Annotated in this window: 201 protein-coding genes (1 of these 201 running past the window's edge); 86 read left to right on the top strand and 115 right to left on the bottom strand. The window is 72.7% G+C overall.

The genetic code is table 11. From position 1 onward, the window contains the following. Positions 1-263: 263 nt before the first annotated feature. Positions 264-899: a TetR/AcrR family transcriptional regulator gene (locus tag ACZ466_RS44705; RefSeq protein WP_378282172.1), complete on the bottom strand. Its 636-nt coding sequence runs from the start codon at positions 897-899 to the stop codon at positions 264-266. A gap of 445 nt (positions 900-1344) precedes the next feature. On the opposite strand from ACZ466_RS44705, the gene ACZ466_RS44700 reads away from it, so the two are divergent. From ACZ466_RS44700 to fabI (ACZ466_RS44690), 3 genes are all read left to right on the top strand, one after another. Continuing rightward, on the top strand, positions 1345-2385 hold the full coding sequence (locus ACZ466_RS44700; protein ID WP_378282173.1) for an acyl-CoA dehydrogenase family protein: 1041 nt from the start codon (positions 1345-1347) through the stop codon (positions 2383-2385). A 642-nt stretch (positions 2386-3027) separates the two neighbouring features. After that, positions 3028-3195 (top strand): hypothetical protein, encoded by a 168-nt coding sequence (locus ACZ466_RS44695; RefSeq protein ID WP_378282174.1) that lies wholly within the window; start codon positions 3028-3030, stop codon positions 3193-3195. Between the two features lie 388 nt (positions 3196-3583). Next, complete coding sequence (gene fabI, locus ACZ466_RS44690; protein WP_378282175.1) at positions 3584-4372, top strand: enoyl-ACP reductase FabI; 789 nt, start codon at positions 3584-3586, stop codon at positions 4370-4372. Positions 4373-4677: 305 nt separating this feature from the next. Here fabI (ACZ466_RS44690) and ACZ466_RS44685 read toward each other — a convergent pair whose 3' ends face one another. Further along, entirely contained in the window at positions 4678-5202 is a 525-nt protein-coding gene (locus ACZ466_RS44685) for an Lrp/AsnC family transcriptional regulator (protein ID WP_464041936.1), read from the bottom strand. Between the two features lie 107 nt (positions 5203-5309). Here ACZ466_RS44685 and ACZ466_RS44680 point away from each other — a divergent pair, with 107 nt between their 5' ends. Further along, the gene (locus tag ACZ466_RS44680; protein ID WP_378282177.1) at positions 5310-7634 is read left to right on the top strand and encodes a transketolase-like TK C-terminal-containing protein; all 2325 of its coding nucleotides are present in this window, start codon (positions 5310-5312) and stop codon (positions 7632-7634) included. Between the two features lie 103 nt (positions 7635-7737). On the opposite strand, the gene ACZ466_RS44675 is transcribed toward ACZ466_RS44680, so the two are convergent. The 13 genes from ACZ466_RS44675 to ACZ466_RS44615 all read right to left on the bottom strand — a co-directional run bounded on the left by ACZ466_RS44675 (position 7738) and on the right by ACZ466_RS44615 (position 20131). Further along, positions 7738-9315: a class I adenylate-forming enzyme family protein gene (locus ACZ466_RS44675; RefSeq protein WP_464041935.1), complete on the bottom strand. Its 1578-nt coding sequence runs from the start codon at positions 9313-9315 to the stop codon at positions 7738-7740. Beyond that, positions 9278-9472, bottom strand: a complete 195-nt coding sequence (locus tag ACZ466_RS44670) for a ferredoxin (RefSeq protein WP_378282179.1) — start codon at positions 9470-9472, stop codon at positions 9278-9280. Before ACZ466_RS44670 ends, ACZ466_RS44675 begins: the two co-directional genes overlap by 38 nt. Before the next feature lie 59 nt (positions 9473-9531). Next, positions 9532-10065 carry a VOC family protein gene (locus ACZ466_RS44665; RefSeq protein ID WP_378282180.1) on the bottom strand — a complete coding sequence of 178 codons (534 nt, stop codon included), beginning with the start codon at positions 10063-10065 and terminating at the stop codon, positions 9532-9534. Positions 10066-10102: 37 nt separating this feature from the next. Continuing rightward, the gene (locus ACZ466_RS44660) at positions 10103-11338 is read right to left on the bottom strand and encodes a cytochrome P450 (RefSeq protein ID WP_378282181.1); all 1236 of its coding nucleotides are present in this window, start codon (positions 11336-11338) and stop codon (positions 10103-10105) included. Beyond that, positions 11338-11958 carry a chromate resistance protein ChrB domain-containing protein gene (locus tag ACZ466_RS44655; protein WP_378282182.1) on the bottom strand — a complete coding sequence of 207 codons (621 nt, stop codon included), beginning with the start codon at positions 11956-11958 and terminating at the stop codon, positions 11338-11340. Before ACZ466_RS44655 ends, ACZ466_RS44660 begins: the two co-directional genes overlap by 1 nt. A gap of 36 nt (positions 11959-11994) precedes the next feature. After that, entirely contained in the window at positions 11995-12483 is a 489-nt protein-coding gene (locus ACZ466_RS44650; RefSeq protein WP_378282183.1) for a nuclear transport factor 2 family protein, read from the bottom strand. After that, on the bottom strand, positions 12480-14810 hold the full coding sequence (locus tag ACZ466_RS44645; RefSeq protein ID WP_378282184.1) for a CaiB/BaiF CoA transferase family protein: 2331 nt from the start codon (positions 14808-14810) through the stop codon (positions 12480-12482). Before ACZ466_RS44645 ends, ACZ466_RS44650 begins: the two co-directional genes overlap by 4 nt. After that, positions 14807-15436 (bottom strand): carboxymuconolactone decarboxylase family protein, encoded by a 630-nt coding sequence (locus ACZ466_RS44640; RefSeq protein ID WP_378282185.1) that lies wholly within the window; start codon positions 15434-15436, stop codon positions 14807-14809. The genes ACZ466_RS44645 and ACZ466_RS44640 overlap by 4 nt, the downstream gene beginning before the upstream one ends. Positions 15437-15441: 5 nt before the next feature. Then, positions 15442-16350 carry a fumarylacetoacetate hydrolase family protein gene (locus tag ACZ466_RS44635; RefSeq protein WP_378282186.1) on the bottom strand — a complete coding sequence of 303 codons (909 nt, stop codon included), beginning with the start codon at positions 16348-16350 and terminating at the stop codon, positions 15442-15444. Between the two features lie 24 nt (positions 16351-16374). Further along, positions 16375-16800: a carboxymuconolactone decarboxylase family protein gene (locus ACZ466_RS44630; protein ID WP_378282187.1), complete on the bottom strand. Its 426-nt coding sequence runs from the start codon at positions 16798-16800 to the stop codon at positions 16375-16377. Positions 16801-16966: 166 nt separating this feature from the next. Further along, positions 16967-17719, bottom strand: a complete 753-nt coding sequence (locus tag ACZ466_RS44625; protein ID WP_378282188.1) for an SDR family NAD(P)-dependent oxidoreductase — start codon at positions 17717-17719, stop codon at positions 16967-16969. A 175-nt stretch (positions 17720-17894) separates the two neighbouring features. After that, positions 17895-18926: a phosphotransferase family protein gene (locus tag ACZ466_RS44620; RefSeq protein WP_378282189.1), complete on the bottom strand. Its 1032-nt coding sequence runs from the start codon at positions 18924-18926 to the stop codon at positions 17895-17897. A 2-nt stretch (positions 18927-18928) separates the two neighbouring features. After that, positions 18929-20131, bottom strand: coding sequence for an acyl-CoA dehydrogenase family protein (locus ACZ466_RS44615; protein WP_378282190.1), 1203 nt, complete (start codon positions 20129-20131; stop codon positions 18929-18931). A 93-nt stretch (positions 20132-20224) separates the two neighbouring features. On the opposite strand from ACZ466_RS44615, the gene ACZ466_RS44610 reads away from it, so the two are divergent. After that, positions 20225-20968, top strand: a complete 744-nt coding sequence (locus tag ACZ466_RS44610; RefSeq protein WP_378282191.1) for an SDR family oxidoreductase — start codon at positions 20225-20227, stop codon at positions 20966-20968. A gap of 8 nt (positions 20969-20976) precedes the next feature. On the opposite strand, the gene ACZ466_RS44605 is transcribed toward ACZ466_RS44610, so the two are convergent. The 5 genes from ACZ466_RS44605 to ACZ466_RS44585 form a co-directional block, all read right to left on the bottom strand. Next, on the bottom strand, positions 20977-21618 hold the full coding sequence (locus tag ACZ466_RS44605) for a TetR/AcrR family transcriptional regulator (protein WP_378282192.1): 642 nt from the start codon (positions 21616-21618) through the stop codon (positions 20977-20979). A gap of 75 nt (positions 21619-21693) precedes the next feature. Beyond that, positions 21694-23244: an aldehyde dehydrogenase family protein gene (locus tag ACZ466_RS44600; RefSeq protein WP_378282193.1), complete on the bottom strand. Its 1551-nt coding sequence runs from the start codon at positions 23242-23244 to the stop codon at positions 21694-21696. Between the two features lie 94 nt (positions 23245-23338). Continuing rightward, positions 23339-23890: a hypothetical protein gene (locus ACZ466_RS44595; RefSeq protein ID WP_378282194.1), complete on the bottom strand. Its 552-nt coding sequence runs from the start codon at positions 23888-23890 to the stop codon at positions 23339-23341. A 73-nt stretch (positions 23891-23963) separates the two neighbouring features. Then, on the bottom strand, positions 23964-24275 hold the full coding sequence (locus tag ACZ466_RS44590) for a hypothetical protein (protein WP_378282195.1): 312 nt from the start codon (positions 24273-24275) through the stop codon (positions 23964-23966). After that, positions 24272-25615: an amidohydrolase family protein gene (locus ACZ466_RS44585; RefSeq protein WP_378282196.1), complete on the bottom strand. Its 1344-nt coding sequence runs from the start codon at positions 25613-25615 to the stop codon at positions 24272-24274. The genes ACZ466_RS44590 and ACZ466_RS44585 overlap by 4 nt, the downstream gene beginning before the upstream one ends. Positions 25616-25789: 174 nt before the next feature. On the opposite strand from ACZ466_RS44585, the gene ACZ466_RS44580 reads away from it, so the two are divergent. Continuing rightward, complete coding sequence (locus ACZ466_RS44580) at positions 25790-26392, top strand: TetR/AcrR family transcriptional regulator (protein WP_378282197.1); 603 nt, start codon at positions 25790-25792, stop codon at positions 26390-26392. Between the two features lie 71 nt (positions 26393-26463). On the opposite strand, the gene ACZ466_RS44575 is transcribed toward ACZ466_RS44580, so the two are convergent. Genes ACZ466_RS44575 through ACZ466_RS44565 form a run of 3 tightly spaced genes read right to left on the bottom strand, consistent with a single transcriptional unit; the run spans position 26464 to position 29892 of the window. Continuing rightward, a complete protein-coding gene (locus tag ACZ466_RS44575; RefSeq protein WP_378282198.1) occupies positions 26464-26934 on the bottom strand; it encodes a VOC family protein in 471 nt (156 codons plus the stop codon). After that, entirely contained in the window at positions 26931-27434 is a 504-nt protein-coding gene (locus tag ACZ466_RS44570) for a DoxX family protein (protein WP_378282199.1), read from the bottom strand. Before ACZ466_RS44570 ends, ACZ466_RS44575 begins: the two co-directional genes overlap by 4 nt. Before the next feature lie 34 nt (positions 27435-27468). Next, positions 27469-29892 (bottom strand): CaiB/BaiF CoA transferase family protein, encoded by a 2424-nt coding sequence (locus ACZ466_RS44565; RefSeq protein WP_378282200.1) that lies wholly within the window; start codon positions 29890-29892, stop codon positions 27469-27471. A 456-nt stretch (positions 29893-30348) separates the two neighbouring features. On the opposite strand from ACZ466_RS44565, the gene ACZ466_RS44560 reads away from it, so the two are divergent. After that, positions 30349-31185 (top strand): GntR family transcriptional regulator, encoded by an 837-nt coding sequence (locus ACZ466_RS44560; RefSeq protein WP_378282201.1) that lies wholly within the window; start codon positions 30349-30351, stop codon positions 31183-31185. A 519-nt stretch (positions 31186-31704) separates the two neighbouring features. On the opposite strand, the gene ACZ466_RS44555 is transcribed toward ACZ466_RS44560, so the two are convergent. The 3 genes from ACZ466_RS44555 to ACZ466_RS44545 form a co-directional block, all read right to left on the bottom strand. Next, positions 31705-33204, bottom strand: a complete 1500-nt coding sequence (locus tag ACZ466_RS44555) for an aldehyde dehydrogenase (protein WP_378282202.1) — start codon at positions 33202-33204, stop codon at positions 31705-31707. 177 nt (positions 33205-33381) lie between these two features. Beyond that, positions 33382-35130 (bottom strand): N-acyl-D-amino-acid deacylase family protein, encoded by a 1749-nt coding sequence (locus ACZ466_RS44550; RefSeq protein ID WP_378282203.1) that lies wholly within the window; start codon positions 35128-35130, stop codon positions 33382-33384. A 378-nt stretch (positions 35131-35508) separates the two neighbouring features. Then, entirely contained in the window at positions 35509-36591 is a 1083-nt protein-coding gene (locus ACZ466_RS44545; RefSeq protein WP_378282204.1) for a Zn-dependent alcohol dehydrogenase, read from the bottom strand. Between the two features lie 206 nt (positions 36592-36797). Here ACZ466_RS44545 and ACZ466_RS44540 point away from each other — a divergent pair, with 206 nt between their 5' ends. Continuing rightward, a complete protein-coding gene (locus ACZ466_RS44540; protein WP_378282205.1) occupies positions 36798-37766 on the top strand; it encodes an NADPH:quinone oxidoreductase family protein in 969 nt (322 codons plus the stop codon). Positions 37767-37818: 52 nt separating this feature from the next. On the opposite strand, the gene ACZ466_RS44535 is transcribed toward ACZ466_RS44540, so the two are convergent. Beyond that, positions 37819-39372 (bottom strand): AMP-binding protein, encoded by a 1554-nt coding sequence (locus ACZ466_RS44535; RefSeq protein ID WP_378282206.1) that lies wholly within the window; start codon positions 39370-39372, stop codon positions 37819-37821. Between the two features lie 176 nt (positions 39373-39548). On the opposite strand from ACZ466_RS44535, the gene ACZ466_RS44530 reads away from it, so the two are divergent. Both ACZ466_RS44530 and ACZ466_RS44525 read left to right on the top strand, forming a co-directional pair. After that, positions 39549-41138 carry an AMP-binding protein gene (locus ACZ466_RS44530; RefSeq protein ID WP_378282207.1) on the top strand — a complete coding sequence of 530 codons (1590 nt, stop codon included), beginning with the start codon at positions 39549-39551 and terminating at the stop codon, positions 41136-41138. Between the two features lie 84 nt (positions 41139-41222). After that, positions 41223-42071, top strand: a complete 849-nt coding sequence (locus ACZ466_RS44525) for an enoyl-CoA hydratase/isomerase family protein (RefSeq protein ID WP_378282208.1) — start codon at positions 41223-41225, stop codon at positions 42069-42071. 152 nt (positions 42072-42223) lie between these two features. On the opposite strand, the gene ACZ466_RS44520 is transcribed toward ACZ466_RS44525, so the two are convergent. Next, a complete protein-coding gene (locus ACZ466_RS44520) occupies positions 42224-43195 on the bottom strand; it encodes an alpha/beta hydrolase (RefSeq protein ID WP_378282209.1) in 972 nt (323 codons plus the stop codon). 255 nt (positions 43196-43450) lie between these two features. Next, positions 43451-44491: a helix-turn-helix domain-containing protein gene (locus ACZ466_RS44515; protein WP_378282210.1), complete on the bottom strand. Its 1041-nt coding sequence runs from the start codon at positions 44489-44491 to the stop codon at positions 43451-43453. A 185-nt stretch (positions 44492-44676) separates the two neighbouring features. On the opposite strand from ACZ466_RS44515, the gene ACZ466_RS44510 reads away from it, so the two are divergent. From ACZ466_RS44510 to ACZ466_RS44465, 10 genes are all read left to right on the top strand, one after another. Next, positions 44677-45366 carry a GntR family transcriptional regulator gene (locus ACZ466_RS44510; protein WP_378282211.1) on the top strand — a complete coding sequence of 230 codons (690 nt, stop codon included), beginning with the start codon at positions 44677-44679 and terminating at the stop codon, positions 45364-45366. A gap of 88 nt (positions 45367-45454) precedes the next feature. Next, a complete protein-coding gene (locus ACZ466_RS44505) occupies positions 45455-46936 on the top strand; it encodes an FAD-linked oxidase C-terminal domain-containing protein (RefSeq protein ID WP_378282212.1) in 1482 nt (493 codons plus the stop codon). Then, on the top strand, positions 46933-48117 hold the full coding sequence (locus ACZ466_RS44500) for an FAD-binding oxidoreductase (RefSeq protein ID WP_378282213.1): 1185 nt from the start codon (positions 46933-46935) through the stop codon (positions 48115-48117). The genes ACZ466_RS44505 and ACZ466_RS44500 overlap by 4 nt, the downstream gene beginning before the upstream one ends. Further along, on the top strand, positions 48114-49466 hold the full coding sequence (locus ACZ466_RS44495; RefSeq protein WP_378282214.1) for a (Fe-S)-binding protein: 1353 nt from the start codon (positions 48114-48116) through the stop codon (positions 49464-49466). Before ACZ466_RS44500 ends, ACZ466_RS44495 begins: the two co-directional genes overlap by 4 nt. Further along, positions 49463-50269, top strand: a complete 807-nt coding sequence (locus ACZ466_RS44490; RefSeq protein ID WP_464041934.1) for a hydroxypyruvate isomerase family protein — start codon at positions 49463-49465, stop codon at positions 50267-50269. The genes ACZ466_RS44495 and ACZ466_RS44490 overlap by 4 nt, the downstream gene beginning before the upstream one ends. Then, positions 50266-51159 (top strand): 2-hydroxy-3-oxopropionate reductase, encoded by an 894-nt coding sequence (locus ACZ466_RS44485; RefSeq protein WP_378282216.1) that lies wholly within the window; start codon positions 50266-50268, stop codon positions 51157-51159. The genes ACZ466_RS44490 and ACZ466_RS44485 overlap by 4 nt, the downstream gene beginning before the upstream one ends. Before the next feature lie 20 nt (positions 51160-51179). Continuing rightward, positions 51180-52949, top strand: a complete 1770-nt coding sequence (gene gcl, locus ACZ466_RS44480; RefSeq protein ID WP_378282217.1) for a glyoxylate carboligase — start codon at positions 51180-51182, stop codon at positions 52947-52949. Between the two features lie 480 nt (positions 52950-53429). Beyond that, on the top strand, positions 53430-53552 hold the full coding sequence (locus tag ACZ466_RS44475) for a hypothetical protein (RefSeq protein ID WP_378282218.1): 123 nt from the start codon (positions 53430-53432) through the stop codon (positions 53550-53552). Then, positions 53545-55152 carry an ABC-F family ATP-binding cassette domain-containing protein gene (locus ACZ466_RS44470; protein ID WP_378282219.1) on the top strand — a complete coding sequence of 536 codons (1608 nt, stop codon included), beginning with the start codon at positions 53545-53547 and terminating at the stop codon, positions 55150-55152. Before ACZ466_RS44475 ends, ACZ466_RS44470 begins: the two co-directional genes overlap by 8 nt. Before the next feature lie 313 nt (positions 55153-55465). Beyond that, positions 55466-55810, top strand: coding sequence for a hypothetical protein (locus ACZ466_RS44465; protein WP_378282220.1), 345 nt, complete (start codon positions 55466-55468; stop codon positions 55808-55810). Positions 55811-56200: 390 nt separating this feature from the next. Here ACZ466_RS44465 and ACZ466_RS44460 read toward each other — a convergent pair whose 3' ends face one another. Together ACZ466_RS44460 and ACZ466_RS44455 are read right to left on the bottom strand one after the other, a co-directional pair. After that, a complete protein-coding gene (locus tag ACZ466_RS44460; RefSeq protein ID WP_378282221.1) occupies positions 56201-56443 on the bottom strand; it encodes a hypothetical protein in 243 nt (80 codons plus the stop codon). Positions 56444-57003: 560 nt separating this feature from the next. Continuing rightward, positions 57004-57279 (bottom strand): hemerythrin domain-containing protein, encoded by a 276-nt coding sequence (locus ACZ466_RS44455; protein ID WP_378282222.1) that lies wholly within the window; start codon positions 57277-57279, stop codon positions 57004-57006. 398 nt (positions 57280-57677) lie between these two features. On the opposite strand from ACZ466_RS44455, the gene ACZ466_RS44450 reads away from it, so the two are divergent. Further along, entirely contained in the window at positions 57678-58475 is a 798-nt protein-coding gene (locus ACZ466_RS44450; RefSeq protein WP_378282223.1) for a glycerophosphodiester phosphodiesterase, read from the top strand. On the opposite strand, the gene ACZ466_RS44445 is transcribed toward ACZ466_RS44450, so the two are convergent. Next, a complete protein-coding gene (locus ACZ466_RS44445; protein ID WP_464041933.1) occupies positions 58438-58812 on the bottom strand; it encodes a type II toxin-antitoxin system Phd/YefM family antitoxin in 375 nt (124 codons plus the stop codon). The genes ACZ466_RS44450 and ACZ466_RS44445 overlap by 38 nt on opposite strands. Before the next feature lie 105 nt (positions 58813-58917). On the opposite strand from ACZ466_RS44445, the gene ACZ466_RS44440 reads away from it, so the two are divergent. The 3 genes from ACZ466_RS44440 to ACZ466_RS44430 all read left to right on the top strand — a co-directional run bounded on the left by ACZ466_RS44440 (position 58918) and on the right by ACZ466_RS44430 (position 60819). Further along, positions 58918-59595, top strand: a complete 678-nt coding sequence (locus ACZ466_RS44440; protein ID WP_378282225.1) for a ClpP family protease — start codon at positions 58918-58920, stop codon at positions 59593-59595. After that, a complete protein-coding gene (locus ACZ466_RS44435) occupies positions 59595-60227 on the top strand; it encodes an ATP-dependent Clp protease proteolytic subunit (protein ID WP_378282226.1) in 633 nt (210 codons plus the stop codon). The genes ACZ466_RS44440 and ACZ466_RS44435 overlap by 1 nt, the downstream gene beginning before the upstream one ends. Before the next feature lie 247 nt (positions 60228-60474). Beyond that, on the top strand, positions 60475-60819 hold the full coding sequence (locus ACZ466_RS44430) for an RNA polymerase-binding protein RbpA (protein WP_378282281.1): 345 nt from the start codon (positions 60475-60477) through the stop codon (positions 60817-60819). 178 nt (positions 60820-60997) lie between these two features. Here the strand turns inward: ACZ466_RS44430 and ACZ466_RS44425 are convergent, their stop codons facing one another. From ACZ466_RS44425 to kamD, 6 genes are all read right to left on the bottom strand, one after another. Further along, entirely contained in the window at positions 60998-61531 is a 534-nt protein-coding gene (locus tag ACZ466_RS44425; protein WP_378282227.1) for an FxsA family protein, read from the bottom strand. A gap of 43 nt (positions 61532-61574) precedes the next feature. Then, positions 61575-62324: a polyprenol monophosphomannose synthase gene (locus ACZ466_RS44420; RefSeq protein WP_378282228.1), complete on the bottom strand. Its 750-nt coding sequence runs from the start codon at positions 62322-62324 to the stop codon at positions 61575-61577. Between the two features lie 5 nt (positions 62325-62329). Continuing rightward, positions 62330-64033 (bottom strand): apolipoprotein N-acyltransferase, encoded by a 1704-nt coding sequence (gene lnt / locus ACZ466_RS44415; protein WP_378282229.1) that lies wholly within the window; start codon positions 64031-64033, stop codon positions 62330-62332. Between the two features lie 1019 nt (positions 64034-65052). Beyond that, a complete protein-coding gene (kal, locus tag ACZ466_RS44410; RefSeq protein WP_378282230.1) occupies positions 65053-65469 on the bottom strand; it encodes a 3-aminobutyryl-CoA ammonia lyase in 417 nt (138 codons plus the stop codon). Further along, positions 65466-66326 carry a lysine 5,6-aminomutase subunit beta gene (kamE, locus tag ACZ466_RS44405; RefSeq protein WP_378282231.1) on the bottom strand — a complete coding sequence of 287 codons (861 nt, stop codon included), beginning with the start codon at positions 66324-66326 and terminating at the stop codon, positions 65466-65468. Before kamE ends, kal begins: the two co-directional genes overlap by 4 nt. After that, entirely contained in the window at positions 66323-67921 is a 1599-nt protein-coding gene (gene kamD, locus ACZ466_RS44400) for a lysine 5,6-aminomutase subunit alpha (RefSeq protein ID WP_378282232.1), read from the bottom strand. Before kamD ends, kamE begins: the two co-directional genes overlap by 4 nt. Before the next feature lie 269 nt (positions 67922-68190). Here kamD and ACZ466_RS44395 point away from each other — a divergent pair, with 269 nt between their 5' ends. The 3 genes from ACZ466_RS44395 (at position 68191) to ACZ466_RS44385 (ending at position 72472) form a co-directional block, all read left to right on the top strand. Next, complete coding sequence (locus tag ACZ466_RS44395; RefSeq protein WP_378282233.1) at positions 68191-68946, top strand: bestrophin-like domain; 756 nt, start codon at positions 68191-68193, stop codon at positions 68944-68946. A 1244-nt stretch (positions 68947-70190) separates the two neighbouring features. Continuing rightward, complete coding sequence (locus ACZ466_RS44390; RefSeq protein WP_464041932.1) at positions 70191-70391, top strand: hypothetical protein; 201 nt, start codon at positions 70191-70193, stop codon at positions 70389-70391. 26 nt (positions 70392-70417) lie between these two features. Beyond that, positions 70418-72472, top strand: coding sequence for a translocation/assembly module TamB domain-containing protein (locus ACZ466_RS44385; protein WP_378282235.1), 2055 nt, complete (start codon positions 70418-70420; stop codon positions 72470-72472). Between the two features lie 147 nt (positions 72473-72619). On the opposite strand, the gene ACZ466_RS44380 is transcribed toward ACZ466_RS44385, so the two are convergent. The 3 genes from ACZ466_RS44380 to kdd all read right to left on the bottom strand — a co-directional run bounded on the left by ACZ466_RS44380 (position 72620) and on the right by kdd (position 75676). Further along, a complete protein-coding gene (locus tag ACZ466_RS44380; protein WP_378282236.1) occupies positions 72620-73009 on the bottom strand; it encodes an RING finger protein in 390 nt (129 codons plus the stop codon). A 188-nt stretch (positions 73010-73197) separates the two neighbouring features. Then, positions 73198-74529 carry a DUF2252 domain-containing protein gene (locus ACZ466_RS44375; RefSeq protein WP_378282237.1) on the bottom strand — a complete coding sequence of 444 codons (1332 nt, stop codon included), beginning with the start codon at positions 74527-74529 and terminating at the stop codon, positions 73198-73200. A 103-nt stretch (positions 74530-74632) separates the two neighbouring features. Then, positions 74633-75676, bottom strand: a complete 1044-nt coding sequence (kdd, locus tag ACZ466_RS44370) for an L-erythro-3,5-diaminohexanoate dehydrogenase (protein WP_464041931.1) — start codon at positions 75674-75676, stop codon at positions 74633-74635. 182 nt (positions 75677-75858) lie between these two features. Between kdd and ACZ466_RS44365 the strand changes: the two genes are divergently transcribed. From ACZ466_RS44365 to ACZ466_RS44335, 7 genes are all read left to right on the top strand, one after another. Continuing rightward, positions 75859-77226, top strand: a complete 1368-nt coding sequence (locus tag ACZ466_RS44365; protein ID WP_378282239.1) for a KamA family radical SAM protein — start codon at positions 75859-75861, stop codon at positions 77224-77226. Positions 77227-77318: 92 nt separating this feature from the next. Continuing rightward, positions 77319-78536: a cytochrome P450 gene (locus tag ACZ466_RS44360; protein WP_464044051.1), complete on the top strand. Its 1218-nt coding sequence runs from the start codon at positions 77319-77321 to the stop codon at positions 78534-78536. 13 nt (positions 78537-78549) lie between these two features. After that, a complete protein-coding gene (locus ACZ466_RS44355) occupies positions 78550-79632 on the top strand; it encodes a DUF3616 domain-containing protein (protein ID WP_378282240.1) in 1083 nt (360 codons plus the stop codon). Between the two features lie 115 nt (positions 79633-79747). Continuing rightward, a complete protein-coding gene (locus tag ACZ466_RS44350) occupies positions 79748-80989 on the top strand; it encodes an acyl-CoA dehydrogenase family protein (protein WP_378282241.1) in 1242 nt (413 codons plus the stop codon). Positions 80990-81107: 118 nt separating this feature from the next. Beyond that, the gene (locus ACZ466_RS44345) at positions 81108-81647 is read left to right on the top strand and encodes a DUF1707 and FHA domain-containing protein (protein WP_378282242.1); all 540 of its coding nucleotides are present in this window, start codon (positions 81108-81110) and stop codon (positions 81645-81647) included. 59 nt (positions 81648-81706) lie between these two features. Next, positions 81707-82801, top strand: a complete 1095-nt coding sequence (locus ACZ466_RS44340) for a PLP-dependent cysteine synthase family protein (protein WP_378282243.1) — start codon at positions 81707-81709, stop codon at positions 82799-82801. 84 nt (positions 82802-82885) lie between these two features. Further along, positions 82886-83794 carry a TIGR03619 family F420-dependent LLM class oxidoreductase gene (locus ACZ466_RS44335; RefSeq protein ID WP_378282244.1) on the top strand — a complete coding sequence of 303 codons (909 nt, stop codon included), beginning with the start codon at positions 82886-82888 and terminating at the stop codon, positions 83792-83794. Between the two features lie 84 nt (positions 83795-83878). On the opposite strand, the gene ACZ466_RS44330 is transcribed toward ACZ466_RS44335, so the two are convergent. Together ACZ466_RS44330 and ACZ466_RS44325 are read right to left on the bottom strand one after the other, a co-directional pair. Beyond that, positions 83879-84319, bottom strand: coding sequence for an Lrp/AsnC family transcriptional regulator (locus ACZ466_RS44330; protein ID WP_378282245.1), 441 nt, complete (start codon positions 84317-84319; stop codon positions 83879-83881). A 124-nt stretch (positions 84320-84443) separates the two neighbouring features. Next, positions 84444-85556, bottom strand: a complete 1113-nt coding sequence (locus tag ACZ466_RS44325) for a LacI family DNA-binding transcriptional regulator (RefSeq protein ID WP_464041930.1) — start codon at positions 85554-85556, stop codon at positions 84444-84446. 144 nt (positions 85557-85700) lie between these two features. Between ACZ466_RS44325 and ACZ466_RS44320 the strand changes: the two genes are divergently transcribed. Further along, positions 85701-86942, top strand: a complete 1242-nt coding sequence (locus ACZ466_RS44320) for an ABC transporter ATP-binding protein (RefSeq protein WP_378282247.1) — start codon at positions 85701-85703, stop codon at positions 86940-86942. A gap of 46 nt (positions 86943-86988) precedes the next feature. On the opposite strand, the gene ACZ466_RS44315 is transcribed toward ACZ466_RS44320, so the two are convergent. The 4 genes from ACZ466_RS44315 to ACZ466_RS44300 form a co-directional block, all read right to left on the bottom strand. After that, positions 86989-87900, bottom strand: a complete 912-nt coding sequence (locus ACZ466_RS44315) for a carbohydrate ABC transporter permease (protein WP_378282248.1) — start codon at positions 87898-87900, stop codon at positions 86989-86991. Next, positions 87897-89321: a carbohydrate ABC transporter permease gene (locus ACZ466_RS44310; protein WP_378282249.1), complete on the bottom strand. Its 1425-nt coding sequence runs from the start codon at positions 89319-89321 to the stop codon at positions 87897-87899. Before ACZ466_RS44310 ends, ACZ466_RS44315 begins: the two co-directional genes overlap by 4 nt. Before the next feature lie 19 nt (positions 89322-89340). Beyond that, positions 89341-90654 (bottom strand): ABC transporter substrate-binding protein, encoded by a 1314-nt coding sequence (locus ACZ466_RS44305; RefSeq protein ID WP_378282250.1) that lies wholly within the window; start codon positions 90652-90654, stop codon positions 89341-89343. 256 nt (positions 90655-90910) lie between these two features. After that, positions 90911-92020: a M24 family metallopeptidase gene (locus ACZ466_RS44300; RefSeq protein ID WP_378282251.1), complete on the bottom strand. Its 1110-nt coding sequence runs from the start codon at positions 92018-92020 to the stop codon at positions 90911-90913. Between the two features lie 269 nt (positions 92021-92289). On the opposite strand from ACZ466_RS44300, the gene ACZ466_RS44295 reads away from it, so the two are divergent. Further along, on the top strand, positions 92290-93213 hold the full coding sequence (locus ACZ466_RS44295; RefSeq protein WP_378282252.1) for a 5'-3' exonuclease: 924 nt from the start codon (positions 92290-92292) through the stop codon (positions 93211-93213). A 358-nt stretch (positions 93214-93571) separates the two neighbouring features. Beyond that, positions 93572-94300, top strand: a complete 729-nt coding sequence (locus ACZ466_RS44290; RefSeq protein WP_378282253.1) for a Crp/Fnr family transcriptional regulator — start codon at positions 93572-93574, stop codon at positions 94298-94300. Positions 94301-94320: 20 nt separating this feature from the next. Here ACZ466_RS44290 and ACZ466_RS44285 read toward each other — a convergent pair whose 3' ends face one another. Then, positions 94321-94518 carry a hypothetical protein gene (locus tag ACZ466_RS44285; RefSeq protein WP_378282254.1) on the bottom strand — a complete coding sequence of 66 codons (198 nt, stop codon included), beginning with the start codon at positions 94516-94518 and terminating at the stop codon, positions 94321-94323. Positions 94519-94667: 149 nt separating this feature from the next. Here ACZ466_RS44285 and ACZ466_RS44280 point away from each other — a divergent pair, with 149 nt between their 5' ends. From ACZ466_RS44280 to ACZ466_RS44270, 3 genes are all read left to right on the top strand, one after another. Then, complete coding sequence (locus tag ACZ466_RS44280) at positions 94668-95399, top strand: DUF7873 family protein (RefSeq protein WP_378282255.1); 732 nt, start codon at positions 94668-94670, stop codon at positions 95397-95399. A gap of 1054 nt (positions 95400-96453) precedes the next feature. Beyond that, the gene (locus tag ACZ466_RS44275; RefSeq protein ID WP_378282256.1) at positions 96454-97407 is read left to right on the top strand and encodes an alpha/beta hydrolase; all 954 of its coding nucleotides are present in this window, start codon (positions 96454-96456) and stop codon (positions 97405-97407) included. Between the two features lie 4 nt (positions 97408-97411). After that, positions 97412-97963: an NUDIX hydrolase gene (locus ACZ466_RS44270; protein ID WP_378282257.1), complete on the top strand. Its 552-nt coding sequence runs from the start codon at positions 97412-97414 to the stop codon at positions 97961-97963. A gap of 20 nt (positions 97964-97983) precedes the next feature. On the opposite strand, the gene ACZ466_RS44265 is transcribed toward ACZ466_RS44270, so the two are convergent. Both ACZ466_RS44265 and ACZ466_RS44260 read right to left on the bottom strand, forming a co-directional pair. Continuing rightward, positions 97984-98661 (bottom strand): biliverdin-producing heme oxygenase, encoded by a 678-nt coding sequence (locus tag ACZ466_RS44265; protein WP_378282258.1) that lies wholly within the window; start codon positions 98659-98661, stop codon positions 97984-97986. 145 nt (positions 98662-98806) lie between these two features. Further along, entirely contained in the window at positions 98807-99118 is a 312-nt protein-coding gene (locus tag ACZ466_RS44260; RefSeq protein WP_378282259.1) for a DUF2470 domain-containing protein, read from the bottom strand. A gap of 142 nt (positions 99119-99260) precedes the next feature. Between ACZ466_RS44260 and ACZ466_RS44255 the strand changes: the two genes are divergently transcribed. Both ACZ466_RS44255 and ACZ466_RS44250 read left to right on the top strand, forming a co-directional pair. After that, positions 99261-100010 carry a hypothetical protein gene (locus ACZ466_RS44255; protein ID WP_464041929.1) on the top strand — a complete coding sequence of 250 codons (750 nt, stop codon included), beginning with the start codon at positions 99261-99263 and terminating at the stop codon, positions 100008-100010. Beyond that, positions 100007-102082, top strand: a complete 2076-nt coding sequence (locus ACZ466_RS44250) for a cytochrome c oxidase assembly protein (RefSeq protein ID WP_464041928.1) — start codon at positions 100007-100009, stop codon at positions 102080-102082. Before ACZ466_RS44255 ends, ACZ466_RS44250 begins: the two co-directional genes overlap by 4 nt. Here the strand turns inward: ACZ466_RS44250 and ACZ466_RS44245 are convergent. Together ACZ466_RS44245 and ACZ466_RS44240 are read right to left on the bottom strand one after the other, a co-directional pair. Then, the gene (locus ACZ466_RS44245; RefSeq protein WP_378282262.1) at positions 102064-104940 is read right to left on the bottom strand and encodes a DEAD/DEAH box helicase; all 2877 of its coding nucleotides are present in this window, start codon (positions 104938-104940) and stop codon (positions 102064-102066) included. The two genes, ACZ466_RS44250 and ACZ466_RS44245, sit on opposite strands and share 19 nt — an antisense overlap. A 370-nt stretch (positions 104941-105310) precedes the next feature. Further along, positions 105311-105748 carry an ArsI/CadI family heavy metal resistance metalloenzyme gene (locus tag ACZ466_RS44240; RefSeq protein WP_378282263.1) on the bottom strand — a complete coding sequence of 146 codons (438 nt, stop codon included), beginning with the start codon at positions 105746-105748 and terminating at the stop codon, positions 105311-105313. A 90-nt stretch (positions 105749-105838) separates the two neighbouring features. Between ACZ466_RS44240 and ACZ466_RS44235 the strand changes: the two genes are divergently transcribed. From ACZ466_RS44235 to ACZ466_RS44225, 3 genes are read left to right on the top strand one after another with little or no spacing between them, the layout of a single operon-like run. Beyond that, the gene (locus tag ACZ466_RS44235; RefSeq protein ID WP_378282264.1) at positions 105839-106252 is read left to right on the top strand and encodes an ArsR/SmtB family transcription factor; all 414 of its coding nucleotides are present in this window, start codon (positions 105839-105841) and stop codon (positions 106250-106252) included. Next, the gene (locus tag ACZ466_RS44230; RefSeq protein WP_378282265.1) at positions 106249-107025 is read left to right on the top strand and encodes an aquaporin; all 777 of its coding nucleotides are present in this window, start codon (positions 106249-106251) and stop codon (positions 107023-107025) included. The genes ACZ466_RS44235 and ACZ466_RS44230 overlap by 4 nt, the downstream gene beginning before the upstream one ends. Continuing rightward, entirely contained in the window at positions 107025-107456 is a 432-nt protein-coding gene (locus ACZ466_RS44225) for an arsenate reductase ArsC (protein ID WP_378282266.1), read from the top strand. Before ACZ466_RS44230 ends, ACZ466_RS44225 begins: the two co-directional genes overlap by 1 nt. A 232-nt stretch (positions 107457-107688) precedes the next feature. Here the strand turns inward: ACZ466_RS44225 and ACZ466_RS44220 are convergent, their stop codons facing one another. The 6 genes from ACZ466_RS44220 to ACZ466_RS44195 form a co-directional block, all read right to left on the bottom strand. After that, the gene (locus ACZ466_RS44220) at positions 107689-108774 is read right to left on the bottom strand and encodes a tetratricopeptide repeat protein (protein ID WP_378282267.1); all 1086 of its coding nucleotides are present in this window, start codon (positions 108772-108774) and stop codon (positions 107689-107691) included. A gap of 247 nt (positions 108775-109021) precedes the next feature. Further along, a complete protein-coding gene (gene tatC, locus ACZ466_RS44215; protein WP_378282268.1) occupies positions 109022-109891 on the bottom strand; it encodes a twin-arginine translocase subunit TatC in 870 nt (289 codons plus the stop codon). Positions 109892-109945: 54 nt separating this feature from the next. After that, complete coding sequence (gene tatA / locus ACZ466_RS44210; RefSeq protein ID WP_378282269.1) at positions 109946-110314, bottom strand: Sec-independent protein translocase subunit TatA; 369 nt, start codon at positions 110312-110314, stop codon at positions 109946-109948. A gap of 26 nt (positions 110315-110340) precedes the next feature. Next, a complete protein-coding gene (locus tag ACZ466_RS44205; RefSeq protein ID WP_378282270.1) occupies positions 110341-110562 on the bottom strand; it encodes a hypothetical protein in 222 nt (73 codons plus the stop codon). Between the two features lie 22 nt (positions 110563-110584). Then, the gene (locus tag ACZ466_RS44200; protein ID WP_378282271.1) at positions 110585-111574 is read right to left on the bottom strand and encodes a helix-turn-helix transcriptional regulator; all 990 of its coding nucleotides are present in this window, start codon (positions 111572-111574) and stop codon (positions 110585-110587) included. A gap of 116 nt (positions 111575-111690) precedes the next feature. Further along, positions 111691-112689, bottom strand: coding sequence for a helix-turn-helix transcriptional regulator (locus ACZ466_RS44195; protein WP_378282272.1), 999 nt, complete (start codon positions 112687-112689; stop codon positions 111691-111693). 214 nt (positions 112690-112903) lie between these two features. On the opposite strand from ACZ466_RS44195, the gene ACZ466_RS44190 reads away from it, so the two are divergent. After that, positions 112904-113998, top strand: coding sequence for a DUF3866 family protein (locus tag ACZ466_RS44190; RefSeq protein ID WP_378282273.1), 1095 nt, complete (start codon positions 112904-112906; stop codon positions 113996-113998). Positions 113999-114067: 69 nt separating this feature from the next. Here the strand turns inward: ACZ466_RS44190 and ACZ466_RS44185 are convergent, their stop codons facing one another. From ACZ466_RS44185 to prcB, 6 genes are all read right to left on the bottom strand, one after another. Next, positions 114068-114538 (bottom strand): DUF3291 domain-containing protein, encoded by a 471-nt coding sequence (locus ACZ466_RS44185; RefSeq protein ID WP_378282274.1) that lies wholly within the window; start codon positions 114536-114538, stop codon positions 114068-114070. A 47-nt stretch (positions 114539-114585) separates the two neighbouring features. Continuing rightward, positions 114586-115257, bottom strand: a complete 672-nt coding sequence (locus ACZ466_RS44180; RefSeq protein ID WP_378282275.1) for a helix-turn-helix transcriptional regulator — start codon at positions 115255-115257, stop codon at positions 114586-114588. Positions 115258-115311: 54 nt separating this feature from the next. Then, on the bottom strand, positions 115312-116244 hold the full coding sequence (locus ACZ466_RS44175) for an FKBP-type peptidyl-prolyl cis-trans isomerase (RefSeq protein WP_378282276.1): 933 nt from the start codon (positions 116242-116244) through the stop codon (positions 115312-115314). Positions 116245-116438: 194 nt separating this feature from the next. After that, positions 116439-117797 carry a Pup--protein ligase gene (gene pafA, locus ACZ466_RS44170; RefSeq protein ID WP_378282277.1) on the bottom strand — a complete coding sequence of 453 codons (1359 nt, stop codon included), beginning with the start codon at positions 117795-117797 and terminating at the stop codon, positions 116439-116441. A 262-nt stretch (positions 117798-118059) separates the two neighbouring features. After that, positions 118060-118806: a proteasome subunit alpha gene (gene prcA, locus ACZ466_RS44165; protein ID WP_378282283.1), complete on the bottom strand. Its 747-nt coding sequence runs from the start codon at positions 118804-118806 to the stop codon at positions 118060-118062. A gap of 21 nt (positions 118807-118827) precedes the next feature. Next, positions 118828-119673, bottom strand: a complete 846-nt coding sequence (prcB, locus tag ACZ466_RS44160; protein WP_378282278.1) for a proteasome subunit beta — start codon at positions 119671-119673, stop codon at positions 118828-118830. Between the two features lie 157 nt (positions 119674-119830). Between prcB and ACZ466_RS44155 the strand changes: the two genes are divergently transcribed. After that, positions 119831-121276: a hypothetical protein gene (locus ACZ466_RS44155; RefSeq protein WP_464041927.1), complete on the top strand. Its 1446-nt coding sequence runs from the start codon at positions 119831-119833 to the stop codon at positions 121274-121276. 205 nt (positions 121277-121481) lie between these two features. Here ACZ466_RS44155 and ACZ466_RS44150 read toward each other — a convergent pair whose 3' ends face one another. The 7 genes from ACZ466_RS44150 to ACZ466_RS44120 all read right to left on the bottom strand — a co-directional run bounded on the left by ACZ466_RS44150 (position 121482) and on the right by ACZ466_RS44120 (position 130782). Further along, entirely contained in the window at positions 121482-122474 is a 993-nt protein-coding gene (locus tag ACZ466_RS44150) for an endonuclease VII domain-containing protein (protein ID WP_378292346.1), read from the bottom strand. Between the two features lie 424 nt (positions 122475-122898). Beyond that, on the bottom strand, positions 122899-123111 hold the full coding sequence (locus ACZ466_RS44145) for a ubiquitin-like protein Pup (protein WP_378292344.1): 213 nt from the start codon (positions 123109-123111) through the stop codon (positions 122899-122901). 153 nt (positions 123112-123264) lie between these two features. After that, positions 123265-124782, bottom strand: coding sequence for a depupylase/deamidase Dop (gene dop, locus ACZ466_RS44140; protein ID WP_378292342.1), 1518 nt, complete (start codon positions 124780-124782; stop codon positions 123265-123267). After that, positions 124779-126095, bottom strand: a complete 1317-nt coding sequence (locus tag ACZ466_RS44135) for an acyltransferase family protein (protein ID WP_378292339.1) — start codon at positions 126093-126095, stop codon at positions 124779-124781. Before ACZ466_RS44135 ends, dop begins: the two co-directional genes overlap by 4 nt. 154 nt (positions 126096-126249) lie before the next feature. Further along, positions 126250-128013, bottom strand: coding sequence for a proteasome ATPase (gene arc / locus ACZ466_RS44130; RefSeq protein WP_378292337.1), 1764 nt, complete (start codon positions 128011-128013; stop codon positions 126250-126252). Positions 128014-128506: 493 nt separating this feature from the next. Then, positions 128507-129514: a tRNA (adenine-N1)-methyltransferase gene (locus ACZ466_RS44125; protein WP_378292334.1), complete on the bottom strand. Its 1008-nt coding sequence runs from the start codon at positions 129512-129514 to the stop codon at positions 128507-128509. Positions 129515-129555: 41 nt separating this feature from the next. Then, positions 129556-130782: a site-2 protease family protein gene (locus ACZ466_RS44120; protein WP_378292332.1), complete on the bottom strand. Its 1227-nt coding sequence runs from the start codon at positions 130780-130782 to the stop codon at positions 129556-129558. A 101-nt stretch (positions 130783-130883) separates the two neighbouring features. Here ACZ466_RS44120 and ACZ466_RS44115 point away from each other — a divergent pair, with 101 nt between their 5' ends. The 5 genes from ACZ466_RS44115 to ACZ466_RS44095 all read left to right on the top strand — a co-directional run bounded on the left by ACZ466_RS44115 (position 130884) and on the right by ACZ466_RS44095 (position 138254). Then, positions 130884-131801 carry a RecB family exonuclease gene (locus ACZ466_RS44115; RefSeq protein ID WP_378292330.1) on the top strand — a complete coding sequence of 306 codons (918 nt, stop codon included), beginning with the start codon at positions 130884-130886 and terminating at the stop codon, positions 131799-131801. Positions 131802-132213: 412 nt separating this feature from the next. Further along, entirely contained in the window at positions 132214-133434 is a 1221-nt protein-coding gene (locus tag ACZ466_RS44110) for a sensor histidine kinase (RefSeq protein ID WP_378292328.1), read from the top strand. Positions 133435-133542: 108 nt separating this feature from the next. Further along, positions 133543-134250 carry a response regulator gene (locus ACZ466_RS44105; RefSeq protein WP_378292350.1) on the top strand — a complete coding sequence of 236 codons (708 nt, stop codon included), beginning with the start codon at positions 133543-133545 and terminating at the stop codon, positions 134248-134250. A gap of 717 nt (positions 134251-134967) precedes the next feature. Further along, positions 134968-135762 (top strand): ABC transporter ATP-binding protein, encoded by a 795-nt coding sequence (locus ACZ466_RS44100; RefSeq protein ID WP_378292326.1) that lies wholly within the window; start codon positions 134968-134970, stop codon positions 135760-135762. Then, positions 135759-138254, top strand: a complete 2496-nt coding sequence (locus ACZ466_RS44095) for an ABC transporter permease (protein ID WP_378292324.1) — start codon at positions 135759-135761, stop codon at positions 138252-138254. The genes ACZ466_RS44100 and ACZ466_RS44095 overlap by 4 nt, the downstream gene beginning before the upstream one ends. 125 nt (positions 138255-138379) lie before the next feature. Here ACZ466_RS44095 and ACZ466_RS44090 read toward each other — a convergent pair whose 3' ends face one another. Further along, positions 138380-139588, bottom strand: coding sequence for an MFS transporter (locus tag ACZ466_RS44090; RefSeq protein WP_378292509.1), 1209 nt, complete (start codon positions 139586-139588; stop codon positions 138380-138382). A 78-nt stretch (positions 139589-139666) separates the two neighbouring features. Between ACZ466_RS44090 and ACZ466_RS44085 the strand changes: the two genes are divergently transcribed. Then, complete coding sequence (locus ACZ466_RS44085) at positions 139667-140668, top strand: winged helix-turn-helix domain-containing protein (RefSeq protein WP_378292507.1); 1002 nt, start codon at positions 139667-139669, stop codon at positions 140666-140668. Positions 140669-140959: 291 nt separating this feature from the next. Here the strand turns inward: ACZ466_RS44085 and ACZ466_RS44080 are convergent, their stop codons facing one another. From ACZ466_RS44080 to metH, 8 genes are all read right to left on the bottom strand, one after another. Then, positions 140960-142168, bottom strand: coding sequence for an ABC transporter ATP-binding protein (locus tag ACZ466_RS44080; protein WP_464041926.1), 1209 nt, complete (start codon positions 142166-142168; stop codon positions 140960-140962). A gap of 17 nt (positions 142169-142185) precedes the next feature. Next, complete coding sequence (locus tag ACZ466_RS44075) at positions 142186-143262, bottom strand: ABC transporter ATP-binding protein (protein WP_378292504.1); 1077 nt, start codon at positions 143260-143262, stop codon at positions 142186-142188. Further along, complete coding sequence (locus ACZ466_RS44070; protein WP_378292502.1) at positions 143262-144272, bottom strand: ABC transporter permease; 1011 nt, start codon at positions 144270-144272, stop codon at positions 143262-143264. The genes ACZ466_RS44075 and ACZ466_RS44070 overlap by 1 nt, the downstream gene beginning before the upstream one ends. 95 nt (positions 144273-144367) lie before the next feature. After that, positions 144368-146119, bottom strand: coding sequence for an ABC transporter substrate-binding protein (locus ACZ466_RS44065; protein WP_378292500.1), 1752 nt, complete (start codon positions 146117-146119; stop codon positions 144368-144370). Between the two features lie 39 nt (positions 146120-146158). Then, positions 146159-147157, bottom strand: a complete 999-nt coding sequence (locus tag ACZ466_RS44060; RefSeq protein ID WP_378292498.1) for an ABC transporter permease — start codon at positions 147155-147157, stop codon at positions 146159-146161. Positions 147158-147785: 628 nt separating this feature from the next. Then, on the bottom strand, positions 147786-148217 hold the full coding sequence (locus tag ACZ466_RS44055) for a hypothetical protein (protein WP_378292496.1): 432 nt from the start codon (positions 148215-148217) through the stop codon (positions 147786-147788). 197 nt (positions 148218-148414) lie between these two features. Further along, on the bottom strand, positions 148415-149074 hold the full coding sequence (locus ACZ466_RS44050; protein ID WP_378292494.1) for an HAD family hydrolase: 660 nt from the start codon (positions 149072-149074) through the stop codon (positions 148415-148417). Positions 149075-149135: 61 nt separating this feature from the next. After that, on the bottom strand, positions 149136-152618 hold the full coding sequence (gene metH / locus ACZ466_RS44045; RefSeq protein WP_378292492.1) for a methionine synthase: 3483 nt from the start codon (positions 152616-152618) through the stop codon (positions 149136-149138). A 165-nt stretch (positions 152619-152783) separates the two neighbouring features. Here metH and ACZ466_RS44040 point away from each other — a divergent pair, with 165 nt between their 5' ends. From ACZ466_RS44040 to ACZ466_RS44025, 4 genes are all read left to right on the top strand, one after another. Continuing rightward, positions 152784-153245, top strand: a complete 462-nt coding sequence (locus ACZ466_RS44040; RefSeq protein ID WP_378292490.1) for a universal stress protein — start codon at positions 152784-152786, stop codon at positions 153243-153245. Positions 153246-153475: 230 nt separating this feature from the next. Then, positions 153476-154318, top strand: coding sequence for a PAC2 family protein (locus ACZ466_RS44035; RefSeq protein ID WP_378292488.1), 843 nt, complete (start codon positions 153476-153478; stop codon positions 154316-154318). A 187-nt stretch (positions 154319-154505) separates the two neighbouring features. After that, positions 154506-156164, top strand: coding sequence for a serine/threonine-protein kinase (locus ACZ466_RS44030; protein ID WP_464041925.1), 1659 nt, complete (start codon positions 154506-154508; stop codon positions 156162-156164). A gap of 106 nt (positions 156165-156270) precedes the next feature. Then, positions 156271-157128 (top strand): oxygenase MpaB family protein, encoded by an 858-nt coding sequence (locus tag ACZ466_RS44025; protein ID WP_378285370.1) that lies wholly within the window; start codon positions 156271-156273, stop codon positions 157126-157128. Between the two features lie 53 nt (positions 157129-157181). On the opposite strand, the gene mshC is transcribed toward ACZ466_RS44025, so the two are convergent. The 6 genes from mshC to ACZ466_RS43995 all read right to left on the bottom strand — a co-directional run bounded on the left by mshC (position 157182) and on the right by ACZ466_RS43995 (position 164402). Beyond that, positions 157182-158411, bottom strand: coding sequence for a cysteine--1-D-myo-inosityl 2-amino-2-deoxy-alpha-D-glucopyranoside ligase (gene mshC, locus ACZ466_RS44020; RefSeq protein WP_378285371.1), 1230 nt, complete (start codon positions 158409-158411; stop codon positions 157182-157184). Between the two features lie 54 nt (positions 158412-158465). Beyond that, on the bottom strand, positions 158466-159410 hold the full coding sequence (locus ACZ466_RS44015) for an ABC transporter permease (protein ID WP_378285372.1): 945 nt from the start codon (positions 159408-159410) through the stop codon (positions 158466-158468). A 6-nt stretch (positions 159411-159416) separates the two neighbouring features. Further along, the gene (locus ACZ466_RS44010) at positions 159417-160466 is read right to left on the bottom strand and encodes an ABC transporter permease (RefSeq protein ID WP_378285373.1); all 1050 of its coding nucleotides are present in this window, start codon (positions 160464-160466) and stop codon (positions 159417-159419) included. Positions 160467-160629: 163 nt separating this feature from the next. Further along, the gene (locus tag ACZ466_RS44005; protein ID WP_378285374.1) at positions 160630-161730 is read right to left on the bottom strand and encodes an acyl-CoA dehydrogenase family protein; all 1101 of its coding nucleotides are present in this window, start codon (positions 161728-161730) and stop codon (positions 160630-160632) included. Between the two features lie 20 nt (positions 161731-161750). Beyond that, positions 161751-163013 carry an acyl-CoA dehydrogenase family protein gene (locus ACZ466_RS44000; RefSeq protein ID WP_378285375.1) on the bottom strand — a complete coding sequence of 421 codons (1263 nt, stop codon included), beginning with the start codon at positions 163011-163013 and terminating at the stop codon, positions 161751-161753. Positions 163014-163019: 6 nt separating this feature from the next. Continuing rightward, complete coding sequence (locus ACZ466_RS43995) at positions 163020-164402, bottom strand: 4-hydroxyphenylacetate 3-hydroxylase N-terminal domain-containing protein (protein WP_378285376.1); 1383 nt, start codon at positions 164400-164402, stop codon at positions 163020-163022. 192 nt (positions 164403-164594) lie between these two features. Here ACZ466_RS43995 and ACZ466_RS43990 point away from each other — a divergent pair, with 192 nt between their 5' ends. Then, complete coding sequence (locus ACZ466_RS43990) at positions 164595-165215, top strand: TetR/AcrR family transcriptional regulator (RefSeq protein WP_378285377.1); 621 nt, start codon at positions 164595-164597, stop codon at positions 165213-165215. 38 nt (positions 165216-165253) lie between these two features. Here the strand turns inward: ACZ466_RS43990 and ACZ466_RS43985 are convergent, their stop codons facing one another. Genes ACZ466_RS43985 through ACZ466_RS43960 form a run of 6 tightly spaced genes read right to left on the bottom strand, consistent with a single transcriptional unit; the run spans position 165254 to position 172709 of the window. Next, positions 165254-165811 (bottom strand): TetR/AcrR family transcriptional regulator, encoded by a 558-nt coding sequence (locus ACZ466_RS43985; protein WP_378285378.1) that lies wholly within the window; start codon positions 165809-165811, stop codon positions 165254-165256. A 16-nt stretch (positions 165812-165827) separates the two neighbouring features. Further along, complete coding sequence (locus ACZ466_RS43980; protein ID WP_378285379.1) at positions 165828-167405, bottom strand: sulfatase family protein; 1578 nt, start codon at positions 167403-167405, stop codon at positions 165828-165830. A gap of 1 nt (position 167406) precedes the next feature. Continuing rightward, positions 167407-168303 (bottom strand): ATP-binding cassette domain-containing protein, encoded by an 897-nt coding sequence (locus ACZ466_RS43975; protein WP_378285380.1) that lies wholly within the window; start codon positions 168301-168303, stop codon positions 167407-167409. After that, positions 168300-170246 (bottom strand): dipeptide/oligopeptide/nickel ABC transporter permease/ATP-binding protein, encoded by a 1947-nt coding sequence (locus tag ACZ466_RS43970; RefSeq protein WP_464041924.1) that lies wholly within the window; start codon positions 170244-170246, stop codon positions 168300-168302. The genes ACZ466_RS43975 and ACZ466_RS43970 overlap by 4 nt, the downstream gene beginning before the upstream one ends. After that, positions 170243-171187 carry an ABC transporter permease gene (locus tag ACZ466_RS43965; RefSeq protein WP_378285382.1) on the bottom strand — a complete coding sequence of 315 codons (945 nt, stop codon included), beginning with the start codon at positions 171185-171187 and terminating at the stop codon, positions 170243-170245. Before ACZ466_RS43965 ends, ACZ466_RS43970 begins: the two co-directional genes overlap by 4 nt. Before the next feature lie 19 nt (positions 171188-171206). Continuing rightward, positions 171207-172709 carry an ABC transporter substrate-binding protein gene (locus tag ACZ466_RS43960; protein WP_378285383.1) on the bottom strand — a complete coding sequence of 501 codons (1503 nt, stop codon included), beginning with the start codon at positions 172707-172709 and terminating at the stop codon, positions 171207-171209. A gap of 162 nt (positions 172710-172871) precedes the next feature. Between ACZ466_RS43960 and ACZ466_RS43955 the strand changes: the two genes are divergently transcribed. Beyond that, positions 172872-174422: an AMP-binding protein gene (locus tag ACZ466_RS43955; protein WP_378285384.1), complete on the top strand. Its 1551-nt coding sequence runs from the start codon at positions 172872-172874 to the stop codon at positions 174420-174422. A 56-nt stretch (positions 174423-174478) separates the two neighbouring features. Here the strand turns inward: ACZ466_RS43955 and ACZ466_RS43950 are convergent, their stop codons facing one another. The 4 genes from ACZ466_RS43950 to ACZ466_RS43935 all read right to left on the bottom strand — a co-directional run bounded on the left by ACZ466_RS43950 (position 174479) and on the right by ACZ466_RS43935 (position 177524). Continuing rightward, positions 174479-175273 (bottom strand): NRDE family protein, encoded by a 795-nt coding sequence (locus ACZ466_RS43950; protein ID WP_378285385.1) that lies wholly within the window; start codon positions 175271-175273, stop codon positions 174479-174481. Positions 175274-175338: 65 nt separating this feature from the next. Beyond that, positions 175339-176112 (bottom strand): SCO1664 family protein, encoded by a 774-nt coding sequence (locus tag ACZ466_RS43945; RefSeq protein ID WP_378285386.1) that lies wholly within the window; start codon positions 176110-176112, stop codon positions 175339-175341. Between the two features lie 121 nt (positions 176113-176233). Then, entirely contained in the window at positions 176234-176785 is a 552-nt protein-coding gene (locus tag ACZ466_RS43940) for a DUF3090 domain-containing protein (RefSeq protein WP_378285387.1), read from the bottom strand. Between the two features lie 10 nt (positions 176786-176795). Continuing rightward, the gene (locus ACZ466_RS43935; protein ID WP_378285388.1) at positions 176796-177524 is read right to left on the bottom strand and encodes a histidine phosphatase family protein; all 729 of its coding nucleotides are present in this window, start codon (positions 177522-177524) and stop codon (positions 176796-176798) included. 84 nt (positions 177525-177608) lie between these two features. Here ACZ466_RS43935 and corA point away from each other — a divergent pair, with 84 nt between their 5' ends. Beyond that, the gene (gene corA, locus ACZ466_RS43930) at positions 177609-178610 is read left to right on the top strand and encodes a magnesium/cobalt transporter CorA (RefSeq protein WP_378285389.1); all 1002 of its coding nucleotides are present in this window, start codon (positions 177609-177611) and stop codon (positions 178608-178610) included. Between the two features lie 172 nt (positions 178611-178782). Here the strand turns inward: corA and ACZ466_RS43925 are convergent, their stop codons facing one another. After that, a complete protein-coding gene (locus ACZ466_RS43925; RefSeq protein ID WP_378285390.1) occupies positions 178783-179451 on the bottom strand; it encodes a hypothetical protein in 669 nt (222 codons plus the stop codon). Between the two features lie 58 nt (positions 179452-179509). Next, positions 179510-180328: an undecaprenyl-diphosphate phosphatase gene (locus ACZ466_RS43920; RefSeq protein ID WP_378285391.1), complete on the bottom strand. Its 819-nt coding sequence runs from the start codon at positions 180326-180328 to the stop codon at positions 179510-179512. A gap of 218 nt (positions 180329-180546) precedes the next feature. On the opposite strand from ACZ466_RS43920, the gene ACZ466_RS43915 reads away from it, so the two are divergent. The 3 genes from ACZ466_RS43915 (at position 180547) to ACZ466_RS43905 (ending at position 184300) form a co-directional block, all read left to right on the top strand. Next, complete coding sequence (locus ACZ466_RS43915) at positions 180547-181500, top strand: aldo/keto reductase (protein ID WP_378285392.1); 954 nt, start codon at positions 180547-180549, stop codon at positions 181498-181500. Positions 181501-181552: 52 nt separating this feature from the next. Then, on the top strand, positions 181553-183499 hold the full coding sequence (locus ACZ466_RS43910) for a helix-hairpin-helix domain-containing protein (protein ID WP_378285393.1): 1947 nt from the start codon (positions 181553-181555) through the stop codon (positions 183497-183499). Positions 183500-183649: 150 nt separating this feature from the next. Beyond that, entirely contained in the window at positions 183650-184300 is a 651-nt protein-coding gene (locus tag ACZ466_RS43905) for a hypothetical protein (protein ID WP_378285394.1), read from the top strand. 123 nt (positions 184301-184423) lie between these two features. Here ACZ466_RS43905 and fabI (ACZ466_RS43900) read toward each other — a convergent pair whose 3' ends face one another. Further along, positions 184424-185230 (bottom strand): enoyl-ACP reductase FabI, encoded by an 807-nt coding sequence (gene fabI, locus ACZ466_RS43900; RefSeq protein ID WP_378285395.1) that lies wholly within the window; start codon positions 185228-185230, stop codon positions 184424-184426. Positions 185231-185321: 91 nt separating this feature from the next. Continuing rightward, a complete protein-coding gene (locus ACZ466_RS43895; protein ID WP_378285396.1) occupies positions 185322-186026 on the bottom strand; it encodes a beta-ketoacyl-ACP reductase in 705 nt (234 codons plus the stop codon). Positions 186027-186339: 313 nt separating this feature from the next. On the opposite strand from ACZ466_RS43895, the gene ACZ466_RS43890 reads away from it, so the two are divergent. Next, the gene (locus ACZ466_RS43890; protein WP_378285397.1) at positions 186340-187839 is read left to right on the top strand and encodes a TldD/PmbA family protein; all 1500 of its coding nucleotides are present in this window, start codon (positions 186340-186342) and stop codon (positions 187837-187839) included. A gap of 5 nt (positions 187840-187844) precedes the next feature. Further along, positions 187845-189227, top strand: coding sequence for a metallopeptidase TldD-related protein (locus ACZ466_RS43885; protein WP_378285437.1), 1383 nt, complete (start codon positions 187845-187847; stop codon positions 189225-189227). Between the two features lie 141 nt (positions 189228-189368). Here ACZ466_RS43885 and ACZ466_RS43880 read toward each other — a convergent pair whose 3' ends face one another. After that, positions 189369-189581: a dodecin gene (locus ACZ466_RS43880; RefSeq protein WP_378285398.1), complete on the bottom strand. Its 213-nt coding sequence runs from the start codon at positions 189579-189581 to the stop codon at positions 189369-189371. A gap of 50 nt (positions 189582-189631) precedes the next feature. Between ACZ466_RS43880 and ACZ466_RS43875 the strand changes: the two genes are divergently transcribed. From ACZ466_RS43875 to fabG, 5 genes are all read left to right on the top strand, one after another. After that, a complete protein-coding gene (locus tag ACZ466_RS43875; RefSeq protein ID WP_378285399.1) occupies positions 189632-189961 on the top strand; it encodes a DUF3099 domain-containing protein in 330 nt (109 codons plus the stop codon). Positions 189962-190504: 543 nt separating this feature from the next. After that, the gene (locus tag ACZ466_RS43870; protein WP_378285400.1) at positions 190505-191884 is read left to right on the top strand and encodes a protein kinase domain-containing protein; all 1380 of its coding nucleotides are present in this window, start codon (positions 190505-190507) and stop codon (positions 191882-191884) included. A gap of 160 nt (positions 191885-192044) precedes the next feature. Continuing rightward, positions 192045-194009 (top strand): substrate-binding domain-containing protein, encoded by a 1965-nt coding sequence (locus ACZ466_RS43865; protein ID WP_378285401.1) that lies wholly within the window; start codon positions 192045-192047, stop codon positions 194007-194009. A gap of 139 nt (positions 194010-194148) precedes the next feature. After that, a complete protein-coding gene (locus ACZ466_RS43860) occupies positions 194149-195300 on the top strand; it encodes an acyl-CoA dehydrogenase family protein (protein ID WP_378285402.1) in 1152 nt (383 codons plus the stop codon). A 28-nt stretch (positions 195301-195328) separates the two neighbouring features. After that, positions 195329-196084, top strand: coding sequence for a 3-oxoacyl-ACP reductase FabG (fabG, locus tag ACZ466_RS43855; protein WP_378285403.1), 756 nt, complete (start codon positions 195329-195331; stop codon positions 196082-196084). A gap of 42 nt (positions 196085-196126) precedes the next feature. On the opposite strand, the gene ACZ466_RS43850 is transcribed toward fabG, so the two are convergent. Continuing rightward, on the bottom strand, positions 196127-196957 hold the full coding sequence (locus tag ACZ466_RS43850) for a helical backbone metal receptor (RefSeq protein WP_378285438.1): 831 nt from the start codon (positions 196955-196957) through the stop codon (positions 196127-196129). Beyond that, complete coding sequence (icmF, locus tag ACZ466_RS43845) at positions 196957-200169, bottom strand: fused isobutyryl-CoA mutase/GTPase IcmF (RefSeq protein WP_378285404.1); 3213 nt, start codon at positions 200167-200169, stop codon at positions 196957-196959. Before icmF ends, ACZ466_RS43850 begins: the two co-directional genes overlap by 1 nt. A 78-nt stretch (positions 200170-200247) precedes the next feature. On the opposite strand from icmF, the gene ACZ466_RS43840 reads away from it, so the two are divergent. Next, the gene (locus ACZ466_RS43840; protein WP_378285439.1) at positions 200248-200775 is read left to right on the top strand and encodes a MarR family transcriptional regulator; all 528 of its coding nucleotides are present in this window, start codon (positions 200248-200250) and stop codon (positions 200773-200775) included. Between the two features lie 34 nt (positions 200776-200809). Here ACZ466_RS43840 and ACZ466_RS43835 read toward each other — a convergent pair whose 3' ends face one another. Beyond that, positions 200810-201916: an alpha/beta hydrolase gene (locus ACZ466_RS43835; protein WP_378285405.1), complete on the bottom strand. Its 1107-nt coding sequence runs from the start codon at positions 201914-201916 to the stop codon at positions 200810-200812. Between the two features lie 109 nt (positions 201917-202025). Here ACZ466_RS43835 and ACZ466_RS43830 point away from each other — a divergent pair, with 109 nt between their 5' ends. The 3 genes from ACZ466_RS43830 to ACZ466_RS43820 are packed head-to-tail and all read left to right on the top strand — an operon-like array spanning position 202026 to position 205039. Continuing rightward, on the top strand, positions 202026-202841 hold the full coding sequence (locus ACZ466_RS43830; protein ID WP_378285406.1) for a thioesterase family protein: 816 nt from the start codon (positions 202026-202028) through the stop codon (positions 202839-202841). Between the two features lie 58 nt (positions 202842-202899). After that, positions 202900-203724: a tryptophan 2,3-dioxygenase gene (locus tag ACZ466_RS43825; RefSeq protein ID WP_378285407.1), complete on the top strand. Its 825-nt coding sequence runs from the start codon at positions 202900-202902 to the stop codon at positions 203722-203724. Then, on the top strand, positions 203714-205039 hold the full coding sequence (locus tag ACZ466_RS43820) for an FAD-dependent oxidoreductase (protein WP_378285408.1): 1326 nt from the start codon (positions 203714-203716) through the stop codon (positions 205037-205039). The genes ACZ466_RS43825 and ACZ466_RS43820 overlap by 11 nt, the downstream gene beginning before the upstream one ends. Here ACZ466_RS43820 and ACZ466_RS43815 read toward each other — a convergent pair. Further along, entirely contained in the window at positions 204984-206462 is a 1479-nt protein-coding gene (locus ACZ466_RS43815; RefSeq protein WP_378285409.1) for an MFS transporter, read from the bottom strand. The two genes, ACZ466_RS43820 and ACZ466_RS43815, sit on opposite strands and share 56 nt — an antisense overlap. A gap of 83 nt (positions 206463-206545) precedes the next feature. Between ACZ466_RS43815 and ACZ466_RS43810 the strand changes: the two genes are divergently transcribed. Beyond that, complete coding sequence (locus ACZ466_RS43810; RefSeq protein WP_378285410.1) at positions 206546-206791, top strand: hypothetical protein; 246 nt, start codon at positions 206546-206548, stop codon at positions 206789-206791. 16 nt (positions 206792-206807) lie between these two features. Here ACZ466_RS43810 and ACZ466_RS43805 read toward each other — a convergent pair whose 3' ends face one another. The 3 genes from ACZ466_RS43805 to moaA are packed head-to-tail and all read right to left on the bottom strand — an operon-like array spanning position 206808 to position 208705. Next, positions 206808-207056, bottom strand: coding sequence for a DUF6457 domain-containing protein (locus tag ACZ466_RS43805; protein WP_378285411.1), 249 nt, complete (start codon positions 207054-207056; stop codon positions 206808-206810). A gap of 33 nt (positions 207057-207089) precedes the next feature. After that, positions 207090-207710 carry a molybdenum cofactor guanylyltransferase gene (gene mobA / locus ACZ466_RS43800; RefSeq protein ID WP_378285412.1) on the bottom strand — a complete coding sequence of 207 codons (621 nt, stop codon included), beginning with the start codon at positions 207708-207710 and terminating at the stop codon, positions 207090-207092. A 5-nt stretch (positions 207711-207715) separates the two neighbouring features. Next, positions 207716-208705, bottom strand: a complete 990-nt coding sequence (gene moaA / locus ACZ466_RS43795; protein WP_378285413.1) for a GTP 3',8-cyclase MoaA — start codon at positions 208703-208705, stop codon at positions 207716-207718. A gap of 163 nt (positions 208706-208868) precedes the next feature. Between moaA and ACZ466_RS43790 the strand changes: the two genes are divergently transcribed. Then, the gene (locus tag ACZ466_RS43790; protein WP_378285414.1) at positions 208869-209678 is read left to right on the top strand and encodes an alpha/beta hydrolase; all 810 of its coding nucleotides are present in this window, start codon (positions 208869-208871) and stop codon (positions 209676-209678) included. 18 nt (positions 209679-209696) lie between these two features. On the opposite strand, the gene ACZ466_RS43785 is transcribed toward ACZ466_RS43790, so the two are convergent. The 4 genes from ACZ466_RS43785 to ACZ466_RS43770 form a co-directional block, all read right to left on the bottom strand. After that, a complete protein-coding gene (locus ACZ466_RS43785) occupies positions 209697-210746 on the bottom strand; it encodes a TfoX/Sxy family DNA transformation protein (protein ID WP_378285415.1) in 1050 nt (349 codons plus the stop codon). Next, positions 210743-211894 carry an RtcB family protein gene (locus ACZ466_RS43780; RefSeq protein ID WP_378285440.1) on the bottom strand — a complete coding sequence of 384 codons (1152 nt, stop codon included), beginning with the start codon at positions 211892-211894 and terminating at the stop codon, positions 210743-210745. Before ACZ466_RS43780 ends, ACZ466_RS43785 begins: the two co-directional genes overlap by 4 nt. A gap of 160 nt (positions 211895-212054) precedes the next feature. After that, a complete protein-coding gene (gene selB / locus ACZ466_RS43775) occupies positions 212055-213545 on the bottom strand; it encodes a selenocysteine-specific translation elongation factor (protein ID WP_378285416.1) in 1491 nt (496 codons plus the stop codon). An 11-nt stretch (positions 213546-213556) separates the two neighbouring features. Then, positions 213557-214114, bottom strand: a complete 558-nt coding sequence (locus ACZ466_RS43770) for a MarR family winged helix-turn-helix transcriptional regulator (RefSeq protein ID WP_378285417.1) — start codon at positions 214112-214114, stop codon at positions 213557-213559. 137 nt (positions 214115-214251) lie between these two features. On the opposite strand from ACZ466_RS43770, the gene ACZ466_RS43765 reads away from it, so the two are divergent. Both ACZ466_RS43765 and ACZ466_RS43760 read left to right on the top strand, forming a co-directional pair. Next, a complete protein-coding gene (locus ACZ466_RS43765; protein WP_378285418.1) occupies positions 214252-215682 on the top strand; it encodes an MFS transporter in 1431 nt (476 codons plus the stop codon). Between the two features lie 255 nt (positions 215683-215937). Continuing rightward, positions 215938-217830 (top strand): propionyl-CoA synthetase, encoded by a 1893-nt coding sequence (locus tag ACZ466_RS43760; RefSeq protein WP_378285419.1) that lies wholly within the window; start codon positions 215938-215940, stop codon positions 217828-217830. A 10-nt stretch (positions 217831-217840) separates the two neighbouring features. Here ACZ466_RS43760 and ACZ466_RS43755 read toward each other — a convergent pair whose 3' ends face one another. Then, positions 217841-218116: a GlsB/YeaQ/YmgE family stress response membrane protein gene (locus tag ACZ466_RS43755; RefSeq protein WP_378285420.1), complete on the bottom strand. Its 276-nt coding sequence runs from the start codon at positions 218114-218116 to the stop codon at positions 217841-217843. Positions 218117-218241: 125 nt separating this feature from the next. Further along, on the bottom strand, positions 218242-219237 hold the full coding sequence (selD, locus tag ACZ466_RS43750) for a selenide, water dikinase SelD (RefSeq protein ID WP_378285441.1): 996 nt from the start codon (positions 219235-219237) through the stop codon (positions 218242-218244). Between the two features lie 254 nt (positions 219238-219491). Here selD and ACZ466_RS43745 point away from each other — a divergent pair, with 254 nt between their 5' ends. The 8 genes from ACZ466_RS43745 to ACZ466_RS43710 all read left to right on the top strand — a co-directional run bounded on the left by ACZ466_RS43745 (position 219492) and on the right by ACZ466_RS43710 (position 227771). Further along, positions 219492-221363 carry an AMP-dependent synthetase/ligase gene (locus ACZ466_RS43745; RefSeq protein ID WP_378285421.1) on the top strand — a complete coding sequence of 624 codons (1872 nt, stop codon included), beginning with the start codon at positions 219492-219494 and terminating at the stop codon, positions 221361-221363. A gap of 151 nt (positions 221364-221514) precedes the next feature. After that, on the top strand, positions 221515-221697 hold the full coding sequence (locus ACZ466_RS43740) for a DUF3099 domain-containing protein (RefSeq protein WP_378285422.1): 183 nt from the start codon (positions 221515-221517) through the stop codon (positions 221695-221697). Between the two features lie 60 nt (positions 221698-221757). After that, on the top strand, positions 221758-222417 hold the full coding sequence (locus ACZ466_RS43735) for a trimeric intracellular cation channel family protein (RefSeq protein ID WP_378285423.1): 660 nt from the start codon (positions 221758-221760) through the stop codon (positions 222415-222417). A 57-nt stretch (positions 222418-222474) separates the two neighbouring features. Further along, on the top strand, positions 222475-223305 hold the full coding sequence (gene fdhD / locus ACZ466_RS43730; RefSeq protein WP_378285424.1) for a formate dehydrogenase accessory sulfurtransferase FdhD: 831 nt from the start codon (positions 222475-222477) through the stop codon (positions 223303-223305). A 195-nt stretch (positions 223306-223500) separates the two neighbouring features. Beyond that, a complete protein-coding gene (locus ACZ466_RS43725) occupies positions 223501-224439 on the top strand; it encodes a metal-dependent hydrolase (protein WP_378285425.1) in 939 nt (312 codons plus the stop codon). A 76-nt stretch (positions 224440-224515) separates the two neighbouring features. Next, positions 224516-225361: a M24 family metallopeptidase gene (locus ACZ466_RS43720; protein ID WP_378285426.1), complete on the top strand. Its 846-nt coding sequence runs from the start codon at positions 224516-224518 to the stop codon at positions 225359-225361. A 56-nt stretch (positions 225362-225417) separates the two neighbouring features. Then, entirely contained in the window at positions 225418-227202 is a 1785-nt protein-coding gene (locus tag ACZ466_RS43715; protein ID WP_378285442.1) for an SDR family oxidoreductase, read from the top strand. A 134-nt stretch (positions 227203-227336) separates the two neighbouring features. Next, on the top strand, positions 227337-227771 hold the full coding sequence (locus ACZ466_RS43710) for a CBS domain-containing protein (protein ID WP_378285427.1): 435 nt from the start codon (positions 227337-227339) through the stop codon (positions 227769-227771). A gap of 55 nt (positions 227772-227826) precedes the next feature. On the opposite strand, the gene yczR is transcribed toward ACZ466_RS43710, so the two are convergent. Beyond that, positions 227827-228784, bottom strand: the 3' portion of a protein-coding gene (yczR, locus tag ACZ466_RS43705) for a MocR-like transcription factor YczR (protein ID WP_378285428.1). The gene runs 524 nt beyond the window's last position; the window shows 958 of its 1482 coding nt (coding positions 525-1482); its start codon lies off the right edge, out of view — the gene reads right to left on this strand; its stop codon occupies positions 227827-227829.

The raw sequence follows: 228784 nt of genomic DNA, 5'->3' as shown, positions 1-228784 counted from the left end.
CTGAATCAACCCCGGCGAGTCCGGCATGGAGTAGAGGCAGATCCCGGTCGCCGATGGGACTCCGGCGACGCCGCCTCGTCGTTCAGCACGGTCCAGAGACTGACGACGGCACGGGGATCGGTGAGATCGCGACCGTCGCGATCGCATCGGCCGAATACGCGCGTTCCCGCGGACGCCCAGGTGACGAGATGGCGCGCCAAGCCTCACTGGTGACGCGCGAGCCGACGACACCAACGAACGGGTGGAGGAGAAAGGGACGAGGGTCAGCCGGCCGCAAGCTCCCGGTCGGGGGTGGGGCTCAGGCCCAGCGCATTGGCCCACAGGAGCGTGAGTTGCTCAACCGCCGCGTTCATGTCGTAACGCGCGTCGCCGACGAACACCATCTCCGCGAACTTCGCGACCATGCCGCCGAGGGCCATGGCGGCGCACCTCTCGTCGATGCGTTCGTCGGCCAGCCCCGCCGCCTGCAGCCGCTTGATCGCCGACTCGAGCCGGGCCGCCAGGTAGTCGTCGCGTTTGGACCGCACCCTGCGGACCTCGTCGTTGTACCGGCTGACCTCCTCGATCACCCGCATGATGCGGGCCTCCTTCCGGTACGCCGTCAGGTAGGCCCTGTTGGCTGCGCGGATGCGGTCGATGGGCCCGGCGTTCTCGGGCAGGTCCTCTGGGATGTCGTCCATGGACACCAGGCGCACTTCGACTTCCTCGGCGATCTCGCGAAAGAGCGATTCTTTGGAATCGAAGTAGTGGTAGAAGGACCCGTGCGCCACCTTGGCCTCGGCGGTGATATCGGTGATCCGCGCCTGCCGGAAGCCCTCACGCTCGAACACGGCCTTGCCGGCCGCGACGAGGCGCGCGCGAGTGCGGCGGCCTTTCGCCGAGCGAGGCTCTGGGTCCATCGTGCCCTCCAACCGATGAATCCGACGTCCGGAACATAATGCCGCACCAGCATGCGTGCCACGCCACCCGAAGCGCGCCGAGGGGCCCTGGGCCCTCTATGGCCTACGCGTCACATTCCCCGATATATCGGGGTGCCGGATTGCCGCGGGCCGACGATCCGAGGCCGCAGCCGCGTATCCGTCGCCAGGATCAGCCCCGCAATATCGCAGGCCGAAGGCAGGGCGGTGTCGCCATCGGGAGCAAAGCTCAAGGCTGAGGACTCCCTACAGGTGGACCGGGCATCGCAGACCGAGAGCGCGCCTTCGCGCCGTTGCATGGGTGGACCACATGATCAGCGCCGTTGGCCCGGCATCGTTCGAGACGGCGTCGCGTGATGACGGCCGAGCGCCGGAGAAACATGTTCTTCACGCCGACTCGGCGTAGTAATTAGGTTAGCCTAACCTTATGACTGAGACGCGGAAAGGCGTGCACCCGATCGTCCGGCGAGCCCGCGAGATCGCCGACGAGGTGCTCTTCCCCGCCGCCAACACGGTGGACGAGACCGGGAAGGTGCCCGACGGGCACTGGGATCTGCTCGCCCGCGAGGGCTTCTACGGGCTCGCCGTCGCCGTCGGCGCGCAGGAACTGGGCTTCGGGGAGGTCGTGGAGATCCTGGAGGCGCTGTCCGGCGGCTGCCTGTCGACCACGTTCACCTGGATGCAGCACAACGGCGCCGTGCTCAACCTGAGCGGAACCGGCAACACGGCGCTGCGCGATCGCTTCTTCGAGGACATGGTGGCCGGTCGCGTCCGCAGCGGGGTCGCCTTCGCCGGCGTTCTGCCGAACCCGCCGAAACTGCGGGCACGCGCCGTCGACGGCGGCTATGTGCTGGACGGGGAGGCTCCGTTCGTCAGCGGCTGGGGTGTGATCGACCTGCTCCAGGTGTCCGGCCGCGACCTCGATTCCGGTGAGCCCGGCACCGTCGTCTCCGGTCTGATCGACGCCGCCCCGGGCCACGGGCTCACGGCCGAACCGACCCGGCTTGTCGCCGGCCAGGCCACCAACACCGTCCGACTTTCCTTCGACGGCTATCCGCTGCCCTCGGATCGGGTGACCGGAAGCAGCCCGTACGCAGAATTCCTGTCCTTCCAAGCCTTCGGGTCGCGCCTCAACGGCTGCGTGGCCTGCGGCATCGCAGACAGGGCGATTCGCCTGCTCGGTGAGACCGGGCACACCGAAGCCGCCACGGCGCTGTCCGCCCGCCTCGACGAGGCGCGCTCGGCACTCGACGCCGGGATGGGCGACCCCTCACTTCTGACGTCGGCCAGAGCCGCCGCCGCGGAACTCGCCCTGCGAGCCACGGGGGCGCTGGTGGCCGGTGTCGGCAGTTCCGCCATCCTGATCGGCCAGCACGCACAGCGTCTGGTCCGGGAAGCCGCCTTCACCCTGGTAGCGGCCAGTCGCCCGGACATGCGCACCAACCTCGTCCAGCGCCTGACCGCCTGACATCACTCCCAGCAGTGACGGCGCCCGCGCAGGTCCTGGGCCAGAACGTCGACCACCGCACCCGCCTGTACGCACTCGGTACGACGCTTTTCCAGTTGTTCCGGCTTGCGCGTCGTGGAGCGTTGCGCGTGGTGATACCGCAGCGACGGCTAGCAGCGACCTGATCTGCGCCACGGCACGGGGGCTAGCGATAGCGAGCATGGGCGGGATGGAGTGCACTGATGGGAACGAGCACGGCTCGACGTGGAAGAAATACGGACTGGGAGCGGGTCGCTGAACTGGCCCGAGGCCAACGCGCCTGCCCCTGATGGACTCGCCGACTTTACAGTCGAGTTCGCCGTTGACGGTAAACACTTCTTCCGCGCTCAAATCGATGGCTATCGGTCGCCCACTACAAACCGTTGTTACACCAATCTTCGACGCAACCGGCCGCGTTTGCTGTCACTCCTGCATCGCCCCGGGCACCCGTACAGGTCGACCAGGTCTTCAAACTCGGCCGCCGGCAGTCGACTGATCCAGTTACCAGCGGCGATCGCGGCCTGCCAGGGACCGGGTCACCTCGCCACCGGCGGCATGTCAGGCCGCTGAGATGCGTTTCGCCCCGGCTGGCTCGGAGCAGCCTGAGCACATACTCTCCGCGAGTTGCTGGCGGCCGTCCACTACTTCAAGTGGCGGCCCGACATGCTGGACGGCGCGGTCGATAAGGCAGGGGCAGCGGACCTCCGATGCGGCGCCGAGCCGCAGGACCAGGTCATGGGCTCACGCCGCTCGCGCAGCGCATCGGCGGCGGCGAAGGCGATGGGCACCTAGGGCCTCCGCGAAAGCTGATGTGACACATCACGGGGCCGAGTCGTCCGGTGCGGCGAACCAGGGCTCGATGGCAGCGCATGGGCCAGTGCGGCAGGCAATTCGAATACCGGGTCACAAACCCTCGCCAGGGAGCCACTCCACCTCTCGCCCCGGCCGGACCGCAATAGCGCCCCAGAGGCGGATACTTCAGAATGCCCGAGCACAAAGATCGATCCGCAATCTTGTTTTTCCCCGCACATGACAGCCTCGATACGCATCGATAGCCTCGCGACACGCGAAGCCTCGGCAGGGTCGCCGTGGAGGTGACCACCTTCCCGGCGCGACGAGGCGGCGTATCCCTGGCCGGGACCGTGGTTCCCCTCAACGCTGGACTTGGAGTAGGACGTTCATGGGCATTCTCGAAGGCAAGAACATTCTGGTGACGGGCGTCCTCACCGAAGCCTCGATCGCCTTCCACACCGCGAAGTACGCGCAGGAACAGGGCGCGAACCTCATCCTCACCGCGTTTCCCCGTCCGACCCTCACCGAGCGCATCGCCAAACGACTGCCGTCCGGTCCCGACGACGTGCCGCCGGTCATCAAGCTCGACGTGACCGATGACGAGCACCTGAGCGGCCTGGAAGCACAACTGCGCGCCCATGGCTGGGACCGGATCGACGGCGTCGTCCACTCCATCAGCTTCGCCCCGCAGGACGCGCTCGGTGGCAACTTCCTCAACACCACGTGGGAGGACGTGGCCACCGCCGTGCATATCTCCGCCTACTCCCTCAAGTCACTGGCCATGGCGTGCCTGCCGTTGATGAAGGAGGGCGGTTCGATCGTCGGTCTCACCTTCGACGCCCGCGCGGCCTGGCCCGTCTACGACTGGATGGGCGTCGCCAAAGCCGGTCTGGAGTCCTGCAACCGCTACCTGGCCCGCTACCTGGGCCGGCAGAAGATCCGGTGCAACCTGGTCGCCGCCGGCCCGATCCGCACCATGGCCGCAACGTCCATCCCGGGCTTCGATGGCATCACCGACGGTTGGGACCAGTCGGCACCGCTCGGCTGGGATATCACCGACGTCGTCCCCACCGCGAAGGCCATGGTCGCTCTGCTGTCCGACTGGTTCCCCGCCACGACGGCCGAGATCATCCACGTCGACGGCGGTGTCCACGCCATGGGCGGCCAGCTCGGATAGAGCGCGATCGAAGGACCCGACAGGCTTCTCGCCGGCTACATCACCCTGACAGGGCATTGATCGCGTCGGCTCGCACGAGGCCATTGTGGTCGGCCGCCGGCTCGCGGGTCCGCGTGTCCTGCCGGTCTCGTCGGCCGGCCGGGACCGCTTCATACGAACGCCGCCTTCGCCCGGGCACGGCCCGCAGGAACTCCACCGCGTCAACGACGCTGCGGTCAGCGGTTCCCCGGGATGGACGGCCAGGCGCGGATCATGAGGTCGCGCTCCTCGGAGTGCCTGGTCAGACGCTCGACCGGAGGTCGGGTTCATTCGGGCTCGGTGATTCGGGCGAGCAGGGGGGTGATGCGATATCCGACGAGTTCGCGCATGACCAGGGAGGTGTTGGTGCGCTCGACCCCGGGGATGGCCAGGATCTGGCCGGCGATGCGATAGAGATCGTCGGCGTCCGCGGCGACGACGTGCACGAGCAGATCGATCGGCCCGCTGACTCCCTGCACCTGGAGCACCTCCGGGATCGCGGCCAGGGCCGCGGCGACCTTGTCCAGCCTGTGCTGGGTGACCTGGGTGGTGACGTAGGCGGTCAGCGGATAACCGAGGGCCTTGGGATCGATCCGGCGATCGAAGGAGGCGAGTCCGCGGTCCTGTTCGAGCCTGGCCAGCCTGGTCTGCACGGTGTTGCGGGACAGCCCGGCGTGCTCCGCCAGCGCGATGGTGGTGGCCCGGGGACGGTCGATCAGGGCGAGGAGCAGGCGGGCGTCGGTCGGGCTGATCCGCTCATGGTTTTGCACAATGCTCACTTCCGAAGGAATGCGATGATGCCAGACGTGCATTCTGCTGAACTTTGACGATGATTATTGTGCATTCGATTCCTCTGTGATGCCATCGGTCGCGACTAGTGCACATATGGAGCGTCGTCACCTCGCCGAAGGATTCACCGATGACCGGTACCGCACCCGCCCCGCCGCAACCTGAAGCCGCCCCTCTGGATGTCCTGCGGGACATCGAGCGTCGCGTGCTGTGGTTGTCGACGGCGACCATCCATCACGCGAACCGGGTGCGGCCGAATCCGTCCGGTCTGAAGGTGGGGGGTCACCAGGCCTCGTCCGCGTCGATGGTGTCGATCATGACCTCGTTGTGGTTCCGGCATCTCAAGCCCGAGGACCGGGTCTCGGTGAAGCCGCACGCCTCACCGGTGCTGCACGCGATCAACTACCTGCTGGGCGAACTGGACGAGTCGTACCTGACGACGTTGCGGGCGTTCGGCGGGCTGCAGAGCTACCCCAGCCGGTCCAAAGACCCCGATCCGGTGGACTACTCGACCGGGTCGGTGGGGATCGGTGCCACCGCCCCGATCTGGGGTGCGCTGGCCCGCCGCTACGTCGAGCACACCACCGGCGGCGCCGGCACCGGCCGGCAGTACTCGCTGCTCGGTGACGCCGAGTTGGACGAGGGCGCGGTTTGGGAGGCGGTCCTCGACCCCGGCACCGCCGAACTCGGCGAGATCGTGTGGATCGTCGATCTCAACCGCCAATCGCTGGACCGGGTGGTGCCCGACATCGCCGCCGATCGCCTGCAGGGGATGTTCGCCGCGGCCGGCTGGCAGGTGCTCACCCTGAAGTACGGCCGGCTGCTGGAGGAGCTGTTCGGCCGCCCCGGCGGGGACGCTCTGCGCACCCGCATCGATCGGATGCCCAACCCCGAATACCAGCGCCTGCTGCGCTGCACCGCCGACCAGTTGCGGCAGCGGCTGCCCGGGCAGGGGGCGGGGCGCGAGCCGATCAGCGCACTGGTGGCCGGCCTGGACGACGCGACCCTGATGGCGGCCATCGGCGACCTCGGCGGCCACGACCTGAGCGCGCTCGATCAGGCGTACGCCTCGATCGACGACACCCGGCCAACAGTGATCTTCGCGTACACGGTGAAGGGCCACGGCCTCCCCTCCCGCGGCCATCCGCAGAACCACTCCTCGCTGCTGACCACCGAGCAGATGCGGGAGCTGGCGGGCAGGCTCGGCACGGACCTCGAACACCCGTGGAAGCAGTTCGCCGCCGGCAGCGCCGCCGAACGAGCATGTGCGGCCAGGTCCCGGTGGCTGCGCCGCCCGGACGTGTCGCCGCAGCCGCCGCCTGAGCTGCCGACGGACATCGGCCGTACCCCGGCCGGAACCGCGACGACCCAGGCGGCCCTGGGCCGGGTGTTGATGGACCTGAGCCGCCAGGCGCCGCAGGCGGCCCGGCGGGTGGTGACGGTCAGCCCGGACGTCAGCTCCAGCACCAACCTGGGCGGCTGGGTCAACAAGGTCGGGGTCTGGTCGGCCCGCGAGCGGGTGGACTGGTTCGCCGACGACGCCGAGACGATCCTGCATTGGCGGGAGAAGCCCTCCGGCCAGCACATCGAGCTCGGCATCGCCGAGACCAACCTGGTCGGCCTGCTCGGCGAGCTCGGGGCGACGTGGAGCCGGTGGGGGCAGCCGCTGCTGCCGATCGGCGTGATGTACGACCCGTTCGTCGGACGCGCCCTGGAACCGTGGTCGTTCGGCATCTACGCCGGCGGCCAGTCGATCCTGGTCGGCACCCCCTCCGGAGTGACCCTCGCACCCGAGGGCGGCGCACATCAATCGATCACCACTCCCTCCATCGGCATCGAACAACCCGGTTGCATCAGCTACGAACCCGCCTTCGCGATCGACCTCGAATGGACGCTGCTGGCCAGCCTCGCCCGCCTCGGCAGACCCGGCGGAAGCTCGGCCTACCTGAGGTTGTCCACCCGGCCGGTCGACCAGACCCTGGCCGCCGTACCGGCCGACCCGGCGGCCAGGGAACGCCGCCGGCGGCAGGTCGTCGCCGGGGCTTACCCGCTGCGGCGCGCCGAGCACCCCAAGGTCACCATCGCCGTGATGGGCGCGCTGATACCCGAGGCGCTCGCCGCGGCCGAACGGCTGGCGCAGGCGGACGTCGAGACCGACGTCGTATGCGTGACCAGCCCCGGCCTGCTCTTCACGGCACTGCAGGCGCGGCAAGGCCGGCAGGAGGGCCCGAGCTGGATCCTCGACCAGGCCTTCCCTGCGTCGCGGGCCACGCCGCTGGTCACCGTCCTGGACGGCCACCCGCACACCCTGGCTTTTCTGGCCACCGTCAACCAGACGCCCACCACCTCGCTCGGCGTCACCCGGTTCGGCCAATCCGGAACCATCGACGACGTCTACCGCCACCACGGGATCGACACCGACAGCATCGTCCGCGCCGGCCTCGACCTCCTGTAAGGGCTTTTCCATCCGAATTCGCCTGAGTGCCCGGGTCAACGCCTGGGCGCTTGGGCGGCGTCCGGGCCCAGACCATCTCCGCCGGCACGCGGCGGTCGCGCGCTCACCCTGCAGCGGGCCGGGCGAAGTCCGCGACGAGGTGGCGGCGCAAGAGTTTGCCAGTGGCGCTGTACGGCAGTGCGTCGACGATGAAGACATCGTCTGGGGTCCGCGAGCCACGCAGCCGAGCACGCAGGTAGGACCTCACCTCGTCCGTCGTGGGCGCCTGCCCGGGTTCGGCGACGACGGCCGCTGCCAGCCGCTCACCCCACTCGTCGTCGGGCAGGCCGAACACGGCGCAGTCCCGCACGCCCGGCATCCGCGCCAAGGCGTCCTCTACCTCGGCGGGCGCGATGTTCTCGCCGCCGCGGATGATGACATCGTCGCTCCGCCCGTCGACGTAGAGATAGCCGTCCTCGTCGAGCCGTCCCCGATCGCGGGTGGCGAACCAGCCGTCGGAATCGAGGACGCTCCCGATCCCGACGTAGGCTCCCGACACCTGCGGGCCGCGAACCACGATCTCCCCCACCGCCCCGGGCGCCAGCAGGTTTCCGCCGGCATCGCGGACGCCGATCTCCACGCCCGCCACCGCGCGGCCCGCACTGCCCAGTCGTGCGCGCGTCCGGGGCTCGGTCGCCGCGATCGCCCGGCGATGATCCTCGGGGCCGAGCACGGCGATCGTCGACGATGTCTCGGTCAGTCCGTACGCGTTCGTGAAATCCACCTCGGGAAAGGCATGGAGTGCGCGTTCCAGAACGGGAGTGGGCATCCGCGCCCCGCCGTAGGCGAGGGCCCGCAGGCTGGGCGCGTCGGCGAGCCCGCCGTCCAGGTGGTCCACGATCCGGGCGAGCATCGTCGGGACGACCATGGCGGAGGTGACGGACTCGCGCCGGACGGTGGTCAGCCAGCCGACCGGCGAGAACCGCGGGAGATGGACGACCCGGCGGCCGCTGTAGGTACTGGTGAGCGCCGACGCGACACCCGCGATGTGGTACGGCGGCACGGTCACCAGTTGGCTCTCGTCGATGCCCGCGCCGGCGAATTCCACCGTGCCCAGAACATAGGAGACGAGATTGGCATGCGTCAGGACGACGCACTTCGGCCTGCTCGTCGTACCGCTGGTGAACAGCAGAACGGCCGGATCGTCGTCGGCCGGGCAAGCCGGGCCGGCCGGTTCAGCAGCCAGTGCCTCCGCCAGGAACTCCTCGGTGGTGAGCACGACGCGCCCGGGTCGTCGCAGCGCCTCGGCGAAGTCCGCGTCGGCGATGACGAGCGGCCGCTCGAGCGTGGCGAGCAGTTCGTCCAGCGCCGGAGTCGAGAGCCGGTAGTTCAGTGGTACGGCCGGCACGCCGGCGTACGAACCGCCGAACAGGACGATCGGCAGGAGCGGCCCCATGACGGCGACGGTCGCCACGTGGGTGGCGCCGTGCTCGGCTGCGACGGTCGCCGCGCCTCGGCTCAGCGCCCCGAGGTCGACGTAGCTCGAGCCGTCGTCGTGCGATCCGATCGCGACGCGCTCCCCGTATCCGTCCACGGCCATGTCCAGCAGCAGTTCGATACCCATGACAACCCTTCGTGGCCTTCCGGTGATCCGCCGCGCCGGATTATGAAATGGTCCGCAGTGCCCGAACGGGACAGGCACTCACACCCCGGCCCGCGACCTCCTCCTTGCCCGCCGGCACCGCTCTCCCGTCGCCGACGGCGCTGTAGCCCTCGTCATCGAGCGGGAACAGCTCCGCATCGACGCCGGCGCACAGGCCGTGCGCCTCGCACCACGCGTCCGTCATCTCGATCTTCATTTCCCTCCTTCTGCCAGAGCCCTTCGCGGCTGTGCCGGCGGCTGTCGTGTCCGGCCGTCCTACTCGGCCGCGGCCGCCACGTCGGCGCGCAACAGGAGCGACTCGATCGGCTCGCCGCCGTCGAGCCGGACACGCAGGTCGTCGACGTCGACGTCGACGCCGATCGGGTTGTCCTCGAAGTACCGCGAGCGGAAGAACCGGTGCAGCTCCTCCCTCCGCGCGTAGTTGTCGACCTGGAACTCCACGCCGTTCCCGTCCGGGTCCCGGTAGTAGAAGGACGTCGTGGGTCCGTGGTTGACCGTCCAGTACGGCTCGATGCCCACCGCCTTCAGCCGGTCGTGCGTGTCGAGCAGATCGCGCAGGTCGCGGCGGGTGTACGCGACGTGGTCGACGGCGCGCGGCCGGCCCGGTGGCACGAACCTCCGGTCGTTGACGATGGCGACGCGGTGATGCTCGTCGTCATAGGTCAGGAAGCAGATGAAGTCGTTCTCGAAGGCGACGGACGCGTCCAGCGTCGTCAGGTACCAGTGCCGCAGCCGCGGCAGGTCGTTGGTGCGGTAGACGACGTGCGCGAATTTCAGCGGAGGAGCCATGGCGTCCTTCCTTCCTTGGCCGGCGGGCCGAGCGGGTTCATCGGTGTCCGCCGGGCGTGAACCGCAGGTCCAGGCGCTCGAGGCGATGGCCCAGCGGACCGCCGATGTAGTTGGGTTCGAACCCGGGCGCCAGGCTGAACGGGCCGAGCCGGGACAGCAGCTGCTCGAACCCGATGCGCAGCTCGGCGCGTGCCAGCGGGGCGCCCACGCAGAAGTGGCTCCCGTTGCCGAAGGCGAGATGCGAGCGGGCGTTCTCCCGCTCCGGCTCGACGTCGTCGGGACGGGGAAAGACCGAGTCGTCGCGATTGGCGGAACCGAACAGCACGAGCAGGCGTGATCCTGCCGGGATGTCGACCTCGCCGATGCGGGTGTCCGCGGTGGCGATCCGCGGGATGCCCAGCACCGGCGAGTCCCGGCGCAGCACCTCCTCGACGAAATTCGGGATCAGCGCGGGGTCGTCGCGAAGCCGCTCCTGTGCCCCGGCGTCGCGGGCCAGGGTGAGCATCCCCGAGTTGAAGGTGCTGGCGGCCGTCTCGTTCCCGCCCAGGATCAGCTGGGCGAAGATGTTCATCAGCTCGCCCGACTCGAGCGGGGTCTCACCGGCGTTGCCCGCCTGCAGGATCGCTGAGGCGAGGTCGTCGCGGGGGTCGGCGAGGCGGTCTTCGACGACCGCGCCGAAGTAGCGCTGAAACGCGACCCACTTGTGCGCACGTTCGACGAACTCGGCCTCGGGCACCACGCGCGCCCTGATGCCTTGGAGCGCCTCGGTCCATTCCCTGAACAACGGGAGGTCTTCGCGGGGCAGGCCCAGCGCGTCGCTGATCATGGTGAGCGGAAGCGGGCCGCTGAACTCGCTCAGCAACTCCACCCTTCCGCGGTCGACGAAGTGATCGATGCAGTCGTTCGCGACCGCACGGATCACCGGCTCGATCTTGGCCACCTGGCGGGGCGTGAACGCGCGGTTGACGAAGCCGCGGTGACGTTTGTGGGTCTCGCCGTCGGTGTGCGCGAGAGCCGGGCACTCCGGATAGCCCTCCGCCATGATCGTGTCGACCGACCGCGGCCGCTCGTTCAGCGTCAGCCGGGACGAGGCGAACCCGGGGTTGAACGCGGCCGAGAACGTGTCCGAGTTCCGCAACACCATCAGGACGTCCTCGTAGCGCGAGACCACGTAGCCGATGCCCGGCTGCTCACGGACGGGCTCGGAACGCAGCCGCTCGTAGTACGGGTACGGACAGGCGTCGTACAGACCCTGATCGATCGAGTTTGTCATCAAGGCTCCTTGCCAAGCCGGCGCCCGCCCGCGGCATCGGCCGGCGGACTCATACTGTCTTCGCTGGTCATCTCGGTCGGAACGGCCGCCGCGGCGGGATCCATCAGACGGGCGCGCCAGTACGCCCGGCCGCCGGCCGGATCGCGCGGAGCGGCCTTCTGGTCCGCGCGGCTCAGTACCCTCAGCTGGCACAGGACGTAGAGCGAGTCGTACAGCGGCGTCGAGATGCGGATGATGTCCTCGTCGCTGTTGAACACGCCCAGACCGGTACCGAGCCCGTCCAGGGCCCTGCCCAACGCGGCATGAGCGGGCTGCTGACCGTCCGGAGGATCGATCCGCAACGCCCGGCGCACCCCCGCCGCCACGATCGCCGCCGTTTCGCACAGCGCGCGGTCGTCGAGTTCGAACGCGCGCATCACCTTCTCGAACGTCGTGCCGTGTTCGTCGTGCGCGCCCAGCTCCACGCCGGGCACTCCGAACGGGACCGCCCCTTCGGGCAGCTCGGTCTCCGGAGCCCATCCCACGAACTCGAACGACGCGTCGGGATCGATGAACCGGCGGATGAGCCACGACGTCGCGACACGGTCGAGGTGCAGGTGCGATCGCGTCACCCACCTCATCCCGGCCTCCCCGGAATCACGCCCGGCATCGGGTGGTCAGTGGCTCGGCGGTTCACGCAGCGCGCCCTCGGGGAGCGGGCCGCCGGTCTCCACGCAGGTTCGCACGCGGAATCGCCAGTGGCCGTCGCCGCCCCGGACCAGCTCGGTGTGGTAGCGGCCGGTCGCCGCGACGTTGATCGAATCGGCCGTGGTCGCCACGACCATGTAGGTCCACCATGCGCGGGCGCCGTCCCCGTCCAGCTCGATGACCGGCTTGCCCGGCACGTGCATCAGGTGGACTCCCTTCTCGCGCATCGGTTCGACGTTGCCGCGCACGAAGTCCACGATGGCCTGGCGTCCGCGGGGAGTCGGCAGGGGCGACCCGTCGCCCCACACCTGGACGCCACCGACCGTCGCGGCTTCGGCGTCCTCGGTGAACAGGTCGCCCCACTCGTCGTAGCGTCCGAAGTCCACGAGGTGGCTGTACAGGGTGATCGTGCGTTCGATCGCCTCGCGATCGTCGTGGGCCGAAGGGCCGCTGGTCATGCCGTTCCTCCATCTGGTCCGGTCCGCGGCGGCTCGTCCGCGGTGGTCTCCTCCATCGCCGTCCCGGGCCATCGGTGTACGAGGCCCGCGACCGCCAGTTCCTCGATCTCCTCGTGCGAGTAGCCGAGTTCACCGAGGATCTCGTCCGTGTGCTGCCCGACGACGGCCGGCGGGACGTCGAGCCGAAGGTCGAGGTCGCGGAACTCCCACAGCGCCCCAGGTTGCTCGAGCCGGCCGTACTCCGCGTGCCGGTAGCTGGTCGCGAGCCCGCCCGCGCGGGCCTCGGCGTCGAAGAACTCCTGCTCGTGATCGCGCACGACGTGTTCGGCCGGGACGCCGGCGTCGTCCAGTTTCTTGACGAACCACTCGGCGTCCCGATCGGCGAGCGCGGCCGCCAGCTGCTCGTCGGTGTCCACCCGCGCGATGCGGCGCAGGGCGGCACGGTCGCCGTCCCGGAACGCGCACACCGCGACCCAGTCGTCGCCCGCCAACCGGTAGATGCGGTAGCCGGGACCGAGACCGGTCTGCTCGTCGTCGACCCTCGGGTACGCGGCGAGCCGCCCGTCCTCCAGGAGCATGGTCGAGCTGTTGGTGAGCGCCGCGATGCCGAGCATCGACACCGAGACGAACGCCCCCTCCCCCGTGACGTTGCGGCGCAGCAGAGCCATCAAGGCGGGCATCACCGATGCCATCCCGGACTGCACGTCCCACACTCCGAAGCGGTACCAGACCGGCCGGCCGGTCCGGGAGCCCGATTCGAGGGCCCATCCCGACGCGGCCGAGGCCGTGGGGTCGTAGCCGGGCCAGTCCTTCTTCTCACCGGTGTGCCCGTACGCGCTCACGTGGCAGAGCACCGCGCGCGGGTTCACCGCGCGCACGGTCTCGTGGTCGAGACCGAGCCTGGTCGCCGCACGCAGCCGAAGGTTGTGGTGCACGATGTCCGCGGACTTGATGAGCCGCTCCAGCACCGGCTGGCTGCGCTCGTCCGTCAGGTCGATGGCGAGCGAGCGCTTCCCGCGGTTCACACCGACGTACAGGGTCTCGAAGTTCCGGACCCGGTCGCCGCCGCGGGCGGGCTCGACCTTGATGACGTCGGCGCCGAGATCGGCGAGCAGCAGCGGCCCGCTCGGACCCGCGACGTACATCCCGAGGTCAAGGACGCGGACTCCCTCGAGCGGCCGGCGGACGGGCCTCCCGCCCGGCGCCCGCGGCCTCCGGGGCGGCGGCTCGCCCAGAGCGACTCCGTCGTGCTCACCGAGTCGCGGAGCGGGACCGTGCACCGTCGCCGGCGGATCCACGCCGAAGGGCGCGGCGGCCTGCCTGACCCGGCCCCACACCGGATCGGTGACATCGGCGACGTATCCGTTCGCGATCGCCTGCGGATCCGAGAACACCGAGCCGAGCGGCTCGACCGCCCCGACCGGCACGTCCCCCTCGTCGAAGGCCCGGATCCACTCGGCACGCGGCCGGCGGCGGAAGACGTCCCGGTACACCGCCAGTTGATCATCGGTCGGTGCCCAGCCCTCCACGGCGATGAAGTCGTGACCCGCTTCGAGCATCGTCTCGATGACGAGCGGGTGCTCGGTGTATCCCGTCAGTGTCGCGATCTGCATCCACTCGCCGTCGGCGCACTGGAACATGCAGCGGAGCATCCCCTCGCCGCCTCGGGTCAGCGGGATCTTCTCGGCGAGAGCGGCGCTCGGCCGCTCGGCGCGGTTCCACACCGGCATGAGAGCCGCCAGCATGCCCTGGAGCAGGCTCGTGTGGGCACACCCGCCGCGGCCGTTGGCGTCGCGCGCGATGAGCCGGGCCAGCACTCCGGCGGTGACCAGGTGCGTGGTCATCCAACTGGGAAGCGGCAGGCGCATGAAGATCGGGCCGGCGCGGTCTCCGGTGAGCTCGTCCATCGCGCCCGACCGCGCCTGGACGAGGATGTCGTAGCCCGGCCGGTCGGCGTCGGGGTGCAGAGCCGGGTAACCGAGCACGGCGGAGACGACGAGGCGCGGGAAGCGGGTCGTGAGCGTCTCGTCGTCCAGACCGAGCTCGGCCGCCTTGGCCGGACGCAGTCCGTGCACCAGGACGTCCGTGGTCGCGAGGAGGCCGGCCAGGCGGGCCCGGTCCGGCACGGAGCGCAGGTCGAGGGTGATCCCGCGCTTGCCGCGATTGGCGGTGGCGAACAGGGAGGCGTCTCGGAACGGGTCCCCGCCCGGGGGCTCGACCTTGATCACGTCCGCGCCGTACTCGGCCATCAGGCGGGTCGCCATCGGTCCGGCGATTCCCGTGGTCATGTCGATGACGCGCAGCCCGGCCAGCATCGCGCCGCTCATGATCGCGGCCTCCGACCCGGACGGCCGTCATCGGGATGGACGAGCCCCAGGGCGTCGAGCATGGTCCTGACGAACCCGCCCCACCAGCCGACGATGGCGACCAGTTCGAGAGCGCCGGCCTCCCCCCACTCCCCGCTGACGCGCTGCCAGGTGTCGGCGGCGACTCCCGTGCCGCGCGACAGTTCCTCCGTGAGGGCGAGCGCAGCCAGTTGCGCGGCGCTGAACAGGTCCGGCGGCGTGGGCGAGGCGCACGCCAGGGCGGCGATCTGGGAGTCGGTGAGGCCGGCCTCCCTGGCCATCGGCACGTGTTCGGCCCATTCGTACTGCACCTCGTCTCGCGCGGCCAGCAGGAGGATCACCGCCTCCCGGACGTCCGGTGGGATCACCGAATGGTTGTTCAGCGCGTCCGAGAGGAGAACGAAGGGCCGGAACAGGACGGACGCGTTGGCGAGCACCTGGAGGACCGTGTAATTCTGGCCGGTCGCTTCCAGCTTTCCGAGGACGCGGCTGACGTCGCCGTCAGTGTCGCGGCTCGTGCGGCGTGCGAACGCGCGGTGGTTGGGAGCGCGCATCGGCCCGGAACGCGGCAGCCTGGTGAGGGCCTGGCCGGCTGTGTCGTCGGGCATGGCCGTCACTCCCGCCCCGCGCCGGCGGCGGAGGCTTCCCCGGCGACCCGTCGCTCGCCCGGACCGGCGTCGGAGTCCTCGACGAACGTGGTGACGATCGCGCCGACGCCCTCGACGGTGGAGGTCAGCACGTCGCCCGGCCGCAGCCACCGGGGCGGCGTGCGGAACGCGCCCACCCCGGAAGGCGTGCCGGTGAAGATGAGGTCCCCGCCGAACAGCGTCAGCGTCCGCGAGAGCCGGGCGATCAGCTCGGGCACCGGGAACAGCAACGTGCTCGTCCGGCTCGCCTGGACCCGCTCCTCGCCGAGCAGGCACTCGATGGCGAGATCGTCAGGGTCGGCGAGTTCGTCGGGCGTCACGACGTACGGGCCGATCGGACCGAATCCGGGCCACGACTTGCCGAGCGAGTACTGGGGCGGTGCCGGCTTGCGCATCTGCAACCTGCGGTCCGACAGGTCCTGTCCCACCGTGACCCCGGCGACGTGCTCCCACGCCGACCGGACGGGGATGTCGCGGCCGCCGGTGCCGATCACCACGACGAGTTCGACCTCCCAGTCGGGCAGCATGCCGGAGGACAGGGCGACGGTCGCGTACGGCCCGGTGAGGGACGACGAGAACTTCGTGAACACCGTCGGATGCCGCGGCACCTCGGTGCCGGCCTCGTCCGAGTGGTCCAGGTAGTTGAAGCCGATGGCGAAGATCTGCCGCGGTCGCGGCACCGGAGGGCCGAGGCGTCCGGGGTCGACGGGCGTCGGGGTCCCCTTCGCCCGTGGGGCCCACCGGCGGAACTCCGGCCAGCTTTCGTAGATCTGCTGCGGGTCGGGCCCGAACGCCCCGTTCGAGCTCGTCGCGATGTCGATCGCCCCGTCCTCCCGAACGAGAACGGCGCGGCCGCCAAGGTTTCCGATTCGCATGTGGCTCCACCTGCGCTAGCTCGGTCAGGTCGGCTTCTTGTACTCGATGTCGAGGTCGGTCACCGGGCAGTCGACGACCGTTCCCCGCCGGCGCTCCGAGCGCACGACGTCGCCCCAGACCTGCAGCGCGTCCATCGCCGTGGAGAATCCGGCGTAGGGCGTGAGCATCACGAGCGCCTCGTGGATCCGCTTCGGGTCGATGCCGGCCTGGATCGCCCCGTGCAGGTAGTTGCGGATGGGGCCGTTCTGCACGGCGAGCGCCGTGATGGCGATCAGGATCCGGGTGTCGAAGTCCAGGCCGGGGCGCGTCCATACCGCCCCGAAGTTAAACTCCTCGGTCCATTCGAACATCTCCGGATCGAGGGCCCGCTGGATCGTCTCGAACGTGTCGGCCTTCTTGCCCTGCATCAGCAGCCGGATCTGCCGGCCGCCGTCCTTGTCCGTCCTCATGTGCTGGGTCTCCTCGCGCTCGGCGGCCCATGACGCGGCCGGTCGCCACCGCGGTCCGCGCGGTCCGCCGCTCACCGCCGACCAATAATGAACAGTGATAGTTAATCTTAGCGGGGCCACCGGCGCAAGGCTCAACGGGTTCCGAGCCGATCCCTGTTCACGGCCGTCAGGCGAACATCGCGCCGCGGTCGACGACCAGCGCGACGCCCGACACCGAACGCGCCGCATCCGAGCACAGCCACAGGGCGGCGGCGGCCACGTCGTCCGCGGTCGACATCGGTCGCGACGCCCACCGCGCGCCCACGTCGGCGTCGCGACCGATCGACGCCCGCAGCAGCGGCGTATCGGTGCCGCCCGGGCAGATCGCGTTGACGCGCACCGGGCCTCCCGCGTGCTCCCCGGCCGCGGTCTTGGTGAGACCGACGACGCCGTGCTTGGACGCCGCGTATGCGCCGACTCCCGGTGGCGGCCGCAGGCCGGCCGTCGATGCCGTGTTGACGATGGCGCCCCCGCCGTGCGCGGTCATGTGCCGCAGCTCGGCCCGCATGCACAGGAAGACGCTGGTGAGGTTGACGCGGATCAGCCGGTCCCACTCCGACACGCTCATCTCCGCGAGGGGCGTACGGGGCGCGCTGACACCGGCGTTGTTGAACGCGCAGTCCAGGCCGCCGAACCGGTCGACCGCTCGGGCCACCAGCGCCTCCACCTGCGCTTCGTCCGAGACATCGGCGCACTGGTGGTCAGCGGATCCACCGGCGGAGCGGATGCTCTCGACGGTGGATCTCGCACCGGCGTCGTCCACGTCCGCGACGAGCACGTCGGCACCCGCGGCGGCGAACTGCCGGGCGGCGGCCTGGCCGATGCCGCTACCGCCACCTGTGACGAGCACCGCCTTGCCCTCGAAGGAACCGGTGCTCACGGCGATGCGCTTTCGTGCCTCTTCTCCACACCATGCCCTTCTGGTCCGGTCGGCGGACCTGCCGTCGACCACCGGACGACGCCCTGGAGCCATCCGCCCAGGGCGATCGAGAAACTCAACTTGTACGTACCAGTTGGAATCCTGGAGTACATGATGCCCCCATCCGGCGCCGCTGTCACGGGGCAGCGTCGAGAGCGCGGTCGAGCAGCTCCTCGGCTATCGCATGCAGGCGCCGCCCGGTGCGCGGATCACCGGTTCCCTCGAGACTGCGGGCCAAGCTGCCTTCCAGGAGCACCGCCATCCGGTAGGCGGCCAGGCAGCGAAACCACGGGAAGTCCTCGAGCCCCTGCGGGGCCAGCTCAGCGTAGCGATCGACGGCGTCGGTGCTGTCCGTACAAGTCCAGCCGGCTGCCGGCGGCCAGGAGGTCAGCGTCCCGGGCCAGCTGACGACGAGATGCGCGAGGTCGAGCCGCACGTCGCCGAGCGTGGCGAGTTCCCAGTCGACGATCGCGGCGATGCGGCGCCCATCGGCCGCGACGAGCATGTTGCCGAAGTGCAGGTCGCCGTGCAGCAGCCCGAACCGCTGCTCGCGCGGGTAGCGGCGCGTGAGCCTCGCGTGGACGGCGGACGCGGCGGCCAGCGAATCCGCCCGGTATCCGCCGATTCCGCGGTAGCCGTCCAGCGTGCGCGTCCAGCGAGCGACCTGTCGCTGCGCCCAATCGGCACTTCTGCCGAGATCAGACAGCCCCACGGCGGCCGGATCCACCATCGCGAGCCCCGCCACGGCCTCCCCGGCCGCGAGCGCGATTCCGCGCTGCGCGGCCGGGCTGTCACGAACAGGCCCCGGAAGTTCGGCGACGGCGTTGAAGCCCGCGACGAAGGCCGTCACCAGGAACGGCCCGCCGAGCACGCGGGATTCGGTCTCGGCTCCCACCAGCCTCGCGTGCGGCACCTCCGTCCGGGCCAGCGCGCCGAGGACCCGGGCTTCCCGCCCGATCATTCCCGGCCCGCCGGCGACCGGCCGCGGCGGCTGGCGCAGGACGTACTCGGACTCGCCGAACAGGAACCTGATCAGGAGGTTCTGCGTGCCTCCGTCGATCCGCCGGAGGCCGGTGGGGGTCGAGCCGGCGCACCCCTGTCGACTCATCCAGGCCGCCAGGCGCCGGCTCCATTCCGGCGAGCCGACCCGCGGGCCGGGCGCAGCCACGATCAGCTCACCGTCGCGTACTTGCGCAGTTCGCCGCGCGCCAGCGCCATCTTGTGCACCTCGTCCGGCCCGTCCGCGAACCGCAGCGCCCGCTGCACCGCATAGTGCCGGGCGAGCGGGTAGTCATCGCTCATTCCGGCGGCCCCGTGCACCTGCATGGCCCGGTCGATGATCCGGCCGGCGATCGACGGCGCAGCGATCTTGATCTCGGAGATCTCCACGGCCGCGGCCTGGTTCCCGACCGTGTCCATCAGCCAGGCGGCGCGCAGGGCCAGGAGCCGCAGCATGTCGATCTCCAGCCTGGCCTCGGCGATCCAGTCCCCGATGTTCGCGCGCGTGGCGAGCGGGCTGCCGAACGTCTCCCGGGCGAGCGCGCGGCGGCACATCAGTTCCAGAGCGCGCTCCGCCGCGCCGACGGATCGCATGCAGTGGTGGATCCGCCCCGGCCCGAGCCGCGCCTGGCCGATGGCGAAGCCGTCACCCGGCGCCCCGATCAGGTTCGCGGCCGGTACCCGGACGTCGTCGAACTCGACCTCGCAGTGGGTCTCCGGGTCCCAGTACCCCAGGAGTGGCAGCGGCCGGACGATCCGCACGCCCTCGGCGTCGACCGGCACGATGATCTGCGACTGCTGCCGGTGCCGCCCGGCGCCCGGATCGGTCTTGCCCATGACGATGAAGAACGCGCAGGCGGGGTGACCGGCGCCGGTCACCCACCACTTCCGGCCCCGCACGACGTATTCGTCGCCGGCGCGCACGATGCGGGTGGCGATGTTCGTCGCATCGCTCGATGCGACGTCGGGCTCGGTCATGGCGAACGCCGAGCGGACCGTCCCGTCGAGAAGCGGGCGCAGCCAGCGGTCCTTCTGCTCCGGCGTGCCGAACATGGACAGCAGTTCCATGTTCCCGGTGTCCGGCGCGCTGCAGTTGAACGCCTCGGAGGCGATCAGCGACCGGCCCATGATCTCGGCCAGGGGCGCGTAGTCGAGGTTGGTCAGCCCCGCCCCCTCGTCCGGATGCGGGTGGAACAGGTTCCAGAGGCCGGCGGACCGCGCCCGCGTCTTCAGCTCCTCCATGACCGGCGGGTAGGCGCCGGTCCCCCTCCACTGGTCGTCGAAGGCGGCCTCCGCCGGGTACACCCATCGGTCCATGAACTCGATCAACCGGCCGCGCAGTTCCGCGCTGCGGGCCGACGGTGTCAGATCCATTCCGTCCTCGCGCTGTATAGCGGGCTACTAACCTAACGGCGGTTAGGTTATGCTTCGGGCGCCGGGCTGTCCAGGCATCTCGAAGGAGAAGCTGTGATCGAGTCACTCGAAGGTCGTACCGCCGTCGTGACCGGCGGTTCCCGGGGCATCGGCAAGGCGATCGCGGCTCGCTACGCGGCCGCCGGAGCCAACGTCGTGATCGTTTCCCGGCGCGAGGAGTCGTTGCGGGCGGCGGCGGCCGAGCTGGGCGAGCGGGCCGCCTGGTACGCGGCCAGTGTCCGGGACCCCGATGCTCCGGAGCGCACCATGCGGCTCGCGGTGGAGCGATTCGGGGGGATCGACATCCTCGTCAACAACGCGGCCGTGAACCCGTTCTTCGGATCCCTGCTCGAGATCTCGGCCGAACAGCTCGCGGTGACCGCGGAGGCGAACCAGGCCGCTCCGCTGCTCTGGACCCAGGCGGCCGTGGCGGCCGGGCTCGGGCGTACGGGCGGGGGCGCCGTCGTGAACGTCGCGTCGATCGGCGGCCTGGTCACCGAGCCCGGCCTGGGCTACTACAACGCCACCAAGGCCGCGCTTCTGCATCTCACCCGGCAACTTGCCGTCGAGCTGGCGCCGCGCGTCCGCGTCAACAGCATCGCCCCGGGAATCGTCCGCACGGACATGGCGCGCGTTCTCTGGGAGGAACACGAGGCCGAGGTCCGCTCGAAGACCCCGCTCGGCCGGATCGGGGAGCCCGCGGACGTGGCGGCCGCAGCCCTGTTCCTCTCCGCCCCGAGCAGCTCATGGATCACCGGCAGCATGCTGGTGATCGACGGCGGCATGTCGCTCCTCTGACCGGGCCGTCATCCCCCCGGCTCGAGCCGGCCGCCGAGCAGGTCCTTGATGATCAAGGCGACGTAGCCGTCGGCCACGTTCTCCAGGGAGCGGCCGCGCTCCGGCCGATACCACCGGCTCAGGCCGTTCACCATGTCCAGCGCCGCGAACGCGACGAGGTCCGGCGCACTGGACCGCAGTTCGCCCGTGCGCACGCCGTCGGCGATCAGTGCGGCGATCGTTCGCTGGTAGCGACGCCGCGAGCGCTGGACCTTCGCGATGACCTCGGACGGCAGCGAGTTGATCTCCCGATCGGCCACCCAGAGGGCGTCGGCGTGCTCACAGAGGTAGACGATCTGCCTGCGCAGGAGGGCCGCCAGGAGCTCGCCGCCGGATCGCCCCTCGTCGCGAGCCGCTCGCGCGAACGGCTCCTGCGACGCGATCAGGTCCTCGGAGACCGACTCGACGATGGCCTGGAGCAGATCGGTCTTCGACCGGAAATGGTGGTAGAGGGAAGCGGATTTGATGTCCGCGGCGTCCGCGATGTCCCGCATGCCGACATGGTGGTAGCCGCGCTCACGGAACAGGCGGCTGGCGATGTCCACGAGCTGGGCGCGGCGCTCGCCGGTGGGCAGCCGCCGCCGGCCGGTCGGCTGTCTGGGCGACGTCATCGCCGGAAGTCTCCCATACACCGGCGCGGGCGATCCGGCACCGCGTGGTCCGCCGCAGGACGCGGCCGATACTCGTCAGGGCCGGCCGTCGATGAACACGGACTTCGTGTTCAGGTAGCCCTCGAGCGCCGCCATGCCGTTCTCCCGGCCCCAGCCGCTCATCTTGTACCCGCCGAACGGCACCGCCGGGTCGCCGAGCAGGTACGTGTTCACCCACACCGTGCCCGCCTGCAGGCGGGCGATGACCCGGTGCGCTCTGCCGAGGTCCCGGGTCCACACCCCGCTCCCGAGCCCGAACTCGGTGTCGTTCGCGCGGGCGAGCACCTCGTCGACGTCGTCGAACGGCAGCACGCACATCACCGGGCCGAAGATCTCCTCACGGGCCACGCGCATGTGGTCGGCCGTGTCGGACAGCACGGTCGGGGCCACGAAGTAGCCGCTCCCGAGCGTGCCCGCGGTCAACCGACGCCCGCCCACGGCCACGTGCGCGCCCTCCTCCTGACCGATACGGATGTAGCCGGTCACCCTCTCGAGTTGCTCGGCCGACACGACCGGGCCGATCTGGGTCGCCGGGTCGAGGCTGTCGCCGACCCTGAGCTCCGCGGCGAAGCGGCTGATCGTCTCAACGGCCTGCTCGTAGATCGGCCGCTCGACGTACACGCGGCTGCCGGCGACGCAGGCCTGGCCGGAGTTCCAGAAGACGCCCATGGCGGCGGCGGGGAAGGCCCGGTCGAGGTCGGCGTCGGCGAAGACGATGTCGGGGGACTTTCCGCCGAGTTCCAGCGTGACCCGCTTGAGGTTGCCGGCGGAGGCCCGCACGATCGACTGCCCGGTCGCCGTCGACCCGGTGAAGCAGACCTTGTCCACGCCGGGGTGGTTCACCAGTGCGGCGCCGGCCGACTCGCCGAAGCCGTTGACGACGTTCACCACGCCGTCCGGCAGGCCGGCCTCCTGCATGATCTCGGCGAGCTTCACGGCGACGAGCGGCGCCTGCTCGGCCGGCTTCAGCACCATCGTGCAGCCGGTGGCGAGAACCGGCGCGATCTTCCAGAGCGCGTTGGAGATCGGACCGTTCCACGGTACGACCGCGGCCACGACGCCGACCGGTTCGCGCACCGTGTACGAGAAGACGTCCGGCCCGATCGAGTTCGGGATCGTCTCGCCATGGATCTTCGTCGCCGCGCCGGCGAAGTACCGCAGCACCTCGGCACAGGTCTCGACCCGGGTGCGCGGATCCGGCCCGATCGGCGAGCCCATGTCGAGCACCTCGAGGAACCGCAGCTCTTCGGCGTGGTCGACCAGCGCGTCGGCGAGCCGCCACATCAGAGCCTGGCGCTGCGCCGGCGTCGTCCGGCTCCACGGACCCTCCAGCGCCCGCCGCGCCGCGGCGACCGCACGGTCCACGTCCGCGGCGCCGCCGGCCGCGACCCGGGCGAGGACCTCACCGGTCGAGGGGTTGACCGACTCGAACGTCTCGCCCGAGGCCGCCTCGGCCCATTCGCCGTCGATGAAGAGGGGCTTGACGCCGTCGGACAGAAAGGCCAGCACCCGTTCCGGGATCGGTGCCAACTGCTCGATCGGCGCGCCCGCGTCGGACGCCGTACCGGTTCGGGTGGTGCTGCTCATGACCCTGTCCTAACTCGGAGCGGGACGGATCGCTTCACCGGTCCCACCTGGCTTGCGAAGCTGGTTCTTGTGCCGCCGGACCTCAAGGACGCCGTCACCGCGGAACGAAGGTGGCGCCGAACGCGCGCGCCTTCTGCGGATGGTTGAGAAAGGCACCGAGCTGCGGCTTGTCGAGCTGCCCGGACACTCGCTTGGTCATCGCCTTCGATCCGTCGTCCGGATCGCAGTCGAACTCCAGGAGGTGCAGGTACAGGGGCCCCTCCCCGACGACGTCGTACGGGCTGATCAGTGTCAGACCCGGCGTCCCGCTCGTGGCGAGCGGCGGGATGTGGACGAAGTCCGCCCAGTCGCGCAGGGACTGCACGGCGTCGGCGTCGTGGCGATCCCTGGCATCGAGCAGCGTGATCATCAGTCCCGCCGTCGGGCGGTTCGAGAGCCGGCCCTGAGTCGGGCGCACCGTCCGCCGGTAGCGCAGCCCCGGCGAGTCAGGGCTCGGCTGGCCGGGCTCGAGCGCGGTGAGGCCGAGCAGTTCGATGTCGTAGGCGTTGGACTCGCCGGGCAGCGGCTTGCTGATCCGCCACGAGGTGTCGCCTCGCCCGTCGAAGCTCAGGTACAGCTCTTGCGCCGCGACCGAGTACGTGTCCACTGTGCAGCCTCCACTATTGCCAGGGCGGGAAAGGGGTGTGGCGTTCGACGACGCCGTTGCGGATGGGCCGCGCTCAGTCCGAGCTCGGCAGCCGTTTGGGACCTTGAACCGACAGGGGTTCGGAACCGATCGACAGCGTGCCCTGACCGGCCTTGGTCACGAGTACCTCGAGGTCTCCCCCGTCGGTGTAGCGCTTGCCGAGCTCGGCACCGCCGGCGAACGCGGGAACGATCGGCCGCGGATCGCGGCCGTCCAGGTCGCGTGTCATGGGCACCCCGCCGCAACGCAGGTCCTGCGCGGTCGATGGGGCGCGGACGACGATCACCTGGGTGTCGCAGGTGGTGCTGCGAAGCCGGATGCCGGGCTTCAGGAGCTCACCGGTCATGCCCAATGCCCCTTCGTGCGGAACGCCATGCTCGTCTTCCTGTTGTGGAACTCGGTCTTGGGCTCCAGCCCGGCCCTGAGGACCTCGCTGGGCCGCGGCGCCCCGATCCGGTCGGCCACCCCGGCGAGATGGACGCGGTCCAGGCGCGTGTAGCACTGGAGGGCGTTGTCGCCGAGCATGCCCCGCACCTCACGGAGCGGCAGGTCGTGGTAGGTGTTGGCGATGGCGACGTGCGTCATGGGCACATCGTTCCGGTCCTCCTGGTAGCACCAGGTGCCTTCGGCGTGCGGGTAGTCCGAGCCCCACATCAGGCGCTCGCTGTAACCGTCCCTGACCGCGGCTTCGGCCTCGGGCCTCGATTGGAAACTCGCGCCGATCCAGACGTGCTCGCCGATGTACTCGCTCGGCCGCCTCGGCAGAGAGGCGCGAAGCGGACCGCTCTGCATGTAGTCGTAGATGGAGTCCAGCTCTTCCATCGCGTCGACGAGCCAGGCCCCCGGATGTTCGGTCAGGACCAGGCGCAGGCCCGGATGCCGCTCGAACACGCCCATCAGCGTCAGGATCGTCAGCGAGCGGCGGCACCACCAACCGGAATCCATCAGGCCGATCGCACCGCCGTACGGACTCTTCCAGTACCGATGGGTCGGGGGTGCGGCGCTGATGTGGGTCGTGAGCGGCAGCTCGTGTTCGGCGCACGTCGCATAGAAGGTCTCGAAGAGCTCATCGTCGAGCGGCGGCATGCCCGGCGCGTCGGCGGCCGGGAAGTTGATCCCGCCCAGGCCCGCGGAGGCCGCCCATTCGACCTCTCGGATGCTGGCTTCGAGGTCCCATATCGGCAGCTGCGCCAGTCCGACGAACCGCCCGGGGGCGCTCGCGCAGAAGTCCGCCAGCCACCGGTTGTAGATGCGCCGGCCCGCCGCGAGCAGTTCGAGCTCCCCGGTGTTGACGCTCTGGATGTTGCCGAACAGGTTGTTCGCGTCGAACGGGAGCGGGACGAAGTTCTGACTTCCGTGGAACAGCACCTCTGCCGCGATGCCGTCATCGTCCATGTCGCGCAGTCGAGCGACCGGGTCGTAGTGGCCCTCGCTCCGCTGGTTCCAGGCCATCGCCGCGGTCAGTTCCCGGCCGATACCGCGCGCGCGCATCGCGGCGACGATGTCGTCGGGTTCGACGGGAATGGGACCGATCTTCGCCGCGAAGGCGTCGAACTCCTCGAGATGGCGCCGTTCGCAGTACGGGCGGAGGTCCTCGACCAGGCGCGGCCCGACGTGAGCGTCCGCCGAGATGATCAGGAGACGCCGGTCGGCCGCCGGCGACGCCACTTCCTCAACGACCGTCATCTCTGGTTCCTCCATGCTCGCCCGCGGCGACACTGCCGAGTCATTACTATCACTGTTAGTTTAACACCCGCGGCGCGCGCTGCGAAGCCCCCGGCGCCGGGCCGCCGGAGACCGGGACGAACGGGCGGCGCTGCTAAACTCGCCTGCGTGACGCGAGGCCGACCGAAGATCCCGGTGCTCTCCCGCGAGCGCATCATCAAAGCGGCCCTGAGGATCGTCGACGAGGAGGGTCTCGACGCGCTGACCACGCGTCGCCTCGCCGCCGATCTCGGCGTCAAGGGCGCGTCGCTCTACAACCACTTCCGCGACAAGGACGACATCCTCGTCGCGGTGGCCGAGTACGCCCTGACACGGGTGCCCGAGCGCATGCTCAAGGAGGATGTCGCCCCCCAGCAGTTGCTCCTGTGGGGGGTCGTCGCGCTGCGCGACGCACTCCTCGCCAACCCGAATCTGATTCCGATCTTGATCCGGCACCCTTCGCTCGGCCGGGCCAACCGGGAGGCGGTCACGGCCCGTCTCATCGAGGGCGGCATTCCGGTGGAGGACGTCCTCCTGCTGCACGAGTCGCTCGAGCGATGGGCCATCGGCAACGCGGTGAGCGAGACGGCCGATCCGACCGCGTCCGCGATCGACCCGGAGACGGCGAAGCACTACCCCGCGCTGTCGAAGGCCGCCGAGCGCCGGCAGAAGACCTCGCACGAGATGTTCGAGACGGTGGCCGCCAGCATCATCCGGACGGTGCTCGAGGCCGCCGAACCGGCGAGCCGGCCCGGCTAGTCCCCTGCCGGGTCCGCGCGACACCGACCGGCGTCGGCTCACCACAGCAGTCATCTGCGCCATCCCGCCCACTACGCCTGCTTTCGCAGCTCTTCGGGGAGCAGATCACCGAGCAGCCGTCCCGCCCATCTCGGGTCCACCACCTCCAGATAGAAGCCGAACGGTGTCCGGTGCAACGCGAACCGGCTCGGCCGGCCTTGGTCGTCCGCGACGGTCGCCGCGAGCTCCCATCCGCGTGCCTGCAGGTCGGCGACGTCGGCGGAGAAGGCGTCCGTCCACACACCGATGTGGTGGAACCGCGAGCCCTCCACCAGAGGATCGAAGGGCGTCCCCTCCTCCACGGTGAACAGTTCGATGGCCGGCGAAGGCCCGGACGAGTACACCGAACGGATACGGACATCGGTTCTCCGACCGCCGTGGAAGACGCACAGCGGATAGTCGAGGACGTCCCGCCACCGCACTCCCGTCGACGCGAGGTCGGCCATCGCCTCCTCGATGCTCGCCACAGAGAGCGCCAGGTGGAAATAGGGCTGGATGATCATCGCGCGGGCCGCCAGAACGTGGCCAGCAGCGCGGCCGCACCGCCGAATCCGAGAACCGTCGCCGTCAAGAAGCCCGGCCAGCCGGGGGGATCGAACCAGCCGAGCCCGCGGTCGACGGACCACCGTCCCGCGCCGACGCCGGCGAGCCCGACCGCGACGAACGTCAGGACCATCACGTACTCGTAGCCCTCACCGGGCCGGAAGACGAAGAAGCCGTTCCGGCGGTGGTTCGTGGCCCAGGCGACGACCATCGTGCCGATGATCCCGGCACAGGCCACCGGTGTGAGGGCGCCGAGGGCGAGCAGCGTCCCGGCACTGATCTCGGTCAGGCCGGCCGACCAGGCGTGCAGGATGCCCGGCCGCATCCCGAGGCCCTCGAACCAGCGGGCCGTCCCGGCGATCTTCCCGCCGAGGGCGATGTGGTGGTAGCCGTGGGCGACGAACACGATCGCGACCGAGACACGGACGATGAGCAGCGACAGGTCAGCCGCCGAGTTCACAGGCACACTCTCTCCTTGGTCACTGCGGTACGCGTCAGCGGCACGCCGTCCCCTCCTCCGCGGCACCTTCGTCGATGAGCCGCTGGACCTCGCCGGGAGCGAGGCCGAGCACCTCGGTCAGGACTTCGCGGGTGTGCTCGCCGAATTCGGGCGCCGGCACCTGCGGCGGCGGGTCGATACGTTCGGAGAAGAACGGCGCGTTCTCCACGATGAGCGGTCCGAGCCCTGGCTGCCGGAGCTGCTTCAGGTACTGGCGCGCGGAGAGATGGGGGTCGTCCCCCAGCTCCGTCGCCCTCACCATGGCTCCGGCAGGGATGCCGGCCGCCTGCAGGAGGTGCTGGACGGCTCGGGGCTCAAGGTTCGACGTCCAGAGGCCGACACGGGCGTCGATCCGCTCCCGGTTCCGCAGGCGCCCCGCGGTCGTGCGCAATGCCGGTTCATCAGCCAGGTCGGCCAGCCCCGCCACCTGGCAGAAGCGTGCCCACTCCTCGTCGCCGCGCACGGTGATGACACACCACTCGTCGCTGCCCGCGCACGGGTAGACGCCCCAGGGGGCACCCTCGTCGCTGCGGTTCCCCTTCGCGCTGACAGCGCCGGGCCGCAGGCTCTCGAGGGCGACGAACTCGGACAGCTGCATGAGGATCGCCTCGACCTGCGCCCCTTCTACGTGAGCCCCCCGGCCTGTACGGCGCCGCGCGATGAGCGCGGCCAGCCCGGCCGCCGCCATGACGCGGGCGGCGTAGTGATCCGGATACACGGTGTTGCCGTCGGCGAACGCCGAGGGACCGTCGGGGTACCGCCACAGGCTGGACAGCCCGGACGCGCATCGGACCAGCGGGCCGTAGCCCATCCAGCGCGCCCAGGGGCCCGTGCTTCCCATCGCGCTGCTCGTGACCATCACGATGCCGGGATTGACCTGGGCCAAGGTGTCATAGCCGAGCCCGAGCGACTCGAGCGTGCCCGGCTTGAAGTTGGACAGGACGAGGTCCGACTCGGCGGCGAGTGCCGTGAACAGCGTCCTTCCACGGTCGCTGCGCAGGTTGAGCCCGATGCTGCGCTTACCGCGATGCCCCGAGGCGAAGTTCGCGTTCATCATCCCGCCCCGGGCCACCCGTGCCCCGTCCGGGTAGGCGCGATTCTCGACCTTGATGACGTCGGCACCGAGGTCCGCGAAGAGCCGTCCGGTCTCGGCTCCGTAGACGATGACGCCGAGGTCGAGCACCCGGATTCCACCGAGTGGCCGGCGGCGCGGGGCGCCGGCGGTGGCGACGGGCGCGCCTGTCGCTCGGGCATCGGTCAGTTCCGTCAGGAGCGGTGCGTTGTGCTCGCCGGGGTCGGGCGCGCGCGTCCGGATTCCGAGGCGGCAGCCGTTGAACTCGACGAACCCGGTGGGGACGCTCGCCTCCACTCCCGTGGCTATCTCGTGCCGCGCGATCGCCCGCCTTTCGAGGTAATGCCCGGTCGAGACGACCTCCTCCGGACCGAGCACCGGAGCGCAGGGCACGCCGCGAGCCTGGCCCTCCTGAACGAGTTCGGCCATCGACCTGCCCTTGAACAGCAGGCTGACGTGCCGGCGGATCTCGCCGGCCCGCGCGAAACGTGTGAAGATCGCGTCCAGGGCGTCGTCCATCAGGTCTTCCGGATCGCCGAGCCACGAGCGCATCGCCCGCCACTGCCGCGGGCTGAGCAGCACCACCCGCACGAACCCGTCAGCGCACTCGAAGATCGGATACATGTCCGGCGCAGGGCGTCGGCGGGCCGGTGTCGTCGCGGCGACACCCACATCGGCTCCGGCCGATGCGGTGCCGACCATGCCCATGGCGGGATCGAGGATCTGCCCGGTCGCTTCCAGGAGCGAGAAGTCGATGTGGTCGCCCGTTCCCGTCTCCATCGCGTTCCACAGCCCGACGAGCGCCGCGAACGAGGCCTGGACGGCCGCCGCCTCCGCCGGCAGGGCGGCGGGTGGCATGAGGGGGTACCGGTCGCCGATCCTCGACCGGCTCAGGTATCCGGACATCGCCGTGTGCACCCATGGGCTCCCGGCCCAGTCGCGATAGGGACCGGTCTGGCCGAAGTCGGTGACCGAGAGCACCACGAGCCGCGGGTGGCGCGCGCGCAGCTCGGCGATGGAGAGGCCCGCCGCGGCCGGCGAGCCCGGCGCGGTCGATTCGATCCAGAGGTCGACCGTGGCCAGCATCGCCTCGAATCGGCCGCGGTCGCCGGCGTCCGCCAGGTCGAGCGTCAGACTCTGTTTGTTGGCATTCCGGACCGCGAACGAGATGCTCATCCCGTCGTGGAACGGCCCCCTGCGGCGAGACGACGAGCCCCCCGGCGGTTCGAGCTTGATGACCGTCGCACCGAGGTCGGCAAGGTACCGGCCGCACATCTCCGCCTTGTCCGCCATCTCCAGCACGCGTACACCGTGGAGCGGCAGGGCTCCGACAGACGGCACGCTCATCAGACCACCTCGCAAGGAGAGGATTCGTCACGTGACTTGTCACTACCGGTCAGACGCCTGCGTTGCCCGCTCCAGTGTCGGCGCGGACCCTGGAGGCCGCCCGAAACAACGAGTCAGTGCGCCGCTCTCGACGGGGGACGCCCCGGCCGCCAACTCATACATGTAATGACAAGTGCTAAAGTTGCATGGTTCCCCGGTCAGGTCAAGGCTTGACCGAAGTCCCGCTACGCGCGATTCAGACACCGGAGGTCGACGCATGCACCCCAGACACGACCCGCCGGGCGCCTCCGCTGCTCGGCGCGGGTTCTTCGCGGTGGCCCCGGCACCTCTGCCGTGAGCCGGAATGGTCTTGCGGCGCGGCATACTGAAGCGGTGCCCTCATCGCCTGGTGACCGTGCCCGAGCAGAGAACGATCCCGCCGAGGCGCGCCCGAAAGGCCGAAAGGCCGGCCGCCCCTTGTCCTCGGACGACTGGCAGTCGCCCTGGAACGCGAAGATCCCGCGGTACCGGCAGCTCGCCGCGGATCTGATCAGCGCGATCGAGGGCGGCCGGCTCCGCGTCGGGGACGAACTGCCGTCCGAGAACGAGCTGTGCGAGCTGTACGGCGTCAGCCGCACGACCGTGCGCGAGGCGTTCCGGCTCGTCGAACTCGAAGGTCTCGTCTCACGGCAGCAGGGTGCGGTCCGCAAGGTGATCGCGGCGGGACTGCGCGGGTACACCCTCTCGCTCGGGTCGGAGGAGGAGACACGGCAGTACGCCGCCGAGAACATCGTCGACTACCGCCCGAACAAGCGGGGCATGTCGGCGAAGAAGGCCGCCGAGCTGGACATCCCCGATCCGGAGATGTACCGCTCCGCGTCCGGCCTGCACTGGGAGCGGGCCGAAGGCGGCCACCTGGCCGGGTTCGCGCCGCGGCAGGTCCAGACCCGCCTGCCCATCGCGTTCACCACCGTGTACATCAGGCATCCGTACAGCGAGATCGTCGACTCGCTGCACGGCCCGTCGTCGATCGTCTTGTTCGCTCCGATCTGCGCCGGCTACGGCCTGGCGCTGTCCCACATCGATCAGACCTCGTCGGCGATGCTCATCCCGCCGGCGATCGCCCGGCGGCTGGGGTGCGAACCCGGCGAACCCGGCCTGCGGGTGATCCACCGCTTCTACGCCGAGAAGATCGGGTTGATGGAGCTCACCGACGAGATCTATCCGGCGGATCGGTTCAGCCTCTTCCATCGCTTCAACGTCGTCTCACCCCCCAAGGGCCGTGAACGCGGGCGCAAACGGGCGACCGACTGAAACCGGCCCGCCCGGATCCACCGTCGGCGCCGTCGGTCCCCACAGGTCCATGGCCGTCGCCGACTCAGTCGGCACGCGCGGTGTCCGCCGCTTACTGCTTCCTCACGTTGTCCGCGCGAAGTCGATACACAGTGCGCGGCACCATCACCAGCTCGCGCCCATGGACCGCGAGAGCACCCGCTCCTGACCGCGTGCACAACACCGTCAGGCCGGTAGCGGGATCCTCGTACACCGACCCGGACACCGTGTCGACCGGCTCGGTTCTTCGCGTGGCCGGCAGACTGCACGGGAGATAGCGCCCCGGACGCATCGGGGATCCGCCGGAACTCGGCGGTTCGGTCGCCGAGCCGGGATCGAGCACCACGATGTTCGTGTCGCTCACGCTGCTCGCCAGGCGCTGCCCGCTGTACGGGCGCCCCATCGGTACCGCGTTCATCCCACTACCGCCTTGCTCCGTGTACCCCGGGAGGGCGGCGCGCCCGGGCGTTCCCAGAGCGCGCCGGTCCTCCGTTCCGGTGGTCAGACGACCGATTCCTCGAATCCCTTCGGACGGCCCTCGAGCACGATGTACTTGGTCTCGAGGAAGGGCAGCAGCCCCTCCTTGCCGCCCTCGCGCCCGATGCCCGACTGTTTGAACCCGCCGAACGACACTCCGAAGTCCGAGCGCCAGGCGTTGTGGCCCACCGTCCCGGACCGGATCTGACGGGCGACCCCCCGGGCACGATCGACGTCGTCGGTGAAGACCGACGCGTTGAGCCCGTAGATCGTGTCGTTGGCGACCGCGACCGCCTCCGCTTCGTCCTCGACCGGGATGACGCTCAGCACCGGGCCGAAGATCTCCTCCTGCGCGATCGTGGACCGGTTGTCGACCTGCCCGAAGATCGTGGGCTCGATGTACCAGCCGCGGTCGAGATGCCGCGGGCGCCGACCGCCCGTGACGAGCTTCGCGCCTTCATCGACGCCCTTGGCGATGTAGCCCTCGACCCGATCGCGCTGGCGCCGGAGCGCGAGCGGCCCCATCTGCGTCGCCTGGTCGAACGGGTCGCCGACCTGGATGCCGGAGAAGATCGAGGCCAGCGCCTCGACCAGAGCGTTGTGCTTCCTCCTGGTGACGACGACCCGCGTCAGCGATGAGCACACCTGCCCGGAGAGGAAGCACTCCTGGCCGGCGATCACGGCGGCCGCCGCCGCCACGTCGTAGTCGTCGAGCACCACGGCCGCCGACTTGCCGCCGAGTTCGAGGGTGACGCGGGCGACGCGCTCGCCGCACAGCGACGCGATGCGGCGTCCCGCCACCGTCGAGCCGGTGAAAGTGATCTTGTCGACGCGCGGGTCGCGGACGAGCAGCTCGGAGACCTCCCGATCGGCCGTCACCACGTTGAGCACCCCCGGCGGCAACCCCACGGCCTCGGCGATCTCGGCGACGACGTACCCTTCGCCGGGCGCCTCCGGCGAGGACTTCAGCACGATCGTGCAGCCCGCCAGGAGCGCCGGCGCGATCTTGGCCGCGATCAGTCCGAGCGGACCGTTCCATGGAATGATCGCCCCGACGACTCCCACCGGCTCGCGTACCAGCAGGCCGAACTCGCCGCCGGCCGTCGGCATCACGGGTTCCTCGAACGGGTAGGTGCCGCTGAGTTCCGCGTAGTACTCGAACATGCCCGCGGCCGCTTCACCCACATGCAGCGCCGCCGTGTGGACGACACCAGACTCCCGCGGCCAGATCTGGGCGAAGTCCTCGATGCGCTCCCTGAACTGGGCCGCCATGGCGCGGAGGTACTCAGCCCGCTCGGCATGGGTCAGGCGCGGCCACGGCCCCTCGTCGAACGCCCGGCGGGCGGCGTCGACGGCCCGCGCGATGTCGGGCGCCTGCGCTTCGGCCACGCGGAAGTACAGCTGCTCCGTGCTCGAGTCGATCACGTCGAACGCCGAATCGGACGAGGGAGCGACCCACTCTCCCCCGATGTAGAAGCGGTTTGCGTTACGAACCGGTGCAGCCGCGTCGTTCGTCAGCGTCATGCCTGTTCTCCTCTGGATACGGCCGATTCAGCCACGGTGTCCCCCCGCGCGCCCGGCTCCGGACGTGAGCGGAGCGCGCGGGGTGGACGACCCGGCACCGATGTGGATCCGGCTTCGGGTTCGCACTGCCGACGTGGCGCGGGGGCACCGCGCCCGCCGTCGGGGTCCGGACGCCGGTCAGGCGCGGCCATGGCGAAGGAGCTTGCCCGGGTGCGCGTCGGTGGCGACGCCGTCCTTGAAGGTGATCTGGCCGTTGACGATCGTGTAGTGATACCCCTCCGCCCAGCGCACCCGGCGCCAGTCGCCGCCCGGCAGGTCGTTGCGGGTCTCGAACAGACCCTCCGGAACCTGCTTCAGGCCGGCGAGGTCGTACACGATGATGTCCGCGGCCTGGCCCTCGATCAGCGTCCCGCGGTCCTTGAAACCGTTCACGCGAGCCGGCAGCGCCGAGAGGTAGTGGTGCGCCTCCTCAAGGCTGAGCAGCCCCGTGTCCCGGACCATCCAGGTCAGAAGGTCGGTGCTGTACCCGCCGCCCACGAAGAACTTCATGTGCGCGCCGCCGTCCGAGATGCCGGGTAGCGCGTAGCCGCAGCGGAGCAGTTCCGCGATGTACGCGGCGTTCGGCGTGTGGACGATGGGGGTGCGCAGGGTCACCTTCAGCTCGGATTCGACGGCGAGATCGAGCATCACCTCGAGCGGATCGCGGCCCTGCTCCGCCCCGATCTGACCCAGGTTCTTCCCCACGTACTCGTCGAGGGCGGGGTACCCGCCGGTGGCGAGCACCTCGATCCGCTCGATCTTGAGCCCGATGCCCTCGATGCTCGCGAGCCACGGCTTGTCCGCCAGCATCTTCGCGCGGATCTCGGGGTTGCGGAGATTCGCCAGGCGCTCGGCCGGGCTGCCCATCAGCCCGGCCTTCCACGCCGGCGCGATATCGAACCCGTTCCAGGTCTCGAAGTTGAACTGCTGGAAGTTCCGGTTCGTGTCCGCGTGGCCGAAGACGTTCAGCCCGTTCTTGTGGCACTGCTCGAGCCATTCGATCGCGTGCCGGTGGACATCCGGCTTGCCGTCGATCGCGAGGAGCGTGTTGTGAAGCACCGGGCGGCCGGAGTACTCGGCGAGCTTCTCCACCCAGTACTCCACGGCCGGCAGGTCGAAGAAGTCCTCGGCGTTCTTGTCACCGGAGGGCGCGTAGGTCAGCTGGATCGTCCCCTCGCCGCGCTCCTTCAGCACCCGCGCGAACGCGTACCCCTCCTCGTCGGTCATGATGTCGGTGACCATCGGAGTGCCGTCGAAGTCCGGCTGGATCGAGTGCTCGCCCATGCGCTGCACCGACCAGCCGCACGCCCCGGCCTCCATCGCCTCGTCCAGCAGCCGGCAGATCTCCTTCAGCTCTTTCTCGTTCGGGCGGCGCTTCTTCGCCTCGGCGTACGACCCCATCGCGTAGATGATGAAGGGCGAGAGCGGGGCGAAGCTCAGCACGTTCACGCCCTTGGGCGTACGGTTCACGGAGTCGAGGAACTCTCCGAACGTCGTCCAGTCCCAGGGCATCCCCTGCTGCATCGCCTCGAGCCCGATCTGCTCGTTGCGGGTCATCGACAGCATCGACCGGTCGCGGTCCTCGGGGCGGCACGGCGCGAAGCCGAATCCGCAGTTGCCGATGACGACGCTCGTGACGCCGTGCCAGCCGGAGATCGTGCAGTACGGGTCCCAGAACAGCTGGGCGTCGTAGTGGGTGTGGGCGTCGATGACGCCCGGTGCGACGATCAGGCCCTCCGCGTCGATCACCTTCTCCGCGGTCGACGAGCGCAGCCCGTCGATCGCGGCGATCTTCCCGTCCCTGATGCCGATGTCGCCCTCGAACTTCGGCAGCCCGGTGCCGTCGACGACGGTGCCGCCGCGAATGATCGTGTCGAATTTCGCCATGTGATCCTCACACTCCAGGGGGTGGCGCTGGTGACCAAAGGCTAAAACTTGTACGTACAAGGCGCAAGAGGATGTCCGCAGATTTGCAGTGATCACGCCGCTAGCAGCAGTTACTTGTCCGTACAGGTACGCCGACACACGAGCCGCCGGCCAGGGGGCTTATACCGGTCTCGAAGCATTCCGAGGAGATCGGTCGGCACCGGACCGGCGTGGCCGGTCCCGGTCGCGACTCGACCGACCTGTAGTGGTCAACCGTCCCTTGCGGGCGGAAGTCACCGAGAACTCCGGCCTGCCCGAGGGACCGTCCCGACATCGAGGTGCTCCATCCCGACGAGGTGCGCCGGATCGGCGGCACGGCCGCCGCCGCCCGGCACCGTCTCACTGAGAGAACGTGATCACCCGGCGCCCGGCGATCCGGCGGCGGCGCATCGCGTCGTAGCCGTCGTTGATCTCCTCGAGCGCGATGCGCCGATCGATGAACCTCCGCAGGTCGAGCCGCCCGGCCAGGTCGAGTTCCACGATGCGCGGCAGGTCGGTGCGGGGCCGGCAGGAACCCATCAGGCTTCCCTGCAGACGCCGCTCGTGGACGAACAGGCCGCCGTCCAGCTCGATGCGCTGCCCGACGGCGATGCCGAGGACGGTCGCGATCCCCGCTCGGCGCAGCATGCGCACCGACTGTTCGACCGTGGTCCTCAGCCCGATCGCCTCGAACGAGTAGTCCACCCCGCCGCCGGACAGCTCCAGCACCTCGCCCACCGGATCGGCCGATGACGCATCGACGCGATGCGAAGCACCGAGCTCGAGCGCCAGGTCGAGCTTCGCCGGTTCGGTGTCGACGGCGATGATCTGTCCGGCACCCACGAGCGACGCGGTCTGCACGGCCGCGAGCCCGACCCCTCCCAGGCCGATGACCGCGACCGCCGAGCCGGCCCGCACCGCGGCCGTGTTGACGACGCCGCCGAATCCGGTCGCCACACCGCAGCCGATGATCGCCGCGCGATCCATCGGGTACTCGGGGTCGATCTTCACCAGCGCGTGCTCGTGCACCAGCATCTGCTCCGCGAAGCCGCCGAGGTTGTTGAACTGGAAGACGGGCCGCCCCTGCCGGGTCAACCGCGGCGGGGCCGACGCGGAGCGGGCGCCCGGCGAGTCCGTGCACAGAGTGGGCCTGCCGCGCAGGCAGTACTCGCAGTGCCCGCAGTATTGGAGCGGGAAGGTCACGACGTGATCGCCCGGCCGCACGTATGTGACGTCCTCGCCGACCGCTTCCACCAGCCCTGAGGCTTCATGGCCGAAGAGCATGCCGCCGGGCGCGTCCAGCCCGGCCGCGCCGTAGTCGCCATCGATCACGTGCAGATCGCTGTGGCAGAGACCCGAGCCGAGGGTACGGACCAGCACCTCGTCGCGCAGCGGCTTGTCGACTGCGACGTCGGTGATGTCCAGCGACCCCGGCTTCAACATGAGTGCAGCCTTCATCCCGACCTCTCACGGTGACGGACCGCCGGCGCGGTGGTCGCCGCCGACGGGGCGCAGCGCACGGTGGTGGCCGTAACGTAGGACGCATCACTTGTAGTGTCAAGAGGGTCCAACTTATGCCTACAAGCAGACCTGGACCGATCCCGCGCACAAAAACGAACACCGCTAGCTTATCGGGTTATGATCGGCGCATGCGCGCTGTCGTCTGTCGTGAACTGGGGCCCGTGGCGAACCTCGCCGTCGAAGATCGGCCGGTACCGGATCCCGGTGCGCGGCAAGTCCGGATCGCGGTGCGGTCGGCCGGCGCCGGCTTCGTGGACGCGCTCCTCGTCTCGGGCGGGTACCAGGTCCCGCGGACTCCCCCGTTCGTACCGGGAGGCGAGGTCGCCGGCGTCGTCGACGCGGTCGGCGCGGACGTCACCGGATGGCGACCGGGCGACCGGGTCTTCGCCGCCGCCCACGGCGGATTCGCCGAGTTCGCCCTGGCCGACGACACCAAGCTGGTGCGGCTGCCCCGGGAACTGGACTTCGCCCGCGGCGCGTCGTTCCTCCAGGCCTACGGAACAGCGTGGTTCGCCTTCACTCGAAGCACCGTGGTGCGACCGGACGAGGTCGTGCTCGTGACCGGCGCCGGCGGCGGCGTGGGACTGGCGGCGGTCGACGTGGCCCGATCGCTCGGAGCCCGGGTCATCGCCGTCGCGTCATCGGCGGAGAAGCGCGACCTCGCCCTCTCGATGGGCGCCGAGGCCGCGTTGGACCCGCTGACCGAGGACGTCAAGGCGGCCGCCCGCGAACTCACCGGCGGCAACGGCGTCGACGTCGTGTACGACGTCGTGGGCGGAGAGCTGTCCGAGGCGGCACTGCGCGCGCTCAACTTCCACGGGCGTTTCCTGGTGGTGGGATTCCCGGCCGGTATCGCCCGGATTCCACTGAATCTCGTGCTGCTGCGGAACCGCAGCGTCATCGGTGTCGAGCGCGGCAGCTGGGTGACCCGGCACCCGCAGGCCAACCGGTCGCTGGTGGAGGAGATGGTGAACGCCGTCGTTCAGGGCGCCCTGCACCCGGTCGCGCCGTTCGAGCGGCCGCTCGAGGACGCCGGAATCGTCCTCGCCGATCTGCTGGACCGCCGCGCCGTCGGGAAGACCGTGCTCGTCCCGTAGCGGGCCGGGCCGTCCGGCCTCAGACCCGACGGGCCTGAGGCCGGACCGGACCTCAGGCCCGTCGGGCCGGACGCGCGCGCAGCGCCGCCTTCTGGATCCGGTTGCTGGCCTGCGTACGCGGCAGGGCGTCGATGAACTCGAGGTGTTCCGGCACCAGCTCGCCCGGCATGCTCGATGCCGCGAACGCCCGCAGGTCCTCGATCGAGATCTTCGCGTCCGGTGTCCGCACCACGAACACGCGGATGTCCTCACCGGAAGGCCCGGTGTCATCGGACACCGCGGCGCACTCGGACACCTCCGGGTGCGCGTTGAGATAGCGCTCGATCTCGTAGGAGGCGATGGGCGCGCCGCCACGGTGCAGCAGGTCGGAGAACCGGTCGACCCAGTGGATGGCGCCGTCCGGCTCCTCGCGCACCGCGTCGCCGGTGTGGAACCAGCCGTTGCGCCACGCGGCGGCGGTCTTCTCGGGCATGTTGTAGTAGCCCAGGCTCACCGACCAGGGTTCGTCCGCGCGCACGACCAGTTCACCGACCTCGCCGGGCGCGACCTCGTAGTCGAACGCGTCGACGACGCGATACCGCCAGCCGGGCGCGCCCGCCGTCACCTTGCCGACGCTGGCCCAGTTGTCGGTGTTCCAGCCGGACGACGTCGTGATGTTCCCGACCTCGGACAGGCCGTAGCCGGTGCAGACGCGGACGCCGAACCGATCCCGGAACTCCCGGTGCAGCGGCGAGACCGGGATCATCATGACGTTGCGCAGTGAGGTCCGCCCGTCCTGCGGCGTCTCCGGCTGCCTGAGCAGGAATTCCGCCTGCTCCCGATAGACGATCGAGGTCGTGATGCCGTACTTCCGCACATCGTTCCAGAACGTCTCGACCCGCAGCCGGGGCTGCAGCACACAGCGGGCGCCGAGCATCGCCATCATCTCGGGGAAGCATTTCGACGCCGTGTAGTACGTCGGCGCGTAGGTGTAGAAGACGTCGTCCTCAGTGAGGTCCTCCATCGGCCACATGCGCACGGCCTGGACACTGAACGACCCCCACGGCACGATGATCGCCTTCGCCGGGCCCGTCGTGCCGGAGCTGTGCACGACGGTCGCCACGTCCCACGGCTTCGGCGGATCGGCGGCCTCCAGCGGCTTCGCGCCGGCCAGCTCGGACTGTCGAACGACCTCGAACGGCAGGTCGGGAATCGGTCCGTCGTCGGTGACCAGCACCAGACGCAGCTGCGGGAGCTCATGCGCGATCTCGGCGAGCTTCGGGAGGAAGACGCTGTCGGCGACGACGGTCTCGGCTTCCACGTTGCGGATCGCATAGCCGAGGGCGTCGCCGCTCGCACCGGTGTGCACGGGCACGTCCCACGCGCGCAGGTGGGCGATGCCGAGCCAGTTGGCGAACGCGACCGGATGCAGGTCCTGCAGGGACACGACCCGGTCGGCGGCCTTGATGCCCGCCTCCCGCAACGCGCCGGCGACGGCCAAGGCGGCCTCGTGCTGTTCGCGATAGGTGACGGTCGCTCCGTCGGTCGTCTGCAGGAACACCCGATCCGGAGTCTCCACCGCGCGCCACGCCAACGTCTCAGGCAGTGTCCGGAGCCTTTCAGCCATCCTTCGGTCTCCCTTCAGGGGCGGCACACAGAGCCGGTGCTCGGCGGCCACGTCGGCATATCCCCTCGTCAGGACGGGGGGACCGGCGATATACTATCAGCGTTCGTATAATTGGGGCAGGACGGCGTCCCGCACCTGGCGTGACACGACCGGGCCGACTGAGGGGAGACCCGGGCATGACCACCGACCCCGACATCGACATCGTCGAAGGCCATCTGATGATCCATTCGCTGACCTTCGGCGACGTCCTCCGGCAGAATCGGCGAAGCCACCCACGACAGACCGCGGTCGTCAGCGACACCGGCGAGCGGCTGACCTACCCGGAGCTGGACGACCGCGTCAACCGGCTGGCCGACGTCTTCCGCGCGTCCGGCGTGTCCGGCGGCGACCGTGTCGTCTGGCTCGGCCAGAACTCGCACCGCCTGCTCGAGTGCGTCCTGGCGGCGGCGAAGTGCGGTGCGGTCGTGTGCCCGGTGAACTGGCAGACCGAAGCGGACGAGTTGGCGTTCGTCATCGACGACGCCGAACCGGGCATCGTCTTCTGGCAGTCCTCCGAGCTTGAGCGGAAGGTCGCCGCCGTTCGGGAACGCCGCGACGGCGGAGCCAGGTGGATCCAGCACGACGGCGCCGGCGCGGACTCCTACGAAGGGCTGCTGGCCGGCGCCTCGGCCCATGACCCGGAAGGCTACGTAGACCCGAACGAACCACTCCTGCTGATGTACACGGGCGCGTTCGACGGCCGGCCCAACGGAGCGCTGCTCAGCCAGACCGGCATCATGCTGCACGGGCTCGTGGTCGCGAACCAGACCGGCATCAACGAGGAGTACGTCTACCTCAACTGCGGCCCGATGTACCGCATGGGCGTGCTGTGGAACACCCTCGCCACGCTGCACCTGGGCGGGACCAACGTGTTCGTCCCGCGCGCCGATCCCGAGCTGATCTGCGCGGCGGTGGAGCGGTACCGGTGCATGGGCGCCCTCATCATGGAACCGACGCTCAGCGCGGTGATCGCGTTCAACGAGCACGCGGCCTACGACCTCTCGTCCCTCCGCTCCCGCCCGGGCAACGCCGGCTGGAGCGCGATGACCACGCCCGACCCGCACCACCGTCCGAACAGCAGTTCGCAGTACGGGCAGACCGAGGTCACGGGTCTCATCACGACGGCGGCGGCCGGTGTCGCCGGGCTGCACGGCCGGCCGAGCCCGGTCGCCCAGCTGCGACTCTTCGGCGAGGACGGGCGCGAGGTCGCGCCCGGCGAGATCGGCGAGATCGCGGTCCGCGGTCCGCAGATCATGACCGGGTATCACCGGCGCCCCGAGCTCAACGGCCGCCGCCAGCACGACGGATGGCACTGGACGAACGACCTCGGCCGCAGGGAGGCCGACGGCTCGATCACCTTCCTCGGCCCCCGGGGCCGGCTGATCAAGTCGGGTATCGAGAACATCTACCCCGCCGAGGTCGAGGCGTGCCTGCGCCGCCACCCGGCCGTCGCGGACGCCGGTGTGATCGGCGTTCCGGCCGCCGACGCCGGCGGGCAGACGCTGAAGGCGATCGTCGTCGTGAAGCCGGGCATGACGACGACCCCTGACGAGCTCGTGCGGCACGGGCTGGAGCACCTTGCCGGGTACAAGGTCCCGCGCGAAGTCCGGTTCGCTCCGGCGCTGCCGATGAAGAACGCCGGAATCGACTACGAGGCACTCGATCGCGAGCACGGGGGCGGCGGCTACCCCGGATCGCGGCTCTTCACCACGATGACCGGTATCTGAGCGGCGCCGCCGGCGCAGCCCCTTGACCATTCCCACCCCATATGCCAACTTGTCATGACAAGTTGGCCGAGCCTGGAGGAAGCAATGGCGTACGTGACCTACGAGAAGGAAGGCCGAATCGCCGTCATCACGCTCCGGCGTCCGGACCGGCGCAACGCACTCGGTCGCGATCTCTGCAGGGATCTCCGCGCCGCGTACGAGGCCTTCGAGAACGACACCGACGTCGCGGTCGGCATCCTGACGGGCGAGGGCAACTTCTGCGCCGGCCGGGACATCAAGGAGACCCGGTGGGACGACCCCGAGGGGCCGCACGACGCGGGCTTCCCCTCGCCCGACCTGTTCTACTACAGCCGGCTCACGAAGCCGCTGATCAGCGCGGTGAACAGCTACGCGTTCGGCGGGGGCATGCTGCTCGCGCTCGCGTTCCCCGATCTGGTGATCTGCGCCGAGTCCGCCGTCTTCGAGCTCTCGGAGGTTCAGCGCAGCCTCCTGGGCGCGTGGGAGCTGGGGTGGAACCTGGGTCTGCCGCGGGCGGTCGCGATGGAGGTCGCGCTGGGCTACCGGATGAGCGGCCGGCGAGCGCACGAGCTGGGACTCGCGAACGCCGTCGTCCCGGACGACCAGCTCATGGACACGGCCAGGGAGTGGGCCCAGAAGCTCCTCGTCCTCCCGCCCGCGATCATTCGGCGGCATCGCGAGCTGCTGCGCAAGCATGCCGACCGTCCCATGTCGACCGAGGTCAAGGAACTCTGGGAGCGCTACTGGGACGAGCACATGCACTCGGTCGACTTCGACGAGGGAGACCGCGCGTTCCTGGAGAAGCGTGAGGCGAAGTACCGGACCAACGCCTACGCCCCGGACTTCGAGGAGCAGAGCGCGAAGAACCACACGGGCACGGCGCAGCGCGCGGTCTATGGCGCTGATCAGCACTGACCTTCCCGATCCTGTCTGAACCGCCCGGTGCTCCCGCGCGGGGATCGATGTCGATCCCCGCGCGGGAGCGGTTTCGGCACCCGGCCACGTCATCGCTGATCAGCGCTCTGCGCGCGCGGGACGCGACATCCGGCTCCGGGGCGGCGGCGGGGTCACTCGGCGAGTACGCGGCGTAGCCAGTTGAGCCTGGCCGCGCGGGCCTCGCGCGACATCGGGGCCTCGGGGATGATGTTGTCGAAGCCGTGGCAGCCGCCGGGCCAGATGTGCAACTCGGCCTGACCGCCCGCCTGCCAGAGGCGCGAGGCGTAGTCGACGGACTCGTCGCGGAAGGTCTCGACCGATCCGGCCTCGATGAAGGCCGTCGGCAGTCCGGACAGATCGGTGGCGCGGGCAGGCGCCGCGTAGGGGGAGACGCCGGGCCCTGCGACGGCGGGACCGAGCAGGGCGGACCAGCCGGTGGAGTTGGAGACGCTGTCCCAGACGCCTTCACCGACGAGTTCGGTGCTCGACGGGGTGATGGCGCGGTCGTCGATCATCGGGCAGATCAGCATCTGCGCGCTCAGGCGAGGGCCTCCCCGGTCTCGGGCGATCAAGGCCGTGGCGGCGGCGAGGCCGCCTCCGGCGCTGCCCCCGGCGACCAGCAGCCGGTCCCGGTCGATCCCGAGTTCGCCGAGGTGCTCGCCGACCCATCGGAGCCCGGCGTAGCAGTCCTCGACGGCCGCGGGGTAGGGATGTTCCGGGGCGAGCCGGTAGTCGACGCTGACCACCACCATCGGGACCGCCTCCATCCACTCCAGCGGCCAGTCGATACCGGCGCGGTTACCGCCGGCGATCATCCCGCCGCCGTGGATGAAGTACATGCCCGGCAGCGGGATCTCGGGGTCGGTGCCCTTGGGACGCATGACGAGCAGTGCCACGTCCGGGTCGCCCGCCCGTCCGGGCACCAGATGCTCCTCGGCGTCCACCTGCTCCCGGATCTTCTCCAGGCTCATCGTGTGGCCCGCCTCGGTCATCTCGCGCAGTCGTCCGATCAGGACCGGAGTCACGGACGACGGCAGGATCTCGTTGACCGCCACCAGGGCCGCGGCTACTTCGGGATCGAACGGGGGGTGGGTCCTCGTCATGGCAACTCCTCGTCGGGGTTGTGGCTGACGCTAAGGCTCCCGGTGGGTGAGCCGTAGCCGTCGCCCGGCGGTTGTTCTCCGCCAAACGGCGGGTCGACGGCGGGGCGGCGCCAGAGCCGGTGACGACCGGTTTCGACCGCGCTCGCGCGGTCTGACCTGGAATTATAGGCAGCGCCTGGCCCTGCGGGCGGATGGCGGCACGATCGAGCCATCGCCGCCCCGGCGCCAGAAGGCGCACCACACGGCGTTCGAGGACTACCAGCGGTTGCGGCGCAGTCGCCGCAGGGCCAGGGCGATGGTCAGCCGCGTCCGTCCGTGGGGGGTGACGACCGAGTAGCCCAGCGCCTGATCGAGTAGCTCCACCCGGCTCTGAAGCGTGGAGTGGTGCACGTGGAGCGCGACCGCCGCGCCCCGAAGACTGGATTCGGTCGTCACGGCGGTGAGGGTCGCGAGCGCCCACCCGTGCGCTGACAGGACACGGTCGAGAAGGGTCACTTCGGCGATCGCGGCCGGTGAGTCGCAACCGTCCGCGAGCGCCAGCATCCCGCCCAATACGGACGCCTCGACGTGCGACGGCCCGGGTTCGTCCGCGTCGGCGCCGGCGAACCGGAGAGCCAGCCGTGCCTGGCGGTAGGAGAAGGGAAGATCCCGCAGCTCGACGGACGGACCTGTCGCGGAGCGACGCGCGAGCGGTTCGCCGCTCCGCCCGGCCGGCTCGATCGTGACGTCGAGATCACCGAGCCGTGCCGTGAGGGCCTGTTCCCGCCCGCACGGGCCGCCGACGCCGACCCTCACGGCGAACGACCCGTCCAGCGGCAGTCCGAGGCGGCGGGCCGCGGTGAGGCGGGTGCTCTCGTCGACGGCCGCGTCCACCACGAGCTCGACCGAGGCGGGGTCGAACGCCGGTGCGCCCGACCGGGTGCGGTCCAGGACGATCCGGACCGTGGCGGCAAGACGATCGATGAGGATCGTGTCGAACTCCCTCCGTTCCCTGGCCACGGAGTCATCGCCCGGCCGCTCCAGCCACACGACGGCATCGTCCTGGTGGGCTGACAGCGGTCTCATGATGCCTGTGGGCTCGCCGTCAGCCCGCCGTCCGTCCGGAAGTACCCGTACCCGGAGGCGGTACCCGGGGTGGACCATGCCGGTAGGGCAGCCCGCGAGCACCGCGGCGGCACGGATCGTCGCCTCCAGGCCGGCGCGCGCCTCGACGAGCGCGTCGAAGTGAGCGATCACCTGCAGCGCGGCACCGGCACCTGGATCCACCGAACGCAGTCGTCCGGCCAGTTCGCGCACTCGGGACCCCCTCCCGTCACATCCACCTCACGACCGGGCGTCCAGCCGGTGAAGGTGCGCCGATGGTACACATCGGCCACACGCGATGAGAAGAAGCGGCGGACGGTCCGCAGCGGGGCCGCCATCCGCGATGACCGGTACAGTCGCCACGACGATGTCGAGTTTCGAGACGGAAGCAGGACGGCATGCCCGCGGGACGGCAAGGCGCGAGCGACCGCGCCTACGACTACGTCAAGACCCGGGTCATGACGGGCGCGTTCCCGGGGGGCGAGCTCATCAGCGAGGGTGAGGTCGCCACCGCGCTGGGCATGTCCCGCACACCGGTGCGGGAGAGCTTCATCCGGCTGGAGGCCGAAGGCTTCCTGCGGCTCTACCCGCAGCGCGGGGCGCTGGTCGTTCCCGTGTCGCCGGCCGAGATGCGCTCGGTGATGGAGGCGCGCCTGGTCTGTGAGCGGTTCGCCGTCGAGAAGGTGATCCGGCTCGGTGGGGCGGCCCGCGCCGGGGTGGCGGACAAGCTCGGGGACCACCTCGACCAGCAGCGGGCCATGAGCGATGCCGGCCGGATGGAGGAGTTCTTCCAGTCGGATCGGATCTTCCACACGGAACTGCTCGAGGCCGCCGACAACACCTTCCTCGGCGGGCTCTACGCCTCGCTGCGCGACCGGCAGGTCCGCATGGTCCACGAGTCGGCCGCGCGCGACCCGCGACGGGTCGCCACCATCCTCATCGAACACGCGCGGATCGCCGACGCGGTGCGCGACGGCGACACGGCCGCCGCCCTCGAGGCCGTGCGCGTCCATCTCATGGGCACCGTGTCGGCGCTGGGCATGGGCATGGAGCCCGCCTCGGCCCTGGCCATCGACCCGGCCACCTGACCCGAATCCTCTCCGCACCCGTCTTGCCGAAGTGGTGCGGGTGGGGCTATCGTCCGCACACAACTTGTATCTCAGTCGCATGCAAATCATGTCTGAGCAGCTTCCCGAGGTGGAGGTGGATGCCGTGCCCCTGGCGTTGGCCGAGTTCCGCGAGGCGATCGGCGCCGACGCGGTCCTCGACGACCCGCTCGCGCTGCGGTCCTATGAATGCGACGGCCTGACCGGGTACCGGGTCGTGCCGTCACTGGTGCTGCTGCCGCGCACGACGCGGGAGGTGGCCGCCGCCGTGCGGATCTGCGCCCGCCACCGCATCCCGTTCGTCGCCCGGGGCGCCGGCACCGGGTTGTCCGGCGGGGCCCTGCCGACGGAGGACGGGGTGGTGATCTCGTTGCAGCGGCTGCGCGCGGTGCGCGAGGTCGACCCGGTGAACCGGCGCGCCGTGGTCGAGCCGGGTGTCACCAACCTCGACATCACACGTGCCGCCGCGCCGCACGGGCTCTACTTCGCGCCCGACCCGTCGAGCCAGCAGGTGTGCACGATCGGTGGCAACGTCGCGGAGAACTCCGGCGGCGCCCACTGCCTGAAGTACGGCTTCACCGTGCATCACGTGCAGGCGATCGAGGTCGTCCTGCCCGACGGCGCGATCACCACGCTCGGCGGCGACTCCGCCGACCAGCCCGGTTATGACCTGCTGGGCGCGTTCATCGGATCGGAGGGCACGCTCGGAATCGCCACGGCGATCACCGTGCGGCTGCTGGCCCGTCCGGCGGCGGTACGGACCGTCGTGGCCGACTTCCCGACCACCGGGCAGGCGGGGGACACGGTCACGGCGATCATCGCCGCCGGGATCGTCCCGGCGGCGGTGGAGATGATGGACACGCTCGCGATCGAGGCGGTGGAGATCGCCGTCGCGGCCGGCTACACCCGGGGGGTCGCGGCCGCGCTGATCGTCGAGCTGGACGGCCCCGCCGACGACGTCGACGCGCAGTTCACCCGGGTGCGGGAGCTGTGCCGCGCGCACGGCGCCGCGAAGCTGCGCGTCGCGGAGTCTCCGGAAGAGCGCGCGGCGATCTGGAAGGGCCGCAAGGCGGCCTTCGCCGCTGTCGGCCGGATCAGTTCCGACTACTTCGTGCAGGACGGTGTCGTGCCGCGCACCCGGATCACCGAGGCCCTGACCCGGATCGGGGAGCTCGCCGACGAGGCCGGGCTGCGGGTGGCCAATGTCTTCCACGCCGGCGACGGGAACCTGCACCCGCTCGTCCTCTACAGCGAGGCCGCCGGCGAGCACGACCGAGCCGAACACCTCGCGTCCTCGATCGCGGAGCTGTGCGTCGACCTGGGCGGATCCTTGTCGGGCGAGCACGGGATCGGCGCCGACAAGGTTTGCTCGATGCCCCGGCAGTTCACCGCCGACGACCTGGCGGCCATGTCCGCCCTGCGGTCGGCGTTCGATCCGGAGGGGATCTGCAACCCCGGCAAGCTGCTGCCGACGCCGCGGCTCTGCGGGGAGAAGCCCGGCGTGTACAAGCCGCACCCGCTTGAGGCGGCCGGCCTGCTGGAGCGGCTGTGAGCGCCGCCTTCGCGACCCCGGCCACGACGCTGCGCCCCACGAGCCTGCGAGAGCTGCGCGACGCCGTCGCCGACAGCGCCGGCTCCCACCCCCGGCTGCTCGTCGCGGGCACCGGGTCGGCGGCCGACTGGGGCGGTGTGCCGGAGCCCGCCGACGCCCTGCTCGACATGACCGCGATGACGGGGGTGCTCGCGCACAACCCGGCCGACATGACCATGGCCCTCCGGGCCGGTACGCCGCTGAGCGACCTGCGGGCGCGGCTCGCCCCGCACGGCCAGCGGGTCGCGTTCGATCCGGCCCGCGACGGCGCCACGGTGGGCGGCCTGCTCGCCACCGGCGACGGCGGGCCCGCCCGGCAGACGTACGGGATCCTGCGCGACCTCGTCATCGGGATCACGGTCGTGCTCGCCGACGGCACCGTGGCGAGTTCCGGCGGCCATGTGATCAAGAACGTCGCGGGCTACGACATGGCCAAACTGTTCCACGGCTCGCTCGGCACGCTCGGCGTGGTCGCCGAGGTGGTGGTGAGGCTGCACCCGGTGCCGGAGTCCGACGTGACCGTCGCGGTGCCGGTCGACCTGGCCGAAGCGGCCGTGACGGCGTCACGGATCGTCGCCGGCGGGGTGGAGCCCGCAGCGCTCGAATGGTGTCAGGGCCGTCTCCTGGTGCGGCTGGAGGGCGCGGCCGGGGGTCCCCGCGAACGCGCCGCCGCCGTCCGCGCTCTGGCGGGTGCCGGCGAGGTCGTCGATGACGACGCGTGGCGGGAGGTCGCGCGCATAGCACTGGGCGACCCCGGCGACACCGTGCTCCGGTTCGGAGCCCTTCCCACGGTCGCGGTGGAGCTGGCCGGGGAGGCGAAGCGGATCGGGGTCGCCCACGGCGTCGACGTCGCGGTGGCGGGGTCGGTGGGCGTCGGGGTTCACACGGTCCGGCTGCGGGGCGGGGAGGCGGGCGCACACGCCGCCGTGCTCGATGCGATCCGTACCGCTGTGCATTCCCGCGACGGCGCCGCATCGGTGCGACGCCGCGACGGGCTGACCGCCGACGTGCCCGCCTGGGGTCCGCCGCCTCCAGCGGTCGGGGTCATGCGCGCGGTCAAGCAGCGGTTCGACCCGGACGGGCGGTTCGGTGCGGGTCGCTTCGCCCCCTGGTTCCCCGCCCTGGAAGGAGCATCGCCATGACAGCGGAGAGCACCACCGGAGGGGCGGCGGGCGGCGATGACGCGCCGGGCTCGTTCGACCTGCGGCACCCGCCACGGCGTGACCTGCTCGACGACTGCGTCCATTGCGGGTTCTGCCTGCCCACCTGCCCGACCTACCAGGTCACGGGCGAGGAGATGGAGTCCCCGCGGGGACGGATTCACCTGATGGATCTCGCCGCGCGCGGCGAGATCGGCCTCGACGAGGCGTTCGGCGCCCATATCGACTCCTGCCTGGGCTGCCTGGCCTGCGTCACCGCGTGCCCGTCCGGCGTCCGGTACGACAAGCTCATCGAATCGGTGCGCCCGCAAGTGGAGCGGAATGTTCCGCGACCCCGGCTCGACCGGCTCTTCCGTGCGCTGATCTTCGCGGTCATGCCCTACCCGCGGCGCCTGCGGCTGGCCGCCCTCGGCGGGCTCCTCTACCGGAGGCTCGGCCTGCGGGCGCTGGCGCACCGATCCGGGATCATCAGGGTGCTGCCGCCGCGCCTGCGGGCGGCCGAGGCGCTGCTCCCACCGGTCACCGTACGCGGGCTGTTCGCCCGTACCGCCGCGTTCACGCCGGCCGTCGGCGCGTGCCGGATGCGTGTCGGCCTGCTCGCCGGATGCGCACAGCGCGTCTTCTTCGGTGACGTCAACGCGGCCACCGTACGTGTGCTGGCCGCCGAGGGATGCGACGTGACCGTGCCGCCCGGCGCTCAGTGCTGCGGGGCGCTGTCGGTGCACGCCGGTCACGAGGACGACGGGCTCGCCCGCGCCCGCGCCACGATCGCCCTCTTCGAGCGGTACGAGCTCGACGCCGTCGTCGCGAACGTGGCCGGCTGCGGCTCCACGCTGAAGGAGTACGGCGATCTGCTGCGCGACGACCCGGAATGGGCGGGGCGAGCCGCCGCGTTCTCCGCGCGGGTCCGTGACGTCAGCGAGGTGCTCGCCGAGCTTCCGCCACGGGCGCCACGGCATCCGGTCCGCGCACGCGTCGCCTACCACGACGCCTGTCACCTGGCCAACGCCCAGGGCATCCGCCGCCAGCCCCGTGAAGTGCTCGCGACCGTCCCCGGCCTGGAGGTGCACGACATCGCCGAGGCGGAGCTGTGCTGCGGTTCGGCGGGCATCTACAACCTCGTTCAGCCCGAGACCGCCGAGGATCTCGGCCGCCGGAAGGCGGCGAACCTGGAGGCCGTGAAGCCGGATGTCGTCGCCACCTCCAACGCGGGCTGCCTGTTGCAGATCCGCCGCCACCTCGACGCCGGCGTGCCCGTCGTCCACCCGGTTCAACTGCTCGACGCCTCGATCCGTGGCGTGGAGCCCGTTTCGAAGGGAGAGCTCGCATGAGACCCCGCTACACCGTCAACTGCTCGCTGCTGTTCACCGACCTCCCGCTGCTGGAGCGGCCGGCCGCCGCGAGGGCGGCCGGCTTCGACGCCGTCGAGTTCTGGTGGCCGTTCGCCGAGGCCGTGCCGGGCGACCGGGAGGTGGACGCCTTCGCGGCGGCGGTCATCGACGCGGGCGTGACCCTGACCGGGCTGAACTTCTTCGCCGGGGACATGCCCGGCGGTGACCGGGGCGTGGTGTCCTGGCCCGGACGCGCCGTCGAGTTCCGCGACAACATCGACGTCGCCGTGGGGCTGGGGGGACGCCTGGGCACCACCGGCTTCAACGCGCTCTACGGCAACCGCATCGACGGCGCCGATCCCCGCGAGCAGGATGAACTGGCCGTCGAGAACCTCGCGCTCGCCTCCGCCGCCGCGGCGCGGACAGGCGCGCGGGTGCTTCTCGAGCCGATCAGCGGGGCCGAACGCTACCCACTGCGCACACTCGGCGACGCCCACGACGTGCTCCTGCGCACCGACGCGGCCGGCGCCGCGCACGTCGCGCTGCTGGCCGACCTCTACCACCTGTCGGTCAACGGCGACGACGTGGACAAGGCGATCACCAGGCACCTCGACCGCATCGGCCACGTCCAGATCGCCGATGCCCCCGGCCGCGGCGAACCCGGCACCGGTGAGCTGCCGCTCATCACGTGGATCGCCGACCTGAACCGGCTGGGCTTCACCGGTCACATCGGCCTGGAGTACAAACCCGCCACCGCCGACCCGTTCGGCTGGCTACCCCCGTCAGAGCGGAGCAGCGCATGACCACCGTCGGATTCATCGGACTCGGGATCATGGGCGGCCCGATGGCCGCCAACCTCGTCGACGCCGGATTCGACGTCGTCGGCCACAACCGCGGCCGCGCCGCCGTCGACGCCCTGGTCGCCAGGGGCGGGCGCGCCGCCGGCACCGTGGCGGGCGCCGTCCGCGACGCCGACATCCTGATCACCATGCTGCCCGACTCGCCCGATGTCGAGGCGGTCGTCCTCGGGAACGACGGGGTGCTGGAGCACGCGAGGCCCGGCCTGCTGCTCATCGACATGAGCACCATCCGTCCCGACGTCGCCCGCGCGCTGTCCGCCGCGGGCGCGGACGCGGGCGTCCGGGTGCTCGACGCACCCGTGAGCGGCGGCGAACCGGCCGCTGTCGAGGGCAGCCTGTCGATCATGGTCGGCGGGGACACGGCCGACGTCGAGGCCGCCCGGCCGGTGCTCGAGACCCTCGGGCAGACGATCGTGCACGTCGGTCCGGCCGGGGCCGGGCAGACCGTCAAGGCCGCCAACCAGCTCATGGTCGCGGGCAACATCCAGCTGCTCGCCGAGGCGATCGTCTTCCTCGACGCGCACGGCGTCGACGCCGAGGCCGCCATCAAGGTCCTGGGCGGCGGCCTGGCGGGCAGCACCGTACTGAACCGGAAGGCCGCCGGGATGCTGCGCCGTGAGTACACCCCGGGCTTCCGGCTCGCCCTGCACCACAAAGACCTCGGGATCGTCTCGGCCGCCGCACGCGAAGCAGGGGTCGTCACGCCGCTCGGCGCCGTCGTCGCCCAGCTGGTGGCCGCGATGGTGGCGCGCGGTGACGGCGGTCTCGACCACTCCGGCCTGCTCAAGCTGACCGAAGAACTCGCCGGGCGCCCCGGCACCCCCCGAACCTGAACCACTCCGAGGAGAGACCGATGGCTCGCATGACCGCCGTCGACGCCGCCGTCGCCATACTCCGGCGTGAGGGCATCACCCACCTGTTCGGCCTGCCCGGCGCCGCGATCAACCCTTTCTACGCCGCCGTGCGCCGCGACGGCGAGCTCACCCACATCCTCGCCCGTCACGTCGAGGGGGCCTCGCACATGGCCGAGGGCTACACGCGAACGGCGCCGGGCAACATCGGTGTCTGCGTCGGCACCTCCGGGCCCGCCGGCACCGACATGATCACCGGCCTCTACTCGGCCGGCGCCGACTCCGTCCCGATCCTGGCGATCACCGGCCAGGCGCCGGTGGCGAAGCTGCGGAAGGAGGACTTCCAGGCCGTCGACATCGCGTCGATCGCCGCGCCCGTGACCAAGTGGGCGGTGACGGTCATGGAGGCGGCGCAGGTGCCGGGTACGCTGCAGAAGGCGTTCCAGATCATGCGATCGGGCCGGCCGGGCCCGGTGCTGGTCGACCTGCCCCTCGACGTCCAGCTCACCGAGATCGAGTTCGATCCCGACACCTACGAACCGCTGCCGATCGCCCGGCCGAAGGCCACCCGCGCCCAGGCCGAGAAGGCACTGGACCTGCTGGAGCGGGCCGAGCGGCCGATCCTGGTGGCCGGCGGCGGCATCGTCAACGCCGACGCCGCCGATCTACTCGTCGAGTTCGCCGAGCTCACCGGCATCCCCGTCGTTCCCACGCTGATGGGCTGGGGCGCCATCCCCGACGACCACCGCCTCATGGCCGGCATGGCGGGCCTGCAGACCTCCCATCGCAGCGGCAACGCCACCGTCCTCGCGAGCGACTGCGTGTTCGGCATCGGCAACCGCTGGGCCAATCGGCACACCGGCGACCTCGACGTCTATCGCGAGGGGCGCACCTTCGTGCACATCGACATCGAGCCGACGCAGATCGGCCGCGTGTTCGCACCGGACTACGGCATCGTCTCCGACGCCGGAGCCGCGCTCGAGCAGCTCGTGGCCCGGGCCAGGGACCGGGCGCTGCCCGACCGTACCGCGTGGGCCGCCGAGTGTGCCGAACGCCGGGCGACGATGGAGCGGCGCACGCACTTCGACGACGTGCCGATCAAACCGCAGCGCGTCTATGAGGAGATGAACCGCGCGTTCGGGCGCGACACCCGATACGTCAGCGCGATCGGCCTCTCCCAGATCGCGGCGGCCCAGTTCCTGCACGTCTACCGGCCACGGCACTGGATCAACTGCGGCCAGGCCGGTCCCCTGGGCTGGACGGTCCCCGCGGCGCTCGGCGTCCGCGTCGCCGACCCGGACGCGCCGGTCGTCGCGATCTCCGGCGACTACGACTTCCAGTTCCTCGTCGAGGAACTCGCCGTCGGGGCGCAGTTCAACCTGCCCTACGTGCACGTCCTGGTCAACAACTCCTACCTCGGCCTGATCCGGCAGGCCCAGCGGAACTTCGACATGGACTACTGCGTCCAGCTCGGCTTCGACAACGTCAACTCACCCGAGATGGGCGGGTACGGCGTCGACCACAAGAAGGTGGTCGAGGGCCTGGGCTGCAAGGCGATCCGCGTGCACACGCCCGACGAGCTGCTTCCCGCTCTGAAGGAGGCCGAGAAGCTGATGGCGGAGTACCGGGTGCCGGTGGTGGTCGAGGTGATCCTCGAGCGGATCACCAACATCGCGATGGGCGGACAGGACATCGCGAGCGTCGTCGAGTTCGAGGAGCTCGCCACCGCGCCCGAGCACGCGCCGACCTCGCTCGCCTCCCTCGTGGATTAGCGGAGGCAACGATGCGCGTCCTCGTCGCTCCGGACGCGGCCCGGTCCGCGGCCGCCGGGCCGCTGCCCGATCGCCGACGGAGAGGAGGGCACCCTCGACACGGCCTTCGCGGCGGGTTCACGGCCGACCGCCGAGCGGAACGGCACCGCGGTCATCGAGCTCGCCGCCGCGGCGGGTCTGTCACCGCTGCCCGGCGGACGGCCGGCGGCCCTGGACGCCGGCGCCCGATCGGTCACGCCGACCAGATGATGGGAGCAGCCCCGGTGGCCACATGAGGAGCAGCCGACCGCTGGTATCGTGGCCGGCGATCTCGGGAACAAGGGAGAGCGGGACATGGCAGGTGACGACGACATCTCCGGGTGATACCGGGAAGTGATCGGCCGCCGGCAGGCGAGAGGCCGCCGTGGTCGTTGTGTCGTCGTCCCTTGAACCCCCGCTGGGCGTCCTGGGCACGCCCGCGTCATCCCCGAGGACCACCTCATGTCCGATGCGTTCATCGTCCGCTCGAACCTGTCCTTCTCCTGGCCGTTCACGGTCGGCGTAGTGCTCGGCAACGTCACCCTCCCCAGGCCCTCGACTCCGGCGGCGGTGCCGCATGCCTGAACCAGCGCTACTCGCCCACGATCTGATCCGCACGCTCGGTACGCGACGGGTACTCGACGGCGTCTCCCTCACCGCCGCCCCCGGGCAGCGGATCGGGCTGATCGGAGAGAACGGTGCCGGGAAGTCGACTCTGCTGCGGCTGCTCGCCGGGACCGACGAGCCCGATGCCGGCACCGTCGTACGGCCTCCAGACCTCGGTTTCCTGCGCCAGGAGATGCCGTTCGACGGCGCGTCGACGATCGACGACGTGATCGACGACGCCCTGCGCGGAGCCCGCGAGGACCTCGCCGCCCTGGACAGGCTCACCCGGGCGCTCACCGAGACCCCGCAGGACTCCCCCGGCTACGTCGGCCTTCTCGGCGAGTACGGCGAGCGACTCGACCACGCACAAGCACATGAGGCCTGGGACACCGACCGGCGCGCCGAGATCGTTCTCACCGCGCTCGGTCTGGGCCGGCTGAGCCACGACCGCGCACTCGGGTCCCTGTCCGGCGGGCAGCGCGGCCGGCTCGCCCTGGCCGCGCTCCTGGTACGACGGCCCGCGGCGCTGCTGCTCGACGAACCGACCAACCATCTCGATGACGCCGCCGCGGCCTTCCTGGAGGAGCACCTGCGCGGGCTGCCCGGCGTCGTCGTGGTGGCGAGCCACGACCGGGCGTTCCTCGACGCCGTCTGCACGGACCTGATCGACCTCGATCCCGCGGTGTCCGGCCCGATCCGCTACGGCGGCAACTACACCGACTACCAGGCGGTCAAGCGTGCCGAGCGGGAGCGCTGGCGGAGACGTTTCGCCGAAGAACAGGAGGAACTCGCCGACCTGCGCCGTTCGGTCGCCGTGACCGCGCACCAGGTCGCGCCGGACCGGGAGAAGCGCGACAACGAGAAGATGGGATACGGGCACGCCGGCGGCCGGGTGCAGAAGCAGATCTCGCGGCGGGTACGCAACGCCCACCACCGGCTGGAGCAACTGGAGCGCGACCAGGTCCACGAGCCGCCGGAGCCACTGCGGTTCCGTGCCGCCACGCTCGCCTCCGATTCCCCCGACGGAACCCTCCTGTCGCTGCGCGGTGTCCGGGTACCCGGGCGGCTGACCCTCGACCACCTCGACATCGCGGCCGACGAGCGGCTCCTGATCACCGGAACGAACGGGGCAGGGAAATCGACACTGCTCTCGCTGCTGGCCGGTCGGCTGGAGGCCCGCGGCGAGGTACGGCGGCACCGTGATCTGAGAGTCGGCCTGCTGACCCAGGAAACCGTGTTCGATCGGCCGGCCCGTACCGTACGGGAGACCTACGAACTGGCCCTCGGCACCGAACGCGCCGAGTCCGTGCCGCTGCGGTCCCTCGGCCTCATCGACGTCCGCGATCTCGACAGCCGTGTGCGGGACCTGTCCGTCGGCCAGCGTCGCCGGCTCGCCCTGGCGTTGCTCGTGGCGAACCCGCCGGAGTTGCTGCTGCTCGACGAGCCCACCAACCACCTGTCCCCCCGGCTGTCCGACGAGTTGGAAGAGGCCCTGGGCACGACCTCCGGCGCCGTCGTGGTCGCCAGCCACGACCGGTGGCTGCGCTCCCGCTGGAAAGGCCGCGAGGTGCGCCTGTGAACCGCCGCCGTACACGGCCGGATCCTTTGACACCGTCCGGTCTGTGACCGCCCCAAGGCCCTTAAGTCACGGACTCGTTCCGGACGTGACAGCGCGGTACGACGGTGATCGCGATGACGACGACCGTCGACGATCTGCGTACGAGCATCGGAGCCTCTTCTCGGTGGCCGTTTCGAGGCCGCGGCGGCCGACGGTTCACCCGAGCCTGCGGCGCCGTGGTCGGCTGGGACTGGAGAGCGGGGCGGAGGGTCGCCCCCGTCGCTCGGGCTGGTAAGTTGATCTTGCCCCCCATGTTGTGATCATGGAGGGGTGCATGAGGGAGGACAGGCTCGCCGCCGAGTACGTCGCGGTGGTCGACGACGTTCGCAAAGTGGCTCAGGCGCTCGCTGAGGGCCGGTGGCGCGACGGCGTCAGGGCCGCGCTCGACTTGGCCGCCTCGGCCGAATACCTGGCCGAAGCGGCGTCTGCGGCCGGGGGAGCCGGCGCCTCGCCCACGATGTTGCGCGGTCACGTCATCCAGCAGGTGAACGTGGGCGGCGGCGATCGCGGCGTGCTCGAGGCCCTGGACCCTGGTCTGGCAGGGGTCGACCCAGGCCGAGGTTACGAAGGGCTCGGTCTACCCCCGCAGGTCGTCGCGGGGCTGCCGCCTATGCCCTGAAACCGGTCACTCATCGGTCGCCGAGGAAGACCGACGCGTTCGGAAGGAAAGCATCACGGAATCTCCTCATCGATCTGCGCGGCGGCGCATCGGCAGGGTTCAGGTGGGGCCATGATGCGGACGGGTGGGCGCGGTCTTCTTGGCCGACTGCACCTTTCTCCCAGGTGGTGGTGACGCCCCGGTCGTGGGAGGGCACCTCGATCTCATCACGTGTATGCCCCGCCCCCGATCTCGGCCGGCAACAACGGCCCCGCGCTCGCGGAGACTCACCTTTATACGGCCCTTGGGACAGGGAAAGCCATCGCCATCGATGGCAGCCGAGTCCCCGCCCGTCGACCCGGATCCGGCCGGACGAACATGCAGGAGGCGGGACATTATCGGTTGCACTCCTCAGCCGTTCGAGCGGACGACATCGTATTCGTCGCGTGAATCGACCAGGGCAAGCGCTCCGACAAGCCAGGAGAGCGTTTCGTGGCCTCCGCCGCGAGCCACGTCGGCCAGCAGTTCTTCGGCGTCGGACGGCATGCCGAGCCGTTGCGCCGCCCTCGCCGCCCGATCGTCGACATAGGGTCCGGCCTCGGGCCAGGACATCTGCGCCTCCCGGAGGAAGACCGTGCAACCGGCCTTGTCCATGCCCGGTATCTCCCTCAGCAGACTGCGCAGCCGCTCGGCAGGCCATCTCCGGCGCGCTGTCCCAGCGCCGGGACAGCAGGGCCCGCGTCGCCTCGACGGCGGATTCCGACGGGGCGCCGTCCTCGGCCAGGATCGAGAGCACCAGCAGCCGGAACAGCCCTGCCGCGGTCGCGGTCACCGTGAACCCGGTGACCTCCTGGACGTAACCGCTCGGGTACCGGTCCAGGAGAGTTCGCACCGTCGCCTTGGTCCGCTCATCCATTCGCATAATCACCCCCAGGGGCGCCCGCCCGTACCGTCCCCTCCGCACTCACGCCTGAGTTCACCTGCCGGCCGGGGTTCAGCCAATGGTCGAGCAGCTGTGAGTCCAATTCGGACCGCCCGCCGGGGTGTCCCACGGCCTTGGCGGCGCCGATGGTGTCGATCAGTCGTCGACCCGCCCGGCATCGGCGACTCCACTCGCTGATCATGATTGGGCTCGCGATCAGGGCGGTCGCCGCGTTCTCCTTCGATTCGGTCACGCCTCGCCTGGCGGGAACCACCCCACGAGCAGCACCAGATCACGCGCGCGACCTCGGGGGCGGAAGTCGTCGCGCCCCTGCGTGCCGCGACAGAGCGGGGAAGAGGTTCTCCTCCTCATCGCGCACGTGCAGCCTGACCTCGGTCATCAGCTTGGCCAGCAGGGTGGAGAACTCCCTGCCGTCCGCGTCGGCCTTCTCCAGGTCCTTCATGATCTTCTCGACCCGGGCGTGGTCGGCGAGCTCCTTGTCGGCGATCTGGTCCCCATCGGGCACGAACCGCCGGGTGGCCGGGTAGAGGTACATCTCGATGGTCATGGGTGAGAATGCTGACGACGTCCGCCGCCTTCGTAGTCATGATCGTCCCCCTCAGCCCAACGAAATCGGACTCAAGAGGCCCCTACCCGCGCGCCAAGCAGCAAACGAGAACAAATCCCATGACGCCCTTCGTGCCGGCGGCGTCTCCTTACCTCGTTCTCCCGTGTACGGCCCCTTGCCCGAGGCCGCTGAGCCTTCCCAAGAATGAAACGACAGGGGTGCCCGGTGGCCGTGTCCGGGACCGGCGACGGACTGTCGTCGACATGATCGCACCCTCGGCGTTCTCGCCGCTCCCCCGCCGTCGGCGTCCCGCTCAGACGCGACCCGAGCAGGTGGTCGGGCTTGTAAGGCCGCCCCGGGATCGGCTGTGCGGGGGCGGGCGCGCAATAATCTTGTGAGTGCCGCGCACCTACGAATTCCTGGACCATCCCGGCCCCATCCCGTTCGCTCACCGCGGCGGCGCCGGGGGACATCCCGAGAACTCCATGGCAGCCTTCCAGCGCGCCGTCGACCTGGGCTACCGCTACCTGGAGACCGACGCGCACGCCACGGCCGACGGCGTCGTGGTGGCCTTCCACGACCGCACCCTCGACCGCGTCACCGACCGGAAGGGCACCATCGCGCGCCTGCCCTACAGCGAGGTCGCCAGGGCGCGGATCGCCGGGACCGAGCCGATCCCCCTCCTGGAGGACGTCCTGGGCTCCTGGCCGGAGGCACGGGTCAACATCGACCTCAAGGACGCGCCGGTGATCGGGCCGCTGGCCGAGGCGCTGCAGCGGACGCGGGCGTGGAACCGGGTCTGCATCACCTCGTTCTCGACGCGGCGGCTCGCCCAGATGCGCGCCCGGCTGCCGATGTTCACCGACCAGGGCGTGTGCATGGCGCTGGGGCCGCGCGGGGTGATGGCCTTGCGCGCCAAGTCGTACGGGGGGCCCACCGCCAAGCTGGTGCGGCTGGCCTCCACGGGCGTGGCGTGCGCGCAGGTGCCCTACGGGCTGGGCCGGCTGCCGTTCGTCACCGAGGCGTTCATCGAGCAGGCCCATGAGCTGGGCCTGCAGGTGCACGCGTGGACCGTCAACGACCCCGCGGAGATGAAGCGCCTGCTCGATCTGGGGATCGACGGCATCATGACCGACGAGCTGCTGACCCTGCGCCGCATCATGACCGCCCGCGGCCTCTGGGTGGGCCGCGCCTGAGGCGGCCCGTCCCGCGGGTCAGCGTCCGAAACCGGGGCGGCCGGGCGGGGGGGCCGCCGGGGCGGTACTCGGCCGCGATCCGCAGCGGCGCGTGCTGCGGCTGTGCGGGGGGCTGGGGCACCGGGCGCTGCTCCTCGGCCGGGACGTGGCGTCCCGCCTGGGTGAGGTGGTCGAGGCGCTCCTCGCGCAGGCTCTCCAGCAGCTCCAGGTCCTCCGCCGAGACCAGTGCCGCCATGACCTTGCCGCGCCGGGTGAGCGCGATGCGCTCGCCCGTGTAGGCGACCCTGTTCACCAGATCGGCGAACTCCTTGCGCGCCTCCGTCACCGGTTTCTCCACGCTGTTCATCTTACGGCGAACTCCCTGGCACTCCCCCACCGTGAAATGTACGCTCCGTACATGTACAGAGTGTACGCAACGTACATTTCAGATCGGGAGGCCCTCATGAACGGAAACCCGGGAGCCCGCTTCTTCCACCGGGAGCGGCCCGACGACCCCGGGCAGGAGCCGCCCCGGCCGGAGACCTACATAGGGCGCACGCACGCGTCGGTGGCCGCACCCGAGCACCTGGTGAACGAGGCGCTCTCCCAGCGCCTGCTCGGGCAGCGGATCATCTTCCTGGGGCAGGAGATCGACGACCACCTGGCCAACCGGGTCTGCGCCGAGCTGCTGCTCCTGGCCGCGCAGGACGGGCGGCGCGACATCACGATCTACATCAACTCCCCCGGCGGCGTGGTCGACGCCGGGATGGCGATCTACGACATGATGCAGTTCGTCCCCAACGACATCTCCACCGTCGCGATGGGCATGGCCGCCTCCATGGGCCAGACGCTGCTGTGCGCGGGCACGTCCGGCAAGCGGTACGCGCTGCGGCACGCCCGGGTCATGATGCACCAGCCGCACGGCGGCATCGGCGGCACCGCCTCCGACATCAAGATCCAGGCCGAGCAGTCGCTCTACCTCAAGACGATCCTGGCCGAGCTGCACGCCCGCCACACCGGCCGCCCGCTGGCCGAGATCCAGGCCGACTCCGACCGGGACCGCTGGTTCACCGCCGAGGAGGCCAGGGACTACGGCTTCGTCGACCAGGTCATCGACACCACCGACCGGGTGGGCTCGTGATGGCCGGGCACGCGCCGTACGGCGACCACCGGCCCCGGAGCCGTTACGTGATGCCCTCGTTCGTCGAGCGCACCACCTGGGGCACCAAGGAGATGACGCCGTACAACAAGCTCTTCGAGGACCGCATCGTCTTCCTCGGGACGCCCGTGGACGACACCTCGGCCAACGACGTCACCGCCCAGCTGCTGGCGCTGGAGGGGATGGACCCCGACCGGCCCATCAGCATCTACATCAACTCGCCGGGCGGGTCGCTGACGTCGATGCTGGCGATCCACGACACCATGCAGTACATCCGGCCCGAGATCGAGACGACCTGCGTGGGGCAGGCGGCCTCGGCCGCGGCGATCCTGCTGGCCGCCGGCACCAAGGGGCGGCGGTCCGCGCTGGCGCGGTCCCGGATCCTGCTGCACGAGCCCAGCGTGGACGGGGCGATCCGGGGCCAGTCCAGCGACATGGAGATCCAGGCCCGGGAGATCCTGCGGCTGCGCGAGCAGATGGAGCTCATCGTGGCCGAGGCGACCGGCCGGGACCCCGAGGTGGTCCGCCGGGACCTGGACCGGGAACGGTACTTCACCGCCGAGGAGGCCAAGGAGTACGGCCTGATCGACGAGGTCCTCACCACGCGGGGCTGATCGCGGCGGCCTGCCCGCCGCGCGCGGGGGTCCGCGCGGGGCGCCGGCCGCCGCGGCTCGCGGCCGGCGCCCGTCCGTCCTGGCACACGAGCGGGCACCGAAACCGGGACCGCCGCCCGAACCTTTCCCCCACGGCGTGCAACGGAGCGGAAAGAGCAGGGTTGGACAGCCCCGAGGGCGGGAATCTTGTGACGAGATCCAGCGTTGGTCAGGACGAGAACGCAAGCCGTCTGGGAGGCACGTGACGATGGCCGAGCGCGCACTTCGCGGCACCCGACTCGGAGCGACGAGCTACGAGAACGATCGCAACACCGATCTGGCCCCTCGCCAAGAAGTGGACTACACCTGCACGAAGGGCCACCGGTTCACCGTGACGCTCGCAGCCGAGGCCGAGGTGCCGATGACCTGGGAATGCCGCAGCTGCGGGGCGACCGCACTGCGGGTCGACGGCGAACTGCCGCAGACGAAGAAGGGCAAACCGCCGCGCACCCACTGGGACATGCTCATGGAACGCCGCACGCTCGAGGACCTCGAGGAGGTGCTGGCCGAGCGTCTGGAGATTCTGCGAGCGGGACGGCGGAGGACCGCCTGACCACTGGATCGACGCGACGACTCCGACCTCCGTATCGACCCTGATGCGGAACAGGGCCCGCGCCGCCGCACCCGCGGCGGGGCGGGCCCGGTCATGTCCGGCGAAGGCGTCATCGGCGGTGCCCGCTCCCGGTCGGCTCCGATTCATGCTCTGGCGGCTCTGGTCGCGTCCCGGCGGGTCACTTTCCGGTGGGGCGGTCGTCGTCCTCGTGGACGACCTCGCCCTGCACCACGCGCCCCGTGGGCTCCTCCTGCGCCGCGCCGCCGCGGGCCGCGCCGTACGGGGAGAACCCGCCCTGCGCCCCGCCCGCCCCGGGCGGGAACAGCGAGCCCCGGGCCTCGGCCTGGCGCAGCCGCCGCGCCCCGTAGGCGGTGAGCAGCCGCCGCACCAGCGGCCGGGTGAACGGCAGCACGAACAGCAGCCCGATCACGTCGGAGACGAACCCGGGCGCCACCAGCAGCATCCCGCCGGCCAGCACCATCGCCGTGCCCGACAGCTCCTTCTCGGGCGGCGTGCCGCGCTGCACGGCCTCCTGCAGCACGCCCCAGGCCCGCAGGCCCTCGCGCCGCACGATCCAGCCGCCCAGCGCGGTGGTGGCCAGCAGCGCCGCCAGCGTCCACCACCCGCCGATCACCCCCACCAACTGGACGATCACGAAGATCTCCAGGACGGGCATCAGCAGGATCGCCAGGAGGGTCAGGAGTGCCGGCATGGCTCCAACTCGGGTCTCGTCGACGGCGGGGCCTTCGCTGTGGTCAACGCCGGGGACGGCGCAGCCGTTCCACCCGGTCGGTCAAACCCCAGCGGGTCACCCGCCAGGCCGCCTCGGCGAACACGTCCTGGCTCATCTTGCTGGTGCCGTGCACCCGGTCGACGAACGTGATCGGCACCTCGACCACCCGCAGCCCTTCGCGCAGCGCCCGCAGCGCCAGGTCGATCTGGAAGCAGTAGCCGCGCGAGTCGACCTCCTCCAGCCCGATCTTGGCCAGGGTGGCCGCCCGGAACGCGCGGAACCCGCCGGTGGCGTCGTGCAGCGGCATGCCCAGCATCAGCCGGGCGTAGGTGTTGGCGCCGCGCGAGAGCGCCTCGCGCCGCACGGGCCAGTTGCGGACCCTGCCGCCGGGGATCCAGCGGGCGCCGATCACCAGGTCGGCGCCCTCCAGCGCGGCCAGCAGCCGCGGCAGCTCCTCGGGCTGGTGCGACCCGTCGGCGTCCATCTCGACCATGACGTCGTAGCCGTGGTCGGCGGCCCAGCGGAACCCGGCGATGTAGGCGGGGCCCAGGCCCTCCTTGCCGGCGCGGTGCAGCACCCTGACGTGCTCGTCGACCTTGGCCAGCGCGTCGGCCAGCTCCCCCGTGCCGTCCGGGCTGGCGTCGTCGACGATCAGGACGTCCGCCGGTGGCACGGCCTCGCGCACCCGGCCGACGATGCTCTCGATGTTGTCCCGCTCGTTGTACGTCGGGATGATCACGAGCACCCGGCCGAGGTCGGCTGGGATCTCCATCGGCGTCAATTCCCCTCGTTCTTCCTGCGGGTGAACCAGGCGGCCCAGCCGGCCGCCCCCGCGGCCAGCGCGGCCAGCGCCCATTCGGGTGCGGCGCCGGCCCGGTCGGCGGGCGTCACCGCGGAGCGCGCCGGAACGGAGGCCACCTGGATGTCGGGCACGAACTCCCGCGACCGGTCGATCATCCGGCCGTCCGGGGCCACGATCGCGCTGATGCCGCTGGTCGCCGCCACCAAGATCGTACGGCCATGCTCCACGGCGCGCAGCCGGGACATCGCGATCTGCTGCGGCGGCAGGCTGGTCTTGCCGTAGGTGGCGTTGTTGGTCTGCACGACCACCAGGTCGGCCGCCGCGGCGTCCCGCACCTCGCCGTCGTAGGCGACCTCGAAGCAGATCACGTCGCCGACGGTGGCGGGGCCGAGCCGCATCACCGGGTCGCGGGTGCCGTGGGCGAAGTCGCGGGGGATCCGCTCGAACCGGGTGATCAGCCGGGTGAGGATGTCGCGGAACGGCAGGTACTCCCCGAAGGGCACCGGATGCCGTTTGACGTAGTAGTCGCCGGGGCCCTTGGCCGGGTCCCAGACGATCCCCCGGTTCTCCACCTTCTCCCCGTCGGGGGTGTCGGTGAGCGCGCCGACCAGGACGGGGACGCCGATGTCCTTCACCGCGGCGTCGATCGCCTGGTAGGCGTCGGGTTCGGCGTAGGGGTCGAGGTCGCTGGCGTTCTCGGGCCACACCACCAGCTCCGGCCTGGCGACCTTCCCGGCCCTGACCTGGGCGGCCAGCTCGCGGGTGACCCGGACGTGGTTGTCGAGCACGGCTTTGCGCTGCTCGTTGAAGTCCATGCCCAGCCGCGGGACGTTGCCCTGGACGACGGCGACGGTGACGGGCCGTCCGGCCGTGGGGGTGGGGATCAGCAGCCCGCCGCCGATCACCGCGGTCACGGCGGCGACGGCGATCGCGAGGGGGCGGGCGGAGGCGCGCAGGATCGGCGGCGCCCCGGTCTCCTCCCGGGCGCGGGCGCGGGCCCGCAGGACGGCGATGACCCCGTACGCCAGGAGGGCGCCGATCAGCGCGGTGAGGAAGCTGACCAGCGGCGCCCCGCCGAAGGAGGCGTAGGGGGTGAGGGGCGTGGCCGTCTGGCTGAAGGCCAGCCGGGCCCAGGGGAATCCGCCGAACGGCACGCGGCCGCGGACCAGTTCCTCGGCCACCCACATCGCGGCCACCCACACCGGCCAGCCGGGCAGCCGGGTGACCAGGGCGACGCCCGCGCCCATCGGGATGAAGTAGAGCGCCTGGACGACCGCCAGCAGGATCCACGCGTCCGGGCCGATCTTGACCAGGCCCTGCAGCACCGGGATGAAGAACACCACGCCGGACACGAATCCCAGCCAGGCCCCGGTGCGGGCGGGCAGGCCGTGCAGCGCGAGCGTCAGCAGCGCCACGCCGGGGAAGACCAGCGGGGTCAGGTCGGCGGGCGGGAAGGCCAGCCAGAGGGCCAGCCCGGCGGCCACGGCCAGCAGGGTGCGGGGCCAGCCGGCCCGGCCGCCGCGGTACAGGGGACGGTGAGGAGGCTTCCGCGCGGCGGGCGCGGAGGCAGCGGGCCCGGAGGCGGCGCGGTCTTCGGCGGAGGGTGCGCCGCCGGCGGGACCGCCGGCTGGTCCGCCGTCCCCCTCGGTGGCCCGTTCGGGCAGGATCTCCTGCGCCACATCCGCTCCTTGCTCCGCCGTCGGAGGCTTCGACACCTCCGTTTCTTCCTACCCCGCGGCGATCGGGTCGCGTCCCGTCGAACCGCTTGCCGGAACGCTACCGGGCCGGGCACACCCACGGCGACCCGCGACGCTGCGGGTCGCCGCCGAGGCCGCACGGCCGGCCTGCGCCGCGGCCCGCGTCCCCTGAACGGGAGGCGCCGGCCGAGCACGTCGCCGACGCCCGGACCGCGCTCCGACGATGCCGATCGACATGCCGGCCCGGCGTGCAGCGGGCCGGGCGGATCCGGGTCCTGCCGTCGTGCCCGGAGGGCGCGGTGGACGCGTTCGGCGACACCGGCCGGCTGGTGGACATCGCCGCGGCCGTGGTGCCGGCGGAACGGTCGGGGACGTGCACGGGCGCCCGGTCGCGCCCGACCCCCGAACTCAGGCGCCGGTGGAGCGCGGTCGCGGGGGCGACGCCGGAGCCGGATGAGACGGTGCGCGCAGCCGCGACGGGGGCGGGCTCGGACGACCGAGACCGGAAACGAGGGCGCGTGCGAGGGGCACGGAAGAGGGCCCGTGACATCCCTCGGGCCGAAGTCGTCCCACAGGCGGTGAGAACGAAGCTCCGTTTTCTACTGGATGTCCGGGCCCTTTCCGGGTCCAAGCCCCCGCCCGATCGGGCGGCTCCGCTCCGACGCGGCCACCGGTCACCACCCCTGGCTCGGACGGTCTCCGGCGGGTGCCGCACCGGCCTGGACGGCCGCCGAGCACTCCGCCGCCGATCCCGTCATGGCGCGGTACGGTGGCGCCGTGAGCGGCCGATCGGTGAGTCCTGTGCTGGACTGCAGCAAAACTACCGAAGTCCCCGGCCTTGTCAACCGCCGCATGTTCTGGGGCGACTCCACGTTCGGCCAGCTCAACCCCATGATCGGCGCATCGGTGGGAAATCCCGCCGGTCACAGGGGTCCCGTGCGTCCCGAGAAGGCCTTTCACAACGACTCTGTCACGAAGCGCCCGGCACCCGGCCGGGACGGTCAGGACGGCGGCCCGGGCCGGTCGGCGGACGGGCCGGGGACCACGACGGTGCCGGTCGCGGTGGCGGCCACGATCGGCTCGGCGAGCACCTCGGCCGCCGACTCCCCCTTGTCGGGACGGCCGCGGCACACCACCCGCGCCTCGAACCGCATCTCGCGGCTGCGGCGGCCCGCGCGGACGAGGGTGGCGCTGGTCTCCACCACGTCCCCGGCGCGGACGGGCGCCCGGAACTGCACGTCGGAGTAGGAGGCGAACAGGCCCTCGTCGCCGTCGGAGCGGATGCTGACCTCGGTGGCCACGTCGCCGAACAGCGCCAGCAGGTACGCCCCGTCCACGAGGTCGCCCGCGTAGTGCGCGTGCGAGTAGGGGATGTAGCGGCGGTGCGTGACGGTGAGGCCTTCGCGCGGATCGCTCACGTGTCCTCCTCGGTGGACGGTTCGCCGGGCGGGTCGGCGGGCAGCAGCGCGTGGACGATGTAGCCGGCGACCTCCGCCGGGGTGGTGCCCTTGCCGAAGACGCGGTCCACGCCCAGGTCCTCGGCCGAGACGGTGTCGAAGCGGGGGCCGCCCACCACCAGCAGGGGGCGTCCCATGCCGGCGGCGACCGCGGTCGGGTACTCGGCGTGGAAGGCGGCGGCCATCTGCTTGGTGTTGTGCACGTGGGCGTTCCGCTGCGTCACGACCTGGGACACGAGCACGGCGTCGGCGTTGTCGGCCTTGGCCCGTGCGACGAGTTCCTCCACGGTGACCTGGGCCCCCATGTTCACCACCTGGATCTCCCGGTAGTACTCCAGGCCCTTCTCTCCCGCGAAGCCCTTCACGTTGAGGATGGCGTCGATGCCCACGGTGTGGGCGTCGGTCCCGATGCACGCGCCCACGACGACCAGCCGCCGGTTGAGGGCGCGGCGGATCGCCAGGTTGACCTCCTTGGACGACAGCAGCGGGTACTCCCGCTCGGGCGGGGCGGGGATGCCCGCGTAGTCGATGAGGTGGTTGACCCGCCCGTACACGATGAAGAACGTGTAGTCGGGGCCCATGGCCTTGGAGTGGACGACGCTGGCGGGCTCCAGGCCCATCTTCCCGGCGAGCTGAAGCGCGGCGGCGTCGGCGCGCTTGCCCGCGGGGACGGGCAGGGTGAACGACATCTGGACCATGCCGTCGCCCGTGGTGTCGCCGTAGGGCCGGATGACCTGCCGGGTGTCGGCGGGCTCGGCCGGGGGCCGTGCGGCGGTGTCGTGGGCCTCGCCTGTGCGGGCCGCGCCGGGGCCGGTCATGCGGGCACCTCCTCCTCGGTGTGCACGGCGTGCGGGTCCTCCTCGTCCAGGATCTCGATGGCGGGGTTGAAGTACCCCTCGGCGCGGGGCACCACGCCTTCCAGGCCCTTGCCCGCGTCGGGCGGGCGGCGGGTGACGCCGAAGGTGCCCTCGGCGATCGCGGTGAGCAGCCCGTCGCGCTCGACGCGCTCCAGCAGCTCGACCGACTCGCCGAGCACCCCCCGGGCGCGTTCGGCGACCAGGCCGCCGGGGCGGGGCTCGAAGTCCTCGGCGAGGCCGCCGCAGGCGTCGCGGACGTAGCGGACGTTCTCCAGGGCCAGGTCGCGGTCCGACAGCCAGGGGGTGTGGATGCCCTCGGTCATCATCCCGATCAGGATGATGGACTGCCCGGTCATCACCCCGGCCAGGTTGAAGAAGGCGTCCAGCAGGTAGCCGGCGAAGATGTTGCCGGTCATGTGCTTGGTCGGGGGCATGTACTTCAGCGGCGCGTCGGGGAACAGCTCGCGCACCAGCTGGGCGTGGGCCAGCTCGAGCCGGAAGGACTCGGGCACGGCGGGGTCGATCTCGAACGCGTGGCCCAGGCCGAGCTGCGCGTCGGCCAGCCCGGCCTCGTGCCCGAACCGCTCGTTGAGCAGCTGGCTGACGACGACGGTGTGCGCGGCCTCCACCGCGTCGGCGGTGGTGAGGTAGTTGTCCTCGCCGGTGTTGATCATGATCCCGGCGCGGGCGTGCACCTGGCGGGAGAAGCGCTGGTCGATGAAGGTGCGGCGGGGGTTGATGTCGCGGAAGATGATCCCGTACATGCAGTCGTTGAGCATCATGTCCAGGCGCTCCAGCCCGGCCAGCGCCGCGATCTCGGGCATGCACAGCCCGGAGGCGTAGTTGGTCAGCCGCACGTAGCGGCCCAGCTCGCGCGAGACGTCGTCGAGCGCGGCGCGCATCAGCCGGAAGTTCTCCTGGGTGGCGTAGGTGCCGGCGTAGCCCTCCCGGGTGGCGCCCTCGGGGACGAAGTCCAGCAGCGACTGCCCGGTCGAGCGGATCACCGCGACCACGTCGGCGCCCTCCCGGGCGGCGGCCTGGGCCTGCGGGATGTCCTCGTAGATGTCGCCGGTGGCCACGATCAGGTAGATCCAGGGACGGGGCGGGTCGCCGACCTCCGCCAGCATCCGGTCGCGCTCGGCGCGGCGCCGGTCGATCCGGGCGATGCCCGAGCGCGCGGCGCGGCGGGCCGCGTCCCGGGCCCTCCCGGCGTCGGCGCCCCCGGGCAGCCGGAACCGCGCCTCGCCGCGCGCGGCCGCCCCGGCGAGGTCCGCGGCGGACCGGTACGGGCCGCGCAGCATGGCGTCCCAGACCGGCAGCGCCACGCCGTGCTCCAGGCCGACCTGGTCGCGCACGGCGTCGGCGAGGTGGTTGGCCCACGGCCGGCCGCCGGCGTCGGCCCCGGCCAGCCCGGCGATCCTCAGCAGCGCGCGCTCCACCGACACCGTGGTGTGGGTGCGCGCCATCTCGATGACCGGTTCGGCGGCCCGGGCCGCCAGGACCCGGGCCCGGCGCACGAGATCCGGATCCAGATCGAGTTTCCCCTGCGGCGCCATTGCCGCCTCCCCTCACGCCCGCCCGTGCCCCGCTCCGCGCGGCACGATCAGGCCATCGGCCCGTACACGAATATCTGCTTTCTCTTATGCCCTCTTATCGAGATCTTCCTGCTTTGACCTCCATATTCGCAAGACCCTTCACGGCACCCCTCGTAGGCAACACCTCTCTCACCGGCCAAGCACTCCCCAATGACCTTGCGCACGCGTAAAGTCACCCTGCGTCACAGGTCATGTCCTGGTGTCCGCTACGGCGATGTGAGAGGAGCACGGTGGTCTACCTGCTAGCGGCGGTCTGTGCGGTGGGCGTGGTGCTGATCGCGGGCCGGCTGGTCCGGCGCGGACGCGACGACCGCGCTCCCGACGGCCCGACCTCCGGCCACGCCGGGTCGATGATCTCGGCGCTGTTCCTGCTGGCGTTCGCGGTCGCGATCGTCGTGCCGTGGGCGGCGACCGACTCGGCCCGGCTCAACACCTACAGCGAGGCCCAGGCCGTCACCGAGGCGTACTGGTCGGCCGAGCGGCTGCCCGCCGGCCCCCGCGACAGCGCCCGCGCGGGGCTGCGCGACTACGTGCGGTTCGTCCGCGACGAGGAGTGGCGGCAGATGGCCGAGGGGCGCCTCAGCCCCGGCGGCTGGACCCGTCTGGACGCCGTCCGGCGCCAGATCATCACCCTCAGGGCGCCCGACGACGACGAGTACAAGGACGCCCGCAACGCCTTCCTCGAACAGGTCACCGCGATCTCCGCCGCCCGCCACCAGCGCGCGATGGACGCCCGCACCACGCCCCCGCCCGGCCTCCTGGTCATCACCGCCCTCACCGGCCTGCTGGTGGTCGCCTTCCCCTTCCTGGCCGGGGCCAGGCCGCGCGGCATGACCATCGTCCCGCTGGCGCTGATGGCCGGGCTGCTGGCCATCGGGATCTACCTGGCGATCGACATCTCCCACGCCTTCACCGGTGCCCTGGCCGTGCGGCCCGACGCGTTCACCGGCGCGCTCGCCGAGATCGACCGAATCTCGGGAGGCTGACCATGCCCCCGACGGAACCCCCGTTCCACCCCCGCCCAGCGCCCGGACCGGCTTCCCGCTCCACGTCGGCCACAGCACCCCGAACCGCCTCCGTTCCCCGCTCAGAGACCGGCTCGACCTCGCCCTCGCAACTCGAATCCGCCCCCGTCCCGACACCCCGATCCGAGCCATGCCCGGAAACCCACCCGGCGCCCGACCCCGCCTATGCCTCGGCGTCCGGGTCCGCGTCGATGTCACGGACGTCTCGGGTCGCGTCCCCGAGGGCTTTGCGGTCGGCATTGGGTGCCGTGTCCCTCCCCAGATCGTGGTCGGCCGTCTGGCCGGGCGGGGCCGTACCGGTGGCGCTGGCGGTCGGGCTGTCGCCGCTGTGCGCGCCGACGGCGGCCGCGGCCTCCCCACGCCCCGATCCGGCATCCGCAGCCTCCCCCCGGTCCGGCCCAGCGTCCGCAACCTCCCCACGGACCGGCCCGGCGGCGGCATCCCCACGAACCAATCCGGCACCCGCAGCCTCCCCACGGACCGATCCGGTGGCCGCAGCATCCCCCCGATCCGGCCCAGCGGCCGCAACCTCCCCGCGCACCGGCCCGGCGGCCCCGGCCTCCCCACGATCCGGCCCGGCGGCCCCGGCCTCCCCACGGACCGGCCCGGCGGCTGCGGCCTCCCCGCGGTCTGGCCCGGTGGCGGCCTCGCCACGGACCGGCCCGGTGGCCGCGGCCTCGCCACGATCCGGTCCCGGGACGGCGGTCTCGCCTTCTCGTAGGTCTGACGCGTCGCGGCCGCAGATTCCGTCCCCGCGCCCCTCGCGTTCGAGCGCCGAGGCGACCTCATCGGTTCGTGTGCCGCCCTCACGGCGTCCCTCGCCGGATGCGCGTCCCGACCCCGACGGCTCCCCCTCGAAGGCCGAGAAAGGGCCCAAGCCGTCTTCTCAGGGCACTGCGGACAAGGGCCCGTCCGGTGGCGTGGGCCCGCCGCTGGTGTCGGTGTGCCTGAAGATCTCGGTGGACGTGGTGGTCAGCGTGCACGTGGTCGTCGCCATTCCCGCTTGGGCCTGCCCCGGGCATCCACCGCCTCCGCCTGCGCCTCCGCCCTCTCCCCCGCCCCCCTCCGAGGCCCCCGAGCCGCCCAAGCCGCCCGACCCGCCCAAGCCGCCGGAGCCGGTCCCACCACCCCCGGCTCCGGCTCCCACCCCCACACCGTCGCCGGCTCCGCCGAGGCCGGCGCCTCCGTCGTCGCAGCCGATCGCCGTGCCGCGCCCGCCCGCCCCGGCTCCGGAGCGCGCCGAGCCCGAGCCGGCCCCCTCGCCCAGCGCCAAGGCCGAGCCCCGCGACCGGCCGCGGATGGCCAAGGCTCCGCCCCGGCGCCCCCATCCGCTGTCCAATCCGATCATCCTGGTGGTCCTGGCAATGGTGATCAGCTCGGTGGCGGCGGTGGCGTTCGCCCGCTGAGATCGTTTTTGCCCCAGGATGGGGCCATGGCGGAGTGGCGGCTCAGCGAGACCGAACAGCGGGTGTGGTCGGCGTTCACCGGCGGGGAGTGGGTCGATCTGCGCACGGGCGGTCCGGGCGAGGACGATCCCTCCCGCGCCGCCGACTGGGACGAGGGCCGTGTCGTGCGCGGTGAGGTGATCGCCGCGCTGCTGCTGGGCGCCGTCCCGCCCGATCCCGGACGGCGCCCGGCGATCCGGCTGCGCGGCGCCCGGATCGAGGGCCGCCTCGACCTGATGGGCGCCGAGATCCCCTACACCGTGGTCTGCGAGCACTGCCACTTCGACGGCCCGATCCGCCTGGTCGAGGCGACGGCCCGCACCATCAGGCTCACGGGTTCCGACATCCACTCCATCAACGCGCCCCGGCTCGTCATGGACGGCCTGCTGAACCTGTACCGCAGCACCGTCCGCCACGGACTCAGGCTCGAACGCGCCCGGGTGAACGGCGAGATCACGCTGCGCGACGCGCGGATCGGGCCCGACGCCGAGGGGATCGCGGTCGCCGCCGACGGCCTGGTGGTGGACGGTGAGATGGAGGCCAACGACGGCTTCCGCGCCACCGGCGTCTTCCGGCTGCGCAACGCCCGGATCGAAGGACGGCTCGGGTTGGAGAACGCGGTCGTCGAGGCGCCCGGACGGAGGGCGCTGGCCCTCAACCGCGCCACGGTCAAGGGCGGGCTCCTCGCGACCGGGATCACCGTCGAGGGCGAGACGGCGATGCGCGGCACGCGGATCGAGGGCGAGGTCCGGTTCGACGGGGCCCGGCTCCGCGCGCCGGGCGGGATCGCCCTGGCCGCGGGCGGCATGGTGGTCGAGGGGCCGTTCCTGGCCCAGGACGGATTCACCGCCGAAGGCCAGATGCGCATGCCCGGCGCCCAGATCCGCACGTTCCTCACGATGCCCGGGGCGTCGGTCTCGGCGCCGGGCGGCACCGCGCTGTGGCTCGACCAGCTCTCGGTCAACGACGTGGACGCCGCGGACCTGACCGTGACCGGCGGAACGGTGCGGCTGGCGGGCGCGCAGGTGGGAAACGACCTGACGCTCGCCGGGGCGCGGCTGGACGGCGGCGCGGAGGAGGTCGCGCTGGCCGCCGACAACATCACCGTCGGCGCCACCTTCGACTGCCGCGGGCTGCGCGCCCGGGGCGAGGTGCACGCGGTCGTGGCCAGGATCGGGGGGCGTCTCCTGCTGACCGGCGCCCGCCTGGAGCATCCCACCGGCACCTGCCTGCGGCTGTCGCGTGCCGATATCGGCGCCGACCTGTTCGGCCGCGAGCTGACGGCGGTGGGGCGGGTCAAGCTGGAGGGGGCCAGGGTGGGCGGCCGCGTCGACCTGGAGGGCGCGCGCCTGGACGATCCACGCGGGACGGCCCTCGACGCCCGGTCGCTGCAGGCGGGCGAACTGCTGCTGCGCCCCGCCGCGCCCATCGGCGGGACGGTCACCCTGGAGCACGCCCGGATCGGCCTGCTGCGCGACGATCCGGACCGGTGGCCCGAGGCGCTGTCCCTCAACGGGCTGACCTACGAGAGCCTCGAGCCGCGCCTGCCCGCGCAGCAGCGGCTCCGCTGGCTCGCCCTCGACCCGGACGGCTACCAGCCGCAGCCGTACGAGCATCTGGCCGCCTTCTACGCCGCCTTGGGACAGGTCGCCGAGGCACGGCGCGTGCTGCTGGCCAAGGAGCGGGCGCACCGTCGCGGGAGTACGCCAATGGGCAGGGTCTGGGCACTCGTCCAGGACGCCACGGTCGCCTACGGGTATCAGCCGTGGCGGGCGTTGCTGTGGCTGGCGCTGCTGGTGACGGCGGGCGCCGTGGTGTACGGGGCGGAGCCTCCCAAGCCGCTCAAGCCCGGTGAGGCCCCGCATTTCAACCCCGTCGTCTACACCCTGGACCTGCTGATCCCGCTGGTCGACCTGGGGCAGGAGCGGGCGTTCAATCCGGCCGGCGGCTACCAGTGGCTGTCGTACGCGCTGGTCGCCGCCGGCTGGATCCTGGTCACGGTGATCGCGGCGGCCGTGGCGCGCGTCCTGTCGCGCCGCTGACCCGGGGCCGGCGCCACGCCCGGGAGGCGGCGGCGCGCGGTCACGGACCAGCTGATCTGGCCGTTACCGAGAACGCGTCGGCCTGCGTCTCCCGAGCGGGCGATTGCGAGCGAGCGGCGGGCCGCCGGTTCGGCGACGGCGAACAGGCTATTCCCCTTGCTGCCGTTCCGCCTTCAACCGTTCGATGGCCTGGCTGGCCTTCTCGAATGCGATCTCGATGTCGTCGTGTTCGTCGGCGAATTGCTGGACGTACTGGTTCTTCGGCTGCTCGATCTCCTGGAATGCCTGCCGGAGCAGGGTGGCGCGCTCGTTCTCGCCGACCTTGGTTCTGCAGACAGGGCACGACGTGACGAAGTTGACCTGCCCTTCGAGCATCTTCGTGTTGATGCCCTGGGTCCACCACTTCCACAGGCATGCCAGGTGGAACGGATCTTTATTGACCGCCCCGCCGTGCCCGCATTGCAGGCCCGCGAAAATACCCTGATCCTCGGCGAAGCACAGGACGCACTTCCATGGAGCATCTGGAACGACAATCATCGAGCCCCCTCCGAATTGACTTTCGCTCCTTCCGTTGTACGGGAGGCGAAATATCACCTCAAGACGGGCCGGTGATTCAGCGTGTCCGCTTTGGGACATGCCGTAGTCGCACCGACGCGGGAGCGCCTGCGGTGACAGGCGCTCCCGGTTTCACTCGCCGGGGGCCGAGCGGACGTTCCGGTCCGGGGTCACAGGCCGGGGATCTGGCCGTTCCTGAAGGCGTCGACGAAGAGCCGGTGGTCGTCGCGGACGATGGCGGCGTACTCGTTGGCGAAGGCGACCATGGCCTCGACGAAGTCGTGCTCGTCGGGCCCGATGGCCGAGGCGATGGCGTCCTCGACCTGGAAGCCCACCAGGGTGTGGTCGGAGTCGGTGTCCGACACGCAGTGGATCTTGGCGGTGGCGCGGCCGAGGTCGTCCAGGACCGAGAGCATCTCCTCCGGCTCGGTCAGGCCCGACCAGTCCAGGTCGGCCTCGTAGGGGGACAGCTCCTGGACGACGTAGCCCACCCCGTCGATCTCGGTGTAGCCGAGCCAGGGGTCGGTGTTGGCCTGCAGGGCGCGGCGGGACACGGCGGTGCGGTGGCCGTGGTGCTTGAAGTACTCGCGGATGCGCGGGTCGTCGACGACGCGGCTGGGCGCGGCGACGTTGCCCTGCTTCATCGACAGGATGACGTCGTTCTCCAGGGCCTGGCTGTGCCCCTCCACCAGGATGTTGTACGCCGACAGGCCGGCCGAGCCGATGCCGAATCCGGAGGCGCCGACGATGTCCTTGACCTCGTAGGTGAGGCTGCCGAAGCGCTTCTCCTTCGGGATGGTCTGCAGGTACTCCTGGTAGGCGCGCTCCACCTTGGCGCGTTCGGCGTCGTCGAGGCGGCGGACGCCGGCGCGGTTGCGGAAGCTGCGCTCGTGCTGGTCGACCAGCGTCTTGCTGTCCAGCAGCCCGATGCGGGTGGAGGACAGGGCGGAGATCAGGACGTCGCGGACGTAGCCGTCGGCGGTGTCGAGGGTGAGGGCGAACTCGTGGCCGCCGGCGCGGTCGGCGAAGCGGCGCACCTGGTCGACGTAGGCGCGGGTGTAGGTCTCGATCAGGCGGCGGATGTCGGCGTCGGAGATCGCCTTGCTCCAGGCGAGCAGGGCCAGGCTGGCCACCAGCCGCTTGACGTCCCAGGTGAAGTGGCCGACGTAGGCCTCGTCGAAGTCGTTGACGTCGAAGACGAACACGCCGTCGTCGTTCATGTAGGTGCCGAAGTTCTGGGCGTGCAGGTCGCCCTGGATCCAGACCCGGCCGGTGCGCTCGTCGGCCCAGGGGTCCTCGTCGTCGATGACGTCGGCGTAGAACAGGCAGGCGCTGCCCCGGTAGAAGGCGAACGGGTCGGAGGCCATCTTGCGGAACCGCCTGCGGAACTCGGCGGGGCTGCGTTCCATCAGGTGCGAGAAGGTCTCCACCAGCACGTCCACGATCTGGGCCTGCCGCTCCTTGGGGTCCTTCTCGCGCAGGGCCACGGTGATGCCGGCCATGACAGGTTCCTCCTCGATGCTCGGGTGCGCTCCCCCGCTCCCCGTCCCCCGGGGGGTGTGGGGGAGGTTCGTCCCTCCACGGCGGACGCGGGGCATACCCGCGTCATTCTGCCGAATGGCCGCCCGCCCGCGCGGTGAACAGGGAGCGAACCCCGGGCTCGGCGCGGAGAAGGTCCAGTGCCAGTTCGGCGTGTCCGGGGACGTACCCGTTGCCGACCAGCATGGTGACGTCGGCGGCCAGCCCCTCGGCGCCCAGCGCGGCGGCGGGGAAGGAGGTGGCCATCGAGAAGAACACCACGGTCCCGCCGGGCGCGGTGCCGAGGATGGCGCCGTGCTCGCAGCCGGGCACGTCCACGCAGACGACGGTGACGTCGGCGGGGTCGCCGAGCGCGGCGGCGACGGCGACCGGGTCGCGGGCGTCGGCGCGCACCACCCGGTCGGCCAGGCCGGTGGCGGTCAGGCGGCGCTCCTCATCCTCGGTGGGGACGAGCCCGACCGTGCGGGCGGCGCCGGCGCGGCGGGCGGCGGCCAGCGCCAGCGACCCGCTCTTGCCGGCGGCGCCGAGCACGGCGACCACCGGGGCGCCGGTGCCCGCGGCGCGGGCGGCGACGACGCGGTGGGTGAGGGCGGGGGCGCCGCACACGTCCATGACGGCCAGGGCCAGCGGGACCGGCAGGTCGGCGGGCAGGACGGCGGCGATGGAGCGGGCGAACAGGATGGCGTGGCCGGAGGCGGGGATCTGCTCGGAGCGGCCGTCCCAGCGGGCCAGGCCGTCGTCGACGGCCAGCGGGGTGAGGGTGAGGGAGACCAGGGTGGCGACGCGGTCGCCGGGCTTGAGGCCGAGGGGCGAGTCGGGGCCTGCCTCGTCGACGGTGCCGACGAGCATCCCGCCCGAGCCGGTGACGGGGTTGTGCATCTTGCCGCGCTCGCCGATGATCCGCAGGACCTCGCGGCGGACGGCCTCGGGGTCGCCGTCGTGGGCGGTGCGGAGCTGGCGGTGGGAGGCGGCGTCCAGGTTGAGCCGTTCGACGGCGATCCGGACCTCGTCGGGGCGGATCCGCGGGTCGGGGTCCAGCCGCCAGGCCGCCTGGGGCAGCACGCCCCGGGGTTCCAGCACGCGGTGCAGCCCCACCTCGGTCCCGATCATGTGACCCCTCCTCGCGCCTCGCCGCCGGCCGTCCGCGCATCAGACGCGATCACCGCACAGGTTACGGAAGATGTACTTAGTATCACTGGTTCCATCGAAATTCTTCCCGTAACGTCTGCCCTATACAAGACTTTTATGCGACGTATCCGCTGACATCCGCGTAGCGCGAGGAGGGGTCGACGATGACCACCGCCCTGCGTCCCGAGCCGGACGCCACCCGACAGCCCTACGTCTACCGGCGCCGGCCGCTGGAGGAGCCCGACTGGCGGCGGCTGCCGGGCTGGAGGGACGTCACGACACCGGAATGGGAGTCGGCCCAGTGGCAGCGCGCGCACTGCGTCAAGAACATCCGGCAGCTGCGCCGGGTGATGGGCGACCTGCTCGGGGAGTCGTTCTACGCGGACCTGGAACGTGACCAGGCGGCGCGCGCCACGATGTCGATGCTGGTCACGCCGCAGATGCTCAACACCATGGACGTCTCCTCCACCGAGGCGTTCCACGCCGACCCGGTGCGCCGCTACATGATCCCGGTGCTCAGCGACCGCCGCACCGACTGGCCCTCCCACCCCTACGCCACGCGCGACTCGCTGCACGAGGCCGAGATGTGGGCCGTGGAGGGCCTCACCCACCGCTACCCGACCAAGGTCCTGGCCGAGCTGCTGCCGACCTGCCCGCAGTACTGCGGGCACTGCACCCGCATGGACCTGGTGGGCAACTCCACGCCCGCGGTCGACAAGCACAAGTTCACCGTCAAGGCGCCCGACCGGCACGAGGCGATGCTGGACTACCTGCGGCGCACGCCCGGCGTCCGGGACGTGGTCGTCTCCGGCGGGGACGTGGCCAACCTGCCCTGGCCGCGGCTGGAGAGCTTCGTCGACGCCCTGCTGGACATCGACAACATCCGCGACATCCGGCTGGCCACCAAGGCGCTGATGGGGCTGCCGCAGCACTGGCTGCAGGACGAGGTCCGCGCCGGCATGGAGCGGCTGGCGGCCAAGGCGCACGAGCGCGGCGCGCAGATCGCCGTCCACACCCACGTCAACGCGGCCGCCTCGCTCACCCCGCTGGTGGCCAGGGCGGCGCGGGCGATGCTCGACACCGGGATCCGGGACGTGCGCAACCAGGGCGTGCTGCTGCGCGGCGTCAACGCCACCCCGGACGCGCTGCTGGACCTGTCGTTCGCCCTGCTCGACGAGGCCGGGATCCTGCCGTACTACCTGTACATGTGCGATATGATCCCGCACAGCGAGCACTGGCGGGTGGCGGTGTGGGAGGCGCAGGAGCTGCAGCACGCGATCATGGGTTACCTGCCCGGGTTCGCCACCCCGCGGATCGTGTGCGACGTGCCCTATGTCGGCAAGCGCTGGGTGCACCAGCTCGCCGACTACGACCGCGAGCGCGGCATCTCGTACTGGACCAAGAACTACCGCACCGGGCTGGAGGCCGCCGATCCCGACGCGCTCACCCGCCGGTACGAGTACTACGACCCGATCCACACGCTGCCCGAGGCCGGCCGGACCTGGTGGAGGACCTCGTCCACCGCGGCCTGACCGGCGGTCGCGGGCCGCCGCGGGACGGCCGGGCGGGCCCGGTGCCTTTACGTTGTAGATCACACCTGGGGAGGACGTACCCTTGCGGCGTGATGTCCGACCCCGAGAGCCCGCCCGCCGACCGCTTCCCCGTCGGCGCGGCCTCGACCGTGGCCGAGCTGGAGCACGACCCGCACCCGCTGCTGGCCCGGCTGCGCGCGCACGAGCCCGTGTCCTGGCTGCCCGCGCTCGGCGGCTGGCTGGTGACCTCGCGCGACCTGGCGCTGCGGGTGATGCGGGACGCCGCCGCGTTCACGGTGGACGACCCCCGCTTCTCCACCGCGCGGCTGCTGGGGCCGAGCATGCTGTCGCTGGACGGCCGGGCGCACGCCCGCCACCGCGAGCCGTTCGCCCGCCCGTTCCGGCCCGCGCAGACCCGCGAGCGCTTCACCGCGTTCGTGGAGGCGGAGGTGGACCGCCTGGTCACCGCGCTGGTCCCGGCGGGCCGCGCCGAGCTGCGCGGCGAGCTCGCCGGGCCGCTGGCCGTCGCGGTGGTGGCCGAGGCACTGGGCCTGGAGGGCGTGGACGCCGCCACGATCCGGTCCTGGTACGGGGAGTTCGTCGACGCCGTCTCCGACATCACCGCGGGCCGCGCCCCGTCCGGGGGCGCCGACGAGGCGTACGCGCGGCTGCGGGCCTCGGTCGAGGAGGCGGTCGCGGCGCCCGGCTCGGCGTCGCTGCTCGCCGAGGCCGCCCGCCAGGAGGAGGGCCTGACTGCTGCGGAGGTGGTGGCCGACGCCGCCGTGCTGATGTTCGGCGGCATCGACACCACCGAGGGCATGATCTGCAACGCGCTGCTGCACCTGCTGGGCGATCCGGAGCAGCTCGACCTCGTGCGGAGGGACCCGGCGGGCCTGCTGCCCGGCGCGATCGAGGAGTCGCTGCGGCTGGAGCCGGCGGCCTCGGTGGTGGACCGGTACGCCACCGCCGACACGCCGCTGGGCGGCGTCCGGGTCCGCAAGGGCGACCTGGTCAGGGTGTCGATCGCCGGGGCCGGCCGCGACCCCGCCGTCTTCCCCGATCCGGACCGCTTCGACGTGCGCCGCGCCAACGCCGCCGAGCACCTGGCGTTCGCGCACGGCCCGCACTTCTGCTTCGGCGCGCACCTGGCGCGGCTGGAGACGCGGACCCTCCTGGAGGCCGTGCTGGCCCGGCTGCCCGGGCTCCGCCCCGCCCCCGGACCGGCGCCCCAAGCACACGGGCTCGTTTTCCGCAAGCCCCCGTACCTGCATGTTCGCTGGGAGCCTTCCGCCCGTCCGCGGGATCTGTGACACCATCGGCGGCATGATCGTGGAACGCCGCATCGAGCTCCGCTTCGCGCAGGAGAGCCGCGAGGCCGAGACGCACACCAACCTGTCCGCCGTACGCCAGGACGGCCGCTGCCTGTGGGTGGCGGGCGACGAGACGGCCACCATCGAGCGGCTGACCGCGACCACCGACCCCTCCGGGCACATCACCGGATACGACGGCCAGCGGACGGTGCGGCTGGCCGACCTGGTCCCGCTGCCCGCCGGGCCGGAGGAGGAGGCCGACATCGAGGGGCTGGCCCGCAGCAACGGCTGGCTCTGGGCGGTCGGGTCGCACAGCCTCAAGCGCAAGAAGATCAAGCCGGGCCAGACCGGGTCCAAGGCCCGCAAGCGGCTGGCGACGGTGGTCCGGGAGGACAACCGGTTCATCCTGGCCCGGCTGCCGCTGGCCCCCGGCGAGGACGGGCTGTCGGAGGCGGTCCGCGAGGACGGCGGCCGCACCGCCGCCGTCCTGGGCGGGCACGGCGACTCCCTCACCGACATGCTGGCCGACGACCCGCACCTGGCGCCGTTCCTGTCGGTCCCCAGCAAGGACAACGGGATCGACATCGAGGGCATCGCCGCCCACGGCGAGCGTCTCTTCATCGGCTTCCGGGGGCCGGTGCTGCGCGGCTGGGCCGCGCTGATGGAGGTCCACCTGGAGACCCACCCGGACGACCCGGCGCGGCTGCGTCCCCGGCCGGTCGGCAAGGACGACGAGCCGTACCGCATGCACTTCCTGGACCTGGGCGGGCTGGGCGTGCGCGACCTGTGCCCGCACGGCGACGACCTGCTCGTCCTGACCGGGCCGAGCATGGACCTGGACGGCCCGGTGCGGGTGGTGCGCTGGCCGGGCGCCGCGGGGATCGACGCGCCCGGCGTCGTGCACGCCGAGGACCTGCCGGTGGTGGGCGAGCTGCCCTACGGCGAGGGGGACGACCACGCCGAGGGCATCGCGGTGCTGGACGAGACCGACTCGGCCGGGCGCCCCAAGCTGATGGTGGTCTACGACAGCCCGGCCGAGGAGCGGCTGACCGACGCGGGCGGCGTGCTGGCCGACGTGGTCTCCTTCGAGAAGTAGGTCCGGCGGGGCGGGTTCGGCGAGGCGGGCCCGGCGCGGACCCCGAGTAAGCGAGCGCTTTCAGTTTCTGCTTGGATGGGCGGTCACCAGGCGGAGGCCGGAGGCGAGGCGAGACATGATCGAGTGGTCCGAGGAAGATCTGATGATCCGGGACGCGGTGCGCGGCTGGATCGACGCGGAGGTGCGGCCCCGGCTCGAGGAGCTGGAGTCGGGCGAACTGCCGCCCTACGACCTGATCAGGGGCCTCTACAAGACCTTCGGCATGGACGAGCTGGCGCGCTCGTCCTTCGAGGCCCGGATGGAGCGTGCCGAGGCCGCCGCGGACCAGGCGGGCGGGGGCGAGGACGAGAGCACCGGCGACGACGACGGCGCTCCCGGCGGCGGCCGCGGCAACGCCGCGATGAGCATGCTGCCGATCATCGAGCTGTGCCGGGTGGCGCCCGGGCTGGTGTCGGCGATGGGCGTCAGCCTCGGCCTGGCCGCCGGGACGATCATGAAGCGGGGGACGCCCGAGCAGCGCCGCCGCTGGGCCCTGGAGCTGCTCACCTTCGAGAAGGTCGGGGCGTGGGCGATCACCGAGCCCAACTCCGGCTCCGACGCGTTCGGCGGCATGCAGGCCACCGCCCGCCGGGACGGCGACGGCTACGTCCTCAACGGGAGCAAGACCTTCATCACCAACGGCCCCCACGCCGACACCGTCGTCTTCTACTGCAAGCTCGACGACGGCGGCGACCCGCGCGACCGCGAGATCCTCACCTTCGTGCTCGACCGCGGCATGCCGGGCCTGGAGCAGAGCAGGCCGCTGCGGAAGATGGGACTGCACTCCTCCCCCACCGGCGAGCTGTTCCTCGACGATGTGCAGGCGGGCCCGGAGCGGCTCCTCGCCGCCGGCGCCGGAGGCGGCAAGGAGTCGGCCAAGCAGAACTTCGTGACCGAGCGCGCCGGGGTCGCGGCGATGGCGCTGGGCGTCATCGAGGAGTGCCTGGCGCTGTCGGTCGACTACGCCCGCAAGCGCGAGCTGTGGGGGCAGCGGATCGGCGACTTCCAGCTCATCCAGCTCAAGCTGGCCAAGATGGAGGTGGCCCGGCTCAACGTGCAGAACCTGGTGTTCCGGCACATCGAGATGCAGCGGGCGGGCCGCACGCCCACGCTGGCGGAGGCGTCGGCGATGAAGCTGTACTCGGCGCAGGCGGCCTCGGAGGTCGCGATGGAGGCGGTGCAGCTGTTCGGCGGGAACGGCTACATGTCGGAGTACCGGGTGGAGCAGCTGGCCCGCGACGCCAAGTCGTTCCAGATCTACGCGGGCACCGACGAGATCCAGGTGACGCACATCGCCCGCGACCTGCTGTCGCGCTGACCGAACTTCCGGTGTCGCGCGGGCGTCCAACACGCGGGGGGCGGGTGAGAACGATCATCTGCCCGCCGCGTGCGATCTTTTCTGGACAGGCGACGGACGGATCTGGATACTCACAGCTATGGACGGTCAGCCCTCGTACCCGGTGAGAGCGTCCGACACGGAACGCGACCGGGTGCTGCAGGTGCTCAGTGAGCGGGTGGCCGAGGGCCGGATGTCGCACGAGACGTTCGAGCGCCGGGTCGACCAGGTGCTGCGCGCCCAGAGCCAGGCGGAGTTGGCCGACATCGTGCACGACCTGCCGCCCACGAACCGGGTGGTGGGGCGGCTGACGGGGCTGATCTCCTCGGTGTCCCAGGCGACCGCGCGGCTGGAGGCGGCCTGGCGGGCGCCCCGGCTGCCGCGCTTCATGCTGCCGCCGGCGGGCCTGACCCGCATCGTGGTGGGCCGCGCGCCGGGCTGCCAGTTCATCCTGACCGATCTCACCGTGTCCCGGTTCCACGCCGAGATCTACCGCAACGACGACGGCTGGATGATCTCCGATCTGGGGTCGATGAACGGCACCCGCGTCAACGGCTGGCGGCTCACCGGCCCGACCCGGGTGCGTCCCGGCGACGAGGTCGGGTTCGGCAACTCCAGCTTCATCGTCACCTCCTCCTGACCTCCCCCCGACCAAGATCACCGGCCGCGGCCCCGCGGCCGCGGCGCGCGGCTGGTTTCATGGGCGGTGTGGCAGACGACGACCCGACCCGCAAGGACTCGCGGCGCTGGGCGGCCGAGGCGATCCGGCGGCTGACCGCCGAGCGCGAGGCCGCCGGGCCCACTCCCCTTCTCCGCTTCCCGCTCCCCGGCGACCGGGGCGTCACGCTCCTGTTCAAGGACGAGTCCGCGCATCCGACCGGGAGCCTGAAGCACCGGGCGGCGCGGGCGCTGTTCCGGCACGCGATCGCGACGGGCCGCCTCACCGAGGGCGCGACCGTGATCGAGGCGACGGGCGGGAACGCCGCGGTGGCGCAGGCCCACTTCGCGCGGCTCCTGGGCCTGCCCTACATCGCGGTGATGCCGGGCGAGGAGAGCGCGGCCCGGGCCGAGCCGGTGCGGGCGCTGGGCGGCGAGTGCCGTTTCGTCACCCCGCCACTGGCGATCTACGAGGAGGCGCGGCGGCTCGCCGCCGACACCGGCGGCTGTTACCTCGACCAGTTCACCTGGGCGGAGCGGGCGCTGGACTGGCGCGGCGACGACCTGGCCGGGGAGCTGTTCGCCCAGGCGGCGGGGCCGCCGGCGTGGGTGGTGGCGGGCGCCGGGACGGGCGCCACGGCCGCCTCGCTGGGACGCCATATCCGCTACCACGGGCTGGAGACCCGGCTGGCGGTCGTGGATCCGGAGAACTCGGCGTACTACCAGGGGTGGCTGACCGGGGCGCACGACTACGCCACGGGCATGCCGTCGCGGATCGAGGGCATCGGGCGGCCGCGGATGGAGCCGGGCTTCCTGCCGTCCCTGGTCGATCTGATGCTGCCGGTGCCGGACGCGGCGGCCGTCGCGGGGGCGCGGGCGGTGCGGGCCGCCACCGGGCGGGCCGTCGGCGGGTCGACCGGCGCCAACCTGTGGGGCGCGCTGCACCTGGTCGCGCGGATGCGCGAGCAGGGAACCGGCGGCACGGTGGTCTCGCTGGTCTGCGACGCCGGCGACCGGCAGGCGCGGACCTGGCACGACGACGGCTGGGTGGCCGGAAGAGGTCTGGATCCCGCGCCCTGGGGCGCGGTGATCGACCGGTTCCTGGCCACCGGGGAATCGGATGCTCCCGGCGGATAGGGTCGCCATCGCCGGGGAGGGCGCCGGGGAGGGTGCCCGGGCCGGCGCCGTTCGGGACAGGGTTCGAGACAGGGGAGGAAGAACATGCTGATCGGGTTCGCCGTGCCGGTGTCGGGAGGGTGGGCCACCCCGGCCAACCAGGTGCTGATCGCACAGCAGGCCGAGGAGCTCGGCTACCACTCGGTCTGGACACTGCAGCGGCTGCTGAACCCGGCCGGGTCGTCCGACCTGACCTACCGGGCGGTGCCCGATCCGCTGGTGACGCTGGCCTACCTGGCCGGGCAGACCAGCCGGGTGCGGCTGGGCGTGGCCGTGGTCAACCTGCCGTTCTACTCCCCCGCGCTGCTGGCCAAGCAGGCCGCCACCCTCGACCACGTCAGCGCGGGACGGCTCGACCTGGGGCTCGGGCTGGGCTGGATGCCCGAGGAGTTCGCCGCGGCCGGGGCGCCGATGGAGCGCCGGGGCGAGCGGGCCGAGGAGTTCCTGGGGGCGCTGCGGTCGCTGTGGGGCGAGGAGGTCAGCCGGTTCGACGGGGAGTTCTACCGCTTCCCGCCGGTGGTCATGGAGCCCGCGCCGCTGCAGTCCCCCGAGCCGCCGATCCTGCTGGGCGGCACGGCCGAGCCGGCGCTGCGCCGCGCCGGGCGGCTGGCGGCGGGCTGGGTCAGCTCCAGCCGCGCCGATCCGCGGGCGCTGGGCGATTCCATCGAGATCGTCCGGGAGGCGGCGGAGAAGGCCGGGCGCGACCCGTCGGCGCTGCGCTTCGTGTGCCGGGCCGCGGTGCGCGTGCGGGAGGCGGCGCGGCGGGACCGGCGCCCGCTGACCGGGTCGCACGACGAGATCCGCGCCGACTTCGACGACATCGCCGCGCAGGGCGTGACCGAGCTGTTCGTGGACCTCAACTTCGACCAGGAGCTGACCGGGCCGCAGACCGATCCGTGGGACGCGATGTTCCGGGCGCGCGAGGCGCTGCAGGCCTTCGCCCCGGGCACCTGAGGCCGGGCGCCTGAGGCCCGGCTCCTGAGGCCGGGCGCCCGGGTGCGGGGGGACGGACGTCGCCCGGGGCCGCCTGCGGGGCGGTCACAGGGGCGGGCGGCGCCCTTCCCAGGGGGTGCTGAGCACGACCGTGGTGCGGGTGGCCACGTTGGCCGCGGCGCGGATCTTCTGGAGCAGGTCCTCGAGCTCGTTGGGCGAGGCCACCCGTACCTTGAGGATGTAGCTCTCCTCGCCCGCGACCGAATGGCAGGCCTCGATGGCGGCCAGGTGGGCCAGCCGTTCGGGGGCGTCGTCGGGCGCGGCCGGGTCGATCGGTTTGATCGACACGAACGCGGTGAGCGGAAGCCCGATCCGCTCGTTGTCCAGCTGGGCGGTGAACCCCTTGATCACGCCGCGCTTCTGCAGCCGCCGTACGCGCTGGTGCACGGCCGACACCGACAGGCCCGTCTCCTTGGCCAGATCGGTGAAGCTCATCCGGCCGTCGTCGGCCAGCAACGCCATGATCTGACGATCGATCTCCTCCACCCCGGAAATCTAGCGTGTCGGCGGTCATCATGTACGGGCAAGCACGATCACGGCGGAACCTTCTTTCACACCGGGTTTCACCGCAACTCCCACCCCGGTTCGCTCTCCGGTTCCCGGCCCGTGCTCAGGCCGGGCGCGCGGGCGACCGGGCCGGGCGGGGCGGGCCGCAGCTGCCGCGGATGACCAGTTCGGCCGGGAGCAGGACGGGGCCGCGCCGGGTGCGGCGGGTGCGGTCGCGCAGCAGCAGCTCGCACGCCCGGTAGCCGATGTCGTGGCCGGGCCGGGCGACCGTGGTGAGGGGCGGGTCGCACAGCTCGGCCCAGGGCACGTCGTCCACCATGGCGATGGAGACGTCGGCGGGGACGCGCAGGTCGAGTTCGCGCGCCACCAGGACGGCGGCCTCGCCGAGGAGGTGCCCGGCGGCGAGGACGGCGGTGACGTCGCCGCGCCGCTGCAGCAGCCCGGCCGCGGCGGCGAAGGCGCTGTCGCGCTCGTGCCGGGCGGCGACCACCAGGTCCTCGTCCACGCCGGCGCCCAGGGCGGCCATGGTGTCGCGGAACGCCCGCTCCCGCACCTGCGCGGGCGTCCCGGCCCTGTCCTCCTCCCCGGGGGCCGCCGGGGCGGGCCGGTCGCCCCCCGGGGAGGCGGGGGCGGCGCCGAGGAAGGCGATGCGGCGGTGCCCGAGGCCGACGAGGTACTCGGTGAGGGTGCGCACGCCCGCGCGGTCGTCGGCCAGCACGGCCGGGATCTCGCGCAGGCCGGGCGGCACGCGGTCGGCGAACACCACGCTGGCGCCGATGCCCGCGGGGGCGCGCCAGGCCGCCTCGGTGCCCGCCGGGACGGCGATGATCCCGTCCACCCGCTGCTCGACGAGCCGGTCGACGATCTCGGCCTCGCGGGCGGGGTCGCCGTGCGCGGCGTCCAGGATCACGTGCTCGCCGAAGGTGCGGGCGCAGGCCAGCACGCCGGCGACCAGGTCGGCGCGGAACGGGTCGGTGACGTCGGGGACGATCAGGCCGATGCCGCCGCTGCGCCGCAGTTTCAGCCCGCGGCCCAGGGCGCTGGGCCGGTAGTCCAGCTCGCGGGCGGCGGCCTGGACGCGTTCGCGGGTGGCGGGGCTGACCGAGCCGGTGCCGGAGAAGACGCGGGAGACGGTGGCGATGCCGACCCCGGCGGCGGCCGCCACGTCCTTGATCGTGGCCGACCGGCGGCCGCCCGCGTCCCGTTCCGCCGCCATGCCCGCTCCCCTCCGCCGCGTCCGGCGGCATCTTCTCACGATCACCCGTTTTCTGGAAACGTTTCCATAATGTTTACTCCAGCCAAAGGTTAAGCGCCCAGGTGGGCGGCGGGCGTTGGAAACGTTTCCATCGAAAGGTGCGACATGGCCGAGATCGTGCTGGAGCGGGTCGACAAGGTGTACGCCGGCGGCGTCAAGGCCGTCGACGGGCTGGACCTGGAGATCCGCGACGGCGAGTTCATGGTGCTGGTCGGCCCGTCGGGCTGCGGCAAGTCCACCGCGCTGCGGATGATCGCCGGGCTGGAGGAGATCAGCGGCGGCACCATCTCCATCGGCGAGCGGGTGGTCAACGACCTGGCGCCCAAGGACCGCGACATCGCCATGGTCTTCCAGAACTACGCCCTCTACCCGCACATGACCGTCGAGCAGAACCTGGCGTTCGGCCTGAAGCTGCGCGGGGTGTCCAAGGAGGAGCGCGCCAAGAAGGTGCGGGAGGCCGCCAAGATGCTCGGCCTCGAGCAGTTCCTGTCGCGCAAGCCGGCCGCGCTGTCGGGCGGCCAGCGGCAGCGGGTGGCGATGGGCCGCGCGATCGTCCGGGAGCCGCAGGCGTTCCTGATGGACGAGCCGCTGTCCAACCTGGACGCCAAGCTGCGCGTGTCGATGCGCGCCTCGCTCAGCCAGCTGCACGAGCGGCTCAAGGTCACCACGGTGTACGTCACCCACGACCAGGTCGAGGCCATGACGCTGGGCGACCGGGTGTGCGTGCTGCGCGAGGGCAGGCTGCAGCAGGTCGACACGCCGCAGCGGCTGTTCGACAACCCGGTGAACCTGTTCGTGGCCGGGTTCATCGGCTCCCCCGCGATGAACTTCGTGGAGGCCGACCTCACCGGCGGCGACGCGGGCGTGCAGGTGTCGTTCGCCGGCTACACCCTGCCGGTGCCCGGCGGGCTGCTGGAGGGCAGGCCGGGGCTGGACGGCTACGTGGGCCGGAAGGTGATCCTGGGCGTGCGGCCCTCGGACTTCGAGGACGCCGCGCACGCCAAGCCCGACTGGGCGCCGCTGAGCGCCACCAGCAGCGTCACCGAGGAGCTGGGCAGCGAGATCAACGTGATCTTCACCATCGACGCGCCGCCGGTGGAGCACAAGGACACCGCCGACCTGGCCGAGGACGCCGCCGAGGGCGAGAGCGAGGCGATCCCGCTGGTGGAGAACAAGGCGCTGTGGACCGCCCGGGTCAACGCCCGCTCGCACGTGCGTCCCGGCCAGGACATCGAGCTGGCCGTCGACACCCACCGGCTGCACTTCTTCGACCCGGCCAGCGGCCTGGCGATCGGCCACCCCGACGCCGCCTCCGCGGACGTCGAGGTCACCAAGGCCTCGGCCTGACCGACCGTGGGAGGGGGACGGACCGCCTCCGGTCCGTCCCCCTCCCTCACTTCAGCGAGCCGGCCATGACGCCGCGGACGAAGTGGCGCTGGAAGGCGAAGAAGACCGCCAGCGGGACCAGCAGCGACAGGAACGCGCCCGGCGCCAGCACGTCGATGTTGCCGCTGAACTGCCGCGTCTGGGACTGCAGCCACTTGGTCATCGGCTGCGCCCCGGTGTCGGCGAACACCAGCGCCACCAGCAGGTCGTTCCACACCCACAGGAACTGGAAGACGGCCAGCGAGGCGATCGCCGGGGCGCCCAGCGGGAGGACTACGCGCCGCAGGATCGTCCGGTCCGAGCCGCCGTCCAGCCGTGCCGCCTCCAGCAGGTCGCGGGGGATGGCGGCGAAGAAGTTGCGCAGCAGGAAGATCGCGAACGGCAGGCCGAAGGCGACGTGGAACAGCACCACCCCGGCCACCGACCCGAACAGGTGCAGGCCGCCGATCCCGATCCGCCCGTACAGCTCGGCCACGGGGATCAGCGCCACCTGCACCGGCACCACCAGCAGGGTCACCACCAGCAGGAACAGCCGGTCGCGGCCGGGGAAGTCCAGCCAGGCGAAGGCGTAGGCGGCCGGCGCGGCGATGACCACCACCAGTGCCGTGGCGGGCACGGTGATGAGCACGGTGTTCCAGAACGAGTCCAGGAAGTCGGGCCGTTCCAGCAGCGCCGCGTACGCCTGCCCGGTGAGCTGCGACGGCGCGGTGAGCGCCCGCCACCAGCCGCCGGCGCTGTTGTCCTGCTCGGAGCGCAGCGAGGCGATCAGCAGCCCGAAGCTGGGGACCAGCCAGAACAGCGCGACCAAAATCAGGACGGCCTGCACGGCGCCGCCGCCGGCCCGCCGCGCCGCGCGCGCCGCGAGTCCGCCGCGGTTGCGGGCCGGGTTCCCGGTCTGGCCCCTGCGCCCGGTGCTCATGGGCGCTCCCGCCGCAGCCGCCGGAGGTTGAGCGCGGCGGCGGGCAGGACCAGCGCGAACAGCAGCACCGCGATCGCGCTGCCCACGCCCTGGTCGCCGCCGCCGCCGAAGGACTCGGTCCACATCCGGGAGGCCAGCACGGCGGCGCCGGGATCGCCGCCGCCGATGACGAAGACCAGGTCGAACACCTTGAGCACGTTGATGACCATCGTCACCAGCACCACCGCCAGCACGGGGGCCAGCAGCGGGACGGTGACGCTCACCAGGATCCGCCCCTCGCCGGCGCCGTCGACGCGTGCCGCCTCCAGCACGTCGCGGGGGACGGCGGCGAGCCCGGCGGAGATGAGGACCATCGCGAACCCGGCCCACACCCACAGGTAGGAGCCGATGATCGCGGGGGTGATGAGGGTGCCGCCGAGCCATTCGGCTCCCCCGTAGGCGGCGGCGAAGTTCTCCGGCGGCAGCCTGAGGGTGTAGAAGGCGCCGGGCTGGAGCCCGCGGACGGTGAACGTCCCGTCCGCCCTGGTGGTGGCCTTGCCGGCGACGGTTCCGGGCGGGTCGCCGCCACCGCCGGGCGGGCCGGCGCGGACGGCCTCGACGGTGAGGCCGGGCAGCCCGGTCTCGCCCGCGTCGGGACGGCCGGGCGTTCCTCCGCCGCCGCGGGTGAAGTCGAACCAGACGGTGCCGGTCAGCTCGCCCGGCCCGGCGCCGGGGGGCGGGCCGGCCGGTGCGGCGTCGCCGGGCAGGTGCTCGGGCCGGACGCGCAGCAGCGGGACGAGGGCGCCGCTTCCGGCGGCGAGCGGTGCGGGCGCGGCGACGGCACCGTCCGGTGCCCGCACCGGGAGGCCCGGGCCGGGACGGGGCGCCGCGCCGGGGTAGCCGCCGCCCCCGGTGAAGGTGTCGTGGACGGCGACCATCGCGGCGTTGGCGACGCCCTTGTCCGGGTCCTGCTCGTACACCAGGCGGAAGATCACTCCGGAGGCCAGGAAGGAGATGGCCATCGGCATGAACACCACCAGCTTGAACGCGGCGGCCCAGCGGATCCGCTCGGTGAGGACGGCGAACAGCAGCCCGGTGACGGTGACCAGGGTGGGGGCCGCCACGACCCAGATCGCGGTGTTGCGCACCGCGACCCGGTTGCCGGGGTCGCGGACGACCTCGGCGTAGTTGCCCAGGCCGACGAAGGTGTCGCCGGAGGCGTCGAAGAGGCTGCGGACGGCGGTGTGGGCGATCGGGTAGACCACCAGGAATCCCAGCGGCAGCAGGGCCGGGACCAGGAACAGCAGGGCCGTCCACGGCAGCGGTCGGCCCCTGGGCCGGCGCGGCCCCGCCGCCTTGCGGCGTGCGGTGCCGCGCCGGGCGGTGCCGCGCCGTCCTCGGGGGGCCGCCTCGCGGGAGGGGTCGTCGTGCAGTGCCCTCATGGGGGTCGTCCGCCCCGGCCTAGCTGTCGTAGGCCTTGGCGGCGGCGGCCTCGAGCCGTTCCTGGGCGCCCTTGACGTCGGAGGGCCGCTGCAGGAATCCGCGCAGCTCCTCCCACATGCCCTGGCCGGGGGTGCCGCCGAACGCGGCGGGGGTCAGGTCGGACAGGTCGTAGCGGGCGTTGTCCCCGGCCTGCTGGAGCTGGGTGATGAGCTGGCGGGCGACGGGGTCGGCGTAGGCGCCGGGGGCCACGCCCTTGTTGGGCGACAGGTAGCCGCCCAGCCCGGCCCAGATCCGTCCGGCGTCGGGCGAGGCGAGGAAGCGCATCAGTTCCATGGCGCCCTTGCCGTCCTTGAGCGCGACGGCGATGTCGCCGCCGAGCATGGCGGGGGCGGTGTCCCCGGCCGCGGGGAAGGCGAACACCTTGGCGTCGGTGCCGACCTTGGCGCGGGTGGTGCCGATGTTGGCGGCGGCGAAGTCGCCGCCGTAGACCATCGCGGCCTTCTCCTGGCCGAACACCTCGGTCACCGAGGCGTCGAACTTGGTCTTGGTGGCCTGGGCGGGGCCGCCCGCGACCAGGTCCGGCCGTCCCCAGATCTCGGCGAGCGTCCGCAGCGCGCGGGCGACGGTGGGGTCGGTCCACTTGGTCCGGTGGTCGGCGAGGCGGTCGTAGGCGGCGGGGCCGGCCTGGGAGAGGTAGACGTTCTCGAACCAGTCGGTGAGCGTCCAGGAGTCCTGGGGGCCGGCCGCCAGGGTGAAGGGGGTGGTGCCGGAGTCGCGGACGGTGCCGGCGGCCTTCACCAGGTCGGCCCAGGTCCGCGGGGGCTGCACGCCGGCGTCGGCGAGGACCTGCGGCCGGTACCAGATGATCGATTTGTAGGCGGCCTTGACCAGGACGCCGTAGTTGCGGCCCTTGGCCGAGCCCAGTTCCTTCCAGTAGGGCGGGTAGTTCTGGTCGACCTGCCGGGTGACCTCGGGCGACAGCGGTTTGAGCGAGCCCTTGGCCGCGTACTGCCGCATGAGGCCGGGCTGCGGCAGGATCGCCACGTCCGGGGGCCGGCCGGCCTGGAGCCGGGGGCCGAGGAAGGCGTCGGTGTTCTCGCCGGTGGGCGCGTAGGCGACGGTGGCGCCGGTCCGCTTCTCGAACTCCTTGAGGACCTTGCGGAAGTTGGCCTCCTCCGGCCCGGTCCATTTGGCGGCGACCTCGATCTTCACGCCCTTCAGCGCGCCGCCGCCCGCGGGGGCCGCGCTGTCCTCGCCGCCTCCGCCGCATCCGGCGGCGGCCAGCAGCCCCGCCCCCGCCACGGCCACGGCCATACGCCCGCTGACCCTCATCCTCGTCCTCCCTGGTCGGCACGGTGGCGGCGCCGTGCCGGGCCCGGGGGATCCCCGGTCCCGGCGCGGCGCGCGCCCGTGAACCCGCGCGATGCGGGCTCCTCACCCCGGCGGGGCGACGCCCGGCCCGGGACGGCGCCCGGGTCGCACAGGGCGGGACGATCGTCCGCAAGAGGGCACGGTCGGCGCCAGTCACTCCGGGACGGATATTCGGCCGCCGCTTTGTACCGGACGGAGGAGAGAGGACCTCAGGGGCTCAGTCGACGATCACGGTCTCCCGCGGGGTGTGGTTCATCCGCTCGAACCCGTCCTGGGTGCACACCACGATGTCCTCGATGCGGGCGCCGTGCGCGCCGGGGTAGATGCCCGGCTCGATCGAGAACGCCATGCCGGGCGCCAGCGGCTCGGTGTTGCCCGCGACGATGTAGGGGTCCTCGTGGGTCTCCAGGCCGATGCCGTGGCCGGTGCGGTGGAAGAAGTGCCCGCCGTACCCGGCGGCGGCGATGATGTCGCGGCCCGCGGCGTCCACGGCCTCGGGGGTGGCGCCGGCGCGCACCGCCCGGCAGGAGGCCTCCTGCGCCTCGCGCAGCACGTCGTAGTAGGCGGCGTAGTCGGCGGGGGGCTCGCCCACGCAGTAGTTGCGGGTGGAGTCGGAGCAGTAGCCGCTGGGCATGGTGCCGCCGATGTCGACCACCACCGGCTCGCCGGGCCGGATGACGCGTTCGGACAGCTCGGCGTGCGGGTTGGCGCCGTTGGGGCCGGATCCGACGATGACGAAGTCGACGCCGTCGTGGCCCTCGGCGATGATCGCGTCGGCGATGTCCCGGCCGACCTCCCGCTCGGTGCGGCCGGGCTTGAGGAATCCGGGGATCGCGCGGTGCACGCGGTCGATCGCCGCGCCCGCCTCGCGCAGCGCGGCGACCTCGGCGGCGCTCTTGCGCATCCGCAGCTCCCGCAGCACGCCGCCGGCGGCGACCTGTTCGGCGCCGGGCAGGGCGGCCCGGAAGCGCAGCGCCATGACCGCCCACATCCGGTCGGCGACCGCGACCTTGGCCACGTCCCGCGGCAGCCGCGCGGCGACGAGCGCGAACGGGTCGTCGGTCTCGTCCCAGGGCACCAGCTCCACGCCCAGCGACCCGGCCGGGGACTCCCGCGCGGCGGGCAGCTCCAGGCGGGGCACCACCAGGAACGGGTCCCGGTCGGCCGGGACGACCAGGCAGGTGAGCCGCTCCAGCGGCAGCGCGTCGTAGCCGGTGACGTAGCGCAGGTCGGGTCCGGGCGTCAGCAGCAGCGCGCCCAGCCCGGCCTCGTCCGCGGCCCGGCGCACCTGGGCGAGCCTCTCCCGCGGATACAACTCCTTCGTCACATCCGTCTCCATGTCGATCGCGGCGGTTCCGGCCTGCCGCCGGGTGCCGCCGCTCCCTCCCCTCGCGTGTCGGCCCGGTCGTGCCGCCGGGCCAGGGTCGCAACGGGTCCAGGATCGCAGGCGGCGCGGCCCGCGCCGTACCGCGGACCGTCGGCGGGGCGTGCGACGATGTGGGGCATGGCGAGCGGGGAACACAGCATGAGGGAGCCGGCGGGGCGCGGCGACGCCCGGACCGGCCAGCGGGGCACGGGACGAGCGGGGGGCACGGCATGGGCGGGTTGATGCTGCTGGACACGCCGTCGCTGTACTTCCGCGCCTTCTTCGGGGTGCCCGAGTCGGTGACGGCGCCGGACGGGACGCCGGTGAACGCGGTGCGCGGCCTGGTCGACATGATCGCGCGGCTGGTGCAGGACCGGCGGCCCGACCGGCTGGTGTGCACCATGGACGCCGACTGGCGGCCGGAGTTCCGGGTGGCGGCGCTGCCGTCGTACAAGGCGCACCGGGTGGCCGACGACGGCGGCGACCAGACGCCCGACGCGCTGGAGGCGCAGCTGCCGGTGATCGACGCGGTGCTGGCGGCGTTCGGGCTGGCCACGGCGGGCGTGCCGGGGTACGAGGCCGACGACGTGATCGGCACCCTGGCGGTGCGGGGGGCGGAGCGGGGCCCGGTCGACATCGTCACCGGCGACCGCGACCTGTTCCAGCTGGTGGACGAGCGCGGCCCGGTCCAGGTCCTCTACACCGCGCGCGGCATCCGCAACCTGCAGGTGATGGGCGAGAAGGAGGTCGCGGCCAAGTACGGCATCCCCGGCCGCGGTTACGCCGACTACGCGACGCTGCGGGGCGATCCCAGCGACGGCCTGCCGGGGGTGCCGGGGGTGGGCGACAAGACCGCCGCGGCGCTGGTGACCCGGTTCGGGTCGCTGGAGGGGATCGTGGCGGCGCTGGAGTCGGGGTCGGCGGAGGGCTTCCCGGCGGGGGCGCGGCGCAGGATGGAGGCCGCCGGCGACTACCTGGCGGCGGCGCGGACGGTGGTGCGGGTGGTCACCGACATCGACGACCCGGCGCTGCGCGACCTGGACGACCGGCTGCCCGCGGCGCCGCGCGATCCGGAGGCGGTGGTGGAGCTGGCCGACCGGTGGAACCTCTCGGGGCCGGTCAACCGGCTGCTGAACGCACTGGCCCCGTCCTGACGGAAATCTGACGGTTCGGCAAGGCCGTCCTGTCGAATGTGTCAGATGACGCAGACAGTCGGTGCCCCGGGGAGCAGCATCCTGCTCGATGACGGGGTTGCCTGGGAGATGTGGACGGCACGATCATGCGGCCGCCGGAGCGGCGCGGGCCTTACCCGCGGCGGGCCGGAGGGCCGGCGGATGAACGGGCCGGCGCTCGCGGCACTGGGCCTTACCGCCCCACTCCCCCCAACTGCCGCGGGCGCCGGTTCCCCGTGACATCCCACTTGCCAGGAGGGCATGGCGAAGGTCCACTGGAGTCAGCCTCACCCCGACCCCGGACCCTCCCCCGCGGAGGGCACAGGAAACGGAATCACCCGTGACGGAAAGGACCTCCCTGCCGAGCGACAGCGCCCCGGGCCGCCCGGACGGCTTCTGGGACGCGCTGGACGACACGCAGCGCGCCGCGCTGCGCCACGTCTCGCGCCCGCGCACGTACCCGGCCAAGAAGCCGCTGTGCTACCAGGGCGACGAGTCCGACCACATCATCATCATCGAGGACGGCTGGGCGAAGGTGACCTCGTCCACCGAGGACGGCCACGACGTCGTGCTGGCCGTGCGCGGCCCGGGCGACCTGGTCTGCGAGAGCGCGGTGCTGGGCAGCCGGCTGCGGTCGGCGACGGTGACCGCGCTGAGCCCGGTGCGGGCGCTGGTGGTCCCCGCGGCCCGCTTCACCGGGTTCCTGGACGCGCACGCGGGCGTGTGGCGGCTGGTCAGCGGCACCTTCGTGCGCAGGCTCGACGACGCCGACCAGCGGCTGCAGGCGCACGTGGCGGCCAAGGGCGCGCAGCGGCTGGCGCTGCTGCTGGCCAACCTGGCCGAGCTGTCGGCCCGGCACACGCCGCCGGCGCCCGACGGCAGCATCGAGATCGCCCCGCCGCTGTCGCAGGAGGAGCTGGGCAGCTGGATGGACGCCTCGCGCGAGACGGTCGCGCGGGCGCTCAACAGCCTCCGGGCGCTGGGGCTGGTGCGGACGGGGTGGCGGCGGATCACGGTCGTCGACCTGCCGGGCCTGCGCGCCTACGCGCAGGGCCGCCCGGCCTCCTGACGCCCCTCGGATCGCGGGGATCAGCGGCGGGCGGTGCGGCGGCGGTTCCAGCCGCGGCGGCGCCAGTCGGTGCCCGCGCCGACGCCGGCCAGGTGCAGGGCGATCAGCAGCAGGCCGACCGTGATGAGGGTCTGGTAGTCGAAGGGGTCGGAGGCGACGTCGGCCAGGTCGAGCAGCAGGGCCAGGCCGAAGACGCCGGCCGCGACGATCGCGAGCATGGAGACCTCCCGTAGGTGGCGTATCCCCGAGTGCACATCCGATGTCCGAAAAGTCGCCCGGCAAACCTGGGGGCGTCCGGGCGCGGGAAAACCGCATGCGTCCGGGTGTCCGAAACCACTACGGTCGTTTCGTCCGAACGGGAGGAAACGTGCCGAGACTCAATCAGATCATCGCCGTGGAGAAGGGCGTGAAGGCCAAGGCGCTGCGGGAGCTCACCGACGCGCACCACACCGTGCAGAAGCAGCCCCTGCTCTCGGGCATCTCCCGGACCTACCAGCCCAAGGACGAGGACGGCGAGCAGCTGCCGCCGGAGTCGACCCGGGTGCAGGTGAAGGCCGAGGAGGTGCTGCGGCAGGCGGCCGCGACGCTCACCCGGCTGTTCGACGTGACCGCGACCAAGGACTGGACCAACTGCGTCGCCCGGGCCGACGTCACCGTCGACGGCCGGGCGCTGCTGCGCGACGTGCCGGTCACCTACCTGCTGTTCCTGGAGAAGCAGCTGGTCGACCTGCAGACCTTCGTCAAGAAGCTGCCGGTGCTGGACGCCGCGGAGTCGTGGACGTTCGACGGCTCGACCGACGGCTGGAAGACCGAGCCGGTCCGCACGGTGAAGACCAAGAAGGTCCCCTTCAACCACGTCAAGGCCGAGGCGACCGACAAGCACCCGGCGCAGGTCGAGGTGTTCTACGAGGACGTGGCGGTCGGCTACTGGACGACGGTGAAGTTCTCGGGGGCGCTGCCGGCGCGGCGCGTCAACGAGCTGCTGGAGCGGGTCGAGAAGCTGCAGCAGGCGGTCAAGTTCGCGCGCGAGGAGGCCAACGGCACCGAGGCCGACGAGCGCGGCGTGGGCGAGGTGGTCTTCGGCTACCTGTTCGGTTAGAGTCGCAGACTCCCCCGTGTGGAGCGCGGGGGTGCGCCCCACAAGGGCGCGAAGCTGAAACTGAGACGTCAGCCTGATCCACACGGTGTTCAGTGGGGGTTCGAGTCCCTCCCCCGGCACGTTCGCGCCGGGGTGGCCCAACCGGTAGAGGCAGCCGTGAGCAAACTCAGACTCTCGCTCCAGCTTCAGCATTCACCGCCGATCGCCGGATCGAACGGGCACGGACGTTGATCGCCGGGTTGCGGGTTCAACTCCCGCTCGCTCCTCTCATGGGGCGATAGCTCAACCGTAGAGCACGGCGACATGAGGATTGATCCGCGTCCTTAAACGCGCCGGCGTGTGCACGTGGCGGTAACCAGGGGCCCGGAGGCAGGGAACGCCTCCGGGCCCCACCTGTTCGCGGCGGGTTCCGGTGGGACGAGTGTGAGGAAAGAGATTTCTCGGGCCTGGCGGCCGAGTAACGCCGGGCCGGCGAGGGAAATGCATTTTATAATCCGCCCGTTGCGCTTTGAATCGACTCCGGTATGGGGACACCTCTATCCAAGGGATATGACGAGGTCTCCGGGTGAGGACGATGCGGCGGTGCACCGGGTTCGGCGCGGTGATCGCCCCCCGGGCGCCGGGCGCTACGGAGGTTCGTGCTGCTCCGGGCCCCCGGGCGGCGTGCGGTCCCGTCCTGCTGCGGTGGTGCCGTGCGGGCCCTGAGGGGCGGGCGGTGTCCGGTCGTCCGCCCGGTCCGGCGGCGTCCGGTCCGCGATCAGGGCGGCCGCCTTAACGCGTCGCGGGCGGGCGCGGCGGCGAAATAAAGCCGCCCGTCCCATGATCATATTTCCGGAATTCGCGGGGTTTCGTGATCGCGTTTCCTGACGCGTGAAACGACCCTGTTCCGGAATCTTCTCCGGCATCTCTCGACACCTTTCCGACATGCGCGGGCGGGTTTTCGTCCTTCGAGGGGTGCCCGTTCAGCGGACGCCTGCGCCTTTTTTCGCGTCCCACCCCAGCTGTCGCTCGCTCCCGAAAGGCTCCCGCCTTGTCTCGTTCGACCGTCCCCGCTTTGCTCGGGGCATTGATCCTGCTCGTGTGCCTGGCCGTGACCGGCCCGGCGACCTCTCCCGCAGTCGCCGGCCTCGCGCCGCAGGCGCGGGTGGTGGAGGAGCGCGCGGCCGGTCCGCGCGCGCTCGACCTGACCATCGAGTCCCCCGCGATGGGCCGCCGTGAGATGGTGCGCCTGCTGCTGCCGCGGGGCTGGTCGCGCGGCTCCTCGCGGACGTGGCCGACGCTGTGGCTGCTGCACGGCGGCGCCGACGACTACACCGCCTGGACGCGCGAGACCGACGTGGAGGAGCTGACCCGGGACCAGGGGGTGCTGGTGGTCATGCCGAACGGAGGCCGGTGCGGGAACTACTCCGACTGGTGGAACTACGGGGACGGCGGCCCGCCCGCCTGGGAGCGGTTCCACATGACCGAGGTCCGGGGGATCCTGGAACGCGGCTACGGCGCCGGGAAGCGGCGCGTGATCGCGGGCAACTCCATGGGCGGGCTGGGCACGATGCTGTACGCGGCCCGGTTCCCCGGGGCGTTCCGTGCGGCGGCGGCGTTCAGCGGCTACCTGCACACCCTGCACGGGCACCGCCCGGGGGACGATTCGGTGGGGTGGGGCACCTCGCTGGTGTGCCCTGGTACGGACTGGCGGCGGGTGTGGGGGGATCCGGACGACCAGGCGGCGATCTGGCACGCGCACAATCCCTATGACCTGGCCGGGCGGCTGGCGGGCGTGCGGCTGTGGGTGGCGTGCGGCACGGGCCGTCCCGGGCCGCTGGACGGGCTCTCGCTGTCCGACCCGATCGAGGCGGCGGCCTACGAGCACGCGCGCGCGTTCACCGGCCGCCTGCGCGCGCTGGACATCCCGGTGACGACGCGCTTCTATGACGGGCGGCACGACTGGCCGTACTGGCAGCGGGAGCTGCACCGGGCGTATCCGATGCTGCTGGAGGCTCTGGAGCGGTGAGCGCGTGAAGGGACCGGGCGGCGGTGGCGGTGCGGCACTGGCCGTCGATGGGGACGGCAACGAGCTGACCCGCTTCGAGCGGATCGCCGAGACCGGGCTGGCGGCGGTCGGCGCGGAGGGGGCGGGGGACGGTCCGCTGACGCTTTCGCTGGTGGCGGTGTGGTGCGGAGGGCGGCTGCTGATGGTGTTCGGCCGCCACCGGCAGGCCTGGGAGCTGCCCGGCGGGATGATCGAGGCCGGGGAGGGCGCGCGTGCGGCGGCCGTCCGGGAGCTGCGGGAGGAGACCGGGCTGCGGGTGGCCGATCCGGTCTTCGCGGGGCGGGCGCGGTTCGTGCTGGGGGCGGCGCGGCTGGTGGAGTACGCGGCGGTCTACTCCGCCCAGGTGGGCGCCGAGGCGGAGCGGGCGAGCCTCCGGTTCGTCCCGGACGAGGAGATCGCGGCGGTCGGCTGGTGGGAGGGGTCGTCCCCGCGGGACGGCCAGGGCGGGCTGGCGGGCCGGGTGCAGCCGCTGGACGTCGCGCTGGGGCTCCTGGCGGCCCGCCCGCCGCGCCGCTGAGCACCGAGGCGGCGCGGCGGTCAGGCGGCGGGTTCGATGTCGAGGACGTGGCCGAGTTCGGCGGTGATCTCGGCGTTGAGGCGGTAGGCGCGCTTGACCTCGTCGACGATCCTGGCGCGTTCCACCTCGTCCCAGGGGGCGGCGTCCAGGAGGGCGCGGTACTGCTCCTTGAAGGTCTTGGGCGCGCCGGGGAAGCGGTAGAAGCGCACGCCGTCCTCACCGGCGGCGAGCCCGAGGATCTTGCGGACCTGGACGCCCATGTACTGGCCGCCGGACAGGTCGCCGAGGTAGCGGGTGTAGTGGTGGGCGACGAAGCCGCCGGGCCAGTCGAAGCACACCTCGCGCAGGCGGTCGCAGTAGCGGCGGGTGGCCTGGAGGCCGGCGTCGCGGTCGATGCGGTCGATACGGTCGCGCCAGTCCGGCCCGTACAGGAAGGCCAGGTCGGCCTCCAGGGCGTCGCGCCTGCTCAGGCCGTCGAGGGCGAACGCGCCGGCGACGGGGTCGCCGGACATCCGGTCGGCGGCCTGTTCGAGGAGGTCGTAGACGGGGTGGAGCTGGGCGACCAGCGCGGCGTACTGCTCGCGGCCCAGGCGCCCGTCGAACAGCGCGGACATGTAGGTGGAGGTGCCGGTGCCGTCGTGGTCGCTCTTGGTGGCCTCGCGCAGTTCCTGCGCGAAGCCGCTTTCCTGGTCGGCCATGTCGGGCTCGCCTCCTCCGCCTCGCGGCATCGATCAACTGTTAGGCTAGCCTTACCTAACTCGTCGCGCCAGAGAGTGCTGACATTTTTCCGACGCCACGTCGGCTACTTTACCGACGCAGCGTCGGAATGCCCAGTCCGGGCCGTCAGTGGGGCCGTTGCGGCGCGATGCCGAGGGCCTGGCGGGCCTCGGTGGCCATGCGGACGACCTCCTGGCGGACCTGGGCCCGCTCGGTCAGCCGCCCGCTCCAGGGGATGCGGACGGGGACGTCCTTGCCGTCGACGGTCGCGGCGAAGTCGATGCCGTCGGCGTCCAGGCCGGTCATGCGGGCGGCGCGGGCGTCGGGCCGCCCGCCCAGGGCGCGGCAGATGGTGGCGCAGTCCTCCGCGTGGTCCTGGTTCATGTGCCGTGTGATCTGCTGCACGACCTCGGGGCCGAACGGGTCTGCTTCGCCCATACGTCTACCTTTCCCCTCATTTCGGTTTTCTTCCGGCATGGCCACCCTAACGACTGAACCGTCCGGGACCCGCGGCGCGTACAGGCGGGCAGACTCGCGACTCTCGGCTGGGGATGGGGGCTCATTTGGGTTCAGGTCCTCGATGAACAGGGCGGACGGCGACGATGGCATGGCCGCGGACCTGTGGCGGCGGCTGCTGGCCGCGCTGGAGTGCCCGTGCGCGGTGTGCGGGGGCACGGGGAAGGTGCTCAGCGACGCCTGGAAGGTGTGGCACGAGCGGGCGGGCGAGCTGATCAGGGTCGCGCAGGCGGCGCACAAGGCGACGACCCTGCAGCAGCAGCCCGCGGCGTCCCGCAACGGCGTCCCGCAGGCCGCCGGCGGCCCGGGCGGCCCGACCGGCCCTCCCGCCGGTCCCGGTCCTCCTTTCGGTCCGGGCGGCCCCGGCGGGGCGGGCGGGACCGTTCCAGCTCAGGTTCCGCAGGCGTTGCGGCAGACGACGCCGCAGGGCGTCCCGCAGATCGCGCCCGCCGCCGCGCGGGCCGCCGCTCCCCCGGTGGGACGGCCGGTGGCGGCGGCGGGCGGGAGCCCGGCGCTCGATCCGTCCGGGGGCGGTCCGGCGGGTGAGGGCCATGGCGGGGCGCCGGCGGTGGTGGCGGCGATCGACCGGGCGATCGACGATCACGTGCGGGCGCGGCCGCCGGGGCCGGAGCAGGTGGCGTGCGAGGCGTGCGAGGGGTGCGGAAGGGCGCTGACGGCGGCGGGGGTGGGGTTGACGGAGTTCCTGGCGCGGCACGGGCTGGTGTGGGCGGGGCCGGGGGTGAACGGGCGGGGCGGTGAGCCCGTACAGCCGGGGGACGGCCCGTTTCCGACACCTCCGCGGGGGCAGCTGTGACCACGACCGATGGCAGGCCGCCGGTGAAGGCGCCGGCGAGCGGCGGCGAGGCGTCCGTCTCCGCGGACGCCGCGGGGTCGCGTCCGGCGGCTCCCTGGCCGTTGGCGGCCGCGGCGGCGTTGCTGGTGCTGGCGCTGGTGGTGCGGTTCGGCGGGGCGTTCAGCGCGGAGGTGGTGCCGGGGCTGACGCGGACGGGGGCGCTGACCAAGGGCGGGCTGGCGGTCGCGGAGCTGGCGGCGCACGCCTGCGGAGCGGTGACGGTGGGGTGGCTGCTGCTGGTCGCGGTGTTCCTGCCGGCCGGGGCTCCGGTGCCCGTGGTGCGGCGGTTCCTGCGGGCGGCGTCGCTGTGGGCGGGGGCGTGGGCGCTGTGCGTGCTGGCGGTGGTGATGTTCTCGGTGTCGGACCTGTTCGGGGTGCCGGTGACGACGGGGGTCACCGGGAACATGCTGCGGACGTTCCTGCTGGAGTTGTCCCAGGGGCGGGCTCTGCTGGCGGTGGCCGTGGCGGCGGTCGCGGCGGCGGTGGCGGCGCAGGCGGCGTCGACGCCGGGCGGCGCGGGGTACGCGCTGGTGGTGGCTCTGGGCGGGCTGGTGCCGCCGGTGTTCACCGGGCATGCGGCGGGTGCGTCCTTTCACGCGGCGGCGGTGTACAGCCTGGTGGCGCATGTGCTGGCGGCGGCGTTGTGGGTGGGGGGCCTGGTGGTGCTGGTGGCGGTCGCGCGCAACCCGCTGGCGGTGGCGGGGGGCTGGGGGCTGGGGGCGGTGGTGGCCCGGTACAGCCGGTTGGCGGCGGTGTGTTTCGCGGCGGTGGCGGTGAGCGGGGCGGTGAACGCGTGGATCCGCCTGGGCGGGTGGGACTTGGGGTCGCGGTACGGGGCGCTGGTGGCGGCGAAGGCGGCGGCTCTGGCGGGCCTGGGAGCGCTGGGGTGGTGGCATCGGCGGGTGAGCCTTCCGGCGCTGCGGGCGGGCGGGGGGCGAGGGGTGTTCGTGCGGGTCGCCGCGGTGGAGGTCGTGGTGATGGCGGCGACGATGGCGCTGGCGACGGGGCTGTCGCGGACGCCTCCGCCGGAGGTGCCGCAGGGGACGCTGGACCCGGTGGCGCTGCGGCTGGGCTTCCCGCTGCCGGGCCCGCCCTCGTGGGGGGCCTACCTGCTGGAGTGGCGGATCGATTCGCTGCTGTCGGTGTTGGTGCTGGTGGCGGCGGTGCTGTACGCGGCGGGGTTGCGGCGCGTGGGACGGTCGTGGCCGTTGGGGCGGGTACTGGCCTGGTACGGGGGGCTGGCGTTGATGCTGCTGGTCACCTGCGGAGGGCTCGCCCGCTACAGCATGGTGCTGTTCAGCGCGCATGTGGTGCAGCATCTGGTGCTGAGCCTGGTGGTGCCGGTGCTGTTGCTGCTGGGGGCTCCGGTGTCGCTGGCGTTGCGTTCACTGCCGAGGGTGTCGGGGGGCGGGCGTTCGGCGCGCGAACTGCTGGTGGCGGTGTTGCGGAGCCGGGCGCTGGCGTTGGCGTGCCGCCCGGTGGCGGCGCCGGTGGTGTTCGTGGCGGGCCTGTACGGGTTCTACCTGTCCCCGGTGTTCGAGGCGTCGTTGCGCAATCACGCGCTGCATTCGCTGGTGATGGCGATGTGGGTGGTGTCGGCGCTGGCGTATCTGTGGCCGGTGCTGGGCGTCGATCCGCTGCCGGGGCGGCCGTCGCCGCGGGTGCGTTTCGCGCTGGCGGCGGTGATGGTCCCGTTCCCGGCGCTGTTCGGCGCGGTGGTGGCGGGCCGGGGCGGGGTGCTGGCGGCGGACTGGTACGGCGGACTGGGCCGGACGTGGGGCGACGCGCTGGCGCGGGATCAGCGCGTGGGCGCCGGTCTGGCATGGGCCCTGGGCGAGGTCGCGGCACTGGCCGTGCTCGCGGCCCTGACGCACCACTGGCTCCGCACCACCACCGCGGCCGCCCGCCCACCTGCGACTCCCGTCCCCTCCGCGACACCCGTCGCCCCCGCGCCTGCGAAGGTCGCGGGGGCCGCGTGTTCTGGGGCTTCGGGGGCGGAGGGCGGGCGGGTGGGTCAGGCGACGGAGGAGTAGGCGACGACGCCTCGGCGCATGGTGTCCATGGCCTTGCGGGCGGTCTTGCGGATGTGGCTGTTGGGGGGTGCCGCGTCGGAGATCTGGCCGAGGAGGTCCAGGAGTTGTTTGACGGCGCGGACGAAGTCGCCGGCGGTCATGTCGGTCTCCAGGAGGACCTCGTCGAGTTCCTGGCCCTTGGCCCAGCGGTAGGCGGTCCAGGCGAAGCCGAGGTCGGGTTCGCGCAGGAAGGAGACGCGGTTGTCCTTTTCGATGCCGTCGAGTTCGCCCCAGAGGCGGACCATGGCGGCGAGGGCGTCGCGGCTGGGGCCGGTGGGGGTCTTGGGGGGTGCGGCGTCGTCGGGCTGGCGTGACTCGTAGACGAGGGCGGAGACGCAGGCGGCGAGTTCGGCGGCGTCGAGGGTCTCCCAGACGCCGGCGCGCAGGCTCTCGGCGGTGAGCAGGTCGAGTTCGTTGTAGATGCGGCCGAGGCGGCGGCCTTCGTCGGTGACGGCGCCCTCGTGCAGGTAGCCGAGTTGTTCCAGGACGGCGCAGACGCGGTCGAAGGTGCGGGCGATGACCTGGGAGCGTCCTTCGACGCGGCGGCGCAGCTGCTCGGTCTCGCGTTCGAGGCGGAAGTAGCGTTCGGCCCAGCGGGCGTGGTCCTCGCGCTTGTCGCAGCCGTGGACGGGGTGGGCGCGCAACCGGGCGCGCAGGTCCCCGATCTCGGTGTCGTCGGTGGCGGGGGTGTCGCGGTGGCGGCGTTCCCGGACGTCGTCGGGGACCTTGTTGCGCAGGGTGGAGGCCAGGTCGCGGCGGGCCTGGGGGTTGCGGGGGCTGAAGGATTTGGGGATGCGGATGCGGTCGACGGGTTCGACGGCGCGGGGGAAGTCCTGGATGGACAGGCGCTGCACGGAGCGGTTGACGGTCAGGACGAGGGGGGCGGGGCCGTCGGAGCGGCGGCCGAGGCCGGGGTCGAGGACGACGGCGAGGCCGGAGCGGCGCCCGGAGGGGACGAGGATGACGTCGCCGGGGCGCAGGTGCTCCAGGGAGCGGGCGGCTTCGGCGCGGCGGGCGGAGGAGCGTTCGCGGGACAGTTCGGCTTCGCGGTCGGAGAGGCGGCGGCGGAGCGCGGCGTACTCCATGAAGTCGCCCAGGTGGCATTCGGCGGCTTCGGCGTAGCCGGTGAGGGCCTCTTCGTTCTTGTGGACCTGGCGGGCCAGGCCGACGACGGCGCGGTCGGCCTGGAACTGGGCGAAGGATTCCTCCAGGAGGGTGCGGGCGCGTTCGATGCCGACGGCGCCGACGAGGTTGACGGCCATGTTGTAGGAGGGCCGGAAGCTGGAGTTGAGGGGGTAGGTGCGGGTGCCGGCGAGGCCGGCGACGGAGTTGGGGTCGACGCTGGGGGTCCACACGACGACGGCGTGCCCTTCGACGTCGATGCCGCGGCGGCCGGCGCGCCCGGTGAACTGGGTGTACTCGCCGGGGGTGAGGTCGACGTGGGCCTCGCCGTTCCATTTGTCGAGTTTCTCGATGACGACGGTGCGCGCGGGCATGTTGATGCCCAGGGCGAGGGTCTCGGTGGCGAAAACGGCCTTGATGAGGCCGCGGGTGAACAGTTCCTCGACGATCTCCTTGAAGGTGGGGAGCATGCCGGCGTGGTGGGCGGCGATGCCGCGTTCCAGTCCGGCCAGGAAGTCGTCGTAGCCGAGGACGCGCAGGTCGTCGGGGGCGATGTCGGCGGTGCGCAGTTCGGCGTGGGCGCGGATCTCCTCGGCCTCTTCTATGGAGGTGAGGCGGAGGTTGGCGTTGAGGCACTGCAGGACGGCGGCGTCGCAGCCGGCGCGGGAGAAGACGAAGGTGATGGCGGGCAGCAGGCCGGCGCGTTCGAGGCGTTCGATGACGTCGGGGCGGGCCGGGGGACGGAACCGCTGGGGGCGGGGGGCGCGGCGGCGTCCGGTGCGGCGGCCCTGGTTGACCTTGGCGCGGCGGACCTCTTCGACGGCCATCCGCTGCAGCTGGGGGTTGATGCGGGCGGGGCGGTCGCGGCCCTCCCGGCCGTCCCGGCCCTCGCCGCGGCCGTCGGCGGCGTCGGCGGGGTGGTCCTTGGGGCCGCCGCGGGAGGGGGTCTTGCCAGGTTTGCCGTTGCGGGCGGGCTTGCCGGGGCCGGTGTCGACGAACAGGTCGTAGAGGCGGGTGCCGACGAGCATGTGCTGGAAGAGGGGGACGGGGCGGTGCTCGTCGACGATGACGGCGGTGTCGCCGCGGACGGCCTGGAGCCATTCGCCGAATTCCTCGGCGTTGCTGACGGTGGCCGACAGCGCCACGATCCGGACCGAGTCGGGGACGTGGATGATGACCTCTTCCCAGACGGCGCCGCGGAAGCGGTCGGCGAGGTAGTGGACCTCGTCCATGACCACGAACGCCAGGCCGGAGAGGGTGGGCGAGGCGGCGTAGAGCATGTTGCGCAGGACCTCGGTCGTCATGACGACAATCGGGGCCTCGCCGTTGACGCTGTTGTCGCCGGTGAGCAGGCCGACCTTCTCGGGGCCGTAGCGGCGGACCAGGTCGGCGTACTTCTGGTTGGACAGCGCCTTGATGGGGGTGGTGTAGAAGCATTTGCCGCCGCCGGTGAGGGCGAGGTGGACGGCGAACTCCCCGACGACGGTCTTGCCGGAGCCGGTGGGCGCGGCGACCAGGACGCCGCTGCCCTCCTCCAGGACCCGGCAGGCCTCGAGCTGGAAGGCGTCCAGTTCGAAGTCGTAGAGGGTGCGGAAGTCCAGGAGGGCGGGGCCGTTCCCTGCGGTGCGCGTGCGGTAGGAGGCGTACCGCTGGGCCGGGGACTGCCCACCCAGGTCCTGCGTGTCGGGGGTGGTCATGGTTCGAGCCTACGGTTTGGACCGGCCCGATTCCCAATCCATAACGGGGCGGGGCGCGGCGTTCGCGCCCGGCTGATCGTCCGGCGGCGGCTCGGACGGCCTCCGGCCCCGGGCCTCACCCGCCCTGCGGGGGCCGCGGAATGCCCGGCGGCTCGGGGATCGGGAAGACGGCCTCCCCCGGCGGCACGCGGGCGCGGGCAGCGATCAGCCCGCGTCACCGCCGTGCACGATCGCTCGCGAAGGGGACTCGGCCGGCGGAACACCAGGCGGCCGCCGGGGGTGGACGACGTGCTCGGGACGCCGTGTCAGCGCGGATCCGCGCGCATCTGGCCGCGGTCGGCGCGGCGGGCCGTCCGCCGTTACGTGCCGGTCAGCCGCCGCACGCGCACCCGGCGGCGGAGATCGCTTCGGCCGGGCTCTGGGCCGTCTTGCCGAGGGTGTCGGCGTCGGCCTTGACCACGTACACCTCCCAGGGCTCCTTGCCGGGGCCGGTCACCCAGACCTTGTCCTGGAGGGCGTAGCAGCAGGAGGTGTCGTTCTCGGTGAAGGTGGCCAGCCCGGCCTCCCGGAGGCGGGTGGTGGCGGCGGTGACCTCCTCGGTGCCGGCGACCTCGACGCCGAGGTGGTCCAGGCGGGTGTCCTGGCCGGGTTCGCCCTCGATGAGGACGAGCTTGAGCGGGGGCTCGGCGACGGCGAAGTTGGCGTAGCCGGGGCGGCGCTTGGCGGGCTCGGTGCCGAACAGCTTGGAGTAGAAGGCGATCGAGCCCTCCAGGTCGGCGACGCGCAGGGCGAGCTGGAGGCGGGACATGACGGGTCTCCCATCCTGACGGCGTTGTATCGACGGCTGTCGATACAACCGAGGTTGCCAGGTTGATTAGATGACTGTCAACATAGAGGCATGTCTAATCACGGTGGTCTGCCGGTGATCGGGCCCGTGGCGGGGCAGGGCGCGGTGTGCTGTTCGCCGATGGTCCGCGAGCCGCTGGGCGAGCAGGACGCGGCCGAGCTGTCGCGGATGTTCAAGGCGCTCTCGGACCCGGTCCGGCTGCGGCTGCTGTCGCTGATCGCCTCGCACGAGGGCGGCGAGGCGTGCGTGTGCGACCTCATCGGCCCCTTCGAGGTGTCCCAGCCGACGATCTCCCACCATCTGAAGGTGCTGCGCGAGGCGGGTCTGGTCGGTTCCGAGCGCCGCGGGACCTGGGTGTACTACTGGGTGCTGCCCGCGGCCCTGGCCAAGCTGTCGGCCCTGCTCCGGCCGCCCGCCGTGCCCGCGGCGACCGAGGCGACGACCGAGGCGAAGGCCGGGGCGTGAACGCGCGGGTGCCGCTGGCGCGGCGGGCGGCGGCCGAGGCCGTCGGCACGGCCGCGCTGGTCGCGGTGGTGGTCGGGTCCGGCATCCAGGCCACCGAGCTGACCCGCGACGTCGGCGTCCAGCTGCTGGCCAGCTCCCTGGCGACCGTCCTGGGCCTGGGCGTGCTGATCGCGCTGCTCGGCCCCGTCTGCGGGGCGCACTTCAACCCGGTGGTCTCCCTGGCCGCCTACCTCACCGGCCGGGCGGCCGGTGAGGGGGTCAGGTTGCGGGACGTGGCGGCCTACGTGCCCGCCCAGATCGGCGGGGCGATCGCCGGAGCGGTGCTGGCCGATGCGATGTTCGCCCGGCCGCTGGTGGCCTGGTCGGCCCGCGACCGGTTCGCCGGGCACCTGTGGCTGGGCGAGGCGGTGGCCACCGCCGGGCTGATCTGGCTGATCTTCGGTCTGGCCCGTACCGGCCGCGCGCATCTGGCACCGGCCGCGGTCGCCTCCTTCATCGGCGCGGCGTACTGGTTCACCTCCTCCACCAGCTTCGCCAACCCGGCCGTGACCATCGGCCGGGCCTTCACCGACACCTTCGCCGGCATCGCCCCCGGCTCGGTGCCGCCGTTCCTGGCCGCGCAACTGGCCGGCGCCCTCCTCGGGCTGGGCCTGGTCGCCCTCTGCTTCGGCCGCCCGGCCCCCGCCACCGGCACCGGTGCCGTCACGGCCGGCCCGCGCGGGCGACGGCCCACCGCCCCCGTCCGATCCGCTGAGGAAGGCGCGCTGTCCTGATGAGCACTCCCGCCGCTCCGCCCGCCGTCCCCTCGGTGCTGTTCGTCTGCGTGCACAACGCCGGCCGGTCCCAGATGGCCGCCGCCTTCCTCGCCCACCTGGCCGCGGGCAGGGTCGAGGTCCGCTCCGCCGGGTCCGCGCCCGCCGACAGCGTGAACCCGGCCGTGGTGGAGGCCATGCGGGAGGCCGGCATCGACATCTCCGCCCAGACCCCCAAGGTCCTCACCGCCGAGGCCGTGCGGTCCTCCGACGTGGTGATCACCATGGGCTGCGGGGACGCCTGCCCCTACTTCCCCGGCAGGCGCTACCTGGACTGGACTCTGGACGACCCCGCCGGGCAGGGCATCGACGCGGTCCGCCCGATCCGCGACGAGATCCACCGCCGGGTGCGGCGGCTGCTGGACGAACTCGGCATCCAGGCCCAGGGGTGACCGCCGCACCCGCGGAACCGGTCACAGGACGAGCTTCAGCGAGCAGACCCCACTTGGCATCTCCTGGAGACCGCTTCGCCCACGCGGAGACGTCCCTCACCAACCGGCCGGCCGTCTCGGTGGGGCGGCAACGCGTCATCGCCAGCGGGCCTGGCATTGCGAGGCTCCGGGACTCTTGGTGGCGAGAAGCCGGAACGTCTTGTGCGCTGTCCCGCGCGATGCCGGTCGCATCTCAATCTTCCCGTCCACGGTGTTCCTGGTCGCTCTCCCGCTCCTCGGGCTCACTCGGATTCAGGCGGGTGCCGGTGCCGAGCCGTGGCCGGGTTCTGCTGAACCGGGCGCCCGAGACCGGCGAGGTGATGCCGAACAGCAGGAGGGCCAGACCACCGAGAAGCCACCACGTCCCTCCGGACTTCCAGATGATCACCACGCCTATCGCCAGGGAGGCGAGGGAGGTCGAACAGGTCCCCCACCCCAGGAGGGCGAGCGCGGTCAGGGCCGCCGACAGGAACCACGGGCCGTCCGTCAGGAGGGTGATGATCGCGCCGACGCCGGCGAGGAGCGGCACGCAGCCCCGCACGGTGTGAACGCGGGGCGTGGCCGTGCCATCGTCGCGCTCCGCGGCCTCGGGCTCCTCGGCCCGGTTCGCCGGGAGGGACTCCTGCCACTCCCTGAGGGCGGCGGCCTCCGTCCGCCGACCGATGTCCTCGAGAGCCCCGGCCGCCTGCTCGGCCGTCTGCCGGGCGGCGGTGTACCGGCGTGCCTCGGCCAGCCGGAGGGCCAGGTTCTTCAGTTCCCCGGCCTCGGCTTCGCGGTCGGCGAGTCCGCGCCAGATGTCGACGGCGTCCTGGTGGGCCCGGATCGAGCCCGCCGGATTCCCTCCAGCGGCGAGGACCTGCCCGAGGTGTGACAAGGCCAGCGCCTCGGCGGGCCGGTCGCCGGCGGCGCGGCAGACCTCGATGGCTCGCTGCTGCGCGGCGACCGCGTCCCCAGGCCGGCCCGCTCTGGTGTGGATGGCGGCGAGGTTGGACAGTGCGGTGCTCTCGCCCTCCACGTCGCCCAGTGACCGGAAGGTCGCCAGGGCCTCGTCATGGGCGGTGAGAGCCTCCTCGAGCCGGCCGCACCACGCGGTGGCCAGGGAAAGGTTGTCCAACGCGGTGGCCAGGGCCTTCGAGTGACCCGCGGCCCGGCTGACCTCGACGGCCCGCCGGTAGGCGATGACCGCCTCCTCGAGCCGTCCCTCCCCTGACAAGGCGAGACCGCGGTTGTTCAGCTCCGCGGCCTCGGCCCACGCGCTGCCGGGCGTCTCCGAAGACATTTCACGACCGTAGGGCCACGAGGCCGGGACCGGTCCCGGTGCCGGACGGCACACGGTCCGATGGGGTCAGTGCCCGCCGCCCGGTTCCCTCGGGTCGTGGTCGTTCGGGCGGAGGGAGTGACGGTGAACACGTTGCCGGGGTCGTTGCCAGGGTCGTAGGGCCGCTTGACCTGCCGCGGCCGTTCCAGCGTGGCGGGCGGGAACGCGCGGGTGAGCTTCACGTCGCGCCGGGCGGCGGCGGTGGCGGTCAGCGGGGGCTGCTCTCGCCCTTCTCGAGCTCGGCGTCGATCTTCTCCAGGTCGAGGGGGGAGGCCTCGTCGTCGGCCAGGCCCTCGTAGGGGTCGGGACGGCGGGCGCGGCGGCGGTCGTTGACGAAGGCCAGCAGCGCGGCGACCTCGAACAGCAGGACCGTGGGCAGCGCCAGGGCGAGCATGCTGAAGGGGTCGGGGCTGGGGGTGGCGACCGCCGAGAAGACGAAGATCCCGAAGATGATCATCCGCTGGGAGCGGCGGATCCGATTGGAGCTGAGCACGCCCGCCATGTTCAGGATGATCACGAACAGCGGCAGCTCGAACGTCAGCCCGAACACCAGCAGCATCGCCAGGACGTAGCCGAGGTAGTGGTCGACGGTGATGAGCGCCGACACGTCGTCGGGCACGAAGCCCAGGAACAGCGACAGGCCCCGGTCGATGGTGATGTAGGCCAGGGCGGTGCCCACGAAGAACAGCGGGACGGACGCGCCCATGAAGACGTAGGTCCAGCGGCGTTCCTTGCGGTAGAGGCCGGGAGCCACGAACGCCCACAGCTGGAACAGCCAGACCGGCGAGGAGACCACCAGGCCCAGAATGAAGGCGATCTTCAGGCGGAGGAAGAAGGAGGAGAAGATCCCGTTGACCACAAGGGAGCACGTCTGCCCGTTGAGGTCCTTGGAGGCGGGCAGCGCGCAGTAGGGCTCCTTGAGGAAGTCCCACACCGGGTTGAAGAAGATCCAGCCGATGACGGTGCCGACCAGCAGCGCCAGCATGGCCTTGATCAGGCGGTTGCGCAATTCCCGCAGGTGGTCCATGAGGGGCATGCGCCCCTCGGGGTCGGCGGCCTGCCGCGTCATCAGCTTCATCGTGGGCACTTTGGGGTCTGGTCTCGCCGGTCCGTTCGTCGGGGACGGTACTGGTCAGGAACTCTTGCGGCCGCGGTAGTCCGACACCGGAACGCCCTCGATCGGCTCCCCGGAGGGCAGCGCGCCCTGCGGCCGCGGCTGCGCGCCGGCCTCCTGGGCGGCCTCGCGCTCGAGCCGGGCGGCCTCCTCGCGGAGGCGGGCGGCGCGGGCGCTCGCCGACTCGGGGGCCTGCTCCGCCTGGGCGGGGGCCGGCTTGGCGTCATCGGTCTTGTCGTCGTCGTCGCGCAGGCCCTTGGTCTCGGCCTTCAGGATGCGGGCCGACTTGCCCAGCGAGCGCGCCAGCGTCGGCAGCTTGGCCGATCCGAAGATCAGCAGTACGACCACCAGGATGATGATCAGCTCGGGGGTCCCGATGTTCGGCATGAGAGTCCTCTTCAGCAGCGTGACACTTATGACGATCGTACGCCGTCGTCCGGCTCTTGCGCCGCACGGGTTTCCTGCAGATCGCGGAGTTCATCGCGGAGCGCGGAGTGTTGGGGCGCCAGCCGCCGCCGGGTCCGTTCCAGTTCACGCGCCAGCCGCCGCACGCCCAGGTAGACCTTGAACGAGCACACGGCCAGGACGGCCAGGCCGGCAAAGCCCAGCACGACCGATATCGCACCCCACGCCACGCCCGTCACGGTAGCCGAAAACTCAGACGCCGTCATAGAGGGCGAGGGCGCGGGCGGCGTCGGCGCGGACGCCGTCGGCGACCTCGGGCGGGTCGACGACGCGGCCCTGGTCGCCCAGCCGCAGCGCCAGGCCCCGCACCCAGCGGGTGTCGGAGGTGCGCAGGGTGATCCGCAGCCGGCCCTCGCCGAGTTCCCGCACGTCCTCGCAGGGGTAGTAGTCGGCGACCCAGCGGCCCTGGGCGGTGAGCTCGATGGTGACGGGCAGGTCGCCGGGCGCGGGCCGGTACAGGCCGGCGTCGACGTCGCGGGGCTCGGCCTCGTCGGGGACCTCGGCGGGGACGTCCAGGGCGGTGAGGTCGCTGATGCGGTCGAGGCGGAACAGCCGCACCGCCTCGGCGCGGCGGCACCAGCCCTCCAGGTAGGTGTTGCCCTCCACCACCAGCAGCCGCATCGGATCGACGTCGCGTTCGGTGTTCTCGTCGCGGGCGGGCACGTAGTAGGACAGGTGGACGCGGCGGCCGGCGCCGATCGCGGCGCGCAGCCGGCCGAGGGTGTCGCCGCGGGCGTCGACCTCGACGGCCACCTTGCTGGAGACCTGCGCGGCGGCGCCGGCGGCGCTCTCCAGCTTGGCGATGACGCGGCTGAGGGCGTCGCGGTCCTGCAGGTCGGGGATGCCGGCCAGCATCCGCAGCGCCACCAGCAGCGCGCTGGCCTCGTCGACCTTCAGCCGCAGCGGCCGGGCGATCGACTCGGCCTCGGTCACGATGATCTCGCCGCCCTCGTAGGACAGGTCGATCGGGCAGTAGGGGTCGGGGGCGCGCAGCTCCACGCACCACAGCAGGTTGAGGTCGTCGATGAGCTGCTTCTGGGTGACGCCGAAGGCCTCGGCGGCCTCCTCCAGGGCGACCGAGTCGCGGCTCACCACGTAGGGGACCAGGGCCAGCAGCCGCGCCAGCCGGTCGGTGGAGGTGGTGGAGCCGCCCCTGCCGTTGCCGCCCGTCCTCGCCGTCATCTCTCCCTCACGCCCATCCCGTCCTCACGCCTGCCTCGCCCTCGCATCGCTCTCACCGTTCACGCCGCTGTCGTCCCCGCACCGGGTCTGGTGGACGCGGCGCCGCCGCCCCGGGGTCAGGTCACCCGCCCGGGGTCCTCGCCGGCCGTCGCCAGGGTGGCCTTGAGCTGCTGGATGACCGCCTCGCGCAGGTCGGGCGGGTCCAGCACCACCACGTCGTCGGCGAACCGGGCCAGGTAGGGGGCGAACCGGTCGGCGTCGCGGAAGGTCAGCACCGCCTCGTCCCAGACGCCGTCGCCGACCGGACGCACGTCGCGGGCCCAGCGGCGCGGGCCCTGCGCGGCCCCGGCCCGCAGCCGCACCGTGGCGGGGCGGGGCTCGGTGACCGGGTCGCCCCAGTCGAAGGCGATGCGGCGCACGTCCACGCCTTCGGGGACGGTGACGCTGCCGTCGGGGCCGTCGGCGGCGACCTCCCCCGTGACGCGGCTGAGCCGGAACACGCGGGTCTGGCCGCGGTCGCGGTCATGGCCGACGACGTACCAGCGTCCGCGGCGGCTGACCACCCCCCACGGCTCCAGGTGCCGGCGCGACACCGAGGTGCGGCCGACCCCCTGGTAGTCGAAGGCGACGGGCCGCCCGTCGCGGACGGCCTCCCACAGCGCCGGGAACGCCGGTTCGCCCGTGTCGACGCGCGGCTCGATGCCCAGGGCCGTGGTGGCGTCGGCGGCGTCGGTGTCCACACCGGCGGCGCGCAGCTTCAGCAGCGCGCCGGAGGCGGCGTCGGCCATGCTGGCGCGCTGCCACACCCGCGCGGCCAGGCCGAGCACGGCCGCCTCGTCGGGGGTCAGGTGGATGTCGGGCAGCTCGTAGGCCTGCGGGGGGATGCGGTAGCCGATCTCCTCGCCGGTGCCGCCCTGCTGGTCGCTGCCGACCTCCAGCGGGACGCCCAGCTCGCGCAGCTCCTCCTTGTCGCGTTCGAACATCCGCTTGAACGCCTCGTCGGAGCCCGGGTACCCGGGGACGGCCCGCCGGATCTGCTCGGCCGTAAGGTAGCGCCGTGTGGCCAGCAGGCAGACCACCAGGTTGAGCAGGCGCTCGGTCTTGCGCCGCGACACTCGGCCACCACCTTTCCCAGTCGATTCCCAGTCGATGAAGCCCATTCACGCACAAATGCGGTCGCCGGACGTTCGGATTATGAGATTGTCGGGCGGCCGTCCGGCCCTCCGGCCCGCGTGCCCGCGCCGCCCGCACCGACCGTGCCGGCGGCGCCACGGCGGGTGAACGCCGCGCGTCCCCATGTCGCCCGTGTCAGGACGCTACCGTTTCCTTGTGATCCGATGGCGCAAGGGCACGGTAGAAGGCGTCCGCCGGGAATGGCCGGGGGCGGTCGAACTGGACGTCACGATCGAGGGCGACGGGACGCACGGGACCTCGGTCTTCCCCGCACTCGCGTATCCCGCTCTGGTGGGGCGTCCCGAACCGGGCGACACCGTCCTGCTCAACACTACGGCCTTGGCGATGGGCCTGGGGACGGGCGGCTACGCGATGGTGGTCGCCGTCCCCGACCGTCTGCCGCCCGACCCGTCGGGCCCGGGGCACCTGGTGAAGGCGCGGTACACGCCGCTGCAGGCCACCGTGCTGGGCGCCGACGAGCAGGACTCCCCCCACCACGAACTGCTGCGCGAGGCCGACTCCCTGGAGGGGACGCCGGTGATCGTGGCCGACCTGCACTCGGCGCTGCCGCCGATCCTGGCGGGACTGCTGGCGGCCCGGCCGGGCACCCGCGCGGTGTACGTGATGCCCGACGGCGGCGCGCTGCCGGCCTGGTTCTCGATGTCGATCGCGCGGCTGCGGGAGGCCGGCGCGCTGGCGGCGACCGTCACGGTCGGACAGGCGTTCGGCGGCGACCTGGAGGCGGTGACGGTGCACACCGGGCTGCTGGCGGCGCGGCTGGTGCTGGACGCCGAGGTCATCGTGGTCGCGCAGGGCCCGGGCAACCTGGGCACGGGCACCCGGTGGGGCTTCTCGGGAGTGTCGGCGGGCGAGGCCGTCAACGCGGCCGCGGTGCTGTCGGGACGGCCGGTGGCCTCGCTGCGGGTCAGCGACGGCGACAAGCGGGAGCGGCACGTGGGGGTGTCGCACCACAGCCTGACCGCCTACGGCCGGGTCGCGCTGGCGCGGGCTCAGGTCGTGGTCCCCGAACTGGGCGGGGAGTTCGGCACGCGGGTTGCCGGGGAGGCCGCCTCGCTGGGCGACCAGCACGAACTCGTCCCGGTGGCCGTGGACGGGCTGCACGAGGCGCTGCGCACGGCCGAGAAGGACTGGGGCGTGCGGCTGTCCACGATGGGCCGCCGCCTGGATCAGGACCTGCCCTACTTCCTCACCGCGGCCGCCGCCGGCCGCCACGCCGCCGCCCTCCTGTGACCGCCCCCGGCCCCCAGCTCGCTGTGCTCGTGCACCGGGCCGGGTCAGGTCGGGCCGGGAGGCATCGGGTCAGGACGGGGCCGGGGCCGGGGCGCCGTCGGGGGTGTAGGTCTCGCGGAAGGTGAACGCCCGGGGAGAGGGGCCCTGGGCGCGCAGCGTCTCCAGGCGTTCCACGCCCTCCTGGAGGGTGGGGATGTGCCCGGCGGGGATCCACCACATCACCAGGTGCGCCTGGACGTGCTTGCCGAACCACTCGCGGCGGCGGCGCAGCACGTCCAGGTGGCGGCTGCGGTACATGTAGTCCCACAGCGCCTCCCGGCTCTCCCACACCGAGTAGTTGATGATGACGTCGGCGCCGATGGGGCGGAGGCCGGTGGCGTCGGCGGCGCCGTTCTCCACCAGCCGCCACACGAAGCCGGGGGCGCCGTCGGCGAGCGCGTTGAGGGGTTCCAGGAGCTCGGTGAACCCGGCCGTCCGGGGGTCGTCGAGGGGGAACGTCAGCGTGCCCACGTTGAACTGGGCGAGGTGGTAGCCGGGCATGGGCTCACTTCACCATCCCCCCGCTTCTATGTCAACGATCATTATTTTTAGAAGGCTTCGGGCCCGTCCCCTCGTCCTTCGGCCGGTTCGGCGACGGTGCAGCAGCGGCCGGGTCCGGCGTCGATCCGCACCCGCACACCCTGCGAGCCCTCCAGCAGCCCCTCCAGCAGCGCCAGGTTCATCCCGCACACCAGCGGCGGGAACTCCTCCGAAAGGGCGTGGAAGGGGCAGTTGCGCATGCGCAGGACCCCGTCCTCCATGCGCGGCTCGTACCCGCGGCCCTCCAGCAGCGCCGCGACCTCCTCCAGGCCCCGGCACGGGCCCGCGCCCTCCTCTTGCAGCCGCCTCCCGCGCCGCCGCGCGGCCTCCCGCAACTCCGCGTCCAGCCCGGCGGTCTCGGCGGCCTGGGCCAGCAGCCCGGCCGCCGTGCGGTAGTCGCGCGGCGGCAGCGACACCGCCCGCTCCCCCGGCGCCCTGCGGTACAGCTTGGCCGGACGTCCCGCGCCCGGCCCCGAACGTCCCGTCAGGCGTCGGCTCACCGTCTCCAGCAGCCCCGCCTCCACCAGCTTGTCCAGATGGAAGGCCGCCAGCGTGCGCTGGACGCCCGCGGCCTCGGCCGCCTCGTTCCGGCTCACCTCGTGGTCCTGGGCGCCCACGTACGCGTACAGCCGCCGCCGGACCGGGTCCTGCAGGACGGCGATCGCCTCGATGTCCTCCACCCGGCCAGTCTAAGAACAATCGCGGTTCGCTTTAGAACCGAAGCGGGGGGCCGGTCAGTGGGCGCCGAGGACGTCGACGACGAACACCAGCGTGTCATCGCCCTTGATCTTGGCCTGGGCCAGCCCCTTGGCCCCGTACCCCAGCGACGGCGGCACCACCAGCAGCAGCCGGCTGCCCACCTTCTGTCCCACCAGCGCCTGGTCCCAGCCCTTCATCACCTGGCCGGTGCCGATCGTGGCCGCGTACGGGCGCCCGGTCCGCCAGGAGGACTCGAAGACCTTCCCGTCCCGCCAGAACACCCCCACGTACTGCAGCGCCAGCAGCTGCCCCTTGCCGACCGCCGCGCCCTGCCCCTGCACGAGCGTCCGCACCTGCAGGCCCTTGGGCGCGGCCGCCTTCGGCACGGTCACCGACGGGCCGGCGCCCGCCTGGACCTCGCCCACCTTCGGCAGCCGCGGATCCTCCAGCGGCTGCCGGCGCCCCTGCGCCTGCGCCGTCCGCGCGTAGATCGCCCGCACGTCCAGCACGTACACCAGCGTGTCGTCCCTGCCGACCTGGCGCTGCGCGGCGCCCTTGGCGCCGTAGCCGTCCTTGGGCGGGATCTTGGCCACCACCCGGCCGCCGACCCGCGCGCCCTCCAGCGCCTTCTCCAGCCCCGGCACCAGCCGCCCCGTCGGGAACGCGCCCGGACGCCCCGCGATGAAGCTGCTCGCCAGCAGCTTGCTGCCGTCCTTGCTCCACCGGTAACCGACGTAGTCGGCCACCACCAGATCGCCCTTGCGCGCCCGGACGCCCGCACCGTCGGTCACCCTCTTGACCGCCAGCTCCTTACCGGGCGCCTCCTTGGGGAACACCACGTCCGGACGGGACCCGAAATCGCCCTTGACCGCCACCTCGACGTCGTCCGCACCGGAACAGGCACCGGTCAGCAGCAACGGAACGGCCAGCACGACGGCCGCGGGGAGGACGGAGAGTCGACGTCGCATACGGGTCCTTCGGGGGTGGCGAACGCAACTGCGCGCTCACCCTACCCCTCTTGTGACTCGCCGGTAGCCTTGACGGGACGTTCACCCCGGCGTGTCGCGCCGAGCACACCCCGTCACCGCCGCCCGCCGCCGTCACCCGCTGCGGCCCGGCCCTGGGGGTGGCGGCGGGCCGCCGCCACCCCTGGGCCGGTGACTCACATCCCGGCGATGAGCTTGTCGACCCGCTCGTCCACCGAACGGAACGGGTCCTTGCACAGCACCGTCCGCTGCGCCTGGTCGTTCAGCTTCAGATGCACCCAGTCGACGGTGAAGTCGCGCCGCTTCTCCTGCGCCCGCCGGATGAACTCCCCGCGCAGCCGCGCCCGCGTCGTCTGCGGCGGCACCGACTTCGCCTCGAAGATCGCCAGATCGCGCGCCACCCGCTCCACCGACCCCCGCTTCTCCAGCAGGTAGTACAGCCCGCGGTCGCGGTGCACGTCGTGGTAGGCCAGATCCAGCTGCGCCACCCGCGGCGACGACAGCGGCAGATCGTACTTGCGCCGGTACCGCTCGATCAGCCGGTACTTGGTCACCCAGTCGATCTCCCGGGACACCAGGTCCAGATCCCCGGTCTCCACCGCCCGCAGCGTCCGCTCCCACAGGTCCAGCACCCGCATCGTGACCTCGTCGCCGCCGCGCCGGTCCACGAAGTCCTTGGCCTTGCCGAAGTACTCCTTCTGGATCTCCAGCGAACTGGCCTCCCGGCCGTTGGCCAGCCGCACCTTCCGCCGGCCCGTCATGTCATGGCTGACCTCGCGGATCGCCCGGATCGGGTTCTCCAGCGTCAGGTCGCGCATCACCACGCCCGCCTCGATCATCCGCAGCACCAGGTCGGTCGCCCCGACCTTCAGCAGCATCGTGGTCTCGCTCATGTTCGAGTCGCCCACGATCACGTGCAGCCGCCGGAACCGCTCGGCGTCGGCGTGCGGCTCGTCCCGCGTGTTGATGATCGGACGCGAGCGGGTCGTCGCCGACGACACGCCCTCCCAGATGTGCTCGGCCCGCTGCGACACGCAGTACACCGCCCCCCGCGGCGTCTGCAGCACCTTCCCCGCACCGCAGATGATCTGCCGCGTCACCAGGTACGGGATCAGCACGTCGGCCAGCCGCCCGAACTCGCCGTGCCGGCCCACCAGATAGTTCTCATGGCAGCCGTAGGAGTTCCCGGCCGAATCGGTGTTGTTCTTGAACAGGTAGATGTCGCCGGCGATGCCCTCCTCGCGCAGCCGCCGCTCGGCGTCCACCAGCAGACCCTCCAGGATCCGCTCGCCCGCCTTGTCGTGCGTCACCAGATCGATCACGCTGTCGCACTCGGGCGTGGCGTACTCGGGGTGGCTTCCCACGTCCAGGTAGAGCCGCGCGCCGTTGCGCAGGAACACGTTGCTGCTACGACCCCACGACACCACCCGGCGGAACAGGTAGCGGGCCACCTCGTCGGGTGACAACCGCCGCTGCCCGCGGAAGGTACAGGTGACGCCGTACTCGTTCTCAAGCCCGAAGATGCGCCTGTCCACACCGTGAGCCTATGCGGCCGGGGCCCGACTTGGCAGTCTCTGAAGCCTCTGGTTTCACCGGCGGTACGCACCAGAACGCGCCGCGAACGCGCGACACGCCGCACCCGGCCCGGCCGGGCGGGACGCCCGGGGCCGCTGCCTTTACGTTGTAGATCATTGGGTGGGGGGCGCAAAAAGGACGCCGAACGGGGAAGGGCCCGTCGCATCCACGACAGACCCTCCCCGCACGCATCCCACTCCGGCCGGTCGACCGGCCGCCGGCCTAGTCCTCCGACTCGCCGTTCGCCCCGTTCGCCCCGTTTTCTGAAGCGCTCGACGACGCACCGTCCGCCTCGTTCAGCAAACGCTCGATCCGCGCCGCCGGCAACGCCTTGAACAGACGATGCTCCCGATTACGATCCAGCACCGCCACCTCCAGCGACTTCGCCTCCAGATGACGATCCGCGTCCTGCGCCTCCAGCGCCCGCACCGCCACCTTCAGCGCCTCCGCCAGCGACGCCCCCTCCCGGTACCGCTCCTTCAGCACCTCCGCCACCGCGTCCGCCTGACCGCCCATCGCCACATAACCGTGCTCGTCGGCCACCGAACCATCGAACGTCAACCGATAGATCTGATCGGTCTCCGCACTGTCACCCACCTCCGCGACCACCAACTCCACCTCATACGGCTTGTTGGTCTCCGTGAAGATCGTCCCCAGCGACTGCGCGTACAGATTCGCCAGCCCCCGCGCCGTCACATCACGACGGTCGTACTGGTACCCGTTCACATCCGCGTACCGCACCCCGCCCAGCCGCAGATTCTCGAACTCGTTGTACTTCCCCACCGCCGCGAACGCGATCCGGTCATAGATCTCACTGATCTTGTGCAGCGCACGCGACGGATTGTCCGCCACGAACAGGATCCCGTCGTCGTACTGCAGCACGACCACGCTGCGGCCACGCGCGATGCCCTTACGCGCATAGTCCGCCTTGTCCTTCATCTGCTGTTCGGGCGACACATAGAACGGCATGGACACCGGTCTGGATCCCTTCTATCGCAGCGGGGCGGTCGGCCCGCCCGGCGAGTCGTAACGTCCGTCGACCACGGCCTGCGCCAACGCGCCCACCTCGTCCTCCCCCAGCCGGCGGTACCCCTCGTCCGACACCACCGACACCACCGGGAAGATCCGCCGCGTCAGATCCGGCCCACCCGTCGCCGAATCGTCATCCGCCGCGTCGTACAGCGCCTGCACGCACACCAGCGCCGCGTCCTCCACCGACAGATCCGCGCGCCACAGCTTCTTCAACGCACCACGCGCGTACACCGACCCCGACCCGATCGAGTAGAAGTCCCGCTCCTCGTACCGGCCCCCCGCCGGATCGTAGGAGAAGATCCGCCCCCCGTCCCGCTCCTCGTCGTACCCGGCGAACAGCGGCACCACCGCCAGCCCCTGCATCGCCATCCCCAGGTTCCCCCGGACCAGCGTCGCCAGCCGATTCGCCTTCCCCTCCACCGACAGCGTCCGGCCCTCGCGCTTCTCGTAATGCTCCAGCTCCACCTGGAACAAACGAATCAGCTCCATGCCGAGCCCCGCCGTCCCCGCCATCGCGATCGCCGAGAACTCGTCCGCCCGGAACACCTTCTCGACATCACGCTGAGCGATCACATGCCCCGCGGTCGCCCGGCGATCCCCCGCCATCACCACACCACCGGGGAACGTCACCGCCACGATCGTCGTCGCGTGCGGGATCCCCTCCCCCGCCGGCACCGCCGGCAACGGCCGCCGCCCCGGCAGCAACTCCGGACTGTAGGCACCCAGGAACTCCGTGAACGACGACGTGTCAGGGTTCACGAACAACCCCGGCACACGTCCGGTGCGAGCATCGTGCGACGCCACGCGACTCCTTCCCTCCACCACGGCACCGGCTCCCCTCACGAACCCACCGGCGCTGACCAACTCAGACCCTACTGTTCAACCCGCACCCACCGCATGCCACGCGATCGCTCCACAGTCCGCCCACGGCGAACCCCCCACAGCCCACTACGATGACCACGTGGTGTTGGGAACCCCTGGCCAGCCCGGCTGGCCCAGCCCCCTCGGGCAGCCGACATGGCCGAGCGCCCCCGGACAACCCGGATGGCCCCCACGACGCCCCGCCTACAACCCACCCGTCACCGAAGAGGACATCACCCTCCCACCCGACGCCGACCCCTTCACCATCGCCGAACACCAGACCCGCGCCGCCGTCACCGCCCCCTACTGGCCCGCCTCCACCCCCCTCCAACGCCGCCAAGCACTCCTCCCCCACCTCCTCACCCTCCCCGACCACAGCTGGTGGCTCTTCGCCGCATGGACCCGCTGGTACCGCTGGCACCCCGCCGACAGCCGCTGGTTCCCCTCACCCCCGCCGCACGCCGCCCACACCCGCCAAACCGCCGCCCACGGCCCCACCCCACCCCCCATCCCCGCCGAAATACTCCCCACCGGCGCCGACTACCTCACCGACTACGGCCCACCCCTCGCCCTCACCGGCAAACCCGTCTCAGGCGCCCTCACCTACCGCCTCCGCTCCGTCCTCACCGAAGCCGCCCAAGCACCACCCCACGACTACCCCCTCGGCTGGAACCGCTTCCTCCACGGCACCCCCAGCACCATCGCCGCCACCTGGAGCACCCTCCTGTGGTGCGCCTCCGTCCCCCTCTTCGACCCAGAACTCGGCCTCATCCACCACTGGGAACCCCACCTCGCACCCCAACCCACCACAGAACCCGCCAACGCCACCGACCTGCGCTGGCTCACACCCCCACCCCTCCACACCATCATCGGCCTCTACGCCGAACGCCTCCGCGCAGGCCGCGGCGACGCCGCCGCCCAACTCATCCGCTGCATGGTCATGACCGCCCAGGCCCTCCGCGACGACCCCCGCTTCCGCGTCCGCGCCTCCGCCCTCCTCTCCATGATCGAACCCCTCCAGAGCAACCCCGCCCTCGACCACCGCGCCCTCCCCTACGGCGACCAGGTCCTCGAACGCGAATGGCGGAGCCGCTGCCCCGCACCCCTCTTCGCCACCCTCTTCGCCGACTCCGCCCCCGGCGAACGCCTCCAACTCGCCTTCTACGACCTCGCCACCGCCCTCCAACCCCTCTGCGGCGACCCCCACGACCCCGCCACCCACACCGAACCCCGCCACGCCGCCACCGCCCTCCTCGCAGCCGACCTCGCCGGCTACCGCCCCGACCTCGCCACCCCCGTCGGCCGCTGGCTCGACCCCGAACTCCGCACCCTCCTCACCGACATCCTCGGCGACGACCACCACCCCCTCCGCGGCCTCTGGCCCTCCCCCACCAGCGACGACCCCGACACCACCCTCCACGTCCTCGGCGCCACCGCCGCCCTCGGCTTCGCCTGGTGCCGCCTCGCCGGCGTCCCCGTCCCACCCAACGGCCTCACCACCGCCAACCACCAGGCCGCCCACCTCACCTCCCTCCAGGACACCTGAACGCCGCTCCGGGCCCCGCCCCGGTCCTGCGCGCGATCTCCAGGACGCCTCGCAGCCGCATCCTTCGCACGACACCCCTCGGGCACGAACGACGCCAACTCGAGACGCCGGGACCTCGTCACCGCACAACAAGCGAGAGGGCGCCGCCGAAGCGCACGCCCTCTCGAAACTCCTCCATCGCGGTGAATTTCTGCAGCACATCACCTCACATGGACGTCGGGGTACTCTCGGACGAGGCCGCCAAGCCCCCTTCGACACACCTCATCTTCGAGGCGAAGTGCTCCGGCGAACTCTGCACCAACGCCCTGATCCGCTCGCTGAACGACGAACGCCGCGGACCGAACGACCACCGACGGCAGTAGCCGGGCCCGCCCTCAGCCAGCCGCAGCCGCGTGAGTTCGAACTTCCTCTCCTCGAACTCCGCGCACAGCCTCCGATGCTCCCCGTCCCGCTCCCGATACGACTCCCAGCCGCCCAGCGGCACCGTAGCCGGATCCACGTCCGGGAACGTGAACGAGAGCCGGACCCCGCCATCGTCGGCGGGCACCCTTCGGAGCAGCGCACCCTGCACATAGTCCGCGGCGCGCCGGAGAGCCACCGGGTCGTCCCCGAGCTGGCCCATTCCGGTGTTGCACCCGCCGCACAGGAGCCCCCTGACCACACCGGTCACATGATCGTGATCGACGTTCTCGGCGGCCTTGTCACAGCAGATCGCACAGAACCCGCGCTGCACCGCGAGGAGTTCCTCAATCTCACCTTCCCCGACGCCGTAACGCGCCCTCAGCCGATCGTCACGCGACGTCCCCAGCCGACGGATCGGAACGCCGTCCCTGTCTACGAGCCGCCCCGTGAAGGCAAGCCTGCGCGCATGCCTTTCTATGACAGCGACGCCGAGTTCGAGAAGCATCGACTGGGCGTGATGCGTCCGCCCCTCGAGGTAGGCGGCGGATTCTCGCATGAGCCCGGGGTTGTCCTCGTACTGCCCCAGTGCACCGTTACAGGGAAAGCAGAGCAATGCACGAAACAGGCCCGTTTCGTGCGAATGGTCCACATGCGAGGCTTCTTTGCGGAGGCATATCACGCACACCCCGCCCTGCCTCTGCCGATGCTCTTCCACCTGCTCAGCGGTCAGGCCGTACCGCAACTTCAGGAGGTAGTTGCGCTGGCTGCCATGCTTCTGGCGCTTGATCTCCAGCATCACCCGGCTGTGGCAGGGCCTGCAGTACGCAGTCAGCCCGGAGGCTTTGGATCGATTTCGCCCGAACTCCTGAACGGACTTTACCGCTTCGCATCGAGGACAATATTTCATCCCTTCAGGAACCGAACGGCGCTTACGATAGGGCTTGGGCTCTTTACCCTGCTCAACACGACGCCTATTCCGACTCTCTGCATTGCGCAGACCGAAGCAATCTTTGCAGTAGAGCGCCAGACCATCCTTGGAAGCCTTGCGCTTGAAGAACTCGCCCTTGGGCTTGACTTGGCCGCAATCACGGCATTCCTTTACGGACACGGCCCCGACCCTACCGCCCTCACCCGTGCCCTTAGAAGAGATTTTCGATTCAGGCCATCAAGAAGTGTGAATACCTCCTCGAATTTCCCTTATTCCCGATGTCCAGTTTGCCCTACTCTCCGCCCTTTTGGACGTAAGAGCGCACGAATTCCTCTGCGTTCTCTTCGAGAACTTCGTCAATTTCATCCAGAATTGAATCGACGTCGTCGGTGAGCTTTTCCTGGCGTTCCTGGACGTCGTCCTGGGGTGCGTCCTGGGTCTCCTCGACCTCTTCGGTACGCCGCGGGGCCTGCTTCTGGCCGCCCGAGTTGTCCTTCGTGGCCATCCTTACCTCCCACTTCGCCGGTCCCCCCAAGCCTAGCTCCGATCATCGACGTCGAGCGGATTTCGTCGCTCCGACGGCGCGGGGGCCTGGTGGGGTTATCGCCGGTCCGCCAAGCAGTGAAACGGGCAAACCGGTCACAAATAAGCCGCGGACTCAGTTCTGGCCGGTGAGTGTGGCGACCAGGTCGGCCGCGGTGCGGCAGCGGTCGAGCAGCGCGCCGACGTGCTGCCTGGTGCCGCGCAGGGGCTCGAGGGTCGGGACGCGCTGCAGGGACTCGCGGCCGGGGACGTCGAAGATGACCGAGTCCCAGGAGGCGGCGGCGACCGATTCGGCGTACTGGCGCAGGCAGCGGCCCCGGAAGTAGGCCCTGGTGTCCTCTGGCGGGTCCTCGATGGCCGCCTGGACCTCGGGCTCGGTGACGATGCGGTCGATCCTGTCGCGGGCGACCAGGCGGTTGTAGAGGCCCTTCTCGGCCCGGATGTCGGTGTACTGCAGGTCGATCAGCTGCAGGCGCGGGTGTGACCAGTCCAGGCCGTCGCGGTCGCGGTAGCCCTGGAGGAGGGAGAGTTTGGCGACCCAGTCGAGCTCGCGGGAGAGCTGCATGGGGTCGTCGCCGAGGCGGTGCAGGACCGATTCCCAGCGGTCGAGGACGTCCTTGGTCATCTCGTCGACGTCGGCGCCGTAGCGGTCCTCGACGTATTTGCGGGACTGCTCGAGGTATTCCATCTGCAGCTGGACGGCGGTCATCTTGCGGCCGTCGCGGAGGGTGAGCAGGTGTTTGCAGGCGGGGTCGTGGGAGACGGCGCGGAGGGCGGCGACGGGCATGTCGACGGAGAGGTCGACGGTGAGGAAGCCGTCTTCGATCATGGCGAGGACGAGTGAGGTGGTGCCGAGCTTGAGGTAGGTGGAGACCTCGCTCATGTTGGCGTCGCCGATGATGACGTGGAGGCGGCGGTACTTCTCGGGGTCGGCGTGGGGTTCGTCGCGGGTGTTGATGATGGGGCGCTTGAGGGTGGTCTCGAGGCCGACCTCGACTTCGAAGAAGTCGGCGCGCTGGCTGATCTGGAAGCCGTCGCCGCGTCCGTCGACGCCGATGCCGACGCGGCCGGCGCCGCAGACGACCTGGCGGGAGACGAAGAAGGGGGTGAGGTGGCGGACGATGTCGGCGAAGGGGGTCTCGCGGCGCATGAGGTAGTTCTCATGGCAGCCGTAGGAGGCGCCCTTGTTGTCGGTGTTGTTCTTGTAGAGCTGGATGGGGTGGGTGCCGGGGACCATGGCGGCGCGCTGGGTGGCGTCGGCCATGACGCGTTCTCCGGCTTTGTCCCAGATGACCGCGTCGCGGGGGTTGGTGCACTCGGGTGCGGAGTATTCGGGGTGGGCGTGGTCGACGTAGAGGCGTGCGCCGTTGGTGAGGATGACGTTGGCGAGGCCGAGGTCTTCGTCGGTGAGCTGGGTGGGGTCGGCGACCTCGCGTGCGAGGTCGAATCCGCGGGCGTCGCGGAGTGGGTTCTCCTCTTCGAAGTCCCATCGGGCCCTTCGCGCCCGTGCCGCCGATGCCGCGAGGTAGGCGTTGACGACCTGGGAGGAGGTCACCATCGCGTTGGCCCCTGGCTGGCCGGGTACGGAGATGCCGTACTCGGTCTCGATGCCCATCACCCGCCGAACACTCATATCGTCGAGCCTATCGGGGCCGAGGGGGTGGAGCCATGGGGCTCCTGCCCGTGGTGCTCCGCGGTGGGGTCCGGGGGTTGCGTTTCGCTTGTGGGCGTGGGGTCTTGAGGCTTGTCTCGCGGTGTGTCGCGGTGGGGGGTTCCGGCGTGGTGGCGGGTCGGTTCGGTGATGTTCAGGCGTGTGAAGGAGTCGCGGAGGCGTGGTTTGAGCCAGGCGGCGAGGGGTCGTTCGATGAGGCGGTGGACGAGGTAGGCGGTGGTGAGGACGGTGGCGGTGATGGCGAGGGTGGCGGCCCAGTGCGGGAGTGCGGGGTGGAGGAGGTCGGCGAGGGGCGGGGCGAGTTCGTAGTGGATGAGGTAGGTGGGGTAGGTGAGGAGGCCGAGGGTGGCGAAGCCGCGCCAGTTGAGGCGGCGGAGTTTGCCGGTGGCGGCGAGGGCCATGACGGCGTAGGTGAGGGTGATGAGGATGGGGATGGCGGGCCAGGCGTTGGACGGGGGGATGTTGTAGGGGGTGTCGGTGGCGATGGGGAGGGCGTAGCGGATTGAGGCGGCCCAGGAGAAGGCTGTGAAGCCCCAGAGGAGGAGTGTGGGGCCGAAGCGGTGGATGAGGTAGAGGGCCATTCCGGCGACGAAGTAGGGGGCGTATTCGGGGATGAGGAGTTTCTGGAGGGGTTCGGCGCCGGTTTCTTGTGCGAAGACGGCGAGGACGCTCCAGGTGGCCATGAAGGTGATGCAGCGCCGGTAGGTGATGCCGGTGAGGACGAGGATGGCGATGAGGGCGTAGAAGTGCATTTCGATCCAGAGGGTCCAGAAGACTCCGCTGGCGTTCTGTACGCCCATGCCCTGCTGGAACATGGTGAGGTTGGGGATGATGTTCTCGGGGCGGCCTCGTCCTTGGCCGGTGGTGAGGTAGAGGGCGGCGATGAGGAGTACGGCGAACCAGTAGGCGGGGTAGAGGCGGGTGATGCGGGAGATGGTGAATTCGGCCATGGTGCGTCCCCATGCGCTCATGAGGATGACGAATCCGCTGATGAGGAAGAAGAGTTCGACGCCGAGGTAGCCGAATTGGGTGGCGAGGGAGATGGGGGCGAACAGTTCGCGGGCGTTGTGGTCGTCCCAGGGGCCGCCGGTGGTGCCGGTGTAGTGGTAGAGGAGGACGGCGAGGGCGGCGAGGAAGCGGAGGAGGTCGATTTCTCTGAGGCGCCTGTGGCCGCCGCCGTGGCTGGTGGGGCTGGTGGGGCCGGGTTGGGCCGGTGCGGGGGTGGGAGCCGGGGTCGGGGGCTCTGAGCTGTGCTGATGGTTCTGGGAAGACATTGGGGTCGACCCTAGGGGACGCAGCGGGGTGGTGGGGTCGCGGTGGTGTGACGCGGCGCGGCGGCCACCCGGTGTCGGGTGGCCGCCGCGGCGCGTGTCGGGGTGTGTGGCTTGTCGTCGGGGCTCGGGGTCGTCTCGGGGTCTGGGGCTGGGGCTAGAGGTACTGGCCGGTGTTGGCGACGGTGTCGATGGAGCGGCCGGCCTCGGCGCCCTGCTTTCCGGAGACGAGGGTGCGGATGTAGACGATCCGTTCGCCCTTCTTGCCGGAGATGCGGGCCCAGTCGTCGGGGTTGGTGGTGTTGGGGAGGTCTTCGTTCTCGCTGAACTCGTCGACGCAGGCGGCGAGGAGGTGCGCGACGCGCAGTCCCTTCTGCCCGGTGTCGAGGAACTGCTTGATCGCCATCTTCTTGGCGCGGTCGACGATGTTCTGGATCATCGCTCCGGAGTTGAAGTCCTTGAAGTAGAGGACTTCCTTGTCTCCGTTGGCGTAGGTGACCTCCAGGAAGCGGTTCTCCTCGCTTTCGGTGTACATCCGTTCGACGACGCGCTGGATCATGGCGTCGACGGTGACGTTCTCGTTGCCGCCGTGCTCCTTGACGTCGTCGGGGTGGAGCGGCAGTCCGGAGAGGATGTACTTGGAGAAGATGTCCTTGGCTGCTTCGGCGTCGGGTCGTTCGATCTTGATCTTGACGTCGAGGCGGCCGGGTCGCAGGATCGCGGGGTCGATCATGTCCTCGCGGTTGGAGGCTCCGATGACGATGACGTTCTCGAGGCCTTCGACTCCGTCGATCTCGCTGAGGAGCTGCGGGACGATGGTGTTCTCGACGTCGGAGGAGACTCCGGATCCGCGGGTGCGGAAGATGGAGTCCATCTCGTCGAAGAACACGATGACCGGGGTGCCCGCGGAGGCCTTCTCCCGGGCGCGCTGGAAGACCAGGCGGATGTGGCGTTCGGTTTCTCCGACGTACTTGTTGAGGAGCTCGGGTCCCTTGATGTTGAGGAAGAAGCTCTTGCCCTCCTGGCCGGTCTTCTCGGCGACCTGCTTGGCCAGGGAGTTGGCGACGGCCTTGGCGATGAGGGTCTTGCCGCAGCCGGGGGGTCCGTAGAGGAGGACGCCCTTGGGCGGGCGGAGCTGGTGCTCGCGGAACAGGTCCGCGTGCAGGTAGGGCAGCTCGACGGCGTCGCGGATCATTTCGATCTGTGAGCCGAGCCCGCCGATCTCGTTGTAGGAGATGTCGGGGACCTCTTCGAGGACGAGTTCTTCGACCTCGGCCTTGTGGATCTTCTCGTAGGCGTATCCGGATCGGGATTCGAGCATGAGCGAGTCGCCGGCGCGCAGTGGTACGCCGCGCAGCGGCTCGGCGAGCTTGATGACGCGTTCTTCGTCGGCGTGCGCGATCACCAGTGCTCGTTCGCCGTCGTCGAAGAGTTCCTTGAGCATGACGACTTCGCCCTGCTCTTCGAACTTGAGCGCTTCGACGACGTTGAGTGCCTCGTTGAGCATGACCTCCTGGCCACGCTGGAGTTCCTCGATGTCGACGGCCGGGCTGACGTTCACCCGTAGTTTGCGTCCGCCGGTGAAGATGTCGACGGTGCCGTCGTCTCGGGCTTCGAGGAAGACTCCGTAGCCCGAGGGCGGCTGTGCCAGCCGGTCGACCTCCTCCTTGAGCGCCACGATCTGCTCGCGGGCTTCCTTGAGGGTCGCCACGAGACGCTCGTTCTGACCCGTCACGGCGGCCAGATTGGCCTGTGCCTCATGGAGACGCTCCTCCAGAACACGTACTTGGCGCGGGGATTCCGCGAGCTTGCGGCGCAGCACGGAGATCTCCTCCTCCAGGAAGGACACCTGCGTTTGGAGGTCCCTAACCTCCTTGTCGTGCTGCGCCTTGCGCGCCCCAGCATCGTCACGAGCGGCCACGCCCCGTCACCTCCTCACGAAGAGCCGACGACCTACTGAGACCCTACCTATCTGGAGGGCTTCCGTAACCTGCCCATTCGGTACTCGTGTCGTGGCGGGGGGATCGCCACTGGTCGGAGGGGGCGGGTTGGGTGTCGGCGGGGTTGCGCGTGGCGGGTGCGTGGGGCGGGTAGGCGGCGGGTCCGTTCGTGTGGTGGCGGTGGTTCGGACGTTTTCGTGCCTGGTGGGAGGGGTGGTGTCGTGGTGTGGGGGGTGGTGTGAATTTCCTGTTAAGAGATGGCGCGGGGTGTGGGGGCGGGGGTCTGGGGCGGTCGCGCGGGGTCGCGAATGTGATCTATGACTCGCTGGGTTTCGGGCGCGCCGCTGGGCGTAATGCCCCGTTTTGGTGGCCTGTTCCCGTTTCGGGGGCCCGTTCGCCTCGGGACGGCGCGTCCGGGCGCGCCGCCGGGCAGGCGCCCCGGGCCGGGGTTCGGCAGCGGCGGGTGCGCGGTGTTCAGTCTTCGGCGCTGTGGCCCGTGGCGGCGTCCAGGTCCGCCGCGGCCGGGCTCGGGGCGCCCTCGGCGCTCGGGGCACTCTGGGCGCCGCCGTCGTCCGCGGTGCCGGGGGCGGCGGGCGTGCCGGAGATGGGGGCGCCCTTGGCGGGGCGGCGGCGCCGCAGGGGCGGTGTGACGCCGTCGGCGAGGCGGCGGGCGGTGACCAGGAAGCCGGTGTGGCCGACCATGCGGTGGTCGGGCCGCACGGCCAGGCCCTCCACGTGCCAGGAGCGCAGGAGCGTCTCGAAGGCGTAGGGCTCGGCGAAGGCGCCGTGGCCGCGCAGTTCCTCCACGACCCGCGACATCTGGGTGGTGGTGGCGATGTAGGCGCAGACCATGCCGCCGGGGATGAGGGCCTTGGCGACGGGGTCGATGCATTCCCAGGGGGCGAGCATGTCGAGGACGACCCGGTCGACCTCGGTCTCGGCGAGGGCGTCCTCGAGGGAGCCGACGGTCAGGCGCCAGGCCGGGTGGGGGCCGCCGAAGAACTTCTCGACGTTGGCGCGGGCGATGTCGGCGAAGTCGGGGCGGCGTTCGTAGGAGGAGACCAGGCCGCGTTCGCCGACGGCGCGCAGCAGGAAGCAGGTGAGGGCGCCCGAGCCGGCGCCGGCCTCCACGACGCGGGCGCCGGGGAAGATGTCGGCCATGCCGACGATCTGGGCGGCGTCCTTGGGGTAGACGACGGCGGCGCCGCGGGGCATCCGCACGGCGAAGTCGGAGAGCAGGGGGCGGAAGGCGAGGTAGTCGGTGCCGCCGCTGGAGCGGAAGACCGAGCCCTCGGGGCTGCCGATGATGTCGTCGTGGGCGATGGAGCCCTTGTGGGAGTGGTAGTCCTTGCCGGACTGGAGGGTGATGGTGTTGATGCGGCCCTTGGGGTCGGTGAGCTGAACCTGGTCGCCGGGGCGGAAGGGGCCGTGCGGGATGCGGCCGGTGCCTGCGGGGGTGGTCGGCGGGGTGGGTTCGCTCATGGTCGTCAAGGCTAGCGGGCCCTGGGCACCGCTCAGGCTGGTCAGATGCCGGCGAAGGCGCGGTCGACGTCGGCGGCGGCCAGGACGCCGTAGACGCGGCCGTCGGGCTCGAGGAGGAGGTACTCGGAGGCGGGGGCGCGGCGCAGCGCGACGATGAGGTCCTCGCCGGCCAGGTCGGCGGGGAGGGTGAGGTCGTCGTCGACGCCGCGGGACAGTTCGCCGACCTCGATCCAGGGGCGGCGCTGCTCGGGGGTGGCGGTGACGGCCTTCTCGCTGACCAGGCCGCGGGGGCGGCCGTCGTGGTCGACGATCACCAGGGCTCCGGCGCGCTGCTCGTGGGCGCGGCGGATGGCCTCGGCGAGGGGGACGTCGGCGGTGACGAGGGTGGCGCGGCGGGCCAGGCGGCGGGCGAGCAGGGTGGGGATGCGGTCGCGGACCTTCTCGGCGCGCAGGGCCTGGGAGGCGCCGACCCAGATGAAGGAGGCGACCAGGGCCGTCCACAACAGGGCGAGCCAGCCGAACCCGGTGTTCTGGCCGCCGGTGGGGTAGGTGGCCATGAAGGCGCCGGCGACCAGGCAGAGGACGGCGACGCCGCGGCCGACCCAGCCGGCGACGACGGCGCCGTTGCGGGCCCGGCCGGTGATCTTCCAGACGGCGGCGCGGACGAGGCGGCCGCCGTCCAGGGGCAGTCCGGGCAGCAGGTTGAACACGCCGACGAGCAGGTTGGCGAAGGTGAGGGCGTCCACCAGCAGGAGGGCGACCTCGGGCATCGGGACCAGCAGGCGGGCCAGCAGGCCGAGCCCGGCCAGGACGAGGTTGGTGACCGGGCCGGCGAAGGCGATGAGGAACTCGCGGCCGGGGGTGGGCGCCTCGCGTTCGATGGCGGTCTCGCCGCCCAGGATGTGCAGGACGACCGAGCGGACGGGCAGGCCGAGGACGCGGGCGGTGACGGCGTGGCTGAGCTCGTGCACGAACACCGAGGCGTACAGCAGCACCGCGTAGGCGAAGGCGACGGCGAAGCTGGCGGGGCGGGCGACGACGCCGTGGACCTGGCCCTCGAACATCACGGTGACGACGACGGCGACCAGGAACCAGCTGGGCGAGACGAAGACGGGCACGCCGAAGGGGCGGCCGATGTAGAGGCCGGGTCCGGCGGCGGCTCCGGGGGGCCGTCCCCGGCCGCCGGGCCGGTCCGGTTCCGGGGGTGCGCCGGTGCCGGTGGGGCCGGCGCTCTTGGTGCCGTCGGTCGGGGGTGCGGTGTCTGCCACGTCCTCGATGCTACGGCCCCGGCGGCGGTGATCGTCTGGTGGAGGGGCGCGGTCTCCGCCGTCGTGGGTTTCGTCGGGGGCGTCCCCTAGTCTGCTGTGCCATGACGACCACCGATGCGGGCCGTGAGGCGAGCGGGCAGACCACGGCGGCGCCGGCGGTGGCCGGTTCGCTGTCGCCGTCGCGGGCGGGCGACTTCATGACGTGCCCGCTGCTGTACCGGTTCCGGGTGATCGACCGGATTCCGGAGCGGCCCAGCCAGGCGCAGGTGCGGGGCACGCTGGTGCACGCGGTGCTGGAGCGGTTGTACGACCTGCCCGCCGGGCGGCGCACGGCGGGCGAGGCGGTGGGGTTGCTGGCGCCGCAGTGGGAGCGGCTGCTGGCGGCCGAGCCGGAGCTGGCGTCGCTGTTCGCCGAGGGGGAGGCGGGGGCGGCCGAGCGGGAGGCGTGGCTGGCGCAGGCGCGCGAGATGGTGGAGCGGTACTTCACGCTGGAGGATCCGCGGCGGCTGGAGCCGGCCGAGCGGGAGCTGTTCGTGGAGACGGTGCTGGAGTCGGGGCTGAAGCTGCGCGGCTACATCGACCGGGTGGACGTGGCGCCCTCGGGTGACGTGCGGATCGTGGACTACAAGACCGGCACGGCGCCGCGCGCCGATTTCGAGGCGCGGGCGCTGTTCCAGATGAAGTTCTACGCGCTGGTGCTGTGGCGGCGGCAGGGCCGGGTGCCGCGGCTGCTGCAGCTGATGTACCTGGGCAACGGCGAGGTGCTGCGGTACGAGCCCGACGAGGCCGATCTGCGGGCGACCGAGCGCAAGGTGGAGGCGTTGTGGGCGGCGATCCGGCGGGCGATGGAGACCGGTGAGTGGCGGCATCGCACCAGCCGGTTGTGCGACTGGTGCGATCACCGGGAGCGGTGCCCGGGGTTCGGCGGCACTCCGCCGCCGCTCCCGGAGGCGCCCCCGGCCGACCGTCCGTCGCCGGCCGACCTGGAGCCGGTGTCCCGCGAACGGGACGACCTCTGACGCCGCCGCCCCCCGCGTCTCCTTCGCCCGGGTCTCCTCCGCCCACGCCGACCGTGGCGGTGTCGGCGTCGCTCTCGCGCTCGTCCGTGTCCGCGTCTTCTTCGTTCGCGTTTCCTGCGCTCGTGGCGGCCGAGCTCGCGGCGGTGTCGCTCCCGTTCGTGTCGCGTGGGGTCGTGGCGGCCGCGGGCGCGGCGGGGGTGTCCGGATCGGCCCGGCGTGCGGTGTCCTGGCCGGGCTCACCCTCGCTGACCTCGGCGGGGCCGCCGATGCGCCGGGCGGCATGGGCTCGGAGTAGCATCCGCTCTGCCCCGGTCCGGCGAGCGGACGCCGGGTCCGGGTCCTCCTTGCGGAGGATCGCGGATCCGCGTGCAGGAGGGCTCATGACCTGGTGCGGACTCCTAGGGTGAGTGTTGTGTCACCCCGCATCAGTGGTCTTCACGCCTGCCGCGCCTGGTTCGACGCGCGCCCGCAGGCCTCCGACGCCGTCCTGGCGCTGGCGTTGCTGCTGGTGGGGTTGCCGCAGCTGTACCTGGAGGATCTCCCCCGCGGCCTGGACGAGCTGTACGCCGGGACCGACGCGCGGCATCTGGCGCTGGTCGTCGGCGTCACGATGACGCTGAGCTTCCGCAGGACCCGGCCGCTGCTGACGCTGTGCGCGATCGTGGCGGGCCAGACGCTGATCACGGTGTGGAACTATCCGCCGACGGTGCCCGACTTCGCCGCGTACCTGATCGCGACCTACGGCGTGGCGGCGCACCGGGGGCTGGCGATCAGCGCGCTGGGCGGGCTGGTGTCGCTGGTCGCGCTGAACGGGTTCCTGCTGACCTTCCCCACCGATCTGGGGCTGATGTCGTTCATGACCGACAACGCGCTGGTGATCGGGGTGTGGGTGCTGGGCCGCAACCTGCGGCTGCGGCGCGCCTATTTCGCCGAGCTGGAGGATCGGGCGGCGCGGCTGGAGCGGGCGCGGGGCACCGACGCGCGGGCGGCGCGGGTGGAGGAGCGGTCGCGGATCGCGCGGGAGCTGCACGACGTGGTGGCCCACCACGTGAGCGTGATGACGGTGCAGGCGGGTGCGGCGCGGCGCATCCTGGACCGGCATCCGGCCGGGGCCCGGGAGGCGATGACGACGATCGAGGAGGTCGGGCGGACCGCGCTCAGCGAGATGCGGCGGATCGTGGGCGTGCTGCGCACCGAGCGCGATCCCGAGACCGCGGGCGGGGAGCTGGCGCCGCAGCCGGGCCTGGGCGATCTGGGCGAGCTGCTGGACCATGTCCGCGACACCGGCCTGTCGGTGCAGCTGTGGGTGGAGGGGGAGGCGCGCACGCCGTCGCCCGGCGTGGACGTGGCGGCCTTCCGGCTGATCCAGGAGGCGCTGACCAACACCCTCAAGCACGCCGGCCCGCAGGCGCGGGCGTGGGTGCGGCTGCGCTACACCGCCGAGGACCTGACCGTGGAGATCGAGGACGACGGCCGCGGCACGGCGACGATCATGGCCGACAACGGGGACCGTCCCGGGCACGGCCTGGTCGGCATGTACGAGCGGGTCGCGCTGTACGGCGGTGAGCTGCGGATCGGTCCGCGGGTGGGCGGGGGGTTCGGGGTGCGCGCCCGGTTCCCTCTGGAGGCGTAGGCCCCGGCGGTGCGGACCGGGGGCATAGATTGGGATCCGATGGCAGGGGCGGCGGCCCGGAACGGGCGGGACCAGACGATGAGCGGTGGCGCGATGAGCGGCGGAGCGATGGACGGCGGGCCGGCGAGCGGGGCGGTGGGAACGGTGCGGGTGCTGCTGGTGGACGACCAGCCGCTGCTGCGGACCGGGTTCCGGCTGATCCTGGAGGCCGAGTCCGACATCGCGGTGGTGGGCGAGGCCGGTGACGGAGCCGTCGCGGTGGAGACGACCCGGTCGCTGCTGCCGGACGTGGTGCTGATGGACATCCGGATGCCGGGCATGGACGGGATCGAGGCGACCCGGCGGATCATCCGGGAGGGCGCGGCCTCGCACGATCCGAAGGTGCTGATCCTGACGACCTTCGATCTGGACGAGTACGTGATCGAGGCGGTGCGGGCGGGCGCCAGCGGGTTCCTGCTGAAGGACTCCCCGCCCGAGGATCTGGTCCAGGCGATCCGGATCGTGGCGGCGGGGGACGCGATCGTGGCGCCGAGCGTGACGCGGCGGCTGCTGGACAAGTTCGCCACCCGGCTGCCCGCGATCCGGGACGCCTCGCCCCCGCCCGGCCTGGACACCCTGACCGAGCGGGAGCGGGAGGTCCTCACGCATGTGGCGCGGGGGCAGTCCAACGCCGAGATCGCCAGGGAGCTGGTGGTGAGCGAGACCACGGTGAAGACGCACGTGGGGAACGTGCTGGCCAAGTTGGGGCTGCGCGACCGGGTGCAGGCCGTGGTGTACGCCTACGAGACCGGGTTGAGCCGCCCCGGCCAGTCCTGACCGCCCCCGGTCCCCCGGTCCTGACGGTCCCCGATCCTGCGCGGCCCCTGCGCCGGTCACGTCTCCAGGTCTGATCCGGCTGCGTCCGGCTCCCGGTCGCCGGCTTCGTCCCCGTCGCGGTGCCGTGCCGGGCCCGGCGGGTTCGGGGCGCGGGCCCGTACCGCCGTTCCGGTCGTGCGGCCCGTGGGCGCGGGGCCCAGAGCGTGCGTTCGGTGTGGCCGGTCCAGGCCGCGGGCGCGTCTCGGCCCCTGGGACCGTTCCTCCGTCGTGAGGACCAGGTGCGGTCCGCCTCCCGCGGGACGGCCCTGGCGGCGCCCCTGATCACCGCGGCCGCCGGCGGCACCGGGACCCGACGGCGTCCGCGCAGGTCGGAGCCGGGATGTCAGGGTCGCGGGCCGGGGTCGTCCCTGAGGGGCGGGCTCCCCCGGGCGGGCCCTCCCCTACTCCGCAAGAACGATCGCCGGGCCCTCCCTCGTGCATACGGCGGAGCGAGAAGTCCATTCCTGGGGGTCATCCGCTGGGGCCGCCCGCCTCCTAATGTTCTGTATGCGAGGGATCGCCGCACGGGGGCGGCGGCCCTCCTCGCGTACCGGCAGGCGGCGCGGGCGGCACCCGGCCGCTATCCGCGGCCCCGCACGAGCACCACACCGCTACAACGAACGGCTTCACCCGGTGGTTTCCACCGGCCTCATCGACGAACAGACAGGGGAGTTCACAGTGACGAACACCGCCCGAGAGACCGCTGACGCGCATTCCGCGCCGGGGGCGGGCGATTTCGCCGCGCGGGCCCAGCGGGTCGAGAAGGTCTACGGCTCCGGGGACGCCAAGGTCATCGCCCTGGACGGGGTGAGCCTGGGCATCCCCCGCGGCCGTTTCACCGCGATCATGGGTCCCTCCGGGTCCGGGAAGTCCACGCTGATGCACTGCATGGCGGGCCTGGACTCGGTGGACTCCGGGGAGGTCTACATCGGCGAGGTGGAGCTCACCGGGCTCAAGGACAAGCAGCTGACCCGGCTGCGCCGCGACAAGGTCGGGTTCATCTTCCAGGCGTTCAACCTGGTGCCCACGCTCACCGCGCTGGAGAACATCACCCTGCCGATGGACATCGCCGGGCGCAAGCCCGACAAGGCCTGGCTCGACCAGGTGATCGACACCGTGGGGCTGCGGCCGCGGCTGCGGCACCGTCCCAGCGAGCTGTCGGGCGGCCAGCAGCAGCGGGTGGCGTGCGCGCGGGCGCTGGCCTCCAGGCCGGACATCATCTTCGCCGACGAGCCGACCGGCAACCTCGACTCCCGGTCGGGCGCCGAGGTGCTGGGGTTCCTGCGCGAGTCGGTCCGGAGCATGGGGCAGACCATCGTGATGGTCACCCATGACCCGTCCGCGGCCGCCTACGCCGACCAGGTGGTGTTCCTGACCGACGGGCAGATCGTCGACACCATGACCGAGCCGACCGCCGACCGGGTGCTCGAGCGCATGAAGGGTTTCGAGCTGCCGGGGGTCGCGGCCCGATGATGGCCAAGGTCACGCTCCGCAACCTGGCGGCGCACAAGATCCGGCTGGTCCTCACCGCGGTCGCGGTGATCCTCGGCGTGGCGTTCGTGTCCGGCACGCTGATCTTCACCGACACGATGAACCGGCAGTTCGACGATCTGTTCAACGGCATCGGCAAGGGCGTGGCCGTCGACGTGCGGGCCAAGGAGGTCGTGGAGGGCTCCAACGCCGACGGGCAGTCCGCCGAACCCGTCCCCGCCTCGCTGATCGACACGCTCAAGCGCGTGGAGGGCGTCAAGAACCCGATCGGGAACGTCACCGGGTACGCCGCGGTGGTCGGCCCCGACGGCAAGGTCCTGGGCGGGCAGGGGCCGCCGCAGCTGGGCGTCAACTGGACCCCGGCCGGCGACTACGACCTGGCGTCGGGGCGGGCGCCCAACGGCCCGGCCGAGGTCGCGCTGGACACCGTGACCGCCGAGCGCGCCAAGGCGGGCATCGGCGACACCGTCCACGTCGTCACCGCGGGCACCTCGGTGAAGCCCAAGGTCGTCGGGCTGATGGACACCGGCGACATGATGGGCGCCAGCATCACCGCCTTCGACACCGCCACCGCGCAGCGGCTGCTGCTGCGGCCCGGCTACTTCACCGACATCCAGGTCGACACCACCGGTGTGAGCGAGACGGTGCTGCGCGACCGGGTCGCCAAGGTGCTCCCGGCGAACCTGGAGGCCATCACCGGCACCCAGATGCGCGAGGACGCCAAGAGCGACGTCGCCGGGTTCATGACCTTCTTCCGCACGTTCCTGCTGGTGTTCGCACTGATCTCGATCTTCGTCGGGGCGTTCATCATCTTCAACACCTTCTCCATGCTGGTCGCCCAGCGCACCCGGGAGCTGGCGCTGCTGCGCGCGATCGGCGCCGCCCGCGCCCAGGTCACCCGCGCCGTGCTGGGCGAGGCGGTCGCGGTCGGCGTGGTCGGCTCCACCATCGGCCTGGCGGCCGGCGCCGGGCTGGCCTCCCTCCTCAACGGCCAGATGATGGGCGACGACGCCTCGGGGCTGGTGCTGACCGCCAACCCGATCATCACCTCGTACGCGGTCGGGATCACGGTGACGGTGCTGTCGGCCTACTTCCCGGCCCGCCGCGCCGCCAAGATCCCGCCGGTGGCGGCGATGCGGGACGACGTGGCGATGCCGCGGCGCTCGATGCGGGTCCGGATCGCGCTGGGGTCCCTGCTGGGCCTGATCGGCGCGGGGCTGATCGCGGTCGGGCTGGCCGGGAGCGGCAACCCGGCGCTGCTGGTGGGCGTCGGCGCGTTCGCGGTGTTCCTCGGCGTGACGATGCTCGCCCCCGTCATCAGCGTCCCGGTGGTGCGGGTGCTGGGCGCCCCGGCCGCGCGGCTGCTGGGCGCGCCGGGCCGGCTGGCCCGGCAGAACGCGCTGCGCAACCCGCGGCGCACCGCCGCCACCGCCGCCGCCCTCATGATCGGCCTGGCGCTGATCACGACGGTGAACGTGCTGGGCGCCTCCATGCGCACCTCGGTGGAGGCGCAGGTCGACCGGCAGTTCGGCGCCGACTACATCGTCCAGCCCGCCGGCATGGGACGGGTCGGGCCCGACGTGGTCACCAAGGTCCGCTCCACCGCGGGCGTGCGCAGCGCCGCCGCGTACTACACCGGCAACGCCAACATCAACGGCAAGCGGGCCGGCTACGCCTCCGGCGACGCCGCCGCGCTGGCCGAGGCCACCCGGCTGCGGCTGGTGTCGGGGTCGCTGCAGCCCGGCCGGGACGGGATCCTGGTGGACGAGGACACCGCCCGCGCCAACGGGTGGAAGGTCGGCGGCACGGTCCCGGTGCAGTTCACCGACGGCAGGTCCCAGACCCTGCGGGTCGCCGGGATCTACGCCAAGAACGACATCGTCGGGCCGCGGCTGGTCGCCGAGCCGGTCCACCTGGCGCACGCCGCCCGGCCCAACGTCGGAGCGGTGTTCATCAAGGCCGACAACGCCGACGCCGCCACCTTCGAGGCGCTGAAGCGGTCGCTGAGCGACCAGCCCAACCTGGAGGTCCGCGACCAGGCGGCGCTGAAGGACAACGCCCGCCAGCAGGTGGACGCCTTCGTCACCTTCCTCACCGTGCTGCTGGTCATGTCGGTGATCATCGCGGCGGTCGGGGTGGTCAACACCCTGGCGCTGTCGGTGATCGAACGGACCCGGGAGATCGGCCTGCTGCGCGCCATCGGGATCAGCCGGCGGCAGCTGCGCCGCATGATCAGGATGGAGTCGATCGTGATCGCGGTGTTCGGCGCCGTCCTGGGCATCGCCATCGGCGTGTCGTTCGGCGCCGCGCTCCAGCAGGCCCTGAAGGAGGACGGCCTCAGCCACCTCAGCGTCCCCTACGGCACCCTGATCACCTACCTGGTCATCGCCGCGGTGATCGGCGTCCTGGCGGCCCTGTGGCCCGCCTGGCGCGCCGGGCGGATGGACGTCCTGAAGGCCATCTCCACCGAGTGACCGCACCGGGCGGCCGCCACAGCGGCGGCGGCCGGACGCCTCGCGCGATCCCGATCGCGCGAGGCGTCCGCATCCCGGCCCCCTGACCCGCACCCCCCGGCCGACCGGCCGGGGGGTGCGGGCGTTCAGCGGAGCGGGGTCAGGGGGGCGCGTAGGCACAGGGCCACCGCCACCGTCACGGCGCCGGCCGACGCGATCGCGGCGCCCACCCCGGCCACCTCGGCGACCGCGCCGAACAGCACCGGGCCCAGGCCCTGCAGCGTCATCATGCCGGTCGACAGCAGCCCGAACGCCTGGCCCCGCGCGCTCTCCGGCACCGCGTCCACGAACCGCCGCTGGATCCCCAGCTCATAGGCGTAACCCGTCCCCGTCACCAGCAGCAGCGCCGCGGCCGCCGCGAGCGGGACGTCGGCCGCCAGCGGCAGCAGCGGCAGCCCGAGCAGGACCATCAGCGGCACCACCAGGCGCTCCCGGGTCGCGGCGGCCAGCATCCGCCCGGCGACCACGTTCCCCGCCATCATCCCCACCGGCAGGCACGCCAGCAGGAACGCGCCCGTCCCCTCCCCGTGCCCCCGCACCTGCGCGTAGGGGATCAGGAGGCTCTCGGCGCCCGCCGCGAACGCCACCGGCAGGCACTGCGCCAGCAGCATCACCCGCACCGCCCGGTCCCCCAGAAGCCGCCGGTTCGCCGCCCAGCTCGCCCCCAGCACCGCCCCGCGCCGCTCCCCCGCCGCGGGCGACGGCGGCAGGTCCCCCAGCGTCACCCGGACCAGCACCGCCGCCACCGCGTACACCCCGCACGCCACCAGCAGCGCCCGCTGCGGCCCCAGCGCCGCCACCGCCACCCCGCCGAACGCCAGCCCCAGCAGCTGCGCCACCGACGCCGCGATCATCATCAGCGACCGGCCCAGCACGTACTGCTCGCCCGGCAGCACCTCGGCCGCCACGCGGTACACCGCGCCCGACATCACCGGCGTCACGCACGCCACCACCGCCACCAGCACCAGCGCCGCCGCGACCGGCGGATCCGCCAGCGCCAGCACCGCCGCGACCACCGCCTCCAGCGCGTACACGCCCGCGACCAGCGGCCTGGGGCGCAACCGGTCGGCCAGCGCCCCCAGCAGCGCCCCGCCGACCACCTGCGGCAGGAACCCGATCCCGAACGCCACCGCGGCCAGCATCGGCGACCCGGTCCGCGCGTACACCAGCACCGACAGCGCCACCATCCGCAGCGTGTCCGCCGCGATCGCCAGGGACCGCGTCGCGAACAGCACCCGGAAGCGGGGTTCGGCCAGCACCCGCCGGTAGGTCGCCCGGCCCGGATCCTTCGTCATGGCCCGCAGCATCCGGCACCGGTGGCGACCGCGCCATCGTTACGTCCCACGGCGAAAGGCCGCCTAGGCTCGGCCGGCGTGATCCGTTTCGAGGTCGACACCGAGGACCTGCTGCACAGCCGGTTCGCGCTGTCCCCGCTGTTCGAGCTGAACTGCCTGCTGCGCGCCCTGGACGGCCTGCCCGGTCGGCTGCCGACGGCCTGGTCGGCCCGGCTCCGCCCGGTGTTCGGCGAGCTGCGCGCCGGCACGCCGCTGGAGGCCGTCCTGGCCCTGCACTCCCCCTGGCAGGGCGCCACCTTCGCCTCCCCGCCGCCCCGGCTCGGCCTCGCCCAGACGATCGAGGACGACCTCGACCAGGTCCGCGCCACCCCGTTGGACCTGGCACGCCGGGAGATCGCCCGGTCCCTGGCCCACCGCCCCGCCCCCAGCGCGCGCACCGCCGCCGCCCTCGCCCGCGACGACGTCGTCACCGTCATCGCCGACACCCTCGGCACCGCGTGGCGCGAACTGCTGGCCCCCCGCTGGCCCCAGCTGCGCGCCCTGTGCGAACGCGACGTCCTGCACCGCGCCGGGCGCCTCGGGCAGGGCGGCTGGGAGGCCGCCCTCGACGACCTGCACACCGGCGTCCGCTGGCGCGACCGGGGCATCGAACTGCACGTCCACGACGAGGACACGATCGCCCTCGGCGGCCGCGGCCTGCTGCTCATCCCCTCGGCGTTCCTGGGGCCCCGCGTCGCCGCCCACACCGAGGCGCCCTGGCCGCACGCGCTCCTCTACCCCGCCCGCGGCACCGCCGTCCTCTGGCAGACGCCAGCGCGCACCGCGCCCGGCGCCCTCGCCGACCTCCTGGGCCGCACCCGCGCCCGCGTCCTGCTCGCCCTCGACGAACCCGCCGGCACCACCCAGCTCGCCCGCTCGCTCGACATCGCCGTCGGCGCCGCCGGCGACCACCTGGCCGTGCTGCGCCGCGCCGGGCTCCTGGACCGCGCCCGCTCCGGCCGCACCGTCCTGTACCGCCGCACCCCGCTCGGCGACGCCCTCGCCCGCACCCACACCGACGATCGGCGAGACGGGGGATGATCCGGCGCGGCGCCGCCGCCCGGCGCCGCCGTCCTGGCGCCCGGGGGCGCCCTGATCGTCCAGCGCGAGACCCCCGAAAGGTTCGACGCCGCCCCCTCCGCGTGGGAGCACGACGGCGTCCGCTACCGCATGGGCGAACGCGTCTGGACGCACACCTTCACCTCGCGCCGCCTCGACGACGCCCGCGGCCGGTTCCTCGCCCGCCCCGCCTGACCCCGCGCGCGCCCCCACCGGCGGAAAGGAAGAAGACCGGCACCCGTCGCCGCGGGTGCCGGTCCACCGGACGGCCGGTCAGTCGTCGGCCTTGCCCTTCAGCGGCGGCTGGTCGCCCACGGCGCCCTTGGCCGCCGCCGACTGCGCCGCCACCAGGTCCGTCGCGCTGACCGTGGTGTTCTCCGGGAAATGGCACGCCGCCTGATGCCCCGGGCTCAACTCCACCAGCGGCGGCTCCACCTGCTTGCAGATGTCCTGCGCCTTCCAGCACCGGGTGTGGAACCGGCACGCCGGCGGCGGGTCCAGCGGGCTGGGCACATCGCCCTGCAGCCGGATCCGCTCGCGGTCCTCCCGCTGCGAGGGGTCGGGCACCGGCACCGCCGACAGCAGCGCGTTGGTGTACGGGTGCATCGGCCGCTGGTACAGGTCGTCGCGGTCGGCGATCTCCACGATCTTGCCCAGGTACATCACCGCGACCCGGTCGGAGATGTGCCGCACCACCGACAGGTCGTGCGCGATCACCACGTAGGTCAGGTCCAGCTCGTCCTGCAGGTCCTCCAGCAGGTTCACCACCTGCGCCTGCACCGACACGTCCAGCGCCGACACCGGCTCGTCGGCCACGATCAGCTTGGGCCGCAGCGCCAGCGTCCGCGCGATCCCGATCCGCTGCCGCTGGCCGCCGGAGAACTCGTGCGGGTACCGGTTGTAGTGCTCGGGGTTGAGGCCCACCAGCTCCAGCAGCTCCTGGACGGCCTTCTTCACCCCCTGCTCGGTCTGGATCTTCTGCAGCCGGAACGCCGCGCCGACGATCGACCCGACCGTCTGCCGCGGGTTCAGCGACGAGTACGGATCCTGGAAGATCATCTGCAGGTCGCGGCGCAGCGGCCGCATCCGCTTCTGGGACAGCCGGGTGATGTCCTGCCCCTCGAAGGAGATCGACCCGAAGCTCGGATCCAGCAGCCGCATGATCATGCGGCCGGTGGTGGTCTTGCCGCAGCCCGACTCGCCCACCAGGCCCAGCGTCTCGCCCTTGCGCACCGAGAACGACACCCCGTCCACGGCCTTGACCGCCGCGACCTGGCGGCGCAGCAGCCCGGCCGTCACCGGGAAGTGCTTGCCGAGGCCGTCGACCTCCAGCAGCACCTCCCCGCGGGCGCCGCCCCCGCCGGGCGACTCCTTGGCCAGCGGCACCGCGGACGCGCCGCCCTCCTCCGGATCGTCCTCGGGCCCGGCCGGGTCACGGACCGCGGCCTCCTCGGGGTCCCTGTCGTCGGAAGTGCTCACCATGTCTCCACTGCTCCCCGTCACAGCTTGGGAGCGATCTCGTCGGTCCAGATCCGGCGCCGCCGCTCGGCCGCCAGATGGCAGGCCACGCTGTGCCCCGGCGCGGTCTCCACCAGCTCGGGACGCTCGGTGGTGCTCCTGCCCTCGGTCTGCCCCTCATAGGCGCAGCGCGGATGGAACGCGCACCCCGGCGGCAGGTTGATCAGGCTCGGCGGGGTGCCCTTGATCGGCATCAGCCGCTCCGCCGGCGGCCGGTCCAGCCGCGGCATCGACCCCAGCAGCCCCCAGGTGTAGGGGTGCTCGGGACGGTGGAAGACGTCCTCGACCCCGCCGTACTCCACGCACCGGCCGCCGTACATCACCAGGATGTCGTCCGACAGCTCGGCGACCACCCCGAGATCGTGGGTGATCATGATGATCGCGGAGTTGAACTCCTGCTGCAGGTCCCGGATCAGATCCAGGATCTGCGCCTGCACGGTCACGTCCAGCGCCGTGGTGGGCTCGTCGGCGATCAGCAGCTCGGGGTCGCACGACAGCGCCATCGCGATCATCGCGCGCTGCCGCATCCCGCCGGAGAACTGGTGCGGGTAGTCGTCCACCCGCCGGTCCGGCCTGGGGATCCCCACCCGACCCAGCATGTCCACGGCGTGCTTGCGCGCCACCTGCTTGGACACCTTGTTGTGGACCCGGTACGCCTCGATGATCTGCTGGCCCACCGTGTAGAACGGGTGCATCGACGACAGCGGATCCTGGAAGATCATCGCCATGTGCCGGCCGCGCAGCCGCCGCACCCGGTCGGGCGTGGCGCCCACCAGCTCCTCGCCGTTGAGCCAGATCTCGCCCGACACCCGCGCGTTGCGGCGGTTGTGCAGGCCCAGGATGCCCAGGCTCGTCACGCTCTTGCCCGAACCGGACTCGCCCACGATGCCCAGCGTGCGGCCCCGGTCCAGCCGGAACGACAGCCCGTCCACCGACTTGACCAGCCCGTCGTCGGTCGGGAAATGGATGCGCAGGTCCCGCACGTCCAGGAAGGACCTGGGGTCCTCCCCCGCGTCTCCGGTGTGCACCGCGCCTCCCGTCTGCTCCTCCACCGCCATCAGCTGTGCCTCACCCTCGGGTCCACGATCCCGTAGAGGATGTCGACGACCAGGTTGGCCAGGACGATGAACAGCGCCGCGACCGTCACCACGCCCAGCACCACCGGCAGGTCGCTGCCGATCACCCCGTCCAGCGCCAGCCGGCCCAGCCCCGCCAGCGAGAAGGTCCGCTCGGTCAGCACCGCGCCGCCCAGCAGCAGCCCGATGTCCAGCCCGAACAGCGTCAGCAGCGGCGTCAGGCTGGCCCGCAGCGCATGCCTGCTGATCACCGTGCTCTCCGGCAGGCCCTTGGCCCGGGCCGTGCGGATGTAGTCCTCGTTCAGCGTCTCGAGCATCCCCGCCCTGGTCATCCGCGCGTACATCGCCGCGTACAGGAATGCCAGCGTCACCCAGGGCAAGATGAGATTACCCGCCCACGCGAACGGGTTGTCCAGGAAACCGGTGTATCTGACCGGTGGCAGCAGCCCCCACTCGTGCACCACGAACGTCAACGACAGCAGCCCGGTGAAGAAGATGGGCAGCGACACGCCGGCCAGCGCCACCAGCATCGCCGCGCGGTCGAAGAACGACCCGCGGCGCAGCGCCGACAGCACGCCGATCGAGATCCCGATCACCAGCCAGATCACCGCCGCGCCCACCACCAGCGACAGCGTCACCGGGAGCCGGTCGACCAGCTGGTCGGTGACGTTGGTGTTGGTGCGGAAGGAGTACCCGAAGCACGGCGCCGGGCAGTCGATCTTGGTGGTGCCGGTGTCGTAGGTGTCGCCGGCCACCACGCCCTTGACGAACCGCCCGTACTGGACCGCGATCGGGTCGTCGAACCCGAACCGCTCCTTGACGGCCTGGACGGTCTCGGGCGTGGGCGCCTTCCCCGCGAACCGGGAGGCGAGATCATCGCTGGTGGTACCGGCCACGCGGGGCAGCAGAAAGAAGATCGAGAAGGTCACCGCGCTGATGACCAGCATCAGGGCGACCGCGCCCACCAGCCGGCGAACGATATATGCGATCACGGTCTGCGGCGATGGGCGGCCGCCCGGGGTGTCGCCCCGGGAGGCCGCCCGCTGCCTTCACCTGCTTTCGTTCAGCGAGTCGACCAGGGCGCGCTCTAGCCGCTCAGTCCCAGGGTCGAGTAGTTGTACATCCCGAAGCCCTCGTGGAAGAACACGTTGGTCAGCGTGGAGGGCCGGAAGAGCAGGGACTTGGCGTACACGTTCGGGAGGGCCAGGGCCTGCTCGCGGAACTTGTCGTCGATCTGGTTGTAGACCTGGGCGCGCTGCGCCGGGTCCTGGACCTTCACCACGTCGTTCCACTGCTTGTTGATCTGCGCGTCGTCCCACTCCGAGGGGTTGGCGTTGCCGGAGTCGACGATCGCCTTCCCGTCGGTCAGCGCCTGCAGGTAGCCGTAGCCGGTCGGCCAGTCGGCGTGCCAGCCGTAGGTGCCCAGGCCGATCTTCTCCTTGGCGACGAACGACGGGGAACCGAACTGGTCGTTGGTGTAGGTGTTGGCCGGGTAGCCCTGCAGGGTCAGCTTGATGCCGACGCGGGCCAGCGACGCCTGCATCGCCTCGGCGACGGCCTTCTCCTTGAGGCGGTCACTGCGGTAGACCATCTTGGTCTCGAAGCCGTTGGGCTGCCCGCACTTGGTCAGGGCCTCCTTGGCCTTGGCCACGTCGCCGGTGTAGCCGACCTGCGCCTTGGTGTAGTGGTCGTTGCCCTTCTGGCGGCCCTCGATGTTCGGAGGCATGATCGAGGTCGCCAGCTCGCCGCCGACGTCGCCGCCGTAGGCGCGCCACAGCGCGTCACGGTTGGTCGCCCACACGATCGCGCGGCGGCAGTCGATGTTGGGGATCTGCTTGATGTTGATCGGGAGGTACCAGGTGAAGCCGCCGGGAGGGTTGTCGGCGTTGTTGCGGTGGTCGGCACTCGACAGCAGCGTCTTGCGGCCGTTGTCGGCCACACCGGTGCCCGGCAGGTCCACGTGGATCTGGCCGGCCAGCAGCTGGTTGTCCAGCTCGTCCTGGTTCATTCCCGCGATCAGCTGGATCTGGTCGGGCAGCTGCTTGCGGTTGGGGTCGGTCGACTGGTCCCACTGGTCGTTGCGGACCAGCGTGCCGCCCTTGCCGGGCTGGTAGTCGGCCTGCCACTTGTAGGGGCCCGAGGAGAACGGGTGCAGGCCGTAACGCTCGCCCTGGTCCTTGGCCTGCGGCACCGGCGCGGTCTGCCCGCTGAAGGTCACCAGCTCGTTGAACTCGGCGAACGGGTCCTTCAGGTGGAACACCAGGGTGTAGTCGTCGGGGGTCGACACGCCCTTGAAGTTGTCGAGGTTCTTGTCCTTGTAGGGACCCTTGTACCCGTCGGCGTCCAGCAGCTGGGAGAAGTAGCTGGGGCCGTTGCGCAGCACGCCGCGGTCGAAGGTGCGGGCGACGGCGTACTTGACGTCCTTGGCCCGGATCTCCGAACCGTCCTCGTACTTCAGCCCGCGCCGCAGCTTGTAGGTCCACTCGGTCTTCTCGGCGTTGGGCGTGCCGAGCGCCTCGGCGACGTCCGGCACCGGCTTGAAGCCCTCGGGGCCCGGCTTGGCCGGGTAGGTGAGCAGCATCCGGGAGTACAGCCGGGTGAAGTTGTTGGCCCAGGCGTAGTACATGTTGCCCGGGTCGGTGGAGTCGATGTCCGAGCTGGTCGCCATCTTCAGCGTCCCGCCCCGCTTGTCCGAGGCGTTGTGGACCTTGCCGATGGCGGCGTTGCTGACCTTGGTGCCGCTACCCTGGTCGTCGTCACCGCCGCCGCAGGCGGACAGTCCCAGACTCAGCGCGACGGCACCGGCCGCCGCGGCGGTCAGAACCTTGGGCCTTTTCATGAGTTCCCTTTCACTAATGACGTTCGGTCCCCGCGAGGGTCAGCGGGTCCGAGGGTCGAGAGCGTCACGCAGCCCGTCACCGAAGATGTTGAACGCCATGACGGTGACGAAGATCGCGAGGCCGGGGATGACCACGAAGTAGGGCGCGACCTGGTAGGTCTGGATCGCCGTGGTCAGCATCCCGCCCCAGGACGGCGTGGGCGGCTCGATCCCGACGCCCAGGAACGACAGTGCCGCCTCGAACAGGATGTTCGTCGGGATCATCAGCGTGGCGTACACCAGGATCGGCGCCACCAGGTTCGGCAGGATCTCGCGGACGATGATGTACGGGCCGCGCGCGCCCATGCTGCGGGCGGCGTCGACGAACTCGCGCTCGCGCAGCGAAAGGGTCTGGCCGCGGACGATCCGGCCGATGTAGGGCCAGCCGAAGAAGCCGATGACGAACACCAGCACCCCGATCCGCAGCCCGTTGCCGGTCAGCCCGAGCATCGAGTCGGGGATGACCCCGACCACGGCGATGGAGAACAGCAGCAGCGGGAACGCCAGGAACACGTCCATCAGCCGGGCGATCACGGAGTCGACCCAGCCGCCGAAGTAGCCGGCCACCACGCCCGCCGCGGTGCCGATGACCGCCGCCACCACCGTGGCCAGGAACCCGACCAGCAGCGACACCCGCGCGCCGTAGACGATCCGGCTGAACAGGTCGCGGCCGGTGTTGGGCTCGAGGCCGAACAGGAACTCGCCGCTCATCCCGCCCATCGGCTCGTTGGGAGCGCCGAAGGTCGGGTCCAGCAGCTCCTGGTGGTACTCGTTGGGCGGGTGCCCGAGAAGCTTGACGATCAGCGGGGCGAACACGGCCATCAGGATCAGCACGATGATCAGGATCCCGCCGATCATCGCGACCTTGTCGCGGCGCAGCCGCATCCAGGCGATCTGACCGAGCGAACGTCCCTGGATGGCCTTGCCGCCGACGCCCTTGAGCACGGCCTCGGGCTGGGCCTCCTTGTCCGACCCGGACACCTCGATCGGTGCGGTCACGCTCCGTACCTCCTACCCCTCGGCCACGCCACAACCGGCCCAACCCGGCGCGGCGGCGGAGATCGTCCACCGTCCGCGCCCGTTACGCCGCGTTTGCTGGAGGGAAACCTAGTCCTTCGGGGACGACTGTCCATCCGTGAAGCGGGCTGTGCCAGTACCCGTATCTGACTTGTGATCTCGTCGTCATCTCGGGCACATGCGATCCGCACAATGCACAGGCAAAGCGCCCGAATAGTACGCACCGCAACCGAGTGCGGCGCAACGGCGAACCGGTCTAGACCGGGAAGCTTTACCGGACTGAGTCCGATTCGATACCGATCGTGCGCAGGTCAGCGGGCTGCCGCGGCAAAACCACGGGCCGGGGAGGCCACCGGTGAACGGTGTGCCTCCCCGGCCCGATGTGACGTATGTGGCAAAGGACGACCGGGATCGTGCGCGGGGCCGCGGGTGCCGGGGCCGCCCGCCGCAGGCGGCGTGACAGGCGACCCTTACTGAGCACCTGACAGAGCGCGGGCGGCAGGGCGCGGGCGATACGGCGCGGGCGGTACGGCGCCGGCCCGGGCCCGGGTTTCCGGCCCGGGCCCGGGCTCCGGCTCTGGCTCGCTCTGTCTCTCGGCGGGAGGGGCGGCTACTTGATGCCGCGGTTGCGGAGGATCTCCTCGATCTCCGCCATCTCCGGGTCGGCCGCCGGGCCCGCGGCCTGAATCGGCTTGGTGGCCTTGGGCGCCCGCTTCCCGGCCGCCTTGGGCTCCTCCCGGCCGCCCGCGGCCGGCTTGCCCGGCGCCGCGCCGGCGCGGCGGGCGAGCATGACCCCCGAGGTCAGGTACAGCAGGACGGCCACGCCCGCGATGGCGGCGCCCGCCCACTTCGTCGCGCTGAAGGTCGCCAGGTCGACGAAGAACGCCGTCACGCCCGTCATGGTCGCCGCCACCGGCACCAGCGACCAGGCGGCCCCGCGCATGCCCGAGGCCAGGCCGCGGCGCCGGTAGACGCCCCAGCTGATGACCAGCCCGAGCAGCGTGATCCCCAGGCTGATGGCGAAAATGGTCGCGTCGGTCATGCCGGCCCCTCACTCTCCCGCGGTCGTGCTCCCTCCATCGTCACACGCCCCGGCGGGTTCCCGCTCCTCCCGGCGGACGGTTTCCCGCACCGCCGGCCTCATCCTTCCGCGTGATCCGTCCCCTAGGGACCGCCCGCTCAGGTATCAGGGCCCCGGGTGCCGGCCCGGCCCCCGGGGGTCGCAGTCGCGGGGGCCGGTCAGGGGACCAGGGCGCGGAGCCTGGAGAGGTCAATCTCGTGCAACGATTCGACGACGGTCCGGCCCGGCGCGGCGGGGATCGGCAGCACGCACGGCACCGCCACCGTCACGCAGCCCGCCGCCTCCGCGGCCGCCACCCCGTTCGGCGAGTCCTCCAGCACCACGCAGCGGCCCGGCTCCAGGCCCAGCCGCGACGCCGCCGTCAGGTACGGCTCGGGGTCGGGCTTGGTCCTGGACACCTCGTCGCCCGCGACGCTCAGGACGAAGTGCTCGCGGCCCACCGCGTCCAGGACCGGCTCGATCAGCCGCCGGTGGCTGGAGGACACCAGCGCCGCGGGCACCCCCGCCGCGCGGATCTCGGCCAGCAGTTCCTTGGCGCCCGGCATCATCGGCACGGCGGCCTCCAGCTGCTCCACCATGCCGTCCAGCATCCGGCGCCCCACCTCCTCGGGTGAGGCGTCGGCGCCGGTGAGGCCGAGCATGTACTCCGCCGCGCGGTCCAGGGAGCCGCCGACCAGGTGCTCCTGCTGCTCGGGGCCCCACGGGCCGCCCAGCCACGCCATGACCTCGGTCTCGACCTCCAGCCACAGCCGCTCGGAATCGATCAGCAGGCCGTCCATGTCGAACAGCACGGCCCCCAGGCCGCCGTCGCCCTTCACACGCTTCCCCAGTGTCGTTCGGATGGATCGCCGCGCTCCGCGGCGCGGGTGCCGGCGTACCTCAGGTGTTGAAGTACTTGGCCTCGGGGTGGTGGACGACCAGGGCGTCGGCCGACTGCTCGGGGACCAGCTGCAGCTCCTCCGACAGGCTCACCCCCACCCGCTCGGGGTCCAGCAGCCGCACCAGCTTGGCGCGGTCCTCCAGGTCGGGGCAGGCCGCGTAGCCGAAGGAGAACCGGGCGCCGCGGTAGCCGAGCTTGAAGAAGTCCTCCACCTCGGCGGAGTCCTCGCCGCCGAATCCCAGCTCCGAGCGGATCCGGGTGTGCCAGTACTCCATCAGCGCCTCGGTCAGCTGCACCGACAGGCCGTGCAGCTCCAGGTAGTCGCGGTAGGCGTTCTTGGCGAACAGCTCCCCGGTCGCCTGGCTGATCTTCGAGCCGACGGTGACCAGCTGGAACGCCGCCACGTCCACCTCGCCGGACTCGCGCGGGCGGAAGAAGTCGGCCAGGCACAGGTGCCGGTCGCGGCGCTGCCGGGGGAAGGTGAACCGCTCCCGCTCCGACCCGTCGTCGTTGAGCAGCACCAGGTCGTCGCCCTCGCTGACGGCCGGGTAGTAGCCGTACACCACGGCGGCCTCGATCAGCCCCTCGGTCTGCACCCGGTCCAGCCACATCCGCAGCCGCGGGCGGCCCTCGGTCTCCACCAGCTCCTCGTAGGAGGGGCCGTCGCCGCCGCGGGCGGGCTTGAGGCCCCACTGGCCCATGAACGTCGCGCGCTCGTCCAGGAACGACGCGTAGTCGTTCAGCGGGATGCCCTTGACGATCCGGTCGCCGAAGAACGGCGGCTCGGGCAGCCGGTTGTCGACGGCCACGTCCGACCGGGCCGGCATGTCCTGCGGCTCGGTCACCTCGAACCGGGCGCCGCGCCGCTTGACCCGGCGCTCGCGCAGCGGCGGCAGCTCCGCGCCCGCCACGCCGCGCTTGACGGCCATGAACGCGTCCATCAGCCGCAGCCCCTCGAACGCGTCGCGGGCGTAGCGGACCTCGCCGTCGAACAGCTCGGCCAGGTCCTGCTCGACGTAGGCGCGGGTGAGGGCGGCGCCGCCCAGCAGCACCGGCCACCGCTCCGACATGCCCCGGGAGTTGAGCTCCTCCAGGTTCTCCTTCATGATCACGGTGGACTTCACCAGCAGCCCGGACATGCCGATCACGTCGGCCTGCTTGTCGCGGGCGGCCTCCAGGATCGCCGACATCGGCTGCTTGATGCCGAGGTTGACGACCTCGTAGCCGTTGTTGGACAGGATGATGTCGACCAGGTTCTTGCCGATGTCGTGGACGTCGCCCTTGACGGTGGCCAGCACGATGCGGCCCTTGCCGCCGTCGTCGTCGGACTTCTCCATGTGGGGCTCGAGGTAGGCCACGGCGGTCTTCATGACCTCGGCCGACTGCAGCACGAACGGCAGCTGCATCTGCCCGGACCCGAACAGCTCGCCGACCGTCTTCATGCCGTCCAGCAGCACGTCGTTGACGATCTCCAGGGCGGGCCGCTGGGCCAGGGCCTCGTCCAGGTCGGCGTTGAGGCCGTCCAGCTCGCCGTCGACGATGCGGCGCTTGAGCCGCTCCCACAGCGGCAGCCCCAGCAGCTCGGCGGCCCGGTCGGCCTTCATCGCCGCGGTGTCGACGCCCTCGAACAGCTCCATGAACCGGTGCAGCGGATCGTAGCCCTCGGTGCGGCGGTCGTAGACCAGGTCCAGGGCGACCTTGCGCTGTTCCTCGGGGATCCGCGCCATCGGCAGGATCTTGGAGGCGTGCGCGATCGCCGAGTCCAGCCCGGCGTCGGCGCACTCGTTGAGGAACACCGAGTTCAGCACGATCCGCGCGGCCGGGTTGAGGCCGAAGGAGACGTTGGACAGCCCCAGCGTGGTCTGCACGTTGGGGTGGAGGCGCTTGAGCTCGCGGATCGCCTCGATGGTCTCCACCGCGTCCCGGCGCGACTCCTCCTGGCCGGTGCCGATGGTGAAGGTGAGGCAGTCGACGATGATGTCCTCGACCCGCATCCCCCAGTTGCCGGTCAGCTCCCCGACCATCCGGTCGGCGACCCGCACCTTCCAGTCGGCGGTGCGCGCCTGCCCCTCCTCGTCGATGCACATCACCACGATCGCGGCGCCGTGCTCGCGGACGATCGGCATCAGCCGGCGCAGCTTGGAGTCCTCGCCGTCGCCGTCCTCGAAGCTGACGGAGTTGACCACGGCGCGGCCGCCGAGCATCTCCAGCCCGGCCTCGACCACCGGGGTCTCGGTGGAGTCCAGCACGATCGGCAGCGTGGCGGCGGTGGCGAACCGGAACGCCAGCTCCTTCATGTCGGCCACGCCGTCGCGGCCGACGTAGTCGACGCACAGGTCGATCATGTGCGCGCCGTCCCGGGCCTGGTCCCGGGCGATCTTGACGCAGTCGTCCCAGCGCCGCTCCAGCATCGCCTCGCGGAAGGCCTTGGAGCCGTTGGCGTTGGTGCGCTCGCCGATGGCCAGGTAGGAGGTGTCCTGCCGGAACGGGACGTGCTGGTAGAGGGAGGCGGCGCCGTTCTCGGGACGGGGCCGGCGCTCGGCCGGCTCCCGGCCGCGGACCCGCTCCACCACCTGGCGCAGGTGCTCGGGGGTGGTGCCGCAGCAGCCGCCCACCAGCGACAGCCCGAAGTCCCGGGTGAAGGTGTCGTGGGCGTCGGCCAGCTCGCCGGGCGTCAGCGGGTAGTGGGCGCCGTCGGAGGTCAGCTCGGGCAGGCCCGCGTTGGGCATGCACGACAGCCCGATCCGGGCGTGCCGGGCCAGGTAGCGCAGGTGCTCGCTCATCTCGGCCGGGCCGGTGGCGCAGTTGAGGCCGATCAGGTCGAGGTCGAGCGGCTCCAGCGCGGTGAGCGCGGCGCCGATCTCCGAGCCCATCAGCATCGCGCCGTTCTGCTCGATGGTGACCTGGCCGATCAGGACCGTGCCGGCGCCGGCGGCGGCGATGGCGCGCTTGGCGCCGATCAGCGCGGCCTTGGCCTGCAGCAGGTCCTGGCAGGTCTCCACCAGGATGGCCTGGACGCCGCCGGCGATGAGGCCCTCGGCGTTCTGCTGGTAGGCGTCGCGCAGCACGGCGAACGGCACGTGCCCCAGCGTGGGCAGCTTGGTGCCGGGGCCGACCGAGCCGATCACCCAGCGCGGCCGGTCGGGGGTGGAGTAGGAGTCGGCGACCTCGCGGGCCAGCCGGGCCCCGGCCTCGGCCAGCTCGAAGATCCGTTCGGTGATGTCGTACTCGCCCAGGTTGCCGAGATTGGCGCCGAAGGTGTTGGTCTCCACGCAGTCGACGCCCGCGTCGAAGTAGGCCGCGTGGACACCGCGGACGATGTCGGGCCTGGTGACGTTGAGGATCTCGTTGCAGCCCTCGTGCCCCTGGAAGTCGTCCAGGGTCGGGCCAGCGTCCTGGAGCATCGTCCCCATGCCCCCGTCGGCCACGACGACGCGTTGCTTGAGGGCCTGACGCAGTGACTGCGATGTGGGAGTGCTCATGGTGCCCAAGCCTAACCGGGCGGGCCCGCCGGGAGGGCGCCGCCGGCGGGGACGGGCAGAGGCGCCCGTCACATCCGCACCTCCGCTGCGCGCATGTCCCGTGACGGATGGGTCATCGGGAGGATAGCGTGCCTCCCTGCAACCTACTCCCCGGTAAGGAGCGGCATGAGCGCGTACCGCACCATCCTCGTCGGCACCGACGGCTCGGACTCCTCGTTCCGCGCGGTCGACCGGGCCGCCCAGCTGGCCGCCGCCACCGGCGCCACGCTGCTGCTCGCCTCCGCCTACAGCCCGATGCCCGAGCGGGAGCGGCAGAACGCCGCCGACCGCCTGGGCGACCTGGCCTACAAGGTCCAGGGGTCCACGCCCGCCGACGACGCGCTGCGCGCCGCCCGCGAACGCGCCGTGGCCGCCGGCGCCAAGGACATCGAGCACCAGGCCCTGGAGGGCGACGCCGTCGACGTGATCAGCAAACTGGCCAAGGACCGCGACGCCGACCTGGTGGTCGTCGGCAACCGCGGCCTCAACAGCCTGGCCGGGCGGATCCTCGGCTCGGTCCCGGCCAACCTCTCGCACCGCTCGCCCTGCGACGTGCTCATCGTGCACACCACCGACGGAAAGAAGTGATCGCGCCACCCGCGGCCCCCGCCCCTGCGATCATGGGGCCGCGCGGCGAGACCCAATCGTGACCGCCCCGTCCGCCGCCCCGGCCCCGCCGAGGTCTGGGCGGCGGAACGGTGGGGTAGGTCCCCCCACGGGACGTAGGCTGGCAGCCGCCGATCATGCCCCGGGACCCCGACCCCGGGAATGACGGCCCTCGCGGTGACGCTGTACCCGACGTCGGAAGGAGGCAGCGCGTGGTCGAGCTCGAAAGCGTGCCGGAACTCGTCGATCCGGTGCTCGTGGCCGCCTTTGAGGGGTGGAACGACGCCGGGGAGGCCGCCAGCGGGGTCATCCAGCATCTGGAGTCGACCTGGGACGCGGTTCCCATCGCCGAACTCGACCCGGACGACTACTACGACTTCCAGGTCACCCGCCCTTTGATCGAGATGCGCGACGGCGAGAGCCGCGGCATCACCTGGCCCACCACCCGGGTGTCCTGGGCCCGGCTCCCCTCCGGCCGCGACATCGTGCTGCTGCACGGCATCGAGCCCAACATGCGGTGGCGCTCGTTCTGCCGCGAGCTGGTCGGCCTGATGCTGCGGCTGAACGTGCAGAACGTCGTGCTGCTGGGCGCGCTGCTGGCCGACGCCCCGCACACCCGGCCCGTCCCGGTCACCGGCGCCGCCTCCGAGGCCGGGCTGGTCACCACCCTGCACCTGGAGCCGACCCGCTACGAGGGGCCCACCGGTATCCTGGGCGTCCTGCAGGACGCCTGCGCCAAGGCCGATCTGAGCACGGTGTCGCTGTGGGCGGCCGTGCCGCACTACGTCGCCCAGCCCCCCTCCCCCAAGGCCACCCTGGCGCTGCTGCGCCGCGTGGAGGACCTCCTCGACGTCACCGTCCCGCTGGGCGAGCTGCCCGAGGAGGCGCGCGCCTGGGAGAACGGCGTGAACGAGCTGGCCGAGGAGGACTCCGAGGTCGCCGAGTACGTGCGCACGCTGGAGGAGCAGAAGGACGCCACCGAGCTGCCCGAGGCCAGCGGCGACGCGATCGCCCGCGAGTTCGAGCGCTACCTGCGGCGCCGCGACGCCGGCTGAGCCCCCGGCCCCCGGCCCCCTCCCTCTCCGATTCCTGATCCGCCCCCGGTCCCCGTCGGGACCGGGGGCGGCGCGGTCTCCGCGCCGCCGTCGTTCCCGGGTGAACGGTGTGGAGTCTGCTGTAAGGGTGCGCGATTGATGGCATTATGCGACGGGTCCAATACGTCCGGACCGAAAAGGAGAGCCCGTGCCGGAAGACCGGCCCGACGCCCAGCCGCTGCAGGCGCAGGACCCCCGGCGCCTGGGCGCGTACGAGCTGGTCGGCCGGCTCGGCTCCGGCGGCCAGGGCACCGTCTTCCTCGGCACCGGGCCCGGCGGCGAGCGGGTCGCGGTCAAGCTGCTGCACGTGCGGTTCGACGACGACGACACCGCGCGGGCCCGGTTCGTCCGGGAGACCGCCGTGGCCCGCCAGGTCGCCCGCTTCTGCACCGCGCAGGTGCTGGACGCCGACGCGGCCGGCGACAACCCCTACCTGGTCAGCGAGTACGTCCCCGGCCCCTCCCTCGCCCGGCAGGTGACCCGGGAGGGCCCCATCACCGGCGGCGCGCTGGAGCGGCTGGCGGTCAACACCGCCAGCGCGCTGGCCGCCATCCACCGCGCCGGGATCGTCCACCGCGACCTCAAGCCGCACAACGTGCTGCTGGGCCCCGACGGCCCCCGCGTCATCGACTTCGGGCTCTCCCGGGTGCTGGACGCCGCCAGCGCGACCAGCAGCAGGCCCGTCGGCACCCCCGCCTACATGGCGCCCGAGCAGGTCACCGGCGAGGACGTCGGCGCCCCCGCCGACGTGTTCGCCTGGGGCGCCACCATGACCTTCGCCGCCACCGGGCACCCACCGTTCGGCTCCGACTCCATCACCGCCGTCATCTACCGCGTCCTGCACCACGAGCCCGACCTCGGCGGCCTGGACGGCGACCTGCGCGCCCTGGTCGCCGCCGCGCTGGACAAGGACCCCGCCAGGCGGCCCACCGCCGCCCAGGTGCTGCTGCGCCTGGTCGGGCACGACGAGGCGTTCGCGCCCTCCCCCGCGCCCGCCCCCGCGGACGAGGACACGGACGAGGACACGGAAGTGAACGGGGACGCGGCGGCCGCCGCGACCGCCGCCGACCCGTCCCGGGCCCCCGCCCCGCGCGACTCCTCCGGCGGGCCCGCCGTGACGGCCGAGCCCGAGGCCACGGTCGAGGGGCACCGCGCGGGCGGGCCGCCGGCCGCCGGCACCCGGCCCGGCGGGGCCGCCCCTCCCGGCCGGGGCCGCGGACGCAGGCGCAGGCGCCGCCGGATCCCCGCCAAGGTCCCCGCCGCGCTCGCGGCGCTGGGGATCGCGGCCGCCGCGGGCGGCGGCACCTACGCGCTGATGTCCGCCACCACCGACGACACCGGCAGGGGCGCGACCGTCGCGGGGCCCTCCGGCGCCTCGCCCGCCGGCTCGGTGACCACCGCCCCCGGCGGAGACGGCGGCCGGCCGGCCGGCGACCCGGCGCGCACCCGGCACCCCGACCCCGCCCCCGAGGGCACGGGCCCGCGGCCGTCCCGGCCCGGAGGCGGCGGTCCCGCGCCCACCGGCGACGACGACGGCGACACGCCCGGCCAGAGCGACCCGCCGCCCTCGCCCGTGGTGCTCGGCGCCCCCGACCCGCAGCGCTACTGCCAGGACCGGGGCCGGTTCCGGGCCGACTTCCGCTCGGGCCGCTGGTACTGCGCCCCCGACGGCGGCATCGGCGTCGACTCCTCCATCACCATGACGCAGGTGTGCAGGTCGCAGTACGCCCCCGGCGCCGAGGCCCGCCTCGACGGCGACGCCGGCAGCCCCTCCGACTGGGCCTGCTACGTGATGCAGAGCCCCTGACCGGGACGGCGCCGGGCACCTTATTGGCATTTCGTCAAGAAGGGGTTGAGCCGGGCCCCGCCGTGCGCAAGTATGCACTTATCGCATTGTCGGCGGAAGGAACGCCGTGGACCGCCCCGACCCCGTAGCCCCACCGCCCCCCGCCTCCGGCCCCGCCCGCGACCTGTCGGTGCTGCGGCGCGTGGCCGCCGAGCCCGCCGTCATGCTGGGCGCGGGCCGGGCCCTGCTGCTCCAGGTCGCCCACCCCAAGGTCGCCCAGGGCGTCGCCGACCACAGCGACCTGCGGCACCGCCCGCTCGACCGGCTCCTCGGCACCCTGGACTTCCTCACCATCGTCGCCTTCGGCACCGACGAGGAGGCCGAGCGGATGGGCCGTACGATCCGCCGCGTGCACGAGCGGATCACCGGCCCCGGCTACTCGGGCAACGACCCCGACCTGCAGGTCTGGGTGAACGCCACGCTGATCGACGCCGCCCTGTACGTCTACGAGCACGTCCTGGGCTCCCCGAGCGGCGACCTGGCCGCCGAGTACATCGACCAGGCCCGCCACGTCGCCGACGTGCTGGGCTGCCCGCCCGGCGCGCAGCCCGCCGACATCGCCGCCTTCCGCCGCTACATGGACGAGATGGTCTCCTCGCTGGAGGTCACCGACACCGGCCGCGAGGTCATGCGGGCCGTGCTGTGGTCGCGCAAGCTGCGCTGGATGGCCCCCGCCCTGTGGGCCAACCGGTTCGTCACCGCCGGCCTGCTGCCCGAGCCTATCCGCGAGCAGTACGGGCTGCCGTGGAGCGACCGCAAGGACCGCGCCCTGTGGACGCTCCTGCGCGTCCACACGTTCTTCTACCGCAGGGTCCCCCGGCGGCTGCGCCAGGCGGGCATCCCGGTCATGCTGTGGTCGTCGCGGCGCCGGGTCGCCAAACGGGCCCGCCAGTACGCCGCGCAGCGCACCGCCGCCCACGCCTGACCCGCTCCGCACACCGCCCGGTCGGCGGTCGGCGGTCGGCGGTAGGCGGTCGGTCAGAGGGCGACGCCGAGGAGGGCGTCGGCCAGATCCCTGACCTGCGCGGGCGCCGCGGTGTCGGCGCCGTCCCCGGCCGCCCAGCGGTCGACGGCCGCCAGCGCGGCGGGCGCGTCCAGGTCGTCGGCCAGGCGGCGGCGGATCTCCTCGGCCACCGGCGCCGCGGCCGGGCCGGACGGGCGCGCCACCGCCGCCCGCCACCGCTCCAGCCGGGTGGCCGCGCCGTCCAGGTCGGCTTCGGTCCACTCCCAGTCGGAGCGGTAGTGGTGCCCCAGCAGCGCCAGCCGGATCGCCATCGGGTCGGCGCCCGAGCGCCGCAGCTTCGACACGAATACCAGGTTGCCGCGGGACTTGGACATCTTCTCCCCGTCCAGCCCCACCATGCCCGCGTGCACGTAGGCCCTGGCGTGCGGGCGCTCCCCCGTGGCGACCTGCGCGTGCGAGGCGCTCATCTCGTGGTGCGGGAACGCCAGGTCCGAACCGCCGCCCTCGACGTCGAACGCCATCCCCAGATGCTCGATCGAGATCGCCGAGCACTCCACGTGCCAGCCCGGGCGGCCCACCCCGAACGGGGAGTCCCAGCCCGGGTCCCCCTCCCGCCGCGCCATCCACAGCAGCGCGTCCAGGGGGTCCTTCTTGCCCGGGCGGTCCGGGTCGCCGCCGCGCTCGGCGAACAGCGGCGCCATCTCCTCCCGGCCCAGCCGGCTCACCGCGCCGAACGCCGGGTCGGCGGCCACCGGGAAGTAGATGTCGCCGTCGATCTCGTAGGTGGCGTCCTTGGCCCGCAGCTTCTCCACCATCTCCACGATCAGCGCGATCGACTCGACCGCGCCCACGTACTGGTCGGGCGGCAGGATCCGCAGCGCCGTCATGTCCTCGCGGAACAGCTCGATCTCCCGCTCCGCCAGCTCCCGCCAGTCCTCCCCGGTCTCCCTGGCGCGCTCCAGCAGCGGATCGTCGACGTCGGTGGCGTTCTGCACGTAGTGGACCCGGTGGCCCAGATCCCGCCACACGCGGTTGACCAGGTCGAAGGCGAGGTAGGTGTTGGCGTGGCCGAGGTGGGTGGCGTCGTAGGGGGTGATGCCGCACACGTACATCCGGGCGGTCTCGCCCGGGGCGGTAGATCGTATCGAGCCCGTCCCGGTGTCGTGCAGTCGCAGCGCGCCTCCCGCCGCGGGCAGTCCGGCTGCGGGGAGGCTGGGCACATGGGGAACGGACCACGATCGCATACCGAAAGCTTATCCGTGCGCCGTTCCCGCCCCCACGCCGAGATCACCAGAAGATCAGGCGAACCGGACCCTCGGGTCCAGGAACGAGTACCCCACGTCCACCACCAGATTCGCGGCGATCACGAACGCCGTCACCGTCAGCGTCACCCCGATGACCACCGGGGTGTCGCCCGCCGCGATCGACTGGTGGACCAGCTGCCCCACCCCCTGCAGCCCGAACACCTTCTCGGTGACGATCGTCGAGCCCAGCAGCATGCCCAGGTCGATGCCCGACTGCGTCAGCACCGGCGCCATCGCCGCCCGCAGCCCGTGCCGGACGACCACCCGCCGCTCCCGCAGCCCCTTGGCGCGGGCCGTGCGGACGTAGTCCGCCTCCAGCACCTCCAGCAGCGAGGCCCGCGTCAGCCGGGCGTAGGCGGCCAGCAGCAGCAGCGCCAGCGAGATCCACGGCAGCGTCATCCGCTGCAGGAAGTGCTCCCGCAGCGGCGGCCCCGCCTCGAAGAACCCCACCCCCCACCCGGCCGGCACGGTGGAGAACAGGTGCAGCATCACCAGCGCCATGACGAACGCCGGCGCCGACATCGCGGCCAGCACGAACACCGTCGCGGCCCGGTCCCCCAGGCCGCGGGCCCGGACCGCGCCCAGCGTCCCGAGCGCCACCCCGCCCGCCAGCCACAGCACCCCGGCGCCGAAGACCAGCCACAGCGTGGTCGGGAGCCGGTCGGCGATCAGCCGGGCGACCGGGGCGTCGTAGACGTAGGAGCTGCCCAGGTCGCCGCGCAGCAGCCGCGCGAGGAACTCGGCGTACTGCACCGGCACCGGCCGGTCCAGGCCCAGGTTGCGGCGGATCTGCTCCAGCGTCTCGGCGGTGGCGCGCGGCCCGCCGATCACCCGCTCCACCGGCGCCGGCGAGGCGTGCAGGAACACGAACACCAGCGTCGACACCAGCCACAGCACCAGCAGCGAGTACAGCAGCCGCCGCGCGACCAGGGACGGCACCGCCGGTCACCTCCCTCGCCCGGCGGCGCGGCGGGGCGCGAGCGCGTCGCGGACCCCGTCGCCCACCAGGTTGAACGACAGCGTCGTCAGCAGCAGCAGGACGCCCGGCACCGCCAGCAGCCACCAGGCCGTCTGGAACACCTCGCCGCCCTCGCCGAGCATCCCGCCCCAGCTCGGCATCGGCGCCCGCACCCCCACGCCCAGGAACGACAGCGTCGCCTCGAACACGATCGCGGCCGGGATCAGCAGCGAGGACAGCACCGCGACCGGCCCGGCCAGGTTGGGCAGCACCTCCGCGAACATGATCCGCAGCGGTCCGGCGCCCAGCGCCCGCGCCGCCTCCACGAACCCCTCCTCCCGCAGCGACAGCACCTGCCCGCGCACCACCCGGCCCACCGCCGCGAACGAGAAGAAGGCGATCACCAGCACGGTCATGGCCAGCCCGCCGCCCGCCGAGGCGATCGGGAACGCGGTCGCCAGCGTGATCGCCACCAGCAGGTAGGGCAGCGCCAGCGTGACGTCCATCAGCCGGGCCAGCAGCGCGTCCGCCGCCCCGCCCGCGAACCCGGCCGCCAGCCCGGCCGCCACGCCCGCCGCCGAGGCCAGCGTCGCCGAGCACACCCCCACCAGCAGCGACACCCGCGCCCCGTAGGCGGCGCGGACCAGCACGTCCCGGCCGAGCTGGTCGGCGCCCAGCCAGAACTCCGCCGAGGGCCCCACCGGCTGCCCGGCCGGATCGAGGCCGGTCCGGGGGAAGGTGGCGTGGTAGGGGTGGCCGGTCAGGCGCGCCCACAGCGGCGCCAGCAGCGCGAACAGCACGATCAGCGCCAGCGCGGCCAGCGCCGCCACCGCCACCCGGTCGCGGCGGAACCGCAGCCAGGCCCGCCGGAACGGCGAGCACGGCCGCACCCCCTCCACCTCCGCCGGCGGCGGGGCGGCGGCCCTGTGCGGGTCGGACGGGTCCGACCGGTCGGCCGGGCCGGGAGGGCCGGGTGGATCGGTCGGGTCGGGCGGGCGGTCCGGCGCGGACTCCGCCGCGGGCTCGGCCTGGGTCATCGCGCCGCCACCGCCCTGCGCCCACCCTCTGTCACCCGTGACCGGCCCCCCTCCGGACAGCACAAAGATCGCACGAGGTAGTCAAGGTAGCACTCAGGGTGAGTCAAGAGGGGGCGTAACCGCGAAGGCGCACCGAACCCGCGCCCTCGCATGTGCCGTCGGATCAGAGGAGGGACAGGCAGCCGGCCCTCACTGCCTCGTCGCGGAGCCGGGACGGCCGCCCCTCCAGCGCCGAGGTCGCCCGCGCCCGCCGGAAATAGAGGTGGGCGTCGTGCTCCCAGGTGAATCCGATCCCGCCGTGGACCTGGATCAGCGCGTCGGACGCGGCGCCGAACGCCTCGGACGCCTCGGCCTTGGCCAGCAGGACGAGCCGGTGGGCGGTCCCGGCGTCGCCTTCGTCGATCTCCCTGGCCGCCGCGTGCACGAGCGCGCGCGCCGCGGCGATCGCGACCGCCACCTCGGCGCAGCGGTGCTGGATCGCCTGATAGCCGCCGATCACCTGCCCGAACTGGGTGCGGATCTTGGCGTACTCGACCGTATGGGCCAGGCAGCCCTGCGCGCCGCCGACCTGCTCGGCCGCCAGCAGCAGCCGCGCGGCGTCGGCCGTCCGGGCCGTCGCGTCGGGCGGTGCCAGGACGGTCGCCGGGACGCCGTCCAGGCGCAGGTCGGCCGGCCGGGCGGTCAGGTCGACGGCCCGGACCGGGTGGCGGGTGACCTCACCGGCGCCGCCGTCCAGCCGGACCAGTGCCGGGACGGGCCCGTCGGGAGTGTCTGCCACGGCCAGGAGATGGTCCGCGACCCGCCCGTGGGTGACGCCCGCCGCCACACCGGAGACGCGCCCGTCGCGCAGCACCAGGTGCGGCCGCCGCGAGGCGAACGACTGCGGCAGTCCGACGATCGCGGCGCCGTCGTCGGGCAGGCCCTCGGCCGCGTGGGGGCCGGGCGCCCACGCGGCCAGCACGGAGGCGCGCAGCGGTCCCGGATACAGGCAGGCGCCCGCCTCCTCCAGGGCCGGCGTCAGGTGGGCCAGGCCGAGACCCAGCCCGCCCGCCGCCTCCGGCACGGCCATGGTGACCAGCCCGACCTCGCAGGCCAGTGCCCGCCATCGCGCCCGGTCGAAGGCCGCCTCCCCGAAGGCGCCGGCGTCGTCCCGCAGACGCCGCGCCTCGTCCGGAACGGAGTGTTCGGCGAAGTAGGCGCGCAGCGCCGACCTGACCTCCTCGGGGCTCAGGAGTTCTTCGGGCGGTCGGGTGAAGGATTCCATGGTGCCGTCCTCAGAACGGGTCATCGGGCCGGAGCGGCGGGCTTGGGCGGCCGGGGCAGGCCGAGTCCGCGCTGGGCGATGATGTTGAGCTGGATCTCGTCGGTGCCGCCGGCGATGTGCAGGGCCGGAGCGCCCAGGACGAACTCCGACCAGGCGAAGGTGTCCGGTTCTCCGGCGTCGGTGAAGGCGCGCTCGCCGAGGACCTCGGCCGCCAGCGCCGCGATCTCGTCCACGGCCCGGGTCATGAGCAGCTTCAGCACCGAGCCGGAGACCGGTGCCATCCGGTGCCCCCACGAGCCCTCGGGCAGGTCGGCCGCGGCCCGCATCGCGGTGACCGCGGCGACGGTCCGCGCGATCTGCGGCCGGTGGACCGGGTCGCCGGCCGCCTCCAGCCGCGCGGCCAGCGCCGCCAGCCGTTCCAGGACGTAGGGGCTGACCGGCCCGTCGTCCCCGATCATGGTGGCGCGCTCGCTGCCCAGGCTGGTGGCGGCGACCCGCCAGCCCTGCCCGGGCTCGCCGATGCGGTGCGAGTCGGGGACGCGCACGCCGTCCAGGAACACCTCGTTGAAGGCGGCCCCGCCGGTCATCTGCCGGATGGGGCGGACGGTGACGCCCGGCGCGCGCATGTCCACCAGGAACATCGTCAGCCCGCTGTGCCTGGGGGCCGCGGGGTCGGTGCGCGCCAGCGCCTCGCCCACGTCCGCCAGGTGGCCCAGCGACGTCCACACCTTCTGCCCGGTGAGGATCCAGTCGTCCCCGTCCCGGACGGCCCTGGTGGTGACGCCCGCCAGGTCCGAGCCGGCGCCCGGCTCGGAGAACAGCTGGCAGCCGATGATGTCGCCGCGGTGGAGCGCGGGCACCGTCCGCGCGCGCAACTCCGGCGCGCCGTGCGCCTCGATCGCGGGCGCGACGATGTGCAGCCCGACGAACAGCAGATCGCGGGACGGGAAGCCCAGCTCGCCGAGGAGGTCGTCCACGATCTGGTCGTGCTCGCGGGACAGCCCGCGCCCGCCGCGGCCGGCGGGCGCGCTCGGCCGGGCCAGGCCGGCGTCGAACAGCCGGGCCTGGAGCTCCCTGACCTTCGCGACGTGCTCCTCGTGTCCCTCGCCCAGTTCCTCGACGGCGGCGACGCGGTCGGACGGGCCGCGCCGCCCGGCGGTCCCGGCGCCGGCGAACTCGCCGGCGATCGACCGCAGGAACCGCTCCGCCTCGTCCCGGAACGCCTCCGGGCCCGGGTATCCGTCGCGCGGAACCTCGCCGCGCGGTGTCGTGTCGTCCGTCACTCTCGCTCAGCCTTCCGCGAGCCCGGCCAGCGCGAGCGCGAGCGCCTTGGCCCGGTCCATGGGGTAGTGCTTGCGGGCCACCAGCCGCTGCGCGTACAGGCCGCCTCCGGACTGCAGCATCGTGACCAGCTGCCAGCCGCCGTAGGCGTCGGCGGTGAAGTCGCGGATCGCGTGGAACAGGCGGGTGCGGTACTCGCCGTCCACGCCCTCCTTCGTCCGCATGTACTTGCGGATGAAGGGGCCGACCTCCGCGTGCTCCAGGTCGGCGACGGACGGCGCGGTGACCACGGCGCCGCCCGCGATGTCGTGCAGGTGGCGGATCATCGTGCTGAACTCGGCGGCGCCGTGGTGCTTGGCCGCGTTGGTGTACAGCTCGCTGGGGAAGTACCAGCCCTCCGGGCTGGCCTCGGCGTTGGCGATGGCCGCCTCCAGCGCGCCGCGCACCAGCGTGGCGTAGATGACCATCTCGGCGATCTTCTCGCGGACGTGCGCGACCCGCTCGGTGCCGTTGGCCTCGGCGACCAGCTGGGCCAGCCCGGCCAGGGTGTCGCCGTACTCGGCCAGGTGCGCGGTGCCGCCCAGGCGCTCCCACAGGCCGAGGGAGTGCGCGAACGTCCCCGAGTGCTCGATCTCGCCCGCCAGGAAGACCCGCTCGTCCGGGACGAAGACGTCGTCGAGGATGACGAAGCCCTCGGGCATGTTGTGCCGGGAGCTGACCGGGAAGTCGGCCTGGCGCTCGCGCGGCGCGTAGCTGGTGTTGACGATCGACACGCCGGGCGCGTTCACGGGGATGGCGCAGGCCACCGCCCAGTCCTCCTCGCCCGGCTTCATGTTCTTGGTCGGCATCACCACCAGTTCGTGGCTCACCGCGGCCGAGGAGATGTGCAGCTTGGCGCCGCGGACGACGATGCCGCCGGGGCGGCGCTCGACGATGCGGGTGTAGACGTCCGGATCCTCCTGCCGGCTCGGAGGGAGCCGGCGGTCGCCCTTGGCGTCGGTGATCGCCTGGACGCAGCGCAGGTCGTTGTCCTTGCAGTGGGCGAAGTAGTCCTCGATGCGCCGCGCGTACCCCGGGTGCCGGGGACGCACCCGGGCCGCGGCGGTGAGCAGCGCCAGCAGGCCCTGGGAGGTGGTCACCGTCACCATGTCCCAGCCGAGCAGCAGTTCCAGGATGTCCTTCAGCTCGCCCGGTCCGCGCGGGATCGCGAAGTAGGGGCCGCTGACGTCCTTCCCCGGCCGGTGGTGCCGGTCGTAGCCCTCGGCCACCAGCTTCAGCGCCGTGGCGAACTGCGGATGGGCGCCGAGGTCCTTGAGCTCCTCGCCCTCGGCGAAGACCCGCCTGCCGTCGTCGAGCGAGGCGAGGTACTCCTTCCCGGTCTTCATCGCCATCGGTGCATCCCTTCGGTCGGGCCGTCCGCGGGGGCGGCGGGACGGCCGCGTACTGGATCGGAACGCAATACTGATACTGAATTCAGTTTTAGTCAATGGCCTGCGGAGGGGGCCGCCCCGCCGCCCGATCCTCTAGACTCCAGGCACTCCACCGGGTGCACGGCGACCAGCCCGCCGTCAGAAGGGATGGGGATGCCCGCCAGGCCGTCCACGCCGAAGGGGCGGAGAACCGAGTCCGCCTTCCTCGACGCCGCGCGCAAGGTCTTCGCCGAGCACGGCTACTTCAACGCCAAGATCTCGGACATCGCGCGGGCCGCCGGCAAGAGCCCCGGCTCCTTCTACAACTACTACGAGAACAAGGAGGAACTGCTCCAGGCCCTGCTGGAGCAGTTCTCCACCGAGGTTCTCGAGAACTCCTTCAAGGCCCGGGGCGAGGACCCGATGGAGGGCATCCGCGCCGCGGTCCGGGCGTACTGGACCACCTACCGCGCCTACCTCGCCGAGATGGTGGGCGTGTTCCAGATGTCCATGACGGACGAGGTCTTCGCGCGCAGATGGCGGGACCACCGCGCCATCGGGCTCCGCGCGGTGAAGGCCGGCATCGGCAACGCGGAGCGCTCGGGCCACCGGGTCGGCGTCGACCACGGACTGCTCGCCTCGGCGATCGTCTCGATGCTGGAGTCGTTCTGCTGGGTCTGGATGGCCGGGGGCGGCGACGCCGGCGTGGACCCGCCGGACGACGAGGCCGCGATCGAGACGCTCGCCACGCTCTGGTACCGCGGCGTCTACCACGACCCCGCCCCGGACGCCTGACCCGGCGGAGGCTCACCCCCGGCCCGCGCGCCGCCCGCTCAGCGCTCGCCGGGCGGGAGCGGCCGGGCGAGGATCCGCAGTTCGCGTTCGAACTGGTCGGGGCCCGCGTTGGGAGCGATGCCGGAGTCGACGCTGTAGCTGCCGACCGCCGTGTAGAGCAGCAGCTTGGCCCGCAGCTCCGCCTCGGCCGGAGGGAAGCCGAGGTCGGAGAACGCCTTGGCCATGTACCCGAAGATGCGCCTGTCGGCGGCGCGGACCGCGGCGGCGATGCGCTCGTCCCGCCCCGCCCACATCCGCATCGCCCGGTCGCTGCCCGCCTTCTCCTTGCCGCGATCGTGCAGCCGCCGCAGCCGCTCCAGCGGGTCGGCTGTCGTCTCCAGGGCCAGCTCCACGAGCGTGTCGGCGTGTCCGTTCGCCCAGCGGGAGCAGATCTCGGCGACCAGCTCGGCGCGGTCGGTGAAATGCCAGTAGAAGCTTCCCTTGGTGACCCCGAGCGCCGAACACAGCTCGTCGACCCTGAGGCCGCTGTCGCCCTTCTTGGCCAGGACGTCGAACGCGGTGTCGATCCACTCGTCGCGGGTGACGCGAGAGGTCACGTGGCTCCCTTCGCCGTCAGGCCATCGCCTCGACCGCCAGCGGCGGCCGCCGCGGCGACGGCAGGTTGTCGTACAGATCCTCCACCATTTCGCGGCGGATCGCCGCATGGCCGGGGTCGGCCCACAGATTGCGCCACTGGTGCGGGTCCTCGCGCAGGTTGTACAGCTCCCCCTCGTCCCCGCCGTACACGATCCGCGGGACCTCGACGGCCGGCAGCCCGTAGTGCCGGAGCAGCCCGGCCGTGGGGATCCCCTCCCCCGGCGTCGACGGCTCGTAGGCGGTCAGCAGCCAGCCGTCCCGGTAGATGGAGCGCATGCGCAGGCCGTGGTCGAGCTGGCTGTCCCACTCGCACAGCGCGCGCTCGCGGGTCGGGTCGGGCGCCGCGGGCAGCGGACGGCCCTGCATCCACTCCGGCACCGGCAGCCCCGCGATCCGGCAGAAGGTGGGCGCCAGGTCGATCTGGCCCACCGGGTCGGTCACCACCGCGGGCGCCGTGCCCGTGGCCGGCGCGGGACGCCAGATCAGCGGCAGCCGCATCAGCGAGTCGACGTGGTACGGGCCCTTGTAGAGCAGCCCGAAGTCCCCCTGGAACTCGCCGTGGTCGGTGGTGAGGAAGACGTCGGTGTCGGCGTCCCAGCCGCGCTCGGCGATCCGGGCCAGGACCCTGCCGCACGCCTCGTCCAGCAGTTCGTTCTCGATGTGGATGAGCGCGCTGATCTCCCGGAGCTGGTCGGCGGTCATCCGCGCGGGGACGAAGTCGCCCGGCGCGCCGTCCAGGTTGGGGACCCGGCCCTCGTACCAGGCCAGCCAGTGGGCGGGCTTGGCGGCCAGGATCTCCCGGGCCCGGTCCGCCGAGCCGGGGTGCCCGGCGGGCAGGTCCAGGTCCCGCCAGTCGACGCGGTGCCGTTCGGCGGCCGGGGGGTCCCACGGGTGGTGCGGGTCGGGGAAGCTCATCCAGCACAGCCAGTCGTCGTCCGGGTCGAGGGTGTCCAGCCAGGCGATGACCCGGTCGGCGATCCAGTCGGTGTGGTAGAGGCCGCGCGGGACGGGGTTGTAGGCCACCTCGGGCGCGCCGGTGTCGCCGCGCGGGGTGCCGTCGAAGATCCGGGCGAACCCGTCCCGCCGGCCCGGATGCTCCCTCTTCAGCCACCGCGCGTAGTGGGTCTTGCCCCACGGGCCGTGCCCGGCGAACTCGACGTGCTCGAACCCGCGGTAGGGGCCGTGCCGTCCGGAGGCGCCGAGCCGGTTCTCCTCCCAGCGCAGGCCGGGGTCGGAGATCGGCTCGAAGTGCGCCTTCCCGATCAGCGCCGTGCGGTAGCCCGCCGAGTCGCGCAGGTGTCGGGCGACGCTGGGGGCGTCCGGCGGCAGCGGGATCCCGTTGGCGACGACGCCGTGCGTGCGCGGGTACTGCCCCGTCAGCAGCGTCGACCTGGCGGGCATGCAGACGGTGTTCTGGCAGTAGGCCCGCTCGTAACGGACTCCTCCGGCGGCGAGCGCGTCGGCGACCGGGGTGCGGGCGACCGTGCCGCCGTTGCAGCCGAGCGCGTCGTAACGCTGCTGGTCGGTGGTGATGAACAGAATCTTGCGTCCCATGTCAGCTTTCCGTGTCGGAGGTGTCAGGGGTGTCGGCGGTTTCGGGGGTGCCGGAGGTTGCGGTGCCGCGGGCCGTGCGGCGGGCGGCGCGACGGGCGCGCTGCCGGGCCGGCTCGGGTTCGGGGACGGCCTCGATCAGCGCCCTGGTGTACGGGTGGGCGGGCTCGTCGCAGACGCGGTCGGAGGGTCCGGTCTCCACCACGCGTCCCCGGCGCATCACCGCGATCCGGTGGGAGACGTGCCGGACCACCGCCAGATCGTGCGCGATGAAGAGGTAGGCGGTGCCGGTGTCGCGCTGGATCTCCCGGAGCAGCGCGATCACCTGGCTCTGCGTGGACACGTCGAGCGCGCTCACGGGCTCGTCGAGGATGAGCAGCCGCGGCCGGACGGCGAGCGCGCGGGCGATGGCGACGCGCTGCCGCTGGCCCCCGGAGAACTCGTGGGCGCGGCGATCGGCCATGTCCGCGTCCAGGCCGACGCGTTCGAGCAGCTCCCCGACCCGGTCTCGCAGTTCCCTGCCGTCCAGCCCGAAGTGGATGCGCAGCGGCTCGGCCAGCGTCGACCCGACGGTCCGCACCGGATGGAGGGAGCCGAACGGGTCCTGCCAGACGACCTGGACGGCCCGCCGGTACTCGAGCGGAACCCGCAGGCCGAACCCGGTCACGTCGAACTCGCCCACGCGGATCGTGCCGCCGGACGGGCGGAGCAGCCGCAGCACGGCCCGGCCGAGCGTGGACTTGCCCGACCCGCTCTCGCCCACCAGGCCGAGCGTGCGGCCCTTCTCCAGGTCGAGGTCGACGCCGGTCACCGCGTCCACGGGACGGTGCGGCGACCACGGCCACGGGCGCCGGCCCGGGTACCGCACGGTCAGGCCCCGTACCCGCAGCAGGTCGCTCATCCCGTCCTCCGCTCGTCGCCCGCCGTCACCAGGTCCGCCCGGACGCAGCGGACCTGGTGGTCGCCGGTGCGGCGCAGCGGGACCGGCGCCGCCGAGCAGCCGGGCAGCGCGCTCGCGCAGCGCGGGGCGAAACGGCAGCCCGCCGGCCAGGCGCCGGGCCGCGGGACGCTCCCCGGGATGCCCGCCAGGTCGCCGCCGGGCCGGTTGCGCGGAACCGCGCGCAGCAGGTCGGCGGTGTAGGGGTGCCGCGGCGCGGCGTACAGCGTGTCCACGGGGGCGGACTCGGCGATCTCGCCCGCGTACAGCACGATCGCCCGGTCGCACAGGTCCGCCACCACCCCGAGGTCGTGGCTGATGAGCAGGACGGACATCCCGGTGTCCGCGCGCAGGTCGGCGAGCAGGTCCAGGACCTGGCTCTGCACGGTGACGTCCAGGGCGGTGGTGGGCTCGTCGGCGATCAGCAGCCTGGGTTCGCACGCGATGGCCGCGGCGATCATCACGCGCTGGGCCATCCCGCCGGACAGCTCGTGCGGGTAGGCGCCGAGCCTGGCCGCCGGTTCGGGGATGCCGACCCGGTCGAGGAGTTCGGCCGCGCGTTCGCGCGCCCGCCTGCGCGACATGCCCAGGTGCACCCGGAGCGGCTCGGTGAGCTGGTCCTCGACCGTGCGCGCGGGGTTGAGCGCGGCGTGCGGCTCCTGGAAGACCACCCCGAGGTCGCGGGCGCGCGCCGCGCGCAGCGTCGCCGCGGACGCACCGGCGAGCTCGGTGCCGCCGAGCCGGATCGACCCCCGGGTGATCCGTCCGGGCGGCGGGACGAGCCCGAGCAGCGCGAGCGCGGTGACGGTCTTGCCGCAGCCGGATTCGCCGGCCAGGCCGACGATCTCCGCGGGCGCCACCTCGAAGGACAGGCCGCTGACCACCGGCACCGGCGGGCCGGTCCGGGGCGGGGAAAGGCTGATCTCGAGGTCGCGCACCACCAGCAGCGCCTCCCGGCCGAGCTCGGCGCCGGGCCCGGCGTCGGGCCCGGTGACCTTCGCGACCGCGGGCGGGCCGGCGGCGCGGCGGGACAGGCCCGCACGCCGCGGCACCCGGAGGCGCGGCCGGGAGCGGCGGACCGGTGCCGCCTGGCGCGCGAGGGCGTCGCGCAGCCCGTCACCGACGACGTTGAAGCACAGGACCATGGCGAGGATCGCCAGGCCCGGCGGCACCGCCAGCCAGGGCGCGATGTCGACGACCGTCTGCGCGGCGTTCAGCATCGACCCCCAGCTCGCGTCGGGCGGCTGCACCCCCAGCCCGAGGAACGACAGGCCCGCCTCGGCCAGCAGCGCCGTTCCGCAGGTGAGGCTCGCCTGCATGATGACGGCGGGCGCGATCACCGGCAGGACCCCGGTGGCCATCAGGCGGACCGGCCCGGCGCCGCCGACCCGCGAGGCCGCCACGTACGGCTCCTCCCGCACCGCCAGCACCTCGCCCCGGACCAGCCGGACGAACACCGTCGAGAACACCAGGCCCAGCGCCGTGACCGTACTCGACAGGCCCGGCCCCAGCAGCGCCACCAGCGCGAAGACCAGCACCAGCGCCGGAACGGCGACGATCGCGTCCACCAGCCGCATGACCACCCGGTCCCACCAGCCGCCGAGGAATCCGACGACCAGCCCGATCGGCACGCCGATCAGCATCGCCAGCCCGGCGGAGGCGCCGCACACCACGAAGGCGGACCGGGCGCCGTACAGCAGCCGCGCGAACAGGTCGCGCCCCTTGTCGTCGGTGCCGAGCCAGTGCGCGCCGGACGGCCCGCGCAGCGCCTCGCCGAGCGACTGCGCGTCGGGCGGGTGGGCGGCGATCAGCGGCGCGCACAGCGCGGCCGCCAGCAGCACGACCAGGACCGCCAGTCCCGCGGCGGCGGGCCGGTTGCCCAGGAACTTCCGGGAGATGGCTCTCATGACAGCCGCACCTTCGGATTGAGGTACCCGTACACCAGATCGAGCAGCAGGTTGACCAGGACGACCGCGGTCGCGATCGTGACCACCAGGCCCTGGACCACGGGGATGTCCTGGCGCAGCACCGCCTCGATGGCCAGCGATCCGAGCCCGGGGAGGGCGAAGACCTTCTCCACGACCAGCGACCCGCCGATGAGGATCGTGACCTGGAAGCCGAGGAGCGTGACGACCGGGGACAGCCCGTTGCGGACCGCGTGCCGCAGGATCACGCGGCCCGGCCGGTACCCGCGGGCGATCGCGGTCCGCACGTACTCCCGTTCCAGCACGCCCACCATCGAGCCGCGCGTCTGGCGGGCGAGGTAGGCGCCGGGGGCAAGGGCGAGCGCCACCGACGGCAGCGCGATCGAGCCGAGCCAGGCACCGAGGCCGCCGGCGGGCGGCACGTATCCGGCGGGCGGGAACCAGCCCAGCCTGATCGCGAAGAACGAGACCAGGAGGAGTCCCACCCAGAAGGGGGGCGCCGCCATCGCGGTCGAGGTGAGGAGCGTCACCGCGCGGTCGACCGCGCCGCCCCGCAGCACCGCCGCCAGGATTCCGGCGGTCGTCCCGAACAGCGTCGCCAGCACGAGCCCGCCCGCGGCGATCGACAGCGTGGTCCCGGCGCGTTCGGCCAGCTGCGGGCCCACCGGGACGCTGGAGAAGTAGGAGGTCCCCAGGTCACCGGTGACCGCGCCGGCCAGCCAGTCGCCGTACCGCACGATCAGCGGACGGTCGGTGCCGAGCCGCGCGCTGATCCGGGCCAGGTTGGCCGGGTCGGTGTTGTCGCCCGCGACGATGGCCGCCGGCTCCTCCGGGAGCAGCGCGGACAGCAGGAACGTCGCCAGTGACACGATGAGCAGCAGCGGCGCCAGCGCCGCCAGCCGGGAGATGATCAGTCTCAGCATGCCGCACCCGGTCCCCGGCTCATCGGGCGGTGACGTTGCGCGGGTCGGGGGCGGTGCCGACCGGGATCGCCCCCGACACCCCCTTCCGCACGGCCAGCATCCGGTAGCCGCGGACCAGCGTGATCACGTACCCCTGCTCGGCGGCGCGCCGGTACAGGCCCCGGTACTCGGCCGCGCCGTCCCGGATCGTCTTGGTGGACGCCCGCGCGGCCAGCGCCTCGATCCGCGGGTCGGTGGCGCCGTAGGGGTTGTAGGGGCCCTTCGGGCTCAGGGTCTGCTGGTAGAACAGGTACGGGTCGTCCGCGGGGAGCTGGAGCACCGCGACCGGGTACTTCCTGGAGCGGAGCTGGACGGCGAGGTTGCCCGCCTGCAGGTTGACGAGCCTGGCCCTGATGCCGATCTTCCCGAGCGCGCCGGCGACGGCCTCCGCCAGGTTGGCGAAGACGGGATTGGTGGGCAGGTCGAACGCGAACCCGTCCGGGTGGCCCGCCTCGGCCATCAGGCGCCTGGCCTTGGCGAGGTCGGCCGGGTACGACGACTTGAGCGCGGGCTCGTACGCCGGGCTCCTGTCGTCGAACAGGTTGCCGTCCGCGTCACCGGTGCCGAACATCACCGAGGAGTTGATCGCGGCGCGGTCCATCGCGTACGCCATGGCCTGCCGCACCCGCACGTCCTTGAGCGCGGGGACGGTGCCGCCGTCCCGGTCGAGGACGAGCAGTCCGGCCGGCAGCCCGGGGTCCCGCTCGACGGTGAGCCCGCTCTGCTCGGCCGACCTGACCTGCGCGCCGGAGACCGGGCCGGCCTGGACCTGCCCGCCGCGCAGCGCGTTGATCATGGCGCCGGCGTCGGTGTAGGCGCGGATCCGCACCTTGTCCGCCTTCTGCACCGACGGGTCCCAGTACCCGGTGTTCTTGGCGTAGGTGTAGGAGTCGCCCTCGACGGACGAGGCCGCGTCCAGCTTCCAGGGGCCGGTGCCGACGGGGTTCCGGTCCACCTTGGGGTCGTTGAACGCCTTGGGGCTGAGCATCATGCCGGGGACGCCGCTGAGCATCTGGACGATCGACGGCCCGGGCCTGGCGAGGCGCAGTTCGGCCGTGTACGGGTCGGGGGTCTCGACCTTCTCGACGAGGTTGTACGACACCGCCGCCAGCGGCCCGTCGACCTTCTTGCCGCGTTCGATGTTGGCCTTGACCACCGAGGAGTCGAACGGGGTGCCGTCGGTGAACTTCACCCCTTTCCGCAGGGTGAGGACCAGGTCGGAGCCCGTGTAGGTCCACGTGGTGGCCAGCCCGGGGCCGTACTCGCCGGACCCGCGGCTGCTGATCAGCGTGTCGAACACCGGCCGCAGGTAGGCGATCTGCGGCGTGTTGGCCTTCGCCGGGTCGAAGGTCTGGAGATGGCTGATCTCCCCCAGGCTCAGTGTCGCGTCACCGGTCGCGGCGCCGGGCGACCCGCAGGCTGCGAGCAGCAGGAGCAGGGGGGCGGCGGCGGCCAGGGGGCGGATGGGGTGGGTGCTGTGCATGCGGCCAGTCCTCTCAGCACAGGGAATGCCGGGACCATACCTTCGAGTATGGCCTGCGACAAGACTTTTCGATCCGATAGATCCAGGAAGACTGGGCTATTGACATCCGCCGCCATACGGACTGGTATGTAGCCCGATCGTCTGCGAGCGGAGCGCACCCGTATGACCACATGCCTGGCCGAGATCATCCGTCACTGGGCCGTCGCCGCCCCCGACCAGCCCGCGGTCACCGTCCCCGGGACCGGGCCCGGGGGCGACCTGACCCGCACGTTCCGCGAGCTCGACGCCGCGGCCAGCCGGGTCGGGCAGGGCCTGGCCGCCGCCGGGGTGCGCCCCGGCGACCTGGTCGCCCACCTCGGCCGGAACTCGATGGCCTACTGCGAGTTCCTGTACGGGGCGAGCAAGGTCCGCGCCACGGTCGCGTCCCTGAACTGGCGGCTGTCCTCCGGCGAGCTGGCCGCGATCCTCGCCGAGGCCCGCCCCCGGCTCGTCGTCGCGGACGCCGAGTTCGCGCCGACGCTGGCCACGGCGCTGACGGCCGCGGGCCTGTCACCGCAGGTCCTCGTCGTCCCGCCCGGCGGCGGGCCCGCGCCCGACGGGTACGCGTCCTATCCGGCCTGGCGCGACGCCCAGAGGACCGTCGACCCGGGACTGGTCCCCGAACCCGACGACATCGCCCTGGTCTTCTTCACCTCGGGCACGACCGGCACGCCGAAGGGCGTCATGCTCGGCGTCCGCGGCATCAGGGAGCAGCTCGCGCACCCGCCCGCCTGGCGCAGCGTGCGGCCGGGCGTCGCCACCCTGGTCGTGTCGCCGGTGTTCCACGTCGGGGGCACCGTGCAGATCTACGTGAACGGCCACCACGGCGGCCACGTCGTGCTCCTGCCCGACCCGAAGCCGGGGGCCGTCCTGGCCGCGATCGAACGCCACCGGGTGGAGATCGCCATGCTGGTCCCGGTGATGATCCACCAGCTGCTGGACGACCCCGCGCTGCCCGGCACCGACCTGTCCTCGCTGCGCACCATCGCCTACGGCGCCTCACCGATCGCCCCGGCCCTGCTGGCCCGCGCCCTGCGCGCCCTGGACTGCGGCTTCGTCCAGGCGTACGGGATGACCGAGACCACCGCGCCCATCGCCCACCTGGACCAGGCCGACCACGACCCCGACGACCCCCGCGGGCGGCTCGCCTCCGCCGGCCGCCCCCTCGACCACGTCGAGCTGCGCATCGCCGACCCCGACACGGGACGCCCGCTGCCGCCGGGCGAGGTCGGCGAGGTCTGGGTGCGCACGGCCCAGACCATGGTCGGCTACCTGAACCGCCCGGACGGCGAGTCGGCCCTCACGCCCGACAACTGGCTGCGCACCGGTGACTGCGGCCGCCTCGACGCCGACGGCTACCTCTACCTGACCGACCGGCTCAACGACATGATCATTTCGGGCGGCGAGAACATCTTCCCGGCCGAGGTCGAGAACGTCCTGACCGCCCACCCGTCGATCAGGGAGGCCGCGGTCCTCGGAATCCCCGACGACAGGTGGGGCCAGAGCGTCAAGGCGGTGGTCGTGCCCCGTCCGGGGGCCCGGGTGGAGCCGGCCGAGGTGATCGCCTTCTGCCGGGACAGGCTGGCGCACTACAAGTGCCCCCGGCGGGTCGAGATACGCGGCGACCTGCCGCGCAATCCCGCCGGAAAGGTGCTCCGCCGCGCCCTCCGCTGACGCCCCGTCGCCGTCGACCGGGCGAACCCCGCGGAGCGCCTCGTTCAGGGACCCTCTCAGAGCACCTGGGTCCAGGCGCCGGGGTCGCCCGGGGAGGCGCTGAAGTCGTAGCGGACGCCCTCCGGCGACAGCGCCAGCAGCGAGATCGAGCTGGTGCCCCAGATCCGACCCTCGCCCAGATCGGCCAGCGGGAGCAGCGACGCGGGATCGGTGCGGGCCAGGCCGTCGCCGTTCACCAGCGGCAGCCACTCCCCCCACGCCCGCTCCACCGGCTCGGCCGCCGACGGGCCCGCGTCCAGCGACGGGACGGGCCGCGGCTCGGGCCGCCGGGCCGCCGCGAAACGGGGCCGGAAGTGCCCCAGCCGGGCCGCCATGTGCGCGTCCTCGGTCCGGCCCGCGTGCGGCCCCTCGCCCTCCAGCCCGCTGTTGAGGATCATGTGCAGGCCCGGGCCCAGCTCCCGCTCGTCCAGGTCCGCGCCGTCCCAGTGCCACAGCCGCACGCCGCCGGGCTCCGCGCCCACCAGCAGGAACGGGTCGAAGCGCGGCAGGTCCAGCGGACCGGGCCCGCCGGTGGCCGCCGCCAGCAGGGGCAGCTCGCCGCGCGACCGGCGGCCGTCCTCGGGCGCCGCCGGGCCGCGCGCGTTCAGCACGGTCGCCACCCGCCGCGCCCCCGGATCGGCGGCCAGCCACGTCCCGCCCGCCCGGAGGTCCTGCCCGCCGACGAGGGCGGGCCGGTCCCGCCAGTGCCGGCCCGGCGGCCGCCACGACCGCTCCAGGAACTCGTCGCGCACACCGACGAGGATCACGGGCACCGGGGACGAGGGGTCGAAGCTGACGATCGCCGTGCACATGACCCCTATTGGAGCATTGGCCGACAAAGCACCCGACACCGGGGCGGCAGGCCGCGATCACCCGGCTACATGGGCGGCCAGGGGATGGCCGGCCAGTCCTCCGGCGGGTACGGGTGGATGCGGTGCTTGAGCATCAGCTCCACCCGGCGGCGCGTCGCGTCGACCTCCTCGGGCGTGAGCAGCTCGCCCAGCCGCCGCCCCAGCGGGCCGCCGTCGCGCATCCCCGCCTCGACCCGGGCCAGCGCCTCGACCGACTCCCGCGGCAGCGGCTTGCCCCGCCACTGCCACAGCACCGTCCGCAGCTTGTAGTCGACCGAGAAGCACACCCCGTGGTCGCAGCCGTACACGTGCCCGTCGCCCGGCGGCAGCAGATGCCCGATCTTGCGGTCGGCGTTGTTGACCACCGCGTCGAACACCGCCATCCGCCGGATCGCCGCGTCGTCCTCCGACCGCGACAGCGCCACCAGGTCGACCTCGGGGTCGGGCTCCACCCACAGCTGCACCATGCCCGGCCCGTACGGGCCGTCGCGGTGCACCGTCGGCGGCACCACGTGCAGCCCCATCGTCTCCGACACCGCGTACGCCGCCACCTCGCGCTCGGCCAGCGTCCCGTCGGGGAAGTCCCACAGCGGGCGCTCGCCCGCCACCGGCTTGTAGACGCAGGCGGCGCTCAGGCCCTCCCACTCGATCGCGCAGTACAGCGTGGCGTTGGACGCCTGGACCAGCCGGCCCTCCACCGAGAGGCGGCCCAGGCTCAGCAGCCGCTCGGCGGTCTCGGTGTCTCGGGGGGAGACGGTGCCGTCGCCGGCGGGGGTTCGATCCCGGGAGGACTGCGTCATGCGTTCATTCTTCCGGCCACCCCGCCCATGATCCAGCACAGCCGCCGTCCCGGCCGCGTCCGATCGCCCCGCGCGCCCGCCGCGGTGCCCCCGCGCGCCGCGCCGGCCGCGTGCCGCGCGCTCACCCGAGGTAGCCGTTCTGCCGCGGGCACACGTGCCCGGCCGAGTCCAGCGGCAGCCCGCACAGCGGGCACGGCGGACGGCCCGACGCCACCACCTTCAGCGCCCGCTCGGCGAACGCCCGGGCCTGCGCCGCGGTGATCCGCACCCGCAGCACCGCGATCGCCGGGTCGTCCTCGCCGACCTCGGCGTCGTCGTCCTCACCCTCGGTGACCTCCTGCGCCTCGATGACCACCTGCTCGTCCTCGGGATCCCAGGCCAGCGCCATCGTGCCGACCCGGAACTCCTCCTCGACCGGCTGGTCCAGCGGACCGTCGTCGCGCAGCTCCGACGGGGTCACCGCGGGCACCGGCGCGTCGCCGCCGCTGCGGCGCAGCACCTCGTCCAGCAGCTCCTCCAGGCGTTCGGCCAGCAGCGTCACCTGGAACTTCTCCAGCCCCACGCTGGTGACCCGGCGGCCGGACCGCGCCTGCAGGTAGAAGGCCCGGTCGCCCGGCTGGCCCACGGCCCCGGCGACGAACCTTTCCGGCAGTTCATAGGAGATGACCGGCATGACAACGACCCTACGCGCCGCCGCCCACCGCCGCGTCCCCGCGTCCCCCGGCGCCCCCCGCGTCCCCGCCGTTCTCCTCGTCCTCGGACCGGGGCGGGGGCGGCAGCAGGTCGGCGACGTCGCCGCCGACGTCGTTCAGGCGGACCACGAAGGGGCGCAGCTCGGTGTAGCGGATCACGGTCACCGACGCGGGCGCGGCCTGGATCCGCTGGAACTGGTCCAGGTGCAGGCCCAGCGCGTCCGCCACGATCGCCTTGATGATGTCGCCGTGGCTGCACACCGCGTAGACGGCGTCCTCACCGTGCTCGCCGGCGATCCGCGCGTTCCAGTCGCGGACGGCGGTCACCGCGCGGTGCTGGGCGTCGGCGAGCGCCTCGCCGTCCTCGCCGGGGAAGCGCGCCGCGCTGGGATGCGCCTGCACCACCCGCCACAGCGGCTCCTCGGCCAGCTCCTTCAGCGGCCGGCCGGTCCAGTCGCCGTAGCGGACCTCCCCGAACCGCTCGTCCACCCGCACCTTCTCGATGCCGTCGCGGCCGGCGGCGACCGCGTCGGCGGTCTCCAGGCAGCGGTCCAGCGGGCTGGACACCACGGCGGCCAGCGGGACCGGGGCCAGCCGCCCGCCCAGGGCGCGGACCTGGGCGCGGCCCCGCTCGTCCAGGGCCACCCCGGGGGTCCACCCCGCGAGCAGCGGCCCCGTCATCGCGGTGAGGCCGTGCCGCACAAGCAGAAGCGTCGTCACGCCAGGCACTCTACGAGATCACACCCGATGCGCGCCGATCGCACGGATGGCCCCGATCGGCCGGATGCGCAAGGATGGGTTTCCGTGATTGTCGACAAGGCCATCTACGCGCGCGGCGTCCGGCGCACGATCGAGGGCGACATCAGCGACGCCTTCGACGCCGCCCGCGCCGAGTCCGCGCGCTCGGGGCCCGGCGGCGCGGCGGGCGGCGTCTTCCTGTGGATCGGGCTGCACGAGCCCACCGAGGAGGAGTTCGACCTGGTCCGCGACGAGCTCGGGCTGCACCCGCTGGCCGCCGAGGACGCGGTCTCGGCCCACCAGAGACCCAAGCTGGAACGCTACGGCGACACCCTGTTCGTCGTCCTGAAGACGCTGGTGTACAAGGACGCCACCTCCGACATCGAGGTCGGCGAGATCATGCTGTTCCTCGGCGCCGACTTCGTGGTGACCGTCCGGCACGGGCCGGGCAACCCGCTCGGGCCCGTCCGCAAGCGCCTCGAGCAGGACACCGACCTCCTCGAACACGGGCCCGCCGCCGTCCTGTACGCGGTCTGCGACGAGGTCGTCGACCACTACGGCGACGTGACGCACGAGGTCGAGGTCGACATCATCGAGCTGGAACGGGCCGTGTTCCGCCCCGGCGGGCCCGACGTCACCGAGAGCATCTACTCCCTCAAGCGGGAGGTCCTGGAGTTCCGCACCGCCCAGGACCCGCTCATCCCGGTGATGCAGGAGATCACGCGCGGGCGGGTCCCCGAGTGCGCCCACACCCGCGAGTACTTCCGCGACGTCCTGGACCACCTGCTGCGCGTGGACGGCCAGGTCGACGCGCACAACGAGCTGCTCAACTCGGTCCTCACCGCGCATCTGGCGCTGCTGGGCAAGCGGCAGAACGAGGACATGCGCAAGATCTCCTCGTGGGCCGCCGTCATCGCGGTGCCCACCATGGTCGCCGGGTTCTACGGCATGAACTTCGACTACATGCCCGAGCTGCGCTGGCTGTACGGGTACCCGGCGATGATGCTGGTCATGGTCACCGTCTGCGTGATCGTCTACATCCGGCTGCGGAAGAGCGGCTGGCTGTGACCCGGCCGCACCGGCCGCACAAGCTGTGGCCGATCACCGTCATCACGCTGGTGCTGCTGTGGATCCTGCTGGTCTTCCTGCTGATCCACAACGGGCCGCGGCTGCCCCGCCGGCCCGCCTCAGCTGCGGCGCCCGGCGCCGTCACTCAGGGCGTTCAGGGCGTTCAGGGTGTTCAGGACTTGGAGACCGGGCCCGGACCCGTTCCCGGCCCGCCGGGACGCGGAGGGTAGGAGGCGCCGGGCGTCCGCGCGAGAGCGGGCGCCAGCAGCGCGGCCCACAGGTGCGACTGGGCGCCCCGCGCCTCCAGCCGCCGCCGGATCCGCTCCACCATGCCCGCCGTCGGCAGCGCCAGCCACAGCAGCAGCGGATAGCCCAGCACGAACCCGGCCAGGAACACCAGCACGGTCTCCGCGGCGATGGCCAGCGGCAGCCCGAGCAGGATGACGCCCTCCGCCAGCGCGTACCGCACCAGCACCGCCTGCCGGAACTGCACCAGCGCCAGCGCCGCCGCCCGCTCGCGGTCCTGCCCCGGCGGCAGCGGACGCGGCGTGCGCGGCCCCACCGCCACCGTGACCAGCGCGCCCGCCACCAGCGGCACGCACAGCAGAAGCGGCAGGACGCCGTCACCGCCGTCGCCCCCGCGCACGATCAGCGGGGAGATCGCCAGGATCAGCAGCGGCGCCACGACCAGCACCAGCGCCAGCGTCCGCAGCTGGCCCAGCACCGTCCCCGAGCGCAGGGAGGCCAGGTAGCCGGGCGCCCGGTCGCGGCCGGCGCCGAAGAGCGGGCCCCCGGGAACGTCGTCCTCGGGCGGCTGCTGGGGGAACCGTGGTGAGGCCATGGCTGGGCACTCTAGCCCGCCGCCCCCGGCGGCGACAGACGGCGGCGGGACCGCGGCCTCAGGTCGCTGAGAGGACACCGGCGGCGAGCAGCGCCATGATGATCCCGCCCAACGCCAGCCGGTAGTACACGAAGACCATCACCGAGTGCCGGGCCAGGTACCTCAGCAGCCAGGCGATGCACGCGTAGCCGACCGCGAACGACACCGCGGTCGCCACGGCCGTCGGGACGACGGGCAGCCCGCCGCCGAACGCGTGCCGCAGCTCGAACACCCCCGACAGCACCACCGCGGGCACCGACAGCAGGAACGAGTAGCGGGCGGAGGCCTCGCGCGTGTACCCCAGGAACAGCGCCCCGGTCATCGTCGACCCCGACCGCGAGGAGCCGGGGATCAGCGCCAGCGCCTGGAACGCCCCGATGACCAGGCCGTCGCGCAGGTTCAGGTCGCCGACCTCGCGCTTGCGGGCGCCCGCCCGGTCGGCGGCCATCAGCAGCAGGCCCATCCCCACCAGCGCGGAGGCGTTGAGCCACAGGTTCCGGGACGGGCCCTCGATGAAGTCCTTGAACGCCAGCCCGCACACCGCGATCGGGACGGTCCCCAGGCCGATGTACCAGCCCGTCCGCGCGTCCTGGTGGTGCCGCAGCGCGGGCGTCCACAGGCTCCTGGTCCAGGCGGCGGCGATGCGGGCCAGGTCGCGCCGGAAGTAGAGGACCACCGCGGCCATCGTGCCGATCTGGATGACCGCGCTGAACGCCGCCCCCGGGTCCTTCCAGCCCAGGAACTCCGGCACGAACAGCATGTGCCCCGAGCTGGAGATCGGAAGGAACTCGGTGAGTCCCTGGACGATCCCCAGCACGGTCGCTTCCACGACGTTCACGGGCGGCGCCTCCCCTCGGGCACGGACGGCAGGCTGCGAGCGTACCCGCGCGGTCACCGGCGGTGACGGCGGCGCGGATCAGCGCCCGGCCAGGGATCGGTAACCCCGCGGTCATCCCCGGTCCCGCGTCCGGCGGCCGGTGCCGGCAGGGGCTCGGCGGGGGCCCGGCGCGGGCTCGGCGGACCGACCGGTCGGCGCCTCCCGCTACTGTTCCGACCATGGAAGAGCGTCACCTCGGGCGGAGCGGGCTCGTGGTGTCCCGGCTCGGCCTGGGCACCATGACCTGGGGGCAGGACACCGACCCCGACGAGGCGGCCGCGCAGCTGACGGCGTTCGTGGACGCCGGGGGCACCCTGGTGGACACCGCCGACGTCTACAGCGACGGCCTCAGCGAACGCATCCTCGGGCACCTGCTGCGCGAGGTGGTGGGCCGCGACGAACTGGTCATCGCCACCAAGGCCGCCATCCGCTCCAACGGCCGCTACGACGCCTCCCGCCGCCACCTGCTGGCCTCCCTGGACGCCTCCCTGGAGCGGCTCGGCCTGGAGTACGTCGACCTGTGGCAGCTGCACGCCTACGACCCGTTCACGCCGCTGGAGGAGACCCTCTCGGCGCTGGACGAGGCCGTGCTGTCCGGCCGGACCCGCTACGTCGGGGTGTCCAACTACGCGGGCTGGCAGATCGCCAAGGCCGCCGCGTGGCAGCGCGCCTGGCCGGGCCGCGAGCCGGTCATCGCGGCGCAGCTGGAGTACTCGCTGCTGCGCCGCGACATCGAGCGGGAGGCGGTTCCGGCCGCGCTGGACGCCGGGGCCGGGCTGCTGCCGTGGTCGCCGCTGGGCCGCGGGGTGCTGACCGGCAAGTACCGCACCGGCATCCCGGCCGGGTCGCGGGCGGCCGCGCCGCACTTCGCCGAGTTCGTCCAGCCCTACCTGGACGAGGAGTGCGGCCGGATCGTGGAGTCGGTGGTGACGGCGGCCGAGGGCCTCGGGGTGACGCCGCTGAGCGTGGCGCTGGCGTGGGTGCGCGACCGGCCCGGCGTGGCCGCGCCGGTCGTCGGGTCCCGCACGGCGGCGCAGCTCGAACAGGCGCTGGCGAGCGAGCAGCTCACCCTGCCGATGGAGATCCGCGCGGCGCTGGACGACGTGTCCGACATGGCCCCGGCTTCGCCGTGACGCGCGCCGCGGGCCGTCCCTGGGCGCCCTGATCGGCTACGATCCGGAGCCCGTGACCGACTCCCACTCCGACTCTCCTTCCGGCCCTCCCGCCGGCCCTCCCGCCGGCCCTCCCGCCGGCCCTCCCGCCGGCCCTCCCGCCGGCTCGCCTTCCGGTGTCCCCTCCGCCGCCGACCGGGCCGCGCTCACCGAGCTGTTCGCCGGGGCGGGCGTCCCGGCGGCGCTGGCCGGGCCCGGCCTGGCCCGGCTCGGGCCGGGCGCCGCGGGCCGCCTGCGCGAGGACCCGTGGCGGCTGCTGCGCGTGCCGGGGGTGGCGCCGCGGCAGGCCGACCACTTCGCCCGCCAGGTGCTCGGCGACGAGGCGACGCCGGGCGACCGGCGGCGCGGCCGGGCGCTGGTCGGGCACCTGCTGGCGGACGCGGCCCGGCACGGCCACACCGTCACCCCGCCCGCCGAGGTCGCCTCCGCGCTGGAACGCCTCAGGGTCCCCGAGCCGGCGCGGGCGATCGAGGACGCGCTCGACGCCGCCGAGGCCATCGCGCTCACCGAGGAGCCGGACTTCGACGAGGCCGCGCTCGAGGACGGCGACCTCGAGGAGATCCCCGAACCGGAGGAGACGCTGGGGCTGGCACGGTGGGCGCTGGCCGAGGAGGACGCCGCCGAGGGACTGGCCCGCCTCAACGCCACCGCCGTGCCGCTGCTGGACGACGCCGCGATCAAGGCGGTGCGGTCCGGGCTGCCCGAGGACCGCTCGCTGGCCTTCACGGCGGCGCTGCGCACCGGAGTGAGCGTGCTGCGCGGCACCGCCGCGGACCTGACCGGCACCGCGCTGGCGCTCGCGGAGGCCGCCGCCGCCCACGGAGTGCGCGCCGCCGTGGTGACGCCCACCGACCGCGCCGCCGCCGACCTCGCGGCCGAGGCGGCGGAAACCGGCGCGGCAGGGACCGGGGCGGCGGGGGCCGGGGAAGGGGCCCCTGCGGAGGCTCAGGCGCCCGCTTACGCGATCGGCGGCCTGCACGCGCTCCTGGAGCCGCTGGAGAGCACCGAGGGCGTCCCGGACGCCGTTCCGGGCGCGGTGGTGTTCGGCCGGGGCGAGCAGCGGCCGCTGGAGGCGGACCTGGTGATCCTCACCGACGCCGCCGGACTGGACGTCGAGCTGGGCGCCGTGCTCGTCCAGGCGTGCGCGGACGGCACCCACCTGGTGCTGTGCGGCGAGCCGCAGGCGCTCCCGCCCGCCGGGCCCGGCCGCGTCCTGGACGATCTGGAGGGCTCCGAGACCGTCCCCGTCGTCGAGCTCGAGCCCGCCGCCGGCGGGCCCGCCGATCCGCCGGCCGCGCTGGCCGCCGCAGTGCGGGCCGGAGAGCTGAGGAACGTCGAGGCGCCCGGCAGGGAGGTCGTGATCGTCCCGGCGGCGAGCGCGGCCGAGGCGGTGCACCGGACCGTGCAACTGGTCACCGACTCCATCCCGCGCGCCCTGGGCATCCCCGTCGAGGAGATCCAGGTCGTCGTCCCGGCGGCGCCGGGCGAGGCCGGGGCGGCGGCGCTCAACACCGCGCTGAAGGCCGAGCTCAACCCCGGGCCCGGCAGGTTCGGCGGCTTCGACGTCGGCGACCGCGTCCTGGTCGCCGCCCCGCTCCCCCAGGCCGCGGTGGGCGAGAGCGGGACCGTCACCGGCGCCGACGCCGCCGGGCTGCGCGTGCGGTTCGCCCGGGGCACCGCGGTGGTGCCGCCCGCGCTTGCCTCGCGGCTGCGCCCCGGGTGGGCGGTCACCGTGGCGCTGGGCCGGGGCGCGCGGTACGCCGCCGTGGTCGCCGTGCTGCCGCCCGACGGCGTCGACGACACCGCCGGGCTGTCGCGCCCGCTGGTGGCGACCGCGTTCGGGCTGGCGCGCCGCCATCTGTCGGTGGTGCAGGCGGCCGGTCCCGCGCTGGCGGCGGCCGTGCGGGAGCGTCCCGCGCCGCCGCGGCGCACCCGCCTGGCGCGGCTCGTCGTCCAGTGAGCGAGCGAGGTTCGTGGCGTCGCGGAGGTTTGAGACAGGCGTCCAGTGAGGCAGGAACTGACCGTAAGCGGCTGTTGTGACCGGGGCGCACGGGTCCTACCCTTATTGACGGAGCGTCAACAACTGGCGTCGGCAGTCGTAAGGAGTGAGATGCCCCAGCAGCAGCGGCGCCCCGGCCGGCCCCGCAGGCTTCTAGCGGTCTCGGTGGTCTCGACCGGGGCGATGGCCCTCGTGGTCCTGAACGCACCGCAGGCGGCCGCCGCGGGAGCACCCAAGCCCTGCCCCAAGGGGACCGACCCGGCCAGCACCATCGACAACTGGAAATGCCAGCTGGACAACATCCGCGAGGGCCTCCAGCCCAAGCAGCCCGACCCCACCCCCTCCCCGTCCCCGACCAAGAGCACGAAACCCCCGCAGAAGAAGAAGCCCGGCGAGTCCAAGCCCAAAGCGCCCGGACACGACTCCGGGTCGTCCGGCGGACGTTCCGGCACCGGCGGCAGGGCCGTACCCCCGGTCCCGCCCGGCCCGGTCCCCCAGACCGGGGAGTCGCGGCCCCTCACGACCGCGGACGCGCCCGAGATCCCCGGCATGCTGCCCGCGCCCCAGGTCGCCACCGGCCCGCAGAACGAGGCCGGACCGGCGACCCGCACGCGGCTGACCGCGCCCGTGGCCGCCTCCGAGCGGCAGAACGACCCCACCACCCTGTGGGTCGCCGCCGCGGCCGGCGCCGCCGGCGCCGTCGGCGCGCTCAACCTCAGCGTCCTGGGCCGCACCCTGCGCCGCCCCCGCGGCCACGGCTGAACCGCCCGGCGGCCCTGCCTGAAAGCCCGGACGGCCTCGGGTGAAAAGCCCGGCGGCCCGTCCCCCTAACGGAGGACGGGCCGCGCAGGTCGGGCGCCAGGTGTTCTCGGACGGGCCGGCGCGTCAGCCGTTCGCTGGTGCGGCGGGCGTGGGGGCCCCGATCGCGTGCAGGCCGCCGTCCACGTGGACGATCTCGCCCGTCGTCGCCGGGAACCAGTCCGACAGCAGCGCCGCGCAGGCCCGCGCGGTCGGCTCGCTGTCCCTGAGGTCCCAGCCGAGCGGCGCGGCCTCCGTCCACACCTCGGTGATCCCCTCGAAACCGGGGATGCTCTTGGCCGCCATCGTCGCCAGCGGGCCCGCCGCGACCAGGTTCACCCGGATGCCCTGCGGGCCCAGGTACTTGGCCAGGTACCGGGCGCACGACTCCAGCCCGGCCTTGGCCACGCCCATCCAGTCGTACACCGGCCAGGCCTTGGTGGCGTCGAAGTCCAGCCCCACCACCGAGCCGCCGTCCTTCATCAGCGGCAGGCACGCCATCGTCAGCGACTTCAGCGAGAACGCCGAGGCGTGCACCGCGGTGGCCACGTCCTCCCACGGCGTGTCCAGGAAGTTGCCGCCCAGGGCGGTCTGCGGCGCGAACCCGATCGCGTGCACCACCCCGTCCAGCCGGTCGAACCCGTGCTCGCGCAGGCCGTCGGCCAGCGCGTCCAGCTGCTCGGCGTTGGTGACGTCCAGCTCCACCACCGGCGGCGGGTCGTCGGGGCCCGACGGCAGCCGCTTGGCGGTGCGCGCGGTCAGCGTCGGCCGCGGGTAGGCGGTCAGGACGATCTCGGCGCCCTGCTCCTGCGCGATCCGCGCCACGTGGAACCCGATCGAGGCGTCGGTGAGAACGCCGGTGACCAGGATCCGCTTGCCCTCGAGGATGCCCATGGCGTTCCCCATCTCCTCAGTGCCCTCGTGTGCTCGGTTGCTCTGTGCCGCCGCCCGGCGCCCCCGCTCGGCGCCCCCGGCGAACCGCGTGTCAGTGGCCCATGCCCAGGCCGCCGTCCACCGGGATCACGGCCCCCGTGATGTAGGCGGCGTGCTCGCTGGCCAGGAACCCGACGGCCTTGGCGACCTCCTCCGGCCGGGCGGTGCGGCCCAGCGGGATCGCGCCCTTGATCGCCTTCTGCTGGTCCTCGGTGAGCGCCGCGGTCATGTCGGTGTCGACGAACCCGGGCGCGACCACGTTCACCGTGATGTTGCGGGAGGCCAGCTCGCGGGCCAGCGACCGGGCGAACCCGACCATGCCCGCCTTGGAGGCGGCGTAGTTGGACTGGCCCGGCGACCCCAGCAGCCCCACCACCGACGACACCAGGATGATCCGCCCGGTGCGCTTGCGCATCATGCCCTTCACGGCGCGCTTGGCGACCCGGAAGGAACCGGTCAGGTTGGTGTCCAGGACGGAGGTGAACGCGTCCTCGCTCATGATGGCCAGCAGCGTGTCCTTGTTGATGCCGGCGTTGGCGACCACGACCTCCACCGGCCCCTGCTCGGCCTCGACCTTGCCGAACGCGGCGTCGACGTCCTCGGAGCTGGTCACGTCGCAGCGGACGCCGAACAGGCCCTCGGGCGGCTCCCCGGAGCGGTAGGTGACCGCGACCGCGTCACCGCCGGCGGACAGCTCGCGCGCGATGGCCAGGCCGATGCCCCGGTTGCCACCGGTCACGAGGACAGAGCGACTCATGCGTCGTACCTCTCGTCGACGACGCCGGCGGCCTGCACCGCCCCGGCGTCCTTTTCCATGGTCAGGTCCCAACTGCCGAGGAGCGTAGCGGCCTACCGGCGGTAACGAGATGTGCCGTTCCGACAAGATCCGCCGACCCGGCTTTGTTCCGGGCGCCGCGGCCGCCGGTTTCGGCGCGCTCCGCGCGTTCCGCGACGTCCCGTGCCGTCCCGCCGCCCCGTGCCGTCCCGGCCGCCCCACCGCTCCCGCCGCTCCCGCCGGCCGCCGTGCGCCGCGCGGCGTGCGGGCCCGGGTTGCCGGTAGGTTGCGGAAGGTGCATGACATCGATCCCGCATTCACCGCGCTGCCGCTGCGCGCGCTGGCCGACGCGGCGCTGGCCCGGGCCCGGGAGCTGGGCGCCGAGCACGCCGACTTCCGGCTCGAACGCATCCGCAGCCAGACCCTGCGCCTGCACGACGCCGCCCTGGAGACCGCGCTGGACGCCGACGACGTCGGGCTGTCGGTCCGCGTCGTCAAGAAAGGCACCTGGGGCTTCGCCGCCGGCATCGACCTGACCCCGGGCGGCGCCGCCACGGTGGCCGAGCGGGCCGTGGACGTGGCCGCGGTCGCCGCCGCCGTCAACCGCGAGCCGATCGAGCTGGCGCCCGAGCCCGCGCACGGCGAGCGCACCTGGGTGTCGGCCTACGAGATCGACCCGTTCACCGTGCCGACCGCCGAGAAGATCGCGCTGCTGGCCGACTGGAGCCGCCGGCTGCTGGGCGACGACCGGGTCGACCACGCCGACGCGACGCTGCTGCAGGTCAAGGAGAACAAGTTCTACGCCGACCTGCGCGGCACCGTCACCACCCAGCAGCGGGTGCGGCTGCACCCGGTGCTCAACGCCGTCGGCATCGGCGACGGCGTGTTCGACACGATGCGCACCATCGCCCCGCCCGTCGGCCGCGGCTGGGAGTGGCTGACCGGGGACCACTGGGACTGGGACGGCGAGCTGGCCCGCATCCCCGAGCTGCTGGCCGAGAAGCTGGCCGCGCCGTCGGTGGACCCCGGCTCCTACGACGTCGTCATCGACCCGTCCAACCTGTGGCTGACCATCCACGAGTCCATCGGGCACGCGACCGAGCTGGACCGGGCGCTGGGCTACGAGGCCGCCTACGCCGGCACCTCGTTCGCCACCCCCGACAAGCTCGGCACCCTCCAGTACGGCTCGAAGATCATGAACGTGACCGGCGACCGCACCGCCGAGCACGGCCTGGCCACCATCGGCTACGACGACGAGGGCGTGCGGACGCAGGCGTTCGAGATCGTCACCTCCGGCATGTTCACCGGCTACCAGCTGGACCGCCGGATCGCGCGGCTGACCGGCGCCGACCGCTCCAACGGCTGCGCCTTCGCCGACTCCTCCTCCAGCATGCCGCTGCAGCGGATGGCGAACGTGTCGCTGCAGCCGGCGCCGGGCGGGCCGTCCACCGACGAGCTGATCTCCGGGGTGGAGCGCGGCATCTACATCGTCGGCGACAAGTCCTGGTCGATCGACATGCAGCGCCACAACTTCCAGTTCACCGGGCAGCGGTTCTTCCGCATCGAGAACGGCCGCCTGGCCGGGCAGCTGCGGGACGTGGCCTACCAGGCCACCACCACCGACTTCTGGAACTCGATGGAGGCCGTCGGCGGCCCGCAGACCTACGTGCTGGGCGGCGCGTTCAACTGCGGCAAGGGCCAGCCCGGGCAGGTCGCGCCGGTGAGCCACGGCTGCCCGTCGGCGCTGTTCCGCGGCGTCAACATCCTCAACGCGCTGAAGGAGGCCGGCCAGTGACGGTCATGAGGCCGCAGGAGGCCGTCGAGCGGGCGCTGGAGCTCTCCCGCTCCGACGACTGCATCGTCATCGCCGACGAGTCCAGCACCGCCAACCTGCGCTGGGCGGGCAACACCCTCACCACCAACGGCGTCACCCGCTCCAACCGGCTCACCGTGGTCGCGCTGCGCCGCACCGGCGACGGGACGGCCGCGGGCGTGGTGTCGCGGGCCGCGGTCGGCGCCGAGGACCTGGAGGACCTGGTCCGCGCCGCCGAGGCCGACGCGGCCGGCAACGACCCCGCCGAGGACGCCGCCCCGCTGGTCTCCGGCGGGGCCCCGGCCGCCGGCTGGGACGAGGCGCCCGCCGAGACCGGCATCGGCGTGTTCGGCGACTTCGCGCCCGCCCTCGGCGAGGCGTTCGCCGCGGCCGAGGCGGGCGGGCGCCGCCTGTACGGGTTCGCCAACCACGTGCTGACCTCGACTTTCCTGGGCACCTCGGCCGGGCTGCGGCTGCGCCACGACCAGCCCACCGGGCTGCTGGAGCTCAACGCCAAGGGCGCGGGCGGCTCGGCCTGGGCGGGCGTGGGCACCCGCGACTTCACCGACGTGGACGTCCCGGCCCTCACCGGCGACCTGGCCCGCCGCCTGGAGTGGGGCGAGCGGCGGATCGACCTGCCCGCGGGCCGCTACGAGACGATCCTGCCGCCGTCCGCGGTGGCCGACCTGATGATCTACCTGTACTGGTCGGCGGGCGCGCGGGACGCCCACGACGGCCGCACCGTGTTCAGCGCCCCCGGCGGCGGCACCCGCGTCGGGGAGAAGCTGGCCGGGCCGCCGGTGACGCTGTCCAGCGACCCGGCCGCCGCCGGGCTGGAGTGCGCGCCGTTCGTGGTCGCGCACGCCTCCAGCCGCGAGTCGTCGGTGTTCGACAACGGCCTGCCGCTGGACCGCACCGACTGGATCTCCGACGGCACGCTGACCTCGCTGACCCAGACCCGGCACTCGGCCGCCCACACCGGGCTGCCGCTCACCCCGGCGATCGACAACCTGATCATGACCGGGCCGGACGCGGGCGCGGGCGCGTCGCTGGAGGACATGGTGGCCCGCACCGAGCGCGGGCTGCTGCTGACCTGCCTGTGGTACATCCGCGAGGTCGACCCGCAGCGGCTGCTGCTGACCGGGCTCACCCGCGACGGCGTCTACCTGGTGGAGAACGGGGAGGTCGTGGGCGCGGTCAACAACTTCCGGTTCAACGAGAGCCCGGTCGACCTGCTCGGCCGGCTGTCGGAGGTCGGCGCGACCGGCCCGACGCTGCCGCGCGAGTGGTCGGACTACTTCACGCGGACCGCGATGCCGCCCGTGCGGGTCGGCGACTTCAACATGTCGACGGTCTCGCAGGCGTCCTGACGCACCCTGCCCCACCCTGACGCGTCCTGCCCCGCCCTGAGGCGCCCGCCGAGGGGTGCCCGCCGGTGAACGCCGGCCGGGCGCCCCTCGGCGCCCTCGGGGCCTTCTGACGCGTTCTCAGGCGCGCCCTCAGGCGCGCCGTCAGGTGTCTTCGAGGCGGAAGCCGACCTTCAGGCCGACCTGGTAGTGCGCCACCTCCCCGTCGACGATCTGGCCGCGGACCTCGGTCACCTCGAACCAGTCCAGATGCCGCAGGGTCTGCCCCGCGCGCCGGATCCCGTTGCGCACGGCGTCGTCGACCGAGACGGGCGACGTCCCGACGATCTCGGTGACCCGGTAGGTGCGATCGGTCATTAGGCCCTCCTGGTGTCGCCTGGCAGCCCCCCAGGGCATACCGTGGATATGTGAAGGTCATTCCCCGTCGGCACGCCGAGGTCTACACGGTCACCGACGCACCCAAACCGATGTCGGAGGACATCGGGTACCGGCAGCGCCGCTATCTGATCTCCATGGGCATCCGTACCGGCTGCTTCCTCGGAGCGGTCTTCGCCGGCGCGCTCGGGGCGCCGCTGTGGGCGGTGGGACTGCTGGTGGTCGGGGCCGTCTTCCTGCCCTACATCAGCGTGATCGTCGCCAACGGCGGGCGCGAGCCGCAGCCCTCCGCCCGCTTCGACGACCCTGATAGCCCGCACCACAAGGGCATTTCCGGACAGCGACCGGAAATCGGGTCGTGACTTTCTCTTGACTAGGGGCGGGGGGGTTCGGTGTACGATTTGTACCGGCGCTCTGGTCCCCCGTCGGAGCGCCCGTGCCGGTGTTCCGGGCCCCCGTCGGAACACCGATGATGCGGCGCCGGGTGGATTGCCCCCGTACCACCCGGCGCCGCTTTCACATTCCCGGCCCCTCGTACGGGCTTCGACCTGGGAAGACCCGGCCCCCGCGGCATCCGCCGGACCGTCCGCGCGGCCCGCGCGGTCATGACCCCGGCTTGATCGGATCATCACCCCCTCTTGGCGCCGGGCGCCCGGCGGCACGCGCCAGGCCAAGAAATCGCCAAGACGCTCGCCGGGTCCGCGCCGACCGGGTCTGAAGCCGGCATCTTCCGGCGGGCCGGCCGCGAACGCGTTGATGACAAGACCCAACGCTGGCCTTGTCCGGCCACGGCCCGAAACGCTCTCCAGCGGCCGCCCCGCCCCGCCCCGTCCGATCGAGCCGAACGGCCCCCGGACGCGTATCCACGGGTGCGTCCCCCGCACCGAGGAGCCCGAGGAGGCCGCGTGGACCCTGGTTTCCGGCTCGACGGCAGATACCGGCTGGAACGCCGCCTCGGCGGCGACGCCGGCGGCCGGGCGCAGGTGTGGGAGGGCAGGGACGTACTACTGGCCCGCCGCGTGGTGCTGAAGACGATCCCCCTCGAACGGGCCGGTGGGGACCGGGCGCCGCGCCTGGAGTTCAGGGACGGCGCGCAGGCCGCCGCCGGGCTGGCCCATCCCGGGATCGTGACGACCTACGACTACGGCGAGGCGGACGGCCCGGACGGGTCCGGCCTCACCCTGCCGTACGTGGTGACCGAGTTCCTGGACGGCCGGACCCTGGCGGCGCGCCTCCAGGCGGCCGGCACCGGGACGGCGGGGGCGTTCGCGTCCGGTGAGGCCGTCGCCGTCTGCGCGCGGGTCGCGGACGCGCTCGCGGCCGCCCACGCCGCCGGGGTGGTGCACGGCGCGCTCGAGCCCGCGAGCGTCTTCCTCACCGCCGACGGGGTGAAGGTCGTCGACGTCGGCCTGGCCGGGCTGCTGCGGGACCCTGCGGCGCCAGGGGGGACCCGTTCGGCCCCCTCCCCGTTCATGGCGCCCGAGCAGCTCGCGGGACAGGACGCGGGCCCCGAGGCGGACGTGCACGCGCTGGGGGTGATCCTCGCGCGCTGCCTGGGGCCCGGGGCGGTCGTGCCGGAGGAGGTGGCGGAGATCTGCGCGCGGTGCCGTTCGGCGCGTCCGGCCGAACGCCCCGCGGCGCGGGAGCTCGCTGAGGCGCTGGAGGCGGCCGTCCCGGCGGGGAACGTGCTGCCCGCCGCCGTGCCCGAGCGGGATTCGCCGGACCGGACGGGGGCGATGCTCGCCGGGTTGCGGGAGTGGGCGCGGGGGCGGCTGGGGGTGGCGCTGGGCGCGATGGCCGCCGCAGGGGTCGCGCTGGCGGTCGTCCCGCTGCTGATGGTGGTGATGTCGTTCGCCTCGCCGGGCCCGACCGGCGGGGTGGCGATCCCGCCGCCCGTGCCCGGACGGCCGTCCGGACCGCCCGGCATGGACACCATGGAGCGCGGCGCCTCTCCGGGCCGGACCGCCCCGCCGGCCCCGGAAGGCCGCCGGTCCCCCTCGCGCGGCGCGCGGTCCTCCGAGGCCGCGGTGAACACGCTGGCGCGGATGCGGCGCTCGATCGACCTGGGCATCGCCGCCCGGCAGATCGCCCCGCGGGAGGGGACCGAGCTGGCCACGCTGGTGACCACGCTGCTCAACCGGCTGGACGCGGGCGAGCCGGTCGACCTGGACCGCGGGGTGGACGAGCTGCGCGACCGGATCGCCAGGTGCGGGCCCCGCGAGATCGACCCGGTGCGGGCGGGGGAACTGCACGCGCTGCTGGCCGAGCTGGACGGCCCGGAATGAGCCCGGAATGAGCCCGGATTCCTGCCGCATACCGCTTGACGGACGCACCGGAGGAGACGAACATCACAAGCCCGGCTGAGACACATGATTCATCTGTCTCATGATCGGTCTGACGCCGCGCGGCGGAGGTGCCTGCCATGACGATCACTGAGGGCCGGCGATGAACGGCCACGACGACGACGTCCCCGACTGGATCCCGCACGCCCGCCCCGGAGCCGGAGCCCTCCAGGCCGGGCACCGGCGGACCGCCGCCTCCGTCCCCCGGGCGCCCGGCTCCACCGGCCCCGGCCGCCACATCGCCCCGCCGCCGGCGCGCCGGCGAGGCGGGCTGCTGTGGGGCCCGCTGGCCGGAGCGGCCGGCCTGACCGTGCTGGCCGGCCTGGGCGTGTTCGCGCTGGCCGGCGGCGCGGGCTGCGGCGGCGAGGACGCCCTCACGCTGAACGTCGCCGCCGCCCCGGAGATCGCCCCGGCCGTGACCAGGGCGGCGGGCCGCTTCAACGACGCCGGGCACGAGTTCGGCGGCCGCTGCGCGCGGGCCCGCGTCACCGGCTCGGATCCGGCGGCGGTGTCCACGCTGCTGTCGGGACGGGGCGTCGCGGGCGTCACCGAGAGGCCCGACGTGTGGGTCCCGGACTCCTCGCTGTGGACCGTGCTCGCCCAGGCCCGCGCGGCCGCGCCGGAGCCGGGCGCGGGCCAGGGGACGGGGCCGGGTCCGGGGACGATCACGCGCGGCCGGTCGATGGCGGCCAGCCCGATCGTGGTGGCGATGCCGGCCACGATCGCGCGGCGGCTCGGCGCCCCGGGCGGCGCGCAGCCGTCCTGGCGCGAGTTGCTCACCGCGGCGGGCGCCACCGAGGAGGGCGCCGCCCCCGGTACGGGCCCCAGTACGGGCCCCGGCGCGGGCCCGTCCCGCGTCCCGCCGGGCCTGGTGAGGCTCAAGGTGCCCGACCCGAACCGGACCGCGACCGGGATGGGCTCGCTGGTGCTGGCCAACCTGCTGCTGAACGCCTCCGGCGACGGGAACGCCGACTTCACCGGCGTGGTCCGGACGCTGCGCGAGAGCGTGACGCCGTCGGTGAGGGCGGAGTTCGCCTCGTTCCGGCCCGACCGGCAGGGCCGCCACCCGGTCGCCCTGGCGCCCGAGCAGGCCGTGTACGAGTACAACGCGCGCAAGCCCGCCGAGCCCGCCGTCGCCGTGTACCCCTCGGAGGGGACGCTGGCCATGGACTACCAGGTCACCCGGATCGGCGCCGCCGGGGCCGCGGCGGCCGCGGACGCCGATCCCAGGGCGCGGGCGGCGCGGGAGCTGGAACGGGAGCTGACGGGCGAGGAGACCCGCGCGGACGTGCTGGGCCTGGGGTTCCGCGCGCCCGACGCCAGGGCCCCCGCCGCCTTCGGCGCGCGGACCGGCGTGGACCCGCGCCCGCCGCGCGCGCTGCCCGCCCCGCCGGCCGCCGACGTCCAGCGGATCATGCAGTCGTGGGCGCGGCTGTCGCTGAGCATCCGGATGCTCAGCGTCATCGACGTGTCCGGGTCGATGGAGGAGGAGGTCGCCCCCGGCGTCGACCGGCTGCAGTCGACCGTCCGGACCGCGCAGAGCGGCCTGTCGCTGCTGCCCGACGACACCGAGCTCGGGCAGTGGGTGTTCTCCACCGGGCTGCGGGGCGACCAGGACTGGCGGGAGCTGGTCAGCGTGGGCCCGCTCGGCGAGCGGCTCGGCTCGGCGACCCGGCGGCAGCTGATCCTGTCGGCGTTCGCGCGGATCAGGGCCAAGCGCAACGGCGACACCGGGCTGTACGACACGATCATGGCCGCGTTCGAGCACATGAAGCGGACGTACAAGCCGGAGTTCGTCAACTCGGTGCTGCTGTGGACCGACGGCCGCGACGACGACCCCGGCGGGCCCGGCCTGCGCGCGACGCTGGACCGGCTGCGCGCGGCCTACGACCCGGACCGGCCGATCCAGGTGATCATGTTCGGCTACGGCCGGGACGTGGACGTGGACGAGTTGCGGCAGATCGCCCGGGCGACCCGCGGTGACGTGCTGGTCGCCCAGACGCCCGGGGAGGTGCAGAAGCTGTTCCTGCAGGCCGTCTCCCGCCGGGTCTGCGCCCCTTCCTGCTGAGGGGCTGGTTGTGGCCCGTCACCGTTCCCGCTGCTCGCGGTTGATTCTAGAATTGGATTCACCGTAACTTAGCGTTCCGTGAGATCCGGACGGTTCCGTCCGGATCCAGACGGACACAGAGCCAGGGAGGGGCGGGGCCGTGCGCCGTACCGTGTTCAACGAGGACCATGATGCCTTCCGGGCGACCATCAGGGACTTCATCGCCGCCGAGGTCGCGCCGGTCTACCCCGAGTGGGAGGAGGCCGGGCACCCGCCGCGCGACTTCTACAACAAGCTGGGCGAGCTCGGCGTCTTCGGCATCCAGGTGCCCGAGGAGTACGGCGGCGCGGGCGAGACCAGCTTCAAGTACCAGCTGGTGGTCTCCGAGGAGTGCGCCCGCGCCGGGGTGAGCTTCGGCGGCTACGGCGTGCACGTCAACCTCGTCCTGCCCTACCTGCTGAAGTACGGGAACGAGGAGCAGAAGAAGCGCTGGCTGCCCGGCTTCGTCTCCGGCGACATGATGACCGCCATCGCGATGACCGAGCCCGGGACCGGGTCCGACCTGGCCGGCATGCAGACCACCGCCAAGCGCGACGGCGACCACTACATCCTGAACGGCGCCAAGACCTTCATCACCGGCGGGGTGCTGGCCGACCGGGTCCTGGTCGTCGCCCGCACCTCCCCCGCCACCGCCGAGAACCGCCGCGCCGGCCTGTCGATCCTGGCGGTCGACACCACCAGCGAGGGGTACGCGGTCGGCCGCAAGCTGGAGAAGATCGGCCTGCGCAGCTCCGACACCGCCGAGCTGTCGTTCACCGACGTGCGGGTGCCGGCGGGCGACCTGCTGGGCGAGGAGGGCCGCGGCTTCGAGTACCTCACCCACAACCTCGCCGAGGAGCGGCTGGGCATCGCCGCCTCCTCCTACGCCTCGGCGGCCGGCGCGGTCGAGTTCGCCAAGAGGTACGTCAAGGAGCGCACCGTCTTCGGCAAGACCGTGTCGTCGTTCCAGAACACCAAGTTCGTGCTCGCCGAGTGCGCCACCGAGGTGGAGGCGGCCCAGGCGCTGGTCGACCGGTGCACGGAGGCCCTGGACGCCGGCGAGCTGACCCCCGCCGACGCCGCCAAGGTCAAGCTGTTCTGCACCGAGGTGCAGGCCCGCGTGGTCGACAAGTGCCTCCAGCTGCACGGCGGCTACGGCTACATCCTGGAGTACCCGATCGCCCGGCTGTACACCGACGCCCGCGTCACCCGCATCTACGGCGGCACCAGCGAGGTGCTGAAGACCATCATCGCCAAGGACCTGGGCGTCTGAGCGCCCCGGCGGCACGGGAGGGGAACCCATGAGCGAGCACAGGGTGGCCGTCGTCACCGGGGCGGCGCGCGGGATCGGCGCGGCCACCGCGGTCCGGCTGGCCCGCGACGGCTTCGCGGTGGCGGTCTGCGACCTGGACGAGGCCGCCTGCGCGGCGACCGTCGAGGCCGCGCGGAAGGAGGGCGGCCGGGCGCTGGCGGTGGGCGTCGACGTCGCCGACCGCGACCGCGTGGAGGCCGCGGTGGAGCGGATCACCGCCGAGCTCGGCCCGCCGCTGGTGCTGGTCAACAACGCCGGCATCATCCGCGACAACCTGCTGTTCAAGATGGCCGACGACGACTGGGACGCGGTGATGGCCGTGCACCTGCGCGGCGCGTTCCTGATGAGCCGGGCCGTGCAGGCGCACATGACCGAGGCGGGCTGGGGCCGGATCGTGAACCTGTCGTCCACCTCGGCGCTGGGCAACCGCGGCCAGGCGAACTACTCGGCGGCCAAGGCGGGCCTGCAGGGCTTCACCAAGACCCTCGCCATCGAGCTGGGCCGGTTCGGCGTGACCGCCAACGCGATCGCGCCCGGGTTCATCGCCACCGAGATGACCGCGGCCACCGCCGCGCGGGTCGGCGCCGACTTCGAGGAGTACAAGGCCGCGGCCGCCAAGCAGATCCCGGTGCGCCGGGTCGGCCGCCCCGAGGACATCGCCGGGACGGTGGCGTTCCTGGTGAGCGAGGACGCCTCGTTCGTGTCGGGGCAGGTCATCTATGTCGCCGGCGGCCCGAAGGCGTGAGCCGCGGCGGGCGCCGCCGCGCCGCCGGGCGGCGCGGCGGCTTCAGCCCGCGCGCAGGGGATCGGCCAGCTGCCCGGCCAGCACCCGCGGAGCCTCCACCAGCGACGGGCCGTACCAGGTCAGGTGACGGCCGCTGACCAGCGCCGCGTCCGTCCCCGGGAAGGCCTCCGGGCCGTCGCCGGCGGTGAAGCGGTACGGCTCGTCGGGCAGCACGACCAGGTCGGCCCCGGCCGCGTTGAGCTCCCCGATCGGGATCTTCGGGTAGCGCTCGGGGTGGGCGGCGTAGAGGTTGTCCACCCCGAGGCGGGCCAGCACGTCCCCGGTGAAGGTGGCGCGCCCCACGACCATCCACGGCCGCCGCCAGATCGGGATGATCGCGCGGCGCCGCGCCCCCTGGTCGCCTCCGCCGCCCGCGTCCTCCCCGTCTGCGTACGCCCCGCCCGCGTCCGGGCGCGGCTCCGGCCAGGCGCGGGCCGCCTCGTCCAGCCAGCCCGGGACGGGGACGCCGCAGCCCTCCACCAGCATGCGGCGCAGCGAGACCAGGGCCTTCGCGACCGTGCGGATCTCGGTCATCCACACCGGGATCCCGGCGTCGCGCAGCGCCGCCACGTCCGGCGCCCGGTTCTCCTCGGTGTTGCCCACCACCAGGTCCGGGCGCAGCGCGGCGACGCGTTCCAGGTCGGGGTTCTTGGTGCCGCGCACCCGCGGGACGTCCAGGCCGGCGGGATGGGTGCACCAGTCGGTCGCCCCCGCCAGCAGCCCGGGCGCGGTCCCGGCGATCGTCTCGGTCAGCGAGGGCACCAGGGAGACGACCCGGCGCACCCGGTCCGGAACGGGGACCGGGGCGCCGGTGTCGTCGCGCGGCGGGACCATCACACGTTGCGGCGGTACTGGCCGCCCACCTCGAAGAACGCCTCGGTGACCTGCTGGAGGCTGCACACCCGCGCCGCGTCCATCAGCACGGCGAACACGTTGCCGCCCGAGCGGGCCGCCTCCTTCAGCGCGTCCAGGGCGGCCTCGGCCTCGCCCCGGTTGTGCTGCTGGAAGGCGCGGACGCGGTCGAGCTGCGACTTCTTCTCGACCTCGGTGGCGCGGGCCAGCTCCAGCGGCTCGCCGCCCTGCTCCTCGTCGCCGCCGGGCTTGCGGAAGGTGTTGACGCCGATGATGGGCAGGGAGCCGTCGTGCTTGCGCCGCTCGTACAGCATCGACTCGTCCTGGATCCGGCCGCGCTGGTAGCCGGTCTCCATCGCGCCCAGCACGCCGCCGCGCTCGCTGATCCGGTCGAACTCGGCGAGCACCGCCGCCTCCACCAGGTCGGTCAGCTCGTCGATGACGAACGAGCCCTGCAGCGGGTTCTCGTTCATCGCCAGGCCCCACTCCCGGTTGATGATCATCTGGATGGCCAGGGCGCGGCGCACCGACTCGGCGGTGGGCGTGGTGACGGCCTCGTCGTAGGCGTTGGTGTGCAGGCTGTTGCAGTTGTCGTAGATCGCGATGAGCGCCTGCAGGGTGGTGCGGATGTCGTTGAAGTTCATCTCCTGGGCGTGCAGCGAGCGGCCCGAGGTCTGCACGTGGTACTTCAGCTTCTGGCTGCGCTCGTTGGCGCCGTACCGCTCGCGCATCGCCACCGCCCACACGCGGCGGGCGACCCGGCCGAGCACCGAGTACTCGGGGTCCATGCCGTTGGAGAAGAAGAACGACAGGTTGGGCGCGAACGCGTCCACGTCCATGCCCCTGGCCAGGTAGGACTCCACGTAGGTGAACCCGTTGGCCAGGGTGAAGGCCAGCTGGCTGATCGGGTTGGCCCCGGCCTCGGCGATGTGGTAGCCGGAGATCGACACCGAGTAGAAGTTGCGGACCCCGTTGTCGATGAACCACTGCTGGATGTCGCCCATCATCCGCAGCGAGAACTCGGTGGAGAAGATGCAGGTGTTCTGCCCCTGGTCCTCCTTGAGGATGTCGGCCTGGACGGTGCCGCGCACCGTGCCGAGCACCCGCGCCCTGACCCCGGCCGCCTCCTCCGCCGTGGGCTCGCGGCCGTGCTCGGCGCGGAAGGCGTCCAGGCCCTGGTCGACGGCGGTGTTGAGGAAGAACGCGAGGATGGTGGGGGCCGGGCCGTTGATGGTCATCGACACCGACGTCGTCGGCGCGGACAGGTCGAACCCGTCGTAGAGCGCCTTCATGTCGTCCAGGGTGGCGATGGAGACGCCGGAGGTGCCGACCTTGCCGTAGACGTCGGGCCGCTCGTCGGGGTCGCGGCCGTACAGGGTCACCGAGTCGAACGCGGTCGACAGCCGGGTCGCGGGCTGCCCCTCCGACAGCAGCTTGAAGCGCCGGTTGGTGCGGAACGGATCGCCCTCCCCGGCGAACATCCGCGCCGGGTCCTCGTTGTCGCGCTTGAACGGGAACACGCCCCCGGTGAAGGGGAAGCGGCCCGGCAGGTTCTCGTCGCGCAGGAAGCGCAGCAGCTCTCCGTGGTCCTGGTAGCGGGGCAGCGCCACCCGCGGGATCCGGCTGCCCGACAGCGACTCGCGGGTCAGCGCGGTGCGCAGCTCCCGGTCGCGGATCCGGACGACCTGCTCGTCGCCGGAGTAGGACTCGACGACGGCCGGCCACTCCTCGACCAGTCCGGCGGCCTCGGCGGAAATCTCGCGGCGGGCCTTCTCCAGCAGCCCGCCGACCTCGCCGGCGGCGTCGTCCGAGCCGCCCTCGGCCAGCTCGGCGCGCACCTCGTCCAGCCGCTGGACGCGCCGCACGGCCGCGATCTGCCGCTCCGTCTCGGCGTGGTAGCCGCGGACCGTCTCGGCGATGTCCGACAGGTAGCGCACCCGGCCGGGCGGGACGACCTGCGCCGCGCCCGTGGAGATCCGCGTGCCGCTGTCGGGCAGCACGCCGCGCTCGATGCCCAGCTTCCCGGCCAGGTGCTGGTAGAGGGCGGTGACGCCGTCGTCGTTGAACGTGGCGGCGCTGGTGCCGAACACCGGCATGTCCTCCGGCCGGGCCCCGAACGCCTCCCGGTTGCGCACCAGCTGCCGGGACACGTCGCGCAGCGCGTCGGCGGCGCCGCGCCGCTCGAACTTGTTGATCGCCACCACGTCGGCGAAGTCCAGCATGTCGATCTTCTCGAGCTGGGAGGCGGCGCCGAACTCGGGCGTCATCACGTACAGGGACACGTCGGCCAGCGGGACGATCGCCGCGTCGCCCTGGCCGATGCCGGGCGTCTCCAGGATCACCAGGTCGTATCCGGCGGCCTTGCACGCCTCGATCACGCCCTCGATGTTCTCGGGCAGCTCGCGGGCGCCGCGGGTGGCCAGCGAGCGGAAGAAGACGTGGTCGCCGTCCAGGGCGTTCATCCGGATCCGGTCGCCCAGCAGCGCGCCGCCGCCGCGCCGCCGGGTCGGGTCCACGGCCAGCACCGCCACGCGCACCTTGTCCTGCTGGTCGACGCGCAGCCGCCGGACCAGCTCGTCGGTGAGCGAGGACTTGCCGGACCCGCCGGTGCCGGTGATGCCGAGCACGGGCACGCTGCGCCGGGCGGCGGCCTCGGCCAGCGCGGCCCGGTCGCCGGCGGGCAGCCGCCCGCCCTGCAGGCAGGTGATCGCGCGGGCGAGCGCGGGCCGCTCCCCCGCCAGGACGGCCTCGACCTCGGCCGGCTCGGCGGCCAGGTCCACGTCGCAGTCGCGCACCAGCTCGTTGATCATGCCGGGCAGGCCGAGCCGCTGGCCGTCCTCGGGCGAGAAGATCCGCACCCCGGCGGCGGCCAGCCGCGCGATCTCCTCGGCCACGATGACGCCGCCGCCCCCGCCGAACACCTTCACGTGCCCGGCCCCGGCCTCGGCCAGCGAGCGCGCGAGGTACTCGAAGTACTCCACGTGCCCGCCCTGGTAGGAGGAGACCGCCACGCCCTGGGCGTCCTCCTCCAGGACCGCGTCGACGACCTCGCGGACCGCGCGGTCGTGCCCCAGATGGACCACCTCGGCGCCCTGCGACTGCAGGATCCGGCGCATGATGTTGATGGCCGCGTCGTGCCCGTCGAACAGGGCGGCCGCCGTCACGAACCGCACCGGATGCTCGGGAACGTGCATGTCCGATCCCACCCCTTGGACTTCCAATATTTGGAAGCTAAAATAGTTTCCGTGCGTGAGCCCGTCAAGCGACCCCCGATGGCGTACGGTGGGGCGGTGCCCGACCCCCTGGACCCCATCGCCGAGGCGCACCGCCAGTGGAGCGCCCGGTGGCCCGAGCACGCCGACCACATGGCCGCCGTCACCTCCGTCATGCGGGCCCAGCAGCTGCTGCTCGGCAAGGTCGAGGCGGCGCTCAAACCGCACGGCCTCACCTTCGCCGCCTACGAGGCGCTGCGCCTGCTGGCCTTCACCCGCACCGGGACGCTGCCGATGGGCAAGGTCGGCACCCGCCTGATGGTCCATCCGGCCTCGGTCACCAACGTCATCGGACGGCTGGAGCAGCGCGGGCTGGTCGAGCGCCGCCCCTCCCCCGACGACCGCCGCGTCGTGCTGGCCGCCATCACCCCGGCGGGCCGCGAGCTGGCCGAGGAGGCGACGGCCGCGCTGCACGAGGCCGGGTTCGGCCTGCCCGACCTGACCGGCGACCAGGCCGCCGACATCACCCGGGCCCTGCACGCCGTCCGCGTCTCGGCCGGAGACGTCCCCGGCGGGTCCCCCGCCTGAGCCGCGCCGCGTCACCGTCCGGGCGCCGCCGCCGTCAGCGTTCGCGGACCCAGGCGTCGATGAGGTCGGCCGCACGGGGCCGGGAGTTGCGCAGGTAGTGCTCGTCCCTGATGAACTCCATCCGCTTGTCGTCCGCGGCGAGCGCCCCGTACACCGCCCGCGCGTCGCCGTCGAAGACCCCCTCGTCGGCGGTGGCGTGCACCACCAGCGACGGCACGGTGATCCGCGCCAGGTGCGGGGCCGCCGCGCACTGCGAGATGCGCAGGCTCCACATCGACAGCCACGTGCGCAGCGTGCACACCGCCCCGATGCCGAACACGCCGTAGTTGGCCGCGGCCGGATCGCCCAGGTAGCAGCGGCCGGGGGCGCGGTCGGACGGCTCGATCGCCGGGTCGATCATCCGCAGGTCGGCCCACGTCCGGGGCACGGTGAACAGCCGGTCGCGGGCGCGGGAGCCCTTCAGCGCCTCCAGCCCGGCCAGCGCCCGGTCGGTGATCCGCTCGTTGCGGGCGCGCTGCGCGGCCCGGTAGCGCTCCTGGAACGCGGCGTCGAAGGGCGGCCCGTTCCGCGGGTCGAACGGGTCGAGGTCCGGGTCGGCCGACAGCGGGTCGGTCTCGTCGGTCACCGAGGGGTCCATCCAGGCGGTCATCACCTCCGGGCGGCCCGCGTGCGCGGCGAGCGCCACGAACAGGTCGCCCGCGGGCAGGTCCTCGATCGCCTCCACCGGCCGCATCCCGGCGACCGGGACGACGTTGGGCTCCACGGCCTGCGACTGGTAGGCGGCCATCAGCGAGCCGCCGCCGGAGTTGCCCAGCAGCACCACCCGTTCCACCCCGGCCCGCTCGCGCAGCCAGCGGACCCCGGCCCCGATCTCGGCGAGGGCGTGGTCGAGCAGGAAGTAGGCCTCGTTGCCCCGGAAGCGGGTGTTCCAGCCGAGGAAGCCGTGGCCGCGTTCGGCGAGGTAGGGCGCGAGGTAGTGCTCGGAGAAGTCGACGTTGTAGTGCGCGGCGACGAACGCGGTCCGCGGCGGCGGCCCGGCGGCCGGCCGGTGGTAGATCCCCTGGCACGGATGGCCGCCCGCGCCCGCCCTGCCGACCAGCGGCGACGGCAGCCCGACGAACTCCCTGGCGATCCCGGTCATCGTCGCCCTCCCCTTCTCCCGCGGCGGACGGCTGCACCGAACGCGGTTCGGGAAGGGTAGCGCGGGTGCCGTAGCCTGGTCCCGCCCGAACCGAGGGGAGACACACCAAATGAGCGCAGACGGGCCGGCCTTGCCCGCGGCGGCCTTCTACGAGCCGCTCGGCGACGACCGCTTCGCCAGCACCCCCGCCACCGCCGGCCCCTGGTCGCCGGACTTCCAGCACGCCGGGCCCGTCTCGGCCCTGCTGGGGCGGGCGTTCGAGCGGCACGAGCCGGCCCCCGGCACCCGGATCGCCCGGGTCACCGCGGAGATCCTCGGCCCGGTCCCGGTGGCGCCGCTCCAGGTCGCCGTGCGCACCGTGCGGCCCGGCCGCCGGGTCGCGCTCCTGGAGGGCGAGCTGCGCGCCGGCGACCGCCCGATCGTCCGCGCCACCGCCTGGCGGATCGCCGCCGCCCCCGGACGACTCGAGCGGACCGACCACACCCCCGCCCCGCCCCCGCTGCCCGCCGCGTCCCGTCCCCTCGGAGGCTGGGCCGGCGCGTACATGGACGGCTACCTGTCGGCGATGGAGTGGCGGCCGACCGAGGGCTCGTTCGCCCGGCCCGGCCCGGCCGCGGCCTGGGCCCGCGCCCGGATCCCGCTGGTCGCCGGGGAGGCCGACTCCCCGCTGGTGCGCACGCTGACGCTGGCCGACAGCGCCTCCGGACTGGGCAGCCAGATCGACTTCGCCAAATGGCTGATCATCAACACCGACCTCACCGTCGCGCTGCACCGCGACCCCGCCGGGGAGTGGATCCTGATGCGCGCCCGGATCAACACCGATCCGCTCGGCAGCGCGCTGGCCGAGGCCGTCCTCTCCGATTCCTCCGGGGGTTTCGGCCGGGCGCTGCAGACCCTTCTGGTGGACGGACTCCCCGCGGGATAGTCTCGCCGAAGATCGACCGGCACGGCGTGGTGCCGGCGGCGGCCCCGCGGGAGCGTCGATGACGATGCCGGACAGCGATCCGCAGCCTCCGCAGGACCCCCTCACCTACGGGGGCTACCTGCGGCTGGACCGGTTGCTGGACTGCCAGGAGCCCCGGACCGGGGCGCACGACGAACTGCTGTTCGTGATCATCCATCAGGTGTACGAGCTGTGGTTCAAGCAGATCCTGCACGAGGCCGAGCTGCTGCAGCGCCGGCTGGAGGAGGGCCGCAGCGCCGCCTCGCTGCACACCGCCCGCCGGATCGCCAAGATCCTCAAGACGGTGGTGGGCCAGCTGGACGTCCTGGAGACGATGACCCCGCGCCAGTTCGCCTCCTTCCGCGACGCGCTGGGCACCTCCAGCGGCTTCCAGTCCGCGCAGTTCCGCGAGATCGAGGCGGTGCTGGGCCGCCGCTCCTTCCCCGCCTCCGACCTGCGCGCCGACCCGCGGCTGCGCGCCGCGGTGGCGCGCCGGTCGCTGTTCGACTCGCTGCTGCGCTACCTGGACGACCACGGCTACGCCGTCCCCCGCGCCGCCCTCGACCGCGACCCCGCCGGCCCGTGGACGCCCGATCCCGAGGTGCAGCGGGCGCTGCTGGCGGTGTACGCCGACGAGAACGGCCCCGCCGCCGAGGTCTGCGAGGGCCTGGTCGACGTCGACGAGGGCGTGCAGGAGTGGCGCTACCGGCACGTCAAGATGGTGGAGCGCACGATCGGCGCCAAGCTCGGCACCGGCGGCTCGGCCGGCGCCGACTACCTGCGCTCGACGCTGTTCACCCCCGCCTTCCCGGACCTGTGGGAGGTCCGGTCGCAGATCGAGGAGACGGCCGGCCATGACCGATGAGCGGGTCGCTATCGTCGGGGCCGGGCTGGCCGGGTGCCTGCTGGCCACGCTGCTGGGCCGCCGCGGCCTGGAGGTCACCGTCTACGAGCGGCGCCCCGACCCCCGGATCGCCGGGGCCGAGCGCGGCCGCTCCATCAACCTGGCGGTCTCGGCGCGCGGGCTGGCGGCGCTGGAGCAGGTCGGCCTGCGCAAGCAGGCCCTCGAACGCGCCCTCCCCATGCACGGGCGGATGGTCCACCCCGCCGCCCGCGGCCGGCACGCCGCGCCCAACTTCCAGCCGTACAGCGCCGACGGCCGCCGCGCGATCAACTCGATCAGCCGGGCCGAGCTCAACCGGGCGCTGCTGGACGCCGCCGAGTCCACGCCGGGCGTGCGGCTGCGCTTCTCCCGGCGGGTGACCGGGGTGGCGGACGGCCGGCTGCTGGTGGACGGCCTGCCCGGCGACCCCGCCGACGTCGTCCTGGCCGGGGACGGCGCCTACAGCGCGGTCCGCGGCTCGCTCGACGGGATCGCCTGCGACCAGGACTTCCTGGAGCACGGCTACAAGGAGCTGACCGTCCCGCCGCGCGACGGGGACTTCGCCCTCGACCCCGACGCCCTGCACATCTGGCCGCGCGGCACCTCGATGATGATCGCGCTGCCGAACCTGGACCGCTCGTTCACCTGCACGCTGTTCTGGCCGAAGGGCGACTTCACCGCGCTCGGCACCCCGGAGCAGGTGCTCGCCCACTTCCGCGCCCACTATCCCGACGTGGCCGGGCTGATGCCCGGCCTCACCGAGGACTTCGCGCGCAACCCGGTCGGGTCGCTGGTCACCGTCCGCTGCCTGCCGTGGGTGCGGGACGAGGGCGGCACGCTGGTGGCGCTGCTCGGCGACGCCGCGCACGCGATCGTGCCGTTCTTCGGCCAGGGCGCCAACTGCGCCTTCGAGGACTGCATCGAGATCGACCGGTGCCTGACCGAGACCGGCGGCCGGTGGGACCGCGCCCTGGCCCTCTACCAGGAGCGGCGCAAGCCCAACACCGACGCGATCGCCGAGATGGCCCTGGACAACTTCGTGGAGATGCGCGACCGGGTGGCCTCGCCGGTGTTCCGCGTGAAGCAGGCCGCCCAGCACGCCCTGGAGCGGCGGCTCGCCGGGCGGTACGTCTCCCGGTACGAACTGGTGTCGTTCACCACCGTGCCCTACGCGCGGATCCCCGCGCGGCTCCGCCGGCAGAACCTCGCCCTGGGCGCGGCGGCCGGGGCCGCGGCGGGCCTCACGCTGGCGGCCGGGCTGACGGCGCGCGCGCTGTCTCGCCGCCGCCGGCCCTGATCCGGCGGGCGCGCCGTCCCGCGGCCAGGTCGGCCAGCGCCGTGGCCAGCGCCGCCAGCACGAACCCCAGGATCACCACCAGGCCGTTCCGGAAGGCCGCCGCCCAGCCGCCGCCGGCGCCCGCCACGGTGGCGAAGAACACCGCGCCGACGGCCGCGATCCCGGCGGCGGTGCCGACCCGCTGCCCGGTCTGCAGCACCCCGGCCGCGCTGCCGCCCTCGGTGAACGGCACCTCCGACAGCGTGATGGTCTGGTTGGGCGCGATCACCAGCCCGCTGCCCACCCCCGCCAGCAGCAGCGGCAGCGCGGTGACCCAGGCGACCCCGGAGCCGGGGTGCACCTCCACCCCGATCCAGGTGGACACCAGGCCGATCGCCACCAGGACCAGGCCGAAGGCGACCAGCGGCCGCCCGAACCGCGACACCAGCCGCCCGCCGATCGCGGCGGCCACCGCGGACCCGACCGCGAACGGCGTGATCGCCAGCCCGGCGCCCAGCGCGCTGTAGCCCAGGCCGTTCTGCAGGTAGAGGGTGTAGATGAAGAAGATCGCGGTGAACCCGGCGAAGTACAGCAGCGCGATCGCCGCGCCCAGCGCGTACGAGCGCCGCCGGAACAGGCCCAGGTCGGCCAGCGGGGACCGGTGCCGCCGCTCCCAGACCACGAACCCCGCCAGCACCAGGGCGCCCAGCGGGATCAGCAGCCACTTGGCGGCGCCCGGCCACTGCCGCTCCTGCAGGAACGGCAGCATGATCGCCACTACCCCGGCGCCGAGCAGCACCACGCCGAACGGGTCGAGGCCGCGCCGCTCGCCGCGCATCGGCGGCGGCAGCAGCCGCAGGGCCAGCGGCAGCGCGACCAGGCCCACCGGGATGTTGACGTAGAAGATCCAGCGCCAGCCCTCCTGGGGACCGGCCAGCGCGATCAGCGTGCCGCCCAGCAGCGGGCCGACCGCGGTGGCGATCCCGATGGTCGCGCCCAGCGCCCCGAACGCCCGGCCGCGCTCGGCGCCCCGGAACAGCTGCTGGATGAACCCGGCCACCTGCGGGTTGAGCACGCCGCCCGCGACGCCCTGCAGCAGGCGGGCGGCGACCAGCCACCACATCGCCTGCGCCATCCCGGCCAGCGCGGAGGAGAAGGTGAACAGGCCCAGGCCGATCATGAACACCGCGCGGCGGCTGCGCGCGTCCCCCAGCCGCCCGGCCGGGACGAGCACCAGCCCGAAGGCGAGCGCGTACCCCGACAGCGTCCACTGCAGCGCCCCCTCGGAGGCGTTCAGGCCCGCCCGGATCGAGGGCAGCGCGACGTTGACGATGCTGATGTCCAGCAGCGTCATGAACGCGGCGACCAGGCACACCGACAGCGCCTGCCAGCGGTGCCGGTCCCCGGACGCGCTCCCGGAGCCGCCGGTGACCTGGGTAGGCACGGAACGGATCATGTCCGCCGCGGCGACCCCGAAACCCGCCCGGCCCGCCGCGCGGGCCGCCGCACTGTGCCAGGCTGTGCAGGGTGAGGGAACAGCGCGAGGACACCGGCGAGATCACCGAAGAACTCCAGTGCTCGGCCAAGGGGTGCCGGGCCGACGCCGTCTGGGCGCTCCGCTGGAACAACCCCAAGATCCACACCCCGGAGCGGCGGAAGATCTGGCTGGCCTGCGACGAGCACCGCGCGAGCCTGTCGGCGTTCCTGGACCGCCGCGACTTCCTGCGCGACGTGGTGCCGGTCGCCGAACGCGACGCCCCCGGCTCCCCCTGAGAGCGCGGGTCCCGGGTCAGGCCGGGGCCTCGTCCTTGCGGCCGTCCTTCCAGCCCTCGGCCATCTCGGTGATGCGGGCGGCGGCGTCACGCGCGGGCGTGCCCCGCCCCACCGCCAGGCCCAGCAGGTACGCGGTCAGCGGGGCGCCGGGACGGGCCACCCCGTGCGCGACGTCCCGGGCCAGGTCGAGCACCAGGTCGCGGTCGACGTCCCGGCGTTCCAGGCCCAGCTCCAGGCAGACCGCCTCCATCCATTCCTCCAGCACCAGGCACTCCCCTCGGTCGCGGGCGTCCGATCTTCACGGATCGTACGGGGCGGCCAGCCGCTCGGCGTGGACCAGGGCGTCCGGGGTGTCGCAGTCGTACCAGGGCGGGCGCTCCCCCGCCGCCAGGGCCACCGGGACCGGGCGCAGCGGTCCGAGCAGCCCGCGCAGCGAACCGCCCTCGTAGGCGGCCAGCGCGGCGCGCAGCGGGCCGGTCGGCCAGCAGCCGGCCAGCCACTGCTCCCGCCCGTCCTGGTCGACCAGCACGGCCCCGGCACCCCCGCCCCCAGCACCGGCACCGGCCGCGGCGTCCAGCAGCGCGGCGACGTGCGACGCGCGCAGGAACGGCAGGTCGGCGGCCAGCAGCACCGTCCACGGGGCGCGCACCTCGGGCAGCCCGGCGCGCAGCGCGGGGACCGGCCCGGAGCCGGGCGGGTCCTCCCGGACGACGACGGCGTCCGGCAGCCCCGGCCGCGGCGGGCCCACGACGACCAGGCGCCCGGCACCGGCGGCGGCGCCGGCGACCCAGCCGATCAGCGGCCGCCCGCCGACCGGGGTGCCCGGCTTGTCGGAGCCGCCCAGCCGCCGCGCCCGCCCGCCGGCCAGCACGACCGCGTCGAAGGAGCGGTCGGCGGGGCCTCCTCCGGGCGGGGCCACGCGGCTCAGCCGCCGATCGCCGACATCGGGCGGGCCGGCTGCAGGAACGCGGGGTCGTCGATGCCGTGCCCCGGGCGCTTGGCCCAGACCGCCTTGCGCCAGCGGTCGGCCAGCTCGTCGTCGGACGCCCCGGCGCGGGCGGCGTCGCGCAGGTTGGACTCCTCGGTGGCGAACAGGCAGTTGCGCACCTGCCCGTCGGCCGTCAGCCGGACCCGGTCGCAGGCCCCGCAGAACGGGCGGGTCACCGACCCGATCACCCCCACCCGGGCCGGGCCGCCGTCCACCGTGAACGTCTCGGCGGGCGCGCTGCCCCGCTCGGCGGCGCCCTCCGGCTCCAGCGCGAACGCCTCGCCCAGCCGCGCCAGGATCTCGTCCGCGGTGATCATGTCCTTGCGGGTCCAGCCGTGCTGGGCGTCCAGCGGCATCTGCTCGATGAACCGCAGGTGGTAGCCCCGGTCGAGGCAGTAGCGCAGCAGCGGCACCGCCTCGTGGTCGTTGACGCCGCGCATCAGCACGGTGTTGACCTTGACCGGCAGCAGCCCCGCGTCGCGGGCGGCGGCCAGTCCGGCCAGGACGTCCGCCAGCCGGTCGCGGTGCGCCAGCCGCTTGAACACCTCCTGGTCGAGGGTGTCCAGCGACACGTTGACGCGGTCCAGCCCGGCCTCGGCCAGCGGACCCGCCAGCCGTTCCAGGCCGATGCCGTTGGTGGTCAGGGAGATCTGCGGCCGCGGGGCCAGCTCCGCGGTGCGGCGCACGATGTCGGCGATGCCGCGGCGCAGCAGCGGCTCGCCCCCGGTGTAGCGGACCTCGGTGATGCCCAGCTGCTCCACGCCCAGCCGGACCAGCCGCACCACCTCGTCGTCGGTGAGCAGCTCCGGCTTGGGCAGCCACTCCAGCCCCTCGGGGGGCATGCAGTACGCGCAGCGCAGGTTGCAGCGGTCCGTCAGGGAGACCCGCAGGTCGGTCGCGGTACGGCCGAAGGTGTCGACCAGCACGGGTGCCCCTCTCCTCGTCGTCGGCGCCGGGCGGTCCACGCCCGGCGGCCTTTCCCCCGGAACCTCCACCCTATTCGCGCGGTTGACGTTCCGTCGCGTCACAGGAGACGGTATCGGCCGGATCGATCATCGGGGCGGAGGCCCCGGCCCCCAGGAGGTGCGCGTGACGACGACGGTACGCGAGTGGGAGTTCGCCGGATCGCGCGGCGCGGTCAGCGCCCGGATCTGGGCGCGTCCGGATCCGCGCTACATCGCCGTCCTGGCGCACGGGTACGGCGAGCACCTGGGCCGCTACCCGCACGTCGCCGAGGCGCTCGTGCGGCACGGCGCGACCGTCTGCGGGCCCGACCACATGGGCCACGGCAGGTCGGCGGGCGAGCGCGTCCTGATCGAGGACGTCGAGGACGTCGTCGCCGACCTGCACACCGTGGTGGAGTCGGCCCGCTCCGACCATCCCGGGCTGCCGGTGGTCCTGATCGGCCATTCCATGGGCGGACTGATCGCCGCCCGGTACGCCCAGCTGCACGGCGCGGGGCTGGCCGCGCTGGTGCTGTCGGGCCCGGTCCTGGGCCGCTGGGACGCCCTGAGCGAGCTGCTGGCGCTGGAGGAGATCCCCGACGCGCCGATCGACACCGCCACGCTGTCGCGCGACCCGGACGTCGGGAGGGCCTACACCGCCGACCCGCTGGTGTGGCACGGGCCGTTCAAGCGGACGACCGTCCAGGCGCTCCAGGACTGCATCGACCGGATCAACGCGCACGGCCCGCTGGGCGCGCTGCCCACGCTCTGGGTGCACGGCTCCGACGACCGGCTCGTCCCGCTGGAGGGCACGCGCACCGGCATCGAGGCCGTCCGCGGCGACGACCTCACCGAGCGGATCTACCCGGACGCCCGGCACGAGGTCTTCAACGAGACCAACCGCGACGAGGTGCTGGGCGACGTGACCGCCTTCATCGACCGGGTCCTGCGCTGAAACCGCCGCCCCCAGGCGTCACAGGTCGCGGAGGAGCTCGGCCTTCCGGTCGGGAGGGATGCGCCGCCAGTGGGTGTCGGTGAGGGCGCCCTCCATCGCCCACAGCATCGTCCGGGACGGCCCGGGGGCCTCCAGGTCGGCCAGCCTCCGGTAGGCCTCGGCCGCGCCCAGCCGGTCCAGATCGTCCAGGGTGTGCACGTCGATCATGGCGAGGCGCTCCGCCGCCCGCGGGCCGAGGTTGCGGCAGTTCCTGATCAGCAGGTCCCTGCCCCGCTTGATCGCGCCGCAGCGGTCCCAGATCCGCGTGCGCAGCGCGTCGTCCGCCTCCGGCGCGGCGGGATCGGCGAGCACGCGCGCCCGCGCCCGCCGGGCCACGCCGACGTCCCGGCGGAAGTCGCGGAAGACCTGGATCTCGCCGCTGTGCCCGTGGTCCCAGGGGCCCAGGTAGACGTAGTCCGTCCCGAACCGGCCGCCCGGATCGAGCCACCCGGCGTGAACGGCCCAGCCGCGCATCTCGTCGACGCCGCGGGGCCGCAGCACGATCAGGCCCTTGACGCGCTCGACCCGCCCCCGGTCCTCGTGCCGGTACGGGAAGGTCTCCCGGAACCAGGCGCGGGGGTCGGTGAGCGCGGAGTCCAGGCCGTGGGTGCGCCAGCGCACCGTGCCGTCCGGGGCGCCGCGCAGCGGCAGCGCCCTGGACAGCGCGCGGGCCTGCGGCGGCCCGAACGGGGTGTGCCAGTCCGGGACGATCACGATCGGGTCGGCCGGGTCCGCCTCGAACGGCGTCGGCGCGAGGAACGGCCGGTCGATCACCAGCAGCGTCCCCGGCCGCGACTGGTAGGCCAGCCCCCACAGGAGCCGGGCCAGCGTCCGCGCGCCGTGCCGGTCCGACAGCAGGTGCCAGGTGCCGTGGAACAGGTTGGTGCTGAACCGCGCGCGGGTGCCCGGGCGCAGCCCGATGACCGTGTGCGCGCGGCCGGCCAGCCGCACCGTGCGCCGGTGCAGCTTCATGCCGTCGGCGGCGGCCCGCGCGTTGGCGGGCCGCTGCCTCGCACCGGTGCGCGTCATCCCTTCACGCACACCAGCTGCCGGAGGTGCGCCACGACCTCGACCAGGTCCGACTGCGCCTCGATGACCGTCTCCAGGTCCTTGTACGCGCCGGGGATCTCGTCGAGCACCCCGCCGTCCTTGCGGCACTCCACGCCCCTGGTCTGCTCGGCGAGGTCCTCCAGCGTGAACGACTTGCGCGCCTTGTTGCGGCTCATCCTCCGCCCCGCCCCGTGGGAGGCGGAGTTGAAGGCGGACTCGTTGCCCAGGCCGCGCACGATGTAGGTGCCGGTCGCCATCGACCCCGGGATGATGCCCAGGTCGCCCGCGCCGGCCCGGATCGCGCCCTTGCGGGTCACCAGGAGCTCGACCCCGTCGTAGACCTCCTCGGCCACGTAGTTGTGGTGGCAGGAGATCAGCTCGCCCCACGCGCAGCGCTTGGCGCCGAAGTACTTCGTCACCACCTCCTGCGCGAGCGCGAGCATGACGGCGCGGTTGCGCCGCGCGTACTCCTGCGCCCAGAAGAGGTCGCGGCGGTATTCGTCCATCTTGGCGGTGCCGGCCAGGAAGACCGCCAGGTCCTTGTCCGGCAGGTCCTGGTTGTGCGGCAGCCTGCGGGCCGCCTCGACGTGGTGCTCGGCCAGTTCCTTGCCGATGTTGCGCGACCCGGAGTGCAGCACCACCCAGATCGCGCCGTCGTCGTCGGCGCACAGCTCGATGAAGTGGTTGCCGCCGCCGAGCGTGCCGAGCTGGCCGCGGGCCCGGCCGAACCGTCCGCGCACCGCCGGGTGCAGCTCGTCGAACCGCTTCCAGAACGCGTACCAGCCGCGTTCCTTGAGGCCGGGCAGCGCGTCGGGGTCGACCGGCTGCTTGTGGGAGTGGTGGCCGACCGGGATCGCCCGCTCCAGGCGGGAGCGCAGCAGCCCCAGGTCGTCGGGCATGTCCTCGACGGTGAGGGATGACCTGACCGCGGTCATCCCGCAGCCGATGTCGACGCCGACCGCGGCCGGGGACACCGCGTCGCGCATCGCGATCACCGAGCCGACGGTGGCGCCCTTGCCGTAGTGCACGTCGGGCATCACCGCGAGCCCCTCCACCCACGGCAGGCTCGAGACGTTGCGCAGCTGGTCCAGCGCGGCGTCCTCGACGGTGGCCGGGTCGGTCCACATCCGGATGGGAACGCGGCCGCCCTTGAGCGTCTGGTACGGCACCACCTGCTCCTCTCCATCCAATGGACATGTGTTCCGAACCGTGATCTCTGACGGGATCTATGACGCCAGATAGGGGCGATCCGGTTCAATCCATTTTCTGCGGGAGGAATTGCCGTACTCAGTCCTCTCCGATTTCTCCGGTTTCTCCGGATTCTTCCGCCGGGGCGTACACGCGCCCGTCCCTCAGCCGCAGCGGCGGGCGCGCGAGGGCGGTGACCAGGCGGCGGTTCGGCAGGCCCAGGCGCAGCCGCGCCGACTCCAGCGGCAGCCCCGGCGCCAGCGGATTGGCCCGGCCGTGCTCGGTGAGCTCGTCGGCCAGGCGGCGGTGCAGGCCGTCCCAGTGCCCGGGGTCGGCGAGCCACTCCTCGTCGATCGCCAGCGCCGACGGCGGCGCCGCGCAGCCCATGACCGCCAGGTCCGAGCGGTGCAGCACGCCGTGCCGGCGCAGCACCTGCGCGCCGTCCGGGCGGTCGGGCCAGGACGCCAGCTCCCGGGCCCGGGCGGCCGCCGCGCCGCGCCGCACCAGGGTGGGCGGCCGGACGTCCAGGACGCTCACCCCCGCCACCGCGCGCCGCGCGGGGTCGCGCAGCAGGGCGCTGTCGCCGATGTGCAGGGGCAGCCGCACGTTGAGGGTGAGCCGGGCCGTGTCGGGCCCCAGCGGTCGCAGGCCGACGGGCACGGCCGCCGACCCGATGTGCAGGATCATCTGCCGGGCCAGCCGCCCGGACGCCTCACCGAACCGGGTGCGCACGTCGACCGAGGTGGTGTGGGACCAGCGGCCGGGGCTGACCAGCGCCGTCCCGCGGCCGTGCCGGCCCCGGGGCACGCCGCGCAGGACGAGCGCGACACGGGCGACGCCGCTGACCCGGTCGAGCGGCTCCCCGGCCGCCTCGACGCCGCCCACCCGCACCCGCTCCCCCGAGGGCGTGAGCAGCAGCTCGTCGCCGACCGCCACGGTGCCGGCGGCCAGCGTCCCGGTGACCACGGTGCCGTTGCCCGCCCCGGTGAACGCGCGGTCCACCCACAGCCGGACCGGCGCGGTCTCGTCCGGGACGGGCAGGCGGGCGGCGAGGCGGTCCAGCGCGGCGGTGAGCTCGTCCAGCCCCCGCCCGGTGGTGGCGCTGACCGCGACGGCCTCGACGCCGCCCAGGCTCGTCCCGGCGACCCGCTCCCGGGCCTGGCGCAGCGCCAGCGTCGGATCGGCCAGATCCGAACGGGTCACCGCGAGCACGCCGTGCCGCACGCCGAGCGCGTCGATCGCCGCCAGGTGCTCCCCGGTCTGCGGCATCCAGCCCTCGTCCGCGGCGACCGCCAGCAGCACCGCGGGCACGGACCCGACCCCGGCGAGCATGGTGGTCACGAACTTCTCGTGGCCGGGGACGTCCACGAACGCCAGCCGCTCCCCCGAGGGCAGCGCGGTCCAGGCGAACCCGAGGTCGAGGGTGAGCCCGCGGCGGCGCTCCCCGGCCGGCCGGTCGGGATCGGTGCCGGTGAGCGCGCGGACCAGCGCGGACTTGCCGTGGTCCCCATGCCCGGCGGTGGCGACGACCTGCATCAGTTCCCTTCCAGGACGGCCGGTGACGGCCTCCCCGCGGCGTGCGGGCTCCACGCTGAGCAAGCCTAGGGACGGCGGGCCCGCTCGCGAAAGCCGATCCCGCCCACAGAGTGAGATCCGCGTCTCGTCGCGCGCGGCTGGACGCCGGCGATGTCGTCGGCCATCCGCCCCACCAGCCCCGCCAGGCTCCGGCGGTCCTCCGGCGACCAGCCGGCCAGCGCCTCGGCCATCCAGCGGCGGCCGACCGCGCAGATGCAGTCGACGGCGTCCCGGCCGGCCTCGCGCAGCCGCACCCGGTGCGCCCGGCCGTCGCAGGGATCGGGCACCCGCTCCACGTAGCCGGCCTTCTCCAGGCGATGCACGAGCCGGGTCACGTGCGGCGCCTCCACCGCCAGCCGCGCGGCCAGCTCGCCCGGCCGCAGCGGCTCGCCCGCCTCCGCCAGCACCCGCAGCAGCGGGACCGCGGCCCGGTCGACGGGGACGCCCGCCTCCGCGACCGCCCGGTCGTGCAGGCTCGCGCGGGTCAGCAGGTGGGAGACGCGGGTGAGCGCCCGCTCGATCTCCACGATGCCGGCGGGCGGTTCGGGCACGTCGGCGGCGCGCGGCGGCGGGGTGGGCGGCATGACGGCACCCTACCCGTGCAGTTACTTAACTTAAGTAAGTACAATCCTGGACTATCAAGATCGGGAACGTTGCAGGCCCGGTCCGCAGTCCCTCCCCATCCCCCCGACCGCCGCATGTCCGCGGCCCTGGAGGTCACGTGTCCGGCGCTATCACCCAGGCGCCCGGACGGCTCGAACCGTCCGTCCGCCCCGAGCCCGGCGCGCTGATCCTGATGGCGCTGGCGACCGCGGGCCTGGTCGTCGCGGTCCAGCAGTCGATGGTGATCCCGCTGCTGCCCAGCCTGATGACCCGGTTCGACGTCTCGATGACCGCGGTGACCTGGGTGTTCACCGCCTCGCTGCTGGCCGGCGCGGTCGCCACCCCGCTGCTCACGCGGTTCGGCGACATGTACGGCAAGAAGCGGATGATCCTGCTGTGCCTCGGGACGCTGTTCGCCGGCTCGGTGGTCTGCGCGCTCTCGAACACCCTCGCCGTCCTGATCGCGGGCCGCGCGCTGCAGGGCGTCTCGGTCGCCATGATCCCGCTGGCCATCGGCTCGGTCCGGGACGCCTTCCCCGCCGAACGCGTCACCACCGCGATCGGCGTCATCAGCGCCACCATGGGCGTCGGCGGCACCATCGGCATGATCGTGACCGGGGTGATCGCCGACCTCACCTCCAGCCACCGCCCGGTCTTCTGGATCAGCGCCGGGCTGGCCGTCGCCGGACTCGTCCTCATCGCCTGGAGCGCTCCCGAGGTCGGCGAGCGCGCGGGCGGCCGCCCCGACGTCCCCGGCACGCTGCTGCTCGCCGCCTGCCTGGTGTGCCTGCTCATGGCCATCAGCCAGGGCAACCGCTGGGGCTGGGCCTCCCCCGGCGTGCTCGCCCTCTTCGGCGCCGCCGTCGCGCTCTCCGCGATCTGGGTCGTCGTCGAACTGCGGGTGCGCGAACCGCTGGTGCGGCTGAACCTCCTGATCGGCAGCCAGTCCCTGTCGGCCAACCTCGCCTCGCTGCTGCTGGGCTTCGCCATGTACGCGATGTTCACCCTCATCGCCGGCTTCATCCAGGCCCCCAGGGAACGCCTCGGATACGGCCTGAGCGGCTCCGTCATGGACGTGGGCCTCTACATGCTCCCCAGCACCGTCACCATGCTCGTCGCCTCGACACTCGCAGGCCGCGTCTCCGCCCGCATCGGCCCCGCCTTCACCCTCGCCATCGGCTCGCTCGTCGCCGCGCTGAGCTACGTGTGGATCGCGCTCTCCAACGCCCACCCCCACGACATGCTCGTGTTCAGCGCCGTCCAGGGCGCCGGGTTCGGCATCGCCTACGCCGCCCTGGGCACCCTCGCCGTCCGGCACGTCCCCATGGACCAGAGCGGCATCGCCAGCGGCATCAACGCGCTCGTCCGCACCACCGGCGGCAGCATCGCGGGCGCCGCCACCGCCGCCGTCCTCGCCGCCTTCACCATCGCGGGCACCGGAATGCCCACCCTGGGCGCGTACGTCATGTGCTTCTGGATCGGCGCCGTCGGCGCCCTCCTGGCCGCCGGCGTGGCCCTCGCCAACGGCGTACGCCACCGCCACGCGTAATCATCTGGGGGGCGACCCCTCAGACCCCCACGCAGGGGGCTCCGCCCCCCCGCACCCCCCGCTGGGGGGCTTCGCCTCCCCTAGCCCCCCAGGTTCCTGGGGGGCTTCGCCCCCCTCGCCCCCTGGGGGTTCGGGCCTTGCCGCTTGGTGGGGTTGGCCTTCCTCACTTGACTTCTGGTGTCATCGGCGTGCCCTATAGGGAGGCGCCCCGAAATGGGTATTGGGGCCAGCGAACCGCCGTTCCGGAGGTCTGACATGGGCGCCTACGCCGCCGCGTACGAACGCAGCATCGCCGACCCGACGCGTTTCTGGGGGCTCGCCGCGCGGGACGTGCGGTGGATGGTGCCGCCGGACCGGGTGCTGGACGACGGCGCGCCGCCGTTCTACCGCTGGTTCACCGGCGGTGAGCTGAACACCTGCGACAACGCCCTGGACCGTCATGTGGAGGAAGGGCGCGGCGAGCAGGCGGCGCTGATCTACGACAGTCCGGTCACCCGCACCGTCCGGACGTACACGTTCCGCGAGCTGACCGAGCTGGTGGCGCGGTTCGCGGGGGCGTTGCGGAGGCTGGGCGTGGACCGGGGCGACCGTGTGGTCATCTACCTGCCGATGATCCCCGAGGCGGTGGTGGCGATGCTGGCGTGCGCCCGGCTGGGGGCGGTGCACTCGGTGGTGTTCGGCGGGTTCGCGGCCAAGGAGCTGGCGGTGCGGATCGACGACGCGCGGCCCAAGGCCGTGGTGTCGGCGTCGTGCGGCATCGAGGGGTCGCGGGTGGTGCCGTACAAGCCGCTGCTGGACCAGGCGCTGGAGCTGGCCTCGCACAAGGTGGACCGGTGCGTGATCCGGCAGCGGCCGCAGCTGCACGCCGACCTGGTCCGGCCGCGCGACGTCGAGTGGGACGAGGCCGTGGCGGACGCGACGCCGGCCGAGTGCGTCCCGGTGGCGGCGACCGATCCGCTGTACATCCTCTACACCTCGGGGACCACGGGGCGCCCCAAGGGCGTGGTCCGCGACAACGGCGGGCACGCGGTGGCGCTGCGCTGGTCGATGGAGAACGTGTACGGGGTGGGTCCCGGGGACGTGTTCTGGGCGGCGTCCGACGTCGGGTGGGTCGTCGGCCACTCCTACATCGTGTACGCGCCGCTGCTCACCGGCTGCACGACCGTCCTGTACGAGGGCAAGCCGGTGGGGACGCCGGACGCGGGGGCGTTCTGGCGGGTGGCGGCGCAGCACCGGGTGAAGGCGCTGTTCGCCGCCCCCACCGCGATTCGCGCGATCAAGAAGGAGGACCCGGACGGGGCGCTCCTGGCGGACCACGACCTGTCGGCGCTGGACACGCTGTTCCTGGCCGGTGAGCGGCTCGACCCCGACACCTACCGGTGGGCGTCGCGGGTGCTGGACCGGCCGGTCATCGACCACTGGTGGCAGACCGAGACGGGCTGGCCCATCGTGGCGAATCCGCGCGGCCTGGAGCCGATGCCGGTCAAGGCGGGTTCGCCGACGGTGCCGGTGCCGGGCTACGACGTGCGGGTGCTCGCGCCGGACGGCGCCGCGGCGAGTCCGGGGACCGACGGGGACATCGTGGTGCGGCTGCCGCTGCCGCCGGGCGCGCTGTCCACGCTGTGGCAGGACGACGAGCGATTCGTGGAGTCCTACCTGAGCCGCCATCCGGGCCACTACCTCACCGGGGACGGCGGCCACGTCGACGAGGACGGCTACGTGTGGGTGATGGGCCGGACCGACGACGTCATCAACGTGGCCGGGCACCGCCTGTCGACCGGGACGATGGAGGAGGTGATCGCGGCGCATCCGGCGGTGGCCGAGTGCGCGGTGATCGGGGTCGCCGATCCGCTCAAGGGGCAGGTGCCGCGCGGGTTCGTGGTGCTCAAGAGCGGCGCCGGCGCGGATCCGGACGCGCTGCGGGACGAGCTGGTGGCGATGGTGCGCGAGCAGATCGGGCCGGTCGCGGCGCTGAAGTCGATCTCGGTGGTGCCCGGGCTGCCGAAGACCCGGTCGGGCAAGATCCTGCGGGGCGCGATGCGGGGCATCGCCGACGGCGCCGACGTGCCGGTGCCGTCGACGATCGAGGACCCGGCCGTGCTGGAGGAGCTGCGGCCGATCCTGCGCTCGCCGACGGCGTCGCCGTAGGGGCGGGGCGCTACTGGCGGGTGCCGGTCCTCTTGGGCCAGAACGCGGACACCAGGTAGACGCCGATCACCGCCGCGGCGATCTGGAAGATGGTCTCCCAGAAGTTCCAGCCTCTGGTCTGCAGGCCGAACAGGTTGGCGAGCCACGTGCCGATGAAGGCGGCCACGATCCCCACCAGGATGGTCAGCCAGATCGACATGTTCTGCTTGCCCGGGACGATGAGCCGTCCCACCGCCCCGATGATCGCGCCGAAGATGATGGCGGTGAAGATCCCCCCGATGGTCATGTCCGCTCCTTGGGTCTTGGAGTGCGGGTGATGGGATCGGCGGCCGGTGCCGCGGACCCGTCACCGACGGGATACCCAGGGTGCGGATCTATAACGCGAACTGGAAAAACACCCCAAATTCGGCGTCAGCGGACGACGAGGACGCGGCGCCCGCGCGGGACCAGCTCGCCGATGACGGGGGCTCCGGGGACCTCCCCGGCCACCAGCAGCCCGCCGGAGGTCTGCGCGTCGGCGAGCAGCAGCCGCTCCTCCTCGGCGATGCGGCCGAAGTCGCTGTGCGGGGCGACCCAGGACAGGTTGCGCCGGGTGCCGCCCGGCACGAACCCCTCGCGGACGGCGCGGCGCGCGCCGTCCAGGTACGGGACGGCGGCGGAGTCGACGACCGCGGTGACGCCGCCGGCCCGGGCCAGCTTGTAGAGGTGGCCGAGCAGGCCGAAGCCGGTGACGTCGGTGGCGCAGCGGGCCCCGGCCTCCAGGGCCTGCCGTGACGCCGCCGCGTTCAGTTCCGTCATCGTGGCGACCGCCTGCGCGAACACCTCCCCGGTGGCCTTGTGGCGGGCGTTGAGGACGCCGAGCCCGAGCGGCTTGGTCAGCGAGAGCGGGAGCCCGGGGCGGGCGCCGTCCAGGCGCAGCAGCCGGCCGGGGTCGGCGGTCCCGGTGACGGCCAGGCCGTACTTGGGTTCGGGGTCGTCGATGCTGTGCCCGCCGGCGATGGGGCAGCCGGCCTCGGCGGCCGCGTCCCGGCCGCCGCGCAGCACCTCGCGGGCCAGTTCGGCGGGGAGCGCGTCGCGCGGCCAGCCGAGCAGGTTGAGGGCGAGCAGGGGCTCGCCGCCGACGGCGTAGACGTCGGAGAGGGCGTGGGCCGCGGCGATCCGGCCCCAGTCGTAGGCGTCGTCCACGACGGGGGTGGAGAAGTCGACGGTGGAGACGACGGCGCGGCCGCCCTCGATCCGCAGCACCGCGGCGTCGTCGCCGTCCTCGGCGCCGAGGAGCAGCCCGCCGCCGGCGCCGTCCGGGGTTCCGGTGAGCCCGGCGACCACGCGTTCGAGCTCGCCCGGCGGGAGCTTGCAGGCGCTGCCGCCGCCGTGGGCGTACTGGGTCAGCCGCACGTTGGCGGGCAAAGCGGGCAAGGGGTTCACCTTGGGAAATCTATCCCAGAGCCACCCCAAACGATCAAGAAACGGACCGTACGCGTCGCATCACCGAACGGCCACATCCGCCCGCCGCGCGGTCCGCTCCGGGCCGAATCCCGGCCGAATCCGCTTCGGGACCTTGCCGCGGCACCGTCCGGCATGGTGCGATACGGCCGTGCAAGTACGCACTTACATCCGCGTGCGGGCACTCCCAGGCAGGACGTTGACGACGAGGGGCGCGAATGGAGCAGGCGGAGATCCAGCGGCGGCGGGCCGAGCTGGAACGGAGACTGGCGGGCCGGACCGTCCCCGCGGAACTGGCCGGCACCGCCGAACGGCACGGCGGCCGCCCCGCCTACTCCGACCGGGTCGACGGCGAATGGCGCACCCTGACCTGGGCCGACCTGCGCCGGCGGGCGCTGGAGACGGCCGCCGGGTTCGCCGCGCTCGGGCTGCGCCCCGGCGAGGTCGTGGCGCTGATGATGCCCAACCGCTCCGAGCACGTGCTCGCCGACCTGGGCGCCGTGCACGCGGGCGGCACCCCCACCACGGTGTACGCGACGCTCGCCGCCGACCAGATCGCCTTCGTCGCCGGCGACTGCGCCGCCCGCTACGCCGTGCTGGACGGCCGCGACCAGCTCGACCGCTGGCTGCCCGCGCTGGACCGGCTCCCGGACCTGCGCAGGATCATCGTGCTCGACCCCGCCGCGTGCCCGTCCGGGGACGACGACCCCGACGGCCGCTTCCTCACCTGGGACGCCTTCACCGAGCTCGGCCGCGAGCGGCTGGCCGACGCCGGCCACGCCGCCGAGATCGACCGGCGGTGGCGGGCGATCGCCCCCTCCGACGACGTCACCCTGCTCTACACCTCCGGGACCACCGGCGACCCCAAGGGCGTGCGGATCACCCACTCGATGGTGCTGCACGAGGCCGCGCTGGTCGAGGACAGCTCGGTCCTACCCGAGCACCCCGCCGGAATCTCCTACCTGCCCTTCGCGCACATCGCCGACCGCGTGCTCAGCTACTACCTGCCGATCAGGCTGGCCTCGCACGTGCACTTCTGCCCCGACCCCGCGCAGCTGACGACCGTCCTGCGCGAGGTGCGGCCGCACTCGTTCTTCGGGGTGCCCCGGGTCTGGGAGAAGATCATGGCGGGCATCCAGGCGGTGCTGGCCGGCGAGCAGGACCAGGCGAAGAAGGCCGCGGTCGAGCAGGCCCTGGAGGCCGGGCGCCGGTACGTCGCCGGCCAGGAGTACGGCAACACCGCCGATCCCGGCGCCGCCGAGGCGTTCGAGCGGGCCGACGCCGCCGTGCTCACCCCGATGCGGGCGCTGCTCGGCCTGGACCGCGTGGGGCAGGCCTCCAGCGCCGCCGCGCCGCTGCCCGAGGAGGTCGCGCGGTTCTTCGCCGGGCTGGGCCTGAAGATCTTCGACGCGTACGGGATGACCGAGACCACCGGCGCGATCACCGCCAACCTGGCCGACTCGTTCAAGCTCGGCACGGTCGGGCGCGCCCTCCACGGCGTGGAGCTGCGGCTGGCCGAGGACGGCGAGATCCTGGTCCGCGGCGCCACCTGCACGCCCGGCTACCTCAACCGGCCGGAGGCCACCGCCGGCCTGATCGACCCGGACGGCTGGGTCCGCACCGGCGATGTCGGCGTGCTCGACCAGGACGGCTTCCTGCGCGTGGTGGACCGCAAGAAGGAGCTGATCATCACCGCCGGGGGCGAGAACATCGCGCCGTCCCTCATCGAGAACCACCTCAAGGAGCACCCGCTGGTCGGCCAGGCGCTGGCCTACGGCGACCGCCGCCCCTACGTGGTCGCGCTGATCACCCTGGACGGGGAGGTGGCCCCGGTCTGGGCCGCCGCGCACGGGATCGACACGACCGACCTGGCCGCCCTGGCCGCGCACCCGCTGGTCCTGGAGGAGGTCACGCAGGCCGTCGAGGACGCCAACGCCCGCCTGGCCCGCGTCCAGCAGATCAAGAAGTGGCGGCTGCTGCCCGCCGAGTGGACCGCCGAGAGCGAGGAGCTCACCCCGACGCTCAAGCTCAAGCGGCGGATCGTGCACACCAAGTACACCGACGCCATCGACTCGCTCTACGAGGCGTAGCGCCCGCCTCCCACGACGGCGCCGTCCGGAATCAGGCCGCCCCCGGACGGCGGCGGCGCCTCCGGCGGGTGGGCCCGGCCCACCCGCCGGAGGCGTGCGATCGGGCGCCGCGCGGACCGCACGGACCGCGCCGGCGGCGTAGCCTGGAGGCATGCGACGCCGGAAGCTGGCGTACGGGATCATGATGGGCACGTGCCTGACGCTGTTCGTGCTGGCCTGGGCGGTGGTGCGGCTGTTCTCGCCGCCGCTGGCGATCGCGATGTCGGTGGTGGCGATGGTCATCCCGCCGTTCGCCGCCGTGGTCGCGAACTGGGGCGTCGACCGCCGCGACTGAGAGCCCCGCCACCGCGCGCCGCGCCCGCGCGCCCGCGCGGACCTGCCAGAGTGCCGTCCCATGACGGGTACGGACATCGCCGGGCTGCTGGACCTGGCGGGCATCTTCGTGTTCGCGGTGTCGGGCGCGCTGGCGGCGGTGCGGCAGCGCCTGGACGTGGTCGGCGTGGTGGTGCTGGCGGAGATGACCGCGCTGGGCGGCGGGATCGTGCGCGACCTGGTCATCGGTGCCGTCCCGCCCGCGGCGTTCACCAGCCTGGGGTACGTGCTGGTCCCGCCGGCCGCCGCGGCGCTGGTGTTCTTCTGGCATCCCCAGGTGGCCCGGATCATGCCGGCGGTGCTGCTGTTCGACGCGGCCGGGCTGGGCCTGTTCTGCGCGACCGGCACGCTCAAGGCGCTGGAGTACGGGCTGTCGCCGCTGCACGCGGCGCTGCTCGGCGTGATCACCGCGATCGGCGGCGGAATCCTGCGGGACATGATGAGCGGCCAGATCCCGGCCGTGCTGTACGACCGGGAGCTGTACGCGGTGCCGGCGATGCTGGGCGCGGCCGTGGTCGCGGTCGCCACCGCGGCCGGGCTGCACGGGGCGGGCGTGATCGCCGGCGCCGCCGTGCTCGCCTTCGTGCTGCGGGTGCTGGCGATGCGGTACCGCTGGCGGGCCCCGCTCCCCCGCGGCGTCACCGGCCCGCCGCCGCCCGACCCCCGGGACCTGCGGGACTAGCGGGACCCGGCGGGACGGTCCTTCGCGCGGCGGGCCGTTCGGAGGTACCGTCACGGTATGGGGCGGATCACCGTACGCAGGCCGGTCCTGCGGTTGAGCACGGCGGGCGTGCGGGGGCGCAGGCCCGACACGCTGGCGGTCGAGGAGCCGCTGGAGATCCGGGTCGCCGGGCGGCCGCTGACGATCACGATGCGCACGCCGGGCGACGACTTCGACCTGGTCGCCGGGTTCCTGACGGCCGAGGGCGTCATCGGGCGCGCCGACGACCTGCTCGCGATGCGCTACTGCGCCGACACCACCGAGCAGAACACCCTCGACGTGGTGCTGGCCGAGGGGGTCGAACCGCCCGGCGAGTCGATGACGCGGGCGTTCACCACCACCAGCGCCTGCGGGGTGTGCGGCAAGTCCAGCATCGAGGCCCTGCGGGTGCGGCGGCCCTACGACGTCGCCGCCGACGGCCTCGTACTGACCCCCGGCACGCTCGCCGCGCTGCCCGACCGGCTGCGCGAGGCCCAGCGGGTCTTCGACCGCACCGGCGGGCTGCACGCGGCGGGCCTGTTCGACGGGAACGGCGAGCTGCTGGTGCTGCGCGAGGACGTGGGGCGGCACAACGCCGTCGACAAGGTGGTGGGCTGGGCGCTCAACAAGGGGCTGCTGCCGCTGACCGGCCGGGTGCTGATGGTGAGCGGGCGCGCGTCGTTCGAGCTGACGCAGAAGGCGATGCAGGCGGGCATCCCGGTGCTGGCCGCGGTGTCGGCGCCCTCGTCGCTGGCGGTGGAGCTGGCCGAGGACGCGGGCATGACGCTGGTCGGCTTCCTGCGCGGCGAGACCATGAACGTCTACACCGGCGCGCACCGCATCGACACCTCCGGCACCTCCGGCCCGTGATCCGGCCCGTGATCCGGCCCGTCCCGCGCGTCCGGCCGCGGCGCGCACGGCGTGCCAGGTCGTGGCGCCGGGCACTCACACAGTGACGAAAACCAGCCGGTAACTTATCGCCCGGATCTCAAGAAAACCCTCTCCCACGCGGGTTCACTGCTTCCCCAAGCGCAGTGGACCCCGACGACAACGCGAGGAGAGGGCATGGCCACGCCATCGGCGCCGGGCACGACCGCGGCGCCCGGGCTCGACGAACGGCACCCGCCCATCAGGACCCGCCGGGTGGCGTTCGACTGGTCGAAGACGCCGCTGCACTGGGTGCCCGGCGACCCGGTCGCCACCCACATCATCAACAGCTTCCACATCGTCCTGCCCGAGGGCGAGAAGTGGTTCATCCAGTGCGTCAAGGACGCCCGCCCGCACATCCGGGACGAGCGCCTGCTGGCGGAGATCAAGGGGTTCATCGGCCAGGAGATGGTGCACGCCCGCTCCCACCAGGGCGTGCTGGACCGGCTCCTGGAGGCCGGCGGGATCGACGTCACCAGGATCACCGGACCGGCCGGGCAGGGCAACACCGAGCGGCCCGCGCGGATGGCCGCGCTGAAGGAACGCTCGCCGCGCCGGTGGCGGCGGCGGCTGCGGTTCGAGCTGGCGGCCGTCGCCTCGATCGAGCACTACACCGCCGTGCTCGGCCAGTGGATCATGGACAACCGCCGGCTGGACGAGGCCGGGGTCGACCCGACCATGCTGGACCTGCTGCGCTGGCACGGCGCCGAGGAGGTGGAGCACCGCTCGGTCGTCTTCGACGTCTACAAGGCGATGGGCGGCGGCTACCTGATGCGCGTCGCGGCCTGGGTGGTCTCGCTGTTCTTCCTGTACTGGGCCCTGATCGGCGGCTCGCTGTTCCTGCTCAGGCAGGACCCGCTGGTCAAGGGCAGGGTGACGCTGCCGCGCTTCCTGCGGGCGTACCGGCGCTCGGTCCGCAGGGGCCACGTCCCGGGCGTCTTCCGGCTGCTGCTGGGCGAGGCCCCGGTGTACCTGCGGCCCGGGCACCACCCGTCCAAGATCTGCTCCACGCCGCAGGCGCTGGACTACCTGATGCGCTCCCCCGCCGCGCGCGCCGCCGGCTACGACCCGTACTGACCGTCCCGCACCGGCGTGGCGAGATTCACGGGAGGGGCGACTTGACCGGAAGGGATGCGGGCGATTAATTAACAGCGTGTCCAATAAAGTCGCGCTCGCCCGCCCCCACGACCCCGCGGAGCTCGAGCGGTTCCGGGAGGTCCAGCGGCTCAGCTACCGGTGCGCCGCCGAGATCGCCGGCACGCTGGAACCCGGCGTCACCGAGCGCGAGGTGTGCCGCCGCATGCGGCGCTGGCTGCGCGAGCGCGGCGTGGACGACTGGCTGCACACCCCGTTCGCCTGGTTCGGCGACCGGAGCGCCTTCCGCGGCTTCCGGGTCCCGACGCAGTTCCTGCCGAGCGGCGCCCGCCTCCGGGAGGGCATGCCGTACATTCTCGACATGGCGCCGGTGAAGGACGGCTACTCCGCCGACATCGGATACGCGGGCGTCCTGGGCACCAACCGGATCTGGGAGCGGCTCGACGCCGACCTGGCCGGCTACCGCTCCCTCATCCTCCGGCTGGTCCGGGAACGGCGCGCCTTCGCCGACATCTACGCCGAGGTGGACGCCCTCATCGAGCGCCAGGGGTACCGGAACCGGCACCGCGAGTACCCCGGCCGCGTCATCGGCCACCAGGTCGGCGTCCTCGGCGGTCCCCTGCCCAGGCGCGTGGCGTTCCCCTTCGGGGTGCGCTTCCTGCAGACCATCGGCCGCGAGCTGGTCAGGGAGCGGCTGGAGGGGCGCTCCCCGCTGTGGAACGGGTCCGCCCGGTCCCGGCACCCTCCGACGCCGGGCCTGTGGGCGGTGGAGCCGCACATCGGCTTCCGCGGCGTGGGCGTGAAGTTCGAGGAGATCCTCGTGGTCACCGAGGACGACGCGTACTGGCTCGACGACGACCTCCCGCACGTCCACCGGTGGGCCGCCGGGACGGCGGAGGCGTGAGCGGGCGGCGGGGCATGGGCGCAGGACAGGGCACGAGCGAGGAAGAGGGCATGGGCATGGGCGGAGAGCCGGGCACGGGCGGGACCGGGGTCACCCGGCGGCGGGTCCGCGGCGACGGGGTCGATCTCGCGGTCTACGAGCAGGGCGACCCGTCCCGGCCGACCGTGCTGCTGCTGCACGGCTACCCCGACACCCACGCCGTCTGGGACGAGGTGGCCGCCGAACTCGCCGGGCGCTTCCACGTGGTCCGGTACGACGTGCGCGGCGCCGGGGCGTCGTCCCGCCCGTTCGGCCGCCGGCACTACGCCTTCGAGCACCTGATGGCCGACCTGCGGGCGGTCCTGGAGGCGACCGCCCGCGGGCCGGCTCCGGTCCACCTGGTCGGCCACGACTGGGGCTCCATCCAGGGCTGGGAGGCGGTCTGCACGATGCCGGACCGGTTCGCCTCCTTCACCTCGATCTCCGGCCCCTGCCTGGACCACGTGGGCCACCTGACCCGCCGCAACCTGACCAGGCCCACGCCGCGCAGCGTCCGGCAGGCCGCCGGGCAGGGCCTGCGGTCCTGGTACATCTACTTCTTCCAGACCCCGCTGCTGCCCGAGGCGCTGTGGCGGACGGGCATGACCCGGGCGTTCGCCCGCGCGCTGGAGATCGGCGAGGGGATCGCGCCCCGTCCCGGGCATCCGGCCCGCACGCTGCCGCGCGACGGCGCGGCCGGCGTCGGCCTCTACCGGGCCAACATGCCGGGCCGGCTGCGCCGCCCCCGCGACCGCCGCACCGACGTGCCGACGCAGGTGATCGTGCCGACGCGGGACCTGTTCGTCTCCCCGCACCTGGTGCGCGGGCTGGGCGAGCGCGTCCCGAACCTGTCGCTGCGGACCGTCGCCGCCGGGCACTGGGTACCGCGCTCCCGCCCCCGCGCCGTCGCCGCCTGGATCACCGAGCACATCACCGGGGTCGCCGGCGGGCCGCTCACCGCCGCCGAGGAGCGCGCGCTGCGCCGCGCCCGGGTCCGCCGGGGCCGGCGGCCGTTCGAGGGCGCCCTGGTGGTCGTCACCGGCGCGGGCAGCGGCATCGGCCGGGCCACCGCGCTGGCGTTCGCCGAGCGCGGCGCCGAGGTCGTCGCCGCCGACCTGGACCCGGCCACCGCCCAGCGCACCGCCGAACTGGCCGCGCTGGTCGGCCCGGCCGGGCACGCGTACCGGATCGACGTGGCCGACGGCGAGGCGATGGAGGACTTCGCCAAGTCCGTCCTGCACGAGCACGGCGTCCCCGAGGTGGTGGTCAACAACGCCGGGATCGGCATGGCCGGGTCCTTCCTCGACCACTCGGTGGAGGACTGGAAGCGCGTCCTGGACGTCAACCTGTGGGGCGTCATCCACGGCTCCCGGCTGTTCGCCGCGCAGATGGCCGAGCGGGGGCAGGGGGGCCACATCGTCAACACCGCCTCGGCCGCCGCGTACACGCCCTCGCGCACCCTGCCCGCCTACGCCACCACCAAGGCGGCGGTGCTGATGCTGTCGGAGTGCCTGCGGGCGGAGCTGGCGGGCAAGGGCATCGGCGTCAGCGCGATCTGCCCGGGGGTGGTCGACACCGACATCACCCGCACGTCGGCGTTCGTGGGCCTCGGCGAGGAGGAGCAGGCCGCGAGCCGGCGGCGGGCGGCCCGCGCGTACGCGCTGCGCGGCTTCGGCCCCGAGGGCGTCGCGGAGCGGATCGTCGCCGCGGTGCGCGACGACCGGGCGGTCGTCCCGGTCACCGCCGAGGCCTGGCTCGGACGGGCCGGCGCGCGGCTGTCACCGGGGCTGATGCGGCTGTTCGCGCGGCTCGACCTCGGCTGATCGGCGAGGTCGTTTACCGCGAAGGGGTTTTCCCGCCCGGCCGAACGTGCCATTTTGGCAACAGGAGCCCGGCGCACGGCCCACCGCGGTCCCCACCCGGGCTGGCGTCCGAACCGGCACCGGAGCGTGAGCACATGCGGATCCGCGACCTTCTACGCAGAAAGGGGACGACGGTGGCCACCGTGCGTCCCGACGCCACCGTACGAGACCTGCTGGCCGCCCTGGCCGAGCACAACATCGGCGCCGTCGTCGTCTCCCCCGACGGCGCCACCATCGCCGGCATCGCCTCCGAGCGGGACGTGGTCCGCCGGCTGCACGAGCACGGCGCCGACCTGCTCGGCCGCCCGGTCTCGACGATCATGACCGCGCAGGTGCGGACCTGCGAACCGGGCGCCGACGTGGACGATCTGCGCCGCACCATGACCGAGCACCGGATCCGGCACCTGCCCGTGGTGGAGGACGGGCGGCTGGCCGGGATCGTCAGCATCGGCGACGTGGTCAAGAGCGCGATCGACGAGCTGGAGAGCGAGCGCGAGTACCTGGTCGACTACATCCAGCGCGCCCCCTGACCGGCGCGTACGCCGCCCTCGGCGCTGACCCCGGCCCCCGCCGAGGGGGCCGGGGTCAGACGTAGGCGGGCAGCGGGCGCGCCGGCGGGGCCGACCGGACCTCCCGGTAGGCCACCGCCAGGCGGTCGACGGCCTCCCGCAGCGTGTCCGGAGGCAGGACGTAGGGCAGCCGCACGCGGTCCTCCAGGACGCCGTCGGCGCCGAACACCGGCCCGGGCACCACCCGCACGCCCAGCCGCTCGGCCGCCTCGGCGAGCGCCGTCGCCACCGGGGCGTCCATCCGTGCCCACAGCGACATGCCGCCCTCGGGCAGCCCGAACTCCCAGCCGGGCAGCCGGTCGCGCAGCGCCGCGGCCAGCGCGTCCCGGCGGAGCGCCAGGCCGGCCGCCCGTTCCGCGCGGACCTCCTCCACCCGCAGCAGCAGTTCCCGCACGATCAGCTGGTCGATGACCGGGCCGGCGAGGTCCATCGGCTCCCGCGCCACGGTCAGCCGGCGGGCCAGCGGCGCCGTCGTCCGGATCCACCCGACCCGCAGCCCGCCCCACATCAGCTTGGACGCCGAGCCGATGCTGACCACCCGCCCGCCGGTGTCGAACGCGGCCATCGGCGGCGTCCGGGGCGCGGCCGGGTCCAGCGCCACCTCGGCGAAGGTCTCGTCGGCGACCAGCAGCGTGTCGGCGCGGCGCGCCGCGCCGACGAGCGCGGCCCGGTCCTCCGCCCCCATCAGCAGGCCGGTGGGGTTGTGGAAGTCGGGGACGGTGTAGGCCAGGCCCACCGCCGCCTGCCGCATGCTCCCGGCGATGAGCTCCACGTCCCAGCCCTCGTTCACCCCGACCGGCACCAGCCGGGCGCCGAGCCTGCGCAGCGCGCCCAGCGCGTGCGGGTAGGTGGGACGCTCGACCATGACCGGCGCGCCCGCCTCGACCATGGTCTGGGTGAGGAGGGTGAACGCGTGCTGCGCGCCGGTGGTGACCACGATCTGGTCGGGCCGGGTCGGGACGCCGTGCTCGGCG

It is taken from the genome of Actinomadura rugatobispora, from assembly GCF_055379765.1.
This window is presented reverse-complemented; position numbering and strand designations above follow the sequence as displayed.

What these genes read in the sequence shown, in the direction of transcription:
- ACZ466_RS44705 (WP_378282172.1), bottom strand. Translation starts at nt 899, where the DNA reads ATGGACCCAGAGCCTCGCTCGGCGAAAGGCCGCCGCACTCGCGCGCGC.
- ACZ466_RS44700 (WP_378282173.1), top strand. Translation starts at nt 1,345, where the DNA reads ATGACTGAGACGCGGAAAGGCGTGCACCCGATCGTCCGGCGAGCCCGC.
- fabI (WP_378282175.1), top strand. Translation starts at nt 3,584, where the DNA reads ATGGGCATTCTCGAAGGCAAGAACATTCTGGTGACGGGCGTCCTCACC.
- ACZ466_RS44685 (WP_464041936.1), bottom strand. Translation starts at nt 5,202, where the DNA reads ATGCACGTCTGGCATCATCGCATTCCTTCGGAAGTGAGCATTGTGCAA.
- ACZ466_RS44680 (WP_378282177.1), top strand. Translation starts at nt 5,310, where the DNA reads ATGACCGGTACCGCACCCGCCCCGCCGCAACCTGAAGCCGCCCCTCTG.
- ACZ466_RS44670 (WP_378282179.1), bottom strand. Translation starts at nt 9,472, where the DNA reads ATGAAGATCGAGATGACGGACGCGTGGTGCGAGGCGCACGGCCTGTGC.
- ACZ466_RS44665 (WP_378282180.1), bottom strand. Translation starts at nt 10,065, where the DNA reads ATGGCTCCTCCGCTGAAATTCGCGCACGTCGTCTACCGCACCAACGAC.
- ACZ466_RS44660 (WP_378282181.1), bottom strand. Translation starts at nt 11,338, where the DNA reads ATGACAAACTCGATCGATCAGGGTCTGTACGACGCCTGTCCGTACCCG.
- ACZ466_RS44655 (WP_378282182.1), bottom strand. Translation starts at nt 11,958, where the DNA reads ATGAGGTGGGTGACGCGATCGCACCTGCACCTCGACCGTGTCGCGACG.
- ACZ466_RS44650 (WP_378282183.1), bottom strand. Translation starts at nt 12,483, where the DNA reads ATGACCAGCGGCCCTTCGGCCCACGACGATCGCGAGGCGATCGAACGC.
- ACZ466_RS44645 (WP_378282184.1), bottom strand. Translation starts at nt 14,810, where the DNA reads ATGAGCGGCGCGATGCTGGCCGGGCTGCGCGTCATCGACATGACCACG.
- ACZ466_RS44640 (WP_378282185.1), bottom strand. Translation starts at nt 15,436, where the DNA reads ATGCCCGACGACACAGCCGGCCAGGCCCTCACCAGGCTGCCGCGTTCC.
- ACZ466_RS44635 (WP_378282186.1), bottom strand. Translation starts at nt 16,350, where the DNA reads ATGCGAATCGGAAACCTTGGCGGCCGCGCCGTTCTCGTTCGGGAGGAC.
- ACZ466_RS44630 (WP_378282187.1), bottom strand. Translation starts at nt 16,800, where the DNA reads ATGAGGACGGACAAGGACGGCGGCCGGCAGATCCGGCTGCTGATGCAG.
- ACZ466_RS44615 (WP_378282190.1), bottom strand. Translation starts at nt 20,131, where the DNA reads ATGGATCTGACACCGTCGGCCCGCAGCGCGGAACTGCGCGGCCGGTTG.
- ACZ466_RS44605 (WP_378282192.1), bottom strand. Translation starts at nt 21,618, where the DNA reads ATGACGTCGCCCAGACAGCCGACCGGCCGGCGGCGGCTGCCCACCGGC.
- ACZ466_RS44600 (WP_378282193.1), bottom strand. Translation starts at nt 23,244, where the DNA reads ATGAGCAGCACCACCCGAACCGGTACGGCGTCCGACGCGGGCGCGCCG.
- ACZ466_RS44590 (WP_378282195.1), bottom strand. Translation starts at nt 24,275, where the DNA reads ATGACCGGTGAGCTCCTGAAGCCCGGCATCCGGCTTCGCAGCACCACC.
- ACZ466_RS44585 (WP_378282196.1), bottom strand. Translation starts at nt 25,615, where the DNA reads ATGACGGTCGTTGAGGAAGTGGCGTCGCCGGCGGCCGACCGGCGTCTC.
- ACZ466_RS44575 (WP_378282198.1), bottom strand. Translation starts at nt 26,934, where the DNA reads ATGATCATCCAGCCCTATTTCCACCTGGCGCTCTCTGTGGCGAGCATC.
- ACZ466_RS44565 (WP_378282200.1), bottom strand. Translation starts at nt 29,892, where the DNA reads ATGAGCGTGCCGTCTGTCGGAGCCCTGCCGCTCCACGGTGTACGCGTG.
- ACZ466_RS44555 (WP_378282202.1), bottom strand. Translation starts at nt 33,204, where the DNA reads ATGACGCTGACGAACGACGCGGCTGCACCGGTTCGTAACGCAAACCGC.
- ACZ466_RS44550 (WP_378282203.1), bottom strand. Translation starts at nt 35,130, where the DNA reads ATGGCGAAATTCGACACGATCATTCGCGGCGGCACCGTCGTCGACGGC.
- ACZ466_RS44545 (WP_378282204.1), bottom strand. Translation starts at nt 36,591, where the DNA reads ATGTTGAAGCCGGGGTCGCTGGACATCACCGACGTCGCAGTCGACAAG.
- ACZ466_RS44540 (WP_378282205.1), top strand. Translation starts at nt 36,798, where the DNA reads ATGCGCGCTGTCGTCTGTCGTGAACTGGGGCCCGTGGCGAACCTCGCC.
- ACZ466_RS44535 (WP_378282206.1), bottom strand. Translation starts at nt 39,372, where the DNA reads ATGGCTGAAAGGCTCCGGACACTGCCTGAGACGTTGGCGTGGCGCGCG.
- ACZ466_RS44530 (WP_378282207.1), top strand. Translation starts at nt 39,549, where the DNA reads ATGACCACCGACCCCGACATCGACATCGTCGAAGGCCATCTGATGATC.
- ACZ466_RS44525 (WP_378282208.1), top strand. Translation starts at nt 41,223, where the DNA reads ATGGCGTACGTGACCTACGAGAAGGAAGGCCGAATCGCCGTCATCACG.
- ACZ466_RS44520 (WP_378282209.1), bottom strand. Translation starts at nt 43,195, where the DNA reads ATGACGAGGACCCACCCCCCGTTCGATCCCGAAGTAGCCGCGGCCCTG.
- ACZ466_RS44510 (WP_378282211.1), top strand. Translation starts at nt 44,677, where the DNA reads ATGCCCGCGGGACGGCAAGGCGCGAGCGACCGCGCCTACGACTACGTC.
- ACZ466_RS44505 (WP_378282212.1), top strand. Translation starts at nt 45,455, where the DNA reads ATGTCTGAGCAGCTTCCCGAGGTGGAGGTGGATGCCGTGCCCCTGGCG.
- ACZ466_RS44495 (WP_378282214.1), top strand. Translation starts at nt 48,114, where the DNA reads ATGACAGCGGAGAGCACCACCGGAGGGGCGGCGGGCGGCGATGACGCG.
- ACZ466_RS44490 (WP_464041934.1), top strand. Translation starts at nt 49,463, where the DNA reads ATGAGACCCCGCTACACCGTCAACTGCTCGCTGCTGTTCACCGACCTC.
- ACZ466_RS44485 (WP_378282216.1), top strand. Translation starts at nt 50,266, where the DNA reads ATGACCACCGTCGGATTCATCGGACTCGGGATCATGGGCGGCCCGATG.
- gcl (WP_378282217.1), top strand. Translation starts at nt 51,180, where the DNA reads ATGGCTCGCATGACCGCCGTCGACGCCGCCGTCGCCATACTCCGGCGT.
- ACZ466_RS44475 (WP_378282218.1), top strand. Translation starts at nt 53,430, where the DNA reads ATGTCCGATGCGTTCATCGTCCGCTCGAACCTGTCCTTCTCCTGGCCG.
- ACZ466_RS44470 (WP_378282219.1), top strand. Translation starts at nt 53,545, where the DNA reads ATGCCTGAACCAGCGCTACTCGCCCACGATCTGATCCGCACGCTCGGT.
- ACZ466_RS44465 (WP_378282220.1), top strand. Translation starts at nt 55,466, where the DNA reads ATGAGGGAGGACAGGCTCGCCGCCGAGTACGTCGCGGTGGTCGACGAC.
- ACZ466_RS44460 (WP_378282221.1), bottom strand. Translation starts at nt 56,443, where the DNA reads ATGGACAAGGCCGGTTGCACGGTCTTCCTCCGGGAGGCGCAGATGTCC.
- ACZ466_RS44455 (WP_378282222.1), bottom strand. Translation starts at nt 57,279, where the DNA reads ATGACCATCGAGATGTACCTCTACCCGGCCACCCGGCGGTTCGTGCCC.
- ACZ466_RS44440 (WP_378282225.1), top strand. Translation starts at nt 58,918, where the DNA reads ATGAACGGAAACCCGGGAGCCCGCTTCTTCCACCGGGAGCGGCCCGAC.
- ACZ466_RS44435 (WP_378282226.1), top strand. Translation starts at nt 59,595, where the DNA reads ATGGCCGGGCACGCGCCGTACGGCGACCACCGGCCCCGGAGCCGTTAC.
- ACZ466_RS44430 (WP_378282281.1), top strand. Translation starts at nt 60,475, where the DNA reads ATGGCCGAGCGCGCACTTCGCGGCACCCGACTCGGAGCGACGAGCTAC.
- ACZ466_RS44425 (WP_378282227.1), bottom strand. Translation starts at nt 61,531, where the DNA reads ATGCCGGCACTCCTGACCCTCCTGGCGATCCTGCTGATGCCCGTCCTG.
- ACZ466_RS44420 (WP_378282228.1), bottom strand. Translation starts at nt 62,324, where the DNA reads ATGGAGATCCCAGCCGACCTCGGCCGGGTGCTCGTGATCATCCCGACG.
- kamE (WP_378282231.1), bottom strand. Translation starts at nt 66,326, where the DNA reads ATGACCGGCCCCGGCGCGGCCCGCACAGGCGAGGCCCACGACACCGCC.
- kamD (WP_378282232.1), bottom strand. Translation starts at nt 67,921, where the DNA reads ATGGCGCCGCAGGGGAAACTCGATCTGGATCCGGATCTCGTGCGCCGG.
- ACZ466_RS44385 (WP_378282235.1), top strand. Translation starts at nt 70,418, where the DNA reads ATGGCGGAGTGGCGGCTCAGCGAGACCGAACAGCGGGTGTGGTCGGCG.
- ACZ466_RS44380 (WP_378282236.1), bottom strand. Translation starts at nt 73,009, where the DNA reads ATGATTGTCGTTCCAGATGCTCCATGGAAGTGCGTCCTGTGCTTCGCC.
- ACZ466_RS44375 (WP_378282237.1), bottom strand. Translation starts at nt 74,529, where the DNA reads ATGGCCGGCATCACCGTGGCCCTGCGCGAGAAGGACCCCAAGGAGCGG.
- kdd (WP_464041931.1), bottom strand. Translation starts at nt 75,676, where the DNA reads ATGATCGGGACCGAGGTGGGGCTGCACCGCGTGCTGGAACCCCGGGGC.
- ACZ466_RS44365 (WP_378282239.1), top strand. Translation starts at nt 75,859, where the DNA reads ATGACCACCGCCCTGCGTCCCGAGCCGGACGCCACCCGACAGCCCTAC.
- ACZ466_RS44360 (WP_464044051.1), top strand. Translation starts at nt 77,319, where the DNA reads ATGTCCGACCCCGAGAGCCCGCCCGCCGACCGCTTCCCCGTCGGCGCG.
- ACZ466_RS44355 (WP_378282240.1), top strand. Translation starts at nt 78,550, where the DNA reads ATGATCGTGGAACGCCGCATCGAGCTCCGCTTCGCGCAGGAGAGCCGC.
- ACZ466_RS44350 (WP_378282241.1), top strand. Translation starts at nt 79,748, where the DNA reads ATGATCGAGTGGTCCGAGGAAGATCTGATGATCCGGGACGCGGTGCGC.
- ACZ466_RS44345 (WP_378282242.1), top strand. Translation starts at nt 81,108, where the DNA reads ATGGACGGTCAGCCCTCGTACCCGGTGAGAGCGTCCGACACGGAACGC.
- ACZ466_RS44340 (WP_378282243.1), top strand. Translation starts at nt 81,707, where the DNA reads ATGGGCGGTGTGGCAGACGACGACCCGACCCGCAAGGACTCGCGGCGC.
- ACZ466_RS44335 (WP_378282244.1), top strand. Translation starts at nt 82,886, where the DNA reads ATGCTGATCGGGTTCGCCGTGCCGGTGTCGGGAGGGTGGGCCACCCCG.
- ACZ466_RS44325 (WP_464041930.1), bottom strand. Translation starts at nt 85,556, where the DNA reads ATGGCGGCGGAACGGGACGCGGGCGGCCGCCGGTCGGCCACGATCAAG.
- ACZ466_RS44320 (WP_378282247.1), top strand. Translation starts at nt 85,701, where the DNA reads ATGGCCGAGATCGTGCTGGAGCGGGTCGACAAGGTGTACGCCGGCGGC.
- ACZ466_RS44315 (WP_378282248.1), bottom strand. Translation starts at nt 87,900, where the DNA reads ATGAGCACCGGGCGCAGGGGCCAGACCGGGAACCCGGCCCGCAACCGC.
- ACZ466_RS44310 (WP_378282249.1), bottom strand. Translation starts at nt 89,321, where the DNA reads ATGAGGGCACTGCACGACGACCCCTCCCGCGAGGCGGCCCCCCGAGGA.
- ACZ466_RS44305 (WP_378282250.1), bottom strand. Translation starts at nt 90,654, where the DNA reads ATGAGGGTCAGCGGGCGTATGGCCGTGGCCGTGGCGGGGGCGGGGCTG.
- ACZ466_RS44295 (WP_378282252.1), top strand. Translation starts at nt 92,290, where the DNA reads ATGGGCGGGTTGATGCTGCTGGACACGCCGTCGCTGTACTTCCGCGCC.
- ACZ466_RS44285 (WP_378282254.1), bottom strand. Translation starts at nt 94,518, where the DNA reads ATGCTCGCGATCGTCGCGGCCGGCGTCTTCGGCCTGGCCCTGCTGCTC.
- ACZ466_RS44265 (WP_378282258.1), bottom strand. Translation starts at nt 98,661, where the DNA reads ATGGCCGACCAGGAAAGCGGCTTCGCGCAGGAACTGCGCGAGGCCACC.
- ACZ466_RS44260 (WP_378282259.1), bottom strand. Translation starts at nt 99,118, where the DNA reads ATGGGCGAAGCAGACCCGTTCGGCCCCGAGGTCGTGCAGCAGATCACA.
- ACZ466_RS44255 (WP_464041929.1), top strand. Translation starts at nt 99,261, where the DNA reads ATGAACAGGGCGGACGGCGACGATGGCATGGCCGCGGACCTGTGGCGG.
- ACZ466_RS44245 (WP_378282262.1), bottom strand. Translation starts at nt 104,940, where the DNA reads ATGACCACCCCCGACACGCAGGACCTGGGTGGGCAGTCCCCGGCCCAG.
- ACZ466_RS44240 (WP_378282263.1), bottom strand. Translation starts at nt 105,748, where the DNA reads ATGTCCCGCCTCCAGCTCGCCCTGCGCGTCGCCGACCTGGAGGGCTCG.
- ACZ466_RS44235 (WP_378282264.1), top strand. Translation starts at nt 105,839, where the DNA reads ATGTCTAATCACGGTGGTCTGCCGGTGATCGGGCCCGTGGCGGGGCAG.
- ACZ466_RS44225 (WP_378282266.1), top strand. Translation starts at nt 107,025, where the DNA reads ATGAGCACTCCCGCCGCTCCGCCCGCCGTCCCCTCGGTGCTGTTCGTC.
- ACZ466_RS44220 (WP_378282267.1), bottom strand. Translation starts at nt 108,774, where the DNA reads ATGTCTTCGGAGACGCCCGGCAGCGCGTGGGCCGAGGCCGCGGAGCTG.
- tatC (WP_378282268.1), bottom strand. Translation starts at nt 109,891, where the DNA reads ATGAAGCTGATGACGCGGCAGGCCGCCGACCCCGAGGGGCGCATGCCC.
- tatA (WP_378282269.1), bottom strand. Translation starts at nt 110,314, where the DNA reads ATGCCGAACATCGGGACCCCCGAGCTGATCATCATCCTGGTGGTCGTA.
- ACZ466_RS44200 (WP_378282271.1), bottom strand. Translation starts at nt 111,574, where the DNA reads ATGACGGCGAGGACGGGCGGCAACGGCAGGGGCGGCTCCACCACCTCC.
- ACZ466_RS44185 (WP_378282274.1), bottom strand. Translation starts at nt 114,538, where the DNA reads ATGCCCGGCTACCACCTCGCCCAGTTCAACGTGGGCACGCTGACGTTC.
- ACZ466_RS44175 (WP_378282276.1), bottom strand. Translation starts at nt 116,244, where the DNA reads ATGCGACGTCGACTCTCCGTCCTCCCCGCGGCCGTCGTGCTGGCCGTT.
- prcA (WP_378282283.1), bottom strand. Translation starts at nt 118,806, where the DNA reads ATGCCGTTCTATGTGTCGCCCGAACAGCAGATGAAGGACAAGGCGGAC.
- ACZ466_RS44150 (WP_378292346.1), bottom strand. Translation starts at nt 122,474, where the DNA reads ATGCTGGAGATCAAGCGCCAGAAGCATGGCAGCCAGCGCAACTACCTC.
- ACZ466_RS44145 (WP_378292344.1), bottom strand. Translation starts at nt 123,111, where the DNA reads ATGGCCACGAAGGACAACTCGGGCGGCCAGAAGCAGGCCCCGCGGCGT.
- dop (WP_378292342.1), bottom strand. Translation starts at nt 124,782, where the DNA reads ATGAGTGTTCGGCGGGTGATGGGCATCGAGACCGAGTACGGCATCTCC.
- ACZ466_RS44135 (WP_378292339.1), bottom strand. Translation starts at nt 126,095, where the DNA reads ATGTCTTCCCAGAACCATCAGCACAGCTCAGAGCCCCCGACCCCGGCT.
- ACZ466_RS44125 (WP_378292334.1), bottom strand. Translation starts at nt 129,514, where the DNA reads ATGAGCGAACCCACCCCGCCGACCACCCCCGCAGGCACCGGCCGCATC.
- ACZ466_RS44115 (WP_378292330.1), top strand. Translation starts at nt 130,884, where the DNA reads ATGACGACCACCGATGCGGGCCGTGAGGCGAGCGGGCAGACCACGGCG.
- ACZ466_RS44105 (WP_378292350.1), top strand. Translation starts at nt 133,543, where the DNA reads ATGGACGGCGGGCCGGCGAGCGGGGCGGTGGGAACGGTGCGGGTGCTG.
- ACZ466_RS44095 (WP_378292324.1), top strand. Translation starts at nt 135,759, where the DNA reads ATGATGGCCAAGGTCACGCTCCGCAACCTGGCGGCGCACAAGATCCGG.
- ACZ466_RS44090 (WP_378292509.1), bottom strand. Translation starts at nt 139,588, where the DNA reads ATGACGAAGGATCCGGGCCGGGCGACCTACCGGCGGGTGCTGGCCGAA.
- ACZ466_RS44080 (WP_464041926.1), bottom strand. Translation starts at nt 142,168, where the DNA reads ATGGTGAGCACTTCCGACGACAGGGACCCCGAGGAGGCCGCGGTCCGT.
- ACZ466_RS44075 (WP_378292504.1), bottom strand. Translation starts at nt 143,262, where the DNA reads ATGGCGGTGGAGGAGCAGACGGGAGGCGCGGTGCACACCGGAGACGCG.
- ACZ466_RS44065 (WP_378292500.1), bottom strand. Translation starts at nt 146,119, where the DNA reads ATGAAAAGGCCCAAGGTTCTGACCGCCGCGGCGGCCGGTGCCGTCGCG.
- ACZ466_RS44055 (WP_378292496.1), bottom strand. Translation starts at nt 148,217, where the DNA reads ATGACCGACGCGACCATTTTCGCCATCAGCCTGGGGATCACGCTGCTC.
- metH (WP_378292492.1), bottom strand. Translation starts at nt 152,618, where the DNA reads ATGAGCACTCCCACATCGCAGTCACTGCGTCAGGCCCTCAAGCAACGC.
- ACZ466_RS44040 (WP_378292490.1), top strand. Translation starts at nt 152,784, where the DNA reads ATGAGCGCGTACCGCACCATCCTCGTCGGCACCGACGGCTCGGACTCC.
- mshC (WP_378285371.1), bottom strand. Translation starts at nt 158,411, where the DNA reads ATGCGATCGTGGTCCGTTCCCCATGTGCCCAGCCTCCCCGCAGCCGGA.
- ACZ466_RS44010 (WP_378285373.1), bottom strand. Translation starts at nt 160,466, where the DNA reads ATGACCCAGGCCGAGCCCGCGGCGGAGTCCGCGCCGGACCGCCCGCCC.
- ACZ466_RS44005 (WP_378285374.1), bottom strand. Translation starts at nt 161,730, where the DNA reads ATGGAATCCTTCACCCGACCGCCCGAAGAACTCCTGAGCCCCGAGGAG.
- ACZ466_RS43995 (WP_378285376.1), bottom strand. Translation starts at nt 164,402, where the DNA reads ATGGCGATGAAGACCGGGAAGGAGTACCTCGCCTCGCTCGACGACGGC.
- ACZ466_RS43990 (WP_378285377.1), top strand. Translation starts at nt 164,595, where the DNA reads ATGCCCGCCAGGCCGTCCACGCCGAAGGGGCGGAGAACCGAGTCCGCC.
- ACZ466_RS43980 (WP_378285379.1), bottom strand. Translation starts at nt 167,405, where the DNA reads ATGGGACGCAAGATTCTGTTCATCACCACCGACCAGCAGCGTTACGAC.
- ACZ466_RS43975 (WP_378285380.1), bottom strand. Translation starts at nt 168,303, where the DNA reads ATGAGCGACCTGCTGCGGGTACGGGGCCTGACCGTGCGGTACCCGGGC.
- ACZ466_RS43970 (WP_464041924.1), bottom strand. Translation starts at nt 170,246, where the DNA reads ATGAGAGCCATCTCCCGGAAGTTCCTGGGCAACCGGCCCGCCGCCGCG.
- ACZ466_RS43965 (WP_378285382.1), bottom strand. Translation starts at nt 171,187, where the DNA reads ATGCTGAGACTGATCATCTCCCGGCTGGCGGCGCTGGCGCCGCTGCTG.
- ACZ466_RS43960 (WP_378285383.1), bottom strand. Translation starts at nt 172,709, where the DNA reads ATGCACAGCACCCACCCCATCCGCCCCCTGGCCGCCGCCGCCCCCCTG.
- ACZ466_RS43955 (WP_378285384.1), top strand. Translation starts at nt 172,872, where the DNA reads ATGACCACATGCCTGGCCGAGATCATCCGTCACTGGGCCGTCGCCGCC.
- ACZ466_RS43950 (WP_378285385.1), bottom strand. Translation starts at nt 175,273, where the DNA reads ATGTGCACGGCGATCGTCAGCTTCGACCCCTCGTCCCCGGTGCCCGTG.
- ACZ466_RS43945 (WP_378285386.1), bottom strand. Translation starts at nt 176,112, where the DNA reads ATGACGCAGTCCTCCCGGGATCGAACCCCCGCCGGCGACGGCACCGTC.
- ACZ466_RS43940 (WP_378285387.1), bottom strand. Translation starts at nt 176,785, where the DNA reads ATGCCGGTCATCTCCTATGAACTGCCGGAAAGGTTCGTCGCCGGGGCC.
- ACZ466_RS43925 (WP_378285390.1), bottom strand. Translation starts at nt 179,451, where the DNA reads ATGGCCTCACCACGGTTCCCCCAGCAGCCGCCCGAGGACGACGTTCCC.
- ACZ466_RS43915 (WP_378285392.1), top strand. Translation starts at nt 180,547, where the DNA reads ATGGAAGAGCGTCACCTCGGGCGGAGCGGGCTCGTGGTGTCCCGGCTC.
- ACZ466_RS43905 (WP_378285394.1), top strand. Translation starts at nt 183,650, where the DNA reads ATGCCCCAGCAGCAGCGGCGCCCCGGCCGGCCCCGCAGGCTTCTAGCG.
- fabI (WP_378285395.1), bottom strand. Translation starts at nt 185,230, where the DNA reads ATGGGCATCCTCGAGGGCAAGCGGATCCTGGTCACCGGCGTTCTCACC.
- ACZ466_RS43895 (WP_378285396.1), bottom strand. Translation starts at nt 186,026, where the DNA reads ATGAGTCGCTCTGTCCTCGTGACCGGTGGCAACCGGGGCATCGGCCTG.
- ACZ466_RS43885 (WP_378285437.1), top strand. Translation starts at nt 187,845, where the DNA reads ATGAGGCCGCAGGAGGCCGTCGAGCGGGCGCTGGAGCTCTCCCGCTCC.
- ACZ466_RS43880 (WP_378285398.1), bottom strand. Translation starts at nt 189,581, where the DNA reads ATGACCGATCGCACCTACCGGGTCACCGAGATCGTCGGGACGTCGCCC.
- ACZ466_RS43865 (WP_378285401.1), top strand. Translation starts at nt 192,045, where the DNA reads ATGAACGGCCACGACGACGACGTCCCCGACTGGATCCCGCACGCCCGC.
- fabG (WP_378285403.1), top strand. Translation starts at nt 195,329, where the DNA reads ATGAGCGAGCACAGGGTGGCCGTCGTCACCGGGGCGGCGCGCGGGATC.
- ACZ466_RS43850 (WP_378285438.1), bottom strand. Translation starts at nt 196,957, where the DNA reads ATGGTCCCGCCGCGCGACGACACCGGCGCCCCGGTCCCCGTTCCGGAC.
- icmF (WP_378285404.1), bottom strand. Translation starts at nt 200,169, where the DNA reads ATGCACGTTCCCGAGCATCCGGTGCGGTTCGTGACGGCGGCCGCCCTG.
- ACZ466_RS43840 (WP_378285439.1), top strand. Translation starts at nt 200,248, where the DNA reads ATGGCGTACGGTGGGGCGGTGCCCGACCCCCTGGACCCCATCGCCGAG.
- ACZ466_RS43835 (WP_378285405.1), bottom strand. Translation starts at nt 201,916, where the DNA reads ATGACCGGGATCGCCAGGGAGTTCGTCGGGCTGCCGTCGCCGCTGGTC.
- ACZ466_RS43830 (WP_378285406.1), top strand. Translation starts at nt 202,026, where the DNA reads ATGAGCGCAGACGGGCCGGCCTTGCCCGCGGCGGCCTTCTACGAGCCG.
- ACZ466_RS43825 (WP_378285407.1), top strand. Translation starts at nt 202,900, where the DNA reads ATGACGATGCCGGACAGCGATCCGCAGCCTCCGCAGGACCCCCTCACC.
- ACZ466_RS43820 (WP_378285408.1), top strand. Translation starts at nt 203,714, where the DNA reads ATGACCGATGAGCGGGTCGCTATCGTCGGGGCCGGGCTGGCCGGGTGC.
- ACZ466_RS43785 (WP_378285415.1), bottom strand. Translation starts at nt 210,746, where the DNA reads ATGACGCGCACCGGTGCGAGGCAGCGGCCCGCCAACGCGCGGGCCGCC.
- ACZ466_RS43780 (WP_378285440.1), bottom strand. Translation starts at nt 211,894, where the DNA reads ATGTGGACCGACCCGGCCACCGTCGAGGACGCCGCGCTGGACCAGCTG.
- ACZ466_RS43770 (WP_378285417.1), bottom strand. Translation starts at nt 214,114, where the DNA reads ATGCCGCCCACCCCGCCGCCGCGCGCCGCCGACGTGCCCGAACCGCCC.
- ACZ466_RS43760 (WP_378285419.1), top strand. Translation starts at nt 215,938, where the DNA reads ATGGGCGCCTACGCCGCCGCGTACGAACGCAGCATCGCCGACCCGACG.
- ACZ466_RS43755 (WP_378285420.1), bottom strand. Translation starts at nt 218,116, where the DNA reads ATGACCATCGGGGGGATCTTCACCGCCATCATCTTCGGCGCGATCATC.
- ACZ466_RS43745 (WP_378285421.1), top strand. Translation starts at nt 219,492, where the DNA reads ATGGAGCAGGCGGAGATCCAGCGGCGGCGGGCCGAGCTGGAACGGAGA.
- ACZ466_RS43740 (WP_378285422.1), top strand. Translation starts at nt 221,515, where the DNA reads ATGCGACGCCGGAAGCTGGCGTACGGGATCATGATGGGCACGTGCCTG.
- ACZ466_RS43735 (WP_378285423.1), top strand. Translation starts at nt 221,758, where the DNA reads ATGACGGGTACGGACATCGCCGGGCTGCTGGACCTGGCGGGCATCTTC.
- fdhD (WP_378285424.1), top strand. Translation starts at nt 222,475, where the DNA reads ATGGGGCGGATCACCGTACGCAGGCCGGTCCTGCGGTTGAGCACGGCG.
- ACZ466_RS43725 (WP_378285425.1), top strand. Translation starts at nt 223,501, where the DNA reads ATGGCCACGCCATCGGCGCCGGGCACGACCGCGGCGCCCGGGCTCGAC.
- ACZ466_RS43715 (WP_378285442.1), top strand. Translation starts at nt 225,418, where the DNA reads ATGGGCGGAGAGCCGGGCACGGGCGGGACCGGGGTCACCCGGCGGCGG.
- ACZ466_RS43710 (WP_378285427.1), top strand. Translation starts at nt 227,337, where the DNA reads ATGCGGATCCGCGACCTTCTACGCAGAAAGGGGACGACGGTGGCCACC.